This window comes from Nocardioides baekrokdamisoli (assembly GCF_003945325.1).
GTDB classification, from domain to species: domain Bacteria; phylum Actinomycetota; class Actinomycetes; order Propionibacteriales; family Nocardioidaceae; genus Nocardioides; species Nocardioides baekrokdamisoli.
Map to the genome: position 1 here is coordinate 1,142,368 of NZ_AP019307.1, position 225,047 is coordinate 1,367,414.

Below are 225,047 nucleotides of genomic sequence, written 5' to 3' on the forward strand. Positions count from 1 at the left end.
TCAGCATCGGCGACAACGAGGCGGCGCCGCCGAGCGGATCACCGACCCCGAGCCCCGCACCGAACACCGCCACCGGCATGGCCGGCGCGTACGCGACGGTCGACCAGATCGAGGGATGGAAGCCCGCCGCCGTCGCCCTTCTTGGCGACGAGCAGTACCAGACCGCCAAGCTGTCCGACTTCCAGGAGTCGTACGACAAGGACTACGGCGCCCTCAAGTGGCTCACCCGCCCGGCCCCGGGCAACCACGAGTACTACGGCAACAACGCCAAGTGGGGCGGCGAGGCGCCGCAGGACGGTCTCGGCTACTTCTCCTACTTCAACGGCATGGACGCGAACGGCAACCCGCGCGCCTGGGGTCAGGCCGGCGACTACAACCAGGGGTGGTACTCCTACAACCTCGGCAACTGGCACGTGATCTCGCTCAACGTCGAGTGCGGCGCGAAGACCTTCGGCGGTACGGGCGCTGCAGCCACGGCGTCGTCGACCACCTGCGACCCGACCGTTGCCGGCAGCGTCGCCAAGGCCGAGACCGACTGGCTGACCTCGGACCTGGCCTCCGACACCGCCACGTGCACCATCGCGTACTGGCACCAGCCGACCTTCTCGGCGAGCGGTTCGACGTCGGTCGAGGGCACCAAGCTCGGCGGTGCCTGGTGGAACCTGTTGTACGCCCACGGCCACGCGATCGTGCTGAACGGCCACGAGCACCTGTACGCACGGTTCGCGCCGATGAATGCCTCGGGCGCCGCTGACTCCAAGGGCATCCCGGAGTTCATCGTCGGTACCGGCGGCGAGGCTCTCGACAAGCTGCCCGCCACCCCGGCTGCCAACCAGGTCACCGCGCAGGCCAAGGCCTTCGGCGCCCTGAAGATGACGCTGAACGACAACGGCACGTACGCCTGGTCCTACCAGCCGTCGTCGGTCCCGGTCGACGACGCGAACGCCGCGACCGACATGGCCTTCTCGGACTCGGGCACGGCCACCTGCTGATCCGGCGAAGCGCGCCCGGTGGTTTCAGGACCGCCGGGCGCGCTTCGGTGTTTGAATGACCGCATGCTTCGCCGGTTGCTCCTCCCGCTCGCCCTCCTTGCCTCGGCGTTGGCCGTCGTCCAGCCGCAGGCTGAGGCGTCGACGACGCCTGTCGGGACGACGTTGAGCGTGAGCAGCCTCCCGCCGACACTCTGGGTCCCCGGGACCCGCCAGGGGTGGCGGATCACGTACACGAGCACCGATGCCTTCGGTCACGTCGTCCCGGTCACCGGTGAAGTGATGATTCCGAACGGCACGCCGCCACGCGGCGGCTGGCCGGTGATCTCCTGGGCGCACGGCACCTCCGGCCTCGCCGACGCCTGTGCCCCCTCACGCGTCGGTCCGGCCGACAAGGCTCGCGACTTTGCGTACCTCAAATCCTGGATGAGCCAGGGGTACGCAGTGGTCGCGACCGACTACGCCGGCCTCGGTACGCCGGGCGTCCCCGCGTACCTGCACGGGCTGAGCGAGTCCCACAACATCGTCGACATCGTGAAGGCAGCGCGTACGTTCGCCAACGCCGGGCCCGCGTGGCGTCAGTTGGCACGCAAGTACGTGATCATCGGCCAGTCACAGGGCGGTGGAGCGGCGATCTACGCGGCGCGGTACGCCACCCAGTTGGGCGGCAGTGCACTCGACTATCGCGGCGCCGTCGGCACCGGTACGCCGGCGAACATCGAGAAGACGATGCTCATCCTCGGCCCGCACATCCCGCCGGTGGCCGCGTTACCTGCCGGGATCACGTCCTACATCGGCTACATCCTCGCCAGCCTGCGGCACGTGCACCCCGAGCTCGGCATCGACTCGATCCTCACCGCCGAAGGCAAGAAGTACCTCGCGCTGGCCGAGCAGCAGTGCGTCACGCAGTACGAGACGACTGTCGGCGCGACCAACCTCGGTGACTGGTTCACCGCGCCGACGCTGAGCCTGCCGAACTTCGCAGACGTCGTCTCGAAGTACATGGCCATGCCGACGAGCGGATACGACAAGCCATTCTTCATGGCCAACGGCCTCATCGACACCGACGTCCCGATGGCCATCACGCTGGCGTACGTCCTCCAGTTGGTCCTCAACCACCAGCCGGTCACGTTCCACACGTACCCGACCGACCACAACGGGACGATGGCGGCGTCGCTGCCCGACAGCGAGCCTTTCGTACGCACTCTGCTCCGATGATTCAGGCCCGGGGCTTCACCACGCCGAAGTTGTAGTACCGCGAGAACCCGCCGTGGTGGGTCCTGACCAGGACCTTCACGCTCAGGTTCTTGCCCACGCAGGACCAACCGATGCCGTAGTAGTGGTGGTCGTAGTGGTAGACGGTGCCGACCTTCCACGCATACGTCACCGTCATCCCGTCGGACACGACCGGCGCGTCCACAGCCACGACCGAATGGACCTGCGGCATCCCGTGCTGCCGGCCCCAGACGATCATGCCGTCGCAGGTCACGATGAACGTGGGGGTCATTGTGATGAAGCATCCGGTCGGCGGCCGGGTGTCGGCTCCGGCCGACGCCTGCCCCACGGCGAACGGGACGGCGATCATCGCGGAAACCCCCACGAGCGCGCGCCTGAAATGCATCGGCCACCTCCCCAGCGTGATCGGAACCCGATCACCGTAAGTCGGCTGGCCGCGGGCCTGCAGTCGAACGTCTGGCGACCCCCTGAAAGGGGGACTCTTGCCTAATCCCGTTCTGAGGCGATGAACGTTCTTGCGCCGACCGCCAAGGCGAGCGCAGCCACGACGAGCGCCGCCGACGGATCAGCCCAGGCCCATCCGTACGCCTTCGTGAGCGCGAGCCCGACCAGCGTGATGACGGCCATTCCGGCTCCCACGAGGGTGATGTGGCCGTCCACCTTCAGCGCCGCGCTGGGGACGGTGACGGCCAGGCGATACTTCGCCACCGCGAAGAGCGGCAGGACCAGGACCGATGCGATCGGGATCGCCAGGCTCAGGACCGAGCCGTGAGCAGCCTCCCCAGAAGCCAGGCTGAGACTCGCGGCCACCGCGATCCCCACCGCGACCAGGCACAGGGCCGCCGCCGCCACGCGCTCCGCGATGTGCTCGGCCTTCACGCCGATCGGGTGTCCGTTGATCTCGGCGCGGAAGCGCCAGACCAGGACGATCGAGGCAGCCATGTCGGCCAGCACGTCCGCGGAGGTGCCGACCAACGCGGTGCTGGCGGCCGAGACACCGACCACGACGCCGACGACGCCGCTGACCAACGTCCACGCGATCGCTGCGTATGAGAGGTTGAGCGCCTGCTTCACAGCGGATTGCGTCATGGGCCGAGGCTACCGATCCTCGCCACCCACCTGCAGATCCACATTCCAGAACAGGTCGACCGGGCTGATGCCGATGGCCGCGGCGACGCGTACGTACTTGCTGATCCCGGAATCGGTCTCGCCACGCTCCATGCGAGCCAACTGGGTGACCGCCAGACCGGACCGACCGGCGACTGCCTCCTGGGTCAGATTTCGGCGTACGCGCTCGGCGCGCAGGTTCGCACCCAACGCAGCAAGAAGCGGTCCAAACTCCCCAGTCATGACTCGATGAGCCTGCCAACCAGAACCGTACCAATCCAGCCCTAATACGGGTTGTCTTTACTCATATTTGTGTAGTCTCAGGTTTTGCTCAAATTTGAGCACCAACCCATGGGAGGGACCACTACACATGTCCGACGCACCTCAGCCGCCTCAGGCACCGCAGACGATCATCATCAAGCAGAAGAGTCACTTCTTCCGGAACTGCTTGTTCGTGCTCCTCGCCGGAGTTGCGGCCATCGTCGTCATCGTCGTGGTGATTGTCAGCGGCGCAAAGAAGGCGATTGACACGGCCAACAACACGTCCCACAAGGTGGAGTACATCGCAGGCGGAACGGCTGGCAGCGCGAGTCTGACCTTCACGACCGACGGCTCGACCTCAACCTCCCAGTTGCAGGATCAGAAGCTGCCGTGGAACAAGGCGCTCAACATCAAGGGAGACCTGCTTGCCGTGTACCAGTTGATGGTCCAGAACACGAACATGAACAGCGGCAACTCGGCGACCGTGACATGCGAGATCAAGGTCGACGGCAAGAGCGTCATCAAGAACCAGAGCTCCGGCGTCGGAGCGATCGCAAGCTGCGACTACACCAAGTAGGCACCACGAAGGGGGCCGTGCCGCTACTGCGGCACGGCCCCCTTCGTGTTCTACTCGAATCGGGTGACGTCCCCGGCACCGACCCGCAGCACCTCCGGCTCGCCCTCGCTGAAGTCCACCACCGTTGTCGGCACAGCCGGGCACTCGCCCGCCTCGACCACGGCATCGACGAGGTGGTCGAGCTCCTCCTTGATGTCCCAGCCCATCGAACGTGGCTCGGTCTCGCCCGGGAGGATCAGGGTCGAAGCCATCAGCGGCTCACCCATCGCCTCGACCAGGGCGTGCACGATCGCGTGATCGGGGATGCGTACGCCGACGGTCTTCTTCTTGGGGTGCATCAGGCGGCGCGGGACTTCCTTGGTCGCCTCGAGGATGAAGGTGTACGGACCGGGTGTCACACCCTTCACCGCACGGAACACGCTGTTGTCGACGTGGACGAACGTGCCGAGTTGGCTGAAGTCCTTGCAGAGGAGCGTGAAGTGGTGCTTGTCGTCGAGGCCGCGGATCGTGAGGATCCGGTCCTTGCCGTCGTGGTTGTCGAGCCGCGACACCAGCGCGTACCCGGAGTCAGTGGGCAGCGCGATCAGTTGATCGTCCTTGAGCAGCTCGACCAACTGGTCGATGACGCGCGGCTGAGGGTTGTCCGGGTGGACGTCGATGTAGCGGGCCATCAGAAGGTGTGTCCGGCCGCAGCAGCCTTCATGTCGCGGCGCAGCTCCGCCGGCAACGAGAAGATCAGCGACTCCTCCGCCGACTGGACCGCTCGCGCATCGGGATAGCCATGAGCGGCCAGGTGTGCCAACACCCCCTCGACCAGCTTCTCCGGGACGGACGCCCCCGACGTCACCGACACGGTGCGTACGCCCTCCAACCAGGCGTCCTGGATCTCGTCGGCCGCATCGATCCGGTGCGCGGCAGCGGCTCCGGCCTCGAGCGCGACCTCGACGAGACGGACCGAGTTGGACGAATTGGCGGACCCCACCACGATCACCAGATCGGTGCCCGACGAGATCTCCTTGACCGCCAACTGACGGTTCTGGGTGGCGTAGCAAATGTCATCGCTGGGCGGGTCCATGAGTTCCGGGAAGCGCTCGCGGATCGCCGCGACGGTGGCGAGGGTTTCGTCCACGGACAGCGTGGTCTGGGAGAGCCAGACCACCCGGGCCGGGTCGCGTACGACGATGTTGGCGACGTCCTCGGGTCCCTGCACGAGCTGGGTGTGCTCGGGCGCCTCGCCCATCGTCCCTTCGACCTCTTCGTGGCCCGCATGTCCGATCAGCAGGATGTCGAAGTCCTCGCCGGCGAACCGCTTCGCCTCGTGGTGGACCTTCGTGACCAGGGGGCAGGTCGCATCGATGGTCTTGAGATCACGCTCGACCGCCGCCGCGTGCACTGCCGGGCTCACGCCATGGGCTGAGAAGACCACGGTCGCGCCGGCGGGCACCTCGTCGAGTTCGTCCACGAAGATCGCGCCGCGGGCACGCAGGTCGCCAACCACGGTCTTGTTGTGCACGATCTCCTTGCGGACGTACACCGGCGCACCGTAGAGGTCGAGCGCCTTCTCCACCGTCACGACGGCGCGATCGACACCGGCGCAGTACCCGCGTGGCGAGGCGAGCAGCACCTGCTTCTCGTCATCGCTGAAGACTCGGGGCATCGCCAGATCAGTCATGCCCCTCAGTCTACGAGGGCCGTACGCGCCCTCAGGCGAGCTCGGTGACGCGCAGGTCGTCGAACTTCCGGAAGTCTCGATCGAACGTCACCACCGTGGCGCCGTAATCCATGGCTACCGCCGCGAGGTACGCGTCGGAAATGTCCGGCCCTGTCCGCCGAGCCTGGGTGGTGGCCGTCTCGCAGCGCATCAACGTGTCCGGTCCGGGTACGTGCTTGAGGCACTGCGGATGAGCCGACATGGCGCGTACGAAAGCCCACGCCTGGGCGAGGTCTGGGGCCTCGTCGTACAGCCGTCGATTGGTCACCACCCGCAGGAAGCCCGTCCACGCAACATCGGGAACCGTGAACGGTTCACCCTTCCTGACCGACTCGTCCCACCAGGCACGGGCGCGCGCGTGCTCGGGGCCGTCCTCGTGGAACAGGGCGACCAGGACGTTCACATCCGGGATGTTCACAGCACTCCGGTGGAGCGAAGGTGCTCGGTGTCCTCGTCGTCAAGGAACTCCTTGAGTGCCCGTGGCGACTCGACCACGGCACGTGCGCCCGGGCGGTAGGCACTACGGAAGACCGGGAGGAGCGGTGGAGCCTCATCCACGATCTCGGCAGACAGATACGCCTGCAGCGACGTCTCGACCAACTGTCCCAGGGTGCAGTTCTTCTGCTGCGCCCGATGTTTGGCGGTTGCAAGCAGACCGTCATCGATCGCGAGCGTCGTTCTCATCTGATGACGTTAGCATCAGGTCTGGAGCATCATCTGCATCAAAGTAAGGTGCACCCATGGCTCTGGAGACGACGTTGGAGGCTCCGGCCCCCGTACGCCGAATCGCAATGTTGCTCGACGAATACGTCAACCGCCTCGGGGTGATCTGGGTCGAAGGCCAGATCGCCCAGATCAACCGGCGGCCCGGCATGCAGACGGTCTTCATGACGCTGCGCGACACAGTCGCCGATGTGTCGATCTCGCTCACCTGTCCCCGGGTGATCTTCGACAGCCTCAATCCCCCATTGGTCGACGGCGCATCCGTGGTCGTCCAGGCCAAGACCTCCTACTACGCCAACCGAGGCACCCTTTCGCTGGCAGTACGCGACATCCGCACGGTCGGGCTCGGCGATCTGCTCGCCCAACTCGAACGTCGTCGCCAACTCCTTGCCGCCGAGGGTCTGTTCGCTCGCGAACTCAAGCGACCGCTCCCCTTCCTCCCCACCGTCGTCGGACTGGTCACGTCCCCCAACTCCGCCGCCGAGCGCGACGTCCTGGATAACGCCCGCCGCCGCTGGCCACAGGTCCGGTTCGAGGTCGCGTACGCGGCGATGCAGGGACCGCGAAGCGCCACCGAGGTCATCGAGGCACTGGGCAGACTCGAACGCAACCCCGAGGTCGACGTCATCGTGATCGCCCGCGGCGGAGGATCCGTCGAGGATCTGTTGCCGTTCAGTGACGAGGCGCTGATCCGTGCGGTTGCCGGAGTGCGTACGCCGGTGGTCAGCGCCATCGGCCACGAACCGGATTCGCCGCTCCTGGACCTGGTGGCGGACGTACGCGCCTCCACACCGACCGACGCCGGCAAGTTGGTGGTGCCGGACGTCGGCGAGGAGCTACAACGCATCGCCCAGGCGCGGTCACGACTCACAAATGGCGTCGAATCGCTCATTGAACGCGAACAACTCCGGCTCGACACCCTCCGGAGCCGACCGGTCCTGGCCGACCCGATGAGCCTGATCGCCGGGCAGGCGACCGAGATCCAGTCGCTTCGGGATCGGGCGCGCCGACGGCTCGAGCACGGCATCGATCGCGCCGGCGACGACATCCATCACTCCCGGGCGCGAGTTCGGGCACTGTCACCGCTCGAGACGCTGCGGCGCGGGTACGCGGTGGTGCAGGATGAGGCAGGCCACGTCGTGGCTTCCGTCAACGAGATCGCCGCCGGGTCACGGTTCGCGATCCGGGTGGCCGATGGCCACATTGCCGCCACCGCCGACGCGGTCCGGAAGATCGAGGAGCTCACCGATGCCGACTGACAAGCGCCCCACCGACGCGGTGCCGAGCTACGAGGCAGCCCGTGCCGAACTGGTCGAGGTCGTCCAGCAACTGGAGGCAGGCGGCGTCACCCTGGAGGAATCCCTGGCGCTCTGGGAACGCGGGGAGGCACTCGCGAAGATCTGCCAGGAGTGGCTCGACGGGGCCCGCGAGAAACTCGCCGCAGCCCGTGGCGACGACTAACCCTTGAGTTTCGCCCTGGTCAACGACGCGACGAACTGATCCAGCGCCGCCTGACTGGTGGCGTGGGCGACGATCGTCATCCGGCCCGTCCCGGCGAGGGTCCTGGTGACCTCGCCGGAACCCACCACGGCCGAGATCAGCGTCCTGGCCGGAGCCTGCTCCTCGATCAGACCGGCGAACTGGCTGCAGTCGGAGTTGTGCGTACCGATCCGCCAGCGGGGCTGGCCGTTGACCGCGTCGTTGTCCCAGGCGGCGTTGGTGACCATCCATCCGGCCGGCAACGACCCGGGGTAGTCCAGCAGTACGCCCGCCCCCTGGGCCTGGGTGAGCGTGGTCTGCCAATCCGGGACCGCCGAACACGCGGCGTTCGACACGGTGCTGTGGTTGACGTTCTGCAGGACGGCACATCCGCCGACCGCGACGACGAGGACCACCAGCGAACCGATCAAGCCGTTGAACGTACGCGGGTAACGCCTCGCGCCGACCATCCCGGGCTGGACGCTGGTCGGTTCCTGATCACTCACGGTCCCGATTCTCCCGTACGCCGCCGGCCCGGCTGACGGTGAGGTCGTGAGCGACACGAAATTCCGCGTTTGCGACCCTAATATCGCCAGACGTCCGCATGTGCGGAAGGATGCCTAGTGTGCCCGCCTACCGGATCAGCGAAGCCGCCGAACTTCTCGGCGTCAGCGACGACACTGTCCGACGCTGGATCGACTCCGGGAGGCTGCCGACTGTCGGCGGTGACGGCCCCACCGAGGTCCCCGGCGCGGCGCTCGCCGCCTTCGCCCTGGAGCTGGCCGAGCTGCCCGATGGCGAGCGGCGTACGCACTCCAGCGCTCGCAACCAGCTCCGCGGACTCGTCACCCGCGTCGTCATCGACACCGTGATGGCCCAGGTAGAGCTCGTCTGCGGTCCGTACCGGGTGGTCTCGCTGATGAGCGCCGAAGCCGCCACCGAACTCGGCCTCCAACCCGGAGTGACGGCCATCGCCAGCATCAAGTCCACCAACGTCGTCATCGAGACACCATGAAAAGGACCCTCGTGAAGAAGATCGCCCTGTCCCTCGCCCTCGCGGCCGCCGCCGGTTCGACGTTGACGGCCTGTGGTTCGTCCTCCTCTGCCGGCGAGAAGACCCTGACGGTCTTCGCGGCCTCCTCACTCAAGGGGACCTTCACCTCGCTGGCCGCGACCTTCGAGGCCTCGCACCCGGGCGTCAAGGTCGTCTTCGACTTCGACGGCTCCGCGGCGCTCGTCACGCAAATCAAGGCTGGTGCGCCCGCCGATGTGTTCGCCAGCGCCGCCACCAAGAACATGACCGCGCTCGGCGCCACGGCAGTGTCGCCGAAGGACTTCGCCACCAACGTCCTCGAGATCGCCGCCCCGAGCGGCAACCCGGCCCACGTGACCGACCTCTCGGACCTGGCGCGCTCGGGTCTCAAGCTCGTCGTCTGTGACCCCGCCGTCCCGTGCGGAGCAGCGGCGGCCACCCTCGCGACGAAGAACCACCTCACCCTCTCCCCGGTCAGCAAGGAGCAGTCGGTGGCCGGGGTGCTGTCCAAGGTCGAGACCGGACAGGCCGACGCCGGCCTGGTCTACGTGACCGATGTGAAGAGCGCCGGGAGCAAGGTCGTCGGGATCGCCATACCGAAGGCCGACAATGTGACGAGCACGTACCCGATCGCCGTCCTCAGCAGCGCAGCTCAGACCACGCTGGCCCAGCAGTGGGTGGCCTTCGTCCTGAGCAGCGAGGGTCAGAAGGTGCTGCATGATGCAGGGTTCGGCGCTGCCTGAGCCGCGAAGGTCCGGTCTTCCGCGCTGGCTGTGGCTCCCCGCGGCCGTCGGTGCGGCGTTCATCGCGGTCCCGGTCGGGGCGATGGTCGAGCAGGTCGACTGGCGTCATTTCGGCTCGCTGATCTCGACGGAGTCGAGTCGTGACGCACTGCGGTTGAGCCTGGAGACATCGGCCATGAGCACGCTGCTCTGCGTCGTGATCGGCACACCGATGGCGCTCGTCCTGGCGCGCACCCGGTTCCCCGGCCAGCGCGTGGTGCGGGCAGTCGTCCTGCTCCCGCTGGTGCTGCCGCCGGTCGTCGGCGGCCTCGCGCTCCTGGAGGCCTTCGGCCGTCGGGGGTTGCTGGGGCACACCATGGACGTGCTCGGGATCGACATCGCCTTCAGCACCACCGCGGTGGTGATCGCCCAGACGTTCGTGGCGCTGCCGTTCCTGGTGATCAGTCTGGAGGGGGCTTTGCGTACCTTCGGGACCCGCTACGACGACGTCGCGGCCACGCTGGGAGCTGCACCGACGACCGTGATGCGGCGGGTCACGCTGCCGCTGGTAGGCCCAGCGATGACCGCCGGGATCGTTCTGTGTTTCGCCCGCGCCCTGGGTGAGTTCGGCGCCACGATCACCTTTGCCGGGTCTCTCCAGGGACGTACGGCGACGATCCCGGTGCAGATCTACCTCTCCTTCATCGACGACTCGCCGCAGGCGACCGCGCTGGGGGTGGTCCTCATCGGCGTCGCGGTGGTGGTCATCGCCGTGGCTGGACGCAGGATCACCGGCGGCACGCCATGACGTTGGACGTACGTGCCATCGTTCCGGACCGCGGTCTGGACATCGCCTTCACTGTCGGCGACGGCGAAACCGTCGCCCTGATGGGACCGAACGGGGCAGGTAAGTCGACCGTGCTCTCGATCATCGCCGGCCTCATCCGCCCGACGTCGAGCCACGTCCACATCGACGATCGCAACCTCGACCGCGAACCGCCCCACCGCCGCGGGGTCGCGCTGCTGTCCCAGGACCCCTTGCTGTTCCCGCACCTGAGCGCGGCCGACAACGTCGCATTCGCGCCTCGGGCGGCCGGGAACCGACGACGTACGGCACGAAGGATCGGCGCCGACCACCTCGACCGGCTCGGGATGAGTGCGTACGCCTCCCGGCGACCGCGTGAACTGTCGGGAGGTCAGGCCCAACGCGTCGCCATCGCCCGGGCGCTCGCGGCCGATCCCCGCGTTGTTCTCCTCGATGAACCATTCGCTGCGATCGACGCGGAGAGCCGCCCGCACCTGCGCCACGACCTTCGCAAGGTACTGGCCGGCCGGACAGCGATCGTGGTCACCCACGACGTACTCGACGCACTCGCCCTGGCCACCCGGGTGATCGTGCTCGAGGCTGGTCGGATCGTGGAGGACGGACCGACTGCCGAGGTGCTGGGTCGCCCGCGGTCTGCCTTCGCGGCCGGCCTCGCCGGCTTCAACATCGTCCCGGGGACCTGGACCGGGACGTCCGTGGCCACCGCCGCCGGCGAGCTCTACGGAACGCCGACCGAAGACCTGACTCCGGACTCACCGGCAGTGGTGCTGACGCGGCCCGGCGCGGTGTCGGTCTTCCTCGAGCCGGCGCACGGATCGATGCGCAACCACCTCACCGGACCGATCCGGGTGCTGGAGCCCCTGGGCGACCGCGTTCGGGTCCGGATCGATGCATCCGGGATCCCGTACGCCGCCGACATCACGCCTGCGGCGGCCGCTGAACTCGCCCTTCGCGTGGGTGCCGTCGTCACCTTGTCGGTGAAGGCCACCGAAACCATGGTCCTGGCCGAGGCCACTCCACGCGCGTCGGCCCCGACGACCGGGCTCTGACGGATACGCACCGGTAACATTCGCCCCATGTCGTCGCTTCTGCCTGAGCCGCTCACCGTCGCCCCGACCGCGCCGGACCGCAACCTCGCCCTCGAGCTGGTACGCGTCACCGAGGCCGCCGCGATGGCGGCAGCCCCGTGGGTGGGTCGTGGTGACAAGAACGGTGCCGACGGCCGTGCCGTCAACGCGATGCGGGTGATGGTCTCCACCGTCTCGATGAACGGCGTCGTGGTGATCGGTGAGGGCGAGAAGGACGAAGCCCCGATGCTCTTCAACGGCGAGCACGTCGGTGACGGCACCGGCCCCGAGGTCGACGTCGCGGTCGACCCGATCGACGGCACCACGTTGTGCGCCAAGGGCATGAACAACGCCATCGCCGTCCTCGCGGTCGCGCCGCGCGGCTCGATGTACGACCCGAGCGCCGTCTTCTACATGGAGAAGCTCGTGACCGGCCCCGAGGCCGCCGACGTCGTCGACATCCGGATGCCGGTCGCCGACAACATCAACGCCGTCGCCAAGGCGAAGGGCATGCGCCCCAGCGAAGTGACCGTGACCCTGCTCGACCGACCGCGTCACGCCCAGATCGCTGAGGACGTACGCGCTGCCGGCGCGCGGATCCGGTTCATCTCCGACGGCGACGTCGCCGGGGCGCTGCACGCCGCGCGCTCGGGCAGTGGTGTCGATCTGCTGCTCGGCATCGGCGGTACGCCGGAAGGCATCATCGCCGCCGTCGCGATGAAGGCCATGGGCGGCACCATCCAGGGCCGACTGTGGCCCCAGAACGACGAGGAGCGCCAGCGCGCACTCGACGCCGGCCACAACCTGGACAGCGACTTCGTGCTGCACACCAACGACCTGGTCAAGGGCGACGACTGCTTCTTCGTCGCCACCGGCATCACCGACGGTGACCTGATGAAGGGTGTGCACTACGAGCACGGCATCTGCATCACCGACTCGCTCGTCATGCGTGGCCGCAGCGGAACGATCCGCAAGGTCACCAGCGAGCACCAGTTGGCCAAGCTGCAGGCGTACTCCGCGATCGACTTCGGCCGCTGACCGTGGGCGTCGCGGTCTCCGAGGAGCAGTTCGCCGAGGTCGGCGACCTGTCGCTCTGCTACCAGACCTTCGGGGATCCTGCCGACGAGCCGCTGCTGCTGATCATGGGACTCGGCGGCCCGATGACCTGGTGGGACCCGGAGTTCTGCACGATGCTCGCGGAGCGCGGCTTCTTCGTGATCAGGTTCGACAACCGTGACATCGGGCGGTCGACCCGGCTGTCCGGCCGGGTGAGCCTGGGCATGCTGGTCCAGGCCTTCCTCGGCCTACCCGTCAGGGCGCCGTACTCGCTCAAGGACATGGCCGCCGACGCGGTCGGTCTTCTCGACGCGCTCGGGATTGAGGCCGCTCACGTCACCGGCGTCTCGATGGGCGGCATGATTGCCCAGACAATCGCGATCGAGTTCGGTGACCGCGTACGCAGCCTGACCTCGATCATGTCGACCACCGGCAACCGGCTCGTCGGCTGGCAGCACCCGAAAATCTTCCCGACGCTGCTCCAGCCGGCCCGGGGGCGCGAGGAGTACCTCAAGGCCTCGGAGAGCGTCCTGAGCCGGATCGCGTCGACCGACTATCCGATGGCCCCGGACTACAACCGCAATCGCGCCGAGGTCACCTGGGAACGCGGTGTCAACCCGGCCGGCGTCGGTCGTCAGATGCTGGCGATCATCACCCAGCCCGACCGCACGACCGCGCTGGGATCACTCACGATGCCGGTCTCAGTGATCCACGGCCTGTCCGACGTGATGGTCAACGTCTCGGGTGGACGCGCCACGTCTCGGGCGATCCCCGGTTCGGAACTCCTGCTCATCAAGGGCATGGGCCACGACATCCCGCGGCCGCTGTGGCCCACGTTCGTGTCGGTGATCCGCCGGACGGCCTCGCGGGCAACCGCGACCGAGTCCGCCGCCTGAACCGGCCCCGCCGGCTTCCTGCGCCAGGACCCCCTCCCGAATCTTCCGAACGTTCGGAAGGTACCGACGCCGTCCGTCCGAACGTTCGGAAGATGGGGGCACCACTCGTCCGAACGTTCGGAAGATGGAGACACCACGTTCGGAAGATGGAGACACCACCCGTCAGTCCGGGTCCTCCACGAGCACATGGGCGGCGGCGAGCCCGGCGTCGTGGCTCAGACTCAGATGCACGCGCCCGGCACCGACCGCCGCAGCAACAGCACCGGTCAATACAAAGATCGGCGCACCGCCGGAGGTGACCTCCGCCTCGTGCCACGACAGACCGGCCGGTACGCCCAACGCCTTCGCGAGAGCCTCCTTCGCCGCGAACCGTGCCGCCAATGAGGCGAGCGGAAGATCCCGTTCCGCCGGGGTGAAGGCCCGTTCGAGCAGTGCAGGCGTACGCGACAGTGCCGCCTCGAACCGCGCGACATCGACGAGATCGACGCCGATCCCCCGGATCACGACCAACCGCCGATCGAGCTCGCCGAGATCACTCGACGGTGACCGACTTCGCGAGGTTGCGCGGCATGTCCACGTCGTGGCCCATGGCGGTGGCCAACTCGCACGCGAACAGCTGCAACGGCACCGTCGCGACCAGGGGCTGCAGGAGCACCGGGACCTTCGGCAAGGTGATCAAGGTGTCCGCGTACGGCTTGATCAGCTCGTCGTCCTCTTCGGCCAGGCAGATCGTCCGGGCGCCACGGGCGCGTACCTCCTGGATGCCGGAGATCATCTTCTCGTGGAGCTGATCGCGACCGCGTGGCGGAATCACACAGAAGATCGGCAGACCCTCCTCGACCAGGGCGATCGGGCCGTGCTTCAACTCCCCCGCGGCGAAACCTTCGGCGTGGATGTACGCGAGTTCCTTGAGCTTGAGCGCCCCCTCCAGCGCGACCGGGTAGCCGGCGTGACGACCGAGGAACAGCACTGACTTCGTGGACACATAGTCCCGCGCCAAGGCATAGACGGACTCAGCATCCGCGAGGACCGATTCGATCGCAGCGGGGATGCCGTCGAGTTGGTCGAGGATCCGTGCGATCTCGTCGTCGAACTTCACCCCGCGCACCTGCGCCAGATACAGCCCCAGCAGGTAACAGGCCACCAACTGGGTCAGGAAGCCCTTCGTGGAGGCCACACCGATCTCCGGGCCTGCATGCGTGTAGATGACTGCGTCGGACTCGCGCGGGATGGTCGAGCCGTTGGTGTTGCAGATCGCCAGCACCTTGGACTTCTGCACCCGCGCGTGCCGGATCGCCTGCAGGGTGTCAGCGGTCTCCCCGGACTGGGAGATCGCCACGACGAGCGTCCCGTTGTCGAGGATCGGATCGCGATAACGGAACTCCGAGGACAGCTCGACCTCGACCGGGATCCGGCACCAGTGCTCGATGGCGTACTTGGCCACCATGCCGGCGTAGAACGAGGTGCCACACGCGATGATGATGATCTTGTCGATGTCGCGTACGTCCTCGTCGGACAGACGCATCTCGTCCAGCGCGAGTTGCCCGTTGAGGCCGCGACGGCCGAGCAGCGCGTCGGCCACGGCCTTCGGCTGCTCGAAGATCTCCTTGCGCATGAACCAGTCGTAACCGTCCTTCTGGGCGGCCGACAGGTCCCAGGTGACCAGGAACGGTTTCCCCTCGGCGGGGTTCCCGTCCAGGTCGGTCACCGTGACGGAGCCGGCGCGGATCGCGACGACCTGGTCCTGCTCGAGTTCGAGCGCATTGCGGGTGAACTCGATGAATGCGGCCACGTCGGAGCCGAGGAAGTTCTCGCCCTCACCCAGGCCGACGACGAGCGGACTGTTGCGGCGGGTGGCGGCGATGGTGTCCGGCTGGAGCGCGTCCATGGCGAGCAGGGTGAAGGACCCGACCAGGCGCTTGGCGACCGTACGCAGGGCGTCCTCGACCGACCGTCCGGCCTCGACCTCGAGCTCGACGAGATGTGCGGCGATCTCGGTGTCGGTGTCGGAGGAGAAGTTGTGCCCGCGGTCCTCGAGCTGAGCGCGGAGCTCGGCGAAGTTCTCGATGATGCCGTTGTGCACCACCGCAACGCGACCGTTGCGCCCCACGTGCGGGTGCGCGTTGCGGTCCGTCGGTCCGCCATGGGTGGCCCAGCGGGTGTGACCCATGGCGATCGTCGAGGCCGGAAGCGGCTGCTCGGAGAGCAGCTTCTCGAGGTTCGCGAGCTTGCCGGCCTTCTTCTGCACCCGCAACACGTCGCCAGCAACCAACGCGATCCCGGCGGAGTCGTACCCGCGGTACTCCATCCGGCGCAGACCCTCGACCACGACACCTTCGGCGGAACGGTTTCCGACGTAGCCAATGATTCCGCACATGCGGGCAATGCTACTGGCACCGTTGCGGCGCTCCTGGTCGTCAAACCTGACGTACGCCTCTACGCTGCCGAGTGTCGGCGGCAGATCGCCGTCCCCGGTCAATTGCTGCATTTGGAGCCGTCGTGCGAGGACGCCGTACCGCCCTGACCATCGCTGCCACCGCGACGCTCCTCAGCGGCCTGCTGACTGGGTGCGGGAGCACTCAGCACACATCGCATCCGACGACGACACCATCCACCCCATCGGACGAGTCGCAGGTCGCCGCCGCCTTGCGGCTCGCCGCAGAGTACGACTACCCGGCGGCGGCTCGTCTTCTCAAAGGCGACCCTTCGGTCGCGGCGCACAACGCCCTCAAGGCAATTTCTCTCGCGCAGAAGCGCGCTCGGCCATGGCCGACTCCACTGGAGGTCTCGCACCTCTTCTACCACTCGCTGATCGTCGACCCGGCCCGCGCATTTGCGAAGAACCAGCCCCAGCGTGTGGGCTACGCGCAGTACATGGTGACGCTGAGCGAGTTCCGGGCCCAGCTGCAGCAGATCTACCGGCACGGGTACGTGCTGGTGCACCCGCAGCGACTGGTCGCCAAGGACGCCGCCGGCACCATGCGGCCAGCCACGCTGATGCTCCCTCCAGGCCGGAAGCCACTGGTCCTGTCGATCGACGACGTGAACTACTACACCTACATGGACGGAGCCGGCTTCGCGTCGAACCTCACCGTGAGCGGGGGCCAGGTGACCAACACCTACGTCGACGCCCAGGGGGTCACACACCTGGGCGCGTACGACGTGCCGACCGTGATCGATGAGTTCGTGCGACAGCACCCCGACTTCTCCTACCGCGGGGACAAGGGCAGCATCGCGGAGACCGGCTACAACGGCGTCCTGGGCTATCGCAGCTCGATTCGGGAGTACGGGGACACACCGCACACGCGTGAGCAGGCTGCGCAGGCGAAGGCGGTCGCAACGGCACTCAAGGCCGAGGGATGGCATTTCGCCAGCCACAGTTGGGGCCACATCAGCTTCACCACCAGCTCGATGGCGCAGATCCAGTTGGACACCAAACTCTGGGACGCGGAAGTACGCCCCTTGGTCGGCCGGACGGACGAGTTCGTCTATCCGTTCGGCGCGGACATCAGCGGGATGGCGACGTACTCCTCGGCCAATCCCAAGTTCCACCTCCTCCACGACGTCGAGGGGTACGACTACTTCTTCCCGATCGATGCGACGAAGGCCTCGTGGTCGCAACTCACCCCGAATTCCTGGCGCCAGGCGCGGATCAACATCGACGGCATCTCGATGCAGCGAGAGCTGTCAGGCATGAAAACGGCGCTGGAGAACTTCTTCATCACCCGCAGCACCATCGATCCGCTGCGGCCCCTCCCGACGCCCACGGGGCAGACCGCCCAGCACTGATCCGACGGATCCTGGCTCCATCGGACGCCCCGCGATGCGCGCAGGGGCTCCATGCTGAGAGAATCCTCTGCATGTCGGTCGAGTCGGGTCAGGCACGCCTGTCGGCAGGTGAGGAATCCTCCCCCTACATCGAGATCGACCGCGACGCCTGGGCCCAGCTGGCACCAGGATCCGTCAGCCCGCTGAGCTCGGAGGAGATCGCCTCCCTCCAAGGCCTCGGTGACTACCTGGACCTCCACGAGGTCGAGCAGATCTACCTGCCGCTGTCGAAACTGATCTCGCTGTACGCCGAGGCTGCCGGCCGGTTGCACCGCAAGCAGGAGGAGTTCCTCCACGACCGGATCCCGGCGCGTACGCCGTTCGTGATCGGGCTCGCCGGATCCGTGGCGGTCGGCAAGTCCACCGCGGCTCGCGTCCTGGCCCAGACGCTCGCCCATTGGCCGCAGCACCCGAACGTCGCCCTCGTGACCACGGACGGCTTCCTCTACCCCAACTCCGAGCTCGCGCGCCGCGGCCTGATGGAGCGCAAGGGCTTCCCCGAGTCGTACGACCGGCGGGCGCTGATGAAGTTCGTCGTCGACATCAAGTCCGGGCGCGAGGAGGTCTGGGCGCCGAAGTACTCACACCTGGTCTACGACGTGACGGACGAGCGGACCGTGATCCAGCGCCCCGACATCGTGATCGTCGAAGGCCTCAACGTGCTGCAGCCCGCGCGCGTACGCGACGACGGCCGCGCCGGCCTCGCGGTCTCGGACTTCTTCGACTTCTCCATCTACGTCGATGCGGCGACCAACCACATCCAGGACTGGTACGTCCAGCGGTTCCTGCGGTTGCGCGAGACCTCCTTCCGCAACCCCGACTCGTACTTCCAGAAGTACGCCGCTCTCACTGAGGACGAAGCCGTCGAGGAGGCGTTGCGGATCTGGGGTCGGATCAACGGGCCGAACCTCCAGGAGAACGTCCTGCCGACGCGCTCGCGAGCCACCCTGGTGCTGCGCAAGGACCACGACCACTCCGTGCGGTACGTCCGCCTGCGCAAGGTCTGACGGCCGAAAGGTGAAGAAATCCCGGTCGAGAGGTGAGTGAATCACCCAGCCGACGAGACAACTTCACCTCTCGACCGGGATTTCTTCACCTTTCGGCGGAGACGACGGCAGCGAGGCGTTCGGCGACCTCGGTCGCACGGCGCTGGGTCGACGCCTCGACCATCACCCGGATCATCTCCTCGGTGCCGGAAGGGCGCAGCAGCACCCGACCTGCAGATCCCAGAGCTGCTTCTTCCACAGCCACAGCGGCCGAAACATCGGCGTCCGTCGCCCGTGACCGCGGTACGTCGCGGACGTTGATGAGTACCTGTGGCAGTCGATCCATCACGGCCGCGAGGTCCAGCAGTGAGTCGCCGGTCTTCTTCATCCGCGCCAGGACCTGCACCGCCGTGAGGGTGCCGTCTCCCGTGGTCGCGTACTCGCTCATGATCAGGTGGCCGGACTGCTCACCACCGAGGCCGAAGCCCCCCGCGCGCATCTCCTCCGCGACATAGCGGTCGCCGACGGCCGTACGCCGCACCTTGATGTGGTGTGCCTCCATGGCGTGCTGGAAACCCAGGTTCGACATCACCGTCACGACGACGGTGTCGGAGGGCAGTCGACCTTCTTCACTCAGCCCGACGGCGAGCAGCGCGATGATCGCGTCGCCGTCGATGATGTTGCCCTCGCCGTCGACACCGATGCAGCGGTCCGCGTCGCCATCGAAGGCGAACCCGCAGTCGGCGCCGTGCTCGACGACCTTGCGCTGCAGCAGTTCCGGGTGGGTCGCGCCGCAGTGCTCGTTGATGTCGGTGCCGGACGGCGTGTTGTTGATCGGGATGACGCGCGCACCGAGCTTGGTCAGTGCCAGCGGCGCGGACACAGACGCTGCGCCCTGGGCGCAGTCGAGGACGACGGTCAGTCCGGACAGAGATCCCTCGACCGTCGACGCGAGGTGCTCGGCGTAGTCCTCGACTGCTGTGGCGTGCGACCGGATCCGGCCGACAGCGGCGCCGGTCGGGCGTTCCCAGACCTCGCCGAGGCGGGACTCGATCTCGTCCTCGAGGGAGTCGTCGAGCTTGATGCCGCCACGCTGCAGGAACTTGATGCCGTTGTCGGGCATCGGGTTGTGGGATGCGGTGATGACGACCCCGAGGTCGGCGCCCAGAGCGTCGGTGAGGTACGCGATCCCCGGCGTCGGAATGACCCCGAGCTGGACGACGTCCACGCCGGCCGATGCCAACCCGGCCATGACGGCGGCTTCGAGGAACTGTCCGCTCACCCGGGTGTCGCGGCCGACCACGGCGACGGGCCGGCGACCGTGATAGTCCTCGTGGGACAGCAGCGTGCGGGCTGCAGAAACAGCGAGGTCCAGGGCCAGCGACGCGGTGAGAATCTCACCGTTCGCCAGGCCCCGGACCCCATCCGTGCCGAAAAGGCGCATGCGCAAAAAGGTACGCGATCAGCGCTTCGAGAACTGCGAAGCCTTGCGGGCCTTCTTGAGACCGGCCTTCTTGCGCTCGACCACACGCGAGTCGCGGGTCAGCAGGCCCGCCTTCTTGAGCGTGGCGCGGTAGAGCTCGGTGTCGATCAGGTTGAGCGAGCGAGCGACGCCCAGACGCAGCGCGCCGGCCTGACCGGTGATGCCGCCGCCGTGGATGCGGGCGATGACGTCGAAGCGGCCCTCGAGGCCCAGAGCCGCGAACGGCTCGCTGGCGACCTGCTGGTGCAGCTTGTTGGGGAAGTAGCTCTCGAAGGAGCGACCGTTGATGGTCCAGTTGCCGGTGCCCGGCATGATGCGGACGCGAGCGACGGCCTCCTTGCGACGGCCAGTGCCGGCGCCCGGAGCAACGGTGACCGGGCGAGCCGGGTCAACAGCGGCGGCGACAGTCTCAGAGGTGTACGCGACGCCTTCGGCGTCGGTCTCGTACTCGGCCTCGAACTCGGTGTTCTCAGTGTTCTCAGTCATGTTGGTTCTCAATCGCCTTACTGGGAGACCTGGGTGATCTCGAACGGAACGACCTGCTGGGCCGCGTGGGGGTGCGTCGGGCCGGAGTACACCTTGAGCTTCGTGAGCATCTGGCGTCCCAGCTTGTTCTTCGGGAGCATGCCCCACACAGCACCCTCGATGACCTTGCGAGCGTCCTTGTTGAGGGTCTCGCCGATCGGGGTCGCCGTCAGACCGCCCGGGTAACCCGAGTGGCGGTAGGTGAGCTTGGTCTTGAGCTTGTTCGCGGAGAGCGAGATCTTCTCGGCGTTGATGATCACGACGAAGTCGCCGGTGTCGGCGTTCGGCGCGAAGATCGGCTTGTGCTTGCCGCGGAGGAGGTTGGCGGACTGGACCGCCAGGCGACCCAGACGTACGTCGGTCGCGTCGATCACGTGCCAGGCGCGCTCGATGTCGCCCGGCTTCGGAGCGTAAGTGCCCACAGGAGCCTTCTTCGTTCGTTGTTCCTGGACGGCGGTCCCGGCCAGGGATGTAGCGATGATTTCTGACGAACACAGCCGGGTTCGGCCTCACGAGGAGGAATTACCGGTCTGCCCCTGGCGCTGTTTCAGAAAATGTCACAGTGCAGAAGCGGCAGGAATCAACCGCTGAAGCGTACGTGCATGTATGTACGAGGGTCAAAACCCCGACCGTCGGACGCGAAGCCACTCAGAAACGGCAAGGCAGGTCTCAGGATGGCCTCCTAGCGTCAGTCCCATGAACACGACCAAGACCCTCACGGCCACTGTCGCCGTCGTCGCCGCTGTCACCCTGTCCGCCTGCGGCTCCTCGAAGTCCTCGGCCCCGAACTCCGCAGCCTCGGGCACCCCGTCGAAGACCACCATCGCGCAGCGCCTGTCCGCCGCCAAGCAGTGCGCTCCCGCACTGAAGCCGCTGGCTCAGCTGCAGTCGGTCGGCACTGACTTCGCCACCAAGAAGATCACCGCGACACAGGCCGCTCAGCGGCTCGCCCCGATCCAGAAGGCTGTGGCCGACGCTGCTGCCAAGAACGCCACCAGTAAGCCGGGTACGGCCCTCAAGACGCTCTCCGATGACATTGCCAATCTGCAGGCGAACCCGCCGAAGGACCCGGCCTCGGTGAAGCAGGCCGTCGCGACCCTCACCAAGGACGGGCTCGCCGCCGTCAGCGCCTGCACCGGCAGCTGACGTACGAAAACGAAAGAGGGCGGGGCCAGTCGGCCTCGCCCCTCTCTCGTCGTGTCGATGACTCCGGTCAGCCGCTGACCTTCGGCGACGCGGAGGGAGTCGGCGCCTTCGAGGTATCCGGGGCGGGTTGTCCTGGCGGAATGATCATCTGGCCACCGGGGCTGCCGTATGTGCCCCCCTGGAAGCCGCCGTACCCGTAGCCGCCGGGGCCGCCGGGGCCGCCGGGGCCGCCGCGGAAGTGCATCATCCGGTCGTCACGCGGGTGGTGGTGATGGTGACCCACGCTGCCGATGCCGACGCCGCCGAGGCCGCCGAGGATGAGTCCGCCGATGAAGATGACGACTGCGCTCTTCCAGCCGAAGATGACGTCGCCGATCCTGGTCTTCGTGGCCGCCGGAGCCGGCGGAGCCTCCGTGGGAGCCGGCGGGGGCGTCTGGGGGGTGGGTGTGTCCTCGGTCATGAGTGCAGCATGCGCCTCTTTGCTGTGTCAGGCCTATGAATGGGCTCGGTCACACACCGCGACAAGTATCCGCGACATTGTGTAGCGTCCATCGGCATGAAGACTTTGAAGGACAAGGTTGTCGTCATCACCGGTGCCGGTTCAGGCATCGGTCGGGCTCTCGCGATCAACTGCGCCAAGCGCGGCTCCCTGCTGGCGCTCTCCGACGTCAACGAGATCGGCCTCGCCGAGACCCGTGACCTCGCGGTCGCGGCCGGCGCGGCGAAGGTGCGTACCGACAAGCTCGACGTGGCTGACCGAGCCGCATTCGAGGCGTACGCAAAGGCCGTCATCAAGGACTTCGGTCGCGTGAACGTCGTCATCAACAACGCCGGCGTCGCCCTTGCAGGCGACTTCGTCGATCTCGAGTTGACCGACATCGACTGGATCCTCGGCATCAACCTCTTCGGTGTCATCCACGGCACCAAGTTCTTCCTGCCGGCGATCATCGAGTCCGGCGACGGCCACGTCGTCAACATCTCCTCGCTCTTCGGGCTGGTCTCGATGCCGGGCCAGTCGGCCTACAACGCCTCCAAGTACGCAGTCCGTGGCCTGACCGAGGCCCTGCGCGAGGAGATGCTCATCGCCGGCAACAAGGTCGGTGTCACAGCTGTCCACCCCGGCGGCATCAAGACCGCGATCGCCCGCAACGCGCGTACCTCGGCCAAGGAGGACGCTGCTGCGACGGCCAAACTCTTCGACGAGGTACTCGCCCGGACCACTCCGGAGAGTGCCGCCGAGACGATCGTCAAGGGCATCCTGAAGAACCAGGCTCGAGTCCTGGTAGGCCTCGACGCCCACGCGATCCACAACTTCGGCAAGTTCACCGGCTCGAAGTATCAGGACATCATCGCCCTCGGCGCCAAGCGGGTCATGCCCAAGAAGATCTGACCGAGCCGGAGCGAGGTCGGTCAAGCAATTCAGGACATGTGACGCCTCGAGGGCATATATCCCTCGGGTCCCCACGTGTCCTGAATTGTTTCGCCCCTCGCGGGTCGGGGCGTTCAGGGCGTACGCGGGGCGACCGGCGGCAGGGCGTCAGTGGCCTCGATCTGGCTGAACCCACAGATCTCGAGCAGATCGACCACGATGGTGCGCATCTGCACCAGGACGGCATCGGCACTCACCGAGGTCCCCCGCGGCAGGTGCCGGGTCGCATCGGCGATCCGCATCAACTGTGGGATCGCCTGCTCCACCGTGTCGTAGGCGAGTCCGCCACCGATGGTCTCCGCGGCTGCAGCAATCTCGGCCAGCACTTCGGCGTACGCCTCCGGGATCACCCGGCCGCGGTGCGCGGCGACCGCGGTCATCCGGACCAGCACACGGGTGGACCGAAGCGCCCGGTCGAGCGGATCGACGATGGCGGCTACGTGGCGTACGTGCTCCCGCTGCCGGATGCGGAACGGCGACATCCCGACCACCGCGAGCCCGTCCGCGGCTGCGGCGCGCAGGCTGACCACGAGGGCGTCGGTCGCCCGGGCCTGGGCAAGAAGTTCGAACCCGTGGTCGCCGGGCTCGCCGACCACGATGCCCGCCGCTGCTCGCACCAGCGCGGCGATCCGGTCGAGCACGGCACCGGCCTTGACCGCCGGCTGACGGAACGCCTCCGCGGGTACGAGCATCGCGGCGACCAGGGCGACCGCTCCACCGACGAGCGCATCGATCCACCGCGACCAGACCGCGCCGTGCACCGGGACCACCGCGGCAACGAAGATCGACTGCACCGCCACCTGATTCACGATGAGGGAGCCCGTGTCCATCAGGACAGCCACCGACATGCCCAGCGCGACGATGACCCCGATCTGCCAGGCCCCACGCCCGATCCCGGCCACCAGCAGGTCTGCCAACGCGACACCGACGCTGACACCCACCGCGACCTCGAGCACGCGGCGCAGCCGCTGACCGTACGACGTGCCGAGACTGACCACGGCTGCAACCGGCGCGAAGAACGCGGCGGCGTGGCCCAACAGGTCGTGGGCGATGAAGAACGCCACCCCGGCTGCGGCCGCGCACTGGAGGATCGCCCAGCGTTTGGACTGCCAGCGGCCGACCCGCGCCCGCAGGCTCGGGCGTACGCGCTGCTGGACGAACTCGGCCGCGAACTCTGCCGACGGCGACTGAGTCAGCGGGAGTTCCATGACGCGCACATTAGTGCTGAGCGCGGGGGTGATCGAGACTATTCCTATGCCTCGGTTCACTCGCGCTGAGTTGGACGCGTTCCGCGGCGTGACCGTGCCTGATCTGTTGCCGGACGGCGAGCTCAAACTGCTCTTCGTCGGGATCAACCCAGGACTGTGGACGGCGGCGGTCCAGACCCACTTCGCACACCCAGTCAACCGGTTCTACCCGGCGCTGTACGAGGCCGGCATCATCACCGAGCGCATCGACCCGGCAGCCGGTACTACTCCGGCTCAACGTGACCACATCACCGGTCGCGGTGTCGGGATCTGCAATCTGGTGCAGCGCGCGACGGCACGGGCGGACGAGTTGTCGAAGGCCGAGTTGATCGAGGGCGCCGCGGCGCTGGCCGACCTCGTCACGTGCCGCCGACCGCTGGTGGTCGCCGTCGCGGGCATCACCGCGTACCGCGTCGCCTTCGCACGCCCGAAGGCCGCGGAGGGCCGTCAGCCGGTGATGATCGGTGACTCGATCCTGTGGGTCGTCCCCAACTCCTCCGGCCTCAACGCGCACGAGACAGTGGCTTCGTTGGCGATCAAGTACGCCGAGCCGGCCCGCGTTGCGGGCGTGCTGAGCTGACCCGTAGGAATCAGGGCCGGTTGCGGCCCAGGTCGTCGTGGGCCTGCACCCACTCATCAGCCACCACAGCTGCCCCGAGGGACAACTCCCCCGCCAGCACCGTGGCCGCCATGATCTCGGCGAGCTTGCGTACCTTGCCCTTGCCGTAGCAGCCCAACAGCTCCAGCGACTCCCGCTGCGTGGCCAGGCCGGTGCCACCGCCGTACGTCGCGATGATCAGGGCGGGCAGCGTCACCGAGGCGTAGAAGTCTCCGTTGGGAAGGAGTTCGGAGAAGCCGTACATCGCGCTCGCCTCGGCGATGTTGGCGACGTCCTGGCCGGTGGCGATGAACATCGCGGTGAGGCCGTTGGCGGAGTGGTTGCCGTTGTTGTTGGTGACGCTCATGATCGATCCGAGCTGGCCGCGCATGCGCGCGTTGAACAGCTTGTCGGTCGAGACGTGCATCTGCTCCTCGACGAGCGCCGCCGGCAGGGTGATCTCGGCGACGACCCGCTTGCCGCGGGTGTGCAGCATGTTGACGACCGACGTCTTCTTGTCGGTGGCGAACTGGCCCTCGAGCAGGAATCGCACCTCAGGCCCCGGGTAGTTCTGCTTGATCCAGGCGCACGCAGCGAAGGTGGCCTTGCCGGTCATGTTCTGGCCGGCGGCGTCACCGGTGGAGTAGTTGAACCGGGTGTAGAGGAGCTTGCTCACGGGGAAGGTCTGGATGTCCAGGAGCTTGCCGCTGCTGGTCGTCGTCTCGGCCGCCGCTGCGATCTGCTCGACGTTCGCCAGCAGCCACTCGCGGAAGTCACGTGCCTCGCGCGCGTTGTCGAAGCTGAACACCGGCGCCCGCTGCATCCGGTCATCGATCACGGTCGTGGTGACGCCGCCAGCCGCGCGGCACAGCTTCATCCCACGGCTGTAGCTAGCAACAAGAGTTCCCTCGGTCGTCGCCATCGGCACATAGAAGTCACCCTGCGCGTGCTCGCCGTTGACCCGCAACGGACCGGCCAGACCCATCGGCACCTGCGCGACGCCGATGAAGTTCTCGACGTTGCCGGGCAGTACTGCCGGGTCGAGCGAGTACGCCCTGATGTGCTCGACGCTCTCGCCGGTGCGTTCCTTCAGGAACTCATGCCGGGCGTCGATGGCCTCGGCGGAGTAGTTGTCGTCACGAGAGCGCGGAATCGAGTCAGCCACGGGGTGCAGCCTGTCAGGGGTGGGCGCGGAGCGCGACCGACACGCCCCGGTTCAGCGGACCGCGCGGTCGCCTCGGACGGCCCGAAGCGCCCGCTTGGCGAGATACATGTCGGCGTCCGCGGCCAGCAGGGCATCTGCCAGTCCGGTGACCGACGACAACGGTTCGACACCGACACTGGCGCTGTCTCCGAGAGCAGCGGTCAACCGATCCCGCAACGCGTGGGCATCGGTCCCGACCGCGAACACGGCGAACTCGTCGCCGCCCAGGCGTCCGACCACGTCCCCGGGACGTACGGCGCCCCGCACGGTGAAAGCCACGTGCTGGATGAGGAGATCCCCCTCCGGGTGGCCCAAGGAGTCGTTGACGGTCTTGAGCCCGTTGACGTCGACGAAGGCGACCGCGCCGCCGCTGGGGGCGTCCTCGAATCGCGCCGTGACCTCCGCCGCGAAGCCCCGGCGATTGAGGAGGCCGGTCAGTTCGTCGGTCTGTGAGAGCAGGAAGGCGTCCTTGGCGAGCTGCACCTCACGCTGCAGCTCGTCGTGGACCGACACCTTCTCCAGAGCCAGCGACGTTGCTTCAGCGAGCGCTCGCAACAGGCTGATCTCGGCCTCGGTCGCTTCGTGGTTTTCTGCCCAGTACGCACCCAGCGCACCGATCGGCGCGAGCGTACGGATCGGCATCATCACCAGACTGCGCACGAACGTGGGCCGGTACGCGTCGTGCGGGATCCGGGGGTCGACGTAGATGTCCGGAATGACGGCCTGCTCCTTGTTGAGCATCGCCCATCCGCTGATGCAGGCTTCCAACGGGAACCGCATCCCCTTCCACAGCGGCGAGATCGCGTCCTCGTCGGCGTAGTAGCAGAGGTCGCCATCGCGGAGCACGAACGTGGCCCCGTCACAGTCAGCGAGGCTGCGTACGCCCGCGCGGACGATCTGCTGCACCTGGGCCAGGGTCGTGGCAAGGGAGAGCTCCTGGATCGCGGTCAGGAGTCCGGCGATCCCGTGATCGTCGTCAAGGCGGGTCATGGGCGCAGATTATCGGCGAGCGCAACTGCCCTCATCCTCCGAAAGGTCACCCTTCGTCGACCACCACGTTCGCCCGGCCCAACGGCCACACCTTGGTGAGCTGCGTGAAGGCCCAACTCAGACCCGGGTACTTGTTGAACGGCTCCTGCGGCCCGCGGACCATCCGGCCGGTGGCGGTGTCGTACTTCGCCTTGTGCCACGGGCAGACCAGGCAGCCGTCGTCGTCGATGCTGCCGTTGGCGAGATCGGCGCGCAGGTGACGACAGCGCCGGGTGACGGCGAAATGGTCACCGTTGTTGCCGACGGCGTACGCGCCGTTGCCCTCGACGGTGCCCTCGGGAAGCGGATGCGGAATGTGAACGTCGGCCATGTGCCCACTCTGCCGGTGTCTGTACCGATCTCCAATGGTCTCCGGGATGTTTGGGCCCGGACGACAAGCGAGCCGGGCGGAGATTTTCGGACGATGGAGGTCCCCCACCTGAGACGGAGTGTCCGATGACGTTCATGTTCTGGCTGTTCTTCGCGATGTTGACCCCGGTCTGGATTCCTGTCATCGCCACTGTCGGCGGCGGCATCGCGGATGCCGTCCAGCGCCGCCGCGGCACCCACGCCCCGACCGGGGCGGCGGCGATCGTCGCCCAGCTGCAGACGAAGGCTGGGACCGCCGCCATCAGCGACGCCGTCGCTGCCTGATTGCCAGTACGACGTCGTTCTGCTTGATTCGTCCCTGTGGCAGAACCAGGTCCTTTCGACACGATTGTCGAGCAGTTCGTCTCCACCCAGTCGACCGCGGAAGCCGTGGACGGTTGGGCCGACCGTGTCATGCAACGCATCGGCGCCGAGATCCCGACCATTGCTGACGACGCGGTGCTCGCCAAGGCCGTGGAGATCTCGGCGCGTACGCAGTGGACCGCGTTCCTGGGAAGCATCCGCTATCCCGAGCGCGAGATCCCGATGCTCCCGACGGCCGCGGAGGTGGCCACCGAACTGGCTCGCCGAGGTCATCCGTTGGCGGTGCTGTTCCGGATCTACCGAGTCGCGCGCCGAGCCATCTGGGACTACATCACCGACGTGCTGACCACGGTTGCTCCGCAGTCCGAGGAGTCGCAGTTCCTGATCTTCTTCTGGAACCGGGCCAGCACGTGGATCGACGCCGTCGTCGAGGCATCGACCGCCCTCTTCGAGGCCGAGCGCGACAAGGTCCGTCAGGGGGCGGCAGCCCAGAAGCTCGTGGCCGTACGGGCACTCATCGAAGGTGAGGGGACGCTGAATCCTCGCGAGGCCTCAGCCTCTCTCGGTGGGCACCCGCTCTCCGGCATCAACACGGCCGTACTCCTGCACGCCACCGACATCCAGCGAGTCACCGAGCTGCGCGACGGCGCGCTGGAGTTGGCACAACTGGCTGGGGCACGGAACCCGTTGATCGTCTCGCCGGGCGGGCGCGATCTGTGGATGTGGATCGCCTCGAAGGCCGCCCCGACGACCGACCGTTTCGGATCGCTACGAACCTGGCTGGACGAGCGCGGCATCGTGGTGGCCGTCGGCAGCCCGGTCGAGGGCATCGACGGATTCCGGCTCAGCCATCTGGAGGCCCAGCGGGCCCAGCGGATGGCATTCGCATCCCAGCGGCTGCCCAACCCACTTCTGTTCGGTGAGGTCGAAACGCTGGCCATGCTGCGGCAGTCACCGGAGGACGCCGCCCGGTTCGTCGCGCGTACCTTGGGGCGCCTGGCCGAGGACACAGACGCGATGGCCCGCCTGCGGCAGACAGCGCGGGCCGCGCTCGAGGCAGAGAACCTGGAGAAGGCCGGCGAGGCCCTGATCGTGCACTCCAACACGGTCCGCTACCGACTCGGCCAGATCGAGAAGATCATGGGCCGCTCCATCAACGAACGATCCTCCGACCTGGCGCTGGCGCTCGCGTACCACCATGCGTTTCTCGCTGACGGGACCTGAGGTCGCTCAGGCAGTCCGCCGGCGACGGAGAGCCGCCAACGCGAGAACGGCAACGGCCGCTTCGGAGAGAACGGATACGACGCCGAGCGGTTCGAACCAGTTGCCGACGTCGTCGGAGAGTTGGGGGAATGCGATCAGTCGCGTTGCTCCGTACACGAGGACGGCGCTCCCGCAGACGACGGCGGCGAAGCGGTACGCCCAGGTCTGTCCGGTGGCGGCGATTGCCACCCCCAGCGCGACACACACGCCCGTGAACACCACGAAGAGCACGCCCATGTAGGGAGCTTCCTTGAGGTGCGGGGCGATCACGGGCACGTGGGCGACGGCGGCGACCCCGATGGCGGCGACGACGGCGACCCGGAGAGTCGAGTCGATGATCGTGGGCGTTGGGTGCAGTGACGTCGTACTCATGGGATCCACCTCAGTCGGTTCGATGCGATCCCTGCCCCGGGGTTTCAACCGGGGCAGGGATCAGATGTGGAGCGGAGCCTGGGCCTAGCCGAGGTTCTTGTTCGCCGCGATACCGCCAGCGAGGATCTTCGCGGTCCCGGGCATGTGCATGGCGGCCATGTCCAGGTCGGCGAAGACCTGGGGGTTGCCGGCGACCAACGCGTCGATCGTGTCGAGCAGCGTCTGCACGTGCGGCACCAACTCCTGGGCAACAGCGTCAGCAGGAAGCTGCGGAACGACGGAGTTGATCAGCTGACCGAACGAGGTGCGGTACCCGTTGAGGTCCGACTTCGCCTTGTCAGCCATGGCCGTGTTCTTGGTGGCCTTGCCGAGCGTGTAGTTGACGAAGAACCCGATGTGCTGACGCCACGACTGCAGGAACGGGGTCTCGGCTGCCGGGTAGACAGATCCGACGGCCTTGGAGAGGGCCACCGAGTTCGCATCCAGAGCGTTGACCGCAGCGACCACGGTCGGGTCCTTGAGGTTGCCACCCTTGCTGACGGCCTGCGTCAGCGCGATGCCGGCGAGGTCGACGTGGGCGTCAAGCAGGTACGTCAGACCCGAGCGCAGACCCGAGGCGGCGTCGTTGGGGTCACCCGCGAGGTGCTTGTCCTGAGCGATGCCGGTGGCCAAGATGCTGGCGGTCATCGGCATGTGGTCGGCGGCCTTGGAGAGCAGCGCGAAGGCGTCGCCCTTGCCACTGACCAGCGCGTCGATGGTGTCGAGCAGCGTCTGGACGTGCGGGATGAGCTCCTGGGCAACAGCGTCGGCCGGCAGTTCCGGTACGACGGAGTTGATCAGCTGGCCGAACGAGGTGCGGTAGCTGTTGAGGTCCGACTTGGCGTTCTCAGCCATCGCCGTGTTCTTCGTGGCCTTGCCCAGCGTGTAGTCCACGAAGAACCCGATGTGCTGACGCCACGACTGCAGGAACGGCTTCTCGGCCGCCGGGTAGACGGATCCGATCGCCTTCGAGAGTGCGACCGAGTTCCCGTCGAGGGTGGTGACAGCCGCCACCACGGCCGGATCCTTGAGGTTGCCGCCCTTGTCGAGCGCCGTCTTCAATGCGATTCCAGCGAGGTAGACGTGCTGGGTGAGCAGGTCGGTCAATGTGGCGCGGAGGCCAGCGGCTGCGGTGGTGGTGGCCGCTGCACCTGTCACACCAGACGCAGTGCTGGGCATGCCCGACATGGAGTCCGAGGGCGCCGGCGAGCTGGTGGAGCTGCCGCAGGCGGTCAGTGTCAGCGTCGCCAGGGTGGCAACGGCCGCGACGGCGAGCCGAGCCTTTCCGGAGGTGGACCTGTTCATGTTGTGCTCCTCATTCTGGTTCATCTGATGGTTGGGTGAAACGGGTCGACGGTTGCGACGACGCGATGTTGGGTTCATGGGGTCACGACGATCTCGCCGGACATGCCCTTGTGGATCGAGCAGTAGTAGACGTACTTGCCGGGCTTGGTGAAGGTGAACGTGACGTTCTTGCCCGGACTGAGCGGCATGTTGATCACACCGTCCGGGTTCTCGGAGGTCCGCAGACCATCTGATCCCACAACGAACGTCCCTGTCGTGACGGTGTGCGCGATGGAATCGGTATCGGTCCAGGTGACCGTGCTGCCCGCCTTGACCGTCAACGTTGCTGGCATGAACGAGAGCAACGAGGTCCGGACCGTGGTGGCGTTGTCGAGAGTCGCACCGTTGCCGGCCCCCGAGCTCCCGGAGGTGCCACAGGCGGTGGCCAACGCGAGAGTGAGGGCGGAGGCGGCGAGGATGCCTGCCTTGGTTCGCGGCCGGAGGGCGGTGGTTGAGGGAATCACGTCATGCATTCGATGCGGTGAACCAAACAGATTGGACCGGTACTGCAGGTTCACGGTTTTCATGCCGCCCGGCCCGCCTTGCGGCCTCGGTACGCCGCCACCAGGAGCACGCAGATCGATGCCGCTGTGGCGATGGCCTGAGCAATGCAGGTGTCGACCTTGTCCGGGTACCAGGCGGGTTCGTACATCGGCGGCAATGGACCGATGGCACCGAGGTCGGCGTACCGATAGACCAGCAGCGCCGCCAGTCCGCCTCCGGCGACCGCCGCAGCGAAGAAGTCAGTGAAGCTCTTGCGGACCAGCAGGATCAGAACCGCCGCTGCGATCGCGAGCCCGGCTTCGATCCGGAAGAGGTCGCCCTGGCTGACGGCGCTGCTCCTGATCGAGTCGTAGGCGCCGGCGAGCTTGAGGTGGACACGGGCGTCGACCACCAGCCCTGCGGCAGCGGCGAGGCGGAGCAGCATGGAGATTGAGAACAACCTGGCTGCGCGAGTGGTGAAGGACGTCATGTCCCGTGTTCGTCACCGCCGGCGAAACAGATTTGTCCGCCGGGGCGGCGTCGGGTTTGGGCGGGTAGGACTCGCTACGCCCGCGCGAACGCCACCAGGGCGAGCGGAGTGGTCGTCGGCCTTGCGCTTCCTCCGGCCGGCTCGACCGTGATTCCGGCACCCAGCGCGGTACGCGCTTGGCCGGTCAGGACCACGGTGGTGGCGCCAGCAGGCAGGTACCCGGCTGGAGCCATCGAGCGATCGGGACGCTGCAGCCACAGCTCGTACACCTGGGAGTTCGGTAGCGGCTTGAGGCCCCCGGAGGTGACGACCGCGCGACCCACTGAACCGGATCGGTACCAGGTCAGCGATCCGCCGCCGACGACGGCACTGCGCACGACTTGGACGTCCGCCGCCGACATCACCCGGTCCGCCGCAGACATGCTCACATGCGAACTCGGCCACGGGTGGGAGACAGCCACTGCCGATGCCACCGACGCTGCCAACACCAACGAACCGGCTGCCCAGCGGCGGCGCGTACGCCCCGCCCGGGAGACCGACACCAGGGGCGGAAGCGGGCGGACTTCGCCGATCCCGGCCAGGACCGCTGCCCGCAGCCGGTCCGACGGCGCCGTCTCCACGGCTCCGGACAGTGCGGCGGCGGCTTCGCGGAGGCTGTCCACCTCATGCTGGCAACTGACGCATTCGGCCAAGTGCCGTTCGAACTCGGCGCGCTCGGATCCGTCGAGGGCGTCGACCGCGTACGCACCCGATAGCGCGTGAATGTCGATGCTCATTGCGCCCCCACCCCCATCGTGTCTCGTAGTCGAATCAGACCATCCCTGATCCGTGTCTTGGCGGTGCCCAAGGGAAGGTCGAGCATCGCCGCCACTTCTGTATGTGTATATCCGCCGAAATAGGCCAGTTCGATGGCCTCACGCTGCGCCCCCGTCAGCCCCTGCAGTGCCGCCCGCACCCGGCGAGCCTCCATCCGGGCTTCTGCGGCCTCCTCGGTGGAATCATGCTCCACCGAACGATTCGACCGCTCGTAGTGGACGTCTCGACGATCCGAGGCCTCGACCGCCCTGACCCGGTCCACTGCCCGGCGATGCGCGACGGTCAGCATCCAGGCGAGCGCGCTCCCGCGAGCCGGCTCATACCGGGCCGCCTGACGCCAGATCTCCAGATAGCACTCCTGGCTGACCTCCTCGGCCATCGCCGGATTGCGGAGCACGCGCAGGACCAGGCCGTACACCTTGGTCGAGGTCGCGTCATACACGCGAGCGAAGGCTTGCTGGTCGCCCCGTGAGGCCGCCCTCAGATCGGCTGCGAGGTCGCTCGCGACATCGGCTGCGCCGAGCAAGGCAGGAGTGGCGTCGCCTGCCCGCGCGCTCTGGTGATCCATGTCTCTAGTCTCCGCCCACACTCACGGGACCGCGACAAGGACGAGGGCAAGCATCGGCGTGTTCGCAGCGGCGCCGCCACCTCGACGAGGAGAAGTCACGTTGATCGTCCTTCCGGAACTGGCATCGGTTGTGTGAGGTGTTCGGAGCGCGGCGTGGAACGGATGGGTCCGAATTCTTCACGGCGGAACCCATCCGCGCCGTCCGCGGCTCCGAATGAGTTGCGTAGTCCGCGAGCCGCGGACGTCGACCCCACGGAGAACTGATGACTGTCAGCACCCCGCCACCGCGCCTGGCCGTGATCGGCTCCGGGGTTTCTGGACTGGTGGCGGCGTACGCGGCCACGCGCGCCGGCGTCCAGGTCACCGTCTTTGAAGCTGATGAACGGCTGGGCGGCCATGCGGACACCCACGCCGTGACGGAGGCCGGCCGCGTACTGCAGATCGACACCGGATTCATCGTGCACAACCGGCAGACGTATCCGGTGCTGTGCCGGCTGTTCGAGGAGCTCGACGTCGCGACTCAGGACTCGGAGATGTCGATGTCGATCCGCGACGACCTCACCGATCTGGAGTGGGCAGGTGCTCGGGGGCGTCGGGGCCTGTTCCCACGCAGGTCGAACGTGTTCAACGCGCACTACCTACGGATGCTCACCGAGATCCCCCGATTCCATCGGCAGGCACGTGCGGTCCTGGCTGAGACCGCGCCCGACCGGACGCTCCACGACTTCGTCCTCGAGCACGGTTTCAGCACCTACTTCGTCCAGCACTTCCTGGAACCTCTGGTGGCCGCGGTCTGGTCCTGCGACCCGACCCTCGCAAGCCGATACCCGGCGCGCTACCTGTTCCAGTTCCTCTCCCATCACGGGATGCTCAGCGTCACCGGAAGCCCGACCTGGCGCACCGTCACCGGCGGGTCGCACGCGTACGTGAATGCCGTCGCGGAGCGTCTCGACGAGGTCCTGTACTCGACCGCCGTCACCGCCGTGCTCGAGCGCGAGGATCGCGCCAGCGTGGTCGATCACCACGGCGTGGAGCGCGACTTCGATCAGGTGATCATCGCGACTCATCCCGACCAGGCCCTGGCCATGCTCAAGGACCCGACAACCGCGCAGCAAGAAGTCCTCGGGGCGATCACGTATTCCGCGAATGTCGCCCTGCTGCACACCGATACCTCGCTGATGCCGAGGGCCGCCGGTGCCTGGAGCTCCTGGAACTTCCGGCGGGTACGCGGCGAGGCGGCGCCGGTGACAGTGACGTACGACCTGACCCGACTGCAACAGCTGCCAACCCGGACGCACTATCTCGTCACGATCGGCGGTGAGGATCTCGTGGACCCGGGTCAGGTCATTGCTCGCCGGGAGTACGCACACCCGCTCTATACGCCGGAATCGGTGGCCGCTCAGGGTCGGCTCAGTGAGATCGGGACCGACCGGGTCGCCTTCGCTGGCGCGTATCACGGCTGGGGATTCCACGAAGACGGCGCCCGATCGGGTCTGGCCGCCGCCGAACGGCTGGGCCACCACTGGCCGGAACCGACCCGGCCCGCTGAGCACGCGATCGGCGCCTATCGGACGACGATCTGGCACGAACGCCAGCAACCCTGGCGCCGTACGTTCCGACACCGCTCAACGATGTGGGTCAGCGACATCGACGGGCCGGCCAGTTCTTCACTCTGGGGGCGACTCGCCCACGGGCGTCACGAAGCCCGCGACCACCTCGGCCGTCCTGATCGATCGCTTCGCGAGAACGTCGCATCGTTCCTCGGCCGACGCGGGATCGAGTTGGGTGACGCGCAGGTGCTGCTCGCTGCGCATCCCCGAGCGTGGGGCTACTGCTTCAACCCGATCAGCGTCTGGTGGTGTCTGCGTGGGGACGGCTCGGTGCTCGCCACGATCCTTGAGGTGCACAACACCTATGGAGATCGACACGCGTACCTGATCGAAGGACCGGCACTCGACGCCGTCGTCCAGAAGCAGATGTACGTGTCTCCCTTCCACCCCTCCACCGGCATCTATCGCGTCCACGCTCCGGTGCCGAGAGGCAAGCTCGACATCCGGGTGGAGTTGCGTTCTCCGGACGGCGCCAACTTCCGAGCGGACCTCTCCGGTGAACGCTGTACGACTGCTCCCCGGCTCTCAGGACTGTCCGCGCTGCGCGACAGCGCCCTGATCCGGTTGCACGGCCTCGTCCTGTGGGCCCATCGCCTTCCGATCCAACCCCGCCCAGCCCATCAGCAGGAGGACGTATGACCATCACCAACCTTGCCCCGGCACGTGTCCGAATCGACCTCGACCCGATCGACTCGGGACTGTCGACCGCGATCTCCGCACGGGTCGCGAGGGCCCTGTTCGTACGCGCCGTCTCCGGCTTGGACGTGTCGGTCCACCTCGAGGGGCGTACGTACGGCCGGGGCGGACCGGAGATGATCATCCGGCGCCCGGACGAGTTCTTCGCCCGCCTCGGACGGGACAAGAACATCGGGTTCGGCGAGGCCTACCTCTCCGGCGCGTGGGACGCGCCCGACCTGGCGTCGTTCCTGACGGTGCTGTGCGCACGGATCGCGACCCTGGTCCCAGCCCCGCTGCGAGCGCTTCGCGGAGCCGTCGTACCTCGGCCTCCGCGCGATGAGCGCGGTGCTCAGGACGACACGCAGCGGGTGATCGCCCACCACTACGACCTGTCGAACGATCTGTTCGCGCTCTTCCTGGACCCGACCCTGATGTATTCGGCGGCGCTGTTCCGGACCGACGAATCGGGCCGTCCGATCACCGGCGACGACCTCGAGACCGCCCAGATCCGCAAGATCGACGCAATGCTCGATCTTGCAGAGGTGGGTGAGGGCACCCGTCTGCTCGAGATCGGCAGCGGCTGGGGCGCCCTCGCGATCCGTGCAGCCCGACGCGGAGCGATCGTTCGCACGATCACCCTGTCCACCGAGCAGCGTGACCTCGCGATCGGGCGTGTCGCGGCTGCCGGACTGGCCGATCGGATCGGCGTCGAACTATGCGACTACCGAGACGTTCGTGGGACGTACGACGCCGTGATCTCGGTGGAGATGATCGAGGCCGTCGGATGGCGGTACTGGTCGTCGTACTTCCAGACCATCGACCGTGTGCTCGCCCCGGGCGGCCGTGTCGCGATCCAGGCGATCACCATGCCGCATGCACGCATGCGCGCCACCCGGGAGACCTACACCTGGATCACGAAATACATCTTCCCCGGCGGTTTCCTGCCCTCGGTGACCGCACTCAAGCAGGTCACCGAACGTGACACCCGGCTCCGCCTGCGCAGCAGCACCTCGCTCGGATCGCACTACGCCGAGACGCTGAGGCAATGGGACCAGCGGTTCCTGGCAGCCCGCGCCGATTGGACCCGCCTGGGCTTCGACGAGACGTTCGGCCGACTGTGGCACTTCTACCTCTCGTACTCGCGCGCAGGATTCGCCTCCGCCTACCTCGACGATCTGCAACTGCTCTTCACCCGGGACGCAGCCCGATGATCGGCATCGCGACCGCTCTCGCCGACGCCCTGTCGCCGGTCGTCCCGGAGTTGCCCGTCCGTCTGATCGCCTGGGACGGGTCGTACGTGGGACCCGATGGCGCGCCGCTGGTGGAACTGCGGTCGCCGGACGCGCTGCGTCGCCTGCTCTGGCATCCCGGTGAGCTCGGCGCCGCGCAGGCGTACGTCACGGGCGAAGCGGAGATCCACGGTGACCTCGACGAGGCGCTGGCGGCGATCCTGACCCCGTCGCGCACGTCGACTGTGACCACGGCCGCGCGGCTCACAATGGCGTCGCGCGTGGCTCGATTGCTGCCGTCGTTGGGAGTGATCGGGCCGCCGCTGCCGGCGCCGAGATCCCAGGCGACGATCAAGGGTCGACTGCACTCCAAGGTTCGCGACCGTGCCTCGATCCATCATCACTACGACCTGTCGAACGAGTTCTACTCCCTGATCCTCGACCCGTCGATGGCGTACTCGTGCGGATATCACGCGACGCCGACAACGACGCTGGCCGAGGCCCAGCGAGCCAAACTCGACCTGGTCTGTACGAAGTTGGGACTCGAACCGGGGATGACCCTGCTCGACATCGGGTGCGGCTGGGGCTCGTTGTCCTTGCACGCAGCCGAACGCTTCGGTGCGCACGTCACGGCGATCACCATCGCCGCCGAGCAGCAGCGGTTCATCCAGGAACGCATCGACGCCCGCGGGCTGGGCGATCGGGTCACGGTGACGCTGTGCGACTACCGCGACGCCGAGGGGAGCTACGACGCCGTGTCCTCGATCGAGATGGGCGAACACGTCGGCGAGCAGAACTACGCCACGTACGCACGGGTCATCCACGACCGGGTGCGTCCCGGCGGCCGGGCCCTGATCCAGCAGATGTCGCGCACCGGCCGACATCCGGGCGGCGGCCCGTTCATCGAGTCGTTCATCGCACCTGACATGCACATGCGACCTGTCGGCGAAACCGTCGCGTACCTCGAGCGCGCGGGCCTGGAGGTCCGTGACGTGCACGGGCTGCGCGAGCACTACGTACACACCGTGGCCGGATGGTTGGCCAACGTCGAAGCCTCCGCCGACCTGCTCACGGACCTGGTCGGCGAGGAGGTCGTCCGAGTCTGGCGGTTGTATCTCGTCGGTGGCTCGGCGGCCTTCCGGGACGGGCGGATGGGGGTCGACCAGATCCTCGCCGTCCGTCCCGGAGCCACTCATTCGCTGCCGTCGGTACGGCGATGGTGAGCACGGTCTGGTGGGCGGAGATCGCCGCCGTCACCGCCGCCATGACCGGTACGGCGATCGTCGCCTTCCTGCTCCGGCGGATCGCGATCGTCGACGCCGGCTGGGGCGTGGCGTTCGTCGCCGCGGCGATCACCGTCACCGTGGCGAGCCCTTCGTGGTCGGCACGGAGTTGGCTCCTCCTGGCGATGGTCGTGGCCTGGGGCGGGCGTCTGAGCTGGCACCTCGGCCGTCGGACCCTCAGCTCTCGGCACGACGATCCGAGGTATGTCGAGATGCTCGGCGGCGCGATCGGTGAGGTCCCCGCGAGCCGGGTGGTCCTCAAGGTCTTCGTGCTCCAAGCGGTGATCGTCGCGATCATCGCGACACCGGTGACGTACGGCATCAGCCACCCGATGGGATCGTGGTGGGTGGTTGGCATCGGCGTCGTCGCCTGGCTCGCCGGAGTCCACTTCGAATCGGTCGGCGACGCCCAACTCGCGGCCCATCGTGCCAACCTCGACAGGGGACCGATCCTCGACACCGGCCTCTGGGCCTGGACCCGACACCCGAACTACTTCGGGGACGCCTGCGTGTGGTGGGGGATCTGGCTGGTCGGGGCGGCTTCAAGCGGTTGGCGTCCCGCACTGGCCACCGTGATCGCCCCTGCCGCGATGACGTTCTTCCTTGTCTCGGTCTCGGGCGTACGCCTCACCGAGCAGCGGATGGCAGGACGACCGGGCTGGGACGCGTACGCCGCCTCGACTCCGGCCTTCATCCCGCGGCCACCGCGACGTACGCGCCGACACTGACCCGCGCGCCGAGATGCAGACCTTCCTCCCCTACCCGTCGTTCGCCGAGAGTGCGCGCGTGCTGGATCGTGCTCGTCTGGGCAAGCAACGGGTGGAGACCCTCCAGATCCTGCAGGTCCTCACCGGCAACCGCCTGGTCAGTTCGGTGCGTCGCGGCGGCGGTCCTCCCGCTCCCCTCCCGCGGGACCGCTGGCATCTGGAGGCTCGGCGAGCGACGGGATGGTCACATCACCCAGCGGTGCTGATGTGGAACGGTCACATCCAGGGGCTGCTCGACTATCAACGGGCCATCTGCACCGAATGGACCAGCCGCGGCTATCGCGACTCCTGCTGGGAGAAGTCGGCGTTCCTGGTCAACGCTTCTGGGTTCTCACCGGATCCGATCCTGCTGCCCTCCTGGTGGGGTTCGCGGCGCTTCCACGCGGCCCATCGGGGGACGTTGCTGGCCAAGGATCCCGACTGGTACGGCCAGTTCGGATGGTCCGACTCCCCCGACCCTGACGGCCTCTGGCCGAGCTCTCGCTCGTGATGTGACCGGGATCACGCGGGTCCTTGGTCATACCGACGGTATGCCGAGCGTTCCCTTAGTGGAGGCGCTGTCCGTCGCCGACGCCCTCGGGAGGATCACTGTGTTGCTCGAACTGATTCGGAAGTTGCTCGGCCTGCCCAGCGCCGAGCAACGCGCCGTCTGCTGAAGCAGATGCGAGAGGGCCCGTTCCAACAGGAACGGGCCCTCTGTCGTTGCACCGCGTGGCTACTTCGCGACGGCGATGGGACTCGTGGTCGTGCCTGAGTCGAGCGCCAGGATGCAGACGGCGTGCTTGTTCGAGTCCCACGTCTCCTGGGTGTCCGGATAGAGCGTCCACGGGGAAATGGCCTTGCCCTTGTCCGCTGGGGTCAACTTCATGTTGGTGCGCAGATAGTTCGCGCAGGTCTTCTGAACCTCCGCACCAACGGCGTCAGAGCCGGGGAACGAACCAGAGAGGTCGTACGCGTAGAAGACCTCAGCCTGGTGAGCCTGGCTGCATGGCACGACATTCAGGTCCGACACCTTGGTGTTGCCGCCAGTCATCGTGGGAAGGCAGTCGCCCGTGCGGAGGGCACCGACTTTCGAGTCACCACCTTGGGTGACGTTGCCTGAGGCGTCGCGCTTGGCGTGGCTCGACGAACTGACGGCGACGATGATGGCGACCACCACGGCAACCCCGATGAGGGAGAAACGGTCCCACGGGCTCGGATGCAACGTCCTGCCGTTCAGGAGCCTCGCCGCCTCGACCTTGTCCACCTCTTGCTGAGCCCAGCCCTGCTCCGTCAGCGTGGCGCGTACGAACTGGCCTTTGAAGGCGACGCGGAAGATGAAGAAGACCGAGAAATATCGGTACACCAAGAGCAATTTCGAATGCCCATCGAGTGGCGCTTCTACTGACCGCCGGCCCCAGCCCCAAAGAATCACGTGCAAGTCCTGTCTGATCGGGTGTTCTGTGTTCGCGAGTCCGAGGACTCATGTGCCTGGACGTTCAGGCGTGACTCGGACGCCCGTAGCGCTGTACGCCACAGACGGAGATGAGTTGAATCAGGCCTCGGCCGATTCCGCGGGCGGCGGGGTGGGTGCACCCTCAACCGGCGTCGGGCTCGGCGCGGGAACGTACTGCGCGCCCTTCGCTTCACGACGCGTACGCAATCCGCCACGAACCGTGCTGAAGATCAGTACAACCGGCAGGATGAACGCCTTGAAGAAGATCAGGTACGTGCCGCCGTGGAACATCCAGCCCAGGTAGACGCCATAGCCGACGAACCCGATGCCGAACACCAGGTTCAACAGCTTCGCGCTCGGCTTGGCGGCCAGACCGGCCAGGACGCACATCGCGATGCCCGTGCCGATGAGAAGAACGACGTACCACGAGAACGTGGAATTGTCGGTGAAGTCAAGGTTGCCCATCAGGCTGCTCCGATCGCAGGTTCACTGCCGGACCCCCCCCGGCTCGCGCAACCGTAAACCCTCAGGGCGAGGTTTGCGAACCGTTTCGCGAGTTCCATCGTCGAGCAGAGCCGCCATACGCATGCAGAAGGGCCCCGTCCCAACCGGAACGGGGCCCTTCTGTTGTCCTGGCGCCTGAGATCAGCTGCAGCCGCTGGTGCTACCGCAACCCTCGCAGACGTAGCAGCTACCGGCCGGGCGCATCTTGGTCCCGCAGGTGAAGCAGAGCGGGCTGTCGACGGCCGTACCCGAGATGATCTCGAGCAGTTCCGCGGTCGTACGCGCCGTGGTCTCGACCGGAGCGGCCGTGGCTTCAGCGACCGGCTCGGCACCGGCGAGCGGCTCCGGAGCAGTCGCGTCCGAGATGACCGCCGGGGCGGCGATCAGTTCGGCGGCCGAGGTGCCGTGCGTCGTGATCGCGTCGTAGGACCCCGTCTCCAGGTAACGCTGACGCTCGTCGGCCGAGAAGATGCCCAGACCGGCGCGCTTCTCGTACGGCAGGTAGTCAAGAGCCAGGCGGCGGAAGACGTAGTCCATGAGGGACTTGGCCATCCGGATCTCCTCGTCGTCGGTGAAGCCCGACGGCTCGAAAGCCAGGTTCGTGAACTTGGAGGTGAAGTTCTCCAACGGGACGCCGTACTGCAAGCCGATCGAGACCGCGATCGAGAAGGCGTCCATGACACCGGCCAAGGTCGAACCCTGCTTGCCGAGCTTGAGGAAGATCTCGCCGAGCGAGCCGTCGTCGTGCGCACCCGAGGTCATGTAGCCCTCGGCGCCGCCGACCGTGAAGGACGTCGTACGCGAGACGCGCGACTTCGGCATCCGCTTGCGCGTCGGGGCGTAGACGGTAACCGTCTCAACCTTCGGCGCATCAGCCGCAGCAGCCGCGTCGGCAGCATCCTTGGCGTCCTTCTTGGCCTTGCCACCACCGTCGGCGAGCGGCTGGCCGACCTTGCAGTTGTCGCGGTAGATCGCGGTGGCCTTGAGGCCGAGCTTCCACGACTCCATGTAGACGTCTTCGATCTCCTCAACCGTCGCCGACTCCGGCAGGTTGACGGTCTTGCTGATCGCACCCGACAGGAACGGCTGGCACACAGCCATCATCCGGACGTGGCCCATCGGCTTGAGCGAGCGGGCGCCCATCGCGGTGTCGAAGATCTCGTAGTGCTCGGTCTTCAAGCCCGGAGCGTCGATGACGTGACCGTGCTCGCCGATGTACTCGACGATCGCCTCGACCTTCTCCTCGTCGTACCCGAGCTTCTTCAGCGCCCGCGGGATCGTCTGGTTGACGATCTGCATCGAACCGCCGCCGACCAGCTTCTTGAACTTGACCAGCGAGAAGTCCGGCTCGATGCCTGTGGTGTCGCAGTCCATCATGAAGCCGATGGTGCCGGTCGGCGCGAGCACCGAGGCCTGGGCGTTGCGGAAGCCGTTGGCCGCGCCGAGCTCCTGGACGTCCGCCCAGGCCTGGGTGGCCGCCTTGTGCACGATGGCGTCGGCGATGTGGAGCGTACGCACCGCGTCATTGGCCGCCTGGTGCTTGCGCATGACCCGCTTGTGGGCCTCCGCGTTGCGTGCGAACCCGTTGTACGGGCCGACGATCGCGGCGAGCTCGGCCGACCGCTTGTACGACTGACCGGTCATCAGCGAGGTGATGGTCGCAGCCATCGATCGACCGCCCTCGGAGTCGTACCCGAGACCCATCGCCATCAGCAGCGCGCCGAGGTTGGCGTACCCGATGCCGAGCTGGCGGTAGTCGACCGTGGTCTTGCCGATCGACTCCGTCGGGAAGTCCGCGAAGCAGATCGAGATGTCCATCGCGGTGATGATCAACTCGACGGCCTGCGCGAAACGCACCGCGTCGAAGGTCTCGTCGTCCTTGAGGAACTTGAGCAGGTTGAGCGAGGCCAGGTTGCAGGACGAGTTGTCGAGCGACATGTACTCCGAGCACGGGTTCGACGCGGTGATGCGGCCAGTCTCCGGGTTCGTGTGCCAGTCGTTGATCGTGTCGTCGTACTGCAGACCCGGGTCGGCACAGGCCCACGCGGCCTCGGAGATCTTGCGGAACAGGTCGCGGGCGTCAACGGTCTCGATGACCTCACCGGTGGAGCGGGCCTTGAGGCCGAACTCCTTGCCCTCCTCGACCGCACGCATGAACTCGTCGCTCACACGGACCGAGTTGTTGGCGTTCTGGTACTGGACCGAGGTGATGTCCTTGCCACCGAGGTCCATGTCGAAGCCGGCGTCGCGCAGCGCGCGGATCTTGTCCTCTTCGCGCATCTTGGTCTCGACGAACTCGAGGATGTCCGGGTGGTCGACATCCAGGACGACCATCTTGGCTGCACGACGGGTCGCGCCGCCGGACTTGATCGTGCCGGCCGAGGCGTCAGCACCACGCATGAAGGAGACCGGGCCGCTGGCGGTGCCACCGGACTTCAGCAGCTCCTTGCTCGAGCGGATCCGGGAGAGGTTCAGGCCAGCACCCGAGCCACCCTTGAAGATGAAGCCCTCTTCGCGGTACCAGTTCAGGATCGAGTCCATCGAGTCGTCGACGCTCAGGATGAAGCAGGCGGAGACCTGCTGCGGAGCGGACGTACCCACGTTGAACCAGACCGGGGAGTTGAAGGAGAAGTACTGGTTCACGAGCAGGTAGGTGAGCTCGTCGGAGAAGGTCTGGGCGTCGACGGCCGTACGGAAGTAGCCGTGCTTGATGCCCGCCTCGGTGTAGGTGTCCACGACGCGGTTGATCAGCGTCTTGAGGCTGGCTTCACGGTTGTCCGCGCCGACGGCGCCACGGAAGTACTTGGTGGTGACGATGGTCGAAGCGTTGATCGACCAGAAGTCGGGAAACTCCACGCCCAACTGCTCGAAGACCGTCTCGCCGGTCTTCCAGTTCTTCTGGACGACGTCGCGACGCTCCCAGTTGATCTCGTCGTACGGGTGCACACCCTCGGTCGAGAAAATCCGCTCGATCGTCAGCCCCGCGCCTGAACCCTGGGCCGCGCTCGTCGCGCTGCTCACCGTCTCCGTCATGTCTTCTCCCCTGGATCTCAAACTTCGTATCTGAACTGCATTGCTGGTGGTTGCCCAGGTCGGCACGCTTCCCCACGGCCGACCTGGGCGGTCTGTGTGCCCCTAGGGGGCGGGTGTTGCCTGGAGCTGTCGCTCCGTCCGCATCAACGCGATCTCGTCCTCGAAGTCGGCCGCGGACTCGAAGGACCGGTAGATCGACGCGAATCGGAGGTAGGCCACCTCGTCCAACTGCCGCAACGGAGCCAGGATCGCGACGCCGACCTCATGGGCCGGAACCTCCGCGTACCCCTCGCCGCGCAACGTGTTCTCGACCGTCTGGCCGAGCATGGCGAGCTGATCCTCGGTGACCGGTCGGCCCTTGCACGCCTTGCGTACGCCGGCCACGGCCTTGTCGCGCGAGAAGGGTTCCGTCGCACCCGAGCGCTTGAGGACGGTCAACTGCATCACTTCTGTCGTGGTGAAGCGCTTGTCGCACTCCTGGCAGACGCGGCGCCGACGGATCGACTGTCCGTCGTCGGCGACACGGGAGTCGAGGACCTTGGTGTCGCAGTGACGGCAGTACGGACAGTGCATGACCTCGCTCCTCTCGGTTTCTGGAAACCGCTTTGTCCACCGATGTGATCTTCGTCCTGTGGATAACCAGCGAATCCTGTGAATTCTTCCGGCTGATCTGTGGATGGGGATCGGTCGATTGTGAACTAGATGTGGAAAACTACATCCGTGTAACTACTAGATGTAGTGGTGACCTTACGACTTCAGCACTAGGGGCGCAAGGCCTGCTGAGAACTTCGGCGTGTCGGAGTCCAAACGCGAAGGCAAACGTACGAGGGGCGAACCCGTTTCTTCCCCATGAAGGTCGGTTGACACCAATACGCCCCATCAGGTCGGGACCAGAAGGTCGCCCTCGCTCACGCCGCGCCCGACCACGCCTCGTATGTTCTGGCGACGTACCTCATACGTCGTCAGAACACATCGAGCCGCATACGAGTCCTCAGCAGTCAGGCCCGATGAGTGCGTGACGCCCTGATCGCCCCAGGCTTGCCAACCGGTCGCATGACGTATGCCGCGAACAGTCCAACGAGCGCGATCCCACCAACAAGCAAGGCGACGGAACCGACGGTGTCGTGGCCGCGAGCGAGCCCGCCGACACCGCCGCCGAACAGAATGACGAGCAAGAACAGGAGCGTGCCCCACGCGCGGTAGCCACTGCCGAGGCCAGGCAGCGGGTTGCGCCGCCGTCGGATCCAGCCCAGGCGATGGGCTACACGTCGGTCGCGCACCATGCACAATCTGCCAGACGATCGGCCCGCCGGAACGCAGAACGACCCTTGCCCGCCTTGGCGGCAAACAAGGGCCGATCTGTTTGTCACGAGCGGCGAGCCATATGCCTACAGGCAACGTTTCTTCCCCAAGAACGGGCTCGCCCCTCGCAGTGGCGCCTCACGGCACCGTGTTTCCCCCGGTCGTACGCCCTGGGGTCGAATCAGCGCGTACGCGGCTTGTGCGTCAGGCAGGTACGCGCAGCACCTGACCGGCCTGGACGCTGTCCGAGCTCAGCCCGTTCAGCTTCATGATCCGGTCCTCCATCGCGGTGACGTCGCCGTCACCGGCGGCGCGAGCCGCGACGTTCCACAGCGAGTCGCCCGGCTTGACCATGACGGTGTGCGTCCTGATGACGCCGGCATGCTCTCCCGCGCTGGCGATCTGGCTGCCGAGCACGGCGAGCGCAAGCAGACCCAGAAGGACGGCAACGAAGACCACCAGGCGACCACGGCGCGTCAGCCGGACGGTGCGGGCCGCCGGAGCAACCACCGTCAACGCCGGACGGGCCGGGCGGACCATCACGGACTCGATCGTCATTGCGCTCATGTGAATCACTCCTGGGGAAGTAGGAACTGCCTTCTGGGATGAGGTCTATCGGCGACCACCGACAATTTCTGGAGCCCAGGTGTCGGTCGATCTCGATCGGCTCATCGTTCGAACATGTGTACGACTATAGAACACGTGTTCGATAGAGTCGAGGATTTCTTCGAACATTCGTTCGTACGGCGTGTCGCACGGATGTTCGAATTCCGTCGTCCTGCCGACACGCCGCGAATCGAACAGATGTTTGAACGGCCCGGTCCTCGCGGCGTACGGTGCTTCCATGACGAAGGACACCAGCGACCTTCTCGGCGAGGTCAGCGAATTGCCGGACGGCCCAGCCGACGCCTCGGGACTGACCGCGCGACAGCAGCGCATCCTGACGACGTTGCGCGAGCACATCGAGCGCAAGGGCTACCCGCCGAGCATGCGCGAGATCGGCGCCGCGGTCGGCCTGACCAGCAGCAGTTCGGTCGCGCACCAACTGAAGGTCCTGGAGCAGCACGGCTTCATTCGTCGCGACCCGAACCGTCCGCGCGCCCTCGAGGTCTTCCTTCCCGAGGTGCTGGCTGCCCGACAGGCGCGCATCGAGCCCGATCACTCGGTCGAGCGGACGTTCGACGAAAGCGGCTACGACGTTTTCCCGACGGCGGTGAACGTGCCTCTGGTCGGCACCATCGCGGCCGGCACCCCGATCCTTGCCGACGAGAGGACCGAAGCTGTATTCCCGCTGCCCAAGGAACTCGTCGGCGACGGTCAGCTGTTCCTGCTCAAGGTCAAGGGCGACTCGATGATCGAGGCTGCCATCTGCGACGGCGACTACATCGTCATCAAACAGCAGAACACCGCCAACAACGGCGACTTCGTCGCGGCCCTGCTGGACGACGAGGCCACCGTCAAGGAGTTCCAGCGCAAGAACGGTCAGACCTGGCTGCTGCCGCACAACAGTTCACTGGACCCGATCGACGGCACGTACGCCACGATCCTCGGCATCGTGACGGCGGTTCTGCGCACCATCTGACCATCGAGGGCCGCCATCGCGGAGCTCAGTTCTGTCGGTGGCGCGACATAGGATTTCGGGCATGCGTCGCCTCGGCCTGCTGCTCACGGTCTCGCTCCTGCTCGGCGGGTTGAGCGCGCCAGTTGAGGCTGCGACCAAGCCGGTGCCACACCTCCCGAATGTCGGGGGGCCGGTGTTCATCAACTACGGCTCGCACCACCTGGATTCCGGAGCCCGACCGAAGGCGCCGCTGGCTCGTACGTCGGTTCCCCAGGGCGACGTCAGTTTCGACACCAGCCAGCAGTGCACCGTCGGCCTGGCGGTCAACGTCTGCGTGAACTACACGACATCCGGTGCCAACGCAGCCACCTCGCAGTTCGTCAGCGACATGGTCGCGGCCTACCAACACGCCGAGGACGTCTACACAAGCTCGGGCTACAAGGCGATCGAGGCTGATCCCAATTCCGGCAACGCCACGCCGTCGATCAATGTGTTCCTCGTCGACCTATTCACCTGGCAGAGCGGCGCCTACAAGGGCGCGTACGGCTTCACGGCACCCGCGGCCGACAGCCCCACAGGCGGCACCGACGGTCCGGCGTACATGGTGCTGGACAACGATTTCAGTTGCGATCAACACAGCCAGACCGGGTTCCCGGACAGTTGCAACAACCCGTACACATCCACCCAGGTGATGCAGGCGACGGTCGCGCACGAGTTCTTCCACGCGACTCAGTTCGCCTACGACGTGGACGAGGACCGCTGGTTCATGGAGGCGACCGCCGCGTGGGCCGAGACGCAGGTCTACCCCGCAGTGAAGGACAACTGGCAGTACCTGGACGCCTCGCAGTGCGGCGTCGTCGGCACGCCCTGGCTGCCGCTCGACGACAACTCTGGCGGCGGCAGCGGCTGCTACAACATGTCGGTCTACCAGGACTTCCTCTGGTTCCAGTACCTCACGGAGAAGTTCCCGGCGAAGACCGGTTCGATGCCGTCGCTGATCCTGAACGCATGGCGCTACTCCGACAACAGCCACAACGCCGCGCGGTACTTCTCGATCAGCGCCATCAAGTTCGCCTTGGCGCGGGTCAGGGCGAGTTTCCCGGCGACGTGGCTCGCCTTCAGCGCCGGCAACCGGCACCCGCGGAGCACGTACGCGCAGGGCGCCCACTATCCCGCGTCGGCAGCTGCCTGGAGCAGGACGGTCTCCCCTAGCAACCTCAGCCCGACCAAGTTGTACGGGGGCGTACGCCACCTGGCGTCCTCGACCTTCGTCCTGATGCCCCAGAGCCTCCCAACCACCGAGCGGGTCCACCTCGCGATCCGGAGCACCAACCAGGCCGTCTCGGTGGCGGGCGTGACCCTCTACTACAAGAACGGCGCCATCCGGACGTACCCGCTGACGTTCTCGAACGGGGTGGCGGTCAAGAACGTGGGCTTCGACAGCGCGTCCCTGCTGCGGATCGAGCTCACACTCGCCAACACGGCATCCACCTACACCGGCTGTTGGCAGCAACAGGACGGCTACTCCTGCCGCGGCACGCCCACCATCGACAGGGTCGGCCTCAGCTGGAGCGCGTCGTTCTATCACCTCTGAGTCAGAGGTCAGCGATCACACGGCCGCCATCGCCGAGAGCCGCTTCAGAGCTCCCCGGACAGCAGCGGGATCTGTGGTCGGCCAGAGCGGCGGAAGGCTGGCTTTGAGGAAGGTGCCATACCGAGCCGTCGCCAGTCGCGAGTCCAGGATCGCGACGACTCCCTTGTCGTCGTGCGTACGAATCAGCCGGCCCGCCCCCTGAGCGAGGAGGAGGGCGGCGTGGGTGGCCGCGACCTGCATGAACCCGTTGCCACCACGCTCGTCCGCAGCCTTCTGACGAGCCGACATCAGCGGGTCGTCGGGTCGCGGGAACGGGATCCTGTCGATGATGACGAGTTGGCAGGTGTCCCCCGGAACGTCCAGGCCTTGCCACAGCGACAGAGTCCCGCACAGCACTGTGTGCGGGTCCGCGACGAACTGGGCGGTGAGTTCAGGCAGTTGCGCGTCCCCCTGAGCCAGGATCGTCAGGTGCGGCAACCGCGTACGCAGCGCCTCCGCAGCAGCGTCGGCGGCGCGACGGCTCGAGAACAACCCGAGCGTCCGTCCGTCAGCGGCGTCCACCAACTCGGCGATCTCGTCCAGCTGCGCCGGACCCAGACCGTCGCGCCCCGGCGGCGGCAGGTGGCGGGCGACGTAGAGAATCCCCTGCTTGGAGTAGTCGAACGGGCTACCCACGTCGAGAGCCTCATAGGAACCGGCAGGCAGGCCGAGGCCGGCGGCCACCGGGGTGAAGTCGCCGCCGAGCTTGAGCGTGGCGCTCGTCAGCACGACCGCCTTGTCGGCCAGCAGTTTGTCTCGCATCTGCAGGCTCACGTCCAGCGGCGCGGCGACCAGTCGCGGCGGCATCCGGTCGGTGCCCTCGTTGATCCACAGGACGTCGGACTTGGTGTTGGCAGCCATCCGCTCCGCGATCGCGAAGACGTCATTGAGCATGCCCTTGGCCTGGGTCAGCGCGGCGTCGTCGGCGTCCTTGGGCATCGCGCTCGCGCACGTACGCGCTGCGTCGCGAACGACCTCGAGCGCGTCCGACAGCTCCTGGGGCAAGGTCTCGAGCCGTCCTGCCTTCTGGTCGAGGATCACGTCCTTCAGGGCATCGGCGGCGTCCGAGAGGTCGTCGGCCTCCGACCCTGCGACGTGGCGCCGCGCGCGTCGCGCGGCCCGGTCGACGTCGTTGGCCGCCAACTCGGCGGTCGCCGCCTGGGTGACCCGGGCGACGAGCTCGTGCGCCTCGTCGACGACCACGGCGTCGTACTCGGGAATCATCGGAATGCCCTCGATGGCGTCGATGGCGAGCAGCGTGTGGTTGGTGACCACGACATGGGCCCGCTGGGCGGCCTCCTTGGCCTTCTCGGCGAAGCACTCGTCTGCGAACGGGCACTTGGAAGCGCCGAGGCAGTCTCGTGAGGAGACGCTGACCTGACGCCATTCGCGGTCGTTGTGCCGTGGCGCGGCGTCGCGATCGCCGGTCCCCCGGTCCTTGACCTGGTCCTCGGCCCAGGCGCGCAGCTCCAGCACCTTCTTGGCCATGTCTCCCATGGGGATGTCCATCGACAGTGTGCCGGCGTCGTCCGGCACTCCCTCTCGGATCCGGTGCAGACAGGCGTAGTTCCCACGGCCCTTGAGCACCGCGAACGACCGGTCCAGACCTGGGAGGTCCGAGGTCGCCTCGACGAGTCGCGGCAGGTCCCGCTCGACGAGTTGGTGCTGCAGGGCCAAGGTCGCCGTCGCCACCACGACCCGTTTGTCGTGCAGCAGGCTCGGGACCAGATAGGCCAGCGACTTACCGGTGCCGGTGCCGGCCTGGACCAGCAGGTGACGTCCGGATTCGAAGGCCTCACCGACGGCCTCCGCCATCTGCACCTGGCCCGTACGCTCCTGCCCTCCGAGCGCGGCGACGGCCTTGCTCAGCAATTGGGCGACGGGGCCGCGTTGTTCAGAGGCGGGGGGCACCGGATGACCCTATCTGCGAGCACCCCCAGGAACCCGAATCAGGATCTGACGACGACGTACGGCTCGAGCTCCGCCGCCAGGGCGGGATCGGTGACACCGGAGACGTACGTACCCTCGGCGCGGTGGTCGACCTCGGCCAACTCACCTTGCTTGTGCAGCCGGTCCAGCAGGTCGCCCCGGGCGTACGGCAGCACTGCCTCGAACGGGACGCTCGGCCGCGGCAGGTCCGCCTCGATGGCATTCAGTGCCTCATCGATGCCGAGGCCGGTCTTCGCCGACACGGCCACGGAGTGCGGTTCCGCACGCAGGATGCGGGCGATCGTCATTGAATCGGCGATGTCCGCCTTGTTGATCAGGACCAACTCGGGTACGCCGCTGGCACCGATCTCGGCCAGGACCTCGCGTACGGCGGTCAGCTGACCCTCGGGATCCACGTGCGACCCGTCGACGACGTGCACGATCAGGTCCGCGTCGCCGATCTCCTCCAACGTCGACCGGAACGCCTCGACCAACTGGTGCGGCAGGTGGCGTACGAACCCGACCGTGTCGGACAGCGTGTAGATCCGACCGTCGGACGTGGTCGTCTTGCGGGTCGTCGGATCAAGGGTCGCGAACAGCGAGTCCTCCACGAGTACGCCCGCGCCCGTGAGGCGATTGAGCAGCGAGGACTTTCCGGCGTTCGTGTACCCGGCGATCGCCACCGCCGGTACGCCATGACGCTGGCGAGCGGCGCGCTTGGTGTCGCGGGTGCCCTTCATTTCCTTGAGGTCGCGCGTCAACTTGGCGATCTTGGTGTTGATCCGGCGGCGATCGGTCTCGATCTTCGTCTCACCGGGACCGCGGCCACCGATACCGGCGCCGCCGGCGACCCGACCACCAGCCTGGCGGGAGAGGTTGCCACCCCAACCACGCAGGCGCTGCTTCATGTAGGTCAACTGGGCGAGCTCGACCTGCGCCTGACCCTCCTTGGACTTCGCGTGCTGGGCGAAGATGTCGAGGATGAGGGCGGTCCGGTCGACGACCTTGACCTTGAGCCGGTCCTCGAGGTTGCGCAGTTGGGCGGGCGCGAGTTCACCGTCGCAGATCACGGTGTCGGCACCGGTGGAGTCGACGATCTCCTTGATCTCCAGGACCTTGCCCGAGCCGACGTACGTCGCGGGATCCGCACTGTGTCGACGCTGGATGACCGCCTCGAGGACCTCCGACCCGGCGGTCTCGGCGAGCAACGCCAACTCGGTCATCGAGTTGTCGGCGTCCTCGGCGGTGCCAGCGGTCCACACGCCGACGAGGACGACCCGCTCCAGTCGGAGTTGGCGGTACTCGACCTCGGTGATGTCGTCGAGGTCGGTACGCAGCCCCGCGACGCGGCGCAATGAATGGCGGTCGGCGAGGTCTGCTTCTCCGACGGACAGGTCGTCGAAGTCGTCGTCTTCAAAAATCTCAGGGGCGTTGCTCATACGCCCTCCAGCGTACGCGCGAACGCAGACGGTCCGCACCGGAGATTCCAGCGCGGACCTTCAGAGCACGTCAGGTCACTTCGGGGGCAGCCGGATTCCGCCGTCGACTCGGATGGTCTCGGCGTTCATGTAGTCGTTCGTGATCAGTTCAACGACCATCGATGCGAGCTCGGCACCGGTGCCGAGACGCTTCGGGAACAGCACCGACTCACCCAGCTGGGCCTTCATGGCCTCCGGGTCCGGGAAGGAGTTGTAGATCGGGGTGTCGATCAGGCCTGGCGCGATCGTGTTGACGCGGATCCCGACGCCGGACAGGTCCCGCGCGAGCGGGAGGGTGGCGCCGACGACGCCGCCCTTGGAGAAGGAGTACGCGACCTGGCCGATCTGGCCGTCGAACGCGGCCACCGACGCCATGTTGACGATCGCGCCCCGCTGACCGTTGGCGTCCGGCTCGTTGCGGCTCATCACGGTGGCGGCCTGGCGAATCATGTCGAAGGTGCCGATCAGGTTCACCTGGATGACCGCGGTGAACTTGTCCATCGGGAACGCGGACTCGATCTTGCCGTCGCGGCCGATCGTGCGGATGCCATTGGCGATGCCGGCCGAGTTGACCAGCGCCTTGAGCGGCGCAATGGCAGCGGCCTGCTCGACGACCTCGGTGATCTGGTCGGTGTCGGTGACGTTGAGCTGGGCGAAGACACCGTTGATCTCGGCGGCGAGCGCCTCACCGAGGTCAGCGTTGAGGTCAGCGATGATCACGGTCGCACCGCGCGCAGCCAGAGCCCGCGCGGAAGCCGCGCCGATGCCCGACGCGCCACCGGTGACGATGGCAGTGGAGTTGTTCAGGTCCATGAGGCAGAGGGTAGTGGGCCGCACCCTCAAAGAGTGGTGGTGCCCTCTGCCACGAGCACTGCGGGCCCGGTCATCAGGATCCGGTCGTCGAGCGTCCACTCGACCGTCAGCCTGCCGCCGGGCAGGTCGACGAGGTACGTCTCACCCGGACCGCGACCGTCATCCAGTGCACTGGCCACCATCACCGCACAGGCTCCGGTGCCGCAGGACCTCGTCTCGCCTGAGCCGCGCTCATGCACTCGCATCGCCACGTGACGCTCACCGCGCCGCTCGACGAACTCCACGTTCACGCCGTTGGGGTACGTGTCGCGGTCGTAGATCGGCTCCTCGAGGAGCGGTCCGGCCTCATCGAGATGATCGACGAAGGCGACCGCATGCGGGTTCCCCATGTCGATGTTCGTCGCCTGCCAGAAGTGATGCGCGATCGAGATCTGGGTGGGAGCCAGGACGGTCGGGGCGCCCATGTCGACCGTCAGGTCGTTGGTGCCGGTCACGGTCTTCACCCCAGCGCGGGTGGCGACGCGGATCGGCGTGGCGGCGAGACCGGTGTCGATGAGGTACCGCGCGAAGACGCGTACGCCGTTGCCGCACATCTCCGCGATCGAGCCGTCGGAGTTGCGGTAGTCCATGAACCATTCGGCGTCGTCGCCCTGGTGACGCAGGACGCGCAGCACCCCGTCGCCGCCGATGCCTGCGCGCCGATCACACAGAGCACGTACCCGGTCCGCGCTCAGATCCCCGTGGATCGAACCATCCAGGTCCGGCAGGAGCACGAAGTCGTTCTCGGTCCCGTGCCCCTTCAGGAAGGCGTACTCAGTCGACGTCACGCACCAAGGGTACGCACCGCAGCGAGCGCATTCCCGACCCTGTCGGGATCGTCGTACGCCACCCAGACCACGCGCGGATCCTTGCGGAACCAGGCGTCCTGTCGACGAGCGAAGCGGCGTGTCGCCGACGCCGTACGTTCACGCGCCTCGGAGTCGGTCATCTCACCGCGCAGTACGCAGACGGCCTCGCGGTAGCCGATCGCCATCCGGGCGGTCCGACTCTGCTCCAGGCCCTGCTCAAGCAGGCTGCGAACCTCCTCGATCAGCCCGTTGTCGAACATCGCATCAACCCGCTGGCCGATCCGCATCGCCAGTGTCGAGCGATCGATGTCGACGCCGATCTGGATCGTCCGGGGATCGCGGTACGTCTGCTCCGGCAGCCGGGCACTGAAGGGCTCGCCGGTCAGTTCGATGACCTCCAGCGCACGTACGATCCGACGGCCGTTCTCGGGCTTGATGACCTCTGCTGCCGCAGGGTCTAGGTGCGCGAGCCGCCAATGGAGGGCCGCCGAACCATCAGCCTCGAGAGCCGCTTCCAGCCGAGCGCGTACGCCTGCGTCGGTGGCCGGGAAGTCGAACTCGTCGAGCAGCGCACGGTTGTAGAGGCCACTGCCGCCCACGAGGATCGGGACCCGCCCACGGCCCCGCACCTCCGCCATCACCGCTCGTGCGCGCGCCTGGAAATCACCGACGGACGCCGGCTCGGTGATGTCGAGCAGATCCAGCATGTGATGCGGGATTCCGCGCCGCTCGGCCTCTGGAGCCTTGGCGGTCCCGATGTCCATCCCCCGGTAGAACTGCATGGCGTCGGAATTCACGATCTCGCCGCCGAGCGCCTCCGCCAGACCCAGCGACAGTTCGGTCTTCCCGGAGGCAGTCGCGCCCACGATCGCCACGATCGGCGGCACCGGAGAATTCACCGTCCGACCCTCGTTTTCGGCTCCCGACATGCGGATAGTGTGTCAATAGACGCCAGTGCCGGTCGGGCATGGCCTGAGTAGAAGGGAGGAACACATGTCGTTCCTCGATGACGCGAAGGAAGCTCTCGACAAGGCCGAAGAGTTCGCCAAGGAGCACCCGGACCAGATCAAGGCGGGCCTGGACAAGGCCAAGGGCCTGATCTCGGAGCAGACCGGTGGCAAGTACGACGAGCAGATCAACGCTGCGGCCGACAAGGCCGAGGGTTTCCTCAACAAGCAGTGACATCGAGCTGACAGCAGGCCGTCGACACCGCGCTTCTTCAAGCGGATCGGCGGCCTCGCTGTTTCTCGGGCGCCGCTCGTGTGATCCAGCGCACGCTAACTCCTGCTAGCACTTGCAAGCACCCCGACGTAGCGTTGAGACAAGGCGCATCAGCGCCGCGAACCAAAGGGGAGAACCATGTCGTTCCTGGACAAGGCGAAGGCCGCTGCCGAGCAGGCCAAGACCACCGCGCTGCAGGCGGCCGAGGTCGCGAAGACGAAGGCCACCGAGGCGGGCTCACAGGCGCTGACCGCCGCGCAGCAGGCTGCCGCCAAGGTCGAGTCGGCCGGTGTTGTCGAGAAGGCCGCGAGCTTCGTCGACGAGAAGACCAAGGGCAAGTACGCCGACCAGATCGCCAAGGCGCAGGAGCAGGCCAAGAGCGCCGTCAGCAAGGTCTCCAAGGCCAGCTGATCTTCTGACTCGAGCCGTCGGGCGCACACCAGTGCCCGGCGGCTCAGTCGTTCCCGGCGTACGCCGGGGTGGACCCATGTTGCCGGTGGTGCGTCAGGGCGACGGTCAGCCGCAGACGGGGGCGTCCGGCAGCGGGGCGGGGACCCCGACCTGTGGCATGCCGAGACCAACACCCTTCGGCGCCGCCAGACCTTGCCGCGCCTCCCAGGCGTCGCCGGCGCGCGTCCGCCGCACGTCGAGAACTCGGTCCGCCACCAGATGGTGCGGGGCTGCGTACGTGATCTCAACGGAGACGACATCGCCCGGACGGGCATCAACTGCCGTGAAATGAACGAGTCGGCTGTCCGCTGCGCGGCCCGACATTCGCCGCGTCTCGCCATCCTTGCGGCCCTCGCCCTCGGAAACCATCAGGTCGACGATGCGTCCGACCTGCTTCTGGTTCTCCTCGTGAGCGATCTCGTTGACCAGATCGACCAGACGCATATATCGCGCCGATACAACGGCGGGTTCGATCTGATCGGGAAGCTCCGCGGCTGGGGTCCCCGGCCGCTTCGAGTACTGGAAGGTGAACGCGCTTGAGAACCGCGCAGCGCGTACAACATCCAGGGTGGCCTGGAAGTCCTCCTCGGTCTCACCGGGGAAGCCCACGATGATGTCGGTCGTGATCGCTGCGTCCGGCATGGCCGCCCGGACCCGTTCGATGATCCCGAGGTATTTCGACTGACGGTACGACCGCCGCATCGCCTTGAGGATCGCGTCCGATCCGGACTGGAGCGGCATGTGCAGCGAAGGCATCACGTTCGGAGTCTCGGCCATCGCATCGATCACGTCATCGGTGAATTCGGCTGGGTGCGGCGAGGTGAATCGCACCCGCTCCAGACCTTCGATCGGGCCGCAGGCACGCAGCAACTTCGAGAAGGCCTCCCGGTCGCCGAACTCGACGCCGTACGCGTTGACGTTCTGACCCAGCAACGTGATCTCGGAGACGCCGTCGGCGACCAGCGCCTCGATCTCGGCCAGGATCTCGCCGGGTCGACGATCCTTCTCCTTGCCGCGGAGCGCCGGCACGATGCAGAACGTGCAGGTGTTGTTGCAGCCCACGCTGACCGACACCCAGGCCGCGTACGGGCTCTCGCGGCGGGTCGGCAGGGTGGACGGGAAGACTTCGAGCGACTCGACGATCTCGACCTGCGCCTCACGGGCGATCCGGGCTCGCTCGAGCAACACCGGCAGCGACCCGATGTTGTGGGTCCCGAACACGACGTCGACGTACGGAGCCTTCTCAGTGATCGTCGAGCGATCCTTCTGCGCCAGGCAACCGCCGACGGCGATCTGCATCCCGGGGTTGGCAGCCTTCACCGAGGCCAGGTGACCGAGGTTGCCATACAGCTTGTTGTCCGCGTTCTCGCGTACCGCGCAGGTGTTGAAGACCACCACGTCAGCGCGCTCGCCCGTGTCGACGCGGGCGTAACCGGCGTCCTCCAGCAGGCCGGACAGACGCTCGGAGTCGTGCACGTTCATCTGGCAGCCGTACGTACGCACCTCGTAGGTGCGGGCGGTCGGCTGCTCAGCGATTTCGGTAGTCATCTCGACGGGCAAGCCTAAGTTGCCCGTCGAGATGAACCGAATCACGCGATCTGGATCAGGCCGACTTCTTGGCCGGTTTGTCAGTCACCCACAACTTGATGACGCCTTCGATCACGACGGTGCCGTCGGTGCGTACGCCCTTGACCCGGACATCAAGGGCGCCGTTGGCGGTGTCCCACTGCTCCTGATCGGTCTCGGCGATGCAGGTGATGTCGGTGTTGGCCATCGCGGTGTATTCGATGGACATGCCCTTGGGGATCCACCGCTTGGACTTCGGGATGGTCGCCTCCGCGAGCGCGCCCATCGCCATCTCCAGCCCGTTGCACAGCGCGATCGCGTGCACGGTGCCGATGTGGTTGTGGACCTTCTTCTTGTTCGGGATCACGAGCTCAACGTGATTGGGCTCGAGCACGGTGACGGTCGCACCGATCGTGGAGAAGTACGGGGCGAAGCGGGAGAAGGCGATCGAGAAGACCTTCTTGCCAGCGATTCCACCGACGAGGGGAGCGGTGGTGGTCTGCTTCCACAGGGCGTTGATATCCATACCCTCAATGTTACTCACCAGTAACTACCACGGGAAGCGTGACGTCGGCCTCATCACCCGTCTTGATGTCAAGATTCTCGATCGGCCTACGATGGGGTCATGCGGGACGACGTCGACGACCTCAGCGAGGCGTGGGCACGAGAGCGCCCCGACCTCGACCTCGAACCAGTGGAGATCTTCTCCAGGATCGACCGGCTGGCCCACAAGTTGGCGCGCGTACGCTCCGACGCCTTCGCGGCGTACGGCGTCGAGGGCTGGGAGTTCGATGTCCTTGCTGCACTGCGCCGTGCCGGCGACCCGTACGAACTCTCTCCCGGCCGACTCCTCCACGAGACGCTCGTGACATCAGGGACGATGACCAACCGGGTCGACCGACTCACGGATCGAGGATTCGTCGAGCGCTATCCGGATCCGGAGGATCGCCGCGGCGTACTCGTGCGGCTCACGCCGGAGGGCAAGGAGTGCGTGGACGGCGCCTTCGCGGCGCTGCTGGCGGCAGAAGCCCGGCTCCTCGCCGATCTGCCCGAGGACGTACGCGACCTGCTCGTCACCCACCTGCGAAGCCTGCTGCTCAGGTTCAACTGAGCACCGTCAGCTGAGCAGCTCCGCGGCTTCGAGCCACTCCATTTCGAGGTCTTCGCGTTCCGTCGCCAGTTCGTTCAGGGTCGCGCCGAGACGTGCCAGGAGTGCGTAGTCAGCGGCGTTGGCTTCCATCTCGGCGTGCACCTCGGCCTCACGCGCTGCGATCTTCTCCAACTGCTTCTCCACGCGCGCGACGACCTTCTTGGCCTCGCGTTCCTCAGCCGCACTGACCTTGGGCGCCGACGCCGGCGACGCGGCCACGGGCTGGGCTGCCTTCGTCACGGTGCCCGCCGCGCGCTTCTCCAGATACTCATCCACGCCGCGCGGCAGCATGGTGATCTTCCCGTCCCCCATCAACGCCCAGACGGTGTCGGTGACGCGTTCGAGGAAGTAGCGATCGTGGGTGACGACGATCAGGGTGCCCGGCCAGCCGTCGAGGAAGTCCTCCAGGACCGTGAGCGTCTCGATGTCGAGGTCGTTCGTGGGCTCGTCGAGGAGCAGCACGTTCGGCTCAGTCAGCAGCAGCATCAGCAACTGGAGCCGCCGCCGCTCGCCGCCCGACAGGTCGCCGATCCTGGTCATCAGCTTGTCGCCGGTGAACCCGAACCGCTCGAGCATGGAGGTGGCGGTTAGTTCCTGACCATCCGCCGTCTTCGTGATCCTCCGGACACCATCCACCATCGGCAGGACCCGCGCCTCGGGGTCGAGGTCGTCGAGATGCTGGGTGAGGTGCTGGATCGCGATCGTCCGACCGTGCTTGACCTTGCCGACCTTGGGACCCAACGTGCCGTCCAGCACCGAGAGCAGCGAGGTCTTGCCGGCGCCGTTGACGCCCACGATGCCGACCCGGTCGCCCGGACCCAGGCGCCAGGTCGCGCGACTGAGAATCTGCTTGTCACCCCGGAAGACATCCACGTCCTCGACATCGATGACGTCCTTGCCGAGACGCTGGGTGGCGAACTTCTGCAGCTCGAACCGGTCGCGAGGCGGCGGCACGTCCTCGATCAACGCGTTGGCGGCATCGATGCGGAACTTGGGCTTGGACGTACGCGCCGGGGCACCGCGACGGAGCCAGGCCAACTCCTTGCGCGCCAGGTTCTGCCGGCGCTGCTCGGACGCAGCGGACTGGCGTCCACGCTCAGCCTTCGCCAGGACGAAGGCGGCGTATCCGCCCTCGTACACGTCGACGACGCCGTCGTGGACCTCCCAGGTGAACTGGCAGACAGCGTCGAGGAACCAACGGTCGTGGGTGACGACGATGAGGGCACAGGACCGCTTCGCGAGATGGTCGGCCAGCCAGGCCACGGCCTCGACGTCGAGATGGTTGGTCGGCTCGTCGAGCACGATCAGGTCATGGTCGCCCAGCAACAAGTGAGCCAGCGCGCAGCGGCGGCGTTCGCCGCCGGAGAGACCGTCGACGACCCGGTCCAGGCTGACGCCGGCCAGCAAGACCTCGACGACTTCGCGCGTACGCACATCGGCGGCCCACTCGTGATCGGATCGCCCGGCCAGGACCGCCTCGCGGACCGTGTGGGTGTCGTGCAGACGATCGCGTTGGTGCAGGAACCCCATCAGGAGGCCGCGCTGCTGCGAGACGCGGCCCTCGTCCGGCGCCTCCAGCCCCGTCATCACCTGCAGGAGCGTGGTCTTGCCGTCGCCGTTGCGCCCGACGATCCCGACCCGGTCGCCGATGTTGATGCCGAGCGAGACGTCCTTGAGCAGCGGGCGCAGACCGTAGGACTTCGAGACGTGCTCGAGGTTGAGAAGGTTGGCCACTAGTGCTCCAGGACGTGCGCGCCGGCGACCGGCGCAGGGACGAGAACGTGGTCGATGCCCTGATCGCGCAACTCGCCTGCAGCCGCCCGCGCCGCGCTGACGTCACCGAAGAGGAGCAACTGGGTCGGGCCCGAGCCGGACAGCAGGACCGCGTCGGCTCCGAGTTCGTCGAGCAGGCGGTGGCGTTGAGCCAGGTCGGGACGGAGGTCGTACGCCGCGGGCTGGAGTTCGTTGCTGACGGTTGCCGCGATCGCGGCGATGTCACCGGCCGCGAGTGCCGCGGTCAATGCCTCGTCGATCACAGGCTCCTCATCGCCCAGCTCCAACTGGTCGAAGTGGTGGAAGACGCTCGGGGTCGGCAGCCCGATCTCGTGCGGCACCACCAGCCACCAGAGATTCGCCGGCGCGTCGATCGGCGTCACCAACTCGCCCCGGCCAGCGCCGAGCGCGGTGCCGCCGTAGAGCGCGAAGGGCACATCAGACCCGAGGTCGGCGGCGATCCGCAGCAGATCCTCGACCGACGTGTCGAGACCCCAGAGTTCCTCGAGTGCGACGAGCGTTGCCGCCGCATCGGCGGAGCCACCGGCCATGCCACCGGCGACCGGGATCGCCTTCTGGATGTCGATCGCCGCCGCCCGGCTCAGACCGTGGTGCGCCGCGAGCGCCTTGCCCGCCTTGATCGCGATGTTCGACTCGTCATCACCCACGGTCGACAGATCGATCCCCGCATCGGCGTGCGTACGCACCGACCACTGGTCGGCGTCGCGCACGGTGACGTCGTCGTACAACCCGATGGCCTGATAGATCGTCGCCAACGGGTGGAAGCCGTCCTGGCGCGGTCGACCGACGCGAAGAGCGAGATTGATCTTCGCTGCAGCCCTCGCCGTACAGCGTCGTTCAGGGGCGGTCATCTGTTGAGTGCCTCTGCCAGGGCGCAGAACTCGTCGATCCCGAGCGCTTCACCGCGTACGAGGGGGTCCATCCCGATCGTGCTGAATGCGTCGCTCAGTTGCTCGACGCTCGCGATGCCGCGCAGGGCTCCGCGAAGCGCCTTACGCCGCTGCGCGAACGCGGCGTCGATCACAGCGAACACCTGCTCGCGCGTCACCGCAGTCGTCGGCGGCGCGTGATGGGTCCAGGCGACCAGACCGGAGTCGACATTGGGCGCGGGCCAGAAGACGTTGCGGCCGATGGCGCCGGCGCGGCGTACGTCTGCGAACCAGGCGGCTTTGGCCGACGGCACTCCGTACGTCTTGGACCCCGGAGGCGCCGCCAGCCGGTCAGCGACCTCGGCCTGCACCATCACCAGGCCATGCCGCAGCGACGGCAGCAACGCCATCAGGTGGAGGAGAACGGGGACCGAGACGTTGTACGGCAGGTTGGCGACCAGCGCCGTCGGCGCCGGTCCGGGGACCTCGGCGATCTTCAGCGCGTCCTCGAGGATCACCTGGAAACGCGACGCCTGGTCGGGGGCGTACTCGGCGATCGTGCGCGGGAGTCGGCCGGCCAGGAGCGAATCGACCTCGATCGCGGTCACATGTCCCGCGACCTCCAGGAGTGCGAGCGTCAACGAACCCAGTCCCGGGCCGACCTCGACGACCACATCGTCGGCCGTGATCCCGGACTCGCGAACGATCCGACGGACCGTGTTCGGGTCGATGACGAAGTTCTGCCCACGCTGCTTGGTCGGACGCAGGTCCAGTTCAGCAGCAAGCCCCCGGATCTCGGCGGGGCCGAGCAACCGGGGGCTTGTCATGCGGATCAGGCTAGTGGGCCTGGGTGCCTATTCAGTTATCCAAGAAATCAGATCTCTGGAAATCTGGCGCTTGGGTGCGTGCATCGCAAGGCGGAGGACCCGAAGGCGGCCTCAATGGGCCGTCGAGCGGTCCGACAACGCAGCGAGGTGCGTGCCCAAGGGTCAGATTCAGCCTCGGTAGCCGCAGCCCCAGGGAGCCAGCCCCGACACGCGGTAGTAGTTGTTGGCAACGGCGATCTGCTGCTCACGCGTGGCCAGGTCGGCACGCGGGGCGTACGCGCCACCGCCGTGGGACAACCACGAGCTGGCTGAGAACTGCAGGCCACCGTAGTAGCCGTTGCCGGTGTTGATGTGCCAGTTGCCGCCCGACTCGCACTGGGCGATCGCGTCCCAGTTGACGCCGGTCGAGGCGCCCGTCGGGGCAGCACCGGTGTTGGTCTGGACGACCGGCTTGGCCTTGGTACCCACGTGGACCAGGGAAACGCCCGCGGGGGCCAGCACGATCGAGGACATCTTGTGCTTCTTGCCGAGTTGGTCGATGCCGTACTCGGTCTCGAGGTAGCCAGTGGCGCCCTGCTTCGCCACGACGCTGTTGCCGACGTAGAGGTTCGGGTCGTTCTGGGTCTTCTGGGTCGGCTGGATCGCACTCAGCTCGACGACGGTGTCGACGTACGCGCCACGGTCGAAGCTACGGGTGACAGCCGGGCCGCGCGTCGCGGACGCGTCGGCGCTGGTGAGCTTGGCGCTCTGGCTACCGGTCCTGAGACCAGCGAAGGTCGCCACGAGGGCGAGGGCCAGAACGGCCGCGGTTCCGATCCGCACTGGGAGGGAGAGGGCGCCGATGCTCTTGAGAGCACGGACTGCCTGGGCGGACAGGTTGCGCGGCGAGAAGCTCATACATCTCCAATGTCTGGAGTTCCCGGGCCTCGGTGGCGGTCGGAACGAAAGAGTTCCTTAGGCCTGAACGGGCTTCCCGCACCATGCGGTGTGACCCGAACCGATCCCGGCTGACCGATCCAGAAAGCCACAGTGCTAGCTGGAAATGCAAATCCAGCTAGCAGTCCTGAGCGTGAAAAGTGGCGGGCTTCACATCAATTGGGCGACCAGCAAGCACGGAGCGCTAACTGCAGTTTGCGCTACCAGGTCCCGCCGAAGGCGGCCTCGGTGTTCGCATTGACCTGAAGGCACAACTCCTCCAGATCCACACCGCGTACTGCCGCCATCGCGCGCATCGTCACAGGGATCAGGTACGCACTGTTGGTCTTGCCGCGATGCGGCGTCGGGGTCAGGAACGGCGCGTCGGTCTCGACCAGGATCCGGTCCTTCGGTGTGATCGCCAACGCGTCCCTCAGGTCGCCAGCGTTACCGAAGGTGACCGTGCCAGAGAACGACAGGTACGCCCCACGGTCCAGGCAGCGCTTCGCGAAGTCGGCGTCCCCGCTGAAGCAGTGCATCACCCACCTGTCAGGCGTCCCCTCTTGGTCGAGGACCTCGAGGACGGCGTCGTGCGCATCGCGATCGTGGATCTGCAGTGTCTTGTCCAGCCTGATCGCGAGGTCGATGTGACGGCGGAACGATTCCTGTTGCGCGGCCCGACCGTCGTCGCCGGTCCGGAAGAAGTCCAAACCGGTCTCGCCGATGACCCGCACCTTGTCGTGAGCCATGGCCAGCGCCTCGATCTCCGCGATCGCCGCGTCGAGGTCCTGGTGAAGTGGCGCATCGTTGGGGTGCAGTGCCACGCCGGCGATCACGTTGTCGTGCGTACGCGCCGCCTCGACCGCCCAACGCGCGCTCGGCAGGTCGCATCCGATCTGCACGATCCTGGTGACCCCGACGGACCCCGCCAGCGCGAGCGCCTCAGCCGGTTCGAGCGCCTCGTGGCCGTCACGGACGATGTCCATGTGGCAGTGGTTGTCGACCACCGGGGCGGGCAGTGCCTCCGGCAGCGGCGGGAAGTCCTGCTTCAACGTCACTTGTGCACCTCGTCGTAGACCTGTCGTCGGGGCAGTCCGGTCTCCGAGGCCACCCGGGCGATGGCGTCGCGGCGGCTCAAGCCGTCTGCCTCCAACTCGGCGACGGCGGCGCGTACGTCCTCGATGGCTGCGACGTGCTCCGGGGCGCCCTCGACCACGAGGGTGATCTCGCCACGGACTTCCTCGGCCGCCCAGGCAGCCAGATCCGCGAGGGATCCGCGCTTGATCTCCTCGTACGTCTTGGTGAGCTCGCGACACACGGCGCCACGCCGCTCAGCGCCGAACGCCTGCCCCAGAGCGGTCAGCGCAGCGTGCGTCCGGTGCGGAGCCTCGAAGAAGACCATCGTCCGTGGCTCCTTCGCCAGTGCCGCCAGCCGTCGGGAGCGTTCGCCCGCCTTGCGCGGCAGGAAGCCCTCGAAGCAGAACCGATCGACTGGCAACCCGCTCAGTGCGAGAGCAGTCAGCACCGCGCTCGGCCCTGGGATCGCGGTCATCGGCAGGTCCTTCTCGACCGCCGCGGCGACCAGTCGGTATCCCGGATCCGAGACCGACGGCATCCCGGCGTCGGTGACCAGGACGACCCGCTGACCGGCCTCGAGGAGTTCAATCAGGTAGGGCGTCCGCGCGGCCTCGTTGCCCTCAAAGTACGACAGCACCCGGCCGGTGATCTCGACGCCCAACTCCCCCGCGAGCCGACGCAGGCGTCGGGTGTCCTCAGCGGCGATGACATCGGCCCCCGCAAGCTCCTCGACCAAGCGAGGAGGTGCATCGGAGACGCGGCCGATCGGCGTGGCAGCAAGGACGAGCACGGCCTCATCGTGCCACCTGGCTGGGTAGTGTTGCGCGAGTGATGCGCGCCCAGGACACCGGCAGCCGGGCGAAGCGCTCCCGCAGCTGGTTCCGCGGGGAGGCCGGCATCGGCTGGATGATGACCGTCGTCATCATGGGGCTGGCCTTCGGGCTGCGGATCGTCGGGCTGGGTCAGCCGCACGAATTCTCGTTCGACGAGACGTACTACGCCAAGGACGCCTGGGCGTTGTGGCACAACGGGTACGCCAGCAACTGGTGCACCTCGAGCGGGACGGCTTGCCCGAAGGACGCGATCAAGGACGCACACCTGGCAGCGGGCGAGATCGCCGACGCCAACACCCTGATCCTGCACGGCATCGCCCCGTGTCGACTCATCGTGTACGTGAGCGACAAGGACGGCTCCGCCGACGCGAACAACCACTGCCATCCTGTAACCCCGGGGCATCCTGACCCGGAGATGGCCGTCCACCCCGAGGTCGGCAAGTGGATCATCGCGCTCGGTGAAGCACGGTTCGGGATGAACCCGTTCGGCTGGCGGATCGGTTCGGTCCTCGTCGGCACCCTGATGATCGGCGTCTTCATCCGATTCGTGCGACGCCTGACCCGCTCCAATCTGCTGGCCGGATTCGCAGGGCTGTTACTGACCTTCGACGGGTTGCAGCTCGTCCTCTCGCGGCTCGCGCTCCTGGACATCTTCGTCGCCTTCTTCACACTGCTCGCGGTGCACTTGCTGGTGAAGGACCGCGACTGGCTCCGTGAACGCCTCCCCACCAGGCCGCGGCGCACCGGGTGGCGCTCCGTACGACAGATGTTGTGGCGGCCCTGGTTGGCAGCGAGCGGAGTGGCCTGGGGCCTCGGGCTCGGCAGCAAGTGGGACGTGGCCTATCCGATGGTCGGCTTCGGGCTGCTCTTCCTGGCCTGGGGCGCTGGCGCGCGGCGGCGCAACAGGATCCGGCGACCGTTCGCACGGACGCTGCTTGCGGACGGGCTGCCCGGAGCTCTCGTCCTCCTGCCGCTGGCGGCGATCGTGTACGTCGCGAGCTGGTCGGGATGGCTCGCCCACCACTCCGCGTACGAGCAGTCCGCGATGTCGCATTCGCAGTACACCTCGTGGAGCGGCTCGGGGAAGTGCGACGGCCAGTCCTGGATCGACAACTCGCCCAAGCCCGACGCGCACTGGCCAACGGTCGGCAGCGGCGGGACGTTGAAGCACGAGACCGGGATCGCCGCCCTCTGGCAGCCGTTCGAGTCGCTGTGGGCGTACCACCACGACGTGTACGTCTTCCACACCAAGTTCCTGCAGTGCACGACTCATCCGTACGCCTCGCAGCCCGAGGGCTGGCCCCTGCTGAATCGCCCTGTCGGCATCTCCGCGGAGAACGACATCAAGCCGGGAGCGACCAGCAACCCGGCTCAGAACTCCTCGACGCAGACCTGCACGGCACCGGCCGGCAGCACCTGCCTGCGTCAGGTCCTGGCACTCGGGACTCCCGTGCTCTGGTGGGGCTGTGCACTCGGTGCGCTCTGCGCGATCGGGCTCTGGGCTGGCGCGCGTGACTGGCGCGCGGGCATCGTCGTCGTGGGCGCCGGCACCACCTGGGTGCCGTGGTTCCTGTACGCCGATCGCACGATCTTCAGTTACTACGCGATCTCGATGCTGCCGTTCACGATCCTCGGGGTCGTGTTGTGCCTGGGCCGGCTGCTGTCAGGATCGCCGAATCGACGGACCGGCGCAGCCATTCTCGGCGGCACCTTCCTGGTCCTGGTGATCCTGAACTTCGCCTGGTTCTGGCCGATCTGGACCGACGGCTTGCTCACCCGGATCAGCCCGGTGACGGCGGGTAATTTCTGGGGGAACTGGCTGAGCCGAATGTGGTTCTTGAAGTGGATCTGAGAGGCTGTCGCCTGTGATTCGTGCCGCGCTTCCGATCGTCGTCGACGTCGCCATCGTCGTCACGTTCGCGACTGTCGGGATGTTCAACCACGACACCAACCACTCGCTGCTGAACCTCGGCGCGATCGCCTGGCCCTTCCTGCTCGGACTGGCCGCTGGCTGGGTCGGCGCGATCTGGAACGGCCTGCGGGGCCTGCGGATCTGGCCCGGCGGTCTGGTCATCGTCATCCTGACGTATGGCATCGGGATGGCATTCCGGTCGCTCAGCGGCCGTGGCCTGGAAACCGGCTTCCTGGTGTTCTCGGCCTGCTTCTTCGTGGTGACGATGCTCGGCTGGCGCGGGATCTGGCAGCTCGTACGCCGCTAGTCGGTGCGCGGAGCCCAGCGCTGCTCGAGGTTCCCGAACTTCCAGGCCGACAACGCGATCACCCAGGTGAGCGCGAACAGCCCGACGATGACGTACCCGAGATGACCCAGGTCGATCCCCGCGATCGCGCCCAGCGGTCCCCCGCTGATGCCCGTCGTGTCGACGAGGACTCCGACCAACTCGATCGTTCCGATCCCGAGCGCCACCGCGACGCTCAAGGTCGTCACCGTCAGGTTGTAGAACAGCGTCCGTACCGGCGCAGCGTCGGCCCACCCGTACGCCTCGGCCATGAAGATGCCGTCAGCGGTGTCCATCAGGATCATCCCCGCCGCGAACAGGATCGGCAGCACCAACATCGCCCAGAAGGGCAGGGCGTACGCGGCCGCGCCGCCCGCCAGGACCAACAGGCCGACCTCCGAGGCGGTGTCGAAACCGAGCCCGAACAGGACGCCGACCGGATAGATGTGTGACGGCTTGCGAACCGCCCGGGTCAGTGGGCCGAGGAGCCGGTTGAGGAATCCACGCGACTGGAGTTGCTTCTCGAGGGCCGCCTCGTCGAACCGGCCCGCTCGCAGGTCACGAACGATCCGCACCAACCCGACCAGCGCAACCAGGTTGATGAGCCCCAGCAACCAGAGGAAGCCGCCCGACACTGAACCGCCGATGACGCCTGTCACCGCGTGCAGGCGCGAGTTCTCGTCGGCAATCTGGCCGCTGAGGGCGCGTACGCCGGCGCCCAGTGCGAGGCAGAGCGCGAAGACGACGGTCGAGTGCCCGGCGCCGAACCAGAAGCCGACCGACATCGGCCTGGGCTCGTCGGGGCGCCGGGAGGTGAGGAGCTTGCGAGTGGTGTTGTCGATCGCTGCGATGTGATCGGCGTCGAAGGCGTGCCGCAGGCCGAAGGTGTAGGCCAGCAGGCCGACCCCCGCGGTGAACACTCCCCCGCCACCGAGATGGAGGTGTGCAGGCTCGATCAGACCGAACAGGGCACCGAACCCAACGACATGGAGCAGCACGACGACGAGCGCCATGACCGCGACCGACCTGCGATCACGGGGGCTCCACCGCGTACGCGCCACTGCGTCCTCCTTGTTGTTGCAAATCTATTGCAACAACAGCCGCGGCAGCCAACCCGTCTCGACGGGAACGCAACAGCGCCGCCCCACCCGGAGGCGGAGCGGCGCTGCGCAGATCGTCAGATCAGTGAATTCACTTCTTGAGCGAGTCGCGGATCTCGCCGAGCAGGCTCTCGACGGTCTCACCCTCGACGCTCGCCGGCGTCGGGAAGAACTTGTCCTTGGCCTTCGTGTACGGCACGACAACGGCGTAGTAGACGACCGCAGCGAGGATGACGAACGCGACGAGCGCGGTGATGAAGTCACCGACGTGGACGCCGTGCGGCGCGTACGACGAGAAGTTGGGCGTGCCACCGGCCTTGCCGATGAGGTCCATGATGATCGCGACGAACGCCTTGACGACCGTCGCGAATGCGCCACCGATGACGAACGCCACGGCGACCGAGACCAGATCGCCCTGGAGCAGGAATTTTCTGAAGCCACTCATGCGAGGTTCTCCTTCATGCAAGCGGGGGCACTCCCCCCGAGACGGCAACCACGCTACTGCCCAAGGACGTACGAGAGCACGCCTCCCGAGTTAAAACTCGTCACCCTCTCCACTTCTGTCACATGAACTCTGATGACGACCAGCCGGCCCTGACGACCTGCCGAGACACCGATCGACGGCGCGCCGGCCACCTCGATGACCTCTGCGTCGCGCGAAATCTGCCGCGACCGTTGCGTCCGCGGATCGCTCGCCCAGAGCTGGATCCGGTCACCCGGATGCAGCAGACCGGCCATCTCGCCGTCGGCGAACCGGACCGGCAGTCGGACGTAGCCGGGCCTGGGTGACGGCGAGGCTGGCGCCGACATCACCGCCGTCGGCAGTGTCGACACGGTCGGCGGGCGGGCAACGAAGGCGGCCCAACCGAGCAGGACGGCCGCAACCGTCAGACAGAAGGCCAGCGAGCGGCGGTGGATGAGCACCTGTCGGCGCAGCAGGGCGAACCAGGGACGGGAGAACACCCGCGCAGGTTAGGAACCTGACCACTCGCCAGGAGCCGCGCCCGCCCTGCGCTGTGGATCAGGCGGAGGTCGAGGACGTCTGTGGAGAAGAAGTGGACGATGTGGACGTCGTCGAGCGGCTGTCGGTCCGGTAGAAGCCGGAGCCCTTGAAGACCACACCGGCCGCACTGAACACCTTGCGCAACTTGCCGCCGCACTCCGGGCACTCGGTCAGAGCAGCATCGCTGAAACTCTGGACCGCATCGAAGGCATGGCCGCACTCGGTGCAGGCGTACTCGTACGTGGGCACAGCAGGTCTCCTCCGGGCCGTCAGGTGAGCCGCAAGGCTAACTCAGCCGAACTGGATCACCCGTGTCGGCGTGATCGCCGCATCGACGGTTCTGTCGTGCGGATCGGTCGGCACGTGGATGACGACCTCTTCATCGAACACCAGGATCGCCGTCCATGTTCCCGGCACGACCCGGGCCAGGGCCCGGTCGTACGACCCACCGCCGCGGCCGAGTCGGCGTCCGCCGTGGTCTACAGCGACACCGGGGACCAGCACCACATCGGCAGACCCGATTGCCTCGGTGCCCAGACCGCGGCCGGCAGGCTCCAGCAGACCGCGGCGGGCTGGCACCAACGAGCCGTCGTACACACCCCAGTCCAGATCGTTGTCCGGCTGCAGGATCGGGAGAAGTACACGCTTGCCGGCCGCCACGAGAGCATCCAGCAACGGCCCGGTCCCCGGTTCGGTGCCGACCGAGACGTACGCCGCGACGGTCGCCGCCCGGCGTACGTGCGGATCTGACAGTGCAACTGCAGCGAGCGCGCGCGCGTCGGCGCCGATGGACGCGAGGCCGCGGCGTCGGCGTGAGGTCAGGATCTGGTCGCGCAACGCCACCTTCGCGACGGCCGACTCGCCGGGGGCATTCGGCTCGGACACGCCCTCACCCTACGATCAACTCTCATGGGAAATGCCGGACTGGATGCCGCGATCACGGCGATGCAGCGCGCAGGCGTCGATGAGACGGCGATTCTGACGTTCGCGCACTACTACGCGCAGTTGGAGAACGGTGTCACCGGGATGATTCCCGAGGCCGACATCGAGCCCGTCGACATCCACTCCCTGGACGATGTCGTCGTCAGGCCGGCCGACGCTGCCCATGCGATCCGGACCACCGCGGTCATCAAGCTCAACGGCGGCCTCGGCACCTCAATGGGGATGGACTATGCGAAGTCGCTGCTGTCCGTCCGCTCCGGTCTGAGCTTCCTCGACATCGCCGTACGTCAGGTGCTGCATCTGCGCGGCATTTATCACGCACGTCTGCCACTGATCTTCATGAACTCGTTCCGCACCTCGCGGGACACGCTCGACGCCATCGCGCGGTACGAGACGCTCGCGACGCCCGGACTGCCGCTGGAGTTCCTGCAGAACAAGGAGCCACGGCTCCTCGTCGACGACCTCACTCCAGTCGCGTGGCCGCAGGATCCAGAACTCGAGTGGTGCCCGCCCGGACACGGCGACATCTACACGTCACTGCACGGCACGGGTCTGCTCGATCTGCTCCTGGAGCAGGGCTTCGAGCGGATCTTCGTCTCGAACTCGGACAATCTCGGAGCCGTCCCGGATGCCCGGATCGCCGGATGGTTCGCCCACACCGGTGCTCCGTTCGCGATCGAGGCAGTGCGGCGTACGGCCTCGGACCGCAAGGGCGGCCATTTCACCCGCCGCACCTCCGATGACCGGATCGTGCTGCGCGAGAGCGCCCAGATCCAGGCCTCCGACATGTCCGACGCCAACAACGTCGACAAGCACCGCTACATGTCGACCAACAACCTGTGGGTGGACCTCGAGGCGCTGCGCAAGGCGCTCGACGAGCGCGGCGGGATCCTGGGCCTGCCGATGATCCGCAACGAGAAGACGGTCGACCCGAGCGACTCCTCGACGCCGAAGGTGATCCAGATCGAGACGGCCATGGGTGCGGCGATCGAGGTCTTCGACGGGGCCGAGCTGATCGAAGTCGGCCGCGATCGGTTCGTACCGGTCAAGACGACGAACGACCTCCTCGTCCTGCGCTCGGACGTGTACGAACTCAACGACGAGTACGTCCTCAACCAGATCCCCGAGGACGTACCCTTCGTCGACCTCGACGGAGACCACTACAAGTTGGTGGGCGACTTCGAGAAGCGCTTCCCCGACGGAGTGCCGTCGATGGAGAAGGCCGAGTCCTTGCGGGTCAACGGTGACATCACGTTCGGCGCGTCCGTCCAGGTCGTCGGCCACTCAACCGTCACCACGCCGGGGACCGCTCGCCTCAATGGCGGCACCGTTCTCAACGGCGACACCCACCTGGGCTGATGCTGAGTCCGCAGGAGTACCTCGAACAGATCCTGCGGGACCTGACGGCCAACGCCCCGATCCAGTCGCCCTTGCGTACGGCGCGGGGGACAGTTCTCGCCGAGGACGTACGCACCCCGATCCCGCTGCCGATCTTCGACAACTCCGCCATGGACGGGTACGCCCTTCGACTGGCCGACCTGACCGGCACGACGCTCCCCGTGGCCGGCGAGAGTGCCGCTGGCAGTGCGACGGCGACCCTGCCCCCCGGATGCGCCATGAAGGTGATGACCGGGGCACCGATCCCGATCGGCGCCGACTGCGTGGTGCCGTACGAAGCCACCGATCGCGGCACTGTCTCGGTCACGATCAGCGAGCGGCCGACCCTCGGAGCCCACATCCGCCGCCAGGGCGAGGACCTGCAGATCGGCGATGTCGTGGCACCCCGGGGCGCGGTCCTGACCCCTCGCCACATGGCAGCGATCGCAGCGGTCGGGATCGGCGAGGTCGTCGCTCACGCCACCCCGATGAGGGTGAGCGTCGTCTCGACGGGCGCCGAACTGCGCCAGCCCGGCGAGGACCTCACCGACGGCGCGATCTACGAGAGCAACAGCCTGATGCTGGCCGAGCTCGTACGCGGCCTGCGGGCAGAAGCAGAGACGAGTTCGGTCACCGACGATCCGGAGCTCCTGCTCGAGCATCTGACCCGGCAGGCCACCCACAGCGACCTGATCATCACCACGGGTGGCGTGTCCGCCGGCGACTACGACGTCGTCAAGGCAGCGCTGGCCCCGTTGGGCATCTGGTTCGGACCAGTCGCGATGCAACCGGGCAAACCGCAGGGCTTCGGCCGGCTCAACGGGACGCCCATCCTCTGCCTTCCGGGCAACCCGGTGTCTGCCTACGTCTCGTTCGTTCTCTTCGTACGCCCCGCACTGCGCAAGCTGATGGGCCACCCGGACCCGGTGGGCCACCCGATCCGCGCGCGGCTGGCCCACGAGATGACCTCCCCGGCAGGCAAGACCCAGTTCTTGCGCGGCGCGTACGCCGACGGCATCGTGAGCCAGGTACGCGGTCCTGGCTCCCACCTGATCGGCGCACTCGCGGCAGCGAACGCCCTCGTGGAGATCCCGGCCGAGGCGACGATTCTCGCCGCTGGCACCGACGTCAACGTCTGGCTGATGGAGACCGACTGATGGAGTTCACCCACCTCAACGACGCCGGTGAGGCGCGTATGGTCGACGTCTCGGCCAAGGACGTCACCGCACGTGTCGCCGTCGCCACTGGTCGCGTCCTGGTCTCCGCCGAGGTCGTCGCGGCGCTGCGCGCAGGTAGCGTCCCGAAGGGTGACGCCCTGGGCACTGCCCGGATCGCCGGCATCCTCGGCGCCAAGCAGACGCCGAACCTGATCCCGCTGTGCCACCCGATCGCGATCACCGGCGTCGACATCGACCTCGCGGTCGCTGACGAGGCGGTCGAGATCACGGCCACCGTCAAGACCCGTGACCGCACCGGAGTGGAGATGGAGGCTCTGACCGCGGTATCGGTCGCCGCGCTCGCCATCGTCGACATGGTCAAGGCCATCGACCCGGCCGCCGTCATCAGCGACATCAAGGTCGAGTCCAAGACAGGCGGGAAGACCGGCTCGTGGACGCGTTGAGCGGAGTCGTCGTGGTCGCCTCGACACGGGCGGCGGCAGGGACGTACCAGGACGAGACCGGGCCGATCCTGATCGAGTTCCTCGCAGAGCTCGGGATCGAGGCTCAGGCCGTCGTGGTCCCCGACGGCGAACTCGTCGGCACGGCGATCAGGACGGCGGCCGACATCGGGATCGACGTCATCCTGACCACCGGCGGCACCGGTCTGACACCCACCGATCTCACGCCCGAGTTCACGCGCCCGCTCCTGCACCGCGAGATCCCCGGGATCGCCGAGGCGCTGCGGGCCATCGGAATCGCCAAGGGCATTCCGAGCGCGATGCTGTCGCGCGGTGTCGCCGGGCAGATCGGACGGACCCTGGTGATCAACCTGCCCGGGTCGCCGGGAGGCGTACGCGATGCGATCGCCGTCTTGCGCCCGGTGCTGGAACACGCCCTCGCCCAGGTGGCCGGCGGCGACCACCCGCGTACGCCATGAATCTCCTGCCGGGCCGGTCGACGCATCAGGGTTGGCCGGTCGTCCTGCAGGACGGCGAGATCACCCTGCGCCCGATGGAGCGTCGCGACGCGTACGCCTGGGAACTCGCGCGGAAGCGATCGGCAGCGTGGCTCCACCCGTGGGATGCCACGAGTCCGCCCGGCACACCGGCACGCCCGAAGACGTACGTGAAGGCGATCGCCCACCTTCACCGCGCGGCACGCCGTGGTCAGGCGTTCCCGTTCACGCTGGAAGTGAACGGCGAATTCGCCGGCCAGGTCAGCGTCAACAACGTCGTCCGCGGCTCGGCGCAGTTCGCCTCGATCGGATACTGGATTGACGAGAGGTTCGCGGGCCGCGGGATCATGCCGCGCGCCGTGGCCATGGCGATCGACCACAGCCTCACCACGGCCGGTCTCCACCGGATCGAGGTGTGCATCCGGCCCGAGAACTCCAACTCCCTGCGCGTGGTCGAGAAGCTCGGACTTCGCGAGGTCGGCTTCGCCCCGCTCTATCTGCACATCGACGGCGAATGGCGCGACCACCGGATCTTCGCCATCACGGCCGAGGAGATGGCAGACGGCCTCGTCCGTCGACTCCAGTCACATGAATAACAGGCGACACACCCGGCAACATCCGCCTCAGGGCGCGAGCACGCTCCTAGTGTTCTAGGCGTGAACCCCAGCTCCTTGATCTTCGTCGCGGTCCTCGCGGCATGGGGTGTCTACATGGTCCCCAAGGTCCGCCAGCAGCGGGCCCACGTCAGCACCGGCAAGGTCGGCGACGCAGTCTCGCGCTCCCTTCGCATACTCGCTCGACGCGACGCTGTGGCCGGCGACGAGCGCCTGGTCACCTCGTCGGCGGACTACTCCCTCAAGGCCGTCCCGGACGCCGCTCCGGCCCCGGTCCCGACAGCTCGCCGTGAGGCAGCCCGTCGAGCCGCCCGACGTCGCCGCCGCGTACTCGGCGCCCTCGTGATCCTCCTCCTCACCAACGCCGGTCTCGTCGAATGGACCGTCGTCTCCCCCTGGTCGCTGATCGCGCCCGTCACGCTGATCGCCGCATGGCTGGTCGCGTGCCGGATGATGGTCCGCAAGGAGCGCCCCATGAGCATTCTTCGTCCCGCGGCCGCTGAGGCGGACGCCGAAGCCGTGTCCGTCACCGCGCAGGTCGAGTTGGCGCTCGACGAGGACGGTGCGCCGATCGACGCCCAGACGGACAGCTGGACGCCGGTGTCAGTGCCGCTCCCGTCGTACGTCGATGCGGCCGTCGCGCAGCGGTCCGTTCGCACGATCGACCTCGACGCAACCGGAGTCTTCAGCGCCGGTCACAACGAGGCTGACAGCGCGCTGGCTCGCGAGGCCGAGCTCGTACGCGCCCGTATCGCGGAGCGTCAGCAGCAGCGCCAGACCTCCTGACCCCGATTCGGTCACTCCTGCACAGACTGGTAGGTTTGACGCTCGCTGGGGGTATGGCGCAGCTGGTAGCGCGCTTCGTTCGCATCGAAGAGGCCAGGGGTTCGAATCCCCTTACCTCCACTCAGCACTGGCGCCGCGTGTCCTCAGAATGAGGACCGCGGCGCTTCGTCATGTCATCGGCCCGCACCGCACGGGCGTCATTTCAGTCGGCAGGCAGGGCCGACCGGGCATTCATTGTCAGCTCGCGCTGACCGCCACGGCATCGAAGTCGATCGCACCACACGCGCACTCAAAGCGGCGTACGGCCCCAACTGCCCCGAAATCCAGTTCCACGAATCGCCACACGTGCGAGTGCCTGACCGTGCCGTGCGCCATCACACGACCGCCCGGCGACGTGGACTGACGACGATGTGGGCGATGGCTCGCGCCAAGCGCGCCCGAACATGATGATGCATGTGGCCCCTCCGAGTAGGGGTTGAGCGGACGCCGCCCCCCAGTAGGCGACGTCACCGTTCTGGACGATACCTCTCACCGCTGGTCATCGCCACAGCTCGAGTCCGCACGAAAACAGCCCGAGGCCAGAGCGCCGGGCAGGGCTACCGCGTACGCACTGACCGGCTGGCGTGCCCTCCCACGAACGAGACGTGTCGAGGCCGTAGTCTGGCCCCGTCTACCCCACGACAGCTCGAGGACTCCCCCAATGCGCCGCTCCCCCGCCCTGGCTCTCCGCCGCGTCCTGCAGACGCCGAAGACGTTCACCAACTTCCCGCAGGTCTTCGCCGGACTCATCTCCGGCAGCAAGCAACCGACCCTCATCTTCAAGATCCGCAACGGCGTCGTCATGGAGTGCCCGAACGTCGCCGGCGCCCGTGTCCCCGTGTACGAGATCTTCGCCGAGGACGCGTACCGCTTCAACGAGCTGACCGAGGGCCTCGGTGACACGATCAACGTGATCGACATCGGTGGCCAGATCGGTTGCTTCTCCGTCGGTCTGGCGAAGGCGCACCCCGGTGTGCGGATCAACACGTACGAGGCGTCCCCGGTGAGCGCCGCGATCGCCACCGGCAACGTGGCTCGTAACGGGCTCGCGGACCGGGTCACCGTGCACGCGACGGCGATCTCGGACTCAGTCGGCGAGCTCGTGCTCGAGGACGACGGCTCGGCGAGCGGCCTCAACGGCACCCACGGCGTCATCGGCGACCCGAACGCCGTCGGAGTGGTCGCGATGAAGAGCGTGACCGTCCCGTGCATCACCTTCAAGGACGCGCTCGATGCGGCTGGGGGCGATGTGGCTCTGGTCAAGATCGACACCGAGGGTGCCGAGTACCCGATCGTCCTCGGCAGCCAGCCCGAGGACTGGGCCGGCGTCCAGCGCGTCGTCATCGAGTACCACCCGGCTCCCGGCCACTCGTGGACCGAACTGGAGGCCTTCTTCACCAAGGCCGGCCTCACCTCGGTGCGTCACGAGCGCGTCGACCACGAGCTGGGCACCCACTGGCTCCGCCGGGTCTGACCCGGATCGCAACCACGGCACCCCATCGGTGCCACTAGGGTGGCCGCGCCATGCATCACTTGTTCACCACCGACGCCCTGTCCGTCCTGATCGCCGCCTTCGGGATCGGCATCATCGTCGGGCTCACCGGGATGGGCGGCGGGGCGTTGATGACGCCCGCGCTGATCTTCCTCGGCATCAACCCCGCCGCCGCCGTGGCCAACGATCTGGTCGCGGCGGGCGTGAACAAGTCGATCGGTGCGGCCGTGCACTGGCGCAAGGGTTCTCCGAACCTGCGGCTGGCCTCGTTGTTGATGATCGGTTCGGTGCCCATGGGCCTGGCCGGCGGCTTCATCGTCAATGAGATCGGCAAGAAGCACGCCCACGTCAACTTCCTCAAGGACGCCATCGGGTGGGCGCTGCTGCTCGCGGCGTGCAGTTACGCACTGCGGATCTATCTGCAGTTGCGACACGTCCAGCAGGGCAACGTCACCGACGCCGTCGATCCACGCGTACGCACCGTGCCCACGATCCTGGTCGGCGCTGTCGGCGGACTTCTGGTGGGCATCACGAGCGTGGGGTCGGGCTCACTGATCATGGTGGCGCTGCTGCTGCTCTACCCGCGGATGTCGGCCAAGCGACTGGTCGGCACCGACCTGGTGCAGGCGGTCCCCCTGGTGATCGCCGCAGCGGTCGGCCACGTACTCAACACCGGAGTGACCTGGCACATCCTGATCCCGCTGATCGTGGGCGGCACCCCGGGCACATTCATCGGCGCGAAGATGTCGTCCTGGGTCAACCAGAACGTGATCCGCGGCGGGATCATCGTCGTGCTGACCCTGACCGGTCTGAGCATGCTCGGCGTCCCCCCACGTGAGATCGGATTCCTGGGTGCCGGCCTGTTGCTGCTCGGCCCGCTGTTGTGGGGCTGGATCCGCCAGCGCCGCGGCCTCCCTGCGTTCGACAACAATTCCGCCGCGTGGCGGGTTGTCGAACCCGAGGATGAGCCCGGCTCTAGACTTCCCGGGTGATCCTGAAGCGGCGGGCGGCGCCTTCGCCGCGCAACGGCCGCTTATCGGGGTTCATGGTCTTCCTGCTGCTGGTCACCCTTGCTGCCGTCTTCATCCTGCTGGCGACGTTCGGCACCGCCGGGGCCCTGCTGGCCGTGGGCGCGGCCGCGATGGTGGCTCTGATGGCGATCCTCGGCCCACTGCGTTGGGGCTTCATGCTCCTGACGCTCGCCTTTGCGATGGTGCCGATGTACAAGGGGCTCGGCGGCGGCAGTCAGGTCACCCCTCCCGATCTCCTGATCGCGATCGCATTCCTCGCCCTCTTCCCGCGATTCCTGCGCAACCGGGCACGCGTACCGATCGACTTCGCCGTCGGCCTGTCGCTCATGCTGATCTTCGGCGGCATCGGTTCGATCGCCTCCGGCCATCCGGGGACCAGCATGTTCTCGATCATGCTGTGGGTCTCCGTACTCGGCTTCCTGCCGCTCGCCCTCGCCGCGCTTGACCTCAGCGTGAAGGAGATCCAGGTCCTGGCCTGGGCGTACGTGGCCGGTCAGATGTTCGACAGCGTGTACGCGGCGAGCCAGCACGGCCGCTGGTACGGGCTGACGACACACCCCAACTACTTCGGCGAGTACGCGGTGCTGGCGATCGCGCTGCTCACCTGGCTCCACCAGTACACCCCGCGCAGCCGCCACTGGCTCGTATGGGGTTGCGGCGCCGTCGGCGTACTCGACGTCCTGATGAGCGGCAGCCGGGCTGCAGCACTGGCGCTGGCGGTCATCGTGCTGGTCTTTCCGCTCCTCGAGAGGTCCACGAAAGCCGCCTTCGGGCTGGCCTTCCTCGGCGCGATCGGCCTGGCCACCTTCGGCACGCTGGCCGCGCACGCGTCCTCCGACTCCGCCCTCGGCCGTCTCCTCGGGCAGGGCACGGTGGCAGGCTCGGACCAGCAGCGCAGTCAGGGGCTGCAGAACGGCTGGGCGCTCTTCACCGGCCATCCGCTCACCGGCAACGGCATGACGTTCGAGAACGTCTTCCTGGTGCACAACAACTATCTCGAGGTCGCCGTCGCGACGGGTGTCCTCGGATTCTTTGGTTACATCGGCCTGATCGTCGCGTACAACCGCACGCTGTTCGTCAAGGGCCCGATGCACCGACTGGGGTACGCACCCCTCGGCCTGACCGTGATCATGGCGTTCGAACCGTCCCTGTACGACCGGGCCGTCTGGTGTGCCGTCGCGCTGGCGTTCCTGGCCTACCAACGACGCCCCGAGGTCGACATGGTTGGATCTGACGCGGGGGTCATCGCGCAGCACAGCGCAGAGGAATTGAGAGGTAGTCGTACGTGACCGGTCGCGAGCCGTCCCCCTTCCGGCCCCACCGCACCCTGCAGCGGATGTATCCCGAGGTCGCCGCCGGTGGCTACACCCGGTACGACGGGTTCGTCGAGTTCTACCAGCGCGTGAACGCGCTGCTGACCCCCGACTCCGAGGTGCTCGACTTCGGAGCAGGCCGTGGCAACTGGACCGACATCGGGATCTCCGACTACCACCGCCGCCTGCGCGACCTGCAGCGGATCGCCAAGAAGGTCGACGGCATCGACGTCGACCCGGTCGTCCTGGAGAACCCCTCACTCGACGACGCCAAGGTGATGCAGCCCGGCGAGCCCCTGCCGTACGCCGACAGCAGCTACGACCTGATCGTGGCTGACCACGTCCTGGAACACGTCTCCGCGGCTGATGCGCCGGGAGTCAGCTCCGAACTGCTCCGGGTACTGAAGCCGGGCGGCTGGTTCGCAGCACGTACGCCGAACAAGTGGGGCATCATCGGGATGGGTGCCCGCGCGGTGCCCAACGACCTGCACGTGCGCGTCCTCGACAGGCTCCAGCCCGGTCGCCTCGCTGAGGACGTCTTCCCGGTGCAGTACGCGATGAACACCCGCAGAGACCTCAAGCGACTCTTCTCCTCGGACCTGTGGAACGTCTCGATCTACGGCCACGCCAGCGAGCCGCAGTACGTCGGGAGGTCCGAGGCCGCATGGCGGGTCGCGTCGTTCGTGGACCGGATCACGCCGCCGCGCGCGCTGCCGACGCTGATGATCTTCGTCCAGAAGAAGCCGTGACGCACCGCCGATGACCAGGACGGCCCTCGTCACCGGGGCGACCGGCCAGGACGGCATCTACCTCTGCCGACTGCTCCAGGCGGACGGCGTACGCGTCGTCGGCACGGTCAATCCGGCCGGCAACGGTGCCGGTCGCGCCGAGGCGTACCTCGACGGAGTCGACCTCGTCCCCGTGGACATCCGGGACGCATCGGCGCTCGACAACCTGGTCCGCCGGACCGAGCCCGACGAGGTGTTCCATCTCGCCGCGTTCACCTCCGTCGGACAGAGTTGGAACGCGCCGGAGGAAGCCATGGGCGTCAACCATCAGGCGGTGGTGGACCTCCTCGAGTCGGTGATGGCCGCGAGCGCCCGTATCCACAAGCAGATCCGGTTCTTCCAGGCGTCGTCGGCCGAACTCATCGGCGACGCCGCCGCCAGCCCGTACGCGCGGGCGAAGCAGGCCGCTGCCGAGGCCGTTCACGACGCCCGCGCACGGGGCCTGCACGCCTCGACCGGCATCCTGTTCAACCACGAGAGTCCGCTTCGCAGCGAGGCGTTCGTGACCCGCAAGATCACGCGGGCTGCGGCCGCCATCGCCCTGGGCCGTACGGACCGGGTCGATCTGGGCAACCTCGAGGTCGTACGCGACTGGGGCTTCGCCGGCGACTTCGTCCAGGCGATGCGCGCCATGGTTCGGCTCGATGACCCGACTGATCTGGAGATCGGCACGGGACTCGCACACTCGCTGGAGGACCTGCTCGCCGTGGCGTTCGAGGCCGCGGGCCTGTCCGACCCGATGTCGTACGTCCACCAGGACCCGGCCCTCCTGCGTCCGGCGGACACGAGTTTCTCCGGAGCCGACACCGCACCTGCCGCAGCCGCGCTCGATTGGCGGGCCACGACGTCGTTCGAGGCCACCGTGCAGCACATGGTGGAGGTGGATCTCCGCCGTCTCCGGTCCGGTGTCGAGGAGTCTGCCGACTATCTCGACGTGACCGGGGCGTCGTCGGCTCGTTGACATACCGAGCGAAGTGCCCTCGGCATGATGAGATGGCACCGCACGGCTGGAGGACATCATGAGCAGGAAAATCAGGAACCCGCGGGGGCGCGTGGGACTGGTCCTGGCCTTGATCGCGGCCGTGATCGTCGCTGGCATGATCGTGGCGCTGACGCTGCGTGACGACCACACGGTCACCCCGACGGCCGACGCCACTGCCGGCGGCTCCCCGACGCCGACGACGTACGGCAGCCTCGGCTCGGCTCCGACACCCACCGGCACGGTCATCACCGGCAACACCAACGGCGGCTCCGCGCTCGGTTCTGGACTCACGGGTATGTCCGGCAACGGCTGGGCCCATTCCGAACCGGCCCACAAGGTCGTCCTGCACGCCTGGTCGACGGCACCGATCCCTGCACTCGGCTGGGTGGTGCCGACGGCTCGCGCCGGCGGCAAGCTCATCGGCAAGGTGACCGATTGGAGCACGACGGTCACCGCGTACGGTCCGCCGAAGTACGCGCAGCTCTACCTGGCCACCGACTACCGCGGCATCCGGGTCTACTGCACCATCACCGTCGACGGAGTCGTCCAGGCAAGCGGTCACAGCAGCGGCCCGTACGGCGACGTCATGTGCATGGCGTGATGGGACACACGCACTCACCGATTGCGGAGTGAGTACTCACTCACATACTCTGGTGGAATGGTCCGCGCCACCCCTCTCAGCCCCGACGAACGCCGCAAGGCGATCATCGATGTCACCATCCCTCTGCTGCGGGAGCATGGTCGGGAGACCACCACCAAGCAGGTCGCCGAGGCCGCCGGCATCGCCGAGGGCACGATCTTCCGGGTCTTCGAGTCGAAGCACGAGCTCTTCCTCCAGGCCCTCGAGACTGCGTTCGACCCGTACGACTTCCTCGACCTGCTCGATCAGATCGACACCGACCTGCCGCTGCGGACCAAGCTCGTCCAGATCGCGGCGCTCTACCAGGAGCGGTTCACCGGTACCTTCGAGCTGATGTCGAAGATGGGCATGGTCCAACCGCCCCAGGCGATCAAGCACGGCTCGGAGTGGCGCGAACGCGCTCGTGAGGTGAGCACGCGCTTGGTGGCCATGAATGCCGACGATCTGCGAATCGACCCGTACGAGGTGGTCCGGGCCGTACGCCTGCTCACCTTCTCCGGCAGCCACCCGCACATCTCCGACGGCCGGATCCTGACCCCCGACGAGATCGTCGACATCGTCCTCAACGGCACCCTGAAGGAGTCTCGCTGATGTTGCTCCGCCTGCTGGCCCAGTACGCGAAGCCGTACCGGACCTGGCTCCTGATCGTCCTCATCTTCCAGGCGGCTGCGACCGCGGGCATGCTCTACCTGCCGTCGCTCAACGCCGACATCATCGACTTCGGCGTGGTGCGCCACGACAACCACTACATCTGGACCGAAGGGCTCTGGATGCTGGTGGTGAGTCTCGCCCAGGTCGTCTGCTCGCTGACCGCCAGCTGGTTCGCCGCGCGTACCGCGATGGCCGTCGGCCGCGACCTGCGCGCCGCGGTGTTCGACCGCGTCGGCGCCTTCAGCTCGCGGGAGGTCAACCATTTCGGAGCCCCGTCGTTGATCACGCGTACGACCAACGACGTCCAGCAGTTGCAGATGCTGCTGGTGCTGGCCTGCACCATGGCCGTGATGGTCCCGATCATGATGGTCGGCGCCATCGTGATGGCGATGCGACAGGACCTGCAGTTGTCCTGGTTGTTCGTCGGCTTCCTGCCGACGTTGCTGATCGCCGTCGCCTTTGTCGTGTCGCGGATGGTGCCGAGTTCGCGGTCGATGCAGGTGAAGATCGACGCGGTCAACCGGATCCTGCGTGAGCAGATCAGCGGCATTCGAGTCGTACGCGCCTTCGTACGCGAACCGCAGGAATCGGCCCGGTTCGGCGAGGCCAACGACTCGCTCACCGAGGTCACCGTGCGCGTGGGCAGGTGGCAGGCGCTGTTGTTCCCGCTCGTCATGCTCATCGTGAACCTGGCCAGCGTCACCGTGCTCTGGCTGGGCGGACACCGCGTCGGCGCCGGGATGCAGATCGGTGCCCTGAGCGCCTTCCTGTCGTACCTGATGCAGGTGCTCATGAGCGTCATGATGGGCACGTTCACGCTCCAGCAGATCCCCCGCGCGGCGGTCTGTGCCGATCGCATCAGTGAGGTGCTCGACACGCAGTCGTCGGTCGTCCAGCCAACCGAGGGTGTGCACGTCCCGCGTCAGGACGCCGTCCTGGAGTTCCGCGGGGTCGGCTTCACCTACCCCGGCGCCGACTCCGCCGTGCTGTCGGACGTGTCCTTCGAGGCCCGACCGGGTCAGACCATTGCCGTCATCGGCTCGACCGGTGCCGGCAAGACCACCCTCGTGAATCTGGTGGCACGGCTGATGGATGCGACGAGCGGCAGTGTGCGTCTCGGCGGCGAGGACGTACGCGACATCGCTCCGGCCTCCCTGGCCGAACTGCTCGGTCTGGTGCCGCAGAAGGCCTTCCTCTTCTCTGGAACGGTCCGATCGAACCTGCGCTACGGCAAGCCGGACGCCACCGACGAGGAACTGTGGCACGCACTGAAGATCGCCCAGGCGGCCGACTTCGTCGCCTCGATGCCCGAAGGTCTCGATGCCTCGATCGCGCAGGGAGGCACCAATGTCTCCGGCGGTCAGCGGCAACGTCTGGCGATCGCGCGTGCGCTCGTACGCAATCCGGCGATCTATCTCTTCGACGACTCGTTCAGCGCCCTGGACCTGGCCACTGACGCCCGACTGCGGGCGGCGCTCAAGCCGGAGACGCGCGACGCCACCGTCCTGATCGTGGCCCAACGTGTCTCGACGATCCGCGATGCCGACCTGATCCTCGTGCTCGAGGACGGCATGGTGGTCGGTCGCGGGACCCACCACGAGTTGCTCGAGACCAACCCGACGTATCAGGAGATCGTCGAGTCCCAGCTGAGCGCGGAGGAGGCCGCATGAGCGCCGCACCTGAGAACCGCGGCCCCCACCCGGGCCAGGCCGGCGGCACGATGAAGACGACCGAGCGCATCGTCCGGCAGAGCCCCGGCCCGATGGGCAGCGGGATGGTCGGCCAGAAGGCGCTTGCCTTCGGGCCCAACGCCAAGCGCCTCGTCAGCCGGATGGCGCCGTACCGGATGCGCGTCATCGGCGTCATCGTCTTCGCGGTGGCCTCGGTCATCCTCAGCACGCTGGGCCCGAAACTCCTCGGCCACGCGACCAACATCATCTTCGCGGGATTCCGCACCGGCATCGACTACGGATCGCTGCGGAACGCGCTGATCGTCGTCGCAGTGGTCTACGTCGTCAGCAGCCTGCTGTCGTGGTTGCAGGGCTACATCCTCAACGACGTCGTCCAGGGGACGGTCCGCGACCTGCGCTCGGATGTCGAGGCCAAGGTCCACCGGCTGCCGTTGGAGTACTTCGACCGACAGCCGCGCGGCGAACTGCTCTCCCGGGTCACCAACGACATCGACAACGTCGGGCAGTCACTGCAGCAGACCTTGTCGCAACTGCTCAGCTCGCTGGTCACTGTCCCGGCCGTTCTCGGGATGATGTTCTGGATCTCCTGGGAACTGGCGCTGATCGCGCTGGTCTCGGTACCACTGACGATGTTCGTCACCGGTGCGGTGATGAAGCGGTCGCAGGGCCAGTTCGTGGCCCAGTGGCGCCGCACCGGCACCCTCAACGCCCACATCGAGGAGACGTACACCGGTCACGATCTGGTCCGGACGTTCGGTCGTCAGGACGAGGTCCACGCGGTGTTCGCGGAGCAGAACGACGCGCTGTACGCGGCTTCGTTCAAGGCGCAGTTCGTCAGCGGGCTGATCATGCCGCTGATGCGGTTCGTCGGGAACCTGAACTTCGTCGCCATCGCGGTCGTCGGCGGTCTGCGAGTCGCGTCGGGCACGCTCTCGCTGGGTGACTTCCAGGCTTTCATCCAGTACTCGAACCAGTTCACGATGCCGCTCACCCAGATCGCGTCGATGATGAACCTGCTGCAGTCGGGGGTCGCCTCGGCCGAGCGCGTCTTCGAACTCCTCGACGCACCCGAGCAGATCCCGGACGCGGACGGGACGCCGGCAGCGTCGACCAAGGGCGAGATCCGCTTCGAACACGTCGCGTTCGCGTACGACCCGGAGAAACCACTCATCCAGGACCTGTCGTTGGTCGCGGCCCCGGGCCAGACGGTGGCGATCGTGGGCCCGACCGGTGCCGGCAAGACCACGCTCGTGAACCTGGTCATGCGGTTCTACGAACTGCACGGTGGCCGGATCACCCTCGACGGCGTCGACGTCGCCTCGATCCCCCGAGCCGAGCTGCGCTCCCGGATCGGCATGGTCCTGCAGGACACCTGGTTGTTCGAGGGCACCATCCGCGACAACATCGCGTACGGCAACCCGAACGCGACGCCGGACGACATCATCACGGCCGCGAAGGCGACATTCGTCGATCGGTTCGTACGCTCCCTGCCGGACGGGTACGACACCGTCATCGATGGCGACGGAGGGTCACTGTCTGCCGGTGAACGCCAGCTCATCACCATCGCTCGCGCCTTCGTGGCGCAGCCCTCGCTGCTGATCCTGGACGAGGCGACGTCCTCGGTCGACACCCGGACCGAGCTGCTGTTGCAGCACGCGATGGCCGCGCTGCGGTCGGACCGGACGTCGTTCGTGATCGCCCACCGACTGTCCACGATCCGCGACGCCGACCTCATCCTGGTGATGGAGAACGGTTCGATCGTCGAGCAGGGCACCCACGACTCGCTGCTGGCCAGCGGGGGCGCGTACGCCCGGCTCTACGAGAGCCAGTTCGCGGCGGAGGAAGTGGCCTGACCGGACGGTTAGGATTGCCTCACCATGAGCGATCTGATCGACACCACCGAGATGTACCTGCGGACCATCTACGAGTTGGTCGAGGAGGGCATCGTCCCGCTGCGCGCCCGGATCGCCGAACGCCTGCACCAGAGCGGCCCGACGGTCTCACAGACCGTCGCCCGGATGGAACGTGACGGTCTGCTGACGGTCGAGGGCGACCGCCACCTGGAGCTCACCGAGCAAGGGGCGCACCTGGCGACTCGGGTGATGCGCAAGCACCGCCTCGCCGAGCGGCTGCTCACCGACGTGATCGGTCTCGACTGGGAACTCGTCCACGAAGAGGCCTGTCGGTGGGAGCACGTCATCTCCGACGACGTGGAGAAGCGGTTGCTCGAACTCCTCGGCAACCCGAACGAGTCGCCGTACGGCAACCCCATCCCCGGCCTGGCCGAGCTCGGGGCGGAGCCCGCGGGCGACTTCATGGACGGCGTACGCCCTCTGGCCGAAGTCGCCACGACCTCGCCCACCCAAGTGCTGATCCGACGCATCTCGGAGGAACTGCAGAAGGACGAGGAGCTCATGTCAGCGCTGCGGCGCGTGGGCGCGCGCCCTGACAAGGCGGTGTCGGCACAGGCGACCGGCGAGTTCATCTCGATCGCCGCCGGCGGCGAGAGCGCCGAGGTCCCTTATGACGCGGCCGAGCACCTCTTCGTACGACTCTTGGACGCTTAGTGCGTGGATTGCACGTACCTGGTGCGTGCAATCCACACACTAAGCGCCATATCGAGCCTGGATCCGGGCTCGTTGCTTGATCGCCTCTTCCTCGCGGTTCTTCGGCGGGACGGGCGTGACCAAGTCGTCGATCAGATGCCGGGTGATGTGCGCGATCTCGGCCACGGCATGGTCGAACGCCGCCTGATTGGCCGCAGACGGTTTCACCGTCCCGCTCACCTTGCGGACGAACTGCAGCGCCGCCGCGGTGACCTCGTCATTGGTCGCGGGCGGCTCGAAATTGTTGAGCGGACGGATGTTGCGGCACATGCCTCGAGCCTACGTCTCAGCTCAGAAACAATCCGAGGGAACCGATCTGCAGCGCCGCCGCGTCCTAGGGTCGGAAGAGTCACCGGGACAAGGGGCATTCGTGGATACAGCGCGGACTGACGACGCGGCGGCGTTCGACGAGTTTGTGGAGTCGCACTGGCGCTCCCTGGTTCGTGCTGCCGTGTTCCTCGGCGCCCAGGCGCACGAGGCCGAGGACCTGGCCCAGGCCACCTTGGTCAAGTGCTACACCAAGTGGGCCTTGGTCACTGCGGCCGATGACCGGGACGCGTACGTCTATCGGATGCTGCTGAACACGCTGCGGTCCGACCGGCGCAAGCTCAGCTGGAAGTTGCGCAGCATCACCGTCGCCGAGCCAACGATTGGGGATGGCTCGGAGGCTGCGGCGATCGCGGACGCGGTGCATCGTGCGATGGCCGGACTGTCGAAGGACCAGCAGGAGGTCGTCGTCCTGCGGTACTTCGTGCAACTGACCGAAGCCCAGACCGCAGCGGCCCTCGGCATCCCCGCCGGCACCGTCAAGAGTCGACTCTCCCGCTCGCTCGCGTATCTCAGCGCGAGCAACCACCTGGCCGAGTTCGCAGGAGGCGCGCGATGACTCATCTTGAAGATCTCTGGGCACAGTTCCCTTCGTCCAAGCCACCGACGGCAGCGATCGTCGCCGCCGGCAAAGGCCCCTTCGGCGTACGTCCTCGGCGCGTCACTCTTTTCGTCGCAGCGGCCACCGTCGCGGCGGGGGCCGTGGTCGCAACGAGTCTGATCTCCCCCGGGAAGTCGGGACCGAGCAACTCCGTTGCCGTCCCGGGCACATCCGGATCCTTGAAGTACGTCGCCTTCCAGGCCGACCTGGCACCCGCATCGTCGTGCGATGCGTTGCTGACGGCGTACCAGCAGCGCGCCATGGCGAAGGTGACGCCGTACGGCTGGAACGGTGGCGGCTACTACCTCAGCGGCAGGCGGTACTACACGCCGGCCGACGCACCGATCCCAATGCCAGGCGTGGTCCACGGCACCGCCATGAACGATCTCATCTCGGGTCAGATGTCCCTGCAGCAATCCGCTCCGCAGGCGGCGCTTGGCTCACTAAACGGCGCTCTGGTGAAGCGGAGTGCCCAGTCGCCCAAACTCCTCGCCCAGGGGAACTCCGCCACCGGCACGAACGTCCAGGAGTTCGGTGTCGATGAACCCGACTCGGTCAAGACCAACGGCACCCTGATTGCCCGTCTCAACGGCAACACGCTCGCCGTGTACGACGCGAGCGGCGACACCGTGAAGCAGCGCGGCACGATCGGCCTCCCCTACTTCGGCGGCGGCACGATCCTGATGTCGGGGACGACCGTGATCGCCAGCGGATACGACGCCGATCCCGCGGCATCGATCAAGGGCGGCACTCGAGTCGACACCATCTCGCTGAGCGATCCCGACCACCCCACCGTCACCTCGTCGGTGGTGTACGCCGGCGGCAGCATCACCGCGCTGCGCCAGCAGGGATCGACGGTCCGGCTCATCATGGCGAGCGGGCTTCCGCAGTTGAAGTTCACCTACCCGCAGCAGGGCAAGCGGACCAACGCCCAGGCGCTGGCGACCAACAAGCACCTGATCGCGATGACCACGCTCAAGGACTGGGTCCCGACGTACGACTCGGGCAGCGGGGCACAGCAACTGCTTCCGTGCACGAACGTCGCCGTCCCCCCGGCTGGCGTACCGCTGGGCACCACCAGCATCGTGAGTTTCGACGTCAGCAACCCGACCGGGCTCAACGCCATCGGCGTGGCCGGCACGCTCGGCAACGCGTACGAGTCCCAGCACGATCTCTACCTGACGGTCGGCGGCAACGCCGGCGGCTGCTACGCGGTGATGTGCCCGAGGTTCGCGATGGGCAACCTCCGTCCGTGCTGCTTCAACGGCACCAGCGACGGCCTGACGACGGTCCTGCAGTTCAAGCTCGACAGCCTGCGTACGACGCATGTGGCTACCGGTCAGGTCCAGGGGACGATCCAGGACAGCTGGTCGATGGACGAATTCAACGGCGTCCTCCGGGTCGTCACCACCCGGTACGCGACGAACTCGCACGTCAATGTGATCGAGACCCTGGTCCCGCACGGCGCCCGTCTGGTCCGGCAGGGTCTGCTGACCGGCCTGGGCGAGAACCAGACGCTCACTGCGGCTCGCTGGTTCAACAACGTGGCGATCGTGTCGACGACCCAACAGATCGATCCGCTCTACACGATCGATCTCAGCGACACCGCCCACCCGAGGCAGCTGGGCGCACTGCACCTGCCGGGCGACACCGAGTACATCCACCCGATCTCGCCGACCCGCTTCCTGACGGTCAGCCTGCAGCGGGTCGACCGTGCCGGGAGTTACATGCAGGTCGCGCTCTTCGACACGACGGACTTGGCACACGTGAAGCAACTGGCACAAGTCTCCGCAGGCGGGAACACGTCGAGTCTGGCCGGGCAGGATCCGAAGACCTTCACCTGGCTGCCCGACCGCCAGACCGCGCTGACCTCGTTCTGGGCACCCAAGGGCCTGTTCCTCGGCGCGTACGCCGTCCACAGCGACCACACCCTTACGCAGAAGCTCTACCCGCTCGCGAGCAACGACGGCAGCGCGCGAACCTTCGAGGTCGGCAACGGCAAAGTGGTGCTCGTCAACGGCGGTTCGGTCGCCTTCCTCACGATGTAGACCCCTCTGGGCACGCGCCCGGCTGAGTGCCAGAGTGGTGCCATGGCTGAGCGAGAGTTCGACATCGTCCTGTTCGGTGCCACCGGTTTCACCGGAGGCCTCACCGCTGCGTACCTGGCGAAGAATGCGCCGAGCGATCTGCGGTGGGCGCTCGCCGGCCGCAGCCGCACCAAGCTTGAGGACGTACGGACGCGTCTAGGCAAGCCGGACCTGGAGCTGATCGAGGCGGACGTCAACGACGAGGCGTCGCTGGCTTCGCTGGCGGCGCGTACGAAGTCGATCGTCACCACCGTCGGCCCCTACCTCGAGTACGGCGAGCCGCTGGTCAAGGCCTGCGCCGAGGCAGGCACGGACTATCTCGACCTCACCGGCGAGCCGGAGTTCGTCGACCGAATGTACGTGAAGTACCACCGCACCGCCGCCGAGAGCGGTGCGCGGCTGATCCACGCGTGCGGCTTCGACTCGATCCCGCACGACATCGGCGCGATGTTCACGGTCAAGGAACTCGGAGGCGACGGCCCGATCACCGTTCGGGGTGTCGTGCGCAGCAACGGCACCTTCTCCGGAGGCACCTTCCACTCAGCGCTGTCGCAGATGAGTCGCGGCCGCCAGATGGTCGCGGCCGCCAAGGAACGCCGGGCGATGGAGGAGCGCAACCCGCGCGTCCACCTCAAGGCCGGCCGGCCGAGCAAGGACCCGGTGCTGGGCTACTACCTGCTGCCACTGCCGACCATCGACCCGACCATCGTGGGCCGCAGCGCCTCCCTGCGCGGCGACTACGGCAGCGACTTCACCTACTCCCACTTCGCCGGTACCAAGACCATCGCGTACGCCGCGGGCGGCTCGGTGGCGGTCGCCGGTCTGATGGGCGCCGCACAGATCAAGCCAGTACGCGAGTTCCTCGGGTCGAAGGTGCCGCAGGGCACCGGACCGTCACAGTCCAAGCGAGACGCGACTTGGTTCACGGTCGACTTCGTCGGCGAATCGCTGGGTCGCCAGGTACACACCCGGATCTCCGGCGGCGACCCCGGCTACACGGAGACGTCGCGGATGCTCGCCGAGGCGGCGCTGTGCCTGACACTGGACAAGAACCCGAAGACCGCGGGCCAGGTCACCCCGGCCGCGGCGATGGGCGAGAAGTTGCAGAAGCGACTCGAGAAGTTCCTCAAGTTCGAGGTGCTCTGAGCCTCAGCCGTTGACGCGGTTGAGTCCGATCGCGACCTCTTGGGTCGCATTCGCACACGTCATCAGGAGGACGTCGCCCCAGCTGCGCTGGAACTCGGTCACCGGGCCGTAGCCGTCGACGTAATGACGGCTGGCCGAGACCTTGTAGAGACCGTCAAGGCCGCCACCAATGAGGCGGACCATCTGCCCCGGCTTGACCGCGACGAGCGCCGTGCCACCGCAGTAGTTGTGCTGCGTCACGATCGGCGGCGTCGGGCCCCACTGGTACGCGATCGGGCCTGCGCACTGGTTGTTGGCCGCCTGAGCCTGCTCGATCGGCACCGACGCCCTGATCCGGATCGTCTTGACCTCCGGCGCCACGCGTACGGCCTTGGCCTGCGGAGCAACGCGTACCGTCTTGACCGCGGCAGCATGGGCCAGCGCCGTCGCCTGCGATGCGGACGCCCGGGACTCGCCGAGGAATACGAACGCCGCGACTCCGAAGGCCACGAAGGCCATGGCGAGGGCGACGACGAAGTGCGGGCGGGCGCTCAGTGCGGACGGCTTGGCGGTGATGCTCATACAACTCCTCTGCTGGCGGACACAACAGGGAAGGGACGAACGGATCCGACGGTGATGACGGGATTGAGGTGTGATGTACGTCTCACTCGCCCTGATCAGCGATGAATCGGACCGTCATAGTGGTATTGGGGTCTGGCGTCAGTCGTCGTTCTCAATGGTCCGGGGCGACCGCGAATCGGAACGATCGGACCGCCCAAGTAGGCTCCATCCAGCCGTTCCCGAGTTGCTCCGTCACCGGACGCAGTCGGGACCCGCCTCCGTAGCTCAGGGGATAGAGCGCCGCACTCCTAACGCGGGCGTCGCAGGTTCGAATCCTGCCGGGGGCACCATGCGATCCACGACCCCACCGACGACGGATCTTCCGGACGCGCCGGGAGCACGACTTCCTTACGTTCGCTGAACACGCGGCGGCGATACTGGGCATCTCTGCACCGAAAGGGGTGCCCGTGGGCAAGATCCTTGTCGTCGAAGACGAGGCCGTGATGGCGAATGCCGTCGCGTCCGGACTCAGACGCCATGGTTTCGTCGTCGACTGCGCCGAGGACGGTCACGTCGCGCTGTCGAAGGCCGAGTTGGTGCCGTACGACGTCGTGCTGCTCGACCGCGACCTGCCGGTGATCCACGGCGACGAGGTGTGTCGCCGACTGCGTGAGCTCGGCTGCCCGAGCCGGATCCTGATGCTCACCGCGGCTCGCTCGGTGCCCGATCGCGTGGATGGTCTCCGGATGGGCGCCGATGACTACCTGACCAAGCCGTACGCATTCGCCGAACTGCTGGCTCGCGTGGAGGCGTTGATGCGGCGCCCCGAACAACCGCTCGAGCAGATCGTCGAGGTCGCCGGTCTGGTGATCGACCGCGCCCGTCGACGGGTCGAACGCGGTGGAGTGGCGATCGATCTGAGCGTGAAGGAGTTCGGCGTGCTCGAGGTCCTCGCAGCCCAGCCGGGCGCGGTGATCAGTGCCGAGACCCTGCTGGATCGGGTCTGGGACGAGATGGCCGATCCGTTCACCAACGCCGTACGCGTGACGATGGTCGGCCTGCGTCGCAAACTGGGCGAGCCGTCACTGATCACGACGATGCGCGGCGTCGGGTATCGACTCGACCCGGCCGGCGCGGCGGTGGAGACATGAGGGGCGTACGGCTCACCGCGCGGCTGCGGTTGACGCTCATCTACTCGACCTTGTTCGTTGCCTTCGGAACTGCCCTGCTGGCGGTGAACTATCGGTTGCTGACCCAGGGCCTGCCCACCGGTGGCCAGTTCACGTCAACGACTGTCCTCGGGACCGGCGCGAAATCGACCTCGCTGCCGACGTTGCCTCCGGGCTCGCTCCGTCCGCTCCATCCGCTCCACTCGCTTCAGCCTCTGCCGATCGAAGGCTCCGGCACCGGCGGCAAGTCCGGGACGCTCGCGGTGGCGACCGCGATCTCGCAGTACCGCGGCGACACGCTGCACCAGCTCCTCAGGAACTCGGTGATCGTCCTGTTGATCGGGGTGATCGTCGTGGCTGCGGTGGTCTGGTTGATTGCGCGATGGGTGCTGGCTCCCTTGCGACGGATCACCGACGCGGCCCGTCGGGTGAGCGGCCAGGACCTGTCCGGGCGGGTCGCACTGTCGGGCCCACGCGATGAACTGTTCGACCTCGCCCGGACGTTGAACGGGACATTCGATCGGCTCGAAGCCGCGTTCGACCACGAGCGCCGGCTGATCGCCAACACCTCCCACGAATTGCGTACGCCTGTGGCGAACCAGCGGACCCTCCTCGAGGTCGTGCTGGACAACCCCGGCGCCACGGCGGACGAGCTACGAGAAGCCTGTGTGATCTCGCTCGCGCAGACACGACGCACCGAGGCGCTGATCGACGGCATGCTGGCGCTGGCCGGAGCCGAGCACGCCGAACTCGATCTGCAGCCGCTCCGTCTCGATGAATTGGTCCAACACGTCGTCGCGGAGGTGGACACCACTGCGGTGACGGTGGAGATCGATGTGCCGCCGGTGACGGTGGTCGGCGACGAGCTCTACTGCCGGATCCTGATCGGCAACCTCATCAACAACGCAGTCGGCCACAACGTCGGCGCCGGCTGGGTGACGATCTCAACCACCTCGGGCACCGACGGCACGAATCTGGTCGTGTCCAACAGTTCGCGCCCGCTCAGCGAGGATCAGATCGCCGAACTCAGAGAACCGTTCCGACGGGGCGGCGCGGCGCGTACTGGCTCAACCCGCGGGACCGGTCTCGGCCTGGCGATCGTCGACACGATCGCCGATGTGCACGGCTGGACCACGAGCTTCAGCGTCCCGACTGCAGGCACGTTCCAGGCGGTCGTGGGGATGGCTACCGACCGTGGGACATCGGCCAACTGACGTACGCCGTCAGCCTTACGTTCACTGAATACGCCGCTTCATAGCGTGGGCCGCAGAGCCAACCGGCTCAGCTCGGTCCCGCATCCAGACGGGGTCTCGAGCCAGTCCTACAAGGAGCAACTCGATGAAGCTTCGGCATGCAGGTCTCGCCCTGCTGGCGATCCCCTTGGCCCTCACGAGCGCCTGCTCGACCGGCGGGTCGAGCCCCCAGGTGGCCTCGCTGCAATCCCCCGGCGGATCATCCACACCCAGTGCATCGACGCCCGGTGACCAGGCGTTGGCCTTCGCCCAGTGCGTACGTGCGCACGGCGGTTCGGCGCCCGATCCCGGCGCTGAACCCAGCAGCGGCGGACATTTGATCACGATGAGCCCCGCAGACCTCAAAGCCAACCAGGCCTGCTCATCTCTGCTCAACACTGGCCAGGATTCGGTCAAGGCCAACGAGGACGCGCGCAAGGCCGACCTGCAGATGGCGGCGTGCATGCGCAAGAACGGCATCAGCAACTGGCCCGACCCGCTTCCACCGGGCAGCAGCCCCGCTCGCCCGGCTGACGGCGGTTCGGTGATGACCGATCTCGGCGGCACGTTCGTCCTGCCTCCCGACATCAAGATGTCCAGCCCCAGGGTCCAGAAGGCGCAGTCCGTGTGCCAGCCCGGCATGACTGGACACTCGTTCTCCGCCACTGCCGGCTCAGCCGGACACTGAGCATGAGTTCGCCAACCAGATCCGGACCAAGGCGCTGGGCGCGATGGATCGTCGCGCTCACACTGGTGGCCACGACCGCTGTTGTAGCGACCGCCGTCGTCCTGCTTCGTCGTGGCGATTCGGCCACGTCCTCGTCGGCACCGAAGGTGGCCACGGCGGCCGTCGTCAGGCAGACGCTGACAGATCATCAGGCGCTCAGTGGTGTGGTCGGCTTCGGTCCGACCACACCACTGAACAACCAGATGACCGGCACCTTCACCTGGCTCCCTCAGCCGGGTGCCGTGGTCGGCAACGGTCAGCAGCTGTACCGGGTCAATGACACTCCCGTGACCGACATGACCGGCACCATGCCCGCCTATCGCGCCATGGCCGCGGACATGACCGGCCCCGACATCGCCCAGCTGAACGCCTCCTTGCGGGCTCTGGGTTACCTGTACGGCAACCCCGGCGACCGGTACACCGCGCAGACGACGGCAGCCGTGAAGGCCTGGCAGAAGGCCATCGGCGTCGAAGCCACCGGAACCGTGGCCCTCGGCCAGGTGGTCTTCACCCCGGCGGCGGTCCGCATCGCGACGGTGACTCCGACGCTCGGCGCGCCGGCAGCCCCGGGCGCCCCGGCTTTCACCACCAGCGACGTCGCCGCCCAGGTGACCGTGACCACCGACGCAGCCAACCGGCGATACTTCAAGATCGGCGAGTCCGTGACCGTCGGCCTTCCTGACGGAAGCTCCGTCCACGCGAAGATCGTCTCCATCGGGCCGATCGTGTCGCCCGCCCAGGGCAGCAACAACGGACCGACCGTCAGCGCGCAGGCGGCGCTGACCGATCCGAAGGTGGCGGCAGCGTTCCAGGCGGCGACAGTCGACGTCACGATCAACACCGCAGAGCACGCCAACGTGCTCACTGTCCCGGTCACGGCACTGCTCGCGCTGCGCGAAGGCGGGTACGCAGTCGCGGTCGACGACACGACCGGACGCCACCTCATCGGAGTCTCCGTCGGCCTCATCGTCGGCGACACCGTCGAGGTCTCGGCCAAGCACCTGTCGCCCGGCATGAAAGTCGAGGTCGGATCCACGTGAGCGAGACCGTACTCGAATTCGAGGACGTCACCCGGTCGTACGGCGACGTGACCGCGCTGTCCCACGCGAGCCTGTCGGTCCGCGCCGGCGAACTGGTCGCGGTCCTCGGTCCGTCGGGGTCAGGCAAGACCACGTTGCTGCACCTGGCCGGAGCGCTCGACAAGCCGACCTCGGGGCGGGTGTCGGTCACCGGACTCGATCTGGCGCGCTTGTCCGATCGCGATCTCGCCGGGCTGCGCAGTCAGCGGATCGGATTCGTCTTCCAACAGTTCTTCCTGGCACCCGGGCGTACGGCCCTCGACAACGTCGCAGACGGGCTGCTCTACACCGGCAGATCTCGCAGCGAGCGGCGGCGGCGAGCAGCCACCGCGTTGGATGAGGTCGGCATGGGCAGACGCTCCGGGCACCGACCCCACCAACTGTCCGGCGGCGAGAAGCAGCGCGTGGCCATCGCCCGGGCGATCGTGGGCGAGCCAGCGCTTCTGCTGGCCGACGAGCCGACCGGCAATCTCGACAGCACCAACGGCGCCAAGATCGTCGATCTGCTTCACACCCTCAACGAGAAGGGCACGACCATCGTCATCATCACCCACGACCGCGATGTGGCAGCCAGCTTTGACCGACAGATCCATCTGCGCGACGGGCAGGTCCAATGAGCCGCTCCGGCCGGGCGGAGTCGCCGTCCGCAGTCCTGCGCACGAACGATCTCGTACGCATCGCCCTGCGCGGCGCTGTCGGCCGCCCGCTGCGCGCCGTGCTCTCGATCCTCGGGATCGCGATCGGCGTCGCTGCACTGGTGACCATCGTCGGGATCTCCGACGCCAACCGGGCCCACCTCAATGCCCAACTCGCCGCTCTCGGACCCGACCTGCTCAGCGTCTCTCCCGGCCAGACCCTCGACGGGAAGACGGTGCCGCTGCCCGAGACGGCGCCGGCGATGATCTCCCGGATCGCCCCCGTCACCAAGGTCGCTGCCATCGGCACCACCAAGGCGACCGTCTACCGGACCAGCCTCGTCCCGCCGGGCCAGACGGGCGGCTTGTCGGTCGCCGCCACCACGACGAATCTGGCAGCTGCGCTGACCACCCACCTCGTCTCCGGGCGGTGGCTGGCCGGCGGGTCAGCGCCCCTGCCTGAGGTCGTCCTCGGCGCCACGGCAGCCCAGCGGCTCGGGATCGGCGCCGCGTACCAGGGAGCCCGTGTCTACATCTCCGGTCACTACTACGCGGTCGTCGGCATCCTGGCCCCGATCCCGCTCGCCCCTGAGGTCGACTCGTCCGTGCTGGTCTCCTGGAACACGGCGAGTGCGCTCCTCGGGTTCGACGGCCACCCGACGACGATCTACGTCCGCTCCCACGAGTCGGCCGTCTCAGAGGTACGCGCGGTCCTCGCCGCGACCGCCACCCCTGCTCAGCCGGGCGGCGTCAGCATCAGCCGACCGTCCGACGTCCTCGCAGCAAAGGCGGCCACCGACAGCGCACTGAACTCACTGATCATCGTGCTGGCCGCCATCGCGCTGCTCGTCGGCGGCATCGGCGTCGCCAACACCATGATCGTCGCCGTCCTCGAACGTCGACAGGAGATCGGGTTGCGTCGCGCGCTCGGCGCCAGGAAGTTCCACATCACCACACAGTTCCTGACCGAAGCCTCGATCCTGGCCCTGATCGGTGGTTGCGTCGGAGCCGCCCTCGGCGCTGCGGCCGCAGCCGGCGTCGCCATCGAACGCGGCTGGCCCGTCGTCCTCCCGTGGACGCCGCTGCTCGGCAGCCTCGCCACCACGGCGTTCATCGGTCTTGCTGCTGGTCTCTACCCCGCCGTCAAGGCAGCGCGGCAGCAGCCGACCAGCGCGCTCACGGGATCCGGCTGAGAAGGGACATCGCGCACACGTGGCGGTCCGGTCAGCACGGCGCCGCGAACGTCCAGCCGCGCGCGCAGTGAGATCGCGGAGGATCTGCTTCAGGGTTGCGCGGAGTTCCTCGCGCGTGGAGCGCCCGGCAGCGATGCCGGTCAACGCCGTGCCAGACGACCCACAGGCTCCCCAAAGAGACGGCTCAGGTTTGTGTCGGAGACTTGTGCCCGTCACACTGACCACTAGCGCGACCACCTCGGACCGGGTCCGCAGCGCCCCTGCGTCCGGAAAGGTGAGTATGAGCGCCCATTCGGCATCAGGTGCCCCGACACCTCCGGACGACTCCGCCGCAGCGCGCATCGTGCACCGCTCCGAGCCACGGGGCTGGCCCAAGCAGGTACGCGGAAAGCGTCGCAAGCGCACCCACCCGTGGGCGAAGGCCGTCCTCGTCACCGCACTGGCCGTACTCGTCTCGCTGGCGATCATGTACGGCACCAGCAAGCACCCGCTGCAGACCGTCATCGGCCACCTGGACGCGATCGTCATCATCGGCGGTCTCGTCGTCGCGATCGCAGGCATGGCCGCCTTCCGGATCAACCACCGCCGCTGGGTCAAGGCCGCCGTCGCTGTGTTCGCGGTGGCGCTCCTCGCGCTGGACGGCGTCGGCTATCTCAAGATCAAGGCCCTCACCGACAACATCGTCGCCGGCAAGAGCCTCAGGGATCTCCCGATGCCGGCCGACCCAACCCACGGACGGGCGGTCAACATCCTCGTGATGGGCACCGACACCCGCGACTGCAAGGGCTGTCAGATCGACAACCAGCACGGCGGCGGCGGCTCGGACACCACGATCCTGATCCACATCTCCGCCGACCGCACCTGGGCCGAGGGCATCAGCATCCCGCGCGACTCCATGGTGGCCCGGCCAGCCGGCTGCCAGGACTCCAGCGGCCACACCTACGGCGCCGCGAGCCCGGTGATGTGGAACGCTGCGTACGACATCAGCTACTTCTGCACGATCAAGCAGTTCGTCGCCACCACCGGCATCCCGCTGAGCCACTACGTGATCGTGAACTTCGCCAGCTTCCAGTCGATGGTGGATGCGCTCGGCGGCGTCAATGTCTGCCTCCCGCAGAAGTTGGACGACAGCGTCGCCAACATCCACTTCCCCGCCGGCAACCAGCGGCTCACCGGCCTCCAGGCCCTGCAGTACGTCCGCGTCCGACACGGCATCGGTGACGGCTCCGACCTGGGGCGTACGCACCGCCAGCAGGCGTTCATCGGCTCGATGGTCCGCGAGGCGATGTCGGGCAGCACCATGAGCGACCCGGCCAAGCTCTACAACTTCCTGACGGCCGCCACCAAGGGCCTCGAGATGGACCCCGAGTTCAAGAACCTCTCGACCCTGACCGGTGTGGCGGGCTCGCTGCGCACCATCGGGTTCAGCAACGTCCAGTTCATCACCATCCCGTTCGAGGCGTACCCGCCGGACCACAACCGGATCCAGTGGGCGCAGCCCCAGGCTCAGCAGATCTGGGACGACATCCGCAACGACAAGCGCCTCAGCGCCGACCTGTCGAGTGTGGCCATCACCGCCACCCAGGTGCCGACGGGCAAACCCTCCCCCTCGACGACGAGCAAGCCGTCCTCGACCAGCAAGCCGTCCTCCTCCCCGACTCCGAGCAACAAGCAACTGCTCCAGTCCGTCGGCCTGTGCTCGTGAGCCTGCGATGACCGAGTCGGAAGCGGAACGCAAGGCGCGCCTGGACCGGATCTTCGGGGACACGGAGCCGAGTCAGACCTCGGACGACCGCGATCCGTCCCCGGACAGCAACGACCAGAGCCTGCGGGAGAACGTCCCGCCCCATCACGGCTGAGGTCCACCGGCCCGTGAGGCACCTCGCGAGGCCGTCGGTAGGCTCAGCGGCATGAACGCGGCCATCGTCGTCGAAGGCGTACTCGGCGTCGTCGCGCTCGGCACCGCAACGGACGCGTACCTGATCCGTCGCCGGCTCAAGCGGTCAGAAGAGCACGTCCAGGTCCTCGAGGCGGCTCTGCGCAGCAACGAACCCCAGGTCAGGCTTCTGGACGGCAAGACCCGCGCCATGGCGCGTACGGTCGCCAACTCGGTGCTCCAGACAGCCGAACGACTCCGCGACGGCGGCGTCACCCGACTGCTGTCCTCCAGCCTCGACGACCTCGCCACATGGGTGACGGCGGACCAGAAGGCGATCGAGCGGATCGCGGCCCCCGACGGCACGGTGACGCTGTTCTTCAGCGATATCGAGAACTCGACCTCGATCAACGAGCACATCGGTGACAGCGCCTGGCTGCGTACGCTCAAGGATCACGAGACGATCGTGCGCTCGGCGATCGAGGCGCAGTCCGGCCACGTGGTGAAGAATTCCGGTGACGGCTTCATGGCCGTCTTCCGCGACCCGTTCGCAGCGGTGACCGCCAGCACCGACATCCAGCGCAAACTCGCCGCCCACAAGCGACTCGTACGGATCCCGGTGCGGGTCCGGATCGGCCTGCACAGCGGACCGGTCGTATCCCACGAGGGCGACTTCTTCGGGAAGAACGTGGCCATGGCGGCGCGCGTGGCCGACAAGGCCTCCGGCAGCGAGATCCTGGCCTCTGAGGCGGTTCGCGACGTGCTCACGGCCGCGCACACCAACGTACGCATGACGGCCATCGCCGAGGTCGAACTCAAGGGCCTCAGCGGTACGCACCGCCTCTGGCGAGTCTCGTACTAGCGACCCGCGGCTCGCGCCGCACACAACTCAGGACACACGACGGTCCGAGGGGAATATGCCCTCAGCTCGCCACATGTCCTGCATTGCTTGCGCGCGCGTCGGGCCGCGACGAACTAGCGACTGGCGGCGTGCGCCGCACTCTCGGCGGCAGTCTTGATCCGGAAGATGGTCTGGGCCATCCCCTGCTCGAGCTCGTCGGCGTGCTCCTCGTTGCCGCCCAGCGCCACCGGCGCGAAGCCCTTGCTGAGCAGCGTGAGCTTCTTGAGCACGGGGCGACGGTGCACGAGCCGGGTGCCACCGTCCTCCGCGGAGAGCTCGTAGATCCACGTCGCGCCGCTGGTCTTCGTGTCCCAGGCGAGCGCCTTGCCGGGCTCGAAGGCCGACACGACGTTGCGGCTGGGCCAGATCACGGCCTTGCGGCGGTTGATCCCGAGGTAGGTCTGCCCCAGGCGCAGGCCACCGGGGAGCAGCGGAATCATGGTGAGGAGTTCAGGACTGCCCTCAGCCATCTTCTTCAGATCGGTGAGCACAGCCCACACAACCTCGGGCGAGGCGTTGATGAACGTTTCTGCACGGAGTTCGCGATCAGCGGTCACGCCGATGACATTAACGCGCAGCGATCCCGTCGTACATGACTCGCCGGAGAGCCGCGCTCAACCGACGCTGATCGGCGGGATCCGGGTTGTGCACAGCCGCCAGAGCCGAGCCGAGGATCATCCCGTTGATCGCACGCGCGGTGCCGTCGATGTCGAGGTCGGCGCGGAGGTAGCCGAGCTCGACGCCGTGACGCAGGTAGTCCGCGGTGAGGCCGGCAGCCATCTCGTTGAACTCCAGGATCCGCTGCCCCATCGCGGTGTCGATGCCGGGGGCCTCGAGGATGATCATCCGCGGGATCCGCGGGTCCTCGAGCAGGATCCGGCCGAGCGCCTCACCGATCCGTTGGGACTGGTCGCGGTACGCCTCGAGCGTGCTGACCGCCTCGGGCGCATTGTCGGCAGCCAGGGTCTCCAGGATCTTGGCGACCAGGTCGTTGATGACATGCTCGACGATGTCCCGTTTGTTCTCGAAGTAGCGGTAGAACGTGCCGTGCCCGATCCCGAGTCGCGCGGCGATGTCCGCGATGCCGGTGGCGTGGTAGCCGTTCTCGACGAAACACGTGAACGCGGCGTCGATGATCTCGCGGCGCAATTCGGCCTTGCGGCGCTCGGCGAGGGACATGGTCACGAGGGCAAGACTATTGCCTCGCGTCCCGAAATGACATACCGTTCCGCATATGACATGTAATTCCGCACGCCGCGGCCTTGCGCTGGGATGTGGTGGAACCCTCGGGTTCGCCTGGTCCGTGGTGGCGCTGGATCTGGTCGAGCAAGCCCTGGGATGGGACGCACGCGATGCCGTCGCGATCGCCGGCACGTCCGCCGGCTCGGAGCTGGCCGCAATGCTCGGCTCGGGCGTCTCCACCGGCGACATCCGCGCCACCCTGGAAGGCAGTGGCCGCAACGACCTCGTGGCCGCCCACCTCGCGTACCACCCGGGCATGGTCCCGCCGGTCCCCGCTCCCAGACTCCCCCACCTCGGTCTGGCAGCGGGCCTGTTGACCGGGCGTACGCAACCGCTCATCGGCGCCTCCGCCCTGCTCCCTCGCGGCCGCGGCGACGCGTCCTGGCTCCGCACCCTCGGGGACACCCTGCAGAACGAGCACGGCTGGGTCGACCACCCGGCCACCTGGCTGATCACCGCCGACGTACGCACCGGCGAGCGGGTCGCCCTCGACGCCGACTCGGGCGCGTCGCTGGGCGAGGCGATCGCCGCGTCGTGGGGCATCCCGGGTTGGTTCCCGCCGGTCCGCATCGGCGACCGCGACCTGATGGACGGCGGCGCGTACTCGACCGCCTCGGCGGATCTGCTCCTCGATGCCGACGTCGACGAGGTCGTGATCATCGCGCCGATGACCAGCCACGGCGGCGCGGCCGGGCGCGGCTGGGCTCGCGCCGAGCGAGTGCTGCGTGCCGCGATGACCAAGCGGCTCGACGCCGAAGTGACGTTGCTCGAGAAGGCCGGCGTACGCGTGATCCGGATCGAGCCGACCGCCGCCGAGTTGGACGCCATGGGACCCAACTTCATGGACCTGCGTCGCCGTGAGGCGACCATCGCGGCAGCCGCTGCGGCGCTCCCCACCACCATCAACGGCATCCTCGAAGGAGCCATCGCATGAGCTACCCCACCATCTCCCTCAACGGCGCCAGCGTCGCGATCACCGGCGGCGCCCAGGGCATCGGCCGGGCCACCGCCGAACTGCTCGCCGCGCGCGGCGCCAAGGTCGCCATCGGTGACCTCAACGTCGAACTAGCCGGCGAGGTGGCCGACGCGATCGGCGGGATCGCCCACCAGCTCGACGTCCGCGACAAGGCCGGCATGGAGATGTTCGTGGCCGCGGCTGAGGCCGCCCACGGACCGCTGGACGTCTTCATCAACAACGCCGGCGTGATGCCGAACGGTGGCTTCCTCGAACTAGACGAGGCCACCGACCGGATGCAGTTCGACATCAACGTCTTCGGCGTCATCAACGGCATGCGTACGGTCCTGCCCGGCATGGTCGAGCGCGGCCGGGGCCACGTGGTCAACGTCGCCTCGCTCGCCGGCAAGTTCCCGATCAAGGGGCTGGCTGTCTACAACGGCACCAAGTTCGCCGTCGTCGGACTGACGGCCGCGACCCGGCTCGAGTTCGCCGAGCACGGCGTCAGCATCAGCGCGATCCTGCCGTCCGCGGTCGACACCGCGCTGGCCTCGGGCCTGGACATGCGGCCGCTGCCCAAGGTGAAGCCGCAGGCCATCGCCGAGGCGATCGTCGACTCGGTCAGCACGCGCCGCGCCGAGACCGCGGTTCCCGGTTACGTGGGACGGCTGGCCGACGTCGCCGCGATGACCCCGGAGCCGGCCCTGAAGGCACTGCGTCGCCTCGTGCGTGACGACCGCGCCCTGCGCCCTGACACCGCCGACCGCAGCGCCTACCGTGAAGCCCTCACCGGACAGAAGGAATCCCGATGACCTCCCAGACGAACACCCGCACCCACGACGCCGTCATCGTCGGCGCCGGCTTCGGCGGCATGGGTGCCGCCATCCAGCTCCAGCGCTCCGGGTTCTCCGACATCGTCATCCTCGAGCGCGAGGACGACCTGGGCGGCACCTGGCACGTGAACCGCTACCCGGGCCTCGCGGTCGACATCCCGTCCCCGACCTACAGCTACTCCTTCGAGCCCAACCCGTACTGGACCCGGCTGTTCGCGCCGGGAGCCGAGCTCAAGGCGTACGCGACCCACGTCGCCGAGAAGTACGACCTCACCCAGTACATGCGCTTCGGCCAGTCGGTGGAGAGCGCCACCTGGGATGAGAAGGCCAGGCGCTGGACCGTGCGTACGTCCGCAGGCGATGAGATCTCGGCGACCTTCCTGATCACCGCCACCGGTTTCCTGTCCCAGCCGAAGATGCCGGACATCAAGGGCATCGAGTCCTTCAAGGGCAAGGTCATCCACACCGCCGACTGGGACGACTCGTACGACCTCACCGGCAAGCGCGTCGCCCTCATCGGGACCGGCGCCACCGCCGTCCAGTTGATCCCGACGATCGCGGACCGCCTCAAGGAGTTCACGGTCTACCAGCGCACCGCGATCTGGGTGAGCCCGAAGATGGATGCCGCGATCCCGGGCTTCGCGAAGTCGTTGTTCGCCAGGCTCCCGCTCTCGCAGCGTGCGGTACGCCTCGGCGGCACCTCGATCCTCGAGGTCCTGATGGTTGCCGGCGTGCTGCACTACGGCAGCGTCCCGGCCGCCAACAAACTCGGCGAGGCCCTGTGCCGGGCCCACCTGCGCCGCGAGGTCAAGGACAAGGACCTGCGCGCGAAGCTGACCCCGGACTACTCGTTCGGCTGCAAGCGCCCGACCTTCTCCAACACCTTCTACAAGACGTTCGCCACGGGCAGGGCCCGCCTGGAAACGACCCCGATCGATCACGTCGAGAAGGACGGCATCGTGACGGTGGACGGACACAAGACTGAGATCGACGTCCTCATCTGCGCCACCGGGTTCGACATCTGGGAGACCAACTTCCCGGCTCTGGAGATCATCGGCAAGGGCGGGCGCAACCTCGGTGAGTGGTGGCGCAGCACCCGCTTCCAGTCGTACGAGGGCATCGCCCTGCCGTCGTTCCCGAACTTCTTCTCACTCAACAGCCCGTACTCCTACAGCGGCCTGTCGTACTTCACGACCGTGGAGGCGCAGATGAAGCACATGGCGCGCCTGCTCGCACACATGGACAAGCGCGGCGCGAGCACCTTCGAGGTCACCGAGGAAGCCAACGACGCGTTCATGGCACGGATGACCGAGAACCTGCAGGACAGCGTCTTCGCCCAGGGCAGCTGTGCCACATCGCGCAGCTACTACTTCACCAGCAAGGGTGAGACGCCATTGCTGCGGGCAACCTCGACGATCAACGCCTTCCGTGAAGCGGGATCCTTCCCGCTGACCGACTACGCCTTCGCCTGACGTCAGGCTCATCGATGAGCCGGCCGCCACGGGACCGTACCCCTGCGAATCGTCCGAACGTTCGGATGGCTCGTCGACCGGGCGTCCGAACGTTCGGACGATTCACGGACAGGGCTCGGGAGGCGGGCTGACCGCGGAGGCCCGACGCGGCTGAAGCGTGCCTCAGCCGCCGGTGGTCGACAGGACCGCTGCGGCACAGGCCACCGGGTCGTCCTCGAACGGAACGTGCCCGCACGAGGCCAGATCGAGGTGGCGCGCGAACGGCAGGATCTTTCGCGCCCGCCTCGCCTGGGTCCAGTAGGTGAGGACGAGGTCCCGGTCGCCCCAGGCGATCGTCGTCGGGATCTGGGGCAGTTCCCCCGGCTCATCGGCGTCCGTCAGGACGTACGCCTTGAAGCCCTCGAGGGCCTGCGCCGTCCCGGTTGCGCCCATGAAGCCGTCGAGGTGGAGGCGAGCGGTCGAGGCCGCCATCCGTACCGGGTGAGCGATGAACAGTCCAAGGGTCAGCGCCCTGATCGGCCCGAGACGGAGCCCCGCACGCAGCAGTCGTCCGGCCACCGCGGTCAGCGCCCCGAGTGATTTGAAGAGCACCTGGCTCCAGCCCAGTCCGGGCTTCTGCCAGAACCCGATCGGCGAGAACGCCGTCACCGACCCGGCGACGCCTCGTCGGCCGAGTTCGAGCGCGATGCCGCCGCCCATCGAGTTCCCGACCACGTGCGGCTTGACGATGCCCTGCTCCGCGAGCCAGCCCTCGAGCCAGTCAGCGAAGCCGTACGGACCCGGCACGACACCGTCCTGCAAGGGCGAGAGGCCGAACCCGGGCAGATCGATCGCGATGACCTCGTGATGCGCCGCGAGCGCGTCGATGATCGGCTCGAAGGCCTGCCAGCGACTGCAGATCCCGTGCACCAGGACGACCGGCGTACCCGATCCGCGGCGCTCGACATTGACGGTCACGCACGGACCCCCTGAGGGGCAGCGGTGTAGTCGTCGAGCTTGAAGACGGCCCGGCGGCGGTACTCGGTCGACAGCCCCGGCCAGTTCAGGGTGATCCGGCCGTCAGCCTGTCGGTACCACGACGTGCACTCGGTCCACACGCTCGTGGAGAGCCGCTTCTGGGTCTCCTCATCGAATGCATCGGCGAGTTCGGCGCGTACCTCCAACGGCTCGCCGGCCTCAACCAACGCCCGGACGTAGTCCTTGACGTACGCCGCCTGGGTCTCCAGGAAGAAGATGACGGATCCGCCGCCCGTGTTCGTGTTGGGGCCGTACATGATCGCCATGTTCGGGAAGTTCGGGACAGTGAGGCCGAAGTACGCCTGGGCGCCGATTGACCACTGGTCGGCCAGTTCGATGCCACCACGGCCGCGGAACGTGATCGGCGCCAGGAACTCGGTCGTCGTGAAGCCCGTGCCATAGATGAGCACATCGACCTCGTGGTCGACTCCGCCGACAGTGCGTACGCCCGTGGGGGTGACCTCGGCGACCTCATCGGTGATCACATCCACGTTCGGCTGCGCGAGCGCTGGAACGTAGTTGTCCGAGAGCAGGATCCGCTTGCACCCGATCGGGTAGTCGGGCCAGATCTTCTCGAACAGCCCCGGCTTCGCCGAGGCCTGCTTCTTCATGTGCCGCCGACTGACCCGCGACATCACGGCCGCCATCGGCCTGGCGTACAGGATCGAGGTGGTGACGAACTCGAGATAGCCCCACCAGCCGACGCGCTCGGCACGCTGGGTGAAGGGCAGCTTCTCGAAGACCTTGTGGTGCTGGGGGCCGTAGGCCGCATCCATCCGCGGGAAGATGTACGGCGCCGTGCGCTGGAACAGCGCCAGGTGGGCGACCTGCTTCTGGATCTGCGGTACGAACTGGATCGCGCTCGCTCCCGTCCCGATCACCGCCACCCGCTTGCCGCCCAGGTCAACACTGTGATCCCACTGCGCCGAGTGGAAAGCCGGGCCTGCGAACGTGTCGAGGCCGGTGATCCGCGGCAGCGCCGGTCGGGACAGTTGGCCCATGGCCGGCACCAGCACGTCGGCGACCAGTTCCGAGCCGTCCTTGAGGATCACGTGCCACTGGCCGGATCCGTCATTCCACTCCGCGGCGACCACCTCGGTGTTCGTACGCACGTGTCGCCGCACGTCGAAGTCCTCGGCGACCTGGCGGGCGTAGTCCAGGATCTGCGGCTGCGGCGCGTACCGCTTGCCCCAGGCGGGGTTGGGCGCGAAGGAGTAGGAGTAGAACGGCGATGGCACGTCGCAGGCAGCGCCCGGGTAGGTGTTCTCGCGCCACACTCCCCCGACGTCATTGCCCTTCTCCAGGATCGCGATGTCGTCGTACCCGGCCTTCTTCAGCTCGATCGCGGCGGCGATGCCGCCGAAGCCGGCTCCGATGATGACGATCGAGGGTGATGAGTTCGACACGATTCCTCCGGGACGGGAGCACTTATGACCGGCGGTCATATGACCAGTGGTCATACTCTAGGGTGAGCACAGCCGAAATCGCAAGAGTGTGGAGGACCGATGCCGACTCCGACCTGGGAACGCCTCGATCCGGCGCGTCGCAACGCCGTGATCGCCGCGGCTGAGGACGAGTTCGCCGAGCACGGGTTCTCCAGCGGGAGCCTGAACGCGATCGCCCGCAACGCCGGAGTCGCGAAGGGCAGCTTGTTCCAATACTTCACCGACAAGGCCGACCTCTACGCCTACATGGCTGAGCGTGCCTCCACCCGCGTACGCGACGCAATGGCCGAACACATCGCGTCCGCCGACTGGGCTGGCGACTACTGGGGGGCGATGACCGACCTGCTCGTCCACTGGCAGGCCTACTTCTTCACTCACCCGCTCGAGCGGGCTTTCACCGAGGCAGTCAACCTCGAGTCCGAGCGCGCCGCTCGGCCTGCAATCCGACGGGCGGTCAACGACTTCTACATCGACTCGTTGCGCCCGCTGCTGACCCTGGGACAGGATCTCGGCGTGGTCGGTCGGGACACCGACATCGAGGCCGTCCTGGCCCTCCTTCTGATGGTCCTCCCGCAGGCCGCGTTGGCGCCCCACAACGCTTACCTCGACCCGCTGCTGGGTCTGGGCGACGCGGATCCAACGGTCCGCCGTCAGGGCATCGACCGGATCATCGCCCTGCTGCGGGCGATGGCCGCCTGATCAGTCGTGCGCGGCAAGGAAGGCCGCGACCGCCGGCCAGGACTGCGTACGCGCTCCGGCCGAGGCGATCAGACCCAGGTGGCTGAGCCCGTCGACCGCGACGTACTCCGCCGAAGCTGCCTTCGGGAAAGCGCGTACGCCGGCCTCGACGCACGGACCGGCCACGATCGCATCGGTCTTCGAGCCCACGAACAGCAACGGCACCCGCAGGCGGTCGGTGCGCACGGTGACGCCCTTGCCGAGGTCGAGTACGCCCCGGGCGATCTCGTTGCGGACGACGATCCGGGTGTGCAGCTGGTGATAGAACCGGCCCGGGTAGCCGGGCATGTCCGACATGAAGGCATCGATCGCGCCTGAGCGCGCCAGCGCCTCCCGATCGCCGAGGTTCTTCAGCAGGAACCACGGCTTCTTGAGTTCGCGCGTCGGCGCCATCCCTCGGTAGAGCGCCTGCACGAGGACTGCCGGGACGCCGCCCAGCAGACCGGTGCCGGCCGTCATCACGGTGCTGCCGAGCCGGTCGTCGAGCCAGCGCAACGGCGCCGCAGCCGGGTTGAATGCGTAGTCGATCGGTGCGCCCAGGGCGACGACCGACGCGATCAGGAGCGTCGGCTCGGAGGCCGCGGTCAGCAGGGCCATCTGGCCGCCCAGCGACCAACCGGCAAGGTGGACGTCGCTGCCGTCGTGACGAGCGGAGATCGCCCGGATCGCGCTCGGAATGATCTCCTGAAGCCAGTCCTCGTACCCCATCGCGCGATCGGCGAACCGGATCGCGCCGTAGGAGATGACGTACGTCGGGCGGCCCGGCGTACCGCTCTCGAAGCCGGTCAGGTGCGCCACCATGCTCTGCTCGGGGCGCAGGTCCCAGCATCGCGCCGGGACGGCCAACGGGGTCACCAGCAGCACCGGCTTGCCGGTCTGAACTGCGGACGGTGCGAACTGCCTCAACAACGCGTGCGGCTCGTCGTACACGGTCTCCGACGGGGTCGGCTGACTGTCGTCGACGCCGCCGCCCCACCAGGACACGTCCCAGGCATTGCGCGCGGTCTGGGCCGCGGCCCGGGTCCTGGTCAGGATCTGCATGACAGCAGGCTAGGTACGGGCTGTCCCGGCGACCCAAACGTCAGGGTGTGGTCTCGACCACGATCCGGGGCGGGGTGGCCAGGCTCTGGCCGACGACGCAGTAGCGCTCGGTCATCCGCGCCAGACGATCCGCCGTTGTCTCATCCACGCCCTCGACCCGGATCGTGACGACGACGTCCTGCACCCCGACCGGCGCTTCCCGGTCGACGCCGAGGGTGCCGCGAATGTCGAAGTACCCGGTCGCCGAGACGCGTATGTCCCCCAACCGAACGTCCAGCGCGGTGGCAACGCTGCGCAGAGTCACCCCCGCGCAGGCAGCGATGGCCTCCAGCAACATGTCACCGGAGCAGGCATCGTCGGTACGCCCGCCGGCCGCGGCGTGCAGGCCTGCTCGTACGGGCCCGGCGAAGCCGTCGATGGTGCAGGTGATCGGCTCGTCCCGGAAATCGCCGTGCGCCCGAAGCGGTATCCGGGCCGTCTCGGGGTCGGCCCGGTACTGCTCCTTCAGCGGCGCTTGCCGCGCCCGCAACTCCGCCGCATCCATGCGCCCACTATCCGGGGCCACGGACCGGCCGACAAGGGTCAGGCGGCCTCGAGAGCAGCCTTGATCCGTTGGACGTTCTCGGCGCTCTGCTTGCGGAACCTGCGCTCGAACAACGGGAACATCAACCGCATCGCGCCGTGTGGTTGGGCGTAGAAGGCCACATCCAGACGGGTGGTGTCGGCGTCGGCGGGACCGCACGTGAACGTGACGGTCACCTCCAACGGCCCGTCGTTGTGGTTGGTCATGTGGTTCGGGCGGTCGTACTCGGTGGTCTCCACCTCGATCACCGGACTGCCCTTCCACTGCGCGCGCCAACGACTGCCGACGCCGATGGGACCGTCGCTGAGCTTCTCGACGGACTTGATCTCGGGATTCCATTCCCGCTCGTTCTCGCGCTCAGCGACGTAGTCGAACACGCGCTCGCGAGGTGCGGCGATCACCGCGGAATTCACGAACAGAGTCATACCACCGGCGTACGCCTGCGCCGGTCGTTCGTCAAGGGGCAAGTCGCAGCGTGCGCCACCCGTCGCCCTCGCGTACGTAGACCAGCCGGTCGTGCATCCGCGAAGACCTCCCCTGCCAGAACTCGATCGTCTCCGGGCGTACGCGGTAGCCGCCCCACTCCGGAGGCACAGTGACCTCGGCGCCACCGAACATGTCCTCGGCCTCCCGGTACGCGGCTTCGAGTTCGTCGCGACCGGTCACCGGCCGCGACTGGTGTGACGCCCAGGCGCCGAGTTGGGAGCTCCGCGGGCGAGTGGCGAAGTACGCAGCCACCTCGGCGTCGGTGAGCGTCTCGACCGTCCCCTCGATTCGTACCTGTCGCTCCAACGGATGCCACGGGAAGAGCAGCGCTGCCCGGGGGTTGGCCGCCAGGTCCTCCCCCTTGCGGGAGGCGAGATTGGTGAAGAACACGAAGCCCTCGTCACTGACGCCCTTGAGCAGCACCATCCGCGCGCTGGGCTGCCCGTCGGCCGAGGTGGTGGCCACGACCATCGCGTTCGGTTCCAGCAGTGCGGCCGCCTCCGCGTACCACCGGTCGAACAATTCGAGCGGTGAGGCCGTGAGATCTTCCTCGCTCAGACCCGCCCGGGTGTACTCCCTGCGCGCAGCGGCCAGGGTCTCACCGGTCTCCATGCTGGCCAGCGTAAGACGGCTACCCGTGAGTAGTGCAGAATCGACCCGACGACTTTTGCACACCCAAGGAGGAGCGTCATGGTGGAGGTTCATCACGGCCTCGAAGGAATCGTTGCTTTCGAGACGACGATCGCCGAGCCGGACAAGGAAGGCTCTGCGCTCCGCTACCGCGGTGTGGACATCGAGGAGCTCGCGGGACGCGTCCCGTTCGAGAACGTCTGGGGTCTGCTCATCGACGGTTCGTACACTCCCGGCCTGCCGCCGGCCGAGGCGTACAGCCTGCCGGTGCACACCGGCAACGTACGCGTCGACCTGCAGTCCGCGATCGCGATGCTGGCTCCGGCCTTCGGCTTCAAGCAGACCTACGACAGCACCCCGGAGGAGGTCCGCGAGGACCTCGCCCGCGCCGCCGTGATGGTGCTCTCGTACGCCGGGCAGTCGGCCCGTGACATCCACGAGCCGGTCGTCCCGCAGCGCGAGGTCGACAAGGGCACGACGCTGGCGGAGAAGTTCCTGATCCGTTGGCGGGGCGAGGCCGACCCGAAGCACGTCAAGGCCATCGACGCGTACTGGTCCTCGGCCGCCGAGCACGGCATGAACGCCTCCACCTTCACCGCCCGCACGATCACCTCCACGGGTGCCGACGTCGCGGCCGCTCTCTCCGGCGCCATCGGCGCCATGTCCGGCCCGCTGCACGGCGGTGCCCCGTCGCGAGTCCTCGGCATGATCGAGGACGTCGAGAAGTCGGGCGACGCCGAGGCGTACGTCAAGAAGCTTCTCGACGACGGCGAGCGCCTGATGGGCTTCGGCCACCGTGTCTACCGCGCCCAGGACCCGCGTGCCCGCGTGCTGCGGCGTACGGCCAAGGAGCTCGGCGCTGCCCGCTACGAGGTCGCCGAGGCGCTGGAGCAGGCCGCGCTGAAGGAACTGCGTGAGCGTCGTCCGGACCGCGTCCTGGAGACCAACGTCGAGTTCTGGGCGGCCATCGTCCTGGACTTCGCCGAGGTCCCGGCGCACATGTTCACCTCGATGTTCACCTGCGCGCGCACCGGTGGCTGGTCCGCGCACATCCTCGAGCAGGTCAAGACCGGTCGCCTGATCCGCCCGTCGGCGGTGTACGTCGGCCCGTCGACCCGGCCGGCCGACTCGATCGACGGCTGGGACGCCAACTGGGGCAAGTGACCCACGAAATGAAGGGGCCCGACCGCCGAGTGGTGGTCGGGCCCCTTCATTTCTGTCTGCCTAACGCAGAGTGCTCACATCGATGGCGCCCGCGGGAGCGGCCACGCTGACGGGCTGGTTGAGGTCAGTCAACGTGAACGTGTTGCCTCCACCGATGATGCCCACCACGGTGTGCGGAGGCGTCGCCGTCACGTCGATCTCACCCTTCTTACCACCATCGACCGCGCTGAGCCGGACCACCGATTGGCCGCCCACAACGCCGGTACCGAGAACACCCGTTGCACGTGGACGATCCTTCGCCGTCGCATTCTTGCTCAGGAGTTCGAGCAACTGGCAGCCCTCCTGGATCTGGGACGAGTCCGCGCTCGGGAACCCGGTCAGCCATTTGCCCGCGAAGAGCGTCGCGGCAGCTGAGCCACCGATCGTGTTCCAGAAGGCCGCGCCGGCATTCATGTAGGCGACACCGCCGTCGACAACGAACTGAACCGATGCGCCCTTCACCACCATCGTGCCGGTGCAATGCTTCGCATCGCTGATCTTCACATCCATCTTCACGGTCTTCCCAGAGCGGACAATGGTCGCCTGGACCCGGGCGGTCTTCACAGCACGGAGACCGGCGAATCCGTCAGTCGCGATCGTCGCCGGCGCCGTTTTGGAATACGCGATCGCAGGGTCGGGAGCCGCGGCCTGGCCGCCTCCGCAAGCGGTCAGAGCGAGTGAAGCGGCGACAAGGGTCCCAAGAGCGATGCGCATGCCGAAAATGTTGTCAGATGGACGGGCCGTCCGCTCGGATTCGGTGGCTTCACATGGCGAGGCGCTTCGCGAAGCACCGCACCAGTTCGGCCTCCGCGTAGTGCCCGAACGGTGCGACCTCGACGTACCCGGACGACAGATAGAGGGCGATCGCCTCCGGCTGAAGGGACCCGGTCGACAGCACCATCACCTCATGACCCGCCGCGACTGCTGTCGACTCCAGGTGCGCCAGCATCGTCCGGGCATGGCCCTGACGCGCAGCTTCAGGGACGACGTACATCCGCTTGATCTCGGCGGTGTTGTCCGACCCGAGACGCTCGACTCCCTCGGCACGCCAGGCTCCGGTCGCGACCGGAGCATCGGCGAGATAGCCGACGAAGAAGGCCCCGGCGGGTGGGGTGAACATCGAGGGGTCCATGGTGTCGTCGTCGGCGCCGCCGTACCGCTCGACGTACACCTGCTGGACGCGCGCAATCAGGGCCTGCGCGTCACCATGGGTGTACGCGACCTCCCGGATCTCCAGTTCAGCGAGCAAGCGGGGCTCCGCAACCCTCACAGGTCCTCGCGCCGGGCTCGTTGAGCAGACCGCAGGCAGGACACGTACCGCTGCCGGTGTCGCGGACAGACACATCCTCACGTCCGATGGTCGAGGTGAAGCAACTGAACCCGATGAGCATTCCGATCGCTCCCCCGCCGATCAGCACAAAGCCGGTGAAGCTGTTCCCCGAGTTGGTGGCGTCGTTCATCTGCTGAGTGAAGTCCGACGGCGTCACCGGAGTGCTGCTGAGCTGGCCGATTCCGTACGCCACCGCCCCGATGCTGAGCAGGACGAGCACGCTTCCGATCACCCGCAGCCCCGATCGGCGGTTGGCCTTCTCGTCGATCTGCTTCGGCGGAATGGCCATCTGGACTCCTCATCGGTGTCGGTCGGTCCGACTGGGACAATCTACGCATGCCGCTGAAGATTCCCGCTGACCTGCTGCCGGCCGACGGACGATTCGGCTCGGGCCCGTCCAAGGTACCCAATGGCAGGCTCGAAGCCCTCGCGGCCAGCGGGCACACCCTGATGGGCACCTCGCACCGGCAGGCTCCGGTCAAGGATCTGGTGCAGCGCGTACGCACCGGCCTGTCGGACCTGTTCAGCCTGCCCGACGGGTACGAGGTCGTCCTCGGCAACGGCGGCTCGATCGCCTTCTTCGACCTCGCCACCTACGCGCTGATCCGCGAACGCTCCCAGCACGCGGTGTTCGGCGGGTTCGGCGCCAAGTTCGCCGCGGCCGCGCAGGCCGCTCCCTGGCTGAAGCCGCCGACCGTCCTCAGCGCCCAGAACGGAACGCGGGTCCTCCCCCGCGACGAGACCGGCATCGACGTGTACGCCTGGACCCACAACGAGACCTCGACCGGTGTGATGGCATCGGTCCAACGCGTTCCTGGCGACGGCCTGATGGTCGTGGATGCCACCTCGGCGGCGGGCGGTCTCGCCGTCGACATCAGCCAGACCGATGTCTACTACTTCGCACCGCAGAAGTCGTTCGCCTCGGATGGCGGACTCTGGATCGCGATCATGTCTCCGCAGGCGATCGCACGCGCCGAGGAGATCACCGCCAGCGGACGACACATCCCGGAGTTCTTCAATCTCACCGAGGCGATCAAGCAGTCGCGGCTCGGGCAGACCGTGAACACGCCGGCAGTCGCGACGCTCTTCCTCCTCGCCGAACAGTTGGACTGGATGAACGCCAACGGCGGCTTGGACGGGATGGTGGCCCGGTCGACGGCCTCGGCCACCCACCTCTATGAGTGGGCCGAGGCGTCGACGTACGCCACCCCGTTCGTCACCGACCCGGAGTCGCGATCACTCGTCGTCGCCACCCTTGAGTTCGACGCCTCGATCGATCTCAAGGCGCTCCAGGGCACGCTGCGCGACAACGGCATCGTCGACATCGGTGCGTACCGCGGCGTCGGCGCCAACCAACTCCGGGTCGGTGTCTACCCGGCGGTCGACCCGGACGACGTCCGGGCCCTCACCGCCAGCATCGACTACGCGATCGCCAACCGCTAGGCGACACCGCCCCAGGTGTCGGAGGCCGTGACGCCGCCCTGGGTCCACGTCCAGGCGATGTGCTGATAGGTGAAGGTGAAGGTCGTACCCACCTTGGAGTTCGCGACCCCGGTCAGCGTGTACGAACCGATGCCGGCGTTGGAGAGCTGGATCCGCAGGTAGTTCGTCTGGGCGCCTGTCGGCGACGGACGGTAGAACCAGAACTGACACGAGGTCAGCACTTCATTGGTGGTCAGCGACTGGATGAGTCGCACGGTCTGCGGGCCGGCGAGCATGCTGACCCGGATCTGGCTGTGCTGCAGCTGGCCGGTGGGCAGGCCCGACGCGGCATCGCGTGGCGACGTGAGTCCGTCCGAGATGGAGACGACATTCCACTGGCCCACGTGTCCAGCGGCGGTGGCGTCGCCCTTGATCACGCCGGACTTCTGGCCGGTGCAGGTGCCGTAGATCGGCGAGCCGCCCGCGGGGACGACCTGCGGAATGGCTGCATGCGCTGCGCCCCCACGCAGGGCGAAGGCGAGTACGCACACGACGGTGATCGCGAGCGCGAGGACCGATCCGGTGCGGCGAGGTGTGGCGATGGATCCGAGCATGGTTTTCCCTCCAGGAAATCCTTCCGATGTCCCCCCATCACTCGCAATCCTTGCGCCTGCGACCCGCGTCCGACAATGGAGCAACCACTGCGGCAGGTCCATCATGAGGACATGAACACGCGTGAGAAGGCGGCCGCCCTTCTGGGCCTGCACACCGGCCCGGGATTCGTACTCCCCAACGCCTGGGACGGCGGGTCCGCACGCCTCCTCGAGCAGGCCGGATTCGCCGCCATCGCCACCACCAGCGCCGGGATCGCCTGGTCGCTCGGCATCCCCGACGGTGAAGCACTGGATCTCGACACGATGCTCGAGCACGTGGCCAGGATCGTGCGCGTCGTCCAGGTGCCGGTGACTGCCGACCTCGAGGCCGGGTACGGAGCGACCGGTGCGGACGTGGGCCGCACCGTCGATCGGGCCGTCGACATCGGCGTCGTCGGGGCGAACATCGAGGACGCGGTCGACGGCAGGCTCTTCGAGGTCGACGATGCTGCAGCACGGGTCGCAGCCGCCCGCGCCGCTGCGCCCCGAGGCACGTTCGTCCTCAACGCTCGTACGGACACCTACTTCGCGGGCTCGAGCGCCAACCCGTTCGACGAGACCGTGGAGCGCGCGCAGGCGTACGTGGATGCCGGTGCCGACTGCATCTTCGTGCCGGGCGTGAGCGACGCGGCCACCATTCGTAGCCTCGCTGCAGCGATTCCCGCCCCGCTCAACATCGTCGCGGGACTGGCGAACGCGATCCCGGCACCGGACCTGTACGCCCTCGGCGTCACCCGGGTGAGCCTCGGCGGGAGTCTTGCCCGGGCTGCGTACACCCAGCTCGACCGGGCGGCTCACGAACTCGCCGAGACCGGCACCCTGGCGTTCCTCGACGGGGCCATGAGCTACGCAGAGATGCAGCGGCGCTTCGCCTGACTCAGCTCCAGATCTTGGCGATCAGCACGATGAGCAGAAGCGCGATGAGCGCGGCCGGGATGATCAACCGACGGTGTCTGGGGTTCACGCGCGGACCTTCGATGCGAGCAGTTCTGCGAGGTGCAGGGTGGGCGCGTCCTCGAGGTCGTCCAGTTGGACACGGCACGACATGCCGTCGGCGAGGATGACGGCACCGGGGTGCGTACGCACTGCCGGCAGCAGGTGCGTCTCCGCAACAGCGACCGACACCTCGTAGTGCCCCTGCTCGACGCCGAAGTTGCCGGCCAGACCGCAGCAGCCCGACACCTTGGTGACGGTCGCACCCGCCTTCTTGAGCAGCGCCTCGTCGACGTTCCAGCCGATGACCGCGCTCTGGTGGCAGTGCGGCTGGGCGACCACCTCGACGTCGGACAGGTCGGGCAGCGGAAGGTCGAGTCGGGTCACGAGCTCGGCGAAGGACAGCACGCCGGAGGCGACGGTCTCTGCCTCGGGCAGCGCAGAGAGCTCGCGGGAGTCCGAGCGCAGTGTGGCCAGGCAGGACGGCTCCAGGCCCACCACCGGCACACCGGAGGCGACATACGGCGCGAGCGTACGCACCGTACGCTCGGTGATCGCTTTCGCCTTGTCGAGCTGGCCCGTAGTGATCCAGGTCAGGCCGCAGCAGGCGTCGTCCTGGATGACCCGCACGGTCAGACCGGATGCCTCCAGGAACTCGATCGCTGCCAGACCCGACCGCGGGAAGAAGTGGTCGGTGAAGGAGTCGGCCCAGATCCACACGTCCGGCTGACTCGACGCCTGACGACGCTTGTCGCCACGCCGCAGGGTCGTCGTCGCGAAGGTCGGAATGGATCGGCGCTGGTCGATGCCGGCGAACCACTTCGCGATCCACGCGATCGGCGCGATCGCCAGCATCAGGTTGGCCAGCCGGGCGATCGGCGCGGTCAGACGTGCCCACCTCGGCAGTTGCCCGAGCGTGTAGTGCGACCGCGGCCGTACCTTGCCCTGATATTTCTGGAACAGCGCCTCGGACTTGTAGGTCGCCATGTCGACGCCGCTGGGGCAGTCCGACGAACAGCCCTTGCAAGCCAGACACAGGTCGAGCGCATCCGAGACGGCGTCGTCCGCCAGCCCGTGCACCAGAGCGCCGTCCAGGGCCTCCTGGAGTACGCGCGCCCGCCCGCGGGTCGAGTCCTTCTCGTCGCGGGTGGCCAGGTAGGACGGGCACATCACGCCGTTCGCCTTGGGTGCCACGCACTTGCCGACACCGGTGCAGCGGTGCACGGCGGCCGCCAAGTCACCGTCGTCGTGGAGCAGGCGCAGGCCGGTTTGAGCAGGCAGCGTGACTGGCCGGACCGGACGCAGGTCGTCGGTGATCGAGGCCGGTTCGACGATGATCCCCGGGTTCATCAGCCCGTCGGGGTCGCAGATCGCCTTCGCCTCGGCGAACAGGCGCAGCGAGTCCGCGTCATACATCAACGGCAGCAGTTCGCCGCGTACGCGGCCGTCGCCGTGCTCACCCGAGAGCGAGCCGCCGTACGCACCGACCTTCGTCGCCGCCGCGGTCATGAACTCACGGAACACGTCCGCCGAGGCCGGGTCGCCGGCCTTGAACGGGAAGTCGATCCGGCAGTGCATGCAACCGTCGCCGAAGTGCCCGTACGGGTAGCCGTGCAGGCCGTACTCGGCCAGGAGGGCGTCGAAGTCGCGCAGCCACTCCCCGAGGCGAGCCGGCGGGACGGCCGCGTCCTCCCAGCCGGAGTACGCCGGGGTCGGCAGTGAGCGGCCGGCGAGACCGGCACCGTCCTCGCGGATCCGCCAGAGCGCAGCGGCTTCGGCCGGATCCTCGACGATACGACTGTCGAGGGCACCGGCGGCATCACGCAGAGCCGTGAGCAGCTCGGGTCCTTCGACTTCCACGAACAGCCAGCCGCCACCACGCGGCAGGTCCGGGACGGCACCGCCTTTGCCACGGACGAGGTCGACGATCCGGGCGTCGAGGCCTTCGCAGGCGATCATCGGGCCGACGGCGAGCAACGCCGGGACCGCGTCCGCGGCGTCGACCATCGTCGGATACCCGAGGACGAGCATCCGGCGGTTGTCGGTGTCCTCGACCAAGCGCACCGTCGCCGAGACGACGGTGGCGAGCGATCCCTCGGTCCCGACGAGGAAGCGTTCGATCCGGCGCCGTTCGGGCAGCAGGTGCTCCAACGAGTAGCCGCTCACCTGCCGGGTGAACTGGCCGAAATTCGTCCGGATGTGGCCGAGGTTGGCATCAGCCAGCGCGGCCAGGCGGTCAGCGGTGGCGCCCGATCCCGACGAGACCTCGCCGTTGCCGTAGATGACCGTCATCGCCTCGACGTTGTCGGCCGTACGTCCGTACCCGAGCGCACGCGAACCGCAGGCGTTGTTGCCGATCATCCCGCCGATCGTGCAGCGCGGATGGGTCGACGGGTCGGGTCCGAAGCGGAGCCCGAACGGTGCTGCGGCGCGCTGAAGGTCCGCGTGGACGACACCAGGTTCGACGAGGGCCGTGCGCGCGTCGCGATCGATCGTGATCGCCCGCAGGTCGCGGGTGTCCGCGACGATGCCCGGACCGACCGCGTTGCCGGCGATCGAGGTACCGGCGCCGCGCAGGGTCAGCGGGACGCCGAGGTCGCGGGAGACCGCGTGCAGGTGGACCAGTTCGTCAGTGTGCTGCGGGCGTACGACCACCTGCGGGATCACCCGGTACAACGAGGCATCCGAGGAGTACAGAGCTCGAGCGAGCGTGGAGTCGTCGACCTTGCTGATCCCGCGGCGCCGCAGTTCAGTGGCCAACGCTCCAGAAGTCACGCTGCGATTCTCCCAGACCGTTCAGGGCCTCAACGCAGGCCCAACGCCTCGCGGACGACCGACACGGTCGGCACCTTGCCGCTGCGTACGTCCTCCAATGCCACCCAGGCGGCTTCGGCGGTCGAGCCGCCAACCTCAATCGTCTGCGGCTCCGGGGCATCGGCTGGTACGACACCGTCGAACACCAGCCGAACCGCGTGCGAGTCGACCCGCCGCCCCGGCCGCCAGGCGCGAGGCTCGTGGAGCGAGAAGACCCGCGCCTGCTCCCCCACCTCCACGTCGAGACCGGTCTCCTCATGGACCTCGCGTACGACGGCGTCCCGGGGGTGCTCACCGTGCTCGACGCCGCCACCAGGGAGCGCCCAGAGCACGCCGGAGGTGACCTTGTCGGAGAGGCGACTCAGCAGGATCTCCTCGACACCCGCGCGCGTCCGGGTGATCAGCGCGTACGCCGCGAGCCGCTGCACCTTCGTCGGAGTGCCCCTGGATGGTTCGCGAGGACTCATCGGAACGGTGGCCTGTCGTCGAGGGTGATCGAACGGCGACCGGCCCACCGCCACACGCGGGCGGCGCGGTCGCGGTCTTCATCGGTCACGAAGTTGCCCATGAAGCGCAGGGCCAGCGTCATCAGCCAGTCCGAGCGCATCCCGGCGGGGCCGAGTGAAGCAACGACGCGCGGAGCGGTCGCGATCCGGCCGAGGCGACGGGCGATGGAGAACGCCTCGCCGTAGTGCTCGCTGAGGAGTGCCGGCCAGGCGATCGAGAGGTCGTGACGCGCGCCGAGCAGGTCTGCGACCAGGCGTCCGGTCTCCAAGCCATAGTCGATGCCCTCGCCGTTGAGCGGGTTGACGCACGCTGCGGCATCGCCGATCAGTGCCCAGTTGGGGCCGGCCACGCCACTGACCGCGCCACCCATCGGAAGCAGTGCGGAGGCCTCGCGTTCCAGAGGCCCGGTCAAGCCGAACTCAGCACCGATCTGATCCGCGTACGCCTGCATCAGCGGCCGGATCGCCACGTCGGCTGGACGCTTGGCGGTCGCGAGTGTGCCGGCGCCCAGATTGACTAGCCCGTTGCCGAGCGGGAACACCCAGCCGTACCCGGCCTGGATCTTTCCGCTGCCATCACGTAGTTCGAGGTGGGAGGAGATCCACGGATCATCGGCCCGGTCCGACGCCACGTACGAGCGCCCGGCAACGCCGTACACCGTGTCGCGGTGCCACTGCCGGCCGAGGAGTTTGCCGAGCGGGGAACGTACGCCGTCGGCCACCACGAGCCACTCGCAGTCGATGGCCGTGGTCGCACCGTCCGAAAGCCTGAGCACCACACTCGACACCCGGGCGCCGTCACGGACGACATCGACGGCTCGCGCGCCGTCAACGATCCGCGCCCCTGCCTTCGCGGCGTGCGTACGCAGATGGTCGTCGAGCTCGGTACGCGCCACCGCGCTGCCCCACGCGGGAAGCCCTGTGCCATCTACACCGGGACCCGGCCACGGCAGTTCGAGTGTCTGCCCGAAGCCGTGGGCTCGCAGGCCCTTGTTCACCGGATGCGCCTGCAGCCAGTCCTCGAGTCCGAGTCGCGACAACTCAGCGATCGCTCGCGGCGTGAGACCGTCCCCACACGTCTTGTCCCGCGGAAAGACGGCGGCGTCGATCAGCGTCACCTCACGCCCGGCACGGGCGAGCCACGCGGCGGCCGCGGAGCCCGCCGGACCGGCCCCGACGACCAGGACGTCGGTCGAGGTCGGGAGGGCAGTCATAGGGCGAAGGTTACCGGGCGCATCGACCGCGAGAACGCCGAAGGGCCGCCATGGTCACCCATGACGGCCCTTCGAAACCTCCTCAGCGAACTGAGGTCAGTTGTGGTACGACCCGAAATCGAAATCGTCGAGCGCAACAGCCTGACCCGTACCCGTGTTACCGAAGTCGTAGTCGTAGGTGTCGTATCCGACCACCGAGTACGCCGCAGCGCGCGCCTCTTCGGTCGGCTCGACACGGATGTTGCGGTAGCGCTCCAGACCGGTACCGGCCGGGATGAGCTTTCCGATGATCACGTTCTCCTTCAGACCGCGCAGGCTGTCCGAACGGCCGTTGATGGCCGCGTCGGTCAGGACTCGCGTGGTCTCCTGGAAGGACGCCGCCGACAGCCACGACTCGGTGGCCAGCGACGCCTTGGTGATACCCATCAGCTCCGGACGACCGGAGGCAGGCTTGCCGCCCTCGGCCACGACGCGACGGTTCTCGATCTCGAACTTGCCACGGTCGGCGAGGTCGGACGGGAGCAGCGCGGTGTCACCCGACTCCAGCACCGTGATCCGGCGCAGCATCTGCCGCACGATGATCTCGATGTGCTTGGCGTGGATGGACACACCCTGGCTCTTGTAGACCGCCTGGACCTCGTCCACGAGGTGCTGCTGAGCCGAGCGGACGCCGAGGATGCGGAGCACTTCCTTCGGGTCGGGGGTACCGACCGTGAGGGTGCGACCGACCTCGATGTGCTCACCGTCGGCGACGTTCAGACGCGAACGACGCGACACCGGGTACTCGATCGGGTCCGAGCCGTCGTCCGGGGTGACGATGACCACGCGGGCCTTGTCGGTCTCGTCGATGGCGACGCGACCGGTGGCCTCCGAGATCGGAGCAACACCCTTCGGCGTACGCGCCTCGAAGAGCTCGACGACACGCGGGAGACCCTGGGTGATGTCGGACGCCGAGGCCACACCACCGGTGTGGAACGTACGCATGGTCAGCTGGGTACCCGGCTCACCGATGGACTGGGCCGCGATGATGCCGACGGCCTCACCGATGTCGACCAGCTTGCCGGTGGCCAGCGAGCGGCCGTAGCACTTCGCGCACGTGCCGGTGGCGGCCTCACAGGTGAGGACCGAGCGGACCTTGACCTCCGTCACGCCGGCCGCGACCAGCTCGGCGATCTTGACGTCACCGATGTCCTCACCGGCCTCGAGCAGGACCTTGCCATCCACCTCGACGGCGGAGGCAGCGTTGCGCGAGTACGCAGTCGTCTCGACGTCCTCGCTCGTGATGTCGACGGCGTGGCCACGCTCGGTGCCACAGTCCTCTTCACGAATGATGACGTCCTGCGAGACGTCCACGAGACGACGGGTCAGGTAACCCGAGTCAGCGGTACGCAGCGCGGTGTCAGCAAGACCCTTACGAGCACCGTGGGTCGAGATGAAGTACTCGAGAACCGACAGGCCTTCACGGAAGTTGGCCTTGATCGGGCGCGGGATGATCTCGCCCTTCGGGTTCGCAACGAGGCCTCGCATGGCGCCGACCTGGCGGATCTGGTTGAAGTTACCCGAGGCACCCGAGGTGACCTGCATGTAGATCGGGTTCGTCTTGTCGAACGCCTTCTCCATCGCGTCACCGACGAGCTTCGCGGCCTCGGTCCAGATCTCGACGAGCTCCTGACGACGCTCCTCGTCGGTGACCAGACCACGCTCGAACTGCTTCTGGATCTTGGCGGCCTTCTCCTCGAAGCCCGACAGGATCTCCTGCTTGTTCGCCGGGACGGTCACGTCCGCGATCGACACGGTGACACCCGAGCGGGTCGCCCAGAAGAAGCCGTTGTCCTTGAGGGCGTCGAGCGAAGCCGCGACCTCGACCTTGGTGTACCGCTCCGCGAGGTCGTTGACGATCTGCGCGAGGCGCTTCTTGCCGACTTCCTCGTTCACGTACGGGTAGTCGATCGGCAACGTGTCGTTGAAGATCGTCCGCCCCAGCGTCGTTTCGAGGATCTCACCGTCGACGATGATCTTGACCACCGACTGCAGGGCAATCTCCCCACGGTCGAACGCCATGATCGCCTCGGCCTGCGAGGTGAACGCACGACCCTCGCCGAGCTGGTTCTCACGGTCAGCGGTCAGGAAGTACAGACCGATGATCATGTCCTGCGACGGCATCGTCACCGGACGGCCGTCGGACGGCTTGAGGATGTTGTTCGTCGAGAGCATCAGGATGCGAGCCTCGGCCTGCGCCTCCGCCGACAGCGGGAGGTGCACAGCCATCTGGTCACCGTCGAAGTCAGCGTTGAACGCACCACACACGAGCGGGTGCAGCTGGATGGCCTTGCCCTCGATGAGCTGCGGCTCGAACGCCTGGATGCCGAGACGGTGCAGGGTAGGTGCACGGTTCAGCAGGACCGGGTGCTCGGTGATGACCTCTTCGAGGACGTCCCACACGACCGGGCGGGCGCGCTCCACCATCCGCTTGGCGGACTTGATGTTCTGCGCGTGCTGCAGGTCGACCAGACGCTTCATCACGAACGGCTTGAACAGCTCGAGCGCCATCTGCTTGGGCAGACCGCACTGGTGCAGCTTGAGCTGCGGGCCCGACACGATGACCGAACGACCCGAGTAGTCGACGCGCTTGCCGAGGAGGTTCTGACGGAAGCGACCCTGCTTGCCCTTGAGCATGTCGGAGAGCGACTTGAGCGGGCGATTGCCCGGTCCGGTGACCGGACGGCCACGACGACCGTTGTCGAACAGCGAGTCGACGGCCTCCTGAAGCATGCGCTTCTCGTTGTTGACGATGATCTCCGGCGCACCGAGGTCAAGCAGTCGCTTGAGTCGGTTGTTGCGGTTGATCACGCGACGGTAGAGGTCGTTGAGGTCCGAGGTCGCGAACCGGCCACCGTCGAGCTGCACCATCGGGCGCAGGTCCGGCGGGATGACCGGAACGGCGTCCAGCACCATGCCGACCGGCTGGTTGCCGGTCTTGCGGAAGGCGTCGACGACCTTGAGGCGCTTGAGGGCGCGTACCTTGCGCTGACCCTTGCCGGTGGCGATGATCTCGCGCAGCAGCTCGACCTCGGCCTCGATGTCGAAGTCCTGGAGACGCTTCTGGATCGCCGTGGCGCCCATGTAGCCCTCGAAGTACTTGCCGAACCACTGCTTCATCTCGCGGTAGAGCAGCTCGTCGCCCATCAGGTCCTGGACCTTCAGGTTCTTGAAGGTGTCCCAGACCTCTTCAAGACGCGCGAGCTCTGCCTCCGAGCGCTTGCGGATGGAGGCGAGTTCGCGCTCGGCTCCATCGCGTACCTTGCGCTTGGCGTCGGCCTTGGCACCCTCGGCCTCGAGCGCGGCGAGGTCGTCCTCGAGGCGCTTCTGGCGGTCGGCGAGCGCGGTCTCCATGCGGTTCGTCAGCGACTGGCGCTGCAGTCCGACCTTGGCCTCGAGCGACGACAGGTCGTTGTGGCGAGCGTCGACGTCGACCGACGTGATCATGTACGCCGCGAAGTAGATGACCTTCTCCAGGTCCTTCGGGGCGAGGTCGAGCAGGTAGCCCAGACGCGACGGAACACCCTTGAAGTACCAGATGTGCGTCACCGGGGCGGCGAGCTCGATGTGACCCATCCGCTCGCGGCGCACCTTGGAGCGGGTGACCTCTACGCCACACCGCTCGCAGATGATGCCCTTGAAGCGAACGCGCTTGTACTTGCCGCAGTAGCACTCCCAGTCACGGGTCGGGCCGAAGATCTTCTCGCAGAAGAGTCCGTCCCGCTCCGGGCGCAGGGTGCGGTAGTTGATGGTTTCAGGCTTCTTGACCTCGCCATGACTCCACGCGCGAATTTCCTCCGCGGTGGCCAGGCCGATCCGAATCTGCTCGAAGAAGTTAACGTCCAACACAGTGATCTAAACCCTCTACTTCTCAGACTTCTTCGACGGACGACGGCTCACGACGGGACAGGTCGATACCCAGCTCCTCGGCCGCACGGAAGACGTCTTCCTCTGCGTCCTTGAGCTCGATCGCCGTACCGTCCTGGCTGAGGACCTCGACGTTGAGACACAGCGACTGCATCTCCTTGACGAGAACCTTGAACGACTCCGGGATACCCGAGTCGGGGATGTTCTCGCCCTTGACGATGGCCTCGTACACCTTCACGCGACCAGGGACGTCGTCGGACTTGATGGTCAGGAGCTCCTGCAGGGCGTAGGCGGCGCCGTACGCCTCCATGGCCCAGACCTCCATCTCACCGAAGCGCTGGCCACCGAACTGGGCCTTACCACCGAGCGGCTGCTGCGTGATCATCGAGTACGGGCCCGTGCTGCGCGCGTGGATCTTGTCGTCCACGAGGTGGTGCAGCTTGAGGATGTACTTGTAACCGACAGCAACCGGCTCCGGGAACGGCTCGCCGGAGCGACCGTCGAACAGGCGGGCCTTGCCGTCCTCACCGACGAGGCGGATGCCGTCGCGGTTCGGCAGGGTCGCCTTGAGCAGACCGGTGATCTCGTCCTCGCGGGCACCATCGAAGACCGGCGTGGCGACCTTCGTGCCCGGAGCAGCCTTGTCGGCGCCGATGGCGATCAGGCGCTTGGCCCAGTCGCTGTCCTTGGCGTCGCCGGTCAGGTTGAGGTCCCAACCCTGCTTGGCGAGCCAACCGAGGTGGAGCTCGAGGATCTGACCGATGTTCATACGACGCGGAACACCGAGCGGGTTCAGGATCACGTCGACCGGGGTGCCGTCCTCCATGAACGGCATGTCCTCGATCGGCAGGATCTTGGCGATGACGCCCTTGTTGCCGTGTCGACCTGCGAGCTTGTCGCCCACCGAGATCTTGCGCTTCTGCGCAACGTAGACGCGGACCAGCTGGTTCACGCCCGGGGGCAGCTCGTCGCCCTCTTCGCGGTCGAAGACGCGGACACCGATGACGGTGCCCTCCTCGCCGTGCGGGACCTTCATCGAGGTGTCGCGAACCTCGCGCGCCTTCTCACCGAAGATCGCGCGGAGCAGGCGCTCCTCCGGGGTCAGCTCGGTCTCACCCTTCGGGGTGACCTTGCCGACCAGGATGTCGCCGGTACGAACCTCGGCGCCGATGCGGATGATGCCGCGCTCGTCGAGGTCAGCCAGCCCCTCCTCGGAGATGTTCGGGATGTCCCGGGTGATCTCCTCCGGACCCAGCTTGGTGTCGCGTGCGTCGACCTCGTGCTCCTCGATGTGGATCGAGGTGAGGTAGTCCTCCTGAACCAGACGCTGGCTCAGGATGATCGCGTCCTCGTAGTTGTGACCGTGCCACGGCATGAACGCGACCAGGAGGTTCGCGCCCAGCGCCATCTCGGCGTTGTCGGTGCACGGGCCGTCAGCGATCGGCGAGCCGGCCTCGAGGCGGTCGCCGACGTCGACCAGCGGACGCTGGTTGATGCAGGTGCCCTGGTTCGAGCGCTTGAACTTCGCGAGGCGGTAGGTGGTGTACGTACCGTCGTCATTCATCGTCTCGACGAGGTCGGCGGAGACCTCCTTGACCACACCGGCCTTCTCGGCAACAACGACGTCGCCGGCGTCAACAGCGGCGCGGAACTCCACACCGGTGCCGACGATCGGGCTGTCGCTCTTGACGAGCGGGACTGCCTGACGCTGCATGTTCGCGCCCATGAGGGCACGGTTGGCGTCGTCGTGCTCGAGGAACGGAATCAGCGCGGTCGCGACCGAGACCATCTGGCGCGGGGACACGTCGATGTAGTCGACGTCTCCGGCCGGAACCTCCGCAACCTCGCCGTCGGCGAGACGGACCAGAACGCGCTCGGTGGCGAACTTGCCGTTCTTGTCCACCGCAGCGTTGGCCTGGGCGATGACGAAGCGGGCCTCGTCGTCGGCGGTCAGGTAGTCGACCTGCGTGGTGATCTTGCCGTTCTCGACCTTGCGGTACGGGGTCTCGACGAAACCGAACGGGTTGATCCGGCCGTACGAAGCCAACGAACCGATCAGACCGATGTTCGGACCTTCAGGGGTCTCGATCGGGCACATGCGGCCGTAGTGCGACGGGTGGACGTCTCGGACTTCCATGCCGGCGCGGTCACGCGAGAGACCACCCGGGCCGAGCGCGGAGAGGCGACGCTTGTGCGTCAGTCCGGCGATCGGGTTGGTCTGGTCCATGAACTGCGACAGCTGTGAGGTCCCGAAGAACTCCTTCAGCGCGGCCACGACCGGGCGGATGTTGATCAGCGACTGCGGCGTGATCGCCTCGACGTCCTGAGTCGTCATCCGCTCGCGAACGACACGCTCCATACGAGCCAGACCGGTGCGGAGCTGGTTCTGGATGAGCTCGCCGACCGTACGCATGCGGCGGTTGCCGAAGTGGTCGATGTCGTCGGCCTGGACGTCGAGCGGACCGGCCGGAGCCGCGATCTGCTTCTCGTCGGCGTGGAGCGCGCAGATGTACTTGATCGCGTTCTTGATGTCCTCGATGGTCAGCGTCTGCTGGTCGAAGGCCTCAACGAGACCGAGCTTCTTGTTGATCTTGTAACGACCAACCTTCGCCAGGTCGTACCGCTTCGGGTTGAAGTAGTAGTTGTTGAGCAGCGTCTGCGCAGCCTCACGCGTCGGCGGTTCGCCCGGACGGAGCTTGCGGTAGATGTCGAGCAGGGCGTCGTCCTGGGTGACCGTGTGGTCCTTCTCCAGGGTGAGCAGGATCGACTCGAACTGGCCGAACTCCTCGCGGATCTCCTCGTTGGTCATGCCGAGGGCCTTGAGCAGGACGGTCACGTTCTGCTTGCGCTTGCGGTCCAGACGTACGCCGACCAGGTCGCGCTTGTCGATCTCGAACTCGAGCCACGCTCCACGACTCGGGATGAGCTTGGCGGTGAAGATGTCCTTGTCGGACAGCTTGTCCGCGGTGCGCTCGAAGTAGACGCCCGGCGACCGGACGAGCTGCGAGACGACGACACGCTCGGTGCCGTTGATCACGAAGGTGCCCTTGTCGGTCATGAGCGGGAAGTCGCCCATGAAGACGGTCTGGCCCTTGATCTCACCAGTCTCGTTGTTGGTGAACTCGGCCGACACGTAGAGCGGAGCGGAGTAGGTGAAGTCCTTCTCCTTGCACTCGTCAACCGTGTACTTGGGGTCATAGAAGACCGGGTTCTCGAACGAGAGCGACATCGTCTCGGAGAAGTCCTCGATCGGAGAGATCTCCTCGAAGATCTCCGTCAGACCGGACTTGTCAGAGACGTCCTCGCCCGCGGCGCGACGGGCAACGATGCGGCCCTGGTGGACCTCGTTGCCAATCAGCCAGTCGAAGCTGTCGGTCTGCAGGGAGAGGAGCTTCGGGAGCTCGAGGGGTTCGGCGATCTTCGCGAACGAGATGCGGCGAGGCGTGGAGGCCAAGAGGGGGTCCTTCAAGGAATCACAAGGCGGATCGCTTCGGCCCACCACTGCCCCAACCACCGGCCAGTTGGGGAGTATTTGAGGGCACGACGCAAAGCGCCACGATAGCGCAGTGAAGCGCGCCACTCAAACCCGGGGTCACGAACGTGACACTCACGAGGCCGGTTGCCTGCGACGATGGTGCACCCCGAAGGCTCCGGGGTCAAGCATCGATCACTTCGCGAGCGGCGTCGTCCTGAAGTTGCTGATCAGCCAAGCGCCGTTCTGGTTCATCATCGTGACGTCCGCGAAGTCCTGGCTGACCGCCGAACCGGCAGTGTTCGAGGAGAACCGATCGAACATGATCAGGACCTCGACCAGGTTCGGAGCGGTGCGTACTACGCCGACGTCCAGCGCAGGTCCGCAAATGACGATCTGCTTCAGCCGCGGCGCGTTGGTCTTCACGAACCCGTCGAAGTAGGGGGTGAAACTCGTGGCCGCATAGGCTGCCGTGAGCACCGCCTTGCCCTCAGCCTCGTTCCGGGCGAGGGTCCGGTAGTCAGAGGAGAGAATCTTCGGGACCCCGGCAACGGCTGCTTGCATGGCTGCGGTGATGTCCGCCGTCTCACGCGTCGGCACCTGCTGTTTGATCGGCTTCCCCTGGGTGTCGGTCAGGCTGACCATGACAGTCCGGTCGGTCACCGTGGGTCCGTCGTTCTGAACCAGATAGAGAATGGCGGCCGTCAGTACCAGTGCGACGGCGAGAACGGCGGCGACCGCTGCAACCACCGGATGGGCGAGCCCGTCCACGACGGTACGCACGGAGTGCGACGACTCGCCCGCGGGCTGCGAGGCGATCTCGGCAGGCTCAGGCGCTGCGATCGCGTCCTCGTCGGCCGACGACGTACTCTCGGGCTCTTCGTCACGGTCGTTCAAGATCAGTGACTGATCGTCGCCGGCAGCCGCCTCGGGCTCACTGGGAGCCGCGACGTCCACCACGTCCGCGTCGTACGCAGCGCGCTTCTCAGGATCCAGCAGCACACTGGCGGCCTCGTTGATCGCGGCGAAGCGGTGGTCAGTCGGCCCGAGGACGGTCACCAAGGAACGCCAGGCGCCCTTGATCTCAGCCTCGGAGGCCGTCGGCTCGACGCCGAGGATCTCGTACCAGGTGTCGGTCACTTCGACGCTCCGCTCGTGGCCGATGCCGCCGGCGGTGCCGTGGGCGGCATGCCCTCGGCCGGAGCCTGGTTGTCCACCAGCCACTTCCCGTTGACGTTCACGAGGCTGAGGACATCCCGGAAAGGAACCTCTCCTGCGGACCGATAGTCCGTGCCGCCCTTCGTCTTCGGAAGCCACTGCGTGTACGCGCCGACGACCAGGACTGTCGCCCGGTCTGAGCTGATCGCGGCTACCCCGGTCGACCAGATGGCGATCGTGGACTTGAGACCAGCCGCCTGAACGACGGCCTCGACCTTGCTGGCGAGCAGTTGGAACGTGACGTCGTACTTCGGCGTGACGACGGCCTCGACCTTGGCGCGGAACGCCGGCATCGTCGAGCCCTGCAGCATCGACTTGTCGAAGGTGTACTGGCCTTGGACCAGCGCATTGGCCGCAGAGCTCGCGGCAGCGCGCTGATCGGCCAGTGCGGCGCCGTCGCTCTTCGCCGGCTTGGCAACGACAAGCACGATGGCCACGATCGAGGCAAGGATCACCAAGACCGACCCCACCGTCACGATCAGACGAACGCGGGCGTTGCGAGGCGCGGCTGAATTCACGGGAGCAGTCTGCTCCATGGTGCCAAACGACACTCAGTGTCCCCCGACCAGCGGCCCGTAGAGCCAGCCGGCAAGTGTCGTCGGCATCCAGCTGGACTGTGCTGTCGACGGGTTGCTTCCAGCCCAGGTCACCTGCTTCGTCGCCGTGTCGTACGTCGCGATCGGGGCACGCGGGGCGTTCTGAGTGCCACGCGGGTCGCTCTGCGTGATCGGCTCGGTACACCGCGCATTGGTGTTCATGATCCGCGTCGAACCGTCTTGCGGCGGCCGCTTGGCGGTGCTCTCGTAACCCTTGCTGCAGACCGGGTTGTTCTGGATCGCAAGGCCGAACGAGGCACGATAGTCGCCTGTGCCCGGGTCAAGGCCGACGACGCTGAAGCCGCCCTCGACCACGTACGGATAGAGCACGAGGATCTGTCGCAGGCCCGGGATGTTCTGCTGGATGATCTGGCCGGTCGTGAGGGACTGGGAGATCAACGTGCCCAGGTCCACGCCGTACTGATCAAGGAACTGCTTGAGCTGCAGCGCACCGGCTGAGCCGTTCTCGAGCAACCGGATCACGTCCGGGTTCGCACCAGCCAGGGTGTCGGAGAAGAGTGACAGATCCTGCGCGAACGCCCTGATGGCATCGGTCTGGCCGACCTGGGTGGACAGGACGGTGTTGCCATCCTTGATCAGCGCGGTGGTCACACCGAAGTTCTGGTCAGCAAGGTGGACGAACGAGTTGCTGGTGTCGAGGATCTGGCCCAGCGCGTTGCCGGTCCCGACGAACGCCGCTCCCAGTTCGCGGACCGACGTCGCCAGCGCACCCTTGTCGATCGACCTCACGGTCGCATCCGTGTCACCGAGGAACGTGGCCGTCGAGATCGGGATCACGGTGTGGTCCTGCTTGATGACGGAGCCATCGGCCAGGAAGGGGCCCGAGGTCGGACACTGGTTGGCCTGGGTCAACGTCAGCTTGCTGCACGGCTGGAGATCGACGTACTGCTCACCGACAGCGGAGCGGTTGGCGACAACAGCGACGACATCCGAGTTCGGGATCGACTTCCACTTGTTCTTGATGTCCAGGGCGAGGTCCACGCCAGTCGGGGTCAGCGTCATGTTGCCGACGGTCCCGATCATGACGCCGCGGTAGTCCACCTCGGCGCCCTTGTAGATGCCGCCCGAGTCCTTGAAGTTCGCGGTCACCGTGTAGTGGTCCTTGTAGAACAAGGTCCCCAGGTTCGCGTACTTGGCGCCGACAAATGCAACACCCGAGACGGTCAGAAGAAGGAAGATCATCAACTGGATCTTCACGCGGCGGGTGATCACTGGGCGCCTCCGATGCTCGAGAGGTACCACGAGACCAGAGCTGGGTCGAATGTCGACGTCAACTGGCTCACGGAATAACGCTGGACACCGGTCGTGGACGCCGCTCGCTGGGCTCCGCCCAGGCAGATGCCGAGGATGCAGGTGTTGCCGCCGCTGGACGATGTCAGACCAGGGATGGTCAGGCTCGGCAGCGACAGCGGAATCGGGAGCTTGATCGTGGGCGACGAGGTCCCCTGCGGCGTTTTCGTACGCGCGAGGGGCACAACCGGCGCAGGCGGCGGGTTGCTCAGGTCGAGATCGAGGTTCAGGTCGAGGTTGACGTAGTCGCCCATCGCCAACGTCCGGGCAGTCTGCGGGTTCGTGCCGACAGACGCGTCCACGAAGGGGTACGTCAGCATGGTGCTGAATGCACGAGCGAAGTGATTGCCGGTCTGGCTCAGGTTCTCCAGGATGGGCTGCAGATTGTTGATGATCGCGATCGTCTGCGTCTTCGACCGGGCGATGACGTTGGTGCCGACTGCGCCCAGGTTGTTGAGGGCGTTGAGCATCTTGACCAGGTCCTGGCGCTGACTGTTGATCGACGTCAGCGCACCCGGCAACTGGGCAAGCGTCGCATCGATCGTCGCGGTCTGCTTGTTGGCCTCGACGCTGATGCGATTCAGGGCGTCGAGCGCGTTGACGATGACCTGCTTCTTCGCATCCAGCTGACCCACGAACGAGTTGAGCTGCGTGAGTACGTCGCGCGCCTGACCCTCGTGGCCCTTCAACGCCTTGTTGAGCTCCGTGGTGATCGTCTGGATCTGCGCGACACCGCCACCGTTGATCACCAGGCTCAGCGCGCTGAGAACCTGCTCGACCTCCGGGTTGTCGCCCGTCTTGTCCCATCCGATGACGTCACCGCTCTTCATCAGCGTGCCGCTCGGCTGAGCCGGCGGGATCAGCTCGACGAACTTCTCACCAAGGAGGCTGGTCTGCTGGATCGCCGCGGTCGCGTTGCTCGGGAGCTTCGTGTCCTTGCGGACCACGATGGTGGCAACGGCACACGTCACCGTCGGGCCACCCGGCGAACACTGGTCGCCGCGCTCCAGGCTCACGCTCTTGACGTTGCCCACATTGACGTCGTTGAGCTTGACCGACGACTGCGGGACCAGGTCCAGGGCGTCAGCCAGCTGCACCTTGATCGTGATCGGGTCATTGCCCACGTTCGTACCACCAGGCAGCGGAATGCTCTCCATCGAGAAGGAGCACCCGCTCAGGGTGGCGGCAGCCACGATCGCCACAACGACGCGCTTCATCGAGTCACCTGCACAAGTCCGCCAAGCGTGAGATCCATCGTGGTCGCAGTGCCCTGCCCGAAGGCTGCTCGCGGCAGGTTGAGCGCCTTGATCGCCGTACAGATCGCTCCGGTCGGGTCGTTGGCCGAGACCAACGTGCAGAGAGTTGCTGTCGGAGCGCTCACGCCTGCCACCGCCTGGTCGAGGTGGGCGTTCGCGTTCAGAGCACCCACATCCGGGTTGTAGACGAGGAAGACGTTGTTGAGCGCATTCGGAGCAGCCTTGAGGATCTCCGAGAGCGCGTCGCGCTGGTGCACCACAACCCCGAGTACGCCGTTCAACGACTTGATCGTCGTCCCGAGCGAGTCCTTGTTCTTCGCGACGAAGTCCTTCACCTGCGACATGGCCGTGGCGAGGTTCTTGAGCGAGTTGCCCAAGTCGCCACGCTCATCAGCGAGGAGCGTCGAGATGTTGGCCAAGTCGGCGGTGAACTGCCGGACCGTACCGTCGTTTGTGGCCAACGTGTGCGTGAAGCCCTCGAGCTTCTGGGCAGAGTCGAAGAACTTCGACTTGTTGTCGTCCAGCGTCTGCGTGAATCCGCCCAGGTCGTTGAGGGTCTGGTTGAACTGGGCGCCCTGACCCTGGAAGTTCGCGGCAGTCTGCTTCAACAGATCGTTGAGCGCCCCGTTGCTGTTGGCACCGTTCGGACCGACAGCCTTCACCAACGTGTCGATGTTGTTGAAGATCGTGTCGAGCTCAAGAGGCGCCGAGGTCTGGGTGAGCTGCAGGACAGCGTTGTCGGCCATCGGGCCGGAGGTGTCCGGGTGGTCCCAAGCGAGCTGCACGAACCGGTCCCCCACCACCGCCGGAGCGACGATGACGGCCTTCGCATCGGCCGGCACCTTGATCTTGGTGTCGTAGTGCATGACGACCTTGACCTGCGCGCCATCCGGCGTGACCGAGTCGACGGCGCCGACCTTGACGCCGAGGATGCGTACGTCGCTGCCCTTGTAGAGCGAGACCGTCCGCGGGAAGTACGCGGTGAGGGTCTTGCCACTAGTGCCGGACAGCAGGAAGTAGAGACCGGTGACGACCAAGGCCGTCAGTACGACCGGAACGATCCAACGTGCGAAGTTCTTCTTCATCATCCCACCGGCAACGTTCCGTTGGCCGCCGGCACTGGCGGGAAGTTGTAGATGAACATGTCGAACCACGGGCCGGCACCGAGCAGGTTCCCGAAGTCGCGGTAGAACGGCGCCGCGAGTCGAAGCGCCATGTCGAGGTTCGCCTGGTTCTTGTTGAAGACTGCGAGCACCAAGTTGATCTGGTCAAGGGCTGGCTTCAATTCGGCGTCGCTCTTGTTGATCAGGTTGCTGAGGGAAGCCGACAGCTGGCTCGTGGACACCAACAAGTTGTGCACCTCCTGGCGACGCTGCAACAGCGCCTCGAACAGCACACTCGAGTCCTGCATGAGCTTGACGATGTCGCCATCGCGGTTGTTGAGCGTCTTGGTCACCTTGTCCAAGCTGGTCAGCAACTGGCCGATCTGCGCGTCCTTGGCGGCGATCACCTTCGAGATCGATGACAAGCCCTTGAGCGAACCTCGGAATGCTGCCGGTGTCGTGCGCTGCAGGTCCGCAAGAGTCGTGAGCGCCTTGCCCAACTGCGCTGTGTTGATGGCGCCGAGGCAGCCGCCCGCGGACTGCGAGGTGTTCGCACAGTTCTGGTTCGCCAGACCTGAGAAGGCCTCGACGACGTCATACGGAGACGTGTTGGGACCAGCGAGGGTGGAACTGCCCGACAGGCTGCCGGTGCCGCCCGGGACAACGTCCAGATACATCTGACCCAAGATCGTCTGGATCTTGATGTCGGCGTGGGAGGCGTTGCCGATGTCGGGCGCGTTCTTGATCTTGAATCCGACCACCACGCAGGTGTCCGGAGCGCCCTTCAGGCTCGCACACGCCTGGCCCTCGGCAAGCTCGATCGAGTCGATCTTGCCGACGCGTACGCCAGCGATGCGAACGGGGTCGCTGATCTTCAGGGCGCCGATTTCACTGAAATCGGCGTAGTACTTCGTACCCCCGCCGATCAGCGGCAGGCTGCCTGCCTTGAATGCAATGGCAACCAGCATGGCGATCACGAGCAGGGAGACTGCCCCGACGATCACCGGGTTGCGGTCGCGGAACGGCTTACTCATCCGAGGGAACACCTCGCAGCATTGGTGTTGAAGTTCACCGGCACGGTCCCGACGACCGGAATGATCACCCGACCACCGAAGTGGCACAGATAGAAGTTGAACCAGGCCTTGTACGTCGCCGTACCGCCGATCTTGTTGAACTTCCACGGGATGATCTGGAGCTCCTGGTCCAGTTCTGCGCGCTGGCCCACGAGGTTCTTGCTCCAGGTGTTGAGGTAGTGAACGTCGTTCGCGAACGGGTCGGAGATCCCGTTCAGCAGGCTGGCGGTCTGGACCGACAGCGCGGAAATGTTGGTCAGCGATCCGAGGATGGCCTGGCGGTCGTCCTTGAGGCCACCGACGAACGAGCGGAACGTCGTGATCAGTTGGTTGAGCTGCTGGTCGCGGTTGCCGACCGTGTTGAGGACCGAGGTCAGGTTCCCGATCAGGGAGTCGATCACCTTGTCGCGCGCTGCCACGGTCTGCGTGAGCGACGCGGTGTGGGTGAGCAGCGAGTCGAGTGAACCGCCCTCCCCCTGGAAGACCTTGATGATCTCCATCGAGAACTGGTTCAGGTCGGCCGGGTTCAGCCCCGCGAACAACGGCTTGAACCCGTCGAAGAGCACGCTCAGGTCCAGTGCCGGGTTGGTCTGGACGCCGTACTGCTTCGAGGAGATCGGGATCGTCGAACCGGCCTTCAGCGCATCGCCGTACCCGACCTCATTGGTCAGTGCCAGATAGCGCTGACCGACCAGGTTGCGGTACTTGATGGTGACGACGGTGCCCTGATCGATCGGCTGGTCGCTCTCGAGGTTGAACGTCAGCTGCGCACAGACCTTGCTCGGCGGTGGCGTGGAGCCAGCGGTGCCTGAGTTGTCCGCGCCGTAGCAGGAGGTGTTGTTGGCGAGGATCTTGATGTCCTGGATCGAGCCGACCTTGACGCCGTCGATCCGGACGTCGTCGCCCTTGTTGACGCCAGTGGCGTCGCCAACGATGGCTTGGTACTTCGAGAAACTCGCCAACGTGATGTTGCCGATCGTGGCCACGAGGGCGGCCGTACACAGCGAGGTCACTGCGATGAAGATGATCAGCTTGATCAGATCCTTGCGGGTGCGTGCATCGAAGCGCATCACTTCAGACTCACCTCCGTCCCATACGTCATCGGCGCCATCATCATCGTCGCGAGCCCGGGCACCTGGTCGGGCTGCTCGCCGAACTGCTGGGCGATCAGCGCTGCCAGCACGCTGCTCTGTCCACTCGTCGGTGAGAACGGTGCGCGATCAGTGCCGATGCCGGTCGGCGTGTTCACGCCGTCGTTCACGTTCGGGATCGTCTTGAGCGGGTTCTGCGGGCTCCACGGCGGGCTCGGCAGGTGTCCACAGGTCGGACCCTGCGTGGCGCCGAAGACCGGCTTGTCCGCAGGCGTGTACTGACGCGGCTGGCGCGGGAGCACCTTGAGCGCCACGTGCAGCGTGTAGTGCGTCCAGACCTTGGCCTCCAACGTCGTCAAGTTGTTGAGGCCTCCGATCAGGCAGGGGAACTCCGACGAGTACGTCGCCAGGAGACCGGTGATCGGTCCGTTGACGTCGCCCAACTGGATGATGTTGTTGCCGTTGACCTGCAGGAAGTTCTGCGCCGTGCCGGCCAGGGCCGTGACACTCGTCAACAAGTCGTGGAGCTGGGTGGCATGGCCCTCCAGCGTCGTGGTCGTCGTGATCGTGTTGCGCAGGATGTCCGCCACCTGCGGGAACACGTCGGCGTACGTGTTGGAGACCGTCGACAACTTGGCGATGTCGTCCAGCGCCGCCGGGATCTGCGGGTTCAGCTTCTGCAGATACGTGTCCAACGTCGCGATGGTGTCGCCCAACTTGGCACCACGGCCCTCGAGCGCGTTCGCGACGGCAGTCAGAGTGGTGTTGAGGTCCTTCGGGTCCACCGTCTTCAACAGCGGGTACAGATCGGAGAGCACTGCCTGGACCTCGGTCGACACCTTCGTCGAAGCGATGGTCCCTCCCGCCTGAAGCTCACCGGTCCCGTTGGCCGGGATGTCGAGGCTGACGTACTTCTCACCGAAGAGCGTCTTGGGCAGGATCTCGCCGGTCACGTTTGCGGGGATGTTCTGCGACCCGAGAACGCCCTTGTTGATACCGAGCGTGACCGTGGCGCCGTTGCCGTCGGTGGCGTACTTCAGCACCTCGCCGATGATCACGCCGCGCACCTTGACGTCCGCCTTCTCCGGCATGTTGAGGCCGATGGCGGAGGTCTTCAGCGTGACGGTGTCGAAGCTGGTGAACTTCTGCGAGAACACGGCGTACGTCAGGTAAACAGCGCCGACCAGCATCGCCAGGAAGGTGAGGCCGAGAGTCCGGTGGATCGTGCGATCCTTCCGGTCGAGTTTTGCGCGCAGCTCTGGTGTCATTCCCATGGCTAACCCGCCAACCTGACAGTGGTCGACGCGCCCCAGATCATCATCGAGAGCAGCAGGTCGACGACGTTGATCGCCACGATGGACGTACGCACTGCCTTGCCGACCGCGACACCGACGCCAGCAGGACCGCCGCTGGCGTTGTAGCCGTGGTAGCAGTGGATCAGGATGACGACCACCGCGAAGACCAGCACCTTGCCGAACGACCACAACACGTCATGGGGCGGCAGGAAGGTCTGGAAGTAGTGGTCGTACGTGCCGGCGCTCTGGTGGAACACCACGGTCACCACGAGCCGCGTGGCCACGTACGAGGACAGCAGCCCCAGGACGTACAGCGGGATGATGCCGATCAGACCGGCGATCATGCGGGTGGTCACCAGGAACGGCATCGACGGCACGGCCATCACCTCGAGCGCGTCGACCTCCTCGGAGATACGCATGGCGCCCAGTTGAGCCGTGAAGCCACAGCCAACCGTCGCCGCGAGTGCGATACCTGCGACGAGGGGCGAGATCTCACGAGTGTTGAAGTACGCGGAGATGAAGCCCGAGAAGCTGGCGGTACCGAGCTGGTTCAGCGCTGCGTATCCCTGGAGACCGACCTCGGTGCCGGTGAAGAAGGTCATACCGGCGATGACGCCGACAGTGCCGCCGATCACCGCCAGCGAACCAGAACCCAGGGTCACTTCGGCGAGCAGACGTGCGATCTCGCGGCGGTAGCGACGCACGGATCGCGGCGCCCAGGCGACCGCCTTCACATAGAAGGCGAGCTGGGAACCGAGCTGGTCCAGAGTCTTGAGGGGGGCCTCGTACACGGCCTTGACGTTCACCTGGTCACCCCGTCTTGCTCGGGACGAGCTGGAAGTAGATGGCGCTCATCACGAAGTTGACCAGGAAGAGCAACAGGAACGTGATGACGACTGATTCGTTGACGGCATCGCCGACGCCCTTCGGACCGCCGCCGGCATTCATACCCTTGTACGACGCGACGATGGCAGCGATCAACCCGAAGATCAACGCCTTGGCCATGCCTTGGACGACGTCGGCCTCCTGGGCGAGGGCCGTGAAACTGGCCAGATAGGCACCTGGTGTCCCGTGTTGCAGGATCACGTTGAAGACGTACCCACCGGCCACACCGACGACGCTGACGAGACCGTTGAGGAACACCGCGACGAGCATGCAGGCGAGCACGCGCGGCACGACGAGACGCTGGATCGGATCGATACCGAGCGTCATCATCGCGTCGAGCTCTTCACGGATCTTGCGGGCCCCGAGGTCTGCCGCGATGGCGGAACCACCGGCACCGGCGATCAGCAGGGCTGTGGCGATCGGACCGGCTTCACGGACGACCGCGAGAACGCTCGCAGAACCTGTGAAGGACTGCGCGCCGAACTGCTTGATCAGGCCACCGACCTGGAGGGCGATGACCGCGCCGAACGGGATGGCGACCAACGCGGTCGGCACGATCGTGACCGACGCGATGAACCAGCCCTGCTGGATGAATTCGCGGAACTGAAATGGGCGCTTGAAAAGTCCGCGGCCGACATCAAGGCCGAACGCGAAAAGCTTGCCGGCCGTACCGATCGGCCGAAGCGCGCGCCCCGAAAGGACGTTGCTCACTGGATCGGCGGGACCCCGGCGACCGCGGTGGCTTCCGCAGTCGCGACCCCAGCGCTGGCAACACCGTGCTCAGCGTCCGCCGTGAAGGATCCCGGCGGCGGGACGACGCCGTTCTCGCGGCACCACTCGCCCGGCGGGCGCTGACGCTTGCGCGGGATGCCGTTGGACGGCTCCAGCTGCAGAGCGATCGGCGGCAGCGGCGGCAGCTCCATGTCCTTCTCGGCGGCAAGCTCGTCGGCGTCCTTCTCCTCCGACATGCCGATCGGGCCGACGGTCTGGGCGTTGAGGAACTGACGCACCACCGGCTCGTCCGAGGAGAGCAGCTTCTCCCGGTGGCCGAACATGGCGAGGTGCTTGTGATACAGCAGACCGATCTGGTCCGGAACGACACGCACCGAATGGATGTCGTGGGTCACGATCAGGAAGGTCGCGTCAGTCTGCGCGTTCAGGTCGACGAACAACTGGTTGATGAACGACGTACGCACCGGGTCAAGGCCCGAGTCCGGCTCGTCGATGAGGAGGATCTCCGGGTCCAGGACCAGCGCACGCGCCAGCCCGGCACGCTTGCGCATGCCACCCGAAATCTCGCCGGGGAGCTTGTACTCGGCCCCGATGAGGCCGACCATCTCCATCTTCTCCATGACGATCTTCTTGATGTCCGACTCGGACTTACGGGTGTGCTCGCGCAGCGGGAAGGCGACGTTGTCGTACAGGTTCATGGAACCGAACATGGCGCCGTCCTGGAAGAGGACGCCGAACAACTTGCGGATCTCGTAGAGGTCCTTCTCCGAACAGGAGGCGATGTCGACGCCCTCAATGACAACCGAGCCCTGATCCGGCTTGAGAAGGCCGATGATCGTCTTGAGGAGGACCGACTTACCAGTACCCGACGGGCCGAGCATGACGCAGATCTCGCCGGCGGGAAGGGTCAGGGAGACGTCACCCCAGATGAGCTGGCTGCCGAACTTCTTCGTCAAATGCTCGATCTTGATATCAACACCCATGGATGTCGCCTTCCCACTACCTGGCTGAAACCTGCTGCTCAGACCTCAACGCCGACTGTGTGATGCAGGTTACGGCCTAATCGCAGCCTCCGTCACCTTTTCTTAACGTCCGGACCAGTTTTCGATGAAAAGCGACAATGGGCGGCCACCCGACTGGGTGACCGCCCAAAGGCGTGTGTGAATCAGTGCCCGCCGAAGCGGGCGGAGATCACTTGAGAACGACGGTGGCGCCGGCGCCCTCGAGCTGCTCCTTGGCCTTCTCGGCGGCCTCCTTGGTGGCCTTCTCGAGGATGACCTTCGGGGCGGCCTCAACCAGGTCCTTGGCCTCCTTCAGGCCGAGGTTGGTGAGCGCGCGCACCTCCTTGATGACGTTGATCTTCTTGTCACCAGCGGCCTCGAGGACGACGTCGAACTCGTCCTGAGCAGCGGCCTCTTCGCCACCAGCAGCGCCACCGGCGGCCGGGGCCGCGGCAACGGCGACCGGAGCAGCGGCGGTCACGCCGAAGGTCTCTTCGAAGGCCTTCACGAACTCGGAGAGCTCGATCAGGGTGAGCTCCTTGAACGCGTCGAGCAGCTCGTCAGTGCTGAGCTTCGCCATGATGGCGGTTCCTTTCTCGATGGTCCGTACGCGAGGTGCGGCCGGACCGGGTTACAGGTGGTGTTGCGGGGACTGATCCGAGGATCAGCCTTCCGTGGTCTCCTCGGTGGCCTCCGCAGCGGGAGCCTCCTCGGTCGCTTCGGTCTCGGCGGCAGCCTCGACCGGAGCCTCCTCGGCGGCAACCGGAGCACCGGCACCACCTGCGAGGATCGTGGGGTCCTGCGCGGCCTTCTGCTCGAGAGCGGCAGCAAGCTGCGCGGTCTTCGAGGGGAGGGCGTTGAGGACGTACAGCGCCTGGGACAGCGACGCAACCATCGCGCCGGCCATCTTCGCAAGGAGCACGTCGCGCGACTCGAGGTCGGCAAGCTTGCCGACTTCCTTCGCGTCCAGAGCCTTGCCGTCCAGGTATCCACCCTTGATCACAAGGTTGGGGTTTGCCTTGGCAAAGTCACGCAGACCCTTGGCGGCCTCGACGACATCACCCTTGATGAAGGCAATGGCGGTCGGACCGGTCAGGAGGTCATCCAGACCTTCGAACCCAGCGTTCTTCGCTGCGATCGCGGCCAGCGTGTTCTTGACCACGGCATAGTTGGCGTTCTCGCCGAGGGAGCGTCGGAGTGCCTTCAGCTCCTTCACGGTGAGACCGCGGTACTCGGTCAGCACAGCACCAGCGGAGGAGCTGAACTCGTCAGCGATCTCCGCTACGGCGGCCTGCTTGTCTGCCCGCGCCATGGGTCTCCTTCTTCCGTTTGGTCGAGCCCGCTGGCGTACCAAACACGAAACGCCCTGAGCGCAGGCTCAGGGCGTCGACACACGGTCTTGCTCTGTCCCCTGCGCTGGTCGTCCACGTGTGTGGCACCTTCGGTCACTCCTTGCGGAGTCACAACCGGCGGTCTCTGGTTCCGAGGAGAACTCTATGCATGCAGAAGGGGCTCCGCCAAATCGGCGGAGCCCCTTCGTGAGCAGAGCGAGAAGGCGATCAGGCCTGGTCGTCGTCAGCCGCGACGTTGCGGGTGCGGTTCGGGTCAACCTGAACGCCCGGGCCCATCGTCGTGGAGACGGTGACCTTCTTGACGTAGCGACCCTTGGACGCCGAAGGCTTCAGACGAAGCACCTCTTCGAGGGCGGCTGCGTAGTTCTCCGCCAGCGCGGTCTCCGAGAAGGAGGCCTTGCCGATGATGAAGTGCAGGTTCGCGTGACGGTCGACGCGGAACTCGATCTTGCCGCCCTTGATGTCCGTGACAGCCTTCGCCACGTCCGGGGTGACCGTGCCGGTCTTCGGGTTCGGCATCAGACCACGCGGGCCGAGGACACGGGCGACCTTGCCGACCTTGCCCATCAGGTCCGGGGTGGCAACGACGGCGTCGAAGTCGAGCCATCCGCCGGCCACCTTGTCGATGAGCTCCTCGCCACCGACGAAGTCGGCGCCGGCCTCACGGGCGGCGTCGGCCTTCTCCGCGTTCGCGAAGACGAGGACGCGTACGGTCTTGCCGGTGCCGTGCGGGAGCGAGACGGTGCCGCGCACCATCTGGTCCGCCTTGCGCGGGTCGACGCCGAGACGCATGACGACGTCCACGGTCTCGTCGAACTTCTTCTTGCTGGAAGCCTTGGCGATCTTGATCGCGGCCAGCGGGGCGTAGGTCTCGTTCTTGTCGAACGTGTCCTGCGCCGCGCGGTAGGTCTTGCTGCGCTGCATGATGATTCCTTAAGTATTGAAAGAGGAGATGTGGTCAGCGAGCCAGCGCGGCTCTCCCACAAGGAGTTAGTCGGTCGTGACGCCCATGGAACGGGCGGTGCCCTCGATGATCTTCATCGCGGCGTCGATGTCGTTCGCGTTGAGGTCCGGGAGCTTGGTCGCTGCGATGTCGCGGACCTGGTCCTTGGTCAGCTTGCCGACCTTGTCCTTGTGCGGGACCTTCGAACCCTTGGCGATGCCGGCGGCCTTCTTGATGAGCTCCGCAGCAGGCGGGGTCTTCGTGATGAAGTCGAAGGACCGGTCCTCGTAGATGGTGATCTCAACCGGGATCACGTTGCCGCGCATCGACTCCGTCTGGGCGTTGTACGCCTTGCAGAAGTCCATGATGTTGACACCGTGCGGACCGAGAGCGGTACCGACCGGCGGGGCCGGCGTCGCGGAGCCGGCCTGCAGCTGCACCTTGACGAGCGCTGCGATCTTCTTCTTGGGAGGCATTCCTCTATCTCTTTCTCTCCGTGGTCATGACGAGGCGCCCCCGCTTGAACGGGTACGGTGCACCTCTGCCACCTTCGTATTCAGTTGTAGGAACAACCCGAGGGTCTCGGGCAAGTCTGCGGCATACGGCGATTGCTGACGCAATCGCGAAGCGGTCAGACCTTCTGGATCTGGTTGAACGAGAGCTCGACCGGGGTCTCGCGGCCGAAGATCTCGACGAGCGCCTTGACGCGCTGGGACTCGGCGTTGAGCTCGGTGATCGTCGCGTGCAGGGTGGCGAACGGACCGTCGACCACCATGACCGAGTCGCCCTCGCCGAAGTCCACGACCTCGATCGCCTTCTTCGGCGCAAAGGCGGTGTTCGCAGCCTTGGCGGCCGGAGTGGCAGCGTCTTCCATCGGCGCGTCGACCTCGAAGGTCGGCTTGAGCCAGTTGACGACCTCGTCGATGTTCAACGGGACCGGCTGGTGGGCGTGGCCGACGAAACCGGTGACCGACGGGGTGTGACGTACAGCGCCCCACGACTCGTCGTTGAGGTCCATCCGGACCAGGACGTACCCGGCGAAGCGGGTCTGGTTGACCGTCTTGCGCTGACCGTTCTTGATCTGGGCGACGTCCTCGGTCGGGACGACGACCTCGAAGATGTAGTCCTCCATGTTGAGCGCGATGGTGCGCTGCTCGAGGTTGGCCTTCACACGCTTCTCCATACCGGAGTAGGTGTGCACGACGTACCAATCGCCGGCCTGGGCCCAGAGCTCGCGCTTGAAGGCCTCGAGCGCCTCCTCCTCGGTCTGCGGGGCGGCTTCGTCGACCGTCTCCTCAAGCTCCGTCGCCTCAGCGTCGGACTCGCCGACGACGTCCTCGTCGATCGGACCCTCGGCCTCTTCCTGGACGGTCGCCTCGAACTCGGACGGAGCTTCCTCAGTCACGACTTCGTTGTAGTCCTCAGACACGCGCTTTCCTTCTTACTTTTGAGGCGATCAACCGTTGGACTGGCCGCCGAATGCCCACAAGGCCAACTTGCCGAACCCGAGGTCGAGTGACGAGGTCAGCGCCATCATCACGACCACGAACACCAGCACCACCACGAAGTACGTGCGGAGTTGGTTCTGCGTCGGCCAGACGACCTTGCGCAGCTCTGCCACCACCTGGCGGTAGAACGTCGCCGGGCTGGTGCGAGTGGCCTTGGGCGTGGCGGAATCCGACACTTCCAACACCTTCTTCCTTACCGGCGACCGGCTGGTCGCGACCGATGTCGTACGCAGGGCACGAGGGACTTGAACCCCCAACCCTCGGCTTTGGAGGCCGATGCTCTGCCAATTGAGCTAGTGCCCTTCAGCGGCTGTTCCAGAGTCGGCCGAACCCAGTTTTGGGCGCGAACGACTATCTGGTGAAACCACCAATCGAGAACTCTACGCGGGGCCGACAACGGAAGTCGAACCGGCAACGATTCCATGCCGGGTACGGGCAGAATCGCTGGATGCAGAGCCTCCAGGAACGCTACTTCCCCGACCTTCCGTGCTTCGGCTGCGGTCCGGCGAACGCCCGCGGACTCCAGTTGCGCAGCTACGCGGACGGAGACGAGGTGGTGGCTCGGTTCATGCCGTGGCCCGAACATGACAACGGCCTCGGGTTCCTCAACGGGGGCATCATCGCCACCGTGCTCGACTGCCACAGTGCAGCGAGCGTGATCCACGCTGCCGCCCACCACGGGTGGGGTCCGCTGCCCGGCGCCGCGCTGTCCCACGTCACGGCCGGTCTCGACGTCCGCTACCTCCGCCCGGCTCCACTCACGGACGAGGTCACACTGCACGCCGGGGTCCGGTCCGCCGAGGAGGCGGAGATCGTGGCTGAGGTCTGGCTTGAGCACGACGGCAAACGTCGGGCCGAGGCGACGGCGGTGTGGCGCCGCTGGCGCCCGCGTACGTGAAACGGCGATGCGACCTGAGGAGCCTCTCTGAGAGGATGGTGTCGTGACCGTACGCGCGCTCTCCACGCTGTCCGCAGACGAACTGGATGAGTTCCTGGCAGCCCAGAGAACGGCGTACGACACCCTCGTCGCACGCGGCCTGTCGCTCGATCTCACCCGCGGCAAGCCGTCCTCGGCGCAACTCGATCTGTCGGACGGACTCCTGGGCCTGCCCAGTACGACGAAGGACGCGTCCGGCACGGACGTACGCAACTACGGCGGTCTCGCCGGGATCACCGAGATCCGGTCGCTCTTCGCAGAACTCCTCAACATCGACCTCGAGCAGATCGTCGCGCAGGGCAACTCCTCGCTCGCGCTGATGCGCGAGGTGCTGACGTTCCTGATGCTCAAGGGCGCGATCGACGGCGCGCCGTGGGCCGGCCAGAAGGTCAAGTTCCTCTGCCCGGTGCCCGGGTACGACCGGCACTTCGCGCTGCTGGAGTGGTTGGGGATCGAGATGATCCCGATCCCGATGAATGCCGACGGCCCTGACGCTGACGCGGCCGCATCCCTGGCGGCGAACGACCCGGCGATCAAGGGCATCTGGGTCGTGCCGACGTACGCGAACCCGACCGGCGACGTCACGTCGGTCGAGGTCGCCACCAAGTTGGTGTCGATGCCGACTGCTGCGCCGGACTTCAAGATCTTCTGGGACAACGCGTACGCGCTGCACCACCTGACCTCGGCGGAGACCAAGAGCGCCGATGTCATCTCTCTGGCGAACGTGGCCGGCAACCCGCACCGTCCGATCATGTTCGCCTCGACCTCGAAGATCACCTACGCGGGGGCGGGCGTTGCCTTCCTGGCGACCTCCAAGGAGCAGATCGCCTGGTACGCCGACAACCTCGGCTTCGGCACCATCGGTCCGGACAAGGTCAACCAGTTGCGGCACGTCGAGTTCTTCAAGGACGCTGCCGGCGTACGTGCGCACATGGGCAAGCACCGCGAGTTGCTGGCGCCGAAGTTCGCGGAGCTGTCGCGGATCCTCGATGAGCGCCTGACCGGGTACGACGTGGCGACCTGGACCAACCCGGCCGGCGGCTACTTCATCTCACTGAACGTGCTGGACGGCACCGCCTCGCGGGTGATCGAGCTGGCCAAGGCTGCTGGCGTCGCACTGACCCCGGCCGGTTCAGCATTCCCACTCAAGTTCGATCCGAATGACCGGAACATCCGCCTGGCACCGAGCCTGCCGCCGATCGCTGAGGTCACCGGTGCCGCGGAGGTCGTGGCGACCTGCGTCCTGCTCGCCGCTGCGGAGAAGCTCTCTTCTTGAGGTCGCTGTTCGATCTTCCGAAGGCGCATCTGCACCTGCACTTCACCGGGTCGATGCGGCACTCGACGCTGCTCGAACTCGCCGAACGGGACGGGATCCACCTGCCGGAGCAACTGGTCTCGTCCTGGCCCCCGGTGCTCGCGGCCACCGACGAGCGGGGATGGTTCCGGTTCCAACGGCTCTACGACGTCGCTCGTTCGGTGCTCCGGACTCCGGCCGATGTCTTCAGGCTGGTGCTCGAGGCTGCTGAGGACGACGTACGCGACGGTGGCCGATGGTTGGAGATCCAGGTCGATCCGTCGGGCTACGCGGCACGGTTCGGCGGCCTGAACGCCTTCATGGAGCTGGTGCTCGACGCCGTCGCCGCGGCCTCGCGTACGACCGGACTAGGCATCGGCGTGATCGTGGCCGCCAACCGCACCCGGCATCCGCTGGACGCGCGTACGCTCGCGCGGCTCGCGGCCCACTACGCCGAGGTCGGCGTGGTCGGATTCGGGCTCTCGAACGATGAGGTCCGCGGGGACACGTTGTCCTTCGAGCACGCCTTCGACATTGCACGACCGGCCGGACTCATGCTCGTCCCGCACGGTGGCGAGCTTCGCGGGCCCGAGCACGTCGCGGTCGTACTCGACACGTTGCGACCCACCCGGCTCGGGCACGGCGTACGCTCCGCCGAATCCGCCGAGGTGCTGCGCCGCGTGGTGGACTCGGGGGTGGCCCTGGAGGTGTGCCCGACCTCCAACGTGTCACTGGGTGTGTATCCCTCACTGGCGGCCGTGCCGCTGCCCGCGCTGATCGCCGCAGGGGCCCGGATCGCTCTGGGAGCAGATGACCCGGTGCTGTTCGGTGCCCGGCTCAACGACCAATATGAGGTCATGCGATCGGCTCACTCGCTCTCGGACCCCGTGCTCGCAGATCTGGCGCGCTCATCGTTCGAGGCGTCCGCCGCTCCCGACGACGTACGCACTGCTGCCGAACGCGACATCGCAGGATGGTTGTCGACGGAGTCATCGCATGAAGTGTGAGTACTTCGACGCCGGCGTCTGTCGCTCCTGCGCGCTGCTGGAGACGCCCTATGCCGTGCAGTTGCAGGAGAAGCAGGCGCGGGTCGCTTCGCTGCTGCCGCACGTGCCCTGGGAGGCCGCTGTCGCGTCAGCCGAGTCGGGATTCCGCAACAAGGCCAAGATGGTGGTCGGCGGCGTACGCGGCGACGTGACACTGGGGATCCTCGGCTCCGACGGGTACGGGGTGGATCTGACGGCCTGCGGGCTGCACACCCCAGGGATCCAGGCGGCGCTCCCCTCGCTGGTGGGGTTTCTGAATGAGGCAGGGTTCACGCCGTACCGGGTGCCCGACCGCGACGGCGAACTCAAGCACCTGATCATCACCGAGGCACCGTCCGGCGACCTGATGGTGCGCTTCGTGCTGCGGTCCCCCGCCGAGATCCCGCTCATCGATCGCACGTTGGCCTCGGTGGTGTCGGTCAATCTCCAGCCCGACCACAAGGCGATCCTCGAGGGCCCGATCGAGACGGTCCTGTCTGTTGCCGAGACCTTGCTGATGGACGTCAACGGGGTCGGCCTGCACCTGCGTCCGCAGAGCTTCTTCCAGACGAACACCGAGGTGGCGGCGGCGCTCTATCGCACGGCGCAGGCATGGATCGCCGACCTCGACATCGCCTCGGTCTGGGACCTCTACTGCGGCGTCGGCGGCTTCGGGCTCCACCTCGCGGCACCGGGCCGGGCGGTGATCGGTGTCGAGGTGTCCGAGCAGGCCATCGAGTCGGCTCGACAGACAGCGGCTGAGCTCAGGTTGGCTGCGACGACGTGGCGGACCGGCGACGCGACGGCGTACGCCCTGGCAGCGCCGTTCGAGCCCGATCTGGTCGTGGTCAATCCACCCCGACGCGGCATCGGCGCGGATCTGGCGTCCTGGCTGGAGCGCTCCACGGTGAAGTACGTCCTGTACAGCTCGTGCAATGCCGAGTCGCTGGCACGAGATCTGGCCTTGATGCCATCGCTCAGACCGATCCGCGCAAGGTTGCTCGACATGTTCCCGCACACCACGCATCACGAGGTCGCGATGTTGTTGCAGCGCGGTTAGCGCGCACGCGCACTGACATAGGTGTTCCAAGGGTGTGGAGCGTACGGCTTGAGGTCGCGGTAGACGGCAGCGCTGGCGTCTCGCGCGAACAGGCCGGGCGACCAGAGGTCGCCGCAGCCGGCCAATTCGAGGAACACCCACTCCGTCCGGCCGCCCGCGTACTGGAAGGAGATGGCCGCGGCGGTCCCGTCATCGAATACGCAGTTGCGGTCGTCGTACCCCTGAGGGAACGACGGGCTAGCGTCGATATCTCGGGCCAACGCCATGGCTACTTGGGCCGTGACTGGGGTGGGCGCGGGGCACGGCCACCTACCGTTGGCTCCTGCATACCAACTCACAGTGGCTCCGTAGGGGTCCCTGTCAATGACCAACGAAACCGTTGGTGTAGGCGCCGGAGTGGGGTATCCCTCACGTGCCGGGCGGTGGCACGACTCGGCCCCGGCTGGCCCCGGCCCGGGCGCCGCCGAGTTGGGTGCCGGCAGTTTCGACGGTGTCGCAACAGGCGATGTCCCGCACGCAACCAAGGCCGCCACGACGAATGGAACGACCGTCAGCTGGCGTAGACGCACCCTCGCTCCCCTCATGCCAATTCAGACGCGATCAAGGTCGACTCGGTTCCACGCGGCAGGGAACTCCGTATCTCAACGCGGCGGAAGTCCTATCTCGACCTGGCGGAAGTCCTACGACAACGATCGACGGTTGCGGCGCATTCCCGTAACCCAGGCACCGGCGACGACGGCGACCGCCCCGAGACCTCCGAGGAGAAGGTAGAGCCAGCCGTGCGAGTTCTTGGTCGGATGCGGTTGGTCGTCCGTGGTGGGGAGCGGGGCGAACGTTGACGACGGGCTCGGCGTTGCGGAGTCGGTCGCGGTTGCACTCGGAGTGGCAGACGTCGATGTCGCAGTCGGAGTCGGTGATGCCGAGGCAGTGGCTGCCTGGCTCGGATGGACGATCGCACTACGCGTCGGACGAGGAGTGGGCGGACTGCTGGTGCATGGCACCGCAGCGTGCGGCACAGCACGAGACGAGCCCGAATTCGTGCCAGTCGGAGTCGGAGTCGGAGTCGACGTTTCGGTGCTCTTGGACGACGACGGGCTCGGGCTGGTCGAACTGGAGGTCGAGCACGGTGTACTGCGGCCGGACGCTGCGTACGCCGATCCCCCAACCGACAACAGTGCCCCGATAATCACGAGCCCGACCGTAGTCAGGCATCCGAGCAACGCGAGGCCCATCCGACGGTTCATGGCGACATTGTGCCGACAGGGAGCCTCAACCGCTAAGCGAGGGTCAGGCGCGACGGGCCCTCGGGATCTGACCGATCGCCCGTGCGGGGCGAACTCCGGAGTGCGCCAAAGCCACCTCGCCACCGGCTTCGTGTACCTGCCCCTTGATCCGGGCCGCCGACAGCATCGCGGCAAGGCTCACCCGCGGATCCGATACTCGCGCGAGGTGATGCTGAGGAAGACCGACGAACAGCAGCGTGCTGCGATCGTGCACCACCCACATCGGGATCGGTTCTCCCGGGATGAACGCGAACGCCACCTGCAACGTCATCGCACGGCTCGTGATCGACCGGACCGACTCCTGCGCACCGGCGACGTCGTCGAAGGCAACCGCGTTCAGCGCGATCGACCGTTGGCGTACGACGATGCGGCAGAAGACCTGCTCGCTCACCGGCTCGTCGTCCGCGACGACCAGGATGCCCAGGTGATCGACCCATCGCTGGATGACCGGGTCCGTGACCGACGAGGCCACCTTGGTGAGCATGAACCTGGCTGCCTGGCCGGGACCACCGACCGGGCGGCCCACCCGACTGTGCACGACCGTCCAGCCGGACAGCGGCCCGCCATCGATCCAGTGGATCGCGCGCTCCTGCACCCGCGGACTGACCGCACCGACGCCGATCATCCGAAGCGTCCGTTCACATAGTCGTGCGTACGCGGATCCTGCGGGTCGCTGAACATCGCTTCGGTGTCGCCGTACTCGACGATCACACCGGGCTGGTTCTGCGCCGCCAGGAAGAACGCGCACTGGTCGGAGACACGGGCCGCCTGCTGCATGTTGTGCGTGACGATCACGATCGTCACCTGCTCCCGCAACTCGCCGATCGTCTCCTCGACGCGACGCGTCGACGTCGGGTCCAACGCCGAACACGGCTCGTCCATCAACAACACCTGAGGGGCGATCGCCATCGCGCGTGCGATGCACAGGCGCTGCTGCTGACCACCGGAGAGGCCGCCGGCCGGCTGGTGCAGCCGGTCGCGCACCTCGTCCCACAGCGACGCCTTGCGCAGAGAGTCCTCCACGAGGAAGTCCTTCGTCGCCCGGTCGGCCTTCTGTCCGGTCAGGTCGAGGGCGGCGATGGTGTTCTCGTAGATCGACATCGCCGGGAACGGGTTCGGCTTCTGGAAGACCATGCCGATGCGCCGGCGCGCGTCCGTCAGCCGCTGGTCCGGCGCGTACACGTCCTGCTCCCCCAGCAGGACTCGGCCGGACAGCGAGGCGGACGGCACGAGTTCGTGCATCCGGTTGAGGATCCTCAAGAAGGTCGACTTCCCGCAGCCGGACGGACCGATCAGCGCCGTCACCTCACCGGCCGGCATCGTCAGCGACACCCGATCGAGCACCTTCCGGTCCCCGAACCAGGCGGTGATCTCGTCGGCGCGAAGCTCGGTCGCACCCGGCGTCGCCGTCAGCAGAGGAACAGTGTCGACGGCCAGCCGACGCTCGCGTCGAGGGAGTACGGCGCGGCGCCTGGGCGTCACCGGCGGAACCGGCACGAGGTCGACGGTGGTGTCTCCGGCGTCGAGGCGCTCGGGAGCCAACTCGGAGTTGTAGGACATGGGCACTCCTGATCAGACGAGATTCGGTAGGAGGTCACAGATCCGGTCGGCACATGCCAACGAGGTGACCAGGACGAGAGGGAGGAAGACGATCCAGGCCGCGCGGCGGTCCCAGCGTTGCCATGCGACGACAGCACCGACGGCGATCAACACCAGCAGTTCGAGCAGCCACGACAACGCCACCGCGTGGCTGTCATCGCCCGCCATCGGCTTCTCCTGCGGGGTAAGCGCTCCGGAGGAGAAGACCGGAGCAGGCCGAGGAAACGCCTTACTGATCAGGGTCGCGTCGACCCGGACGGTGCCGTCAGGCATGAATGGCAGACCCGAGGCGGAGATCAGCATCAGCCGCCCTTGGCCGACCCCGAGATCCGGCAGTTCCTCGGTGCCCGTACGCGGCCCGATCACGCGATACTGCGAGATGCCCTGCCCCGTCGTGACGGTGATGACGTCGCCGGACCGCAAGCGGTCCAGATCACCGAAGACCCCGCCGTACGCCGCCTGTCGACCCATCAGCACCGAGACCCCCGGCTGGCCCGGAAGTGGTGAGTCCCGGCTGTGACCGACAGCTCGGCGGGTCTGCGTGGACGTGGTGCCTTCGATGACCACCTCATCCACCCCGATCGCCGGGATCTGCAGCAGCGCGATCGGCGTACCCGGGACCACCAACTGGCCGTTGACGTCGGTCTGGCCGATCGGAGCCGAGCCGGCCGCGAGCGACAGTCGCAGGGAGGCGTACAACGAACGCTGCGCCGTCAGATGCTGGAACTGGCTGATCACCGTCAGGTTGACCAGGACGGCGATCAGCACGGCCGACAGCAGGCTCAGCGCGTACGAGATCAGCAGGGCGCGCGGACTCGGAGGGGTCGCGCGCGGGACCAGCTGCACTCGCGGCCGCATCGCCGATGAGCGGCGTCGCTTCGGAGCCGTCGTCTGCTGGTCCGGGCCGGCCTGGGTGTCGATGCTCATCTACGAAGTCCCCTCCGGCGGCGAACCAGCACCGGGCGGACGGCGTGACCCGAGGATCTGCGACACCAACGGCGGCATGAACATCAGCGCAGCGACCGCGAACACGCTGAGCAGGAGTGCGGTCTGGGCCACACCCCAGGTCGACTGCCCGGTCAGGTTGAGCGGCGTCGGCAGGGGGTTCGCGCCAGCGGCGTTCGTCGTGGTGGCCGGGCCGGTACAGACGCCCGTGTCCGCACTGCAGACGACCGCCGGGTTGGAGCCGCTGCCGGGAGAGGTCACGCCGGGAGTCAGGACCGGCGCCGTAGTTCCGGTCCCGGACCCGTTGGTCGACTTGCCGCCCTTCGTACCGCCGGTCGAGGTGCCGCCACCCAGGCGAGCCCACGGCGCCGCGCACGCGGCGTTGCACCCCGCCGGGAACGGAGCCGTGTCCGTGAGCAGGTTGTGCGCCGGGTTGTCGCCCGGACGGAAGGTCGGGTTGTTGCACGGGTTGGCGGAACCTGCCTTCACCCCGTTCTCCGTGTTGGCGATGATCGCCTTCGTGCTGGCGCCGATGCCCGGGACCCGCTTGACCTGCTCCATCGCGTCGAGGACAAGGTTCATCGGCAGCGGCGAGTAGCCCAGGGCACCCATCGTGCGCTGGCCCTCGCAGAGCGAGAACGCCTCGAAGTAGGCGAGCGTCTCCCCCTTGCCCGAATCGAAGTTCCCGTGGGTGACGGTCGGCTCGATCATGTAGGAGTACGCGGAGATCGGGTACGTACGCGGGTCGCCGTAGCTGTAGACCTTGGTGAGGTCCTGGCTGAGGTAGTTCAGCGAGGACTTGTCCTGGTTGATGCTCGCCTGGGTCAGAGCCACCGCCACCGCGTCAGCACTGGGGACCGTGAAGTAGCCGGCGGCGTTCTGGATCTGGGCGACCGGGAAACTGACGCCGAGGGCATAGCTGTACTCGTCGTAGTTGATCGTGTACGGGGTGTTGGCCGTGTACGTCGTGACGCCGTTGGAGCCGGATTGCGCGGTGAAGTTCGACATGTTCTGGGTCGGGTAGTACGACGTGGCGGAGTTCGGGTTGCAACCCGCCTTCGCGCAGAGCGCCGCGTACTGGGCCGGGAACGCGTGCTTCATCCAGAGCGTGAACTCGGCGGTGGCACCCGACCCGTCGGAGCGGACGACGACCGTGATGCGCTGGGCCGGCAGGTTCACGCCCGGGTTGGTCGCCTTGACCGCGGGGTCGTTCCATTGGGTGATCTGGCCCGAGAAGATCTTGGCCAGCGCGAGCTGACTCAGGCGCAGGTTCTGGAACTGGTTGCCATTGACCGGCAGGTTGTACATGAACGAGGTGCCACCGGCGACGACGGGCAGCATGCCGTACGCGAAGTTCGGCTTGGCGGTGTCCTGCGGGTCGGCGGTGTCACCGGTGTACGGAATCTCGGACACGGCATAGTCGGCCAAGCCAGTGGCGAAGTCGCGACGACCTGACGACGACCCATTGGGGTTGAAATCGACCGTCACGCCCTGCGCCTTGACCGCGGCCTGCCAGTCCTGCACCGCGTTCCCGGCCCACGAGGATCCCTCGCCGCTCAGTCGAGCCGTCGGCAACGAGGTCCCGATCGCTGCCAGGGCACCGGGGCCCACCAGGACCAGGGCAGCGACTGCCACTGCCAGGGCTGCGCAGGCGCGACGGAGCAATCTGCTGGTCTTCATCGGGACTCTCCAGGGGTGGAAGGCTGGCGCGGAGTTGGAAGGACTGGCCCGAGGCGGCTGCGTTGGGCGAGGACCGCGGCGTAGTTCGCCTCGATGCGGGCCTGGTCGCGCAGCGAGCGAGCAGCGCGACCACGGCGTTGACGTTCGCTGAGCTGACCGGCCTGCTGACCGCCCACGAGGCGGGCGAGCAGGAACAAGATGAGGACCAGCAACAGCAGCGCCGCGGCAGTGGCGAAACCACGCGCACGCATCACCGCCCCCGGGCTCTTGGCGAACTCCAGCGCCGCGAGCGGCAACGACGTCTGCGGTCCACTGAACGGGTCGAGGTTGAGGTTGCCGGTCACTCCGGCGGTGAGCAGGACCGGCGCGGTCTCACCGATGCCGTGGGCGGTCGCCAGGATGATCGCGGTGGTCAGGCCGGACCGTACGGTCGGCAGCACCACACGTCGTACGACACTCCACTGCCCAGCCCCCAGCGCAAGGCCGGCTTCGCGCAGGTTGCCGGGGACCAGACGCAGCACCAGGTCGGACGACCGGATCATGATCGGCAGCATCAGGACGGTGATGGCCAACGCCGCCGCGAACCCGCTCACCTGCTTGGTGAAGACCATGATCACCGAGCCGTAGATGAACAGACCCGCGACGACCGACGGCAGAGCCGTCATCGCTTCGACCACGGTGCGGACCATGCGCGCGTACCTGCCGCCGATCTCGCTCAGGAACACCGCAGTCGCGATGCCGAGCGGGACCGTGAGGATCAGAGCGATGCCGGTCTGCTCGAGGGTCCCGACGAAGGCGTGCAGGATGCCACCCTGGGTGATGGGTGCCAGCGGCCCGGTCGTACCCATGTCCTCGGTGAGGAACGTCGGCAGGAAATCGTGCCAGCCGAGGCTCGTGAAGACGTCCCACCCGCGATAGAGGACGTACGTGATCACCATGACCAGGAAGATCACCACCAGCGCCCCGGCGCACCACAGCAGGCTGGCCCAGAACCGGTCCCGAACGGTCGGGCGGTCCTCGCTGAGCCCGACCAGCACCGTGTAGAGCCCGAAGAACCAGAAGAAGCTGACGAGCGGCACCCACCCGAAGCCGATGACGCCGAGCACCGGACCGAGCAGCAGGCCCAGGGCAATCGAGGCGGCCAACGCGCCCGGACCAATCATCCGCTGATCGATCGACATGCCGATGCGTACGCGTGCCGGCTCCTCGGCGAGAGGCTCCTTCTCCGGGACGATCGTGCGACGGGGCTGGGACCGTACGGTCATCTCGGGCACGTCCGTGGGAAGTGTCGATGTCATGTCACGCCTCACTGTCGGCGCCGGAGCGGGAGCGGGCGATGATCGTGGACGCGGTGAAGTTGATCGCCATGGTGAGCAGGAAGAGCGCCAGGCCGGCGGCCATCAGCGCGCTCATCGCGAAGGAGTTCGCCTCTCCGTAACGCAACGCGATCATCGGTGCGACGGCGTTCGCGCCGTTCTGGAGGAGATGGAAGTTGATCTTGAAGAGCGGCGAGATGATCAGGTAGATCGCGATGGTCTCGCCCAGCGCCCGGCCGAGACCGAGCATCACCCCGCCGATGATGCCGCCCTTGCCGAACGGCAGGACCACCCGACGGATCACGCCCCAGCGAGTCGCGCCCAGAGCGAAGGCACCCTCACGCTCGCCCTGCGGAGCGCGGGAGAAGGCCTCGACCATCATCGACGTCTGGATCGGGATGATCATCATGCCCACGACGAGGCCGGCGATGAACGTCGACGAGGTGTAGAGGGCAGGGTTGGGCAGCGCATTGTTCGGGTCCGCGCCATCGACGTGGAAGAGCGGGATCCAGCCCAGGTACGTCGAGATCCAGTACGAGAAGCCCACGATGTGCGACTGCAGGAATGCCAGGCCCCACAGCCCGTAGACCACCGACGGGACCGCGGCCATCAGGTCGATGACCGTCGTCATCACCTTCTTCAGGGCGGGTGGGGCGATCTCTGTGATGAACAGGGCCGACCCGATCGCCAGCGGCACAGCCACGATGAGCGCCACCAGAGCGATCAGCACGGTGCCGATCAGGACCGCGGCGATCCCGAAGTTGTTGGTCTCCGGCGACCACTCCTGGGTGGTGACGAACTTGACCAGGCCCACCGACGAGATGGCCTGGACCGCATTCACGGTCAGGAACCCGCCGACGAGGATCATCACCAGCAGGACGAACGAGCCCGCGCCCCGGGAGGTCGTACGGAACGCCCGGTCCGTGCGCGAATAGACGGTCGTGACCCTCCGCGGAGTCACCGCCTCATCGAAGTCGGTGGCGGTGTCATAGGTCGTCATCGCAGTGTCCATCCGAATCCGTGGCGAAGGAACGGCCCGGCGAGACCGGCCAGAAGCGCGATGCCGATCCCGAGCGGCATCGTGTACCAGGCCCAGCTCTCGTGGCCCGCCGACACAGTCACCAGCTGGGGAGTCGTGACGATCACGTCATGAGAGGTCGAGGGGTGGGCAGAGGTGGACTGGGTCGGGGAGGTCGTACCCGGCACTGCCGGGGTCCCCACACCGGACGGGCTGGCCGACGGCGTCGGCCTGGGCGCCGTCTTCGCGGTCGACAGGGTCATCAGGGCCTTCGAGGCCAGCGCCTGCAGGTTCGCGGTCAGCGGCGCGTACCCGGGCGGGAGGTTGCCGACGTCGAACCCGGGTCGCTGACCGTTGTCCAGCACGTACCCGAAGGCCGAGGCGTACGCACGCCGGTCCACGAGCGCCATCGAGGGCGCGATCGCCGCATAGACCGGGATGGCGAGCGGGTACGCGCCGCCGGCGTAGTCGGCCTTGCCCGTGGAGGCCAGCAGCCCGTGCGTCCCCGTCGGCGCGAACTGGGTCGCCGCCTTCTGCAGGCTCGCGGCACTCGCACCGACACAGTGCGTCCCGGCGCTGTCACAGAGGTTCGCGGTGGCGAGTTGGAACCGCGCGGCCGTACCGGTGTCGGTGACCGCCATCAGCCCCAGGCTGCCGGTGGACTGGCGGATCTTGAGATCGCTCCACTTGCCGGGCAAGGGTCCGCAACTGGCGTCGATCGCCGGGTCGCACCAGTTGCTGTTCTGCGGGAGATAGCCGATCGCGACGTCGCGTCCCGAGTCGGTCATCGAGTTGACCGTGGGCAACCAGTCGACGACGGTCAGAGGCAGTTCGCTGGAGTTGGGCGCCTTGTAGGTCTGCCAGGTCGGCAACGGGTAGGGCGAGCCGTCCGGCGGGTATGTGAGCGGCTGATCGAGGTAGTTGGCGGACTTCTGAGTCGAGGCACGTGCCGCAGCTGCCTGGGCGACCAGCGTCGACTTCTCGCTCTCGCACCCGGCGTAAGTCCTCGTCGAGTAGAACGGGTCGATGACGTGACCGTTCGGGTCCGGGCAGCCGTTCAGGAAGGCGCGGGCCTCGGGGTCCGCCAGGATCCACCGCCAGACCTCGGCTGCCGCGTCCGAACGAACTGCCTCCAGGACGAGGTGGTTGATCTTGAGTGCCGGGCTGCCGGCCGAGGTGCTCTCATGCGCCAACTGCGGGTTGAGGCGTACGAACTCCGGGTCGCCGGCGATGTTGGACGGTTGCGCCAGCATCCACGGCGCCGACGCCATCCCGCTCATCGTGATGAGCGCATTGCCGTACGACTGGGTCAGCAACTTGGCCACCAACCGGGCGTCCAGGTTGAGGGTCCGCACCGGTGTCCCCGCACGCTTCCAGTCCTGCTGCAGTGCGACGAGGTTCGCGTACCCGCACCGCTGTGCCGCGGAGTCCGTGGACGGCGCCGGGCTGATGTCGACGCAGGTCGGCTGATAGGTCAACGAGTAGGCGAACACCGGCGCCGTGAGCGCCAGCGGGACATGGACGGCGGGCGTACTCTCCGGGATCGGCTGGCTCGTGAGCACGGCCTGGTTGGAGCCGGTCTCGAACTGGTTCCGGGCCACCTGGTCGCCCAGCTTGGTGTAGCCGAGCTCGATCTTGTGGGCGTTGCAGACGCCCGGTGTCCAGGACGCGGCCGCATCGTTGAGCATCTCCGAGCCGGCGATGAGCGTACGCGCGCGGCCGCCCGGACAGGTCGACCCTGCCTGGCGGAAACCGAGCTTGACCTGGATCCGTTGGGCCCACAGCGACGGTGCGATCGGTCCGCTGGAGACCATCACCCCATTGATCCTGGGGACGATGACCAGCCAGCACGTGGGGGTGCTGGCGATGTTGGGACGTACGCCGCAACCGAGCCCGGGAGCCTCAGCACCGGTCTGAGCCTCGAACGGGCGGTTCGCGGACCCGTCAGCGCCGATGACCACATTGGAGAGCTCGTTGGTCGTGGTCGTGTTGAAGTAGGAGTTGAGGCGCTTCGCGGTGCTGCCGGAGGTGTCTCCGCCGATCGAGGTGAACGGCAGGTCACCCTGGGCGTTGTCGTAGTAGTTCAGCCAGTCCCCGCCGAGGACCAGCGGGTCCTTGCCCACGTACCGGCCCTCGCTCAGCGAGGCGGACCCACCCCGCGAGTCGGCGCCGATGCCGCCCACCTGACATGTCGCCGGATCGGGCTCGGTCGCGATGGTGTCGGGATGACCGGCGGCCGTCAACCCGCCCCAGCACTCGAAGATCTGGAGGTACGAGGCGGAGTTGCCGCCGATGACGTTGGTGCCGCCCTGGACGCCCTTGATCGAGAGGTTGATCGTCTCGTCGACGAGGTTCTGGGTCTGCGACACGGTCACGCTCATGCCACCGAGGCCGTTGTTGTCCCCGAAATGGGCGTCGTAGGCGTCATTCACCGCAGGCACAACGTCGAGATAGCTGCTGCCCCCGGTGTGCGGAACGGTCTGACGACTGTCGCGGTAGACGACGCTCGAGAGCGGATTGCCCGCGTTGTCCCACCGCACCGTGACCGCGCTGTTGCTGGCCAGCGTGCCGGTCGAACCCCAGTCCGATCCGTCGACCGCGCTTCCGGCGGCGACGACCGGTTGCGTCGTCAACAGGGTGAGACCGCTGATCAGCGCCATCAGCGTGCCCGCGAGGGCTGCGCTGAACCGGAGCCGGATCAGAGGCTCGCGTCGGTGGGTGGGGGCCATGAAGGGAGTCCTTGGGTTTGGTCGCGGTGGCGCCGGAAGCTCGGCGCCACCGCGGAGGAGGGATCGATCAGCGAGCGGCGAACGCGTACGCCTTGGCCGCGGCATTGACCAAGGTGCTGCCCGAGTACTTGATCGTGATCTTGGTCGTGCCGTGCAGCAGGCCCGGCAGGACGTACGCGACCTTCCCGGAGCGCAACGCGAGGCGAACGGTGAGGACCTTGCCGTTGGGCTGGGCGATCACGAGGGTCACCGTGCCGGTCGGGACCAGACCCGGTGCCTTGACGTACACGGACAGGGTCGGACGCATGCCGTGGACCAGCCTCGACGGTGCGACGGACAGCACCGGCGTGATCGAGGGGATGGCCTTGGCGACGGTGAAGGCGCGAGCGCCGGAGCTCGACGGCGCGATTCCGGCGGCACCGTTGTAGTACGCAACGATCGAGTGCGTACCGAGGCCGAACGCCTTCGCGAAACTCGCGTGACCCGAGGCCAGCGCGACGGTGGCGATGGTCACGCCGTTGTCCTTGAAGGTGACCGTGCCGGTCGCGGTCGTACCAGTCGCCGCCACGGTGGCGGTGACGGTCTGCTGGTACGGGACGCGGAGCGTGCCGGCGACCGCAACGCCCGTCGAGGTGGCGTACGGGGCGAAGGCCTGGTCCACGTTCGACGGCGGCGAGGACTTGTAGGTCGAGGACGCTGCCGCGTCCGGGGTGTAGACGGCCTCGAACTCCTGGAACTGGCCGCCGACCAGGCCGGTGATCGGCATGGCCGCGGTGCCGGCGGCGGTCACCGTCACCGGGCTGCCGATGTCGCTGAACGCACCACCGGTCGCGTTGACCGACCGGCCCATGAACTGGACGGAGCCGGTGGCGTTCGTCAGCGTGACGCCCGTGGTGCTGTCGGTGATCGTGGCCGTCAGTGTGCCGGCGGTGCCGGACCAGCTGTCCTTCAGCTTGACCGTCGGCGCGACAGCGCCGCTGACGACATAGCCGGCGGAGGTACGCAGGGTGTCGTAGCTGGCGGGGTATGCCGTGTTGATGGGGTCGCGGCTGTGATCGGTCGGCATCGCCACGGTGGTGAAGGGCATCCAGGCGGTCTCGGCCTTGCCGTCGGCACCGGCCTGGACGATCGGTTCGCCGTTGGCAGCAGTCGCATTCGAGACGTAGTAGACGAGGCTGATGTTCGCCCCTGCCGGCCAGTTGTTCAGGATGGACTTCCCGAGCGCGTGAGCGCCGGACGGCGGCGCGCCCGGCGCAGCAGCATCGATCGGGGTAAGGCTCGCGTCATAACCCACCACCGGCGACCCGGCGTTGTGCCAGGCGGTGTAGCTGGCGTCGGTCGAGACGGTGTCGACGTAGTCGTTCGCCGCCGAGTTGCCCGACAGGGCGCCGTCGAACGTTGAGCCGTCGAACCATCCGAAAGCCTGTCCGACCGTCTCGCCGGCACTGATCGTCGGCTTCTCCGCCGAGCCGTCGGCGGAGGTGGTGACGTACGCGACGAAGACGTTGGAGCCGTCCGACGCGGCGTCCGGACCGATCTTCGCCAGTTGGGCGGCCAGGGATGTCGGCGTCGCGGACGCAGCGCTGCCCTTGCCGTCGAGCGAGAAGAAGCTGGAATCCGTGCGGCCCGCACCTTCGTGACCCCACCAGCCGGCGGTGACCGCGTTGGCAGGGTCGAAGGTGGCGCTCGCGCCCTCCATGAACACCTGGAGCGGAGAGGCGGGGGCGGCCATGGCCGGGGAGGCCGCACCGAGTACGGCGGCGGCCAGGGCGAAGGCGGCCGTACCGGCTACGAGCCCCGCCTTCCGGCGGCGATCAGCGAGCGGGTTCGAGAACATGAGGAACCTTTCGGAGAATGTGCGTGCGAACTGGTGGTGCTGCAGGTGTGACGGCACGTGACGCGCGTGGGGCTCCCGAATGTCCTCGATGAGAGGAAAACGCGGCCACGTACCGACTTGGGTGATTCCGGGGAAGCGGAACGTGAACGGATACCGAAATCGCGGCCGCCCTTGTCGAGGTCATCTCGAACGCCCGACCGATCTCCAGCGGCGGACCAGAACCCACAGACCCGCGCCGACGAGGATCACGACGACGGCCCAGGTCCACCCGGAGTCGACGACCTTGGCGATGGAGCTGCGAGAACTCGCGCGGCCAGGGCCCGCAATCTGGGTGGTCCGACCGGTGTGGGTCGAGCTCGTCGGCTGACCGCTCGGCGAGGTGGTGGGCGCAGTTGTCCGGGAATCCCCCGCGCTGGGGTCGTACGTCGCCGCGGCCGGAGGCATCCCGCCGACCAACTTGTCGCCCTCGCCGGGACTGGCGGTCAGGACCTGGTAGCCGGCGGAGGTGCGTACGGGGTCGCCGGGCCTGGCCAGCGTACGGATCGTCAGCCACGCGGAGACCGCGCGACCGTCCGGGCCGACCTTCACCGTCGGCTCCAGGGACCCGTTGTAGCCGTCGGAGGCGTACAGGACGACGCTGATCTTCGTGCCGGCCGGCCACGCGTTGAGGATGGAGGTGCCCTCCGGCGCCGTTGACACGCTGCCGGTGGCGACGTCGTGCAACACCAGATGGCTGTCGAAGGCCTGCACCGGACGGCCCTGCCGCCAGAAGGCATCCCACTGGGTCTGGGTCGAGATGAAGGTGCCGTAGTCGGTCGGGCCGCCAGAGCCGGCAACACCCGACCCCATACCCATGTCGGTCCACCACTGGAAGGCGTCACCGGCGACCTCGCCCTTGTGCACGAGCGGCCGCTCAGTACTGCCGTCGGCCGATGCCGGTACGAACGCCACCCGGAGGTTCTCGAACGATCCCCCGTCGTCCAACGCCTGATGCAGGGCTGCGATCGACGCCGTGTTGACGACTCCCGTGCCGCCTGCCCCGTTGAGCGAGAAGTACGTCGCTCCCGTGTGCGCCGCACCTTCGTGACCCCACCAGCCGCCGACGATGGCGTATCCCGGATCGGCGAGCGGACCCTTCGCTCCGGTCTCGAAGATGACCTCGGCAGCGGACCCGTGCGGAGCGGCTGCGTCGGCGCTCCACATCAGGCCGCCGACGGTGGCACCGACCACGGCGGCCGTCGTCACGATCCTGGACAGGCGGTTCATTCCGTGCCGCCCATCGGCTCGAGGCCCTCAGGGGTCGCGTGACGACCTGGAGCCTTCCGCGCCCGGCCGAACAGACCTCCGCGAGCGACCTTCCGGGCACCTCTGCCCACGGGCGGCTCGACGTCGGTCGGGGATACGGCCTGCGACTCCCCGGCATCGTTCGGCTTCGTACGCCACCCCGGTGCGCGCGTCTTCCGGGCCTCGCGTTTGGCGAGCTCTGCTGCCTGCTGGGCGATCTTCGCCTGTGCCTTCGCGAGCTCGGCCTTCTCCGCCTCGAGGCGGGCCTGCTTCTCGGCCCGCAGTCTGCGCCAGCGGCGGTAGCCACGCCACAGCAGGTACAGCGCCAGGATCGTGCCGACGATGATCGCGATCAGCACCCACGGCCACGGCCAGAAAGTCAGGCTTGCGGCCGCCGGCGTGGTCGTCACTGCCTGGGTCGGATCAGCCGGTGATCCGAACGCCGTCGCGGTGACATGCCATGGGCCGAGGCCGAAGACGCCCGTCACGGTCTTGGTGACAGTCGCGCTGCCGCCCGGGAAGAGATTGGAGATGACCTCGGGATAGCTGTGGATCGCTGGAAGGAACCACCGCGTGGTGCCGATCAGGGTCGAGACGTTCAGCCGTACGTCACCGACGTTGCGCACCGTGAACGTGACGGTGTAGCGACTCGTCCCCAGCGGGCCACCGGGCTCGTCCCAGTGGGCGCGCAGATTGCTGACCCGCAGTGCACTTCGCAGCGTGCCCACCTGGCTGGCCAGGTGGAAGTAGACCGAGACACCGAGGCGCTGCTGGAGCGTGACGTTCGCTCCGTCGCCGTTCCTCGCCTTGGCGTCGAGCTCCGCCACGATTGCGGCGGCATGGTCGCCGGGGGTGGCATCGAGCGGGATCCGGGCCTCGAACGGGATCAGGACCCGACCGGGGATGTTGCGGTCGTTCGGGGCGGCATGACTCGCGGGAATCGTCACCGTCAGGCGTCGCTGGCCGTTGAGGGTGAACCAGGAGCCCGCCTGGGTGACCTTCTGGTTGATCAGCGACAGCTGGAAGGTGCTGGACCCGTTCTGGGCCGCGTCGGCCGGATAGACCTGCACGGTGATCGGCGTCCGGGCGAGATTGAACAGGGCGACCGCGTCGCGTACGACGCCACCCGGCTTGCTCTCGGCCGAGATGTACGGACGACCGTCGACGAGGTGGTCGCTGGGCACCTGCACCGCCGGACCGATACCGAAGGTGAGGTTCTTGCTGGTCGCGGCCGGATTCGGCTTCGCGGGGGCGGTGGCAGTGGTGGACGGGGTGGGGCTTGGGCTCGTACTTGCGCCCAGCGCCGGAAACGGCAGGGCGACCGCGCTGAAGAGCACGGTCGCAATCGCCACGGCGAGTACGCGGAGGAAGGTCTGCATGGGGGCTCTCTCTGTCATGGGTGTACGCCCGGGGGCGGCGTGCCGGTGGGGCGGATGCCTTCGCACCCGCCCCACCGCGAGTGACCCGTCGGTCGCTCGCCGCCCCCAGGCGGTCTTGAATTACTGCGCGGTCAGCGTGAACGTGACCGTGCCGGCGTAGTGGCCAGCCGGGGTGTCCGCCGGAGCGTTCACCGTGAGCGTGCCGCCGAGGTTCCACGACCCGACACCGTGCGCGGTGTGCGCGATGGTCTTCGCCGGGAGACCCGCCAGACCGAGGGTGCCGACGACGCCGGGCTCGATCGCCGGGCTCGCCGCAGCGATCGGGAAGAAGGTCGCCACACCGCCGGTCGGAGCCTGAGCTGCGCTCATGCCCGTGATGCCGACGTTCTGGGCGTTGATCACGCCGGTGCCCGTCGTGCCGCCGGTGAGGTTGCTCGACTGAGCCGTGAGGGTCCACGGCAGGTCACCGGCGAGCGTGTCGACGATCGCGATGTTGCCGAACGTCGTGCTGCCCGAGAAACCGGTGGTCGGGTCGGAGTTCTGCGTCAGCGTGCCCACGTTGAGCGGGTTGCTCGACGTGTACGGCGTCGACAGGGTCATCGTGCCCGCCGGGATGTCGGCGGTGACGTTGCCGACCGAGACCTGCGGCGGGTTGGCCGGAGCCGTCACCGCGAACGGAGCCGAGGTGTCGATCGACGCCTGGTAGTTGACGCCGTCCGTTGGGGTGAAGTCAGCCTCGACGGTCCAGGTCGGGTCCGCGGTCGCGAAGTTGACGACCACGCTGGCCACACCGCTCGCGTCCGTGGGGATGTTGCTGCCCAGGACCGTGGTGGTCGCGCTGCCGCTGCGGTGACCGATGAACGTGACGTGACCCGGGATCGTGGTCTGGGCGGCGTCACCGGTCTTGAAGGCGTGAGCCGTCAACGTCACGTTGGTGCTGGTGTCGTTGTTGGCGTTCGGGTTGACCGCGACCACGGTGGTCGTGTTGGCACCCTGGATGGTGTACGCCTCCGGAGCAGCCGTCGAGCCTGCGAGGTGAAGCCCCGTCGTCGGACCGGCGTACGTGGCGCTGATCGAGTGCGAGCCCGAGGAGAGCGTGCTCACCGGGAGGCTCGCGACACCGCTCGCGTTCGGAGTGGCCGTGCCGAGGGTGGAGGCGCCGTCCTTGAACGTCACCGTTCCGGCGGTCACCGGAGCGTTGCCGTTGTCGGTGTCCGTGACGGTCGTGCTGAACGTCACTGCAGCACCCTGGGCAGCCGGCGAGGCCACGTTGGAGGTCACAGCGCTCGCCGCGGTGCGGTCACCGACGGTGGTGTCGATGTAACCGGCCGAGGTACGGATCGAGTCGTACGCAGCCGACTTGCCGGCGGCCGGGTCCTGGCTGTGGTCAGCCGGGAGAGCAGCCGTGGTCAGCGGGACGTACGCAGCCTCGGCCTTGCCGTCGGCGCCGGCGAGCACGACCGGCTCACCGTTCGACGCCGTCGTGTTCGAGACGTAGAAGATCAGGCCGATGTTGGTGCCCGAGGCCCAGTTGTTGAGGATCGACTTGCCGAGGGCGTGCGTACCGGAGGCCGGAGCGCCCGGAGCAGCGGCGTCGATCGGCGTCAGGTTGCTGTCGTACCCGACGACCGGTGAACCGGCGTTGACCCATGCGTTGTAGCTGGCGTCGGTCGAGATGGTGTCGACGTAGTCGGTGTCCGCGGTGTTGCCGGAGTACGAGCTGCCGAAGGTCGAGCCGTCGAACCAGGTGTAGGCCTGACCGACGGTCTCACCGGCGGCGATCGTCGGACGGACGTTGGAGATACTCGGGTTCTGGACGAACGCGACGTTCAGGTTGCCGGCGTTGGCGTCCGGACCGATCTTGGCCAGGACGGCCGCCAGGGTGGTGCCGGAGGTGTTGAGGCCGAGGAACGTCGCCTTGTTGTGGGTCGACGTCTCGTGACCCCACCAACCGCTGGCCAGCGCGTTCGCGGCCAGGTCGGTCTGGGTGTTCGCCTCGAGGATGATTTCAGCGGCGCCGGCGGTGGGCGCGTAAGCGTTGGCAGGGGTGGCGGTGGCCAGGATCGCGGCAGGAATCGCGACCGCGACGGCACCCGCGAGCAAGCGGCGAGCGCGAGCAGGAGTACGCAACATGACTTCTCTCTCTGGATATGGGGTTACAGCGAGGGGATGGAGCAGTGCGGTGGAGCAGGCGGGCGTCATGCGACGACCCGCATCCGGGCCAGGGGACGGTCCGGCGGGTTGCGGCTGGGATCAAGCGACGGGTGTGGGTCCCTACCGAGCGGGACCCACACCGCGTCGATCAGTAACCGCTCGGGCAGTCGCCCGGCAGGGCCGAGCCGGTGCCGACCGAGTAGGACAGGACACCGAATCCGAACTTCTTGATGATGGTCTTGCCAGCGCCGGAGAAGATCTGGCCGATGCCACCACCGGTGAGGATCGACACGAGGGCCGACTGCTTGGGCGTCGGGGTCCCGGTCGGCAGGAACCCGCCGGGGACGACGTCGTAGGTGTCGCGGTTGAAGTTGCCGACACCGGAGACCGGGACGGTGTTGAACGCACCGGCAGCGTTCTGGCTGCCGAAGAGCGGGCCCTGGGCAGCGCTGCTACCCGAACCGGTGACCGCGGCGCTGCCGTTGACACTGGCGATGGCCATCTTGGAGTTGTCCAGCGTGTTCGGCGCGGCGGCCGTCTGCTGGGAGATCCACTGCGCAGCCGAGAACGGGATGATCGCGCCCGGGATCGTGAGTGCGCGACCGTTGTTCTCCTCGTACGGGCCGGCGGTGCCCGCACCGAAGACGGTGCCGGCGAGGTCGGAGACGTACGCCGCGTTCGCGCCCTGGGAGTTGCTGATGCCGGCAGCACCGGCGAAGAACTTGCGGGTACCCGAAGCCGTCTGCGGAAGGACCGGGACGACCTGCAGGCCGTCGAGGAACACCTTCGCGGTGGCGTCGGCGGTGGCGTTGCCGCTCGGCTCGGCCGAGCCGTCGGCCTGGGTGAAGGTCACGCGACCGTCGGCGCTCGGCACACCGCTGTAGAGCGCGGTGATGTCCGTGGTGGCCAGGTTCAGCGAGGCCGGGAGACCGCTGGCAGCAGCACCGACCGCCTGGGTGTTGTACGCGATCGACACGGCGTCGCGGGCGAACGGCAGGTACTGGACCGTGCCCGAGGTGCCCGCGGGGCCGCTCGAGGAACGACCGAAGTCCACGTCCTGCGTGTTGAGCGTGTAGTTGGTGCTGTTGAGCGTGAGCTTGTTGGTGGGGTCACCCGCCGCGTCCCAAGTGGCGCAGACAGCCTTGAGACCGTCGCCCGAACCGTTCGGGCGAGCGAACCATGCGCCGCCGGTCTTGGTCTGGATGGTGTTGTACGCAACGCCACCGGACGTCGCGTTCCACGAGGCGATCGACGGCGCGACGGCGGTCGAGTCGTTGGTGAGACCGTTCCAGACGTCCTGGATCGTGTCGGAGCCGGCCGCAACGTACGGACGTACCGGGTCGGCGAACGCAGGGGTGGCCAGAGCCACCGAGGCGAGGACGGCCGCGCCGCCCGCGAGGAACTTCTTGCTGTGCTTCATCGCAGAGATACCGATCTCTCTATGTCGGTCGAAATCGCCTGGTTCCAGGCGATGCAAACTGGTCGGAGCAGCACGCGGATCGAACGCACCCGACAGCCCGCGAAGGGCATGCGGGTCCCGAGAGACGTCGTCGTATGTGTCGGGATGATTCTTTGAAATGGGGCGTCGGCGGACTACGGCCGAGCACGGAACGCCATGCAAACAGGAGGTGAAACCGCACAGGGGTTTGATGGTTTCGACCGGATCGGTGTGATCCACGCAACCCCGAAGGTCGCGGTCCTGAGGAACTCAGACCGTTCTCTCAGGTCGATCTCAGGCGTTGTGGGCTAGAGCGCGCAGCCGAGGAAGACGGGTTCAGGTTCGAGTCCGATGCCGAACTCTGCGGCGACCCCGTCCCGGATCTCCCGCGCCAGCGCCAGCAGCGCATCGGTCGTCGCGCCGCCCCGGTTCGTCAGTGCCAGCGTGTGCTTGGTCGACAACGAGACCAGCTCGTTGCCGTACCCCTTGCCGAAACCGGCGTGCTCGATGAGCCAGGCGGCCGAGGTCTTCACCCGACCGTCGGGCTGTGGGTACGCCGGGGCGCCGGCGGGCGCCACCTCGACGAACGGATTGGTGAAGAACGAGCCTGCGCTCCAGGTGTCGTGGTCCTCGGCGTCCAGGACCATGCCCTTGCCACGCCGCAGACCGAGGACCGCGGCGCGTACGTCCTCCAGCGGAGCACGCTCCCCCACCTCGACGTCGAGGGTCCGCGCGAGTTCCGCGTACCCGACGGGCGCGGAGAGGCTGCCGACCGCGAAGGTGAACGTGACCGAGAGGACTGCGTGTCGGCCGGGGTCCGCCTTGAACCGCGACCAGCGGTAGGCAAAGCCGCACTCGTCAGCCGCGAAGGTGCGTACGCCCTTGAGGCGACGGTCCCAGACCCGGACCTCGGCGATCGTCTGGCCGACCTCCTGACCGTACGCGCCGACGTTCTGCATCGGGGTGGCACCCACGGTGCCGGGGATGCCGGCAAGGGCTTCGACACCGACCCAGCCGGAGGCAACAGCATGGGCGACGAAGGTGTCCCAGTTCTCGCCGGCGGCGACCGTGACCCGGACGTGACCGTCGGCGTCGACCTCGGGGGCGATCCCGGCGGTGGCCACCCTGACGACGGTGCCGTCGAAGCCCTCATCGGCGACGACGAGGTTCGATCCTCCGCCGAGGATCAGGACGCCGGTACCGGCCTCATCGGCCGCACCGAGGGCAGAAATGAACGCAGCCTCGGAGGAGGCTTCGATCCAGGTCGAAGCGCTCCCGCCGAGGCGTAGCGTTGTGAAATCAGCGAGCCGAGGCACGCGTGATGCGATCAGCGCGTCTCGCGGTGCGGCTGGTGCGTGCGGCAACGCGGGCAGAACTTCGCCAGCTCCATCCGGTCAGGGTCGTTGCGGCGGTTCTTCTTGGTGATGTAGTTCCGCTCCTTGCACTCCGTGCACGCCAAAGTGATCTTCGGGCGGATGTCACTGCTCTTGCTGGCCATTGAAAGTCCTTGGTCGAACGAGGGTGCTGCTTAGAGTATGCCGGGTAGCGGGAGCGGGGATCGAACCCGCGACCTCACGATTATGAGTCGTGCGCTCTAACCGTCTGAGCTATCCCGCCAGGTGCAAGAGCGGGAGCCCTTGCATCAGAGCCCCCTGTCCGGATTGAACGGACGACCCCTTCCTTACCATGGAAGTGCTCTGCCACTGAGCTAAGGGGGCAACAGCCGAGAAGATTACTGGCCCCGCTTGAACCCCACCAAATCGGGACTCACAGACCCGGCATCCGGGCGAATCCGACCGCTTCCTCGAGCTCGTAGGACAGCTCCAGGAGCGTCGCCTCCCAGCCATTCCGGGCCGTGAACATCATCCCCTGGGGCAGTCCGCGTTTCGTCTGTGCGACCGGCAGGGAGATCGACGGAGCACCGGTGACGTTCGCCCACGGCGTGAAGACCACCCATTCCAGGAGCCGCCGCACCAGGTCGTCGTACGGCTGCTGCGGGTCCAGGTATCCGACCTTGGGGGTCTCATGGGCCAGCGTCGGGGTCAACACCACGTCGTAGAGCTCGTGGAACTGCTCGGAGAGCGCGGTGACCTTCCGCAAGCGGCTGACCGCACCGGGGATGGCCAGGGCGTTGCGACGCGCGTGCTTCGCGAGCCCGACGGTGAGACCGGTCATCCTCGACTCGTCCCAGCCACGGCGCAGACGGCCGGTGCCGACGATCGCCACGGCCAGCGAGGCCCAGTAGAGCAGGAAGTCGTCGGCGAGCGTCTCGGGGATCGGCAGCTGCACCTCGTCGACGTAGTGGCCCAACTCGGCCAGTTGAACGGCGGTCTTCTCGGTGAGTTCGCGCGTCTGCGCGTCTGCGCCGTAGCCCGCTCCGTCAGTGGTCCAGGCGATCCGCAGACGACGACGGCCGGGTCGGGTGACATCACCGATCGGGGGCAGGCTCGGGTTGTGGTGCCGTCGGTCGATCTCACGGTGGAAGGCCGCGGTGTCGCGCACGGTCCGGGTCAGGACGCCGTCGGAGACGAGTTTGACCGGCATCGCGGAGTAGAAGAGGTCCTGCGGCACCCGCCCGCGCGTCGGCTTGAGCCCGACCAGGCCGTTGACGCTGGCGGGGATCCGGATCGAGCCACCGCCGTCATTGCCGTGGGCGATCGGGATCGCTCCCGCGCCGACCAGGGCACCGGAGCCCGCGGAGGACGCCCCGGCGTACCGGGTCGGGTCCCACGGAGTGCGTACGCTGCCCAGGCGCGGGTGGTCGGCCGCCGGGGAGAAGCCCCATTCCGACAACTGTGTCTTGCCCAGGACGCTGAACCCGCTGATCCGGAACGCCTTGGCGGTCTCACCGTCCTTGGCCACCGGGCGGGCCTCGAAGGCGTCGGTGCCGTGCATCGTGGCCATGCCGCGGGCGTCGATGTTGTCCTTGAGCAGGGTGGGTACGCCCTCCCAGAAGCCGTCACCGTGGTCGCCGAGCGGGTCGGTCGAGACCGCGGCCATCGCGTTGAGCTGCGGATTCACCTTCGCGATCCGGGCGTACGCAGCGCTCGCGGCTTCCTTGGCAGTGATCTCCCCGTCGAGGATGCGCTGGCGTACGCCGAGCGCGTCGTCGGCGCCGAGGGCATCGTCGGTGAAGGCGGAAATACGGCGTACTGATGGCACGGCGCCAACCTACTCGCGGGTGCTACCGGACGGGACCGTGGCCATCGTCACATCTCGGCCAGGTAACAGTCGGGGTGGTGCGGATTGAAGAGTCCGAGCGCCTGCATCAACGCATGCATCGTGGTCGGTCCGACGAAGGCGAAGCCGGCCTTCTTGAGAGCCTTGGACAGCGCCTGGGATTCAGCTGTCAGCGTCGTTTCGTAGGGCGGCGCGACCGGCGGACGGAACTGGTCGACGAACGCCACCAATCCGCCGCTGTCGCGCAGCGCGACGGTCGCCTGGGCGTTGCGGATCGTCGAGGTCACCTTGAGTCGGTTGCGGACGATGCCGGCGTCGGCCATCAACGCCTCCTCCTCGGTCGGCCCGAAGTCCGCGATCGCGTCCACGTCGAACTCGGCGAAGACCTCCCGGAACCGCGGTCGCTTCGCCAGAATCGTGGCCCAGGACAGCCCCGACTGGAATGCCTCCAGAGTCAGGCGCTCGAAGTAGGCCTGCTCCGTCGGCTCACTTCGGCCCCACTCGTCATCGTGATAGCTCTGCATCGCTCCGGGCGTGAGCGCCCACGGACACCGGTTCATCACAGCGTCACGACGTAGTCGTTCGACTGCGGAACCAACCCGCGTACGCGCCGGTCGAAAGTCACCAGCCGAGCACCGACTGAAGCAGCGAGGTTGACCAAGTGAAGGTCAGTGACCTGCTTGTGTCCCACCAGTCCGACAACGTCAATGACCGGTTCGGCCAAGGAACTGGTGTCACTCACCACGGAATGCCGCGCATCAGCACGCACACTTCGCAGCATGGCCCGCGCGTACGCACCATCCAGACGCTGTCCCATCACGGCAGGATTGAGCAGGAGACGCAGCAGGCCCAACTCGGTCACCACGGTGGTCCCGAATCGCGCGGTGCCGCGAAACCATGCCATCGCTGGAGAGTGGAACTCGTGGCTCGGACTCATGAGCGCGAGCAACACGTTGACATCCGGCAGTTCGAGAGGGTGGTCAGTCATCCGCGAGAGCGTCCTCGACCATGTCGCTGGTGATCACATGGCCCTCAACGGGCGGCGCCAACAGCAGACCGTGGCTGAAGGTGACGTCCATGCGGAGGTCGATCCCCGCCAGTGCCAACTCCGACACAGCCGCTCCGACCGAAGGGCTCGAACCAGCTTGGACACGACCTCGCGCGGCGGCCAGCACACGCGGGTCCAGATCGAGAGTCGTACGCATGATTCCATTCTAAAGCATCACGCATCACGCATCAATGGCGTTCCTTCAGGCGTACGCCGTTCGGCATCGGTGGCGCCGGGATCGGGGGCAGATGGTCCCCGACCACGGTGCCGAAGGTGCCGGCGGCGACCTCCTGCGAGTCGCTTACGCCCTCGATCTGCCGCTGCCATTCAGTCCGCGCTGCCTCGATGTCCTCATGCGTGCGCCCGATGAAGTTCCACCACATCACGATCGCCTCCCCGAATGGCGGACCGCCGAGGAGGAGCAATCGCGCACCGTCCTCGCCGGCGCGCAGGCAGAGTCGGGATGCGCCCGGCGGCAGGTAGCCGAGTTCAGCGCGCCCAATGCTGAGCCCATTCGCCTCGACCGAGCCGGTGTCGACGAGGACACCCAGTTCGTACGCGTCGTCGACACCGAATTCGGCGTCGGCATGCGGCGCGAGCAAGACCTCCACTCCGAGCAGCGGCGTTGCCGTGACCACCGGCGAGGTCGAGCCGCCGAGGCTGCCGAGGAAGACACGGGCCGTCCACCCGGGGCCTTCGACGGCTTCGGGTGCGTAGTGGGCGAAACCCGGTTCGCCGGCACGTACGTCCTCCGGAAGCGCCACCCACAACTGGGCACCGTGCAAGGTCGTCGTGGCCGGGGTCGAGATCTCGGAGTGGCTGATCCCGCGACCGGCGTTCATCAGATTCAGTTCACCGGGACGTACGAACGCATGGTTGCCCGCGCTGTCGCGGTGCTCCACCTTCCCGGTGAACAACCAGGAGACCGTTTGCAGGCCGATGTGCGGGTGCGGTGCGACGTGCATGCCGCCGCTGTCGGCGACGTCGTCGGGCCCGTAGTGGTCAACGAAGCACCAGGCCCCGATCAAGGTGCGCTCTCGCGACGGCAACGTACGCCGCACCGTCATCGAACGCGGCCCACCGAGCGGGACGTCGCGGTACGTGATCACCTGCGCACCCGTGGGCGCGGAGGCGCACTCGGTGACCTGCGGATGGTCCTCGACGTTGCTCATACGCCCATCTAAGCGCGGGGCACCGACAGATGTCAGCGGGTGAGGCCGGGGATGGCCGTCACGGGCGCCAGCGCCCCGATGAACCCGATCGCCGGCACGATCCACCGACGACGCAGGGGCGCCGAGGCCGCGAACGGGGCGATCCACAGCAGGTACCAGAGCCGCAAGGGAGTCGCAAGGAAGACGAACGCGACCAGGACCCAGGTGAATCGGATGAGGACACAGCGCCACTCGCCCGCGCGCGTACGCAGTGCGGCCACCACCCCGATGACCAGCGGCACCACGGCCAGGGCCTTGAAGAAGCCGTCCGGAGCCCAGAAGAGCGGCCAGCCCACCGGATTCAGCGGAGAGGGCCGGTCGAAGGCGCTGGACAGTCCATGGATCCAATCGGTGCCGAAACCGAGGGTGAAGCTGACCACCGCCATCACCGCGGCAGCGATCAGACCTGTCAGAGCCAGGCGTAGCAGCCGGGCCGGCAGCCGCACCCCGGGCGTCAGGGTCAGCAGTGCGATCGGGAAAACCCCGAGCAGGCCGGTCACCTTGACCGACACCGCGAGGCCGAGGACCAGCGCTCCCAGCGCCCAGTGCCGTTCGACGGCAACGACGATCGCCACTGCGATCAGGGCCCACACCAGGACGTCGTTGTGCTCGCCACCAATGCCCGTGCCCAACATCAGCGGGCTGGCCATCACGAGGGCAATCGCGCGATCGGGGTCGACGCCCCCACGACGTGCCAGCCGCGGGACGGCCCAGAGCATGATCCCCCAGGCGGCGATCGCCGGCAGCCGCTGCAGCATCGCGAGCACCAGCGGGTCGTGGGAGACGTACGTGAGCCACTCAGCGAACTTGAGGTGGATCGGGCCGTACGGGCTCGGGGTCTGGCGCCACTGATGGTTGGCCACGTTCGAGATCGGGCCGGCGACGGCATTGATGCCGTGGAGGTACGGCGAGACTCCGTGACGGGCGAGCCAGCCTTCGCCGGCGTAGATGTAGGCGTCCTCGGAGAACAGCGGCGGCGCGGCCAGGAACGGCAGCAGCCACAGGAATGACGTCAGGCGTACGCGCTCCGGCCGCCGCACCAGGTCCCACCAGGCCCAGCCGAGCAACAGCAGCCCGCCGATCGCGACCGCTATCGCCAGTCCCAGCACCCAGGTGTGCGTACGCCACTGCGCCAGCGGGCCGTGGGTCATCGGCCAGGAGCCGATGGGGAGAGTGGAGAGGAACCATCCGGCAGCGGCGGTGATCGCGCTGCCGAGCAGGCCGCGCAGCAGGATCCCGCGGTGCGTGGACGGTGCGGTCACGACCGTCGCTGCGTGACGAAGGTCGCCAGGGCGACCACCACGTCGTCCTCGACTCCGGCTGTCGCGAGCGCGGCCAGAGCCTCCGCGACGTAGCGATCCGCCTCGGCCTCGGCCCAGGCGCGGCCGCCGGCGGTCTCGATCCGCTCGGCGATCGCGTCCAGTTCCGCGGCAGAGGCTTCCGCCCTGGAGTCCCTCTCGGCGTACCACCGGGCAACCTCAGGGTCGCGATCCATCGCGAAGACCACCGGGATGGTCTTCTTGCCGGCAGCGAGATCGGCATGCACCGGTTTGCCGGTGACTTCGGTGCTGCCCCAGATCCCGAGCAGGTCATCGACGATCTGGAACGCGAGTCCGAGGTCGGCACCGAACGTGTCGAGAGCGCGTACGACCTCAGCCGGGCGGCCGGCGAAGATGGCCGGAAGAGCCGCGCTCACGGCCAGCAGGGCACCCGTCTTGCCTGCCGCGACCGATACGCAATCGGCCAGCTCGACACGATCACGGGACTCCAGGAGTACGTCGTCGGCCTGACCGCGCACCAGCTCGCGGGTGGCGACCGACAGAGCCTTCGCCGCCTTCGCGGCGTGGTCTGACCCGCTGTCCGCGATCACCTCGTACGCGAGCGTCACCAGGGCATCCCCGAGCAGGACAGCCGTGGTGTCGTCCCAGGCGGCCCACACCGTCGGACGGTGGCGACGTTCACGGTCGCGGTCGATCAGGTCGTCGTGGATGAGCGAGAAGTTGTGGATCAGCTCGACAGCCACCGCACCGGGCACTGCGGCGGCGGGATCTGCGCCCAGCGCTCGAGCCACAGCGATGGCCAGGCCGGACCGGAGCGCCTTGCCGCCGTTGCCGGGGGACGGGTTGCCGTCACGGTCCAACCAGCCGAAGTGATAGCCGGCGATCGCCCGCATCCGCGGATCGAGAAGATCCACGGCCTCCCGAAGAGCGGGCTCGACGAGCGTGCGCGCGTCCTCCAGGGCACGTACGGCCACCGCGGACGCAGACTCGTTCACGGGCGTGAGCCTACTCAGGCCGCTGCGCTGTCAGGGCGAGTGCTCGATCCGCCGCTGAACGCACCCACCGATTACGCTCAGGCCCCATGCCTGAGGACATTGACGACGAGTTCGCGCGCCGCCTCCGCGAGGTGACGGCCAGTGTTGCCGGGCTCGACGAGGAAGAGGCGCTCCAACTCCTCGAGATCCGGCTCAAGCAGGTCCAGATCAATGGGCAGGCGCGGCATCGACTGAGCCTCGCCCGCGCCCGCGGCACGCTGGCGTTGGCACTCGGCAACCGCGCCGAGCCCGACATGATCGCCTCGCTGGAGACGATGGTCTCCACGATCGAGGAGTCCGGCCCGCCCGAAGCGGTCTCCTGGGACTCACAGAGTGTCGATCCCGACTCCCCCGCGTACGACCCTGAGCTGGCAGCGAACCAGGCCGAGTTGCTCGAGTGTCACCACCAGAACGCCGTCGCCATCCTCCGGTTGATCGCGCAGATCTCGGTCTCCGGCGACGAACCCGAACTCGTCGCCACCTTGGAGCGGTTTCTCGATCACGACCTGGACGCCATCAGCGAGCTCGAGGCCCGCTGAATCTCGGACCGGCGCATCGGTGCCAGATCCTCGCCCGCAGGTCGCGTCACTTTCGCCATCCGTTCACGCGCCTGCTCCACCGTCAGAGCGTGCGCATTGCTCAGTTGGCGAACTTCGTCGGTCCGCGAAGCGGCGGGATGAAGACTGCCCTCACCGCCTTGGCGTCGGGTTATGTGGACGCCGGCTGCGAGCGGCTGCTGGTGATCCCCGGCCCGGTCGACAAACGCGTCACCACCGACTTCGGCGACGTGGTGCAGCTCCGGGCACCCCGGGTCGGTGGCGGTTACCGATTGATCGTGGAGCCGTGGAGGGTCACCGAGGTGTTGGAATCCTTCGCGCCGACCTCACTCGAGATCAGCGACAAGTTCACGATGACGCCGGTGTCCTGGTGGGCACGGCGCAACAACATCGGAACCGTGCTGTTCTCGCATGAGCGCTTCGACGAATACATGCTCCAGTACACCCGCCTGGACACCACGACGAAGGTGTCCGCTGCCCTGCTGAACCGGATCCTGGTGCGGTCCTTCGACGCGATCGTGGTCACCTCCGACTACGCGCGTACGGAGTTCGACCGCTACTCCGTCGGCATTCCTGTCGTACAGATCCCGCTCGGGGTGGACCTCGAGTTGTTCACGCCGCGTACGCACGTCGACTCGGACGTCACCCGACTGATCCACGTCGGACGGTTGTCCCGCGAGAAGGCGCCCCACCTGTCGGTGGCAACGGCCGTGGAACTGCACCACCGCGGCATCCCGGTCCAGCTCGACGTGTACGGCGACGGTCCGGCGCGCGACGAGCTCGAGATGCTCGCGGTCGACGCGCCCGTCACCTTCCACGGCCACGTCGGGGATCGGGAGGAGCTGGCACGCCGCATCTCCGCTGCCGATGTCGCGTTGTCGGTCTGCCCGGGTGAGACCTTCGGGCTGGCCGTCCTGGAAGCGCTCGCCGCTGGTACCCCTGTCGTCACCGCTGACCGGGGTGGCGCCCAGGAGATCATCACGCAGGCGTGCGGCGCCAAGGCTTCACCGCTGCCGGCTCCGCTCGCGGACGCCGTCCTTGAGGTAATGGCGCGACCGACCTCAGAGCGACGGGCTGCCGCCCGCGCCCGGGCCGAACAGTTCCCGTGGACCCGTACCGTCGCGGAGATGCTCGAGCTCCACGCCTCCGTCGGGCAACAACTCGTCGCCTACGCCTGAGTCGGGGACCCAGAGGGCCGCTGCGGGCGAGGAGAGCAGGCCGCCGACACCGACGATGAGCAGGACCGCAGCAGTCGCGGAGAACAGCAACCCGGGCGGCTTCGAACCGAAGGCGACCCACGCCGCCGCCACGCCAGCGACTGGCTCGGCGATCGTCATCCCGGCCATTGACCACGGCAGCGGGCCGGCCGCGAGAGCGGCCTGGGTCAGCGCCGCACTGATGATCATCGACACGAGCAGACCGTAGGTCGGCACGTACGTGAGGAGGCTGGCGTACTCGCCGGCGGCGAATCGGTCGGCCACCAACTTGAGGAACACCGCCGTCAACGCGAAGCCGGTGCCTGCGGCGGTTGCGGTGATGGCGGCAGCGATGGCCGGCTTGCGATGGTGTGCGGCGAACAGCAACGCCGCCATCACCACCACGATGCCGACTACGAGTGAGGTGACGTGGTTCGGGCTCGCGTTCTCGGCAGGAGGTTGGGCCTTGATGACGAGCAGGGAGACACCGCCGCAGACCGCGACCGTCGCGGCGAGGTCGCGTACGAGGGGCCACCGACGCGCGCTCATGCTGGCGAGCAGCACTGCGAAGAGCAGTTGGGCAGGCATCATCGGTTGGACGACCGACAGACCGGTCCAGTGCAGTGCGACTGCCTGCAGCCAGAAGCCGACCACGCCCGCCACGGCGCCGATCATCCACATCGGCTGCTTGACCAGGGAGAGGATCAGACGGCCGATGCCCTTGAGGCCACCCGAACGCTCCGGATGACCCGCACCCGCATGCTGGGTCAGCCACGCGGAGAGCGCGAACAGGAAGCAGGCGGCCACGGTCACGGCGACAGCAGCGATGAACACGCTGTGAGCGTATGCCTTGGCGCTCCTCGGTCGTGTCGGAGGCGGTGGATGTCAGGTGAACAGCGGCGGATGTCGGGTCTCGGCCGGCCAAATGTCGGGTCTCGGCCGTCAGGCGGAGGCGTTGTCCGCGATGACGAGAAGGGCCGCGGCTGCCGCCACGAGCGGCAGCAGTACCGCCAGGCCGCCGGCGCCAGTCACGAGTACGAGAGCGGTCGCAGAACCCGCCGCGGCAACAACCCCCAGCACGATGACGGCTGCGCGTACGCCCGCCAGGAGGCACGGATTGATCCGGGCCAGATCGGGGCTGCCGAAGAGGAAGACGGTGGCGACGAGGGCGGCGGTGACCGATACCGCGGCGACAGGGAGCCCGAATCCGAACGGGTGCACTGCCTGGGCGACCCTCGAGGCCGCATGGCCCACACCGGGAGATTGCGCCGCCAGCTGCGACAGCGTGTGGCCGACCCGGCCATGGGTGTGGACCGCGACGTCCGCGTAGCGGCGGCATGCGTCCGCGAGCAACGCGAACGCGGCGGCCACCAGCGCCGGGCGTCGCAGCCACTGCGCCGGGATCAGGTCGGGTACGAGGACATCACGTACGCGCCGCGACACGACGACGTTGAACACCCGCGCAAGCCAAGCGCCGAGGATAGTGACCGCGGCGAGCGTCACCCAGGCACGGACCGGGGCGTGCGGCGGGAGACCGCTCAACGACGAGGCGAACGACTGCGCGGCACCGGCCACCGCCGCCGTGCAGAACGCCCATCCGACCATCGTGTCGACCCGGCCAGGGATCAGGTGGCGAGCCGCGATCAGCACGGCCGACACACCGCCGATCAACATGGCCCAGGACCCCGCGTTGATCCAGGTCTGCCCGGACAGCCCGTGCAGTCCCCACGCCATCGCGCCTACGACAACCAGCCAGCCGGGCCAGAACCGCGCCAGCTCATCGACCATGATCCGGTGCCGGTCGCTGCGGATCGTCTGCCGCTCGATCGTCTGTGCAGCCCTGTCAGCGACGTTCTCGATGGCCACACGCTCGGGACTGGGGGCATCGCCTGAAGGCACCGAGGTCTGCACCCTGGGGAGCGTCAGGTACGCGAGCGCCGCGTCGCCCACGGATGCATCGGCCGACCGGACGGCATAGGAGAGCCGTGCGGCCCATCCGACGAAGTCACCCTGGGCCTCGGCTCGGCCACGCCTGAGCAGATCCGAAGCGGCCGCGGTCGACAGCGCCTGCAACACGTGTCCTTCGAGCTGGCCCCGGATCGCCTGGTGGATCTCCCGCGGGATCTCCGACAGCCGGGCGTCGATGCCTACCCAGGCCGCTGCGAGCCGCCCGTCGGCCGTGGCCGAGATCGACCCTTCGACCTGTGCCCAGGCGGTCAGGATCCTCTGCTCGCGCAACTGCCGAATCCAGGTGCCGGCGGCCACGTCGCCCGCGATCGCATCCCGCACCACTGCATTCAGACCAGCCTTCGTCAGCATCCGGTTCCGGTACGCCGGAGGGCGCGAGGGATCGAGCACCACCTGCAGCCTGATCAACGTGCCATCGGGGTCGTCGGCGGCGTTGACGAGAAGGTCCTCGGCCGCGTCGCCGACGCGCGTACCCCTGAGCCAGGAGCGCAAACCGTCCGCCCCCGGACCCGCGAGCAGCCGGAGTGCGGCGGCGCTGTCGCCGCGCATTGCTTCGGCCAATGCCGCCGGATCGGCGTACGTACGGCGCCCGAAGCTGAACGGGACCGAGCCGCCACGTCGTTCGGCGCCTGAACCCTTCGGAAGGACGGTGCGGCCCTGCAGCCACTCACCGACCTCGACACTGCCCCATCGCTGCTCGTAGTCGACAGCCAGGAGTCCGGCCAACAGGGCGTCCCAACGCGGCATGCCGGTCGTCGGGATGGCGAACGTGCCCTCGTACAACTGATTGCGCACCACGGCGTCGGCGAGCATGCCGTCGCCACCGGCGAAGAGGTGCCGACCAGTCAGCGCCTCGACCAGGATCAAGCCCATCGCCCACCAGTCCATCGACTTGGACACGATGTTGCCGCGCGACTCCGGCGGCAGATAGGTCGTGGTGCCGACGACCGTACGCACGTCGAGAGTCGCTTCGAGAAGGGCGACCAACCCGAAGTCGGCCAGTGCGATGTCGAGCGGCTCCTCGGTGCGTACGAGAACGTTCGACGGCTTCAGGTCGCGATGGATCAGATGCCGCTCGTGCAGGTAGGAGATCGCCGCCCACAGCTGGCGGGTCAGCCGGAGTGCGACGCCCAGATCCGCGAACGGCGCACTGTCTCGGAACACCTCCGCCAACGAGCCGCCGGCGACGTACTCCTGCACCTCCCAGGCCACGCCGCCCGTACGGCCGAAGTCGTAGATCGGAACCACGTGTGATCGGTCGGTGGCGCCGGCGCGCAACTCGTCGATCGCGGCGTCCTCGAGGCTCATCCCCGGTCGGTAGATCTTCACCACGACGAGCCGTTCGTGGTCGTCGTTGTCCGAGCAGATCAGGACGTCCGCCTGGCCCCCGCTCGGGAGCTCGCGGAGGAAGGTGTACCGGTCGCGAAGCGGAGCGGGGAGGTTGACCCGCTGCCACTCGTCGACCTCCGCGACCTCCTCGGCGATCGGGACCAGCGCATCGAGACAACGTACGCACCGCTCGCCGGGGGGCGTCTCTCGATCACAGTGAGGGCAGATGACTACCGTCTCCGCCTTCGCAGCGACCGGGATCGCGGCCGCCGCCACCGGCTGCCAGCAGCCGGGGCAGAAGACCGCGTCAGCCTCGTACCCTGCGCCACAGGCGTGCACGAGTTGAGTCCCGTTCAGCGCCACGAGGCACCTGCCAGAGCCACGCCTCGGGCTTCGAGCGCCTCGCGCAACCGATCCAGGTCTCCGGGTTGCGGCAGACCGACCACGAAGAGATCGTCCTCATCCGCGGCCACCTGGACGCGTACGGCAGTGACCTCCGCGAGCCGATCGGCTCCACGGTCGGAGGTGACGATCTTCTGGTTCGCCGACGCCAGCAACGGACGATCGGACGGCTGTGTCGGGTCGTACCGACCTGCGACCAGGATGTCGACCAGGCGTGCCAGCCGTACGCTCCGCCGACGGGCCACTGCGGCGTCGTACCCGGTGAACGCGACCGTGTCGAGGTCGGCCCGAGCTGCCCGCACCGCAGCGAGTACGTCCGCCACTGCCTCGGCCTGCTGGAACGGTTCCCCGCCGCTGATCGTCAGGCCGTCGAGGTCGTACTCCTGCACCAGCCGGAGCACTTCCGCGGTGACCTCCTCGACCGACATCTCACGACCGCCTCTCGCCGACCACGTGTCCGCTGAAGCGCAGCCCGCACACGCCAAGGTGCAGCCCTGCACCCACACGACGACGCGCCGGCCGGGGCCCAGGACGGTGATCGGAGCGGCGATACGGCTGATCCTCAACGACATCGCCTCATCGGAGGGTGACCTCGTAGAGACCGTCGTGCTCGCTGACCGCGTCGACGACCGCGATCGCGGAGTCGTGCTGGATGAGTGCACGACCGAGCGGGTTCACGAAGACGGTGTCGAGGGTCTGGCCGATGCCGCGACCACCGAGCGACATGTCGGCGATGCACCGATCCGCTATCCACTCGATGACGACCGCAGGGATCTCGAGGGCCATGTCGTGCTCTTCGCGGGTGCGCTGGCGGATGTTGTCGAGGTAGCGACCCACCAGCGACCGACCGACCTCGTCCGTCAGGTAATGGAACGCCACGATGTTGTCGCCGATGCGACCGAGCAGCTCGGGCCTCTGGAGGACATGACGGAAATGCGACTCGACGGCGCCGAGCAGACGCGCCTCGAACTCGGCAGGATCGGGGACCGAGTTGATCGGCAGATCGGCAACACCGACGTTGGAGGTGAACACGATGATCGTCTCGCTGAAATCGACCGTGGCACCCATGCCGTCCGTCAGTCGGCCGTCGCTGAGGATCTGCAGGAACTTGTCCATCACCAGCGGATGGGCTTTCTCGATCTCGTCGAAGAGGATCAGCGAGAACGGCTTACGGCGGACCGCGTCGGTGAGTTCACCCGAACGGCCGTGACCGACGTACCCCGGCGGCGCTCCGATCAGTCGCGCCTCGGTGTGCTCGGCGCTGAACTCGCTCATGTCGAAACGCGTGTACGCACTCTCGTCACCGAAAACCAGCGCCGTGATCGCCTTGGCCAACTCGGTCTTGCCGACACCGGTCGGTCCCGCGAAGAACAAGACACCACGCGGACCACTGGACCGAGACCCCTGCCACGCGCCGGCCAGGCCCATGGTGGCCCGGACGAGGATGTCGGTAGCGTGCCGGACCGCCCGCGGCTGACCGAGTACGCGCTGGCCGAGGACGGTCTCGGCGTCTCCGCTGCCGTCCTCGCCGACGATGCGGCGGCGGAGCTCGGGACGCTTCCACGGGTTGTCGGTGAGGCCGAGTCGATAGGCGCGTACGGCGTCCTCGATGCGGTTGGCGCCGGAGTGATCGGCCAGCCCCCGGATCGCCTGCATGGCGCGTACGGTCAGGCCGGCGCTGGCGTCGGCGAAGGCAGCCGTCTGCTCCTCGCGGAACCCGAGTGCACGCGCCACCCCGATCCGGGCGTCGACGTCGGGGAACGGCACGCTCACCTGCCGGATGCCGTCGCTTCCGCTCACCATCCAGGTGGGGAGGTCCGCTGGCACGTCGACCAGCCAGATCACCGGTCGATAGAACCGTGGACCGCCGTCGGCAATCGGGTGCTGCTGCCCGCTGTGCACTTCTCTCAGACAGTCGAGCATGAACTCGTGGAGTTCATCGGTCGGCTCCCTGCGACCCGATCGGTGCTGCGACACGTAGTCGACGATCAGGGCGGTCGTCGAGTCCGGCATCGTCACTCGGGTCAGGACCTTGCCCAAGCGTTGGTAGTCGATGTGCTTGCCCAGCGGTGCCACACCGTCGAGCACCTTCTCCGCCACGTCCTCGGGTCCGAACACCTGGAGACCCGTCATCGGCGAGTGATAGAGCACGCACTCGAAACCCTGCTCGCGCAGCGCCTCCGCGATCACCTGCGGCGTCGTCAGGGCTCCACTGGCAACCAGATGGTGGTCGCGGATGTTTCCGTGCACGACGTACTGCGCGGTCACCGGCAGATTCGCGGTGATGTTGCGGATCCAGTCGGGGTAGGTCATCTCGCTGCTTCCCTCTCGACCGCGGCGGCCACAGGCTCGACGGCGGAGATGCGTACGACCTCAGCCGCACCGGGCTCGATCGTCTGCTCGCGGGTCAACGCGACCGCGTCTCCCAACTTCTCCGCGAGGGCCTCCAAATGCTCACAGAACGCCTCCTCGGCGGCGAGGTCGCCACGGCGATCGGCGGTGTACGCCACTACCTCGGTGACCAGCCGGCGACGCTTCTTCTGGAAGTCGAGCTCCACGCCGTACCCGGGAAGGTTCGGCGTACGCACCACGGTGCGTTGCTCCAACGCGCTCGGGACGAACTCGTCGCCGATCTGGTAGCCGAGGTCGCGAAGTGCCTCGGCAGCCTGTTCGATCACGTACCGGCGGTCGGCCTCGGCCGTCGCTGCGTCGCGGATCTGGGTGAGTTCTGCCTCGATCGCATCCAGATCGGCCTGCCCGACGACATGCTGCAAGCCGTCGCGCAGCACCTGGGCACGCTCGCCACCGACGTCCGCATAGTCGTGCCGCGCCGCCTCGGCCCGCTTCGCCAGAAGGGTCCGGGCGGACTGCAACCGCAGCGACGCCTGGGCTTCGGAGCGGATCGTGTTGAGGTGCCCGCGCGCCTGCGCGCGATCCTCATCCAGTACGCGAAGCGCACGATCGGCCAGGGTCGCCAGACGGCGCCGGTGGGCGGGATCCTCCACCCGGGCGACGAGGTCGAGCGCCCGCCCGATGCTGGCGCGTACGCGCTCCTCAGCCTCGCCGTCGGCGAGGTCGTCAGCAGGTTCCTCAGCGGATTCCCCGACCCAGTCCGCCGCTGGCTGCCAGTTCGGGACGACCGCGATGACCTCAGCCTGTCGCGCCTGGGACGCACCCTGCTCGATCTGGGCGAAAGCACGTTCGAGTTGTGCGCGCAGCTCGGCTTCGTACCGCGCCCACACCGTGACGCTGGGTGACGTTGGCGTCTGAGCCACGGCGATCCGCTGGCCGGTCTGCGACGCCACCGACAGGAGTCGAGCGGTCAGCGACACACACCGCAGCCGCGCGGACTCGACGCAGCGTCGATTGAGCTCGACCTGGGAGACCACGGCATAGCCGGATCCGGTCCCATGACTCATGTTCGCCAGCGTCTCACGCAGATCGCCGCCGACCCGGCAGCCCAAGCGCGTGCCGACACTGCGAACGCACCATGCCGTCGCGCCGTCGCATCACCAGTCACAGGAGTTGACTCCAGTCCCTCATCCGCGACGGATGTGTGCCTGCCGAGGCGACCATCCGGCTGCGCGAGACGGCAGACAGACCGCCGACTCCGGCCAACTAAACTCGCCGCATGAAGGTGCTGCTGCTCGAGAACATCCACCCGGCCGCCGTCGAGGTCCTCGAGGCCGCCGGCTTCGAGGTCGATCTGCGCAGCGCATCCATGTCCGAGGACGAGCTGATCGCCGCACTGCCGGGCGTTTCGATGATCGGCATCCGCTCGAACACCCACATGACCGCCAAGGTGATGGACGCCGCACCCGACCTGCTCGCGATCGGTTGCTTCTGCATCGGCACCAACCAGGTCGACCTCAAGGCGGCCGCAGCACACGGCATCGCGGTCTTCAACGCGCCGTACTCGAACACCCGCTCGGTCGTGGAGCTCGTCATCGCCGAGATCATCAGCCTGGCCCGGCGCCTGCCCGAGAAGACCGACAAGATGCACGCCGGCGTCTGGGACAAGTCCGCCAAGGGCAGCCACGAGGTCCGCGGGCGCACCCTCGGCATCGTCGGGTACGGCAACATCGGCACCCAGCTGTCGAACATCGCCGAGGCGCTCGGTCTGTACGTGATCTTCTACGACATCGCCGACCGTCTCGCCCATGGCAACGCCCGCCGGATGCCGTCGCTCGACGCACTCCTGGCCGAGGCCGACGTGGTGTCCCTCCACGTCGACGGCCGTCCGGGCAACGCCGGCATCTTCGGTGCGGAGCAGTTCGCCAAGATGAAGCCCCGCTCCCTGTTCATCAACGCCGCCCGCGGCATGGTGGTCGACGACCACGCGCTGCGCGACAACATCCTCAGCGGCCACATCGCCGGCGCCGCGCTCGACGTCTTCCCGATCGAGCCGAAGGCCCAGGGCGATGAGTTCGAGAGCCCGCTACGCGGCCTGGACAACGTCATCCTCACCCCGCACGTCGGCGGTTCGACGATGGAGGCCCAGGAGGAAATCGGCTTCTTCGTCGCCGGCAAGCTCCGCGACTTCGCCCTCGGCGGTTCGACCGCACTGTCGGTCAACCTGCCCGCCGTGCAGCCGCCGCCGCTGACCGAGGGCACCCGCGTGGGGTACCTGCACGTCAACATCCCCGGCGTGCTGGCCGAGGTCACCAATGCGCTGGCCGCCGACGGTGCCAACATCACCGGCCAGTACCTCGCCACCTCCGGCGAGCAGGGCTACGTGGTCACGGACATCGCCGGCGAGCTTGCACAGGAGACCCTGGACAAGCTCGAGAGCAGCCCGCACACCGAGTGGTTGCGCAGCTACTCCGCCTGAGCCTCAGGTCAGCGGCTTACGACGCGCGTGGCCGCAAGAAGCCCGCGCACAAGCTGGCCGAAGGGCCAGCGAGCACGGAGCGACGCGGCGGACACGCCGTCGTCAGTCGCTGAAGCGCAACCAGAGGGCGTGGACGTCAGTACGCCACGCGCCTCGGCTGACCTCGATCGGGATCCGATCCACGAGCGCCCGCCGCTGTTTGCGCAACACCGGGCTGCCGATCTCGACGCCGAGGAATTCGGAGTCCTCGATCGACGCCGCATCGGCCGTATAGGTGTCGTCGTTCGACGTCGGCCGCATCCCGATGGCTGCGAGGTAGTCGTACAGGCTCGCAGGTTCGGCCTGCGCCAGGTCGGGGACGAGTTCGAGCGGTAGGTAGACGTCCTCGATGCCGAACGGCAGGCCGTCGGCATGGCGTACGCGCCGCCAGTGCACGACCTCGACACCCTCCGGGATCGACAACGCGCGGGCGACACCGGGGCCTGCTTGTTGAGTCCGGATCACCACCGTGCGCGACGTGACCTCGACACCGCGGATGGCCATGTACTCGGTCAGGCCCACCACGGCGTGCGACTGGCTGCCGGGCCTCGCCGCGACAAACGTCCCGCGGCCCGGCTTGCGTTCGAGCAAACCCTCGGCAACGAGCGCATCGATGGCCTGGCGCACGGTCATTCTCGCGACCGCGAAGACGTTCACCAACTCCCGCTCGGACGGCGCAGGGCTGCCCGGAAGCGCGTTCCCAACGAGGTCGCGGACGTACTCGCGGACCTGTACGTATTTGGGCGTCCGCTCCAGAAGGAAGGACGGGTGGGTCACAGGGCTGAATCTAGGCGGGTCACGGCGCGACGTCACAGGAATCCGAAATCCCGGACATTCGAACACTTGTTCGATATCGTCAGTGTATGGACTTCCAGGGGACGCTGTTCGCCGACGATGTCGACACCGCATTCGGAGCGCCGGAGCGTACGCCGCTCGCCCGAGGCGCATGGATCGACGTCGCTCGAGGCTGGCTGCCGGAGCCGGATGGCGTCTTCGACCGCCTTGTCCAGGATGTCCCCTGGCGCACTGAGCGGCGCCAGATGTACGACCGCATGGTCGACGTGCCCAGGCTCGTGCACACGTACATGATCGGCGAGGAGCTGCCCCACCCGACCTTGCTCGAGGCCCGGCGCGCGCTGAACAAGCGATACCTGCAGGAGCTCGGCGAGCCGTTCATGACGGCCGGTTGCTGCTACTACCGCGACGGCCGCGACTCGGTCGCCTGGCACGGCGACCGGATCGGCCGCGGCAACACCCACGACACGATGGTCGCGATCGTCTCCGTCGGGGATCCGCGCGCGCTGCATCTGCGTCCACGTGGCGGCGGCGAGTCGGTCACGGTCGAGATGGGTCACGGCGACCTGCTTGTGATGGGTGGCACGTGCCAGCGGACCTGGGAGCACGCGGTGCCGAAGGTCGCGCAGGCCGGGCCACGGATCTCGGTCCAGTTCAGACCGTTCGGGGTCTTCTGAACTCCGGTCCGACCGTCCGCGTCAGCATGTACTGTCCTTCAGTCACCTCTCAGCAAGGATTCACATGCACGTACGCATCCTCGGCGCGCTCGGACTCGCCGCGATCTTCTCCCTCACTGCCTGTGGTTCGAGCGGCTCCGGTACGCCCGCCACGCTCACCAAGGCTGAATGGGTCACCCAGGCGAACGCCATCTGCAAGGACCTCAACGACCGCAGTCACGCGGTCGCGCCGAAGTCGGAGGCGGACCTGGGCACCGCCATGACCAAGGTCTCCGAGATCGCGAGCGAAGACATCCCAAAGATTGCCGCCCTCAAACCGCCGGCCGAGATCCAGACTGACGCCGCGGCTCTGGTGACGGCCTACAACCAGATCAACAGCGCCCTGAAGGCCGCGGCCGCGACGGCCACAGCCGGAGACCCCGGCGGCGCCATCAAGGCGATGCAGGCCAGCGAGACCACCCTGAAGCCCACGGTCACCGCACTCGAGACCCGCCTCGGGCTCACCGAGTGCTCGCGGAGCAGCTGACCTCACCGCAGTACCGATGGCCCCGTTGAGCAACCGCTCGGCGGGGCCATCGTGCTAGAACGGATGTATGAGCCATACCACCGCAGTCGTGATCGGGCTCGTCCTCATGGTCGCGCTCATCGTCGGACTGGACGTGACGTTCCTCCGCCACCACTTCGGGCTACGGCTGGCGGTCAACGTCTTGATCGTCGCTGTGTTCGCGATCATCTACCTCGCGCTGCGCCACCGCTCCTGAGCGGGCGCTCAGACGCCGAGGGCATCCTCGATCGTCGGGGTGAAGAACGTGTACCCGCTCTCCAGGAGCTTGTCCGGAAGCACCAGCAGATCGATCAGGACCAACTCCTCGGCCGCGGAGCCGAGCGCGGTCTTCACGGCCCACGGCGGCGCCGGCAGCCAGTACGGCCTCTTCACACTGCGCGCGACCGCTCGCATCACCTCACCGCTCGTCGCAGGCGTCGGGCCGACCAGGTTGACCGGACCGGACACGTCCGTGTCGAGGATGTACAGGATCGCGCCGACCTCGTCGCGCAGCGAGATCCACGGCCAGGCGCCTTCCCCTTCGTCGATCGGCCCGGCGACTCCCCAGCGAGCCAGCAGTTCGAGCTTGTCGAAGGCTCCGCCCCGACCGGTCACCATTCCCGTGCGCAGCATCGCCACGCGTACGCCCGGCCCCTCCGCCTCACGCGCTGCCGCCTCCCACTGGCGTACGACGTCGCAGAGGAACCCACCGCCCTCGGCAGGGATCGGCGTCAACTCGTCGAGGCAGTCGTCCGGTCGCGAGTTTCCGTACGCGTTCACGCCCGACGCATTGATGTACACGGCCGGACCGGATCCCGCGTCGTGCGCAGCGCGCACAGCGCGAGCGAGCGTACGGGTCGCCTTGACGCGACTGTTGAGGATCTCGGCACGAGTGGACTTGGTCCACGGCAACTTGCCGATCGGGGAGCCACTGAGCCCGATGACCGCGTCGATGCCATCGAGTGCTTCTGGCGGGACTACGCCGTTGGCTGGGTCCCACTCGATCTCGCTCGACCCCCGTGGTGGTCTGCGGACGAGCAACGTGACGTGATCTCCCCGCGCGCGGAGCGCCGAGATCACCGCCGTACCGATCATGCCGGAGGCGCCGGCGAGAAGGATGCGCATGGCTCCATCATTCCGGGTCGCGCCTGAAGCACGACTCCCCCGAACGGTCATCCCGACGCGGTACGTCGCCCGGTCCAACGCCAAAGGGCGCCCCGGCCGAAGCCGGAGCGCCCTTCAAGAAGCGATGCGCCATGTCTGGCGATCTGGGTGGTCTGAGCTGGTGGATCGCAAGGCGGAGGACCGCAAGCCGTGCTGGCGCACGGCGAGGATCCGACAACGCCGCGAGGCGCCTGCTCAGACCGCTCAGATCAGAAGTCCATGCCGCCCATGCCGCCACTGGGGTCGCCGCCGGCGGAAGCCTTCTCCGGCTTGTCGGCCACGACGGCCTCGGTCGTGAGGAACAGTGCGGCGATCGACGCGGCGTTCTGCAGCGCCGAGCGGGTGACCTTGGCCGGGTCGATGATGCCCGCGGCCAGCAGGTCGACGTACTCACCCGTTGCGGCGTTGAGGCCCCAGCCCGGCTCGAGACCGGCGACCTTCTCGGCCACGACGCCGCCCTCGAGACCGGCGTTGATGGCGATCTGCTTCAACGGGGCCGACAGTGCGACCTTGACGATGTTGGCACCAGTGGCCTCGTCGCCCTCGAGGTCGAGCTTGAGGAACGCGGTGGCACCGGCCTGGACGAGCGCGACGCCACCACCCGGGAGGATGCCCTCTTCGACGGCAGCCTTGGCGTTGCGTACGGCGTCCTCGATGCGGTGCTTGCGCTCCTTGAGCTCCACCTCGGTCGCAGCGCCGACCTTGACGACAGCCACGCCACCGGCGAGCTTGGCGAGACGCTCCTGGAGCTTCTCGCGGTCGTAGTCGGAGTCCGACTTCTCGATCTCGGCGCGGATCTGGTTGACCCGGCCCTCGATCTGGGCAGCGTCGCCGGAGCCGTCGACGATGGTGGTCTCGTCCTTGGTGATGACGACCTTGCGGGCCGTGCCGAGGAGCGAGATGTCGGTGGTGTCGAGCTTGAGGCCGACCTCCTCGGAGATGACCTGGGCGCCGGTCAGGATCGCGATGTCCTGGAGCTGGGCCTTGCGACGGTCACCGAAGCCCGGAGCCTTGACGGCGACGGACTTGAAGGTGCCGCGGATCTTGTTGACGACCAGGGTCGAGAGCGCCTCGCCGTCGACGTCCTCGGCGAGGATGAGGAGCGGCTTGCCGCTCTGCATGACCTTCTCGAGGACCGGCAGGAGGTCCTTGACGTTCGAGATCTTCTGGTTCGCGATGAGGATGTACGGGTCCTCGAGGACCGTCTCCATGCGCTCCGGGTCGGTCACGAAGTAGGCCGAGATGTAGCCCTTGTCGAACCGCATTCCCTCGGTGAGCTCGAGGTCGATGCCGAAGGTGTTCGACTCCTCGACGGTGATGACGCCTTCCTTGCCGACCTTGTCCATCGCCTCGGCGATGGCGTCACCGACGGTGGTGTCGCCACCGGCGGAGATGGTGGCGGTGGCGGCGATCTGCTCGCGGGTCTCGACGTCCTTGGCGTTGGCCAGGAGCTGCTCGGTCACGGCGGCGACGGCCTGCTCGATGCCGCGCTTCAGACCCATCGGGTTGGCGCCGGCAGCAACGTTGCGCAAGCCCTCACGGACGAGCGCCTGGGCCAGCACGGTCGCGGTGGTCGTACCGTCACCGGCGACGTCGTCGGTCTTCTTGGCGACCTCCTTGACGAGCTCGGCACCGATCTTCTCGTACGGGTCCTCGAGCTCGATCTCCTTGGCGATGGAGACACCGTCGTTGGTGATCGTGGGGGCGCCCCACTTCTTCTCAAGGACGACGTTGCGACCCTTCGGGCCGAGCGTGACCTTGACCGCGTCAGCGAGGGTGTTCATACCCCGCTCGAGACCGCGCCGGGCCTCCTCGTTGAACGCAATGAGCTTCGCCATGAGCGACATCCTTAAATGGTCTGTGTTGTCACTCTCGTCTTGCGAGTGACAACACATTTTTAGCACTCGACCCCTGAGAGTGCAAACAGTCCTAGTCCGTGGAACCAGCCGCTCGCGCCGCCCGGATCTGCTGCAACCGGGAGCGCATCGCCTCGCCCGCAACCAGGTGCGTGTGGCGCGTTCCGATGTCACGGGCGGCGCGCCTGCCGACGCGCCGGGCGCGCCACGGATGAGCCACGATCTCGCGCAGGATCCTGGCCGCTTCGTCGAGGTCCGGCGACGCCCACGGCAGCCCGGCCACGTACGGTCCGACGGTCTCGCTCAGGACATCCGGGGTCCAGCCGACCTGGTAGGAGTTGCGTGGCGTGGTGAACTGCATCGGCCCTCCGTACGCGGTCGTCACGACCGGCCGCCCCCACGCCATCGCTTCGGCAACGGTCAGGCCCAGACCTTCCGCGCGATGCAGGGAGACGTACGCCGTGCAGTGTGCGACGAGGACATGTCGTTCGGCGTGCGGCAGGTACTCCTCGATCAGGATCAGGTCCGGACGGGCGGCGCACGCCACCCGCAGCTGCTCCGCGTCGACGGGATGGCTGTCGCCATTCATCGTCTTGATGACCAGTTGCGGACCGCGCGGTCGGACCTCGGGGAACGCACGGACGAAGGCATCGATCAGCCCCAGCGGATTCTTGCGGACCATCCGGGAGAAGTAGTCGAACGAGAACAGGAACCACGGACGCTTCGGGTCGATCCCGAACCGGCCAGGCAGCGGTGGCACAGCACCGCCGGGTCGCTGTGGCAGCGGCGGCATCATCGTCACGACGGGAACGCCGGGAGACGCACTCGCGAGCGCGTCCCGGATGAAGTCGGTCGGTGCCCAGACCTCGTCGACCTCTGCAAAGGCCGCTGCCTGTGCCGGAGGGAACTCCGCGAACTCCCAGTACCACATCCCGATGCGGTAGCTGTCGCGTACGACCTCGCTGATCCCGGCCACGACCCGCGGCGTGTCCAGGCCGTTGACGCAGAGCAGGCTGATGTCGTGGATGGCGTCCGGCGACAGTCGTACGTCCGCGTCCTGACTGCTGGAGATGCGGTGACTGACGTCGAAGACGGTGGTCGGCTCCCCTGCCGCCACCAGTGCACTGTCGGTCAGTCGAGCGGACTCCCCGAGGCCGAGCCCGCCGGCCAGGTAGCCGACGAGGTTGACCCCCTGCGTACGCCCACCGGACACCGACGGCAACGAACCGGCCCAGAGACGGGCCCTGGTCTCCTCTGCGGCTGCCCTCAGCAAGGAGGCGTCGGCGGCACCATCGCGCAGCCCGGGCCCCAGGGCCCACAGCGCCAGGCGCTCGGAGTCCGCCCCCGGGACCTCGGGGAAGGCGCGCAGCAGATCCGGCCGCAGCGCCCGGACTCCAGCCAGGTAGCGCGCGACGCCCTGTCGATGACCGCCGGGCACCATCTCGCACGCCCAGGCGCTCACGTTCTGCTCGGCCAGCAGGTCCGGAAGCTCCTCTCCCATGACGTCGGCGCGCCTGGCTTCGACCCGCAAATGGCGGTCAACGAACTCCGCCTCGGTCAGCCGGCCCCACTCAGCCGCAGTCGTCCGCAGCACGTCGCCGACCGCCGGGTGCCCCGCCAGTCCCCAGGAGGGCAACCGGGTGATGCCGCCGTCCAGCAACCAGGGTCGCTGCGGGTCGTACGCGGTCGCGTCGACGGCGACGACAGGGCGGCCGTCGATCCAGAGCCTCCCGCCGTCCTGGGTGAGGGCGACGTCGCCAAGGTGCCGTCGGGCTGCGAGGAGGCGTTCTGGATCGGAGTACGCCGTGGCGAGCCCGAGGCCCAACAGGAGATCGAGCACACGCGGTCGGGTCCGCCACGAGGACGCATATGCCGCCAGAGCACGACGTGACTCGAGCGACCCAATCGCCACCACTGACTCGGTCAGCGCCGCTGGCGATCTCAGCGCGGGTGGCACCGGGCCGAGGCGACGCGCATCCGCGCGCAACTTCGCCGTCGGTGCCATCTCTGCGGCGACCTGGGACGCGTCGGCTCGCGGGATCACGGCGATCCCATCGCCGGCAGCCTCCACCAGTGGGTTCAGCGAACCTGTGACGACGACGCCCGCGCCGAGCAGCACCGTGGGCGCATCTCCGGGCTCGGCAAGCGCCGCGAGGGCAGCGGCAGCGAGCGGCAACTCGTGCGGCGGCAACGTTGCGTACGCCCTCCGGAGCAGCGGGCCGACCTCGGAATGCTCGGCGAGCTGCGCGAGCGTACGAATCTCCGCCCGGACGGGCCCGCGGAACGTGCCGTCGAGATCGACGATCACGGCGCGGGTCGCCTCGCCGAGGGACATCGCTCCGACAATGGTCGCCAGTGCCCGATCGCGCGTGCCGTGGTGCGAGGCCACGATTGCTGTGCACGCGACCATGCCTCACACGCTAACGGTCGTCACTGCCCTTCGTGCCAGAAGGCCGTCGGAGGAGTCTGCGCCACCAGTGATGGCGCTCAGCCACCACCCGTTCAAGCTCGTCGAGCAACCGTCGCTGGGTCACGAGAGCAAGGCGTAGGTCTTCCTCGACCCGCTTGAGCCGCTGTTCAGCCTTGATCGCACGGGCGTACTCGCGCTCCAACTCGGAGCGGTGTCGAGCACCTACCGCCTCGACCTGTGCTTCGGCCCGCTGCAACTCGCCGCGCAACACGCCGACCTCGGCGACCGGCGCGAGGAAGGGGAGGGCAGACCGGAGTGCAAAGGAACGCGTGGGGCGACCCTGATGGAGGTGCCACGTGTGGACATCGGATTCGTGGTTGTCCATCTCGACGAGGTCCGGCGTCAACCCACAACGGGCGCTCGCCTCCATGAACGACAATTGGTCGCGGCGGGAGTAGCGCCAGACGTGCTGCATCCATTCCGCCATCACCGCATCGACCACAGGGCCGCGTCGTCGCGCCATGATTCCGGTCCACGGGACCGGGCCGTTGAGACGGTCAAGTCCTCCGACCGCGTAATGATTGAGTTGTTCGTACACGCGATGGGAGTCATCCAGTCCCACCCGCAGAATTTCCGCGAATTCGGACACGACCGAGTCCCGATAGGAATGGAGCGGGACCGCAATGTCGGCTGCGGCAAGCCATTCATCAAATATCAGGTCCGGATCGACTTTCAGGACGACTCGGGCGTCGACCCAGATCGATTCGTCGTACGCGCTCAGCACGGGGTGGCCCATGATCTTCAGCTGCCGTGCGCTCCGGATCGGGTCCTCGGACAGCGCAGGGACGATGTGTTCGAGGCGCCACGTGTCACTGCGCAGATGGGGATCGTCGGTCAGGCAGATGAAATCCACAGATGAATCCGCCGCCGGCTGCTCTTGCAACTGCTCATATCCACCGATCATGGCGGTATAAACAACACGGCGTTTCTCGGGCACGCGCAGATCGTACAGTGCCTGAGAATTTACTGATACCGCTCATGGCGTCATCGCCACCATGATTCCAGCCCGCATATTTCACTCAGGCAGGGCGGATTCTCGTTCCAACCACTCGTCGAAAGTCGGCCCGTCGATGGTGGCGTCGGTCGGAGCCTGCAACGCCCCCTGGCGTACGCGCCGCGGCGTCTCCCCCGGGAGCCAGACCGGGATGACCACGAGCTTGCGGCCGCGCGTCCTGGCCGTCGCGCGCACGAGGTCCGCCATCAGGGCCTTCTGCGGTCCGGCCAGATTGAAGGTGACCGTGCCGGCGCTGGTGCGCAGCTCCCCGAGGCGTACGAGGTGCTCGACCACCGTGTCGAGCGCGACGGTCTGGGACGGCTGCCTGGGACACGGCATGAACGGCCCCTTGGCGGTCCAGTCGATCAACTGACCGGCGAACTCGTGGAACTGTGTCGCGCGCAGGATGACCGCCGGCACCGAGCCGGCCTTGGTCTCCTTCTCCTGCATGAGCTTGCCGACGTAGTGGCCGTACACGCCACCGCCGGTCAAGTGGTCGATGCCGACGATCGACAGCGTGACGATGCTCTGGACCCCAGCCGCCGCTCCTTCGCGCTGCAGGTTGCGAGCCACCGCTCCGAAGAACTCGGCACAGTCGTGTGCCTTCGTGCTGACGGTCGAGGTGACGTCGACGATGACATCGACCCCGGCGATTGCTGGCGCGAGGCCTGCACCGCTCACCAGATCGACACCAGCCGCTCGACTCAGTGTCACGACATCGTGCCCGCGGGCCTCGAGCGCCCCGACTAGCCTGGCTCCGACCATGCCGGTGCCGCCAGCGACCGCGATCTTCGTCATGCCTCGAGGCTAGCGGCGACCTCTGCGGTGTCGAGGAGCTCATCGGCCTCCGACTGCGAAAAGTGGGTACGCCGCCGCGCGTCGAGGGCGAAGCGAGCCAGGATCGCCACGGCGAAGCAGCACGAGACCGCGTTGCACACGATCAGGACCGTGTCGTGCCTCAGCACGCCGTACACGCACCAGGTGGCCTGACAGACAGCACCCATCAGCGGCGTGGCGAGACTGCCGCCATCGGAGCCGAAGCGCCACGTGCGTACGAGTTGGGGCAGGAACAGTGCGATGACCAGGGCAGAACCCAGCCACCCGACGATCTCGGTCACGCGTACTCCTCGTCAGACCATCACGGGGGCGTAATGCCCGTGCGGCACCTCGACTGACACGCCGAGCGCGGCGAGCAGCGAGGGCAAGAGTGCCTCGGCGGTGCGCTTGTAGCCCAATTCGCTCGGGTGGAAGCGGTCGATGGAGAACATCTCGTCGGGATGATTCGTGAACAGCGGCCCGACGACCTCTGCCAGCCGCACCACCCGCGCCCCATGCGCCAGTGCGGCCTCCGCCTGGGCGGCGGCGAGGCTCTTGGAGGTGTGCGAGAGGTACGACTTCAACGGTCGCTTGACCGGACCGATCGCCCCGAGGTCCGGGCAGGTGCCGACGATGACCGTCGCACCGCGCACCTTCAGGTCCTCGATCACCTCGACGAGCGACGTCACCGAGTCGGCCAGTGGGACCCGATGGATGACGTCATTGCCCCCGACGATCACGACCGCCACGTCGGGGCGGTAGCTCGGCTTGAGCCGCGGCAGTTGTCGCTCCGGGATCATCCAGGCCTCGGCTCCGACCTCGGCGATGCTGGTCAAGCGGACGGTGCGCCCAGTCGCCTTCGCGAGCTCGCGAGCCAGCCGGCCGCCCAACGTCCGCTTCGGCCTGTGCGCTCCGAGGCCGGCCGCGATGGAATCCCCAACGATCACGAGATCGAGGCGGTCGCCGTACGACTTCTTGTAGGTCCGGTCAGCCTTGAGCGCGATCTCGCCGAGCGGCTTGCCGATCACCTGGCGGGCATACGCCGCCTGACGCTTCATCAATGTCACGGTGCCGAGGCCGGCTGCTCCCCCGACCGCGCCGGCCAGCCCGGCTCCGACGGCGACCCGACCCAGCCAGCGCACGTACGTCACACGATCGGACTGCATGGGCGCATGTGTAGCGGCCCTGCATGAACGAATGCCGAACGTGGCCCGACCACGGCGTACGAACCCTAGGATCACGCCATGAAGCGCGCCGCGGCCCTCGCCGCCATGGTTCTCCTGAGCAGCTGCACCGTCTGCGCCTGCGGCTCATCGGCGGCCGCGCCACCCAGCCAGGCAGCGACGTCGTTGCCGAGGCAGGCGGCAACACCGGTGGCGAGGCCCTCCGCCGTCGTGCCCGCGGGATGGCAGAGCGTCACCGCGTCTCGGGCCCGCGTAGTCATCGCAGTGCCGGGCAACTGGACCATGCTCGATGCGTCGGACTTCGACACAAGCAGCCCGACCTTTTTGGCGAATGCCCGCAGGATGCACCAGTCGCCTGCACAGGTCAGGCGCGAGCTGACACAGTTCGACTTCGTGGCGGCATCGCCTGACCACGATGGCCTTGTCGAGTGCAGCTTGACGTCGTTGACCGCACTGCCGACGTACGTCGTGCTGCAAGCGGCGTACGTCAAACTGAGTCTCGCCATGAACGCGTTCGCGCACGTGACGACACCCTTAGGCCCGGCTGTGGTGACCCACTCAACCGGCGGGAACGGACGACACGTCAATGCGATCTACGTGAGCGTTCCGCGCGGTATCGTCGACATAGCAGTCGCCGCCCGTACTGCCGCTCGGGCTGACGCACTCACGAACTCGGTCCTGCGCAGCCTTCGCCTGGCACGGTAGCCCTCAGGAAATGTTGGCAGCCTCGAAGGCGGCGTAACTGGCTTTGATCGTCGCGCGCGGACCGACCTTGTCGCTCACCGCGTCGAGCGTCTTGAGGCCGTGACCGGTGTTGATCACCACGGTCTCGAGTGACGGGTCGAGGACACCGGCCTCAGCCAACTTCTTGGTGACGGCCACCGTCGTGCCGCCGGCGGTCTCGGTGAAGATCCCCTCAGTACGCGCGAGCAGCACGATGCCGTCACGGATCTCGTCGTCGGTGACCTCCTCGACCGCCCCAGCCGTACGCCGGGCGATGTCGAGGACGTAGATGCCGTCGGCCGGATTGCCGATCGCGAGTGACTTGGCGATCGTGTCCGGCTTCACCGGACGGATCGCGTCGACGCCAGCCTTGAACGCGGTCGAGACCGGGTTGCAGCCGGTGGCCTGCGCACCGAAGATCCGGTACGGCTTCTCCTCGACGAGGCCGAGCTTGATCAGTTCCTGGAAGGCCTTGTCGACCTTGGTGAGCTGCGAACCGGACGCCACCGGGATGACGATCTGGTCCGGCAGGCGCCAGCCGAGCTGCTCGGCGATCTCGTACCCAAGCGTCTTGGAGCCCTCGGCGTAGAACGGACGGACGTTCACATTGACGAACGCCCAACCCTCCTCCTCGGCCGCGATCTCCTGGGCAAGCTTGTTGACGTCGTCGTAGTTGCCGTCGACCGCGATCAGCGAGTCGGTGAAGATGGCCGAGTTGACCTGCTTCGGCTGCTCCAGGTTGGACGGGATGAAGACGACGGTCCTGATGCCAGCACGAGCACCGGCCGCCGCAACGGCGTTGGCCAGGTTGCCGGTCGAGGGGCACGCGAAGACCTTGGCGTCGAGTTCGCGCGCAGCCGACAGGGCGCACGCCACGACGCGGTCCTTGAAGGAGTTCGTCGGGTTGGTGGAGTCGTCCTTGACCCAGACCTTGGAGAGGCCGAGAGCCTTGGCGAGGTTGTTCGCCTCGAGCAGACGGGTGTAACCCGGCTCCGTGTTGGGGCTCTGCTCGATGTCGTCGGGGACCGGCAGCAGCGCCTTGTAGCGCCAGATGTTGGCCGGGCCGGCCTCGATCTCCTCACGGGTGATCGCCGGGAACGCGTACGCCACCTCGAGGGGGCCGAAGCACTCCGGACAGGCGTAGTCGGGACCTAGTGGGACCTCGGTGCCGCACTCGCGACAGACCAGGTTGGTGGCATTGCCGAACGCACCTTCACGCAAGCTCATGGAGACCTCCTCCTCATCTTCCCTGGGGCGACTTTCACCCCAGGCCGGATTTAGCACCATGTCCCGACACCACCCGTAATGGGAGGAGATTGTCGGTCGGTTGCCGGGACTTCTGCGGGCCGTTCCCTCAGTCCCTCTCGATGAGCAAGCGCAACTGTACGCGAGGCGAGCGGGGAGGTGAAAGTCAGTTGTCCGAAGCGTGAGCGCGGACGTCCTCGACGAGTGCCCGGAGGAACGAGATCACGCCGTCCGGGCCTTCCAGGACGACGTCGGCAAGGCTCAGCAGAGCCGAGACCTCGGGGTTCCGCACACACACGCGTACGCCGGCGAGCCCCTGCTCGATGAAGCCACCAACCGCGTGCAACGCCTCGACGTCACCGAGATCGTCACCGACGAACAGCACTGCCTTGGCGTCGGTGGCGCGGACCAGTTCCTTGATCACGCGGCCCTTGTCCGCGGCTCCTGAGCGCACTTCGATGACGGCTCGCCCGGGCTCCAGTACGAGGTGGTGCCGGTCAGCGAGTTCCTTCAGCGCCGGCAGCAGACGGTCGTACGCTCCGACCGGATCGGCCAGCCGCCGCGTGTGCACCGCGACGGCCAGTCCCTTGTCCTCGACGTACGCATCCGCCGCGCCCGCGTTCCTCAGCAGGCGGGGTAGCTCGCGCTCCAGCGTGGCCAGGCCGCTCGGCGGTCGCGGAGTGTGAATGACGCGATGGGTGGAGTCCCAGCGCTCGGCACCGTACTGGCCGAAGATCTGCAGTCGGCGCCCGCGCGCGGCGATCGTGTCGCCGAGGTCGTCGAGGGCGCCGAGCGCGAGGACCTGCCTGGCGGGGCGTCCGGTGACGATCGCCACCGTCCCGACGGCCTCCGCCAGGTCGATCAACGCTGCCGCGGCCTCGGGGTGAATGTGGGCCTGCGTCGGGTCGTCGACGATCGGCGCAAGGGTCCCGTCGAAGTCGAGACCCACCACGGCGCCCGGAGCCGCGTCGATGAACGCGGCGTAGCGGGCTTCGGCCTCAGCGGAGCAGAACACCACTCCAGCCAACCACGTGGTCCACATCGCCCGCAGGGCAACTGGCCACCGGGAGTCAGCTGAGCGGGCTCACCAGGACGACGGAGATCCGGTCCTGCGGCGTGGCCGAATCGCCCTGGCTCAGATTCGTGATGCCCAGGTCGAGCCCCAGCTGCTTCGCCGCGGCGGCGTACTTCGCCGGGTAGTAGATGGTGTTCGCGCTGTAGTGGACATGAGTGGTGCCGGATGCGGAATTGGTCCATCCGGCAGCCTTCACCTTGACCAGCACGTCCTTGGCCAGGCCCGGGGTGGTGGACGCGTTCCAGACCGAGACATGGATCGCGGTCTTGTTGATCGGGGCGACCGTCGGCGTACTGCTGGGCGGCAGCGTGACAGTGCTGGTGGCCGTCGACGTCGCGCTCGTCGAGGCGTGCGTGCTCGAGTGCGTCGGCGCTGCGTTGGGGATCACCTTCGTCTTGCTGCCGCCGAAGCCCGTGACGGCAAAGGCGATCGCGGCGACGACGATCGCGACGATGCTGATCGCAGCGACAGGTGAGGGCAGTGCAACGCCGCGATCGCGGCGCGAGGTGTGGCCGGACACAGTTACAGCTCGAAACCGAGCCGACGAGCCGAGCGCTGACGCTGACGAGCGGCGCGGAGACGGCGCAGACGACGTACGAGCAACGGGTCGGCCTCGACGGCCTCGGGCCGATCAATCAAGGCGTTGAGCACCTGGTAGTACCGCGTCGAACTCATGCCGAACTGCTCGCGTACGGCCGATTCCTTGGCCCCGGCGTACTTCCACCACTGACGCTCGAAGGCCAGGATTTCAAGGTCGCGCTCACTGAGCTCATGCCCGACAACGGGCTGAGCGGCCTCTGCGGCTCCCATAACTGTCCTTCGAGTTCATCGCATACGTTCGCTCCAAAACTACCCGGGCGGAGGGTCATGTCAGGCGCGCCACGCCCACCCACGACCGTTCGAGACCCGTTACGGTGAGGGGGATGAAGGCTGACCTGGTGATCCTCGCGAACCGCCTCCCGGTGGATCGCGTACGCGATGCCGCGGGATCCCCCACGGGCTGGCGAGCCTCCCCCGGCGGTCTGGTGAGTGCGCTCGAACCGGTCCTGCGTGCCAAGAACGGGATCTGGCTCGGATGGCCGGGCGGCACCGAGCAACAGCTGAAGCCGTTCGAGATCGACGGCTTGCGGTTGGTGCCGCTGTCGATGGACGACATCGAGATCGAGCGACACTACGAAGGCTTCTCCAACGGCACCCTGTGGCCGCTGTATCACGACGTCGTGGCCAAGCCCGCGTTCCACCGCGAGTGGTGGGAGACGTACGAGAAGGTCAACCGTAGATTCGCCGAAGCCGCCGCCAAGGCAGCCAACAAGGGCGGCACCGTCTGGGTCCACGACTATCAGTTGCAGCTCGTCCCGAGCTTCCTGCGCAAGCTCCGGCCAGATCTGAAGATCGGGTTCTTCCTGCACATCCCGTTCCCGCCGACCGAGCTCTTCATGCAGCTCCCATGGCGGCGCCAGATCGTCGAGGGACTGCTGGGCGCCGACCTGATCGGCTTCCAGGTCCCCGGCGCCGCCAACAACTTCACGCGCCTGGTCCGCCAACTCGCCGGGCTCGGCAGCGGACGTCAGAACGTCGTCGACCTGCCGGACGGGCGCCGGGTGAAGATCGCGGCGTACCCGATCTCGATCGACTTCAGTGGCTTCGCCGAGCTTGCCGAGACGGAGTCGGTCAATGCCCGCGCAGCTCAGATCCGCTCGCAGCTCGGCAACCCTCGGACCGTCTTCCTGGGCTGCGACCGCCTCGACTACACGAAGGGCATCTACGCCCGCCTGCGCGCCTTCGGTGAGTTGATCGAGGAGGGCAAGGTGAGCGTCAACGACGCGGTCTTCGTCCAGGTTGCGGTGCCCTCACGTGAGCAGGTCGAGGAGTATCAACGGCTCCGCGACGAGATCGACCGCCTGGTCGGTCGCCTGAACGGCGATCTGGGCGGGATCGGCAAGCCGGCGATCCTCTATCTGCACACGTCCTTCCCCCGCGAGGAGATGGCGGCGCTCTACCGCGCAGCCGACGTCATGGTGGTCACTCCGTACCGCGACGGGATGAACCTGGTCGCCAAGGAGTACGTCGCCTGCCGGTCGGAGAACGACGGTGCGCTGGTGCTCTCCGAGTTCGCCGGCGCAGCCCGGGAACTGAAGCAGGCATGGCTGGTCAACCCGTACGACATCAACGGCATGAAGGCCGCCTTCCTGGACGCGTACAACGCCGATCCGAAGGAACGCAGCCGCCGGATGCGGGCCATGCGTCGGACGGTCTCCACCAACGACGTGGTGATGTGGGCCGACCACTTCATGGCCGACCTGGATCACACCGGCCGTTAGTCAGCCCAACTCGTTGAACTTGCTCTTCGTGGTCAGCACCGACATCAGGTCCTGGTGGATCTGCGACCCGATCTCGCCCCAACCGTCCTTGTAGCCATAGACGCTGGCGAGCGTACGAGCCTCGTAGTCGCCGCTGAAGATCTCGATGTCATTGGCGCTGATCATGCTCGGATGGGCGACGCCGACGGCGGCGGCGACCTTCATCAGCTCCTTGCGCAGAGTGATCAGATAGGTCGCGCAGCGTACGCCCTTGTCGTGCGGGTCCAGGCCGTGCGCGAGCCACTTGTTCTGCGTGGCGACGCCGGTCGGGCAGGTGTCCTCGTGACACTTCTGGGACTGGATGCAGCCGATCGAGAGCATCGCCTCCCGGGCGACGTTGAGCATGTCCGCTCCGAGAGCGAAGGCGACCGCGGCGTTCTCCGGCAGGCCGAGTTTGGCCGAGCCGATGAAGGTCACCTGGTCGGTGAGACCGAGCTCTGCGAAGGTGCCGTACACCCGGGAGAACCCCATCCGGAACGGCAGGGAGACCGAGTCGGTGAAGATCAACGGCGCTGCTCCGGTGCCGCCCTCGCCGCCGTCGAGCGTGACGAAGTCGACGCCCCGCTTGTTGCCCTCCATCTGACGGGTCAGGTCGCGCCAGAAGCCCATCTCACCGACCGCCGACTTGATCCCGACCGGGAGACCGGTCTCGGCAGCCACGTGCTCGACGAAGTCCAGCATCGAGTCGACGTCGCGGAAAGCCGTGTGCCGCGACGGCGATGCACAGTCCTTGCCCTCCGGGATGCCGCGGATCGCGGCGATCTCCGGGGTCACCTTGGCGGCCGGCAGCAGGCCGCCGAGACCAGGCTTGGCGCCCTGCGACAGCTTGATCTCGATCGCCTTGACCGGGGCCGAGGCGACGACCTCCTTGAGCTTGTCGATGCTGAACGTGCCGTCGTCGTTGCGGCACCCGAAGTAGGCAGTGCCGATCTGGAGCATCAGGTCGCCGCCCTGGCGGTGGTACGGCGACAGGCCACCTTCGCCGGTGTTGTGCATCGTTCCGGCCTGAAGCGCGCCCTTGTTGAGTGCGGTGATCGCTGCACCGGACAGCGAACCGAAACTCATCGCGGAGATGTTGACGACCGAGTTGGGGCGGAAGGCCTTGGCGCGTCCGCGGGGCCCACCGAGCACCTTCGCACTGGGCAACGTCGAGAGCGGGTCATGCCCGTCGGGAAGGGTGTCCGCGAACGTACGGTGCTTGATGTAGGCGTGCCCCTGGACATGCTCCACGTCGACATCGGTGCCGAAACCGAAGTAGTTGTTCTGCGACTTCGCCGAGGCATAGATCCAGGTCCGCTGGTCCCGGGAGAAGGGGCGCTCCTCCTCGTTCGAGGTGACGATGTACTGCCGGAGCTCGGGGCCGATCGTCTCGAGCCAGTAACGCGCGTGGCCGAGCACCGGGAAGTTCCGGAGGATCGCGTGCTTCTTCTGGGTGAGGTCACGCGCCGCGACCGCTCCGGCGACGACCGCTCCGGTCCCGATCAGTGTGCTCAGCTTCACAGAAGTGAAACTAGAGCCGTTCGAAGGTTGTGTAAACGCACGTCACATGAACGCCGATTCAGTTTCGTACTGCCGAGCGATAGGTTCGCGGTCATGGCGCTGGTACCGATCCCCTCCACGAGCTCGGTGGCTGCGGCCGCGGGCAACGTGGCACACAAACTGCTGTACGGGGGCCTGGCGGACCTGAGGCCGATGCCGCGCACGCTGATCGACGAAGGCATCCTGCGCGAGGTCTACCACTATCGGCCCCTGGCCGGGGTGGACCAGGCGGGTGACCCGATCCTGCTGGTCACGCCGCTGGCCGCGCCCAGTTCCTGCTTCGACCTGCGCCGCGGCTGCTCCCTGGTGGAGCACCTCCTGCAGCAAGGACGACCGGTCTATCTCGTCGAGTACGGCGAGGTCTCGTTCCGCAACCGCACCCTCGGCATGGAGCACTGGGTCGAGGAGGTCGTACCGCTGGCTGTCGAGGCTGTCGCCCGTCATGCCGGTGGAGACAACATCCACGTGGCTGCTTGGTCGCTCGGCGGGATCTTCGCACTGCTGGCGTCGGCGGACCGACAGGACCTCCCGATCGGCACGATCTCGATCTACGGCTCCCCGATCGACGTCAGCGAGGTGCCGCTGATCGCTCCGCTGCGTCCGCTCATCGACCTCACTGGTGGGCGGATCATCAGCGGGGTCACCGATCTCCTCGGAGGCGCACCCAAGCCGTTCGTGCGTTGGGCGTTCCAGCTCTCCGCGGCTCAGAAGATGGTCACCAAGCCGGTGGCCCAGCTCAACCATCTGGGCGACGCCGACTACCTCGCCCAACTGGAGGCGGTCGACCGCTTCACCGAGGGCATGATCGCCTACCCCGGTCGGGCATTCGGGCAGCTCTACCACCGGTTCGTACGCCGCAACGAGCTCGTCGGCGGCACCTGGGAACTGGATGACCGGACCATCAAGCTGAGCTCGATCACCCAGCCCGTGCTGGTCTTCGCCGGAGCCACCGACGGCATCGCGCCGATCCCGGCGGTGCGGGCCGTGGTGCCGCTGCTCAGCGGGTCGCCCGAGGTCTATTTCGAGATCGTCCCCGGTGGTCACCTCGGCATGTTGACCGGCCGTTCGGCGCGTACGAGCTCCTGGCTGATCATGGACGAATTCATGGAGGCGCACGACGGCATCAAGCGCAAGCCGGTGCAGCGCACGGGCGCACGGAAGGCCGAATCGACCGAGAAGCTCCCGTCCACCCGTGCTGGTGGGCAGCGCAAGCCAGTCGCCAGGAAGTCGGCCGCCAAGAAGCCGGCGGCGGTCAAGGGTGGTGCGGCGGAGAAGACCATCGGCAGCAACCCGAACCGTCGGTACAACTCGGCCAACTCGCGTGCGCTCGGCCAGCCTCGCGGCACCGGCCAGCCCACCTCCAGCCGCGATGGTCAGCCCAGCTGACGTGTCCGCACTCGCCGGTCTGGTCGACCGCGGACTGATGGCGTCGGACTGGGCCGAGGCACTGGCTCCGGTCGACCAGCAGGTCGCAGACATGGGCGCGTTCCTCCGTGCCGAGCTCGCCCTCAAGCGCCCGTACCTCCCCGACGGCGATCGGATCTTCGCCGCATTCCAGCGCCCGCTGGCGGACGTACGCGTCCTCATCGTGGGACAGGACCCGTACCCGACTCCCGGACACCCGATCGGGCTGTCCTTCGCAGTCGAGCGGGACGTACGTCCACTGCCCGCGTCACTGCGCAACATCTACCAGGAGTTGTCGACCGACCTCGGGATCGCTCCGGCGGAACACGGCGATCTGACGGCGTGGTCCGATCGCGGAGTGATGCTGCTCAACAGATCGCTGTCGGTACGGCCGGGTGCTCCAGCGTCGCACGCAAGCAAGGGCTGGGAGCCGATCACAGGCGCCGCGATCACTGCCCTCGTCGCGCGCGGCGGCCCGTTGGCGGCCATCCTCTGGGGCCGCCAGGCGCAGTCGTTGATCCCGGCGCTCGGTGAGGTGCCGTACGTGCAGTCGGTCCACCCGTCGCCGCTGTCGGCCCACCGCGGGTTCTTCGGTTCGCGGCCGTTCTCGCAGGTCAACGCGTTGCTGGCCGCCCAGAGTGCCGAGCCGATCGACTGGTCAGTCAGCTGAATCCTCGGCATTCCACAGTGCCTGGTTGATGTCCACGGTGCCGCGCTTGAGCGGGGTGCCCTCGGCGTACCAGTGCTGCTGCGCCTCCACGAACAGGTGTCCCGGAAGGGTCCCGTTGGCGCGTACGACCCGCCACCACGGCACCCCGTGACCGTCGGTTGACATCACGCCACCGACGCCGCGCGGACCACCGCGGCCGAGCACCTTGGCGATGGAGCCGTACGTCATCACCCGGCCGGCTGGGATCGACTCGACGACCTGGAGTACGGCCTCGATGAATTCCGCCCTGAGATCATCCACAGGATCACGCTAGAACTTCACGGAGAACGATCAGATCACCGACCTACCCTTTCAGCCACATCTGAAAGGGACGAACGTGCGGCATTGGTGGTGGTGGCGCCCGACGCCGAGCCGATCTCGTGCTCTGGACCTCGGTGCATGTCTCGGGCTCGCCGTCCTCTCGTTCGTCGCGTACTGCGTCGGCCTGGAACGCAACGGACTCGGTAATCCCTTCTACGCCGCTGCGGTGCAGTCGGGGGCTCACAACGTTCACAACGCCTTCTTCGCCGCAATCAACTTCGGCGGCACGATGAGCGTGGACAAGCCACCGCTGAGTTTGTGGCTGATGGAGGTCTCGGTACGGATCTTTGGCCTCAGCGCGTTCGGCGAGCTGCTGCCGAACGCACTCGCCGGAGTCGCCACCACGGCCGTAGTCGTGCTGATGGTGCGCGAGTGGACCTCGTTGCGATGGGGCCTGATCGCCGGGTTGCTCAGTCTGGCCTCGCCCATGGCGAACGTGATGTTCCGGTTCAACAATCCTGAGGCTCTCCTCACCCTGCTGTCGGCAGGCACCGTCTGGTGCTTCAGTTCCGCCCTCCGGCGACCGGCCGCCTGGAAACTCGCAGGCGCTGGGGTCCTGATTGCGGCGGCCGTTCTCACCAAACTGCTCGCAGGCATCGTCATCGTTCCGGCGCTGATCGTGGCTTATGCAGTGTGGGCGCCGACGAGCCGCATGGCACGACTCCGCCACCTGGTGCTTCTCGGCGTCGCCAGCATCATCTGCGCCGGATGGTATTTCGTCGCGGTCGCGCTGACGCCGGCCTCGGAGCGCCCCTGGATCGACGGAACCACGGACAACAATCCGTTCAGCTTGCTGTTCTCGAGCAATGTCAGTCGACTCGCGGGGCAGGCGGCCAAGCATTCGGTCTCACCTCCGGAGTTGTTCCGGATGTTCCATCACGAAGAGTTGGCGAACTACGGGCCGATCATCGTTCTGGCAGTGCTGACCACGGTGGCCGTGGCCTCGACAGTGTGGCTCGCACATCGCCACGAGCCCCGGCGCCTGATCACCCTGGTACGTGGTCGATCCCGACCTGCAGGAGTTGCCACCGCTGCGGCACTGATGAACGGCTCGGCCCTGTGGGTCTGTCTGGTGATGTCCTACATCCAGGCCAGCTACCACTCGTACTACGCCGTCGTCAGCACCCCGATCCTCTCCGCCGGGACCGTGCTCAACCTTGTGCTGATCTGGCGGCACCCGTCCTCCGTGGTCAGGGTCCGACTGATGCTCGCGATCCTCCTTGTCACGGCCGCCTTTGACGTCTGGGTCTGGTCGCGGTTCTCCAACGGCCTCGTTTTCGGTCTGGTGATGGCGGTTGCGTGTGCGGTCGGACTTCTCGGGCTGATCATGCTCAGGCGACCGCGCGCCGGGCTGGCGGCGCTGCTGGTCGTCGCGATCGCGCTTCCCGGCTTCTACACGTGGACGAGCTGGCACGATCACCACGTCGGTGGGTCACCGCTCGGCGGCCCGCTCGGCGACCAGACGCCATGGGATCAGTATCCGTCGCACCCCAACAACTTCAACCAACCCTCGAGGGTCAGCCCTGAACTCCGGCAGCTCCTGCAGAATGCGGGCCCCTACCAGTACGCAGTCGCCTTGCAGAAGGACGAGGCCGCCGGCAGCATCCAGCTGGCGACCGGGGTCAGCGTCCTGCCACTCACCGGCTGGAGCGCCATCCCGAACGGCATGTTCGACGAACTCAGACGCCTGATCCGTGCACGGGCCGTTCGCTATTTCCTCCCGACGGGCTCGGGAAACCACATGACCACGTGGGTGAAGACGCACTTCCTGCGCTTCATGGTGGGCGACCAGGTCGTCTACGACCTCACCGTGCCTGCGAATTGGTTCCGGCGTCCACATCACCGCGCCCACCAAGGTCCTCGTCGCCGGCTGTCGCTGCCGCGAATCCCCCACCGACTCGCCTAGTAGGACTTGCCGTCGGCGTACCTCTGCTTGCGCCAGGCGCGCCCTTGGCCGCGGTTGCGGGCCTTGAAGGTCGGGAGTTGGCTGTCGCAGTTGGGGCACACGAGCCGCAGGTTGTCGCGGTGGTTGTTTGAGGCGTTCCGTCGATGTGATCGAGGACGAACGCGAGCGGCAATCCTCGCCATTCAGCAGCGACGCCGCAGATCGCACAGCGGTGGCCCTGGTCCTGATCGATATATTCGCGCACGTAGTGCGTGGGATAGCTCGCCGTTGTCGCCACACCAGTTGCAAGCCAGACGCCCAACTTGTCTCGCCTCTCCAGCGCACGCTGGCAGGCGTTGCTACAGAAGACCTTCTGGTGGCGCTTGGTCAGACCGGCCCCGCACATCGCGCAATTCGACATGGCTCGACGCTAGATCGGAGCACCGACAATCCTGAGAGCCGCGTGAGAGAGTCGAACTCTCGACATTTCGCTTACAAGGCGAACACTCTGCCAACTGAGTTAACGCGGCGATGCTGCCGAAGCAGCCAGCCAATCCTAGACAGCCGACCGGCCACCCGCCGATTCAGCACTCGAAGTGGACGACCTCGGGGAACGGGTCGTAGAAGTGGTGCAGCAGTTCCCGCCAGCGCTCGTACGCGGGCGAACCCCGGAAGCCGTCGGTATGTGCTTCGACGCTCTCCCACCGGACCAACAGCAGAAACTCGTTGGTCCGCTCGATCCCGCGGCGCAGGTCCAGCCCGAGGAAGCCAGGCGAAGCCTCGATCAGCGGACGCGCCTGCGCGAAGGCAGCGAGGAACTCCGACTCTCTGCCGGGGATGACCGGCAGGACGACGTGCTCGAGGATCACTGAGGGCGGCACTGCGCCGCGTGGTACAGCACCACGGAGGCGGCAACGCCGGCGTTGAGCGACTCGACCGAGTTCGCCATCGGGATCGAGACGATCTGGTCGCAGTTCTGGCGTACGAGCCGCGACAGGCCGCCGCCCTCGGCGCCGACGACGATCACCAGCGGACCGGAGCCGTCCATCTCGGGCAATGACACATCGCCGTCCATGTCCAGACCGATCACGGTGCAGCCGGCCTCCTGGTACGCCTGCAGCGTCCGGGTCAGGTTGACCGCCTGAGCCACCGGGATACGGGCAGCAGCACCGGCGGAGGTCTTCCACGCCGCACCTGTCATCGACGCCGCACGACGCTCGGCGATCACGACACCGTGGGCACCGAAAGCCGCCGCCGAGCGGATGATCGCGCCGAGATTGCGCGGGTCCGTGACGTGGTCGATGACGACGATGAGTGCGTCTTCCTTGGCCTCGGCGGCACGGTCGAGCAGATCGCCGGGGTGGGCGTACTCATATGGCGGCACCTTGGCCGCAAGACCCTGGTGCCCACCGAAGCCCGACAGGCGGTCCAGCTCAGGCTTGGTCACCTCGAGCAGCGACACACCCATGTCGGCGCACAGGCCGAACGCCTCGCGCAGACGACCATCGCGCTCCGCACCTTCGGCGACATAGACCGCCGACACCGGTACGCCTTCGCGGAGGGCCTCGACGACCGCGTTGCGGCCGATGATCCACTCGGAGTCGGAGGTCGGCTTCCGGCGTACGGGCCGCTTGGCAGCCGACTTCGCAGCGAGCTGCTTGTTCTTGTGAGCCTTGTGGTACTCGCGGTCCTCAGCCTTCGGGGTTGCGCCGCGACCCTCGAGGCCCTTGCGACGCTGTCCACCCGAACCGACCTGAGCGCCCTTCTTGCTCTTCGCGATCGCGCCGCGGCGCTGGGAGTTTCCGGCCATTAAGCCACGGTCCATTCCGGCCCAGAGGGCCCATCAGTGATCTCGATCCCGGCAGCCTTCAGCTGGTCGCGGATCGCGTCCGCGGCGGCCCAGTCCTTCGCCTCGCGTGCAGCCGCCCGCGACGCAAGCAGGCCTGCCACGAGTACGTCGACAGCAGCCGTCAGCTTCTCGTCCGACCCGCCCTTCGGGCCCCACGCCGGATCGGCAGGATCCAGGCCCAGCGCCCACAGCATCAGGTCCACCTGCGCCCGGGCACGGCAGGCCCCGTCGGTATCGCCCTCGGCGAACAACCGGTTGCCCTCGCGGACCGTCTCGTGGATCACGGCGATGGCGGCGGGCGTACTCAGGTCGTCGTCCATCGCGTCCTGGAACGCTTGCGGAGCTCCGTACCCGACCGGCATCCCGTCCCCGACCGGACCGACGAGGTCAGCAGTACGCTCCAGGAAGCCTTCGATGCGGGCGAAGCCGACAGCTGCCTCCGTGAGTGCCTCGAAGGAGAACTCGACATGCGAGCGGTAGTGGGCGCTCACGAGGTAGTAGCGCAGGTCGATCCCACGGAAGCTCTGCAGCACGGACGGGATCGTCAGCGAATTGCCCAGCGACTTCGACATCTTCTCGCCTGCCGTCGTGATCCAGGCGTTGTGCATCCAGTACGCGGCGAACGGCCGACCGGCAGCCTGTGCCTGTGCCATCTCGTTCTCGTGGTGCGGGAAGCGCAGGTCGAGTCCGCCACCATGGATGTCGAACGCCGGACCCAGGTATTTGCCGGCCATCGCCGAGCACTCGATGTGCCAACCGGGACGACCTCGGCCCCACGGCGAGGGCCAGGTCGCGGTGTCCGGCTCCGTCTCCTTGGCGCCCTTCCAGAGGGCGAAGTCGCGCGGGTCGCGCTTGCCACGCGGGTCAGCGTCCGCCGCCGCTTCCATCTCGTCGATGCCCTGGTGCGTCAGCGATCCGTACGCCGCCCAGGAACGGACGTCGAAGTACACATCGCCGGCAGCCGCGTACGCGTGGCCCCGCTCGATCAAGTCCTCGATCAGCTCGATCATCTCCGGGACGTGCCCGGTCGCGAGCGGCTCGTACGTCGGCGGCGCCACGTTGAGCGACGCGTACGCCTTGGTCAACTGCGTGTGCATGTCGTACGCAAGGTTGTACCAAGGACGGCCCTGGTCGGCGCTCTTCGCCAGGATCTTGTCGTCGATGTCGGTGACGTTGCGGATGAACGTGGTGCGGTAGCCGCGCCACCGCAGCCACCGCTGCAGGACATCGAAGTTCACACCGCTGCGAACGTGCCCCACGTGCGGCTCCGACTGGACCGTCAGACCGCAGACGTACAGGGACGCCTGACCGGGCACGAGCGGGACGAAGTCCCGTACCGCGCCGGTCGCTGAGTCATAGAGCCGCAGTGCCACTCGCCGAGTCTAGAGAGGCGACGGCCCAGACAAGGATTCTCAGCGCCCGGTCAACCGGCCCGGAACTGGACGGTGTCCCAGCCGGTCGCACCATCGGGGACCACATCGCGCTGGACGGCGGTCTGGACGTTGCCGTTGCGATCCGTCGCCCGGACCGACAGTTGATGGTTCCCCGCCGCGACCGGCAGGGTGGCCGACCATTGCACCCAGGTGTCGACGCCGGGCGTACGCGCCAGGGTCGCCGGGGTCCAGACTCCGCCGTCGAGCGCGACCTCGACCGCTTCGATCCCCGTGTGCTGCTCCCACGCGATGCCCGCAAAGGTGAAGTCGCCCGCGGGGATCGATCCGCCGGAGGGCCGGTCGATCCTGCTCATCAACTTGACCGGCCCGTTGGCCGACCATCCGAGCGGGATCCAGTACCCGACCGCCCGGTCCATGGTCGTGACTTCGAGGTCGACCACCCATTTCGTGGCCGAGACGTAGCCGTAGAGCCCCGGCACGACCGTACGGACCGGGAAGCCGTGGTCGATCGGCAGCGGCTTGCCGTTCATGGCGACCGCGAGCATCGCATTGCGGTCATCGGTCAGCACTGACAGCGGCGTCCCGCAGGTCCAGCCGTCGGCCGAGGTCTGGAGCACCGCGTCGGCCCCCGCCCGGACACCGGCTTCGGCGAGCAGGGGTGCGATGCGTACGCCGCTCCACCAGGCATTGCCGATCAGTGGTCCTCCGACCGGGTTGGAGACGCAACACAGTGTCACCCACGCCTGAGTACGCTGCCGCGCCAGCAGGTCCTCGAAGGTCAAGGTCAGCTCGCGATCGACCATCCCGTGGATACGCAGCGTCCACGACCCCGGATCGACCGCAGGCGAGGTGATCGTGGTGTCGATCTTGTAGAACTCTGATGCAGGCGTCATCCAGGGCTGCGCAAGCCCCAGATCGGCTCCGCTGGGCACCACCGGCGGCGTCACACCCGGGAGTGTGAGCCGACCGCGGGCCGCCTCGACGGCACGACGCTTGCGGCCGAAGCTCGGTGCAAGGGTGGCCAGGACCACTGCCACTCCCCCGACGACGCCAAGTCGCAGGAGCCCGCGGCGACCTTCGAGATCGGCGGTCTCGTCCGTCAGCCAGGTCCAGACGATCACCATCGTCGCGAGGCCGGCAGACAGGGCGACCAGGGCGAGCCCGGGCGCAGGTTTCGCCATGATCGCTGCCGCCGCGATCGCGGCGAGGACGATGAAGCCCACGTACGCTCGCCGGGCCCGGGTCCTGCCGACCAGGCCGATGGCGGCGAAACAGAGCATCAGGACGGCCAGGACCGTGGTGACGAGGATGTCCTTGTCATTGGTGCCGAAGGTCTTCTCGCCGAAGCGCGCCCACGATCCCGGGATCAGGTCGATCACCTCGGTCGCCACCGCCACCACCGGGTTCGCGCTGGCCTCGATGAGGTTGGCCGCCACCCAACTGACCGCGAGCCCGAGTCCACCGGTCGCGACACCGCGAACGGCCCATGGCACGGCGGGCACACCGCGCGAGTTGGTGCTCTGCACGCAACCAGTGTGCATCCAGCACAATGACTTGCGTGAGCATCAACATCCGCGTCGGCACTGGTACCGATGTCCATCGGCTCGAGGACGGCGTACCGATGCACCTTGCAGGCCTTGCGTGGCCCGGTGAGACCGCTGGCCTCGCCGGTCACTCCGACGGCGATGTGGCGGCGCACGCGGCCTGCGATGCGTTGCTCAGCGCATGCGGCCTGGGGGACCTCGGCTCCAACTTCGGAACCGCCGAACCCGAGTGGGCAGGCGCATCGGGGGCCACGCTCCTCGCCGAGACGGCACGCCGGGTACGGGTTGCCGGCTACGAGATCGGGAACGTGGCGATCCAGGTGATCGGCAACCGTCCGAAGATCGGGCCCCGTCGAGCGGAGGCCGAAGCCGCGCTGTCAGCGGCCGTCGGTGCCCCGGTGAGCGTGTCGGCGACCACCACTGACGGTCTTGGCCTCACCGGCCGGGGCGAAGGCGTCGCCGCGACTGCGGTCGCTCTGGTCCACTCGCGCTAACGCGCGCCGACCTTGACCTTCCGCGCACCGACGTACACCTGGCCGTCGACGACCTTGGTCTCGTACGCAGGCACTCGGACCGATGGATCATCGAGGCACCGACCGGTCCGGAGGTCGAACGGGTGCCGATGCGACGGCGAGGCCACGAACGGGACGTCGGCGCGGTAGCCCACGATCCCGCGAGCGATCGCGGAGGCTCGGGAGTACGGATCGTGGTTGCCCAGGGCGTACACCTGGTCGTCGGCGAGGCGGAAGATCGCGATCCCCTGGCCGTGGATCAGGGCAGTGACACCGCGCTCGGGTTCCAGAGCCTCCAGCGGGCACACGAGATGCCATGCGTCAGCGGACACCCTGTTCTCCCAACCTGACGCTCGTGCGCCATCGCGCCCGACGCTAGGGCGGCAGTGTTCGGGATGCGTTTCCTCGTGTAACGGCAAGGAAAACTCGAACCAACTAACCTCACAGCCATGTCGAAGGCCGCGATCGTCATCCTCGCTGCGGGTTCGGGCTCGCGAGTGGGTGCAGAGGTCAACAAGATCCTCCTCGATCTCGGCTCTCACCCGGTGATCGCGCACAGCGTCATCACCGCACTGCAGGTCCCCGACGTCGCCGCGGTGGTGCTGGTCGCGCGGCCCGGCGAGGAGGGTGCGATCGCCGAAGCCGTCACACCGGTGATCGGTGACCGCGAGGTCTTGCTGATCGCCGGCGGCGAGGAACGGCAGGACAGCGAACGCGCAGCCCTCGACGTCCTGCGACCACGGGTCACTTCCGGTGAGGTCGACGTGATCGCCATTCACGACGGCGCCAGGCCGTTCGCGTCCGTCGAGCTCTATCAGGCGGTCATCTCGACCGCGCGTACGCACGGCGGCGCGATCCCTGGAGTCCCGCTGTCGTCGGTCCTCACGACCGACCTCAAGCCCGTCGAGGGAACGCTCGTCGGCGTCCAGACCCCGCAGGCGTTCCGTGCGACCGCGTTGCTGGCCGCGTACGACCGTGGCGGCAACACCGCAACGGACACCGCCGCAGCCCTCGCCGATGACGTGGTCGTACGTGCCGTGCCCGGCACCTCGCACAACTTCAAGATCACCTGGCCCGAGGACGTACGCGCCGCGGAGCGCCTGATCAGGGGGTCGTGAGCGCCTCGAGGTGGCGTACGTCCTCGAGCGATCGCACCCGCGCGGCACTCGCCGGCGCCGTCAGGGTCACGATCGGGTAGGTCTTCGCAAGGTCTGCCGCCAGCTGGGCGAAGTCGGTGATCGGTGCCTGCGCGAGCGTCGAGACGACGGCTGCCGGCAGGACGATCGGCGAGACCACTTCCACGAGTCCGTCGCGATCGACGGTCTCGACGACCACGTCGCCGTCAAGGCGCTTCACGGTGTCGGTGACCGGACGTACGGCGATCACGACCGCATCACGGGCCAGAGCGGTCTCCACACACTCGGCGATGAACGCCGGCGGGGTCATCGGACACAGGGCATCGTGGAGCACGTACGCCTCCTCGGCCTCCGCGATGGCGTCCCACGTCACCGGAAGGTCCACCGGGAGCACCTCGGCTTCGCCGAGCGCCCAGACGGCAGCCGCGACAAGCGCCTCGCCGTGGATCAGTGCGAACGGCAACGAGCCACGGTCGACCTCAACGACGGTCCCGAGAGCCATGTCCATGCCCTCGACCGTAGGAGACACCGCCGACAAAAACGAAAGTGGCGCCGCCCGAAGGCAGCGCCACTTTCGAGGAGATCAGGTCAGGAGGCCAGCACTTCGTCCAGCAGAGCCTCGGCCTTGTCCTCGTTCGTCTTCTCGGCGAGAGCCAATTCGGAGACGAGAATCTGGCGGGCCTTCGCGAGCATGCGCTTCTCACCGGCGGACAGGCCGCGGTCGCGCTCACGACGCCACAGGTCGCGGACGACCTCGGAGACCTTGTTGACGTCACCGCTGTGCAACTTCTCGAGGTTTGCCTTGTAGCGACGCGACCAGTTGGTCGGCTCCTCGACGTGGTCGGCGCGCAGGATCGAGAACACCTTGTCCAGGCCAGCCTGGTCGACGACGTCGCGTACGCCGACGAGGTCGAGGTTGCACGCCGGGACGCGGACGACGAGGTCCTGCTGGGCGACGATCCGGAGAACCAGATACTGTCGCTCCTCCCCCTTGATCGTGCGCATCTCGACTGCCTCGATGACTGCGGCGCCATGGTTCGGGTAGACGACGGTCTCGCCGACGGTGAAGCTCATGTGTCAGGTTCCCCTTTGTTGCTTGAGGCTCAAGTTTAACACGGAAATTCAGCCCTCCGAACCGCGTTTATGCAGGTCAGAGGCCTAATACGGGCTTGACAGCGCAACGGATTCATGCTCCGGCTCAGGGTGACGGACATCACGTGAGTCGCTGGAAACCTGCCTGTTACCTGCGATCCGTCCGGGCGGTCCGACCGATTCGGCTCGTACGCGATTGAATGCAGCCATGAGCACGAATGAGCGAGCACCCGCGGGCGGCGCATTCCTGCAGGTCCTGCAGGCCGGACATGTGCGGCTGGGATTGCTGACCGCGATCGCTCTCGCTGCGACGGCGCACCTGATCCATCGGCCCCTCAGCCAGGTCGGCTGGATCTTCGCGACCGTGCTGCTCGGGCAGCTCCTGATCGGGTGGCACAACGACCTCACCGACGAACGCGATGACGCCCGTCATGAGCGCACCGGGAAGCCGTTGGTCACCGGGCCGCTCACGGCGCGAGAGCTGTGGATCCTGTTGTCCATCGGCGGCATCGGGCTGATCCCGCTCGCCACCGCGGTCGGCACCAAGGCCGGACTGTTCTACATCGGCAGCGTCCTGGTCGCCATGACCGGCAACGTGGTGCTTCGCACCGGCCCGTTCAGTGTCGTCTCGTGGGTGTGTTCGTACGCGCTCCTGTCGTTCTATCTCTCCTTCTCCGGCGCGGGCCGGCACGCGGCCGGTCGACCGCCGCAGTGGGAGATGGTCGGCTGCTTCGCACTCACCGGGATCGGCATCCACATCGCAGTCGCCCTGTGGGGGCTGGTCGCCGACGCCGCCGACGGCTGGACGTACCTGCCGTTGCAACTGGGGCGGAAGTTCGGCGCGACCCAGACCATGGCGATGGTGATCTTCTATCTGGCAGGAATCGGGGTCGCGGTGGCGTACGTGGCCCACACCCACGGATTCAGTCGCTGATCGGACGGCCGGGGGGCGCGAACAGCGTCCGGCTCGCTAGAGTGTCGCCGTGCTGACTGCTGCATCCTTCCGTCCCGCCATTGCGGCCGCGCTCGCCGCGGTCGGCCTCGTCGCGCTCACGGCCTGCTCCGGCTCGGGCTATGCGACCGCCAAGCCCAACGTGATCGCCAATGGCGGCTACGGCACCTCCAGCGACGGCCAGCTGCGTGTCAACGGCGCGGTCATCGTGGCGACTCCGCCGGCGAGCGGAAGCGGTCCGGCGACTGCAGGCGTGTTCACCGCGAACCTGGCGGTTGCCCCGCAGACCAACGGCGCCACCGTGTCCGACACGACGATCGCCGACCTCGGCCTGACCGGCCTCGCGATCGACGCCGGCAACCCCAACATCACCAACAAGAGCGACGCCGTCTCGGCGAAGATCACTGCCCCGGTCCTGCTCCGGACCAGCGGCGTGGGCGCCGCCGGCACCCTCAACATGAGCGACCCGGCGTTCGGCGGGATCCCCGTGACGGGTTCCTTCACCCCGGGCGAGGTCATCCCTGTCCGTCTGACCCTGGCCAAGGGCCAGACCGTGACCCTCGAGGTCCCGGTCGTCAAGGCGTGCGGCGTCTACCAGTTCGCCGTGGCTCCGGCGAACCCGAAGCTTGTCACCGCGTACACGAACTACGTCGCCGGCATCGACTCGCTCCCTGCGCTGACCGAGACCGCGACGCCGGGCACGTACGAGTGCGCGACCCCGACCCTGCGTGACAGCCAGGGCGCCTCGCCCGAGGCGACCGCCACGGTGACGGTCTCGTCGGCTGCCAAGCCGACCGCGTCGGCCAGCAAGCACTGATGGGCGCCACCCTCGTCCTGCTCCGCCACGGCGAGAGCGAGTGGAACGCGCTCAACCTGTCCACCGGCTGGGTCGATGTCGACCTCACTGAGAAGGGTCGGGACGAAGCCGTCAACGGCGGCAAGCTCATCCTCGAGGCCGGTGTCCTCCCAGATGTCCTGCACACCTCGCTCCTGCGACGCGCGATCAACACCGCGCACATCGCGCTCGGCACCGCCGACCGGCACTGGATCCCGGTGCGACGCGACTGGCGCCTCAACGAGCGCCACTACGGCGCCCTGCAGGGACGCAACAAGAAGGACACCCTGCAGACCTTCGGCGAGGAGCAGTTCAACCTCTGGCGCCGTTCGTACGACGTCCCGCCGCCGCCGCTGGCTGACGACTCGGAGTTCTCCCAGGTCGGAGACCCGCGCTACGCGGGCATCGAGGTCCCGAAGACCGAATGCCTCAAGGACGTCGTGGATCGACTCATCCCGTACTGGGAGGGCGCGATCGTGCCGGACCTGCGTGCCGGCAAGACAGTGCTGGTGACGGCACACGGCAACAGCCTGCGGGCGCTGGTCAAGCACCTCGACGGGATCTCGGACGCGGACATCGCCGCCCTGAACATCCCCACCGCGCAGCCCCTGGTCTACCGGCTCGACGACGACTTCCGGCCGACCGTCGCCGGTGGGGAGTACCTCGACCCCGAAGCTGCGGCAGCCGCCGCCGCGGCCGTGGCCAATCAGGGGAAGTGAGCGAGGCTGAACGCCACGCGTGCGTGAGCGTTCATGCCGAGCGAACGACCCGCCGCCCGTAGGGCGAGCCGGGGAAGTGAGCGAGGCCCTGACGTGAGTCAGGCAGCAGGCTTGGCGTTCGCCGCCTGCTCGCGCTCCAACTCCGCGCGAAACTCAGCGGTCCGTACCTGTGCGGCGAGGACCGCGTCCTCCGCCGGACTGTGCGGAGTCGGCGACAGGCGATCCATCAGTGCCCCGATCCACACTCCGACCACGGGGATGACGAGCGGGAGCGCCATCAGGATCAGGATCGGCACAAACGCAAAGAAGAGGGCACCCATACCTCGACCGTACTCCTGCCAGCCGCCGGTGGCGCAGCGGATCAGGCGGGGTTCTCGCCGGTGACGATGAAGTGCACGCGATCGGCCACCGCGACGGCGTGGTCGGCGATGCGCTCGTAGTAGCGGCTCAGGAGCGCCATGTCGACGGCAGCTTCGACACCGCCGGACCACTCGCCGGCCAACACGCGTTGGAACGTCTCGCGCCGCAGTTCGTCCATGACGTCGTCGTGCTCACGGAGATCCTCCGCCAGGGCAAGGTCACGGTCATCGATGACCCGGGCGGTCAGCGCGACCATCTTCTCCGCGACCTCCGCCATCTGCTCGATGATCGGCCGGACAACGTCCGGAACCGCCACCACGGGCGTACGCAGTCGCGCGATCTTGGCGACGTGGACCGCGAGGTCACCCATGCGGTCGAGGTCGGTGACGATGGCCAGTGCGGCCACGATGATGCGCAGGTTGGTCGCCACCGGCGCCTGCAGGGACAGGATCTCCAGGGCGGCGTCCTCGACGTTCTGGCGAGCGGCGTCGATGCCGCCGTCAGCGTCGATCACCCGCTCCGCGATGTCGGCACGCGCTGTCAGCAGTGCCTCGGTGGCGTCGCGAACCAACGTCTCGACCTCCCGACACACCCCTGCGAGGTCGGTGAGCACAGAATCGATCTGTGACTGGAAGACGTACGTCACGGCAACCGACCTTAGCGTGGACGGCGGATTTCAGCCGACAACTGCATGAACCGTTCGTGAACAGGACCTCGTCAGGGGACCAGATGGCAAAACTCGGGTGAATGATGGACATAGGCTGAACCTGTGAGCCCGACGACGCAGGCGTTCCTTGCCGCCGTTCTGGGCGCCGTCGTCGCTGCGGTTGCCGTCTATGCGTGGCACGTGACCGACCGTCAGCAGCAGGCCCTCCCCCCGGCACCGACTCCGGACGTCCCGCCCGAGGTGGCGACCGTGCTGTCCGTGCTGCGTTCGAGCGCGGTGATCGTGGACCAGGACGACTCGGTCCTCAAAGCCTCCGCGCCCGCGTACGCGCTCGGCCTTGTGCGCGGCACGTCCCTGCTGTCGGTCGAGCTCCTCGATCTGGTCCGACAGGTACGCCGCGACGGTCAGATCCGCGAGACAGAGGTGCTGATCGCGCGTACGAACGCGACGCCCCGCCACGTCACCGCCCGCATCGCCCCCATCGGCAGTCGTCTGGTGCTGGTGCTGGTCGAGGACCGTACGCGCGAGCGCCGGATCGAAGCCGTCCGCCGCGACTTCGTCGCCAACGTCTCCCACGAACTCAAGACGCCGGTCGGCGCGATCCGGGTCCTGGCGGACGCGGTCTCCGAGGCAGCCGACGACCCCGAAGCAGTCCGCCGCTTCAGCCACCGGATGCTCACCGAGTCCGATCGGTTGACGGCACTGGTCCTGCAGATCATCGAGCTGTCCCGGCTCCAGGGCGACGAGCCCCTCGAATCGCCCGAGGTCGTGGACGTGGACCAGATCATCGCGAGCGCCGCGGACACCACCTCGGTGGACGCTGCTCGGAAGGGCATCTCGATCCGGGTCGGTGGCACCAACGGACTCAAGGTCTTCGGCGCCGAGGAGCAGGTGCTGGCAGCCGTCACCAACCTGGTCAGCAACGCCGTCGCGTACTCCGATGTCGGCCTGAGCGTGACGATCGCTGCCCGGGCCAGCGACGACAACGTCGAGATCTCCGTGATCGACCAGGGCATCGGCATCGCTCCGGCGGAGATCGACCGCATCTTCGAGCGCTTCTACCGGGTCGACCCGGCACGCCACCGTTCGACCGGCGGCACGGGCCTCGGCCTCTCGATCGTGAAGCACGTCGCCGCCACCCACGGCGGTGACGTCAAGGTGTGGTCCTCGCCCGGACGCGGATCCACCTTCACCCTGATCCTTCCGCAACACATCGCGGCCCCCACCGCTGATGAGGCTGACCACGAACCCCTTGCGCCCGAACTGAGTGGCGTGAGCAGAGAGGACCGCTCATGACGCGAGTACTTGTCGTTGAGGACGAAGAGAGTTACAGCGAGGCGCTGTCGTACATGCTCCGCAAGGAGGGGTACGAGGTGGCCGTCGCCGACAACGGCGCGGATGCGTTGAAGGAGTTCGACCGCAACGGCGCCGACATCGTGCTGCTGGACGTGATGCTGCCCGGGATCCCCGGGACCGAGGTCTGCCGGCAGATCCGCCAGGTGTCGACGGTGCCGGTGATCATGGTCAGCGCCAAGGACGACGAGGTCGACAAGGTCGTCGGTCTCGAACTCGGCGCCGACGACTACGTCACCAAGCCGTACTCGCCGCGCGAACTCGTCGCCCGGATCCGCGCCGTTCTCCGCCGTGGCCAGGAGACCGACCTCTCCCCCGCGACGCTGGAAGCCGGGCCCGTCCGGATGGACGTCGAGCGCCACGTCGTCACCGTGAACGGCTCCGAGCAGCGGCTGCCGCTCAAGGAGTTCGAACTCCTCGAGATGTTCCTGCGCAACCCGGGTCGCGTACTCACCCGTGGACAGTTGATCGACCGCGTCTGGGGATCCGACTACGTCGGCGACACCAAGACGCTCGACGTCCACGTGAAGCGGCTGCGTGCCAAGCTCGAGCCCGACCCGTCGGAGCCGAAGTTCCTCGTCACGGTCCGCGGCCTCGGTTACAAGCTCGACCTCTGACCACGCCGAGAGGTGAGGAAATCCGGGCCGAAAGGTGAGAGTGTGCTGTTGATGCAGCCCTCCACGACACCGCCCGACGTACGTCCTCACCTTTCGGCCCGGATTTCCTCACCTCTGGGCGCACCACTCGTCGCGGCAGGCATCACCGTGGTCCTCTGGGCGTCCGCGTTCGTCGCGATCCGACACCTCGCCGGGACATTCGCGCCGGGCTCGCTGGCCTTCGGTCGACTCGGCCTCGGTGCCATCTGCCTGGGTGTCATCGCTGGTCGCGGTGGACTGCCGAAGGCCACCCCGCGGCAGTGGCTGGGCATCGTGATCGTCGGGGCACTCTGGTACGCCACGTATCACGTGGCTCTCAACGCCGGTGAACATCACGTCGACGCCGGCACCGCCTCGATGCTGATCCTGTGCGCACCGGTGTTCGTAGCCGGTCTGGCGGCGGTGTTCCTCAAGGAGCCGATGACCCGCACGATCGCGGTCGGCCTCGGACTGGCGATGGCCGGTGGTGCCCTGATCGCCTTCTCCGGCAGTGGTGGCGGCGACCAGCGCCTCCTCGGCGCCGGGCTGTGCCTGATCAGCGCGATCGCCGCCTCCGTGGCGATGATCGTGCAGAAGAGTCTGCTCGCCGGCCTGAAGGCACTGCCGCTGACCTGGATGACCGTGACCGTCGGCGCCGTGATCTGTCTGCCGTTCGTGGGTCAGTTCGTCGGGGACGTACGCCACGCGTCGGGGTCATCGATCCTGTGGCTGGTCTTCCTGGGCGTGTTCCCGACCGCGATCGCCTACACGACGTACGGCTACGCGCTGAGCCAGATGAGTGCCACCCAGGCCGGCATCCTGACCTACCTGATCCCGCCGATCACGATCGTGCTCGGACTCGTCTTCCTCGGCGAGGCACCGCCGGCCCTGGCGTACGTGGGTGGCGCGGTCACGCTGACCGGCGTGGTCATCGCTCGCCGGAAGTGACGGATGTCGGGTTTCGGGGTGACGGATGCCGGGTTTCGGCGTTAGCCGCGCAGGTGGCGGAAGGCCTCGAGATTGGCGGTTGATTCGCCGCGCGCCTCGCGCCAGGCCCATTCCTTGCGGATCGACGTCGAGAAGCCCAGTTCCAGCAGCACGTTGAAGGCCTCGTCGGCGTACGTCAGCACCGAGCCGAGCAGGCGGTCGAGGTCGTCGGCGTTGACGGCACTCAGCGGCAGTCGCGCGTCGAGGTAGATGTCGCCGTCGCTGTCGAGCCCGTACGCAACCCCGAAGAGGCGCATGTTCTGCTCGAGGAGGAAGCGATACACCGCCTCGAAGTTCTCGTCGGGCCGACGACAGACGAAAGCGTGGATGCCGAGTGCGTGGCGGCCCAGATCGAGGCGCACCGGAGTCTGCAACTTCTTGGTCCCCGGCAGCGTGAAGGAAATCTTGACCTCGCCCGTCTCCAGTTGCTCCTCGGTGGCTTCGATCTCATTCGTGGAAAGCCACGCCCGGACGACCTCGATCATGCGGTCATCTCCTCGTCGATCAGGCTCGCGCTGGTGACACATTCGTACGCACCGATCATCCTCGCCGCAGTCGCCTCCCAGGAGAAGGCCGCCGCGTGGGGCCGAGTACCGACCGCGAGCCGCTCGCGCTGAGCGATCCCCCGGGTGAGGGCGCTGGCCCAGGCCTCGGCCGAGTGCCCGTCGACGAGAAGCCCGGAGATCCCCTCACGCACGGCCGTACGCAGTCCCCCGACGGCGGCCGCGACCACAGGCGTGCCGGCGGCCTGGGCTTCCAGTGCCACCAGTCCGAACGTCTCGCTGTAGGACGGCACGGCCACCAACGTGGATGCGGCGTACCAGCGCGCGAGTTCGGCATGGGCGAGCGGTGGCAGCAGGCGTACAACATCGCCGATGCCCAACTCGCGGACCAGCCCCGGCAGCGAGACGTCGGGGCCGGCGCCGGACGGTCCACCGATGATCGGCACCACCAGTCGCGGTCGCAAGGAGGGGTTGCGGGCCAGCATCACGGCCACTGCCCGCAGGAGTACATCGGGGGCCTTCAACGGCTGCAGACGACCGACGAACGCCAGCACGATCGCATCTGCGTTGAGACCGAGTGCCGCACGCGCGGTCACATCCGGGCGGAAGGTCGACAGGTTCACGCCGGGGTGCACCACGGTCACACGATCCGAGTCAGCGCCGTACGCGCTGATCAGGTGGCTCGCCTCAGCATCGGTGTTGGCGATCAGCAGGTCGGCGTTCGCTGCGATGAACTCCTCACCGAGGACGCGCGAGCGCGGCTCGGCCCGGTCGCCGACGGCCAGCGTGAGGTTCTTCATCCGGGCGGTGGTGTGCATCGAGTGCACCAGCGGCGCGTCCCAGCGTCGCGACGCCATCAGGCTGGCGCGGCCCGAGAGCCAGTAGTGGGAGTGGATCAAGTCGTACGCGCGGTCATCGGTCTGTGCGAGCGCAGCGGCGAAGGCGGGCACCAGTTCTGCGAGCGCCTCCTTGGCAACCGGGCGGACGGGACCCGCCTCGAGGTGCCGGATGGTGATGCCGTCGGCGTAGTCGACCGAGGAAGGCGCCGACGGTGACGTCCGTCGGGTGAAGAGATCGACCTCGATGCCCGCATCCGCCAGCCGTCGGGAGAGCTCGAGGACGTACACGTTGAGGCCGCCGGCGTCACCGGTCCCGGGCTGGTCCAGCGGTGACGTGTGCATGCTCACCATCGCGACACGCTGCACGCAGACCTCCTCATCTCGACCGTTGCGTCCTTGGCTGCAACGGCAACCAGGTGCACATCATTCCCGGAGCCTGTCGATGGCTACTGTGGAGGTGTGTTGAACGACGACCGCAACCAGAAGACCGCCGTTGTCACGGGGGCCTCCAGCGGCATCGGAGCCGCCACCGCACGGCGTCTGGCCGACGACGGCTACCGCGTGATTCTCGCGGCGCGGCGCACCGACCGGATCGAGGCCCTGGCGGCTGAGATCGGTGGGATCTCCATCACCACCGACGTGACGGACGCAGCATCCGTCGCCGCGCTGGCAGAGGCCGTCGGACCGCACCTCGATGTCCTGGTCAACAACGCCGGCGGCGCGTACGGGCTGAGCCCGGTTGCCGCCGCGGACACCGACGAGTGGCGTCGGATGTACGACGTGAACGTGCTCGGAGTCATGCAGGTGACCCGTGCCGTGCTGCCCGCGCTGATTGCCTCCGGGGCCGGAGCGATCGTGACGGTCGGCTCGACCGCCGGCCTGGTGGCTTACGAGGGCGGCGCGGGCTACAACGCCGCCAAGTTCGGCGTACGAGCGGTCATGGAGGCGCTGCGGCTCGAGGTCTTCGACCAGCCCGTGCGGGTGATGGAGATCGATCCGGGCATGGTACACACCGAGGAGTTCTCACTGACCCGGTTCGGAGGGGACCAGGCTCGGGCTGACGCCGCGTACGCCGGGGTGGCCGAACCGCTGGTCGCCGAGGACATCGCCGATGCGATCTCGTGGATGGTGACCCGACCAGCCCACGTGAACATTGACCGACTCGTGATCAAACCCCGTGCGCAGGCGGCCGCGCACAAGGTCGATCGACGCTCCTAGCACGCTCAACCGGGGCGCCGCCGATTGGGGCGCGACCGTCGCGGAATGGGACACTCGGCCCGTGAAGACGATCGGCCTCATCGGTGGCATGAGCTGGGAATCCAGTGCTGCGTACTACGAGGGACTGAACAAGGGCATCCAGGCACGACTGGGCGGTCTTCACTCCGCCAAGATCGTGATGAATTCGGTCGACCTCGGCGAACTCAACGACCTGCAAGAGCAGGGCGACTGGGACCGCATCGGCGCCATCCTGTCGGAGGCCGCCCAGAGCGTCGAGCGCGCAGGAGCCGACTTCATCCTGCTCTGCACGCTGTCCTTCCACCACGTCTTCGACGCCGTCGCCGCGTCCGTGAACGTGCCGCTGATCGGCATCGCCGGCGCCATCGAGGACGCCTGCAAGGCTGCGGGCTACTCGACCGTGGGCCTGCTCGGCACCAAGTTCACCCTGGAGAACAACTTCTTCGCCGAGCTGCTGTCCGACCGGGGCCTGGACGTCAACCTCCCCGACGAGATCCATGTCGACTCGCTCGACCGGATCATCTACGAGGAGCTCGTCTTCCGTACGGTCAAGCCGGGCTCGCGCAAGCGCGTACTCACCATCATCGACGAGATCTGGGACTCAGGCGTCGACGCGATCCTCCTCGGCGCGACCGAGCTCTCGCTGCTCGTACGCCCCGATGACGTGGATGTCCCCGTCATCGACGTCATCTCCGTGCACGTCGAGGCCGCCCTCGACCGCGCACTTGCCTGATCTCTGCTTCTGACCCGGAAAGGGCCAACCCCATGACCAAGTTCGCGAACCTGCGCAACGTCGCCATCGTGGCGCACGTCGACCACGGCAAGACCACCCTCGTCGACGCCATGCTCCGTCAGGGCGGCGCCTTCAGCGCCCACGACCTCGAGTCGGCGACCGACCGGGTCATGGACTCCGGTGACCTGGAGCGCGAGAAGGGCATCACGATCCTCGCGAAGAACACCGCGATCCATTACAACGGTGCGTACGCCCCCGAGGGCGGCATGACCATCAACATCATCGACACCCCCGGCCACGCCGACTTCGGTGGCGAGGTCGAGCGCGGCCTGTCGATGGTCGACGGCATCGTGCTCCTGGTCGACGCCTCCGAGGGCCCGCTCCCGCAGACCCGATTCGTCCTGCGCAAGGCCCTCAACGCCGACATGCCGGTCGTCCTGGTGGTCAACAAGACCGACCGCCACGACTCCCGCATCGACGAGGTCGTCGACGAGACGTACGAACTCTTCATGGACCTCCTCGACGACTCGCACTCCCACGATGCTCTCGACTTCCCGGTCATCTACGCCTCGGGCAAGGCCGGCATCGCGTCGCTGGTGAAGCCCGAGAACGGCACCCTCCCGGAGGGCTCCAACCTGGAGCCGCTGTTCCAGACGATCCTGGACACCATCCCGGCCCCGTCGTACGACGAGGGCGCGCCGCTGCAGGCCCACGTCACCAACCTTGACGCCTCGCCGTTCCTCGGTCGTCTGGCTCTCCTGCGGATCAAGCAGGGCGAGTTGAAGAAGGGCCAGCAGGTCGCCTGGATGCGCCGCGACGGCGCGGTCAAGAACGTCAAGATCACCGAACTGCTGATCACCGAGGGCCTGACCCGCGTGCCCGGCGAACTGGCCGGTCCCGGCGACATCGTCGCCATCGCGGGCATCCCGGACATCATGATCGGCGAGACGCTGGCCGACCCGGAGAACCCGATCGCCCTGCCGCTGATCCACGTCGACGAGCCGGCCATCTCGATGACCATCGGTACGAACACCTCGCCGCTCGTCGGCAAGGTCAAGGGCTCCAAGGTCACCGCCCGCATGGTGCTGGACCGCCTCAACTCCGAGCTCATCGGCAACGTGTCCCTGCGCGTACTCCCGACCGAGCGTCCGGACGCGTGGGAGGTCCAGGGCCGTGGTGAGTTGGCGCTGGCGATCCTCGTGGAGCAGATGCGGCGCGAAGGCTACGAGCTCACCGTCGGCAAGCCGCAGGTCGTCACCAAAGAGATCGACGGCAAGGTCCACGAGCCGCTCGAGCGCCTGACCATCGACGCTCCGGAGGAGTTCCTCGGTGCCATCACCGAGCTCCTCGCGACCCGTAAGGGCCGCATGGAGAACATGACCAACCACGGCACCGGCTGGATCCGCCTGGAGTTCGTCGTCCCCGCCCGCGGCTTGATCGGTTTCCGGACCGACTTCCTCACCGAGACCCGCGGCACCGGCATGTCGTCCTCGATCTCGGAGGGCTACACCCCGTGGGCCGGCGAGATCCGGGCCCGCAACAACGGCTCGCTCGTCGCCGACCGTTCCGGCGCGGTGACCGCGCACGCGATGACCTCGCTCCAGGAGCGCGGCACCCTGTTCGTGAAGCCGGGCACCGAGGTGTACGAGGGCATGATCGTCGGCGAGAACTCGCGCCAGGACGACATGGACGTCAACATCACCCGCGAGAAGCAGCAGACCAACATCCGCTCCGCGACGTCGGACAACTTCGAGAAGCTCACCCCGCCGCGCGACCTGTCGCTCGAGCAGTGCCTCGAGTTCTGCCGCGACGACGAGTGCGTCGAGGTCACCCCGGAGATGACCCGGATCCGCAAGGTCGTCCTGGACGCCAACGAGCGCGCGAAGGTTGCGAGCCGTTTGCGGAAGTCGAACAAGTCGTAGCGAAGCGGAGACTTGGTTCGACTTGTCGGAAACGGCGAAGCAACCACGGACCCGCAGGGTCCATCGGTGGCAAGCCGAGTGCGCAAGGCGAACAAAGCGTAGCGCAGCGGAGACTTGGTTCGACTTGCCGGAAACGGCGAAGCAACCACGGACCCGCAGGGTCCGTCGGTGGCAAGCCGAGTACGCAAGGCGAACAAGTCCTGAGTCGCTGACGCGCGGCGTGAATCGCGCCTAGACTCCCCCGTGCCGTAGCAGTGTCTTGCCGCGGAATTGCAGTGATGGGGGACATTCATGCAGGTCATTCGGCTGCCGCGGCGCATCTGGGTGAGCGCTCTTGCGGTGCTCAGCGTGCTCACTATTGGAGCGACGCTGACCTACGCGAACTGGCCCGGCAGCATCACCAACGGCACCAACACGCTCCAGTCTGCGACGATCTCGTCGGCATTCAAGTACACCGGGTACTTCGGGACTGTGACCTGCAACATTGCCGCCGGTGCGAGTACGCCCACGGCGAGGTGCCCGATCGGAAGTATCTACGACAGCGCCGCGCTCCTCACCACGGGGCTGCCCAAGACCTACTCCGGACCGTCGATCACTCCGGGCGGAACCGCGACGGCCGCACAGCGAAGCACAACCGGAACATTTTCCGTCGCGTCCAGCTGCCCGGCGCAAGCGTTGTCCAACAGCCTTGACACCGCTGATCCGCTCCTTGCGCGTGCCGATTTCGGCCAGATCATTTTCAACACGACTGATCC

The 225,047-nt window shown here is 67.3% G+C and carries 230 protein-coding genes, 6 tRNA genes and 1 riboswitch (2 of these 237 only partly in view); of the genes, 94 read left to right on the forward strand and 142 right to left on the reverse strand.

All coding sequences use genetic code 11. The features are described 5' to 3' along the window. Positions 1-992, forward strand: the 3' portion of a protein-coding gene (locus KCTC_RS05470) for a metallophosphoesterase family protein (protein WP_125567494.1). 526 nt of this gene lie to the left of the window's left edge; only the last 992 of its 1,518 coding nucleotides appear in the window; its start codon lies off the left edge, out of view; it ends in the stop codon at positions 990-992. Between the two features lie 63 nt (positions 993-1,055). Further along, positions 1,056-2,207: an alpha/beta hydrolase gene (locus tag KCTC_RS05475; protein ID WP_125567496.1), complete on the forward strand. Its 1,152-nt coding sequence runs from the start codon at positions 1,056-1,058 to the stop codon at positions 2,205-2,207. Position 2,208: 1 nt separating this feature from the next. On the opposite strand, the gene KCTC_RS05480 is transcribed toward KCTC_RS05475, so the two are convergent. From KCTC_RS05480 to KCTC_RS05490, 3 genes are all read right to left on the reverse strand, one after another. Next, the gene (locus tag KCTC_RS05480; RefSeq protein WP_125567498.1) at positions 2,209-2,574 is read right to left on the reverse strand and encodes a hypothetical protein; all 366 of its coding nucleotides are present in this window, start codon (positions 2,572-2,574) and stop codon (positions 2,209-2,211) included. A 137-nt stretch (positions 2,575-2,711) separates the two neighbouring features. Then, positions 2,712-3,314 (reverse strand): cation transporter, encoded by a 603-nt coding sequence (locus KCTC_RS05485; RefSeq protein WP_125567500.1) that lies wholly within the window; start codon positions 3,312-3,314, stop codon positions 2,712-2,714. Positions 3,315-3,323: 9 nt separating this feature from the next. Next, positions 3,324-3,575: a helix-turn-helix domain-containing protein gene (locus KCTC_RS05490; protein WP_125567501.1), complete on the reverse strand. Its 252-nt coding sequence runs from the start codon at positions 3,573-3,575 to the stop codon at positions 3,324-3,326. A gap of 127 nt (positions 3,576-3,702) precedes the next feature. Between KCTC_RS05490 and KCTC_RS05495 the strand changes: the two genes are divergently transcribed. Further along, a complete protein-coding gene (locus tag KCTC_RS05495; protein ID WP_125567503.1) occupies positions 3,703-4,170 on the forward strand; it encodes an MmpS family transport accessory protein in 468 nt (155 codons plus the stop codon). Between the two features lie 50 nt (positions 4,171-4,220). On the opposite strand, the gene KCTC_RS05500 is transcribed toward KCTC_RS05495, so the two are convergent. Genes KCTC_RS05500 through KCTC_RS05515 form a run of 4 tightly spaced genes read right to left on the reverse strand, consistent with a single transcriptional unit; the run spans position 4,221 to position 6,565 of the window. Continuing rightward, positions 4,221-4,841, reverse strand: coding sequence for an L-threonylcarbamoyladenylate synthase (locus tag KCTC_RS05500; RefSeq protein ID WP_125567504.1), 621 nt, complete (start codon positions 4,839-4,841; stop codon positions 4,221-4,223). Next, entirely contained in the window at positions 4,841-5,842 is a 1,002-nt protein-coding gene (locus KCTC_RS05505; RefSeq protein WP_125567507.1) for a 4-hydroxy-3-methylbut-2-enyl diphosphate reductase, read from the reverse strand. Before KCTC_RS05505 ends, KCTC_RS05500 begins: the two co-directional genes overlap by 1 nt. 31 nt (positions 5,843-5,873) lie before the next feature. After that, positions 5,874-6,284, reverse strand: a complete 411-nt coding sequence (locus tag KCTC_RS05510) for a TA system VapC family ribonuclease toxin (RefSeq protein WP_164512488.1) — start codon at positions 6,282-6,284, stop codon at positions 5,874-5,876. An 11-nt stretch (positions 6,285-6,295) separates the two neighbouring features. Further along, on the reverse strand, positions 6,296-6,565 hold the full coding sequence (locus KCTC_RS05515; protein ID WP_125567510.1) for an antitoxin: 270 nt from the start codon (positions 6,563-6,565) through the stop codon (positions 6,296-6,298). 56 nt (positions 6,566-6,621) lie between these two features. On the opposite strand from KCTC_RS05515, the gene xseA reads away from it, so the two are divergent. After that, positions 6,622-7,863: an exodeoxyribonuclease VII large subunit gene (xseA, locus tag KCTC_RS05520; protein WP_125567512.1), complete on the forward strand. Its 1,242-nt coding sequence runs from the start codon at positions 6,622-6,624 to the stop codon at positions 7,861-7,863. Then, positions 7,853-8,065 (forward strand): exodeoxyribonuclease VII small subunit, encoded by a 213-nt coding sequence (locus KCTC_RS05525; protein ID WP_125567514.1) that lies wholly within the window; start codon positions 7,853-7,855, stop codon positions 8,063-8,065. Before xseA ends, KCTC_RS05525 begins: the two co-directional genes overlap by 11 nt. Here KCTC_RS05525 and KCTC_RS05530 read toward each other — a convergent pair. Next, positions 8,062-8,589 (reverse strand): DUF4245 family protein, encoded by a 528-nt coding sequence (locus tag KCTC_RS05530; RefSeq protein ID WP_125567516.1) that lies wholly within the window; start codon positions 8,587-8,589, stop codon positions 8,062-8,064. The two genes, KCTC_RS05525 and KCTC_RS05530, sit on opposite strands and share 4 nt — an antisense overlap. 110 nt (positions 8,590-8,699) lie before the next feature. On the opposite strand from KCTC_RS05530, the gene KCTC_RS05535 reads away from it, so the two are divergent. From KCTC_RS05535 to KCTC_RS05560, 6 genes are read left to right on the forward strand one after another with little or no spacing between them, the layout of a single operon-like run. Then, the gene (locus KCTC_RS05535) at positions 8,700-9,098 is read left to right on the forward strand and encodes a TOBE domain-containing protein (RefSeq protein ID WP_125567518.1); all 399 of its coding nucleotides are present in this window, start codon (positions 8,700-8,702) and stop codon (positions 9,096-9,098) included. After that, on the forward strand, positions 9,095-9,859 hold the full coding sequence (gene modA / locus KCTC_RS05540; RefSeq protein WP_125567520.1) for a molybdate ABC transporter substrate-binding protein: 765 nt from the start codon (positions 9,095-9,097) through the stop codon (positions 9,857-9,859). The genes KCTC_RS05535 and modA overlap by 4 nt, the downstream gene beginning before the upstream one ends. Next, positions 9,834-10,646, forward strand: a complete 813-nt coding sequence (locus tag KCTC_RS05545; RefSeq protein ID WP_231998850.1) for an ABC transporter permease — start codon at positions 9,834-9,836, stop codon at positions 10,644-10,646. The genes modA and KCTC_RS05545 overlap by 26 nt, the downstream gene beginning before the upstream one ends. Next, positions 10,643-11,713 carry an ABC transporter ATP-binding protein gene (locus tag KCTC_RS05550; protein ID WP_125567522.1) on the forward strand — a complete coding sequence of 357 codons (1,071 nt, stop codon included), beginning with the start codon at positions 10,643-10,645 and terminating at the stop codon, positions 11,711-11,713. Before KCTC_RS05545 ends, KCTC_RS05550 begins: the two co-directional genes overlap by 4 nt. A gap of 27 nt (positions 11,714-11,740) precedes the next feature. Further along, positions 11,741-12,769: a class II fructose-bisphosphatase gene (glpX, locus tag KCTC_RS05555; protein WP_125567524.1), complete on the forward strand. Its 1,029-nt coding sequence runs from the start codon at positions 11,741-11,743 to the stop codon at positions 12,767-12,769. Positions 12,770-12,771: 2 nt separating this feature from the next. Next, positions 12,772-13,683 (forward strand): alpha/beta fold hydrolase, encoded by a 912-nt coding sequence (locus KCTC_RS05560; RefSeq protein ID WP_197715261.1) that lies wholly within the window; start codon positions 12,772-12,774, stop codon positions 13,681-13,683. 162 nt (positions 13,684-13,845) lie between these two features. Here the strand turns inward: KCTC_RS05560 and KCTC_RS05565 are convergent, their stop codons facing one another. Beyond that, positions 13,846-14,187, reverse strand: coding sequence for a holo-ACP synthase (locus KCTC_RS05565; protein ID WP_125567526.1), 342 nt, complete (start codon positions 14,185-14,187; stop codon positions 13,846-13,848). 28 nt (positions 14,188-14,215) lie between these two features. Next, a complete protein-coding gene (gene glmS / locus KCTC_RS05570) occupies positions 14,216-16,060 on the reverse strand; it encodes a glutamine--fructose-6-phosphate transaminase (isomerizing) (protein ID WP_125567528.1) in 1,845 nt (614 codons plus the stop codon). A 122-nt stretch (positions 16,061-16,182) separates the two neighbouring features. Here glmS and KCTC_RS05575 point away from each other — a divergent pair, with 122 nt between their 5' ends. Then, the gene (locus tag KCTC_RS05575; RefSeq protein WP_125567530.1) at positions 16,183-17,472 is read left to right on the forward strand and encodes a polysaccharide deacetylase; all 1,290 of its coding nucleotides are present in this window, start codon (positions 16,183-16,185) and stop codon (positions 17,470-17,472) included. A gap of 71 nt (positions 17,473-17,543) precedes the next feature. Further along, positions 17,544-18,518, forward strand: a complete 975-nt coding sequence (coaA, locus tag KCTC_RS05580; protein WP_125567532.1) for a type I pantothenate kinase — start codon at positions 17,544-17,546, stop codon at positions 18,516-18,518. Positions 18,519-18,603: 85 nt separating this feature from the next. On the opposite strand, the gene glmM is transcribed toward coaA, so the two are convergent. The 3 genes from glmM to rplM are packed head-to-tail and all read right to left on the reverse strand — an operon-like array spanning position 18,604 to position 20,927. Next, a complete protein-coding gene (gene glmM / locus KCTC_RS05585) occupies positions 18,604-19,941 on the reverse strand; it encodes a phosphoglucosamine mutase (RefSeq protein WP_125567534.1) in 1,338 nt (445 codons plus the stop codon). 18 nt (positions 19,942-19,959) lie between these two features. Beyond that, a complete protein-coding gene (rpsI, locus tag KCTC_RS05590) occupies positions 19,960-20,478 on the reverse strand; it encodes a 30S ribosomal protein S9 (protein ID WP_408636108.1) in 519 nt (172 codons plus the stop codon). A 5-nt stretch (positions 20,479-20,483) separates the two neighbouring features. Next, positions 20,484-20,927, reverse strand: a complete 444-nt coding sequence (gene rplM, locus KCTC_RS05595; protein WP_125567538.1) for a 50S ribosomal protein L13 — start codon at positions 20,925-20,927, stop codon at positions 20,484-20,486. A gap of 274 nt (positions 20,928-21,201) precedes the next feature. Here rplM and KCTC_RS05600 point away from each other — a divergent pair, with 274 nt between their 5' ends. Next, positions 21,202-21,651: a hypothetical protein gene (locus KCTC_RS05600; protein ID WP_125567540.1), complete on the forward strand. Its 450-nt coding sequence runs from the start codon at positions 21,202-21,204 to the stop codon at positions 21,649-21,651. A 67-nt stretch (positions 21,652-21,718) separates the two neighbouring features. On the opposite strand, the gene KCTC_RS05605 is transcribed toward KCTC_RS05600, so the two are convergent. Continuing rightward, positions 21,719-22,111, reverse strand: coding sequence for a hypothetical protein (locus tag KCTC_RS05605; RefSeq protein WP_125567542.1), 393 nt, complete (start codon positions 22,109-22,111; stop codon positions 21,719-21,721). Between the two features lie 96 nt (positions 22,112-22,207). Here KCTC_RS05605 and KCTC_RS05610 point away from each other — a divergent pair, with 96 nt between their 5' ends. After that, positions 22,208-23,041 (forward strand): SDR family NAD(P)-dependent oxidoreductase, encoded by an 834-nt coding sequence (locus KCTC_RS05610; RefSeq protein WP_125567544.1) that lies wholly within the window; start codon positions 22,208-22,210, stop codon positions 23,039-23,041. Positions 23,042-23,154: 113 nt separating this feature from the next. On the opposite strand, the gene KCTC_RS05615 is transcribed toward KCTC_RS05610, so the two are convergent. Further along, positions 23,155-24,288, reverse strand: coding sequence for an FUSC family protein (locus KCTC_RS05615; RefSeq protein ID WP_125567546.1), 1,134 nt, complete (start codon positions 24,286-24,288; stop codon positions 23,155-23,157). A gap of 46 nt (positions 24,289-24,334) precedes the next feature. On the opposite strand from KCTC_RS05615, the gene KCTC_RS05620 reads away from it, so the two are divergent. Next, entirely contained in the window at positions 24,335-24,907 is a 573-nt protein-coding gene (locus KCTC_RS05620) for a mismatch-specific DNA-glycosylase (protein WP_125567548.1), read from the forward strand. Positions 24,908-24,917: 10 nt separating this feature from the next. Here KCTC_RS05620 and KCTC_RS05625 read toward each other — a convergent pair whose 3' ends face one another. Genes KCTC_RS05625 through KCTC_RS05635 form a run of 3 tightly spaced genes read right to left on the reverse strand, consistent with a single transcriptional unit; the run spans position 24,918 to position 27,489 of the window. Then, positions 24,918-26,090, reverse strand: a complete 1,173-nt coding sequence (locus KCTC_RS05625) for a hydroxymethylglutaryl-CoA reductase (RefSeq protein ID WP_125567550.1) — start codon at positions 26,088-26,090, stop codon at positions 24,918-24,920. Positions 26,091-26,141: 51 nt separating this feature from the next. After that, positions 26,142-27,119, reverse strand: coding sequence for a GGDEF domain-containing protein (locus KCTC_RS05630; RefSeq protein WP_125567552.1), 978 nt, complete (start codon positions 27,117-27,119; stop codon positions 26,142-26,144). A 46-nt stretch (positions 27,120-27,165) separates the two neighbouring features. Next, on the reverse strand, positions 27,166-27,489 hold the full coding sequence (locus tag KCTC_RS05635) for a Rieske (2Fe-2S) protein (protein ID WP_125567554.1): 324 nt from the start codon (positions 27,487-27,489) through the stop codon (positions 27,166-27,168). 125 nt (positions 27,490-27,614) lie between these two features. Here KCTC_RS05635 and KCTC_RS05640 point away from each other — a divergent pair, with 125 nt between their 5' ends. Both KCTC_RS05640 and KCTC_RS05645 read left to right on the forward strand, forming a co-directional pair. Beyond that, the gene (locus KCTC_RS05640) at positions 27,615-27,812 is read left to right on the forward strand and encodes a hypothetical protein (protein WP_125567556.1); all 198 of its coding nucleotides are present in this window, start codon (positions 27,615-27,617) and stop codon (positions 27,810-27,812) included. A gap of 36 nt (positions 27,813-27,848) precedes the next feature. Next, positions 27,849-29,075 (forward strand): PucR family transcriptional regulator, encoded by a 1,227-nt coding sequence (locus KCTC_RS05645; protein ID WP_125567558.1) that lies wholly within the window; start codon positions 27,849-27,851, stop codon positions 29,073-29,075. A 6-nt stretch (positions 29,076-29,081) separates the two neighbouring features. On the opposite strand, the gene KCTC_RS05650 is transcribed toward KCTC_RS05645, so the two are convergent. The 6 genes from KCTC_RS05650 to sigK all read right to left on the reverse strand — a co-directional run bounded on the left by KCTC_RS05650 (position 29,082) and on the right by sigK (position 33,226). Further along, a complete protein-coding gene (locus KCTC_RS05650; protein WP_164512489.1) occupies positions 29,082-29,486 on the reverse strand; it encodes a hypothetical protein in 405 nt (134 codons plus the stop codon). A gap of 84 nt (positions 29,487-29,570) precedes the next feature. Further along, positions 29,571-30,830 carry a hypothetical protein gene (locus KCTC_RS05655; protein ID WP_125567562.1) on the reverse strand — a complete coding sequence of 420 codons (1,260 nt, stop codon included), beginning with the start codon at positions 30,828-30,830 and terminating at the stop codon, positions 29,571-29,573. Positions 30,831-30,904: 74 nt separating this feature from the next. Continuing rightward, positions 30,905-31,333 (reverse strand): cupredoxin domain-containing protein, encoded by a 429-nt coding sequence (locus tag KCTC_RS05660; RefSeq protein ID WP_164512490.1) that lies wholly within the window; start codon positions 31,331-31,333, stop codon positions 30,905-30,907. A 59-nt stretch (positions 31,334-31,392) separates the two neighbouring features. Then, a complete protein-coding gene (locus tag KCTC_RS05665) occupies positions 31,393-31,842 on the reverse strand; it encodes a hypothetical protein (RefSeq protein ID WP_197715263.1) in 450 nt (149 codons plus the stop codon). Positions 31,843-31,916: 74 nt separating this feature from the next. Continuing rightward, positions 31,917-32,618: an anti-sigma factor gene (locus KCTC_RS05670; RefSeq protein WP_125567566.1), complete on the reverse strand. Its 702-nt coding sequence runs from the start codon at positions 32,616-32,618 to the stop codon at positions 31,917-31,919. Then, a complete protein-coding gene (gene sigK / locus KCTC_RS05675; RefSeq protein ID WP_125567568.1) occupies positions 32,615-33,226 on the reverse strand; it encodes an ECF RNA polymerase sigma factor SigK in 612 nt (203 codons plus the stop codon). Before sigK ends, KCTC_RS05670 begins: the two co-directional genes overlap by 4 nt. 263 nt (positions 33,227-33,489) lie before the next feature. Here sigK and KCTC_RS05680 point away from each other — a divergent pair, with 263 nt between their 5' ends. From KCTC_RS05680 to KCTC_RS14655, 6 genes are read left to right on the forward strand one after another with little or no spacing between them, the layout of a single operon-like run. Continuing rightward, positions 33,490-35,475 (forward strand): FAD-dependent oxidoreductase, encoded by a 1,986-nt coding sequence (locus tag KCTC_RS05680; RefSeq protein ID WP_125567570.1) that lies wholly within the window; start codon positions 33,490-33,492, stop codon positions 35,473-35,475. Then, a complete protein-coding gene (locus KCTC_RS05685) occupies positions 35,472-36,725 on the forward strand; it encodes an SAM-dependent methyltransferase (RefSeq protein ID WP_125567572.1) in 1,254 nt (417 codons plus the stop codon). The genes KCTC_RS05680 and KCTC_RS05685 overlap by 4 nt, the downstream gene beginning before the upstream one ends. Next, positions 36,722-37,966, forward strand: coding sequence for an SAM-dependent methyltransferase (locus KCTC_RS05690; RefSeq protein WP_125567574.1), 1,245 nt, complete (start codon positions 36,722-36,724; stop codon positions 37,964-37,966). Before KCTC_RS05685 ends, KCTC_RS05690 begins: the two co-directional genes overlap by 4 nt. Next, a complete protein-coding gene (locus KCTC_RS05695; RefSeq protein WP_125567577.1) occupies positions 37,960-38,754 on the forward strand; it encodes a DUF1295 domain-containing protein in 795 nt (264 codons plus the stop codon). The genes KCTC_RS05690 and KCTC_RS05695 overlap by 7 nt, the downstream gene beginning before the upstream one ends. 13 nt (positions 38,755-38,767) lie before the next feature. Continuing rightward, complete coding sequence (locus tag KCTC_RS05700; protein ID WP_125567579.1) at positions 38,768-39,283, forward strand: pyrimidine dimer DNA glycosylase/endonuclease V; 516 nt, start codon at positions 38,768-38,770, stop codon at positions 39,281-39,283. Position 39,284: 1 nt separating this feature from the next. Further along, entirely contained in the window at positions 39,285-39,449 is a 165-nt protein-coding gene (locus KCTC_RS14655) for a hypothetical protein (RefSeq protein ID WP_164512491.1), read from the forward strand. Positions 39,450-39,508: 59 nt separating this feature from the next. On the opposite strand, the gene KCTC_RS05705 is transcribed toward KCTC_RS14655, so the two are convergent. The 6 genes from KCTC_RS05705 to KCTC_RS05730 form a co-directional block, all read right to left on the reverse strand. Continuing rightward, positions 39,509-40,138: a septum formation family protein gene (locus KCTC_RS05705; protein ID WP_125567581.1), complete on the reverse strand. Its 630-nt coding sequence runs from the start codon at positions 40,136-40,138 to the stop codon at positions 39,509-39,511. Between the two features lie 189 nt (positions 40,139-40,327). Beyond that, positions 40,328-40,693, reverse strand: coding sequence for a hypothetical protein (locus KCTC_RS05710; protein WP_125567583.1), 366 nt, complete (start codon positions 40,691-40,693; stop codon positions 40,328-40,330). A gap of 180 nt (positions 40,694-40,873) precedes the next feature. Then, on the reverse strand, positions 40,874-43,765 hold the full coding sequence (locus KCTC_RS05715; RefSeq protein ID WP_125567585.1) for a vitamin B12-dependent ribonucleotide reductase: 2,892 nt from the start codon (positions 43,763-43,765) through the stop codon (positions 40,874-40,876). Positions 43,766-43,867: 102 nt separating this feature from the next. Next, a complete protein-coding gene (nrdR, locus tag KCTC_RS05720) occupies positions 43,868-44,338 on the reverse strand; it encodes a transcriptional regulator NrdR (protein ID WP_125567586.1) in 471 nt (156 codons plus the stop codon). Between the two features lie 425 nt (positions 44,339-44,763). Next, entirely contained in the window at positions 44,764-45,045 is a 282-nt protein-coding gene (locus tag KCTC_RS05725) for a hypothetical protein (protein ID WP_125567589.1), read from the reverse strand. A 226-nt stretch (positions 45,046-45,271) separates the two neighbouring features. Then, positions 45,272-45,634, reverse strand: coding sequence for a LysM peptidoglycan-binding domain-containing protein (locus KCTC_RS05730; RefSeq protein WP_125567591.1), 363 nt, complete (start codon positions 45,632-45,634; stop codon positions 45,272-45,274). Between the two features lie 277 nt (positions 45,635-45,911). On the opposite strand from KCTC_RS05730, the gene lexA reads away from it, so the two are divergent. Beyond that, positions 45,912-46,649 (forward strand): transcriptional repressor LexA, encoded by a 738-nt coding sequence (gene lexA / locus KCTC_RS05735; RefSeq protein ID WP_125567593.1) that lies wholly within the window; start codon positions 45,912-45,914, stop codon positions 46,647-46,649. Positions 46,650-46,710: 61 nt separating this feature from the next. Next, entirely contained in the window at positions 46,711-48,222 is a 1,512-nt protein-coding gene (locus KCTC_RS05740; RefSeq protein ID WP_125567595.1) for an MXAN_6640 family putative metalloprotease, read from the forward strand. A 15-nt stretch (positions 48,223-48,237) separates the two neighbouring features. On the opposite strand, the gene KCTC_RS05745 is transcribed toward KCTC_RS05740, so the two are convergent. From KCTC_RS05745 to miaA, 5 genes are all read right to left on the reverse strand, one after another. Then, positions 48,238-50,172 carry an ATP-dependent DNA helicase gene (locus tag KCTC_RS05745; protein ID WP_408636109.1) on the reverse strand — a complete coding sequence of 645 codons (1,935 nt, stop codon included), beginning with the start codon at positions 50,170-50,172 and terminating at the stop codon, positions 48,238-48,240. Positions 50,173-50,210: 38 nt separating this feature from the next. Next, positions 50,211-51,629, reverse strand: coding sequence for a GTPase HflX (gene hflX / locus KCTC_RS05750; protein WP_125567597.1), 1,419 nt, complete (start codon positions 51,627-51,629; stop codon positions 50,211-50,213). A gap of 75 nt (positions 51,630-51,704) precedes the next feature. After that, the gene (locus tag KCTC_RS05755; protein ID WP_125567600.1) at positions 51,705-52,481 is read right to left on the reverse strand and encodes an SDR family oxidoreductase; all 777 of its coding nucleotides are present in this window, start codon (positions 52,479-52,481) and stop codon (positions 51,705-51,707) included. 26 nt (positions 52,482-52,507) lie between these two features. Beyond that, positions 52,508-53,308, reverse strand: coding sequence for a diaminopimelate epimerase (dapF, locus tag KCTC_RS05760; protein ID WP_125567602.1), 801 nt, complete (start codon positions 53,306-53,308; stop codon positions 52,508-52,510). Then, positions 53,305-54,258 (reverse strand): tRNA (adenosine(37)-N6)-dimethylallyltransferase MiaA, encoded by a 954-nt coding sequence (miaA, locus tag KCTC_RS05765; RefSeq protein ID WP_125567604.1) that lies wholly within the window; start codon positions 54,256-54,258, stop codon positions 53,305-53,307. The genes dapF and miaA overlap by 4 nt, the downstream gene beginning before the upstream one ends. Before the next feature lie 64 nt (positions 54,259-54,322). Here miaA and KCTC_RS05770 point away from each other — a divergent pair, with 64 nt between their 5' ends. Together KCTC_RS05770 and KCTC_RS05775 are read left to right on the forward strand one after the other, a co-directional pair. After that, the gene (locus KCTC_RS05770) at positions 54,323-54,511 is read left to right on the forward strand and encodes an antitoxin (RefSeq protein WP_125567606.1); all 189 of its coding nucleotides are present in this window, start codon (positions 54,323-54,325) and stop codon (positions 54,509-54,511) included. 177 nt (positions 54,512-54,688) lie between these two features. Further along, complete coding sequence (locus KCTC_RS05775; RefSeq protein WP_125567608.1) at positions 54,689-54,961, forward strand: antitoxin; 273 nt, start codon at positions 54,689-54,691, stop codon at positions 54,959-54,961. Between the two features lie 105 nt (positions 54,962-55,066). Here the strand turns inward: KCTC_RS05775 and miaB are convergent, their stop codons facing one another. Together miaB and KCTC_RS05785 are read right to left on the reverse strand one after the other, a co-directional pair. Further along, on the reverse strand, positions 55,067-56,548 hold the full coding sequence (gene miaB / locus KCTC_RS05780; RefSeq protein ID WP_125567610.1) for a tRNA (N6-isopentenyl adenosine(37)-C2)-methylthiotransferase MiaB: 1,482 nt from the start codon (positions 56,546-56,548) through the stop codon (positions 55,067-55,069). Between the two features lie 55 nt (positions 56,549-56,603). Then, positions 56,604-57,092: a hotdog fold domain-containing protein gene (locus KCTC_RS05785; protein WP_125567612.1), complete on the reverse strand. Its 489-nt coding sequence runs from the start codon at positions 57,090-57,092 to the stop codon at positions 56,604-56,606. A gap of 99 nt (positions 57,093-57,191) precedes the next feature. On the opposite strand from KCTC_RS05785, the gene KCTC_RS05790 reads away from it, so the two are divergent. Further along, positions 57,192-57,677, forward strand: coding sequence for a MarR family winged helix-turn-helix transcriptional regulator (locus KCTC_RS05790; RefSeq protein WP_125567614.1), 486 nt, complete (start codon positions 57,192-57,194; stop codon positions 57,675-57,677). Positions 57,678-57,683: 6 nt separating this feature from the next. On the opposite strand, the gene KCTC_RS05795 is transcribed toward KCTC_RS05790, so the two are convergent. From KCTC_RS05795 to rsmI, 6 genes are all read right to left on the reverse strand, one after another. After that, complete coding sequence (locus KCTC_RS05795) at positions 57,684-59,450, reverse strand: ABC-F family ATP-binding cassette domain-containing protein (protein WP_125567616.1); 1,767 nt, start codon at positions 59,448-59,450, stop codon at positions 57,684-57,686. After that, the gene (locus KCTC_RS05800) at positions 59,450-60,361 is read right to left on the reverse strand and encodes a 4-(cytidine 5'-diphospho)-2-C-methyl-D-erythritol kinase (RefSeq protein ID WP_125567619.1); all 912 of its coding nucleotides are present in this window, start codon (positions 60,359-60,361) and stop codon (positions 59,450-59,452) included. The genes KCTC_RS05795 and KCTC_RS05800 overlap by 1 nt, the downstream gene beginning before the upstream one ends. Next, on the reverse strand, positions 60,358-61,206 hold the full coding sequence (rsmA, locus tag KCTC_RS05805; RefSeq protein WP_125567621.1) for a 16S rRNA (adenine(1518)-N(6)/adenine(1519)-N(6))-dimethyltransferase RsmA: 849 nt from the start codon (positions 61,204-61,206) through the stop codon (positions 60,358-60,360). The genes KCTC_RS05800 and rsmA overlap by 4 nt, the downstream gene beginning before the upstream one ends. Positions 61,207-61,374: 168 nt before the next feature. Continuing rightward, complete coding sequence (locus tag KCTC_RS15145) at positions 61,375-62,103, reverse strand: resuscitation-promoting factor (RefSeq protein ID WP_125567623.1); 729 nt, start codon at positions 62,101-62,103, stop codon at positions 61,375-61,377. A gap of 239 nt (positions 62,104-62,342) precedes the next feature. Next, positions 62,343-63,179: a TatD family hydrolase gene (locus KCTC_RS05815; RefSeq protein ID WP_408636110.1), complete on the reverse strand. Its 837-nt coding sequence runs from the start codon at positions 63,177-63,179 to the stop codon at positions 62,343-62,345. Continuing rightward, positions 63,176-63,988, reverse strand: a complete 813-nt coding sequence (gene rsmI / locus KCTC_RS05820) for a 16S rRNA (cytidine(1402)-2'-O)-methyltransferase (RefSeq protein WP_125567625.1) — start codon at positions 63,986-63,988, stop codon at positions 63,176-63,178. The genes KCTC_RS05815 and rsmI overlap by 4 nt, the downstream gene beginning before the upstream one ends. 41 nt (positions 63,989-64,029) lie before the next feature. Here rsmI and KCTC_RS05825 point away from each other — a divergent pair, with 41 nt between their 5' ends. Next, positions 64,030-65,883 (forward strand): dolichyl-phosphate-mannose--protein mannosyltransferase, encoded by a 1,854-nt coding sequence (locus tag KCTC_RS05825; RefSeq protein ID WP_231998892.1) that lies wholly within the window; start codon positions 64,030-64,032, stop codon positions 65,881-65,883. A gap of 13 nt (positions 65,884-65,896) precedes the next feature. Then, entirely contained in the window at positions 65,897-66,250 is a 354-nt protein-coding gene (locus tag KCTC_RS05830) for a DUF3054 domain-containing protein (protein ID WP_125567627.1), read from the forward strand. Here the strand turns inward: KCTC_RS05830 and nicT are convergent. From nicT to KCTC_RS05855, 5 genes are all read right to left on the reverse strand, one after another. Next, positions 66,247-67,329 (reverse strand): Nickel transporter NicT, encoded by a 1,083-nt coding sequence (nicT, locus tag KCTC_RS05835; RefSeq protein WP_231998852.1) that lies wholly within the window; start codon positions 67,327-67,329, stop codon positions 66,247-66,249. The genes KCTC_RS05830 and nicT overlap by 4 nt on opposite strands. Before the next feature lie 130 nt (positions 67,330-67,459). Then, complete coding sequence (locus tag KCTC_RS05840) at positions 67,460-67,813, reverse strand: MscL family protein (protein ID WP_125567628.1); 354 nt, start codon at positions 67,811-67,813, stop codon at positions 67,460-67,462. A gap of 53 nt (positions 67,814-67,866) precedes the next feature. Then, positions 67,867-68,331, reverse strand: a complete 465-nt coding sequence (locus KCTC_RS05845) for a hypothetical protein (RefSeq protein ID WP_125567630.1) — start codon at positions 68,329-68,331, stop codon at positions 67,867-67,869. 58 nt (positions 68,332-68,389) lie between these two features. After that, entirely contained in the window at positions 68,390-68,620 is a 231-nt protein-coding gene (locus tag KCTC_RS05850; RefSeq protein WP_125567632.1) for an FmdB family zinc ribbon protein, read from the reverse strand. Positions 68,621-68,662: 42 nt separating this feature from the next. Next, a complete protein-coding gene (locus KCTC_RS05855; RefSeq protein ID WP_164512492.1) occupies positions 68,663-69,256 on the reverse strand; it encodes a 5-formyltetrahydrofolate cyclo-ligase in 594 nt (197 codons plus the stop codon). 24 nt (positions 69,257-69,280) lie between these two features. On the opposite strand from KCTC_RS05855, the gene KCTC_RS05860 reads away from it, so the two are divergent. The 17 genes from KCTC_RS05860 to KCTC_RS05940 all read left to right on the forward strand — a co-directional run bounded on the left by KCTC_RS05860 (position 69,281) and on the right by KCTC_RS05940 (position 85,399). After that, a complete protein-coding gene (locus tag KCTC_RS05860) occupies positions 69,281-70,672 on the forward strand; it encodes a UTP--glucose-1-phosphate uridylyltransferase (RefSeq protein ID WP_125567634.1) in 1,392 nt (463 codons plus the stop codon). Then, positions 70,672-71,847, forward strand: a complete 1,176-nt coding sequence (locus KCTC_RS05865) for a molybdopterin molybdotransferase MoeA (RefSeq protein WP_125567636.1) — start codon at positions 70,672-70,674, stop codon at positions 71,845-71,847. The genes KCTC_RS05860 and KCTC_RS05865 overlap by 1 nt, the downstream gene beginning before the upstream one ends. Further along, positions 71,847-72,311, forward strand: coding sequence for a cyclic pyranopterin monophosphate synthase MoaC (moaC, locus tag KCTC_RS05870; protein WP_125567638.1), 465 nt, complete (start codon positions 71,847-71,849; stop codon positions 72,309-72,311). The genes KCTC_RS05865 and moaC overlap by 1 nt, the downstream gene beginning before the upstream one ends. Beyond that, positions 72,299-72,787 (forward strand): MogA/MoaB family molybdenum cofactor biosynthesis protein, encoded by a 489-nt coding sequence (locus KCTC_RS05875; RefSeq protein ID WP_174233035.1) that lies wholly within the window; start codon positions 72,299-72,301, stop codon positions 72,785-72,787. Before moaC ends, KCTC_RS05875 begins: the two co-directional genes overlap by 13 nt. Further along, positions 72,784-73,401 carry a GNAT family N-acetyltransferase gene (locus KCTC_RS05880; protein WP_125567640.1) on the forward strand — a complete coding sequence of 206 codons (618 nt, stop codon included), beginning with the start codon at positions 72,784-72,786 and terminating at the stop codon, positions 73,399-73,401. Before KCTC_RS05875 ends, KCTC_RS05880 begins: the two co-directional genes overlap by 4 nt. A 60-nt stretch (positions 73,402-73,461) precedes the next feature. Then, positions 73,462-74,205 carry a divisome protein SepX/GlpR gene (gene sepX / locus KCTC_RS05885; RefSeq protein ID WP_125567642.1) on the forward strand — a complete coding sequence of 248 codons (744 nt, stop codon included), beginning with the start codon at positions 73,462-73,464 and terminating at the stop codon, positions 74,203-74,205. Positions 74,206-74,252: 47 nt separating this feature from the next. Beyond that, positions 74,253-74,325, forward strand: a tRNA-Ala gene (locus KCTC_RS05890). A 580-nt stretch (positions 74,326-74,905) separates the two neighbouring features. Then, entirely contained in the window at positions 74,906-75,718 is an 813-nt protein-coding gene (locus KCTC_RS05895; protein WP_125567644.1) for an FkbM family methyltransferase, read from the forward strand. Between the two features lie 50 nt (positions 75,719-75,768). Beyond that, positions 75,769-76,728, forward strand: coding sequence for a sulfite exporter TauE/SafE family protein (locus tag KCTC_RS05900; protein WP_125567646.1), 960 nt, complete (start codon positions 75,769-75,771; stop codon positions 76,726-76,728). Then, positions 76,725-78,056, forward strand: coding sequence for an O-antigen ligase family protein (locus tag KCTC_RS05905; protein WP_125567648.1), 1,332 nt, complete (start codon positions 76,725-76,727; stop codon positions 78,054-78,056). Before KCTC_RS05900 ends, KCTC_RS05905 begins: the two co-directional genes overlap by 4 nt. Then, complete coding sequence (locus tag KCTC_RS05910; RefSeq protein WP_125567650.1) at positions 78,053-78,829, forward strand: class I SAM-dependent methyltransferase; 777 nt, start codon at positions 78,053-78,055, stop codon at positions 78,827-78,829. The genes KCTC_RS05905 and KCTC_RS05910 overlap by 4 nt, the downstream gene beginning before the upstream one ends. Positions 78,830-78,839: 10 nt before the next feature. After that, positions 78,840-79,829 carry a GDP-mannose 4,6-dehydratase gene (locus KCTC_RS05915; protein ID WP_125567652.1) on the forward strand — a complete coding sequence of 330 codons (990 nt, stop codon included), beginning with the start codon at positions 78,840-78,842 and terminating at the stop codon, positions 79,827-79,829. Between the two features lie 58 nt (positions 79,830-79,887). Then, positions 79,888-80,451 carry a hypothetical protein gene (locus KCTC_RS05920; RefSeq protein ID WP_125567654.1) on the forward strand — a complete coding sequence of 188 codons (564 nt, stop codon included), beginning with the start codon at positions 79,888-79,890 and terminating at the stop codon, positions 80,449-80,451. A gap of 57 nt (positions 80,452-80,508) precedes the next feature. Then, positions 80,509-81,081 (forward strand): TetR/AcrR family transcriptional regulator, encoded by a 573-nt coding sequence (locus KCTC_RS05925; protein WP_125567656.1) that lies wholly within the window; start codon positions 80,509-80,511, stop codon positions 81,079-81,081. Continuing rightward, a complete protein-coding gene (locus tag KCTC_RS05930; RefSeq protein ID WP_125567658.1) occupies positions 81,081-82,811 on the forward strand; it encodes an ABC transporter ATP-binding protein in 1,731 nt (576 codons plus the stop codon). Before KCTC_RS05925 ends, KCTC_RS05930 begins: the two co-directional genes overlap by 1 nt. Beyond that, positions 82,808-84,685: an ABC transporter ATP-binding protein gene (locus KCTC_RS05935; protein ID WP_125567660.1), complete on the forward strand. Its 1,878-nt coding sequence runs from the start codon at positions 82,808-82,810 to the stop codon at positions 84,683-84,685. Before KCTC_RS05930 ends, KCTC_RS05935 begins: the two co-directional genes overlap by 4 nt. 24 nt (positions 84,686-84,709) lie before the next feature. Further along, entirely contained in the window at positions 84,710-85,399 is a 690-nt protein-coding gene (locus KCTC_RS05940; protein WP_125567662.1) for a metal-dependent transcriptional regulator, read from the forward strand. Positions 85,400-85,438: 39 nt separating this feature from the next. On the opposite strand, the gene KCTC_RS05945 is transcribed toward KCTC_RS05940, so the two are convergent. Continuing rightward, positions 85,439-85,708, reverse strand: a complete 270-nt coding sequence (locus KCTC_RS05945; protein WP_125567664.1) for a DUF2277 domain-containing protein — start codon at positions 85,706-85,708, stop codon at positions 85,439-85,441. A gap of 100 nt (positions 85,709-85,808) precedes the next feature. Between KCTC_RS05945 and KCTC_RS05950 the strand changes: the two genes are divergently transcribed. The 3 genes from KCTC_RS05950 to KCTC_RS05960 are packed head-to-tail and all read left to right on the forward strand — an operon-like array spanning position 85,809 to position 89,599. Continuing rightward, positions 85,809-86,324: a SigE family RNA polymerase sigma factor gene (locus KCTC_RS05950; protein ID WP_164512493.1), complete on the forward strand. Its 516-nt coding sequence runs from the start codon at positions 85,809-85,811 to the stop codon at positions 86,322-86,324. After that, positions 86,321-88,414: a beta-propeller domain-containing protein gene (locus KCTC_RS05955; RefSeq protein WP_125567668.1), complete on the forward strand. Its 2,094-nt coding sequence runs from the start codon at positions 86,321-86,323 to the stop codon at positions 88,412-88,414. The genes KCTC_RS05950 and KCTC_RS05955 overlap by 4 nt, the downstream gene beginning before the upstream one ends. Positions 88,415-88,456: 42 nt before the next feature. Beyond that, positions 88,457-89,599 carry a saccharopine dehydrogenase family protein gene (locus KCTC_RS05960; RefSeq protein WP_125567670.1) on the forward strand — a complete coding sequence of 381 codons (1,143 nt, stop codon included), beginning with the start codon at positions 88,457-88,459 and terminating at the stop codon, positions 89,597-89,599. A gap of 3 nt (positions 89,600-89,602) precedes the next feature. Here the strand turns inward: KCTC_RS05960 and KCTC_RS05965 are convergent, their stop codons facing one another. Next, positions 89,603-90,160: a hypothetical protein gene (locus KCTC_RS05965; protein ID WP_125567672.1), complete on the reverse strand. Its 558-nt coding sequence runs from the start codon at positions 90,158-90,160 to the stop codon at positions 89,603-89,605. 253 nt (positions 90,161-90,413) lie between these two features. Between KCTC_RS05965 and KCTC_RS05970 the strand changes: the two genes are divergently transcribed. The 10 genes from KCTC_RS05970 (at position 90,414) to KCTC_RS06010 (ending at position 98,912) form a co-directional block, all read left to right on the forward strand. Then, positions 90,414-90,489: transfer RNA gene (locus tag KCTC_RS05970), tRNA-Arg, on the forward strand. A gap of 117 nt (positions 90,490-90,606) precedes the next feature. Then, positions 90,607-91,290 (forward strand): response regulator transcription factor, encoded by a 684-nt coding sequence (locus KCTC_RS05975; protein ID WP_269461447.1) that lies wholly within the window; start codon positions 90,607-90,609, stop codon positions 91,288-91,290. Continuing rightward, entirely contained in the window at positions 91,287-92,522 is a 1,236-nt protein-coding gene (locus tag KCTC_RS05980) for a sensor histidine kinase (RefSeq protein ID WP_125567674.1), read from the forward strand. The genes KCTC_RS05975 and KCTC_RS05980 overlap by 4 nt, the downstream gene beginning before the upstream one ends. Before the next feature lie 124 nt (positions 92,523-92,646). Then, complete coding sequence (locus KCTC_RS05985; protein WP_125567676.1) at positions 92,647-93,228, forward strand: hypothetical protein; 582 nt, start codon at positions 92,647-92,649, stop codon at positions 93,226-93,228. Between the two features lie 2 nt (positions 93,229-93,230). Next, on the forward strand, positions 93,231-94,307 hold the full coding sequence (locus KCTC_RS05990; protein ID WP_125567678.1) for a peptidoglycan-binding protein: 1,077 nt from the start codon (positions 93,231-93,233) through the stop codon (positions 94,305-94,307). Then, positions 94,304-94,963: an ABC transporter ATP-binding protein gene (locus tag KCTC_RS05995; RefSeq protein ID WP_125567680.1), complete on the forward strand. Its 660-nt coding sequence runs from the start codon at positions 94,304-94,306 to the stop codon at positions 94,961-94,963. The genes KCTC_RS05990 and KCTC_RS05995 overlap by 4 nt, the downstream gene beginning before the upstream one ends. Then, positions 94,960-96,174 carry an ABC transporter permease gene (locus tag KCTC_RS06000; protein WP_125567682.1) on the forward strand — a complete coding sequence of 405 codons (1,215 nt, stop codon included), beginning with the start codon at positions 94,960-94,962 and terminating at the stop codon, positions 96,172-96,174. The genes KCTC_RS05995 and KCTC_RS06000 overlap by 4 nt, the downstream gene beginning before the upstream one ends. A 280-nt stretch (positions 96,175-96,454) precedes the next feature. Then, positions 96,455-97,879 carry an LCP family protein gene (locus tag KCTC_RS06005; protein WP_164512494.1) on the forward strand — a complete coding sequence of 475 codons (1,425 nt, stop codon included), beginning with the start codon at positions 96,455-96,457 and terminating at the stop codon, positions 97,877-97,879. A 7-nt stretch (positions 97,880-97,886) separates the two neighbouring features. Next, positions 97,887-98,033, forward strand: coding sequence for a hypothetical protein (locus KCTC_RS14660; protein WP_164512495.1), 147 nt, complete (start codon positions 97,887-97,889; stop codon positions 98,031-98,033). Between the two features lie 51 nt (positions 98,034-98,084). Further along, positions 98,085-98,912 carry an adenylate/guanylate cyclase domain-containing protein gene (locus KCTC_RS06010; protein WP_125567686.1) on the forward strand — a complete coding sequence of 276 codons (828 nt, stop codon included), beginning with the start codon at positions 98,085-98,087 and terminating at the stop codon, positions 98,910-98,912. Between the two features lie 113 nt (positions 98,913-99,025). Here the strand turns inward: KCTC_RS06010 and KCTC_RS06015 are convergent, their stop codons facing one another. Next, positions 99,026-99,508 carry an SRPBCC family protein gene (locus tag KCTC_RS06015; protein ID WP_164512496.1) on the reverse strand — a complete coding sequence of 161 codons (483 nt, stop codon included), beginning with the start codon at positions 99,506-99,508 and terminating at the stop codon, positions 99,026-99,028. 10 nt (positions 99,509-99,518) lie between these two features. Next, positions 99,519-100,130, reverse strand: coding sequence for a TetR/AcrR family transcriptional regulator (locus tag KCTC_RS06020; protein ID WP_125570046.1), 612 nt, complete (start codon positions 100,128-100,130; stop codon positions 99,519-99,521). Positions 100,131-100,185: 55 nt separating this feature from the next. Here KCTC_RS06020 and KCTC_RS06025 point away from each other — a divergent pair, with 55 nt between their 5' ends. From KCTC_RS06025 to KCTC_RS06035, 3 genes are read left to right on the forward strand one after another with little or no spacing between them, the layout of a single operon-like run. Continuing rightward, complete coding sequence (locus KCTC_RS06025; protein WP_125567690.1) at positions 100,186-101,127, forward strand: patatin-like phospholipase family protein; 942 nt, start codon at positions 100,186-100,188, stop codon at positions 101,125-101,127. Then, on the forward strand, positions 101,124-101,960 hold the full coding sequence (locus tag KCTC_RS06030) for an SDR family oxidoreductase (RefSeq protein ID WP_125567692.1): 837 nt from the start codon (positions 101,124-101,126) through the stop codon (positions 101,958-101,960). The genes KCTC_RS06025 and KCTC_RS06030 overlap by 4 nt, the downstream gene beginning before the upstream one ends. Then, on the forward strand, positions 101,957-103,453 hold the full coding sequence (locus KCTC_RS06035; RefSeq protein ID WP_125567694.1) for a flavin-containing monooxygenase: 1,497 nt from the start codon (positions 101,957-101,959) through the stop codon (positions 103,451-103,453). The genes KCTC_RS06030 and KCTC_RS06035 overlap by 4 nt, the downstream gene beginning before the upstream one ends. Positions 103,454-103,615: 162 nt before the next feature. Here KCTC_RS06035 and KCTC_RS06040 read toward each other — a convergent pair whose 3' ends face one another. Continuing rightward, positions 103,616-104,410: an alpha/beta fold hydrolase gene (locus KCTC_RS06040; protein ID WP_125567696.1), complete on the reverse strand. Its 795-nt coding sequence runs from the start codon at positions 104,408-104,410 to the stop codon at positions 103,616-103,618. Beyond that, on the reverse strand, positions 104,407-105,876 hold the full coding sequence (locus KCTC_RS06045) for a flavin-containing monooxygenase (protein WP_231998853.1): 1,470 nt from the start codon (positions 105,874-105,876) through the stop codon (positions 104,407-104,409). The genes KCTC_RS06040 and KCTC_RS06045 overlap by 4 nt, the downstream gene beginning before the upstream one ends. 99 nt (positions 105,877-105,975) lie before the next feature. On the opposite strand from KCTC_RS06045, the gene KCTC_RS06050 reads away from it, so the two are divergent. Then, positions 105,976-106,614, forward strand: coding sequence for a TetR/AcrR family transcriptional regulator (locus KCTC_RS06050; RefSeq protein WP_125567700.1), 639 nt, complete (start codon positions 105,976-105,978; stop codon positions 106,612-106,614). On the opposite strand, the gene KCTC_RS06055 is transcribed toward KCTC_RS06050, so the two are convergent. The 4 genes from KCTC_RS06055 to pdxH are packed head-to-tail and all read right to left on the reverse strand — an operon-like array spanning position 106,615 to position 109,375. Then, on the reverse strand, positions 106,615-107,694 hold the full coding sequence (locus KCTC_RS06055) for an alpha/beta hydrolase (RefSeq protein ID WP_125567702.1): 1,080 nt from the start codon (positions 107,692-107,694) through the stop codon (positions 106,615-106,617). A 40-nt stretch (positions 107,695-107,734) separates the two neighbouring features. Next, positions 107,735-108,238, reverse strand: coding sequence for an OsmC family protein (locus tag KCTC_RS06060; protein WP_125567704.1), 504 nt, complete (start codon positions 108,236-108,238; stop codon positions 107,735-107,737). A 38-nt stretch (positions 108,239-108,276) separates the two neighbouring features. Continuing rightward, complete coding sequence (locus KCTC_RS06065) at positions 108,277-108,702, reverse strand: SRPBCC family protein (protein ID WP_125567706.1); 426 nt, start codon at positions 108,700-108,702, stop codon at positions 108,277-108,279. Positions 108,703-108,733: 31 nt separating this feature from the next. Next, on the reverse strand, positions 108,734-109,375 hold the full coding sequence (gene pdxH / locus KCTC_RS06070) for a pyridoxamine 5'-phosphate oxidase (protein WP_125567708.1): 642 nt from the start codon (positions 109,373-109,375) through the stop codon (positions 108,734-108,736). Between the two features lie 78 nt (positions 109,376-109,453). On the opposite strand from pdxH, the gene KCTC_RS06075 reads away from it, so the two are divergent. Further along, on the forward strand, positions 109,454-110,557 hold the full coding sequence (locus tag KCTC_RS06075) for a citrate synthase 2 (RefSeq protein ID WP_125567710.1): 1,104 nt from the start codon (positions 109,454-109,456) through the stop codon (positions 110,555-110,557). Positions 110,558-110,617: 60 nt separating this feature from the next. Here KCTC_RS06075 and KCTC_RS06080 read toward each other — a convergent pair whose 3' ends face one another. The 3 genes from KCTC_RS06080 to KCTC_RS06090 are packed head-to-tail and all read right to left on the reverse strand — an operon-like array spanning position 110,618 to position 112,215. Then, a complete protein-coding gene (locus KCTC_RS06080; protein WP_125567712.1) occupies positions 110,618-111,310 on the reverse strand; it encodes a hypothetical protein in 693 nt (230 codons plus the stop codon). A gap of 49 nt (positions 111,311-111,359) precedes the next feature. Beyond that, entirely contained in the window at positions 111,360-111,845 is a 486-nt protein-coding gene (locus tag KCTC_RS06085) for a GNAT family N-acetyltransferase (RefSeq protein WP_231998854.1), read from the reverse strand. Then, a complete protein-coding gene (locus KCTC_RS06090; RefSeq protein ID WP_125567714.1) occupies positions 111,835-112,215 on the reverse strand; it encodes a zinc ribbon domain-containing protein in 381 nt (126 codons plus the stop codon). The genes KCTC_RS06085 and KCTC_RS06090 overlap by 11 nt, the downstream gene beginning before the upstream one ends. Before the next feature lie 47 nt (positions 112,216-112,262). Here KCTC_RS06090 and serC point away from each other — a divergent pair, with 47 nt between their 5' ends. Next, complete coding sequence (serC, locus tag KCTC_RS06095; protein WP_125567716.1) at positions 112,263-113,369, forward strand: phosphoserine transaminase; 1,107 nt, start codon at positions 112,263-112,265, stop codon at positions 113,367-113,369. On the opposite strand, the gene tssD is transcribed toward serC, so the two are convergent. Continuing rightward, the gene (tssD, locus tag KCTC_RS06100; protein WP_164512497.1) at positions 113,366-113,962 is read right to left on the reverse strand and encodes a type VI secretion system tube protein TssD; all 597 of its coding nucleotides are present in this window, start codon (positions 113,960-113,962) and stop codon (positions 113,366-113,368) included. The two genes, serC and tssD, sit on opposite strands and share 4 nt — an antisense overlap. Before the next feature lie 111 nt (positions 113,963-114,073). Between tssD and KCTC_RS06105 the strand changes: the two genes are divergently transcribed. Further along, positions 114,074-114,877, forward strand: coding sequence for an isocitrate lyase/PEP mutase family protein (locus KCTC_RS06105; protein WP_125567720.1), 804 nt, complete (start codon positions 114,074-114,076; stop codon positions 114,875-114,877). Positions 114,878-114,961: 84 nt separating this feature from the next. On the opposite strand, the gene KCTC_RS06110 is transcribed toward KCTC_RS06105, so the two are convergent. The 23 genes from KCTC_RS06110 to KCTC_RS06215 form a co-directional block, all read right to left on the reverse strand. Further along, positions 114,962-117,709: an FAD-binding and (Fe-S)-binding domain-containing protein gene (locus KCTC_RS06110; protein ID WP_125567722.1), complete on the reverse strand. Its 2,748-nt coding sequence runs from the start codon at positions 117,707-117,709 to the stop codon at positions 114,962-114,964. A 29-nt stretch (positions 117,710-117,738) separates the two neighbouring features. Further along, the gene (locus tag KCTC_RS06115) at positions 117,739-118,215 is read right to left on the reverse strand and encodes an NUDIX hydrolase (protein WP_125567724.1); all 477 of its coding nucleotides are present in this window, start codon (positions 118,213-118,215) and stop codon (positions 117,739-117,741) included. Next, positions 118,212-119,468 carry a geranylgeranyl reductase family protein gene (locus tag KCTC_RS06120; RefSeq protein WP_125567726.1) on the reverse strand — a complete coding sequence of 419 codons (1,257 nt, stop codon included), beginning with the start codon at positions 119,466-119,468 and terminating at the stop codon, positions 118,212-118,214. Before KCTC_RS06120 ends, KCTC_RS06115 begins: the two co-directional genes overlap by 4 nt. 96 nt (positions 119,469-119,564) lie before the next feature. Further along, on the reverse strand, positions 119,565-123,356 hold the full coding sequence (locus KCTC_RS06125) for a DNA-directed RNA polymerase subunit beta' (protein ID WP_125567728.1): 3,792 nt from the start codon (positions 123,354-123,356) through the stop codon (positions 119,565-119,567). 22 nt (positions 123,357-123,378) lie between these two features. Next, positions 123,379-126,828, reverse strand: coding sequence for a DNA-directed RNA polymerase subunit beta (rpoB, locus tag KCTC_RS06130; RefSeq protein ID WP_231998855.1), 3,450 nt, complete (start codon positions 126,826-126,828; stop codon positions 123,379-123,381). Between the two features lie 213 nt (positions 126,829-127,041). After that, a complete protein-coding gene (locus KCTC_RS14665; protein WP_164512499.1) occupies positions 127,042-127,986 on the reverse strand; it encodes a J domain-containing protein in 945 nt (314 codons plus the stop codon). Beyond that, positions 127,983-128,582, reverse strand: coding sequence for a hypothetical protein (locus tag KCTC_RS14670; RefSeq protein ID WP_164512500.1), 600 nt, complete (start codon positions 128,580-128,582; stop codon positions 127,983-127,985). Before KCTC_RS14670 ends, KCTC_RS14665 begins: the two co-directional genes overlap by 4 nt. Positions 128,583-128,615: 33 nt before the next feature. Next, positions 128,616-129,893 (reverse strand): MlaD family protein, encoded by a 1,278-nt coding sequence (locus KCTC_RS06140; RefSeq protein ID WP_125567733.1) that lies wholly within the window; start codon positions 129,891-129,893, stop codon positions 128,616-128,618. Beyond that, entirely contained in the window at positions 129,890-131,188 is a 1,299-nt protein-coding gene (locus tag KCTC_RS06145) for an MCE family protein (RefSeq protein WP_125567735.1), read from the reverse strand. Before KCTC_RS06145 ends, KCTC_RS06140 begins: the two co-directional genes overlap by 4 nt. Beyond that, a complete protein-coding gene (locus tag KCTC_RS06150; protein ID WP_231998856.1) occupies positions 131,185-132,312 on the reverse strand; it encodes an MCE family protein in 1,128 nt (375 codons plus the stop codon). The genes KCTC_RS06145 and KCTC_RS06150 overlap by 4 nt, the downstream gene beginning before the upstream one ends. Then, entirely contained in the window at positions 132,312-133,364 is a 1,053-nt protein-coding gene (locus tag KCTC_RS06155; protein WP_125567739.1) for an MlaD family protein, read from the reverse strand. The genes KCTC_RS06150 and KCTC_RS06155 overlap by 1 nt, the downstream gene beginning before the upstream one ends. Beyond that, positions 133,361-134,473 carry an MCE family protein gene (locus tag KCTC_RS06160; protein WP_231998857.1) on the reverse strand — a complete coding sequence of 371 codons (1,113 nt, stop codon included), beginning with the start codon at positions 134,471-134,473 and terminating at the stop codon, positions 133,361-133,363. Before KCTC_RS06160 ends, KCTC_RS06155 begins: the two co-directional genes overlap by 4 nt. Beyond that, on the reverse strand, positions 134,473-135,768 hold the full coding sequence (locus KCTC_RS06165; RefSeq protein WP_231998858.1) for an MCE family protein: 1,296 nt from the start codon (positions 135,766-135,768) through the stop codon (positions 134,473-134,475). The genes KCTC_RS06160 and KCTC_RS06165 overlap by 1 nt, the downstream gene beginning before the upstream one ends. Before the next feature lie 2 nt (positions 135,769-135,770). Then, on the reverse strand, positions 135,771-136,580 hold the full coding sequence (locus KCTC_RS06170) for an MlaE family ABC transporter permease (RefSeq protein WP_231998859.1): 810 nt from the start codon (positions 136,578-136,580) through the stop codon (positions 135,771-135,773). A gap of 19 nt (positions 136,581-136,599) precedes the next feature. Next, the gene (locus KCTC_RS06175; RefSeq protein WP_125567745.1) at positions 136,600-137,385 is read right to left on the reverse strand and encodes an MlaE family ABC transporter permease; all 786 of its coding nucleotides are present in this window, start codon (positions 137,383-137,385) and stop codon (positions 136,600-136,602) included. Further along, positions 137,382-138,389, reverse strand: a complete 1,008-nt coding sequence (locus KCTC_RS06180) for an ABC transporter ATP-binding protein (RefSeq protein ID WP_125567747.1) — start codon at positions 138,387-138,389, stop codon at positions 137,382-137,384. The genes KCTC_RS06175 and KCTC_RS06180 overlap by 4 nt, the downstream gene beginning before the upstream one ends. A gap of 208 nt (positions 138,390-138,597) precedes the next feature. After that, positions 138,598-138,987, reverse strand: coding sequence for a 50S ribosomal protein L7/L12 (gene rplL / locus KCTC_RS06185; protein ID WP_125567749.1), 390 nt, complete (start codon positions 138,985-138,987; stop codon positions 138,598-138,600). An 84-nt stretch (positions 138,988-139,071) separates the two neighbouring features. Beyond that, entirely contained in the window at positions 139,072-139,719 is a 648-nt protein-coding gene (rplJ, locus tag KCTC_RS06190; RefSeq protein ID WP_125567751.1) for a 50S ribosomal protein L10, read from the reverse strand. A gap of 247 nt (positions 139,720-139,966) precedes the next feature. After that, complete coding sequence (gene rplA / locus KCTC_RS06195) at positions 139,967-140,683, reverse strand: 50S ribosomal protein L1 (RefSeq protein WP_125567753.1); 717 nt, start codon at positions 140,681-140,683, stop codon at positions 139,967-139,969. A gap of 66 nt (positions 140,684-140,749) precedes the next feature. Continuing rightward, positions 140,750-141,178: a 50S ribosomal protein L11 gene (gene rplK, locus KCTC_RS06200; RefSeq protein WP_125567755.1), complete on the reverse strand. Its 429-nt coding sequence runs from the start codon at positions 141,176-141,178 to the stop codon at positions 140,750-140,752. A gap of 155 nt (positions 141,179-141,333) precedes the next feature. After that, positions 141,334-142,107, reverse strand: a complete 774-nt coding sequence (nusG, locus tag KCTC_RS06205; protein WP_231998860.1) for a transcription termination/antitermination protein NusG — start codon at positions 142,105-142,107, stop codon at positions 141,334-141,336. Positions 142,108-142,158: 51 nt separating this feature from the next. Then, positions 142,159-142,386, reverse strand: a complete 228-nt coding sequence (secE, locus tag KCTC_RS06210; protein ID WP_197715265.1) for a preprotein translocase subunit SecE — start codon at positions 142,384-142,386, stop codon at positions 142,159-142,161. Positions 142,387-142,440: 54 nt separating this feature from the next. Continuing rightward, positions 142,441-142,513 (reverse strand) — tRNA-Trp (locus KCTC_RS06215). A 145-nt stretch (positions 142,514-142,658) separates the two neighbouring features. On the opposite strand from KCTC_RS06215, the gene KCTC_RS06220 reads away from it, so the two are divergent. From KCTC_RS06220 to KCTC_RS06235, 4 genes are read left to right on the forward strand one after another with little or no spacing between them, the layout of a single operon-like run. Next, entirely contained in the window at positions 142,659-143,108 is a 450-nt protein-coding gene (locus KCTC_RS06220; RefSeq protein ID WP_125567760.1) for a PaaI family thioesterase, read from the forward strand. A gap of 43 nt (positions 143,109-143,151) precedes the next feature. After that, entirely contained in the window at positions 143,152-144,423 is a 1,272-nt protein-coding gene (locus tag KCTC_RS06225; RefSeq protein WP_125567762.1) for an aminotransferase class I/II-fold pyridoxal phosphate-dependent enzyme, read from the forward strand. Next, positions 144,420-145,448, forward strand: coding sequence for an adenosine deaminase (locus KCTC_RS06230; RefSeq protein WP_125567764.1), 1,029 nt, complete (start codon positions 144,420-144,422; stop codon positions 145,446-145,448). The genes KCTC_RS06225 and KCTC_RS06230 overlap by 4 nt, the downstream gene beginning before the upstream one ends. Then, positions 145,438-146,526, forward strand: a complete 1,089-nt coding sequence (locus KCTC_RS06235) for a methyltransferase domain-containing protein (RefSeq protein WP_125567766.1) — start codon at positions 145,438-145,440, stop codon at positions 146,524-146,526. Before KCTC_RS06230 ends, KCTC_RS06235 begins: the two co-directional genes overlap by 11 nt. Here the strand turns inward: KCTC_RS06235 and KCTC_RS06240 are convergent. From KCTC_RS06240 to KCTC_RS06360, 25 genes are all read right to left on the reverse strand, one after another. Continuing rightward, complete coding sequence (locus tag KCTC_RS06240) at positions 146,523-146,792, reverse strand: hypothetical protein (protein WP_125567768.1); 270 nt, start codon at positions 146,790-146,792, stop codon at positions 146,523-146,525. The two genes, KCTC_RS06235 and KCTC_RS06240, sit on opposite strands and share 4 nt — an antisense overlap. 691 nt (positions 146,793-147,483) lie before the next feature. Next, positions 147,484-147,738 carry a hypothetical protein gene (locus tag KCTC_RS06245; protein ID WP_125567770.1) on the reverse strand — a complete coding sequence of 85 codons (255 nt, stop codon included), beginning with the start codon at positions 147,736-147,738 and terminating at the stop codon, positions 147,484-147,486. A 75-nt stretch (positions 147,739-147,813) separates the two neighbouring features. After that, entirely contained in the window at positions 147,814-148,434 is a 621-nt protein-coding gene (locus KCTC_RS06250; RefSeq protein WP_125567772.1) for a hypothetical protein, read from the reverse strand. Next, positions 148,431-149,369 carry a phosphate ABC transporter ATP-binding protein gene (locus KCTC_RS06255; protein ID WP_125567774.1) on the reverse strand — a complete coding sequence of 313 codons (939 nt, stop codon included), beginning with the start codon at positions 149,367-149,369 and terminating at the stop codon, positions 148,431-148,433. The genes KCTC_RS06250 and KCTC_RS06255 overlap by 4 nt, the downstream gene beginning before the upstream one ends. Before the next feature lie 12 nt (positions 149,370-149,381). Beyond that, positions 149,382-150,335, reverse strand: a complete 954-nt coding sequence (locus tag KCTC_RS06260) for a sortase (protein WP_125567776.1) — start codon at positions 150,333-150,335, stop codon at positions 149,382-149,384. Further along, positions 150,336-152,033: a substrate-binding domain-containing protein gene (locus KCTC_RS06265; RefSeq protein ID WP_125567778.1), complete on the reverse strand. Its 1,698-nt coding sequence runs from the start codon at positions 152,031-152,033 to the stop codon at positions 150,336-150,338. Next, complete coding sequence (gene pstA, locus KCTC_RS06270; protein ID WP_164512501.1) at positions 152,030-153,298, reverse strand: phosphate ABC transporter permease PstA; 1,269 nt, start codon at positions 153,296-153,298, stop codon at positions 152,030-152,032. Before pstA ends, KCTC_RS06265 begins: the two co-directional genes overlap by 4 nt. A 34-nt stretch (positions 153,299-153,332) precedes the next feature. Further along, positions 153,333-154,349 (reverse strand): phosphate ABC transporter permease subunit PstC, encoded by a 1,017-nt coding sequence (gene pstC / locus KCTC_RS06275; RefSeq protein ID WP_125567782.1) that lies wholly within the window; start codon positions 154,347-154,349, stop codon positions 153,333-153,335. Continuing rightward, entirely contained in the window at positions 154,346-157,096 is a 2,751-nt protein-coding gene (locus KCTC_RS06280) for a hypothetical protein (protein WP_125567784.1), read from the reverse strand. Before KCTC_RS06280 ends, pstC begins: the two co-directional genes overlap by 4 nt. A 67-nt stretch (positions 157,097-157,163) precedes the next feature. Then, a complete protein-coding gene (locus KCTC_RS06285; protein ID WP_125567787.1) occupies positions 157,164-158,933 on the reverse strand; it encodes an Ig-like domain repeat protein in 1,770 nt (589 codons plus the stop codon). Positions 158,934-159,113: 180 nt separating this feature from the next. Next, positions 159,114-160,199 carry a hypothetical protein gene (locus KCTC_RS06290; RefSeq protein WP_125567789.1) on the reverse strand — a complete coding sequence of 362 codons (1,086 nt, stop codon included), beginning with the start codon at positions 160,197-160,199 and terminating at the stop codon, positions 159,114-159,116. Then, entirely contained in the window at positions 160,196-161,596 is a 1,401-nt protein-coding gene (locus KCTC_RS06295; RefSeq protein WP_125567791.1) for a hypothetical protein, read from the reverse strand. Before KCTC_RS06295 ends, KCTC_RS06290 begins: the two co-directional genes overlap by 4 nt. Before the next feature lie 120 nt (positions 161,597-161,716). Beyond that, complete coding sequence (locus KCTC_RS06300) at positions 161,717-163,729, reverse strand: beta strand repeat-containing protein (protein ID WP_164512502.1); 2,013 nt, start codon at positions 163,727-163,729, stop codon at positions 161,717-161,719. 169 nt (positions 163,730-163,898) lie between these two features. Continuing rightward, complete coding sequence (locus KCTC_RS06305) at positions 163,899-165,170, reverse strand: hypothetical protein (protein WP_125567795.1); 1,272 nt, start codon at positions 165,168-165,170, stop codon at positions 163,899-163,901. Positions 165,171-165,496: 326 nt separating this feature from the next. Then, on the reverse strand, positions 165,497-166,552 hold the full coding sequence (locus KCTC_RS06310; RefSeq protein WP_408636111.1) for a UDP-N-acetylmuramate dehydrogenase: 1,056 nt from the start codon (positions 166,550-166,552) through the stop codon (positions 165,497-165,499). After that, a complete protein-coding gene (gene rpmG, locus KCTC_RS06315) occupies positions 166,516-166,686 on the reverse strand; it encodes a 50S ribosomal protein L33 (protein ID WP_125567797.1) in 171 nt (56 codons plus the stop codon). Before rpmG ends, KCTC_RS06310 begins: the two co-directional genes overlap by 37 nt. 45 nt (positions 166,687-166,731) lie before the next feature. Next, positions 166,732-166,805: transfer RNA gene (locus tag KCTC_RS06320), tRNA-Met, on the reverse strand. Positions 166,806-166,834: 29 nt separating this feature from the next. Continuing rightward, a tRNA-Thr gene (locus KCTC_RS06325) sits at positions 166,835-166,906 on the reverse strand. A gap of 49 nt (positions 166,907-166,955) precedes the next feature. Next, on the reverse strand, positions 166,956-168,350 hold the full coding sequence (locus tag KCTC_RS06330; RefSeq protein WP_125567799.1) for an amidase: 1,395 nt from the start codon (positions 168,348-168,350) through the stop codon (positions 166,956-166,958). 47 nt (positions 168,351-168,397) lie between these two features. Beyond that, positions 168,398-168,892, reverse strand: coding sequence for a DNA-3-methyladenine glycosylase I (locus KCTC_RS06335; protein WP_231998862.1), 495 nt, complete (start codon positions 168,890-168,892; stop codon positions 168,398-168,400). A gap of 35 nt (positions 168,893-168,927) precedes the next feature. Then, positions 168,928-169,356 (reverse strand): TA system VapC family ribonuclease toxin, encoded by a 429-nt coding sequence (locus tag KCTC_RS06340; RefSeq protein WP_125567803.1) that lies wholly within the window; start codon positions 169,354-169,356, stop codon positions 168,928-168,930. Continuing rightward, the gene (locus KCTC_RS06345) at positions 169,349-169,573 is read right to left on the reverse strand and encodes a hypothetical protein (RefSeq protein ID WP_125567805.1); all 225 of its coding nucleotides are present in this window, start codon (positions 169,571-169,573) and stop codon (positions 169,349-169,351) included. Before KCTC_RS06345 ends, KCTC_RS06340 begins: the two co-directional genes overlap by 8 nt. 31 nt (positions 169,574-169,604) lie before the next feature. After that, positions 169,605-170,588 (reverse strand): pirin family protein, encoded by a 984-nt coding sequence (locus tag KCTC_RS06350; protein WP_125567807.1) that lies wholly within the window; start codon positions 170,586-170,588, stop codon positions 169,605-169,607. A gap of 32 nt (positions 170,589-170,620) precedes the next feature. Continuing rightward, entirely contained in the window at positions 170,621-171,889 is a 1,269-nt protein-coding gene (gene mptB, locus KCTC_RS06355; protein ID WP_125567809.1) for a polyprenol phosphomannose-dependent alpha 1,6 mannosyltransferase MptB, read from the reverse strand. Next, positions 171,886-172,902: a polyprenyl synthetase family protein gene (locus KCTC_RS06360; RefSeq protein ID WP_231998863.1), complete on the reverse strand. Its 1,017-nt coding sequence runs from the start codon at positions 172,900-172,902 to the stop codon at positions 171,886-171,888. The genes mptB and KCTC_RS06360 overlap by 4 nt, the downstream gene beginning before the upstream one ends. 86 nt (positions 172,903-172,988) lie before the next feature. Between KCTC_RS06360 and KCTC_RS06365 the strand changes: the two genes are divergently transcribed. Together KCTC_RS06365 and KCTC_RS06370 are read left to right on the forward strand one after the other, a co-directional pair. Then, entirely contained in the window at positions 172,989-173,480 is a 492-nt protein-coding gene (locus KCTC_RS06365; protein WP_125567811.1) for a hypothetical protein, read from the forward strand. A gap of 89 nt (positions 173,481-173,569) precedes the next feature. Further along, entirely contained in the window at positions 173,570-174,676 is a 1,107-nt protein-coding gene (locus tag KCTC_RS06370) for a glycosyltransferase (protein ID WP_125567813.1), read from the forward strand. On the opposite strand, the gene KCTC_RS06375 is transcribed toward KCTC_RS06370, so the two are convergent. The 5 genes from KCTC_RS06375 to KCTC_RS06395 form a co-directional block, all read right to left on the reverse strand. Then, positions 174,560-175,528 carry a DMT family transporter gene (locus KCTC_RS06375; protein ID WP_125567815.1) on the reverse strand — a complete coding sequence of 323 codons (969 nt, stop codon included), beginning with the start codon at positions 175,526-175,528 and terminating at the stop codon, positions 174,560-174,562. The genes KCTC_RS06370 and KCTC_RS06375 overlap by 117 nt on opposite strands. Before the next feature lie 108 nt (positions 175,529-175,636). Then, entirely contained in the window at positions 175,637-178,354 is a 2,718-nt protein-coding gene (locus tag KCTC_RS06380; protein WP_125567817.1) for a serine/threonine-protein kinase, read from the reverse strand. Then, entirely contained in the window at positions 178,345-178,965 is a 621-nt protein-coding gene (locus tag KCTC_RS06385) for a 4Fe-4S single cluster domain-containing protein (RefSeq protein WP_125567819.1), read from the reverse strand. Before KCTC_RS06385 ends, KCTC_RS06380 begins: the two co-directional genes overlap by 10 nt. A 4-nt stretch (positions 178,966-178,969) precedes the next feature. Further along, positions 178,970-180,706, reverse strand: a complete 1,737-nt coding sequence (locus KCTC_RS06390) for an AAA family ATPase (RefSeq protein ID WP_125567821.1) — start codon at positions 180,704-180,706, stop codon at positions 178,970-178,972. Then, complete coding sequence (locus tag KCTC_RS06395) at positions 180,703-181,812, reverse strand: hypothetical protein (RefSeq protein WP_125567822.1); 1,110 nt, start codon at positions 181,810-181,812, stop codon at positions 180,703-180,705. Before KCTC_RS06395 ends, KCTC_RS06390 begins: the two co-directional genes overlap by 4 nt. Positions 181,813-182,024: 212 nt before the next feature. Between KCTC_RS06395 and serA the strand changes: the two genes are divergently transcribed. Next, the gene (serA, locus tag KCTC_RS06400) at positions 182,025-183,224 is read left to right on the forward strand and encodes a phosphoglycerate dehydrogenase (RefSeq protein WP_125567824.1); all 1,200 of its coding nucleotides are present in this window, start codon (positions 182,025-182,027) and stop codon (positions 183,222-183,224) included. 102 nt (positions 183,225-183,326) lie between these two features. On the opposite strand, the gene KCTC_RS06405 is transcribed toward serA, so the two are convergent. Next, positions 183,327-184,040 (reverse strand): GntR family transcriptional regulator, encoded by a 714-nt coding sequence (locus KCTC_RS06405; RefSeq protein ID WP_231998864.1) that lies wholly within the window; start codon positions 184,038-184,040, stop codon positions 183,327-183,329. A gap of 86 nt (positions 184,041-184,126) precedes the next feature. On the opposite strand from KCTC_RS06405, the gene KCTC_RS06410 reads away from it, so the two are divergent. From KCTC_RS06410 to KCTC_RS14675, 3 genes are all read left to right on the forward strand, one after another. Continuing rightward, positions 184,127-184,735 carry an alpha-ketoglutarate-dependent dioxygenase AlkB gene (locus tag KCTC_RS06410; protein WP_125567828.1) on the forward strand — a complete coding sequence of 203 codons (609 nt, stop codon included), beginning with the start codon at positions 184,127-184,129 and terminating at the stop codon, positions 184,733-184,735. Between the two features lie 64 nt (positions 184,736-184,799). Further along, the gene (locus tag KCTC_RS06415) at positions 184,800-185,261 is read left to right on the forward strand and encodes a hypothetical protein (protein ID WP_125567830.1); all 462 of its coding nucleotides are present in this window, start codon (positions 184,800-184,802) and stop codon (positions 185,259-185,261) included. 67 nt (positions 185,262-185,328) lie between these two features. Continuing rightward, positions 185,329-185,496 carry a hypothetical protein gene (locus tag KCTC_RS14675; protein ID WP_164512503.1) on the forward strand — a complete coding sequence of 56 codons (168 nt, stop codon included), beginning with the start codon at positions 185,329-185,331 and terminating at the stop codon, positions 185,494-185,496. Positions 185,497-185,504: 8 nt separating this feature from the next. Here KCTC_RS14675 and KCTC_RS06420 read toward each other — a convergent pair whose 3' ends face one another. The 12 genes from KCTC_RS06420 to KCTC_RS06475 form a co-directional block, all read right to left on the reverse strand. Continuing rightward, on the reverse strand, positions 185,505-186,404 hold the full coding sequence (locus KCTC_RS06420) for a TIGR01777 family oxidoreductase (RefSeq protein ID WP_164512504.1): 900 nt from the start codon (positions 186,402-186,404) through the stop codon (positions 185,505-185,507). 248 nt (positions 186,405-186,652) lie between these two features. Then, positions 186,653-188,281, reverse strand: a complete 1,629-nt coding sequence (groL, locus tag KCTC_RS06425) for a chaperonin GroEL (protein ID WP_125567834.1) — start codon at positions 188,279-188,281, stop codon at positions 186,653-186,655. Between the two features lie 91 nt (positions 188,282-188,372). Beyond that, positions 188,373-190,709, reverse strand: coding sequence for a glycosyltransferase (locus tag KCTC_RS06430; protein ID WP_125567836.1), 2,337 nt, complete (start codon positions 190,707-190,709; stop codon positions 188,373-188,375). A 10-nt stretch (positions 190,710-190,719) separates the two neighbouring features. Continuing rightward, the gene (locus KCTC_RS06435; RefSeq protein WP_164512505.1) at positions 190,720-191,622 is read right to left on the reverse strand and encodes a glycosyltransferase domain-containing protein; all 903 of its coding nucleotides are present in this window, start codon (positions 191,620-191,622) and stop codon (positions 190,720-190,722) included. A gap of 162 nt (positions 191,623-191,784) precedes the next feature. Beyond that, positions 191,785-192,561, reverse strand: coding sequence for an SDR family oxidoreductase (locus KCTC_RS06440; RefSeq protein ID WP_125567840.1), 777 nt, complete (start codon positions 192,559-192,561; stop codon positions 191,785-191,787). Beyond that, positions 192,558-192,881, reverse strand: coding sequence for a SemiSWEET family sugar transporter (locus KCTC_RS06445; RefSeq protein ID WP_125567842.1), 324 nt, complete (start codon positions 192,879-192,881; stop codon positions 192,558-192,560). The genes KCTC_RS06440 and KCTC_RS06445 overlap by 4 nt, the downstream gene beginning before the upstream one ends. A gap of 12 nt (positions 192,882-192,893) precedes the next feature. Then, positions 192,894-193,745 carry an SGNH/GDSL hydrolase family protein gene (locus KCTC_RS06450; RefSeq protein WP_125567844.1) on the reverse strand — a complete coding sequence of 284 codons (852 nt, stop codon included), beginning with the start codon at positions 193,743-193,745 and terminating at the stop codon, positions 192,894-192,896. Positions 193,746-193,816: 71 nt separating this feature from the next. After that, entirely contained in the window at positions 193,817-194,269 is a 453-nt protein-coding gene (locus KCTC_RS06455; RefSeq protein ID WP_125567846.1) for a hypothetical protein, read from the reverse strand. Positions 194,270-194,471: 202 nt separating this feature from the next. Continuing rightward, positions 194,472-195,713 carry a threonine synthase gene (thrC, locus tag KCTC_RS06460; protein WP_125567848.1) on the reverse strand — a complete coding sequence of 414 codons (1,242 nt, stop codon included), beginning with the start codon at positions 195,711-195,713 and terminating at the stop codon, positions 194,472-194,474. A gap of 10 nt (positions 195,714-195,723) precedes the next feature. After that, positions 195,724-195,860, reverse strand: a riboswitch (SAM riboswitch). Between the two features lie 37 nt (positions 195,861-195,897). Continuing rightward, positions 195,898-196,773, reverse strand: a complete 876-nt coding sequence (otsB, locus tag KCTC_RS06465) for a trehalose-phosphatase (protein WP_231998865.1) — start codon at positions 196,771-196,773, stop codon at positions 195,898-195,900. A gap of 28 nt (positions 196,774-196,801) precedes the next feature. Continuing rightward, complete coding sequence (locus tag KCTC_RS06470) at positions 196,802-197,326, reverse strand: LytR C-terminal domain-containing protein (protein WP_125567850.1); 525 nt, start codon at positions 197,324-197,326, stop codon at positions 196,802-196,804. 2 nt (positions 197,327-197,328) lie between these two features. Continuing rightward, on the reverse strand, positions 197,329-197,616 hold the full coding sequence (locus KCTC_RS06475; protein WP_125567852.1) for a DUF3263 domain-containing protein: 288 nt from the start codon (positions 197,614-197,616) through the stop codon (positions 197,329-197,331). Positions 197,617-197,729: 113 nt separating this feature from the next. Between KCTC_RS06475 and KCTC_RS06480 the strand changes: the two genes are divergently transcribed. After that, on the forward strand, positions 197,730-199,127 hold the full coding sequence (locus tag KCTC_RS06480) for an alpha,alpha-trehalose-phosphate synthase (UDP-forming) (protein ID WP_174233037.1): 1,398 nt from the start codon (positions 197,730-197,732) through the stop codon (positions 199,125-199,127). Here KCTC_RS06480 and KCTC_RS06485 read toward each other — a convergent pair whose 3' ends face one another. Further along, entirely contained in the window at positions 199,128-200,666 is a 1,539-nt protein-coding gene (locus tag KCTC_RS06485; protein WP_125567855.1) for an FMN-binding glutamate synthase family protein, read from the reverse strand. Between the two features lie 93 nt (positions 200,667-200,759). Here KCTC_RS06485 and KCTC_RS06490 point away from each other — a divergent pair, with 93 nt between their 5' ends. Then, positions 200,760-202,091: an alpha/beta hydrolase gene (locus tag KCTC_RS06490; RefSeq protein WP_125567857.1), complete on the forward strand. Its 1,332-nt coding sequence runs from the start codon at positions 200,760-200,762 to the stop codon at positions 202,089-202,091. Then, positions 202,075-202,779, forward strand: coding sequence for a uracil-DNA glycosylase (locus tag KCTC_RS06495; RefSeq protein ID WP_125567859.1), 705 nt, complete (start codon positions 202,075-202,077; stop codon positions 202,777-202,779). Before KCTC_RS06490 ends, KCTC_RS06495 begins: the two co-directional genes overlap by 17 nt. Here KCTC_RS06495 and KCTC_RS06500 read toward each other — a convergent pair. Further along, positions 202,768-203,079, reverse strand: a complete 312-nt coding sequence (locus KCTC_RS06500; protein ID WP_125567861.1) for an MGMT family protein — start codon at positions 203,077-203,079, stop codon at positions 202,768-202,770. The genes KCTC_RS06495 and KCTC_RS06500 overlap by 12 nt on opposite strands. Positions 203,080-203,155: 76 nt before the next feature. Between KCTC_RS06500 and KCTC_RS06505 the strand changes: the two genes are divergently transcribed. Further along, on the forward strand, positions 203,156-205,045 hold the full coding sequence (locus tag KCTC_RS06505; protein WP_125567862.1) for an ArnT family glycosyltransferase: 1,890 nt from the start codon (positions 203,156-203,158) through the stop codon (positions 205,043-205,045). Positions 205,046-205,481: 436 nt separating this feature from the next. Here the strand turns inward: KCTC_RS06505 and KCTC_RS06515 are convergent. The 5 genes from KCTC_RS06515 to KCTC_RS06535 all read right to left on the reverse strand — a co-directional run bounded on the left by KCTC_RS06515 (position 205,482) and on the right by KCTC_RS06535 (position 209,793). After that, positions 205,482-205,554: transfer RNA gene (locus KCTC_RS06515), tRNA-Thr, on the reverse strand. 54 nt (positions 205,555-205,608) lie between these two features. After that, positions 205,609-205,905, reverse strand: a complete 297-nt coding sequence (locus tag KCTC_RS06520) for an antibiotic biosynthesis monooxygenase family protein (RefSeq protein WP_231998866.1) — start codon at positions 205,903-205,905, stop codon at positions 205,609-205,611. Beyond that, positions 205,890-206,834 (reverse strand): 23S rRNA (guanosine(2251)-2'-O)-methyltransferase RlmB, encoded by a 945-nt coding sequence (gene rlmB / locus KCTC_RS06525; RefSeq protein WP_125567864.1) that lies wholly within the window; start codon positions 206,832-206,834, stop codon positions 205,890-205,892. The genes KCTC_RS06520 and rlmB overlap by 16 nt, the downstream gene beginning before the upstream one ends. After that, positions 206,834-208,246: a cysteine--tRNA ligase gene (gene cysS, locus KCTC_RS06530; RefSeq protein ID WP_125567866.1), complete on the reverse strand. Its 1,413-nt coding sequence runs from the start codon at positions 208,244-208,246 to the stop codon at positions 206,834-206,836. The genes rlmB and cysS overlap by 1 nt, the downstream gene beginning before the upstream one ends. 50 nt (positions 208,247-208,296) lie before the next feature. After that, positions 208,297-209,793, reverse strand: coding sequence for a molybdopterin-dependent oxidoreductase (locus KCTC_RS06535; RefSeq protein WP_231998867.1), 1,497 nt, complete (start codon positions 209,791-209,793; stop codon positions 208,297-208,299). A 38-nt stretch (positions 209,794-209,831) separates the two neighbouring features. On the opposite strand from KCTC_RS06535, the gene ispF reads away from it, so the two are divergent. Beyond that, positions 209,832-210,305: a 2-C-methyl-D-erythritol 2,4-cyclodiphosphate synthase gene (gene ispF, locus KCTC_RS06540; protein ID WP_408636116.1), complete on the forward strand. Its 474-nt coding sequence runs from the start codon at positions 209,832-209,834 to the stop codon at positions 210,303-210,305. On the opposite strand, the gene nirD is transcribed toward ispF, so the two are convergent. Then, on the reverse strand, positions 210,302-210,655 hold the full coding sequence (gene nirD, locus KCTC_RS06545) for a nitrite reductase small subunit NirD (protein ID WP_125567872.1): 354 nt from the start codon (positions 210,653-210,655) through the stop codon (positions 210,302-210,304). The two genes, ispF and nirD, sit on opposite strands and share 4 nt — an antisense overlap. Positions 210,656-210,772: 117 nt before the next feature. Here nirD and KCTC_RS06550 point away from each other — a divergent pair, with 117 nt between their 5' ends. Next, positions 210,773-211,441, forward strand: a complete 669-nt coding sequence (locus KCTC_RS06550) for an IspD/TarI family cytidylyltransferase (RefSeq protein WP_125567874.1) — start codon at positions 210,773-210,775, stop codon at positions 211,439-211,441. Here KCTC_RS06550 and KCTC_RS06555 read toward each other — a convergent pair. Then, entirely contained in the window at positions 211,428-211,967 is a 540-nt protein-coding gene (locus tag KCTC_RS06555) for a 2-C-methyl-D-erythritol 4-phosphate cytidylyltransferase (RefSeq protein WP_125567876.1), read from the reverse strand. The genes KCTC_RS06550 and KCTC_RS06555 overlap by 14 nt on opposite strands. A gap of 80 nt (positions 211,968-212,047) precedes the next feature. Continuing rightward, complete coding sequence (locus tag KCTC_RS06560; protein ID WP_125567878.1) at positions 212,048-212,533, reverse strand: CarD family transcriptional regulator; 486 nt, start codon at positions 212,531-212,533, stop codon at positions 212,048-212,050. Positions 212,534-212,759: 226 nt separating this feature from the next. On the opposite strand from KCTC_RS06560, the gene KCTC_RS06565 reads away from it, so the two are divergent. The 3 genes from KCTC_RS06565 to KCTC_RS06575 are packed head-to-tail and all read left to right on the forward strand — an operon-like array spanning position 212,760 to position 215,057. Continuing rightward, positions 212,760-213,485: a UbiA family prenyltransferase gene (locus tag KCTC_RS06565; RefSeq protein WP_125567880.1), complete on the forward strand. Its 726-nt coding sequence runs from the start codon at positions 212,760-212,762 to the stop codon at positions 213,483-213,485. A 49-nt stretch (positions 213,486-213,534) separates the two neighbouring features. Then, a complete protein-coding gene (locus KCTC_RS06570; protein ID WP_125567882.1) occupies positions 213,535-214,320 on the forward strand; it encodes a hypothetical protein in 786 nt (261 codons plus the stop codon). Next, the gene (locus KCTC_RS06575; protein ID WP_174233038.1) at positions 214,320-215,057 is read left to right on the forward strand and encodes a phosphoglyceromutase; all 738 of its coding nucleotides are present in this window, start codon (positions 214,320-214,322) and stop codon (positions 215,055-215,057) included. Before KCTC_RS06570 ends, KCTC_RS06575 begins: the two co-directional genes overlap by 1 nt. A gap of 98 nt (positions 215,058-215,155) precedes the next feature. Here KCTC_RS06575 and KCTC_RS06580 read toward each other — a convergent pair whose 3' ends face one another. Next, positions 215,156-215,377: a hypothetical protein gene (locus KCTC_RS06580; protein WP_125567886.1), complete on the reverse strand. Its 222-nt coding sequence runs from the start codon at positions 215,375-215,377 to the stop codon at positions 215,156-215,158. Positions 215,378-215,418: 41 nt separating this feature from the next. Further along, a complete protein-coding gene (gene phoU / locus KCTC_RS06585; RefSeq protein ID WP_125567888.1) occupies positions 215,419-216,063 on the reverse strand; it encodes a phosphate signaling complex protein PhoU in 645 nt (214 codons plus the stop codon). Positions 216,064-216,186: 123 nt separating this feature from the next. Between phoU and KCTC_RS06590 the strand changes: the two genes are divergently transcribed. From KCTC_RS06590 to KCTC_RS06600, 3 genes are read left to right on the forward strand one after another with little or no spacing between them, the layout of a single operon-like run. Further along, positions 216,187-217,380, forward strand: coding sequence for a sensor histidine kinase (locus KCTC_RS06590; protein WP_125567890.1), 1,194 nt, complete (start codon positions 216,187-216,189; stop codon positions 217,378-217,380). Beyond that, complete coding sequence (locus tag KCTC_RS06595) at positions 217,377-218,054, forward strand: response regulator transcription factor (RefSeq protein ID WP_125567892.1); 678 nt, start codon at positions 217,377-217,379, stop codon at positions 218,052-218,054. The genes KCTC_RS06590 and KCTC_RS06595 overlap by 4 nt, the downstream gene beginning before the upstream one ends. 51 nt (positions 218,055-218,105) lie before the next feature. Beyond that, positions 218,106-219,020: a DMT family transporter gene (locus tag KCTC_RS06600; RefSeq protein WP_125570054.1), complete on the forward strand. Its 915-nt coding sequence runs from the start codon at positions 218,106-218,108 to the stop codon at positions 219,018-219,020. 41 nt (positions 219,021-219,061) lie between these two features. On the opposite strand, the gene KCTC_RS06605 is transcribed toward KCTC_RS06600, so the two are convergent. Together KCTC_RS06605 and mshA are read right to left on the reverse strand one after the other, a co-directional pair. Continuing rightward, complete coding sequence (locus tag KCTC_RS06605) at positions 219,062-219,544, reverse strand: type III secretion system chaperone family protein (RefSeq protein ID WP_125567895.1); 483 nt, start codon at positions 219,542-219,544, stop codon at positions 219,062-219,064. Continuing rightward, entirely contained in the window at positions 219,541-220,767 is a 1,227-nt protein-coding gene (gene mshA / locus KCTC_RS06610) for a D-inositol-3-phosphate glycosyltransferase (protein WP_231998868.1), read from the reverse strand. Before mshA ends, KCTC_RS06605 begins: the two co-directional genes overlap by 4 nt. Positions 220,768-220,863: 96 nt before the next feature. Here mshA and KCTC_RS06615 point away from each other — a divergent pair, with 96 nt between their 5' ends. From KCTC_RS06615 to KCTC_RS06630, 4 genes are all read left to right on the forward strand, one after another. Beyond that, on the forward strand, positions 220,864-221,619 hold the full coding sequence (locus tag KCTC_RS06615; RefSeq protein WP_125570056.1) for an SDR family NAD(P)-dependent oxidoreductase: 756 nt from the start codon (positions 220,864-220,866) through the stop codon (positions 221,617-221,619). A gap of 61 nt (positions 221,620-221,680) precedes the next feature. Then, a complete protein-coding gene (locus KCTC_RS06620; protein ID WP_125567897.1) occupies positions 221,681-222,370 on the forward strand; it encodes an aspartate/glutamate racemase family protein in 690 nt (229 codons plus the stop codon). A gap of 32 nt (positions 222,371-222,402) precedes the next feature. Further along, a complete protein-coding gene (gene typA / locus KCTC_RS06625; protein WP_125567899.1) occupies positions 222,403-224,292 on the forward strand; it encodes a translational GTPase TypA in 1,890 nt (629 codons plus the stop codon). Positions 224,293-224,583: 291 nt separating this feature from the next. Continuing rightward, positions 224,584-225,047, forward strand: partial view of a hypothetical protein gene (locus KCTC_RS06630; protein WP_125567901.1) — the beginning only. Its footprint extends 979 nt past the window's final position; the window shows 464 of its 1,443 coding nt (coding positions 1-464); it begins with the start codon at positions 224,584-224,586; its stop codon lies beyond the right edge, outside the window.

What these genes read in the sequence shown, in the direction of transcription:
- KCTC_RS05475 (WP_125567496.1), top strand. Translation starts at nt 1,056, where the DNA reads ATGCTTCGCCGGTTGCTCCTCCCGCTCGCCCTCCTTGCCTCGGCGTTG.
- KCTC_RS05480 (WP_125567498.1), bottom strand. Translation starts at nt 2,574, where the DNA reads ATGATCGCCGTCCCGTTCGCCGTGGGGCAGGCGTCGGCCGGAGCCGAC.
- KCTC_RS05485 (WP_125567500.1), bottom strand. Translation starts at nt 3,314, where the DNA reads ATGACGCAATCCGCTGTGAAGCAGGCGCTCAACCTCTCATACGCAGCG.
- KCTC_RS05490 (WP_125567501.1), bottom strand. Translation starts at nt 3,575, where the DNA reads ATGACTGGGGAGTTTGGACCGCTTCTTGCTGCGTTGGGTGCGAACCTG.
- KCTC_RS05495 (WP_125567503.1), top strand. Translation starts at nt 3,703, where the DNA reads ATGTCCGACGCACCTCAGCCGCCTCAGGCACCGCAGACGATCATCATC.
- KCTC_RS05500 (WP_125567504.1), bottom strand. Translation starts at nt 4,841, where the DNA reads ATGGCCCGCTACATCGACGTCCACCCGGACAACCCTCAGCCGCGCGTC.
- KCTC_RS05505 (WP_125567507.1), bottom strand. Translation starts at nt 5,842, where the DNA reads ATGACTGATCTGGCGATGCCCCGAGTCTTCAGCGATGACGAGAAGCAG.
- KCTC_RS05515 (WP_125567510.1), bottom strand. Translation starts at nt 6,565, where the DNA reads ATGAGAACGACGCTCGCGATCGATGACGGTCTGCTTGCAACCGCCAAA.
- xseA (WP_125567512.1), top strand. Translation starts at nt 6,622, where the DNA reads ATGGCTCTGGAGACGACGTTGGAGGCTCCGGCCCCCGTACGCCGAATC.
- KCTC_RS05525 (WP_125567514.1), top strand. Translation starts at nt 7,853, where the DNA reads ATGCCGACTGACAAGCGCCCCACCGACGCGGTGCCGAGCTACGAGGCA.
- KCTC_RS05535 (WP_125567518.1), top strand. Translation starts at nt 8,700, where the DNA reads ATGCCTAGTGTGCCCGCCTACCGGATCAGCGAAGCCGCCGAACTTCTC.
- modA (WP_125567520.1), top strand. Translation starts at nt 9,095, where the DNA reads ATGAAAAGGACCCTCGTGAAGAAGATCGCCCTGTCCCTCGCCCTCGCG.
- KCTC_RS05545 (WP_231998850.1), top strand. Translation starts at nt 9,834, where the DNA reads ATGATGCAGGGTTCGGCGCTGCCTGAGCCGCGAAGGTCCGGTCTTCCG.
- KCTC_RS05550 (WP_125567522.1), top strand. Translation starts at nt 10,643, where the DNA reads ATGACGTTGGACGTACGTGCCATCGTTCCGGACCGCGGTCTGGACATC.
- glpX (WP_125567524.1), top strand. Translation starts at nt 11,741, where the DNA reads ATGTCGTCGCTTCTGCCTGAGCCGCTCACCGTCGCCCCGACCGCGCCG.
- glmS (WP_125567528.1), bottom strand. Translation starts at nt 16,060, where the DNA reads ATGTGCGGAATCATTGGCTACGTCGGAAACCGTTCCGCCGAAGGTGTC.
- coaA (WP_125567532.1), top strand. Translation starts at nt 17,544, where the DNA reads ATGTCGGTCGAGTCGGGTCAGGCACGCCTGTCGGCAGGTGAGGAATCC.
- glmM (WP_125567534.1), bottom strand. Translation starts at nt 19,941, where the DNA reads ATGCGCCTTTTCGGCACGGATGGGGTCCGGGGCCTGGCGAACGGTGAG.
- KCTC_RS05600 (WP_125567540.1), top strand. Translation starts at nt 21,202, where the DNA reads ATGAACACGACCAAGACCCTCACGGCCACTGTCGCCGTCGTCGCCGCT.
- KCTC_RS05605 (WP_125567542.1), bottom strand. Translation starts at nt 22,111, where the DNA reads ATGACCGAGGACACACCCACCCCCCAGACGCCCCCGCCGGCTCCCACG.
- KCTC_RS05610 (WP_125567544.1), top strand. Translation starts at nt 22,208, where the DNA reads ATGAAGACTTTGAAGGACAAGGTTGTCGTCATCACCGGTGCCGGTTCA.
- KCTC_RS05615 (WP_125567546.1), bottom strand. Translation starts at nt 24,288, where the DNA reads ATGGAACTCCCGCTGACTCAGTCGCCGTCGGCAGAGTTCGCGGCCGAG.
- KCTC_RS05620 (WP_125567548.1), top strand. Translation starts at nt 24,335, where the DNA reads ATGCCTCGGTTCACTCGCGCTGAGTTGGACGCGTTCCGCGGCGTGACC.
- KCTC_RS05630 (WP_125567552.1), bottom strand. Translation starts at nt 27,119, where the DNA reads ATGACCCGCCTTGACGACGATCACGGGATCGCCGGACTCCTGACCGCG.
- KCTC_RS05635 (WP_125567554.1), bottom strand. Translation starts at nt 27,489, where the DNA reads ATGGCCGACGTTCACATTCCGCATCCGCTTCCCGAGGGCACCGTCGAG.
- KCTC_RS05640 (WP_125567556.1), top strand. Translation starts at nt 27,615, where the DNA reads ATGACGTTCATGTTCTGGCTGTTCTTCGCGATGTTGACCCCGGTCTGG.
- KCTC_RS05650 (WP_164512489.1), bottom strand. Translation starts at nt 29,486, where the DNA reads ATGAGTACGACGTCACTGCACCCAACGCCCACGATCATCGACTCGACT.
- KCTC_RS05655 (WP_125567562.1), bottom strand. Translation starts at nt 30,830, where the DNA reads ATGAACAGGTCCACCTCCGGAAAGGCTCGGCTCGCCGTCGCGGCCGTT.
- KCTC_RS05665 (WP_197715263.1), bottom strand. Translation starts at nt 31,842, where the DNA reads ATGACGTCCTTCACCACTCGCGCAGCCAGGTTGTTCTCAATCTCCATG.
- KCTC_RS05670 (WP_125567566.1), bottom strand. Translation starts at nt 32,618, where the DNA reads ATGAGCATCGACATTCACGCGCTATCGGGTGCGTACGCGGTCGACGCC.
- sigK (WP_125567568.1), bottom strand. Translation starts at nt 33,226, where the DNA reads ATGGATCACCAGAGCGCGCGGGCAGGCGACGCCACTCCTGCCTTGCTC.
- KCTC_RS05680 (WP_125567570.1), top strand. Translation starts at nt 33,490, where the DNA reads ATGACTGTCAGCACCCCGCCACCGCGCCTGGCCGTGATCGGCTCCGGG.
- KCTC_RS05685 (WP_125567572.1), top strand. Translation starts at nt 35,472, where the DNA reads ATGACCATCACCAACCTTGCCCCGGCACGTGTCCGAATCGACCTCGAC.
- KCTC_RS05690 (WP_125567574.1), top strand. Translation starts at nt 36,722, where the DNA reads ATGATCGGCATCGCGACCGCTCTCGCCGACGCCCTGTCGCCGGTCGTC.
- KCTC_RS05695 (WP_125567577.1), top strand. Translation starts at nt 37,960, where the DNA reads ATGGTGAGCACGGTCTGGTGGGCGGAGATCGCCGCCGTCACCGCCGCC.
- KCTC_RS05700 (WP_125567579.1), top strand. Translation starts at nt 38,768, where the DNA reads ATGCAGACCTTCCTCCCCTACCCGTCGTTCGCCGAGAGTGCGCGCGTG.
- KCTC_RS05710 (WP_125567583.1), bottom strand. Translation starts at nt 40,693, where the DNA reads ATGGGCAACCTTGACTTCACCGACAATTCCACGTTCTCGTGGTACGTC.
- KCTC_RS05715 (WP_125567585.1), bottom strand. Translation starts at nt 43,765, where the DNA reads ATGACGGAGACGGTGAGCAGCGCGACGAGCGCGGCCCAGGGTTCAGGC.
- nrdR (WP_125567586.1), bottom strand. Translation starts at nt 44,338, where the DNA reads ATGCACTGTCCGTACTGCCGTCACTGCGACACCAAGGTCCTCGACTCC.
- KCTC_RS05730 (WP_125567591.1), bottom strand. Translation starts at nt 45,634, where the DNA reads ATGAGCGCAATGACGATCGAGTCCGTGATGGTCCGCCCGGCCCGTCCG.
- lexA (WP_125567593.1), top strand. Translation starts at nt 45,912, where the DNA reads ATGACGAAGGACACCAGCGACCTTCTCGGCGAGGTCAGCGAATTGCCG.
- KCTC_RS05740 (WP_125567595.1), top strand. Translation starts at nt 46,711, where the DNA reads ATGCGTCGCCTCGGCCTGCTGCTCACGGTCTCGCTCCTGCTCGGCGGG.
- hflX (WP_125567597.1), bottom strand. Translation starts at nt 51,629, where the DNA reads ATGAGCAACGCCCCTGAGATTTTTGAAGACGACGACTTCGACGACCTG.
- KCTC_RS05755 (WP_125567600.1), bottom strand. Translation starts at nt 52,481, where the DNA reads ATGGACCTGAACAACTCCACTGCCATCGTCACCGGTGGCGCGTCGGGC.
- miaA (WP_125567604.1), bottom strand. Translation starts at nt 54,258, where the DNA reads ATGTCGGGAGCCGAAAACGAGGGTCGGACGGTGAATTCTCCGGTGCCG.
- KCTC_RS05770 (WP_125567606.1), top strand. Translation starts at nt 54,323, where the DNA reads ATGTCGTTCCTCGATGACGCGAAGGAAGCTCTCGACAAGGCCGAAGAG.
- KCTC_RS05775 (WP_125567608.1), top strand. Translation starts at nt 54,689, where the DNA reads ATGTCGTTCCTGGACAAGGCGAAGGCCGCTGCCGAGCAGGCCAAGACC.
- miaB (WP_125567610.1), bottom strand. Translation starts at nt 56,548, where the DNA reads ATGACTACCGAAATCGCTGAGCAGCCGACCGCCCGCACCTACGAGGTG.
- KCTC_RS05785 (WP_125567612.1), bottom strand. Translation starts at nt 57,092, where the DNA reads ATGGATATCAACGCCCTGTGGAAGCAGACCACCACCGCTCCCCTCGTC.
- KCTC_RS05790 (WP_125567614.1), top strand. Translation starts at nt 57,192, where the DNA reads ATGCGGGACGACGTCGACGACCTCAGCGAGGCGTGGGCACGAGAGCGC.
- KCTC_RS05800 (WP_125567619.1), bottom strand. Translation starts at nt 60,361, where the DNA reads ATGACCGCCCCTGAACGACGCTGTACGGCGAGGGCTGCAGCGAAGATC.
- rsmA (WP_125567621.1), bottom strand. Translation starts at nt 61,206, where the DNA reads ATGACAAGCCCCCGGTTGCTCGGCCCCGCCGAGATCCGGGGGCTTGCT.
- KCTC_RS15145 (WP_125567623.1), bottom strand. Translation starts at nt 62,103, where the DNA reads ATGAGCTTCTCGCCGCGCAACCTGTCCGCCCAGGCAGTCCGTGCTCTC.
- KCTC_RS05825 (WP_231998892.1), top strand. Translation starts at nt 64,030, where the DNA reads ATGCGCGCCCAGGACACCGGCAGCCGGGCGAAGCGCTCCCGCAGCTGG.
- KCTC_RS05840 (WP_125567628.1), bottom strand. Translation starts at nt 67,813, where the DNA reads ATGAGTGGCTTCAGAAAATTCCTGCTCCAGGGCGATCTGGTCTCGGTC.
- KCTC_RS05860 (WP_125567634.1), top strand. Translation starts at nt 69,281, where the DNA reads ATGGGAAATGCCGGACTGGATGCCGCGATCACGGCGATGCAGCGCGCA.
- KCTC_RS05865 (WP_125567636.1), top strand. Translation starts at nt 70,672, where the DNA reads ATGCTGAGTCCGCAGGAGTACCTCGAACAGATCCTGCGGGACCTGACG.
- moaC (WP_125567638.1), top strand. Translation starts at nt 71,847, where the DNA reads ATGGAGTTCACCCACCTCAACGACGCCGGTGAGGCGCGTATGGTCGAC.
- KCTC_RS05880 (WP_125567640.1), top strand. Translation starts at nt 72,784, where the DNA reads ATGAATCTCCTGCCGGGCCGGTCGACGCATCAGGGTTGGCCGGTCGTC.
- KCTC_RS05895 (WP_125567644.1), top strand. Translation starts at nt 74,906, where the DNA reads ATGCGCCGCTCCCCCGCCCTGGCTCTCCGCCGCGTCCTGCAGACGCCG.
- KCTC_RS05900 (WP_125567646.1), top strand. Translation starts at nt 75,769, where the DNA reads ATGCATCACTTGTTCACCACCGACGCCCTGTCCGTCCTGATCGCCGCC.
- KCTC_RS05915 (WP_125567652.1), top strand. Translation starts at nt 78,840, where the DNA reads ATGACCAGGACGGCCCTCGTCACCGGGGCGACCGGCCAGGACGGCATC.
- KCTC_RS05920 (WP_125567654.1), top strand. Translation starts at nt 79,888, where the DNA reads ATGAGCAGGAAAATCAGGAACCCGCGGGGGCGCGTGGGACTGGTCCTG.
- KCTC_RS05925 (WP_125567656.1), top strand. Translation starts at nt 80,509, where the DNA reads ATGGTCCGCGCCACCCCTCTCAGCCCCGACGAACGCCGCAAGGCGATC.
- KCTC_RS05930 (WP_125567658.1), top strand. Translation starts at nt 81,081, where the DNA reads ATGTTGCTCCGCCTGCTGGCCCAGTACGCGAAGCCGTACCGGACCTGG.
- KCTC_RS05935 (WP_125567660.1), top strand. Translation starts at nt 82,808, where the DNA reads ATGAGCGCCGCACCTGAGAACCGCGGCCCCCACCCGGGCCAGGCCGGC.
- KCTC_RS05940 (WP_125567662.1), top strand. Translation starts at nt 84,710, where the DNA reads ATGAGCGATCTGATCGACACCACCGAGATGTACCTGCGGACCATCTAC.
- KCTC_RS05945 (WP_125567664.1), bottom strand. Translation starts at nt 85,708, where the DNA reads ATGTGCCGCAACATCCGTCCGCTCAACAATTTCGAGCCGCCCGCGACC.
- KCTC_RS05955 (WP_125567668.1), top strand. Translation starts at nt 86,321, where the DNA reads ATGACTCATCTTGAAGATCTCTGGGCACAGTTCCCTTCGTCCAAGCCA.
- KCTC_RS05960 (WP_125567670.1), top strand. Translation starts at nt 88,457, where the DNA reads ATGGCTGAGCGAGAGTTCGACATCGTCCTGTTCGGTGCCACCGGTTTC.
- KCTC_RS05965 (WP_125567672.1), bottom strand. Translation starts at nt 90,160, where the DNA reads ATGAGCATCACCGCCAAGCCGTCCGCACTGAGCGCCCGCCCGCACTTC.
- KCTC_RS05980 (WP_125567674.1), top strand. Translation starts at nt 91,287, where the DNA reads ATGAGGGGCGTACGGCTCACCGCGCGGCTGCGGTTGACGCTCATCTAC.
- KCTC_RS05985 (WP_125567676.1), top strand. Translation starts at nt 92,647, where the DNA reads ATGAAGCTTCGGCATGCAGGTCTCGCCCTGCTGGCGATCCCCTTGGCC.
- KCTC_RS05990 (WP_125567678.1), top strand. Translation starts at nt 93,231, where the DNA reads ATGAGTTCGCCAACCAGATCCGGACCAAGGCGCTGGGCGCGATGGATC.
- KCTC_RS06000 (WP_125567682.1), top strand. Translation starts at nt 94,960, where the DNA reads ATGAGCCGCTCCGGCCGGGCGGAGTCGCCGTCCGCAGTCCTGCGCACG.
- KCTC_RS06005 (WP_164512494.1), top strand. Translation starts at nt 96,455, where the DNA reads ATGAGCGCCCATTCGGCATCAGGTGCCCCGACACCTCCGGACGACTCC.
- KCTC_RS14660 (WP_164512495.1), top strand. Translation starts at nt 97,887, where the DNA reads ATGACCGAGTCGGAAGCGGAACGCAAGGCGCGCCTGGACCGGATCTTC.
- KCTC_RS06010 (WP_125567686.1), top strand. Translation starts at nt 98,085, where the DNA reads ATGAACGCGGCCATCGTCGTCGAAGGCGTACTCGGCGTCGTCGCGCTC.
- KCTC_RS06020 (WP_125570046.1), bottom strand. Translation starts at nt 100,130, where the DNA reads ATGTCCCTCGCCGAGCGCCGCAAGGCCGAATTGCGCCGCGAGATCATC.
- KCTC_RS06025 (WP_125567690.1), top strand. Translation starts at nt 100,186, where the DNA reads ATGACATGTAATTCCGCACGCCGCGGCCTTGCGCTGGGATGTGGTGGA.
- KCTC_RS06030 (WP_125567692.1), top strand. Translation starts at nt 101,124, where the DNA reads ATGAGCTACCCCACCATCTCCCTCAACGGCGCCAGCGTCGCGATCACC.
- KCTC_RS06035 (WP_125567694.1), top strand. Translation starts at nt 101,957, where the DNA reads ATGACCTCCCAGACGAACACCCGCACCCACGACGCCGTCATCGTCGGC.
- KCTC_RS06050 (WP_125567700.1), top strand. Translation starts at nt 105,976, where the DNA reads ATGCCGACTCCGACCTGGGAACGCCTCGATCCGGCGCGTCGCAACGCC.
- KCTC_RS06055 (WP_125567702.1), bottom strand. Translation starts at nt 107,694, where the DNA reads ATGCAGATCCTGACCAGGACCCGGGCCGCGGCCCAGACCGCGCGCAAT.
- KCTC_RS06060 (WP_125567704.1), bottom strand. Translation starts at nt 108,238, where the DNA reads ATGGATGCGGCGGAGTTGCGGGCGCGGCAAGCGCCGCTGAAGGAGCAG.
- KCTC_RS06065 (WP_125567706.1), bottom strand. Translation starts at nt 108,702, where the DNA reads ATGACTCTGTTCGTGAATTCCGCGGTGATCGCCGCACCTCGCGAGCGC.
- pdxH (WP_125567708.1), bottom strand. Translation starts at nt 109,375, where the DNA reads ATGGAGACCGGTGAGACCCTGGCCGCTGCGCGCAGGGAGTACACCCGG.
- KCTC_RS06075 (WP_125567710.1), top strand. Translation starts at nt 109,454, where the DNA reads ATGGTGGAGGTTCATCACGGCCTCGAAGGAATCGTTGCTTTCGAGACG.
- KCTC_RS06080 (WP_125567712.1), bottom strand. Translation starts at nt 111,310, where the DNA reads ATGCGCATCGCTCTTGGGACCCTTGTCGCCGCTTCACTCGCTCTGACC.
- KCTC_RS06090 (WP_125567714.1), bottom strand. Translation starts at nt 112,215, where the DNA reads ATGGCCATTCCGCCGAAGCAGATCGACGAGAAGGCCAACCGCCGATCG.
- serC (WP_125567716.1), top strand. Translation starts at nt 112,263, where the DNA reads ATGCCGCTGAAGATTCCCGCTGACCTGCTGCCGGCCGACGGACGATTC.
- tssD (WP_164512497.1), bottom strand. Translation starts at nt 113,962, where the DNA reads ATGCTCGGATCCATCGCCACACCTCGCCGCACCGGATCGGTCCTCGCG.
- KCTC_RS06105 (WP_125567720.1), top strand. Translation starts at nt 114,074, where the DNA reads ATGAACACGCGTGAGAAGGCGGCCGCCCTTCTGGGCCTGCACACCGGC.
- KCTC_RS06115 (WP_125567724.1), bottom strand. Translation starts at nt 118,215, where the DNA reads ATGAGTCCTCGCGAACCATCCAGGGGCACTCCGACGAAGGTGCAGCGG.
- KCTC_RS06120 (WP_125567726.1), bottom strand. Translation starts at nt 119,468, where the DNA reads ATGACTGCCCTCCCGACCTCGACCGACGTCCTGGTCGTCGGGGCCGGT.
- KCTC_RS06145 (WP_125567735.1), bottom strand. Translation starts at nt 131,188, where the DNA reads ATGAAGCGCGTCGTTGTGGCGATCGTGGCTGCCGCCACCCTGAGCGGG.
- KCTC_RS06150 (WP_231998856.1), bottom strand. Translation starts at nt 132,312, where the DNA reads ATGAAGAAGAACTTCGCACGTTGGATCGTTCCGGTCGTACTGACGGCC.
- KCTC_RS06155 (WP_125567739.1), bottom strand. Translation starts at nt 133,364, where the DNA reads ATGAGTAAGCCGTTCCGCGACCGCAACCCGGTGATCGTCGGGGCAGTC.
- KCTC_RS06160 (WP_231998857.1), bottom strand. Translation starts at nt 134,473, where the DNA reads ATGCGCTTCGATGCACGCACCCGCAAGGATCTGATCAAGCTGATCATC.
- KCTC_RS06165 (WP_231998858.1), bottom strand. Translation starts at nt 135,768, where the DNA reads ATGGGAATGACACCAGAGCTGCGCGCAAAACTCGACCGGAAGGATCGC.
- KCTC_RS06180 (WP_125567747.1), bottom strand. Translation starts at nt 138,389, where the DNA reads ATGGGTGTTGATATCAAGATCGAGCATTTGACGAAGAAGTTCGGCAGC.
- rplL (WP_125567749.1), bottom strand. Translation starts at nt 138,987, where the DNA reads ATGGCGAAGCTCAGCACTGACGAGCTGCTCGACGCGTTCAAGGAGCTC.
- rplJ (WP_125567751.1), bottom strand. Translation starts at nt 139,719, where the DNA reads ATGGCGCGGGCAGACAAGCAGGCCGCCGTAGCGGAGATCGCTGACGAG.
- rplA (WP_125567753.1), bottom strand. Translation starts at nt 140,683, where the DNA reads ATGCAGCGCAGCAAGACCTACCGCGCGGCGCAGGACACGTTCGACAAG.
- rplK (WP_125567755.1), bottom strand. Translation starts at nt 141,178, where the DNA reads ATGCCTCCCAAGAAGAAGATCGCAGCGCTCGTCAAGGTGCAGCTGCAG.
- KCTC_RS06220 (WP_125567760.1), top strand. Translation starts at nt 142,659, where the DNA reads ATGCAGAGCCTCCAGGAACGCTACTTCCCCGACCTTCCGTGCTTCGGC.
- KCTC_RS06235 (WP_125567766.1), top strand. Translation starts at nt 145,438, where the DNA reads ATGAAGTGTGAGTACTTCGACGCCGGCGTCTGTCGCTCCTGCGCGCTG.
- KCTC_RS06240 (WP_125567768.1), bottom strand. Translation starts at nt 146,792, where the DNA reads ATGGCGTTGGCCCGAGATATCGACGCTAGCCCGTCGTTCCCTCAGGGG.
- KCTC_RS06245 (WP_125567770.1), bottom strand. Translation starts at nt 147,738, where the DNA reads ATGCCTGACTACGGTCGGGCTCGTGATTATCGGGGCACTGTTGTCGGT.
- KCTC_RS06250 (WP_125567772.1), bottom strand. Translation starts at nt 148,434, where the DNA reads ATGATCGGCGTCGGTGCGGTCAGTCCGCGGGTGCAGGAGCGCGCGATC.
- KCTC_RS06255 (WP_125567774.1), bottom strand. Translation starts at nt 149,369, where the DNA reads ATGTCCTACAACTCCGAGTTGGCTCCCGAGCGCCTCGACGCCGGAGAC.
- KCTC_RS06260 (WP_125567776.1), bottom strand. Translation starts at nt 150,335, where the DNA reads ATGAGCATCGACACCCAGGCCGGCCCGGACCAGCAGACGACGGCTCCG.
- KCTC_RS06265 (WP_125567778.1), bottom strand. Translation starts at nt 152,033, where the DNA reads ATGAAGACCAGCAGATTGCTCCGTCGCGCCTGCGCAGCCCTGGCAGTG.
- pstA (WP_164512501.1), bottom strand. Translation starts at nt 153,298, where the DNA reads ATGACCGTACGGTCCCAGCCCCGTCGCACGATCGTCCCGGAGAAGGAG.
- pstC (WP_125567782.1), bottom strand. Translation starts at nt 154,349, where the DNA reads ATGACGACCTATGACACCGCCACCGACTTCGATGAGGCGGTGACTCCG.
- KCTC_RS06280 (WP_125567784.1), bottom strand. Translation starts at nt 157,096, where the DNA reads ATGGCCCCCACCCACCGACGCGAGCCTCTGATCCGGCTCCGGTTCAGC.
- KCTC_RS06285 (WP_125567787.1), bottom strand. Translation starts at nt 158,933, where the DNA reads ATGTTCTCGAACCCGCTCGCTGATCGCCGCCGGAAGGCGGGGCTCGTA.
- KCTC_RS06290 (WP_125567789.1), bottom strand. Translation starts at nt 160,199, where the DNA reads ATGAACCGCCTGTCCAGGATCGTGACGACGGCCGCCGTGGTCGGTGCC.
- KCTC_RS06295 (WP_125567791.1), bottom strand. Translation starts at nt 161,596, where the DNA reads ATGCAGACCTTCCTCCGCGTACTCGCCGTGGCGATTGCGACCGTGCTC.
- KCTC_RS06300 (WP_164512502.1), bottom strand. Translation starts at nt 163,729, where the DNA reads ATGTTGCGTACTCCTGCTCGCGCTCGCCGCTTGCTCGCGGGTGCCGTC.
- KCTC_RS06305 (WP_125567795.1), bottom strand. Translation starts at nt 165,170, where the DNA reads ATGAAGCACAGCAAGAAGTTCCTCGCGGGCGGCGCGGCCGTCCTCGCC.
- rpmG (WP_125567797.1), bottom strand. Translation starts at nt 166,686, where the DNA reads ATGGCCAGCAAGAGCAGTGACATCCGCCCGAAGATCACTTTGGCGTGC.
- KCTC_RS06335 (WP_231998862.1), bottom strand. Translation starts at nt 168,892, where the DNA reads ATGCAGAGCTATCACGATGACGAGTGGGGCCGAAGTGAGCCGACGGAG.
- KCTC_RS06340 (WP_125567803.1), bottom strand. Translation starts at nt 169,356, where the DNA reads ATGACTGACCACCCTCTCGAACTGCCGGATGTCAACGTGTTGCTCGCG.
- KCTC_RS06345 (WP_125567805.1), bottom strand. Translation starts at nt 169,573, where the DNA reads ATGCGTACGACTCTCGATCTGGACCCGCGTGTGCTGGCCGCCGCGCGA.
- KCTC_RS06350 (WP_125567807.1), bottom strand. Translation starts at nt 170,588, where the DNA reads ATGAGCAACGTCGAGGACCATCCGCAGGTCACCGAGTGCGCCTCCGCG.
- KCTC_RS06365 (WP_125567811.1), top strand. Translation starts at nt 172,989, where the DNA reads ATGCCTGAGGACATTGACGACGAGTTCGCGCGCCGCCTCCGCGAGGTG.
- KCTC_RS06385 (WP_125567819.1), bottom strand. Translation starts at nt 178,965, where the DNA reads ATGTCGTTGAGGATCAGCCGTATCGCCGCTCCGATCACCGTCCTGGGC.
- KCTC_RS06390 (WP_125567821.1), bottom strand. Translation starts at nt 180,706, where the DNA reads ATGACCTACCCCGACTGGATCCGCAACATCACCGCGAATCTGCCGGTG.
- KCTC_RS06395 (WP_125567822.1), bottom strand. Translation starts at nt 181,812, where the DNA reads ATGAGTCATGGGACCGGATCCGGCTATGCCGTGGTCTCCCAGGTCGAG.
- serA (WP_125567824.1), top strand. Translation starts at nt 182,025, where the DNA reads ATGAAGGTGCTGCTGCTCGAGAACATCCACCCGGCCGCCGTCGAGGTC.
- KCTC_RS06410 (WP_125567828.1), top strand. Translation starts at nt 184,127, where the DNA reads ATGGACTTCCAGGGGACGCTGTTCGCCGACGATGTCGACACCGCATTC.
- KCTC_RS06415 (WP_125567830.1), top strand. Translation starts at nt 184,800, where the DNA reads ATGCACGTACGCATCCTCGGCGCGCTCGGACTCGCCGCGATCTTCTCC.
- KCTC_RS14675 (WP_164512503.1), top strand. Translation starts at nt 185,329, where the DNA reads ATGAGCCATACCACCGCAGTCGTGATCGGGCTCGTCCTCATGGTCGCG.
- KCTC_RS06420 (WP_164512504.1), bottom strand. Translation starts at nt 186,404, where the DNA reads ATGCGCATCCTTCTCGCCGGCGCCTCCGGCATGATCGGTACGGCGGTG.
- groL (WP_125567834.1), bottom strand. Translation starts at nt 188,281, where the DNA reads ATGGCGAAGCTCATTGCGTTCAACGAGGAGGCCCGGCGCGGTCTCGAG.
- KCTC_RS06430 (WP_125567836.1), bottom strand. Translation starts at nt 190,709, where the DNA reads ATGGTCGCGTGCACAGCAATCGTGGCCTCGCACCACGGCACGCGCGAT.
- KCTC_RS06440 (WP_125567840.1), bottom strand. Translation starts at nt 192,561, where the DNA reads ATGACGAAGATCGCGGTCGCTGGCGGCACCGGCATGGTCGGAGCCAGG.
- KCTC_RS06450 (WP_125567844.1), bottom strand. Translation starts at nt 193,745, where the DNA reads ATGCAGTCCGATCGTGTGACGTACGTGCGCTGGCTGGGTCGGGTCGCC.
- KCTC_RS06455 (WP_125567846.1), bottom strand. Translation starts at nt 194,269, where the DNA reads ATGGCGAGACTCAGTTTGACGTACGCCGCTTGCAGCACGACGTACGTC.
- thrC (WP_125567848.1), bottom strand. Translation starts at nt 195,713, where the DNA reads ATGAGCTTGCGTGAAGGTGCGTTCGGCAATGCCACCAACCTGGTCTGT.
- otsB (WP_231998865.1), bottom strand. Translation starts at nt 196,773, where the DNA reads ATGTGGACCACGTGGTTGGCTGGAGTGGTGTTCTGCTCCGCTGAGGCC.
- KCTC_RS06475 (WP_125567852.1), bottom strand. Translation starts at nt 197,616, where the DNA reads ATGGGAGCCGCAGAGGCCGCTCAGCCCGTTGTCGGGCATGAGCTCAGT.
- KCTC_RS06480 (WP_174233037.1), top strand. Translation starts at nt 197,730, where the DNA reads ATGAAGGCTGACCTGGTGATCCTCGCGAACCGCCTCCCGGTGGATCGC.
- KCTC_RS06490 (WP_125567857.1), top strand. Translation starts at nt 200,760, where the DNA reads ATGGCGCTGGTACCGATCCCCTCCACGAGCTCGGTGGCTGCGGCCGCG.
- KCTC_RS06495 (WP_125567859.1), top strand. Translation starts at nt 202,075, where the DNA reads ATGGTCAGCCCAGCTGACGTGTCCGCACTCGCCGGTCTGGTCGACCGC.
- rlmB (WP_125567864.1), bottom strand. Translation starts at nt 206,834, where the DNA reads ATGGCCGGAAACTCCCAGCGCCGCGGCGCGATCGCGAAGAGCAAGAAG.
- KCTC_RS06550 (WP_125567874.1), top strand. Translation starts at nt 210,773, where the DNA reads ATGTCGAAGGCCGCGATCGTCATCCTCGCTGCGGGTTCGGGCTCGCGA.
- KCTC_RS06555 (WP_125567876.1), bottom strand. Translation starts at nt 211,967, where the DNA reads ATGGACATGGCTCTCGGGACCGTCGTTGAGGTCGACCGTGGCTCGTTG.
- KCTC_RS06560 (WP_125567878.1), bottom strand. Translation starts at nt 212,533, where the DNA reads ATGAGCTTCACCGTCGGCGAGACCGTCGTCTACCCGAACCATGGCGCC.
- KCTC_RS06565 (WP_125567880.1), top strand. Translation starts at nt 212,760, where the DNA reads ATGAGCACGAATGAGCGAGCACCCGCGGGCGGCGCATTCCTGCAGGTC.
- KCTC_RS06575 (WP_174233038.1), top strand. Translation starts at nt 214,320, where the DNA reads ATGGGCGCCACCCTCGTCCTGCTCCGCCACGGCGAGAGCGAGTGGAAC.
- KCTC_RS06580 (WP_125567886.1), bottom strand. Translation starts at nt 215,377, where the DNA reads ATGGGTGCCCTCTTCTTTGCGTTTGTGCCGATCCTGATCCTGATGGCG.
- KCTC_RS06595 (WP_125567892.1), top strand. Translation starts at nt 217,377, where the DNA reads ATGACGCGAGTACTTGTCGTTGAGGACGAAGAGAGTTACAGCGAGGCG.
- KCTC_RS06600 (WP_125570054.1), top strand. Translation starts at nt 218,106, where the DNA reads ATGCAGCCCTCCACGACACCGCCCGACGTACGTCCTCACCTTTCGGCC.
- KCTC_RS06605 (WP_125567895.1), bottom strand. Translation starts at nt 219,544, where the DNA reads ATGATCGAGGTCGTCCGGGCGTGGCTTTCCACGAATGAGATCGAAGCC.
- typA (WP_125567899.1), top strand. Translation starts at nt 222,403, where the DNA reads ATGACCAAGTTCGCGAACCTGCGCAACGTCGCCATCGTGGCGCACGTC.